This window comes from Archangium primigenium, assembly GCF_016904885.1.
Lineage (GTDB): Bacteria > Myxococcota > Myxococcia > Myxococcales > Myxococcaceae > Cystobacter > Cystobacter primigenius.
The window spans coordinates 2,278,249-2,504,549 of sequence record NZ_JADWYI010000001.1 but is presented as its reverse complement, the minus strand read 5'-3'; the positions used below and the strand labels follow the sequence as shown (position 1 = coordinate 2,504,549).

The window sequence follows — 226,301 nt, the reverse complement described above, 5'->3', positions numbered from 1 at the left end:
ACGACTCGTACGAGGCCGAGCAGCACCTCTTGCACCTGGGCACGGCGGAGGAGCCGGTGTGCTGGTCGCTCACGGGCTTCGCCAGCGGCTACATGAGCTGCTGCAACGGCAAGCCCATCTATTGCCTGGAGACGCGCTGCGTGGGGCGGGGAGACCCCGTGTGTCAGATCATCGGCAAGCCCGCGGAGGAGTGGAGCGAGTCGTGCCGCGAGGCGCTGCGCTTCTACGAGACGCAGTGCATGGAGGGCGCGCTCGCGCAGGTGACCGAGGCGCTCAAGCAGGCCGAGCGCAAGCTGCGCGTCAAGCGGCAGACGCTCGCGCGGGTGTCCGGCGTGAAGGAGGATCCGGCGGGCATGGTGGCGCGCACCCAGGCGATGAAGCAGGTGCTCGACCTGGCGCGGCGCGCGGCGAAGGTGGACTCCACGGTGCTCATCACCGGCGAGAGCGGCGTGGGCAAGGAGCGCATCGCGCGGCTCATCCACGAGGAGAGCCGCCGGGCGCACAAGGCCTTCGTGGCGGTCAACTGCGCGGCGGTGACGGAGAGCCTGCTGGAGAGCGAGCTGTTCGGCCACGCGCGCGGCGCCTTCACCGGGGCCACGCATGACCGGGCGGGCCTCTTCGAGGCGGCGCACGGGGGCACGCTCTTCCTCGACGAGGTGGGCGAGGTGCCCCCGGCCATGCAGGCCAAGCTGCTGCGCGTGCTGCAGGAGCGCGAGGTGCGGCGCGTGGGCGAGAACGTGAGCCGCAAGGTGGACGTGCGCGTGGTGGCGGCCACCAACCGGCTGCTGCCCACCGAGGTGGCCGCGGCGCGCTTCCGCCAGGACCTGTACTACCGGCTGCGCGTCATCGAGCTCAAGGTGCCGCCCCTGCGCGAGCGCCGCGACGACATCCTCCCCCTGGCGCGCATGCTGCTCGCGGAGGCCACCGAGCGGCTGGGCCGCCGCGTCCAGGGCCTGTCGCCGGAGGCGGCCGAGCAGCTCTTGCGCTACGAGTGGCCGGGCAACGTGCGCGAGCTGTCCAACGCGCTCGAGCGCGCCGTGGCCCTGTGTGAGAACAGCCGGGTGGAGCGGGACGACCTGCCCGAGGAGGTGCGCGTGGCGCCCCCCACCTTCCTGCCCGGGGACACGCCCCGCACGCTGGAGGCCATGGAGCGCGACTACGTGCTCGCGGTGCTGGCGCGCAACGGCGGCAACCGCGCGCGCACCGCCGAGCAGCTCGACATCGGCATCGCCACGCTCTACCGCAAGCTCAAGCAGTACGGCGAGCCGGAGACGGCCCACTGACGCCCGGGCCGAAGCACCCGGCTCAGTTCAGGTAGCGGTCGTTGGGCCGCTCCGCGTCGCGGTCGCGCGAGAGCACCTTCAAGTGCTTGGAGCGCCCGCGCATCTGCCGCTGCATCCGCCAGTGCTGCGCCCGGAGCATGAGGCGCCGCGGGCTCGCCGCGTTCACCGCCAACCAGGCGATCCCCAGCGCGAAGATCTCCGGAATCTGGCTGGCCACGCCCGCGGTGAGGGCGTTGAGCACCACGAAGCCCGCGCCAATGGCCGCCAGCCAGTAGCCACTCAGGGGCAGGCCCCAGAAGTTGGCCTGACCGCGTCCGATGGACAGGCCGTAGGACACCCACGCGAGCGTCGTCATCACGCCGCCGCCCGAGTAGGCCACCTGCACCGGCAGCACGAGCCCGGTGAGCACCGTGAGGACGCCGGCCAGCACCGCCCCGCCCCAGATGGTCCACAGCAGGCGGCGCGAGCCCCACGTCATCTCCAGGCCCCCACCAATGGAGTAGAGGATGAGGGCGCCGAAGATGATGCCCAGCGGACTGCGCTCCACGAAGGCGTAGGTGAAGGGCTGCCAGAGCCAGAAGTTGCCCAGGACGCCCTGCGGCGCGAGCAACAGCAGCGAGCCCACCTGGCCCGCCGCGAGCGAAATCACCGAGCCGGCCACCAGCGCGATCGCCAGCTTCGCGGCCATGGATTCCACGCCCGCGAATCCAAAACCCCCACCGCCCATGCTGCGCATCGGTCGCATCACGTCATCCTCTCCACCCGGTAGCGCCCGGGAGTGGAGCAAAAGGTGGGGAAACGCAGCCCGCTTGGCAACCGTTTCCGTCCACTACCCGCCACTCCGAATGACGAAAGGCGCCCTTCCCCACCTTCTGGGAAAGAGCGCCTCGGTCTCACCGCGGCCCGGACGGCCGTCCGGCTCAGGTCTTGTGCCGGTAGAACAGGGTGATGGTCAGGCAGTGGAACTCCTTGTCGGAGGACTGCGTGACGATCTTGTCCAACACGTCCGCTTGCGGGTTCTCCTTGAGCCACTTGGTGATGTTCTCGCCCATGTTCTCGCGATCGCGCGCGAGCGTGGTGGAGAACACCTTGACTCCGGTGAAGTTGGTCACGGCCATTTCCATCCTCGTGTAGCCGAAGAGATTCCCCAGGAATATCGCGAGTCTCGGGGACCAGCAAGGAAACGTCCCGAATCTCCGGCCCCCCGCCTACCCGTCGGTGCCGCTCCCACCCTACCCCGTACGGTGGGAGCCGTCACCCGAACCCGCCGTCTCAGCGCAGCGCCGAGGCCCGGCGCGCCTGGCAGGACTGGTCGTCCTTGCACGAGGGGCCGATGCCATCGGGGTGGGCCACCAGGGGGGCCTTGTCGTTCTCCTCCACGCCGCACACCACGCACTTGCGCTTGCGGTTGCGGCGCTCGGCCCGCCGCTGCTCGGCGATCGCCTTGGCCCGCTCCCGGGCCGCCTTCGCATCCAGCTCGTTGCTCATCGTCACCTGATCCATGGAAATCGTCTGTGCCTCAGAGCGCCTCGATGAGAAGCGCGATGCCCTGGCCGCCACCGATGCAGGCCGAGCCGATGCCGTAGCGCGCGCCGCGGCGCTTGAGCTCGTAGGCGAGCGTCATGGTGATGCGCGCGCCGGAGGCGCCCAGCGGGTGGCCCACGGCGATGGCGCCGCCGTTCACGTTGCTGTGCTCGCGCGGCAGCCCCAGCTCCTTCTCCACCGCGAGGTACTGCGGCGCGAAGGCCTCGTTCACCTCGAACAGGTCCACGTCCGTGAGCTTGCACTGGGCGCGCGTGAGCAGGTTGCGGATGGCGGGCGCGGGGCCGATGCCCATCACCTTCGGGTCACACCCGGACACGCCCCAGTTCACCAGCCGGGCGATGGGCGTCAGACCGTGCTTCTCCACGAAGGCGCGCGTGGCCATCACCATGGAGCCCGCGCCGTCGCAGATGCCGCTGGCGGCGCCCGCGTGCACCACGCCGTCCTTCTTGAACACCTTGGGCAGCTTCTTGAGCCCCTCCACCGTGGTCTCCGGACGGTTGTGCTCGTCGCGGGACACCACCGTGTCGCCCTTCTTGCCCTTGAGCGTGACGGGAGAAATCTCCTGCTCGAAGCGGCCGGACTCCTGCGCGGCGGCGAAGCGCTTCTGGGTGAGCACCGCGTACTCGTCCACCACGTCCTGGCTCAGCCCGTAGTCCACCGCGAGCTGCTCGGCGGTGAGCGCCATGGGCATGCCGGTGTAGCTGTCCGTCAGGGCGCTCCAGAGCATGTCCTCCATGCCGCCCTTGCCCAGCGGAATGCCGAAGCGCGCCCCGCGGATGACGTGGGGCGCCTGGCTCATGGACTCGGTGCCACCGGCCAGCACGCACTCGGCCTGCTCGGTGATCATCAGCTCCGCGGCGTTGATGAAGGCCTGGAAGCCCGAGCCGCACAGCCGGTTGACGCCCAGCGCGGGCACCGGCACCGGCACCCCCGTGCGCAGGCCCACGTGCCGGGGCAGGTAGATGGCGTCCGCGCTCGTCTGCACCACGTTGCCGTAGACGACGTGCTGGATGTGCTCGGGCGACACCTTCGCCTGCGCGAGCGCGGCCCGCGCCGACTCCACCGCCAGATCCGTGGCGCTCACGTCCTTGAGCGCGCCCCCATAGGTCCCGAACGGCGTGCGCTTGCCGGACAGGAAGTAGATCTCTTCGCTCTTGGACACGCTCTTCATCGCGGGACGCTCCGGAACTGGGGAGGAGGAAAAGCCCCTTCCTACTCCGCACGGGGGCGCGGTGCACGCGCCCGATGGGTCAAACCGTACGGCCCCCCACGAACAGGTAGACCACCATGGCGAGGGCCACGAGTGTCCATAACAACCCAGGAACGCTCTGTCGTCGAATCTCCCGCTGACCCCGTCCCTGGAACCACGAGCGCCCAGCGACCAACCGGCCCGCCGCGGTGAACTCCCCTTCCGGAGACAGGCCCACGAGCCGCGCGCGGTGGGTCTGGAGCAGGGCCTCCGGCGGCGGGGCCACGCCCCCCCGGGTCGCGAGCGCCCCATCGGTGAGTACGGCATCGCCTCCGGCCAGGGGCGTGAGCAGGTAGAGCCGGGGCTGCCCGCGCAGGGACAAGTAGAGGGTGGCGAAGGTCCGCTCGCCCTGATGCGCGAAGTCGTAGGAGGGGGTGCCCCGTTGCAGGGGGGACTTCTGGACGTGGGCGCCCACCGGGACGAAGCCCAGCGCCCGCAGTTGTTGGGTCCAGGCGGCGAGCGGCGCGGGCGGCTCGGACGGGGCCTCGGGCAGGAGCCGGACCTGGTGGGGAAACAGGAAGAGCCAGGCCCGCCACGCGTTGAGGCGCAGCAGTTGGAGCGCCATGGCCAGCACGGCGAGCACGATCACCAGCTCGAGGAGGGCGGGGAGCGCATCGGGAGCGAGCCGCATGGGGCGAGCACCCTACCCCGCCCCGGCGCGCGCCGTCTCGGCCAATGGGATGCCAAGGCACGGGGTGCAAGCCCCGCCCGGACGCCCGCTGGGCGGACCTGCGACGGAGGCTCGACACCGGTGCCCCGGGGGGAATGCACATCGTCTCCCCATCACCGCACATGGGAGGGCCTCGGATGACACGAACGAGATGGGGCGGACTGCTGGCGCTCGGCCTGCTGGCGGCATGCACGCCCACCCGGGACGAGGCCCCCGCCGCGAGCGCTCCCACCCCGGAGGCGGTCCGGGTCGACGGGTTCAGCGCGTTGAAGGACGCCACCGTGACGCTCTATCCGGGCCACTGCGCGGGCGTCATCGTGGCCGACGGCCACCACGCGCTCACCGCCGCGCACTGCATCCGGGGCGAGCCGGGCAGCCGTCAGCCCGTCGTCCTGCGGAAAGGCCAACTGTTGGGGGGCGAGGTGAAGGTCGTGGACGTGCACCGGGACGTGGCCGTCATCCGCCTGGACACGCTGGCCCCCGTCCACCCGCTCGCGGTGGCGAGCACGCCCCCCACGCCCGGCATGGCGCTGCTCTTCGCGGGCCGCAATGACCGACCGGGCGAGCCCCAGGAGATCGAATTGCGCCGGCTCGGCCGCTGCCCCTCGCTGCCCGACGTGCCCCAGGCGCTCTTCACCAGCCTGCGCGGCGCCAAGGGCGACTCCGGCGCCCCCGTGGTGGATGAACACCTGCGGGTGGTGGGCCTGGTCCACGGCGGCGCGGCGTGCAGCATCGCGGCCCCCACCGTCGAGGTGTCCCCCTTGGTGGACATGCTCGTCGCGGAGGTGGCCCGGCCCGACGCGCAGCAGGGCGTGGGCGGCTCGGGGAGCGCCCCTTGATCCGGAGAAATCCGCTCTCCCCCTTCACACGCCCAGGCGTTTGGGCGAAAATCAACAGGCTGGCCGGGGGGTAGACGGGCCAGTCCACACGCTCCGGAGCCCCCCCGGCTCCCGGCACCAGGGGAGGCCCATCGTGAAACCCAGAGTCCTGATCGTGGATGACTCGCGGTCCATGCGTCTGACCCTGCGTTTCCTGTTGGCCCCCGACTTCGACTGCGCGCTCGCGGAGGATGGAGACGCCGCGCTCGCGCACGCCCGGACGCACCCGACCGACGTCATCGTCTCCGACGTGAGCATGGCGGGCATGGACGGGTATGAGCTGTGCCGCCGGGTGCGTGAGGAGACACCGCTGCGCGAGGTGCCCTTCCTGTTCCTGAGCGGCCACGCGCCCGACCCGGGCACGCCCGAGGGCGGCCACGCCTACCTCGTCAAGCCGGTGGAGCCCACGCTGCTCATCTCGCGCCTGCACGAGCTCGTCGCCGCGGTGCGTCCCGTTCCCGCGCGCACCGGGAGTTGATGGCCGCGCTGGGCGGTTCCTGGAGGAAGGGCCCGGCGCTATGCTCCGCGCCCTCTGTCCTCCCGACCCCCAGGTGCTCCGCGTGATCAACGCCTACGTCCGCGTCCCCCCGCCCCAGAACGAGCCCATCCTCGCCCATGCCCCGGGCAGCCCCGAGCGGGCCGCGCTCCAGGGTGAACTCAAGCGCATCGCCGCCGAGCGCATCGAGATCCCCATCGTCATCGGCGGCCAGCACGTGCGCTCGCACCGCACGGACACCGTGCGCATGCCCCACCGCCACGCGCACGTGCTCGCCACGGTGCACGAGGCGGACGCCAGCCACGTGCAGCCCGCCATTCAGACGGCGCTCGCGGCCAAGGACGAGTGGGCCCGCATGCCCTTCGCCTCGCGCGCCGCCATCTTCCTGCGCGCCGCGGAGCTGCTCGCCACGCGCTACCGCCCCATCCTCAACGCCGCCACCATGCTCGGCCAGTCGAAGACCGTCTACCAGGCGGAGATCGACGCGGCGTGCGAGGCCATCGACTTCCTGCGCTTCAACGTCCACTTCGCCCAGCAGCTCCTGTCCGAGCAGCCGGTGAGCTCGGCGCAGACGTGGAACATGCTCGACTACCGGCCGCTGGACGGGTTCGTCTTCGCGGTGACGCCCTTCAACTTCACCGCCATCGCGCTCAACCTGTGCGTGGCCCCCGCCCTCATGGGCAACGTGGTGCTCTTCAAGCCCTCCACCACCGCGGCGCTCAGCAACTGGTACGTGATGGAGCTCTTGCGCGAGGCGGGCCTGCCCGAGGGCGTCATCAACATGCTCCCCGGGGACGGGCCCACCATCGGCAACCCGGTGCTCTCCAGCCCGGACCTGGGCGGCATCCACTTCACCGGCTCCACGCCCACCTTCCAGGGCATGTGGCGCATGGTGGGCGAGAACATCGCCCGCTACCGGCAGTACCCGCGGCTCGTGGGCGAGACGGGCGGCAAGGACTTCATCTTCGTGCACCCCTCGGCGGCGGATGACCTGGACGCGCTCGCCACCGCCATCGTGCGCGGCGGCTACGAGTACCAGGGCCAGAAGTGCTCGGCCGCCTCGCGCGTCTACGTGCCCGAGTCCCTCTGGCCCCGGCTCAAGCCCCGGCTGCAGGAGATGATCGCCGAGCTGCGCATGGGCGACGTCACCGACCTGCGCAACTTCATGGGCGCCGTCATCGACGAGAAGGCCTTCAAGCGCGCCAGCTCCTACATCGAGATGGCGCGGCACGGCGGCAACGAGGCGGCCGTGCTCGCCGGCGGCGAGACGGACCGGAGCGAGGGCTGGTTCGTGCGGCCCACGCTCGTGCAGGTCACCAACCCGCGCCACCGCATCATCCAGGAGGAGATCTTCGCGCCGGTGGTGGCCGTGTACGTGTACCCGGACGCCGACTTCAACGAGGCGCTGCGCCTGTGCGACACGGGCGCGCCCTACGCCCTCACCGGCGCGGTGTTCGCGCGCGACCGCAAGGCCATCGAGCGGATGCTGCACGTGCTGCGGCACACGGCGGGCAATTTCTACATCAACGACAAGCCCACCGGCGCCGTGGTGGGCCAGCAGCCCTTCGGCGGCTCACGCGCCTCGGGCACCAACGACAAGGCGGGCTCCTTCCTCAACCTGGTGCGCTGGACGTCGCCGCGCACCATCAAGGAGAACTTCGTGCCGCCCACGCGCGTGCCCTACCCGTCCATGAACGAGTAGGCGGCCCTCAGCCGAGCCGCCCCTCGGCCCGCAGCCGCGCGCGCACGTGCGGCGCGAGCGTCGGGCGCAGCGCGGCCAGCCGGGCCGCGTCGAGGTGGCGGGCGCCGCGGATCCACCCGGCGCACGACGCGGCCCCACACCCACAGGGAAAGGGCGTCGCCAGCTCCCACTCCGTGGTCAGGTAGTTGAACGTCACGGCCACGCCCGCCTCGAGCGGCACCAGGGCGCGCAGCCGCACACCGGCCACGTCCGCGGTCGCGTCCAGCTCGATCCAGGCGTTGGGCTCGCACGCATGGTCCAGGTAGCGCCAGGGCGCGTCCGGGGACACCAGGTGCAGCGCCTCGCCAATCTGCAGCGAGTGGCGCTCCGGCTCGGGGACCCGGGAGCCCTCGAGCACGAGCAGCACCGCGTCCCGCTCCACGGCCCGGGTCGTCAGGGCGCGGGTGCCGTTGGGCCCCAGCGCCAGGGTGAGAATGGAGTCGTCCATGGTCCGCGCCTACGGCCGCACCGACGTCCATTCGGCGTCGCTCGCGGTGTGCATTTGCTGGAGCCAGTCGAGCAGCGTCACGCCCCGGGTGGTCTGGCTCGTGGGCCGGGACAACAGGGTGTGGCCCTCGCCCGAGGTGAGGAAGACGCGCGCGTGGGGCAGCGGCGAGAGCACCGCGGTGTCCAGCTCGCGCAGCGCCGTCTCGAACGCGTCCGGCGTGAGGTTGAAGTAGTCGCGGATGGTCTGGTCGCGCAGCGAGGACAGGAGCACCAGGCGATCCTCCGGGAACTTGCGCGCGATCGCCGGGTAGACGGCGGAGAAGTCGTTGCGCACCGCGGGGTCGATCTCGTCGATCACCGCGTCGTAGTTCCAGGCCTGGGCCCAGGCGGCGCGCAGTTGGGGCGACAGGGCCTCGTTGCGCAACAGCGGGCCCGCGTCGTCCACGAGGAACACCCGTGCCTTGGGGAAGGTGGAGCGCACGAGCACGTAGTTGAGCGCCGCGCCGAAGCCGCCCGCGCTCGAGCCGGTGACGAGCACCTGCTCGGGCTCGGGCACCGTGGCGGCGATGCGCTCGAGGAAGGCCTTGGTGTTGGCCCGGCCCCGGTGGTGGATCGTCTGCGTCCGCGAGCCGCTCGTGTACACCCGGTCCGCGTCACCGATGTGCAAGTCCCCCGTGCAGTACGGCAGGAAGAACAGGTTCCAGTCCTTGTACGGGTTGTTGGCCAGCGCCCGGTCCAGGATGGAGTCGCGCAGGAGGTTGGTGCGCAGGAAGCCGAAGTGCGACTCGGTGAAGGGGCCGTGCAGCGAGCGGTTCGTCTCCAGACACGTGGTGGCGTCCCAGCACGCGCCCCCGCCGCTGAAGTAGATGACCAGGTTCTTGCTGTCCGGCGCCAGGTCGCTGCCCATGCCCGTGGGGGTGCCCTCGTCGCACATGGACTCGGGCACGGAGGTCCAGCCCCAGGAGTGCGCGGGAGTCGTCACGGGCGGCGGGTCGCCCTTACACGCCACGCTCCCGGCCACCACCAGGGCCAGCAGCATCCGCACACTCCGTGTCTCGACTCGGCCGCGCATCGTCACGTCCTCGGAAAAGAAAGAAGGCAAGGTGTCACCATATAAGCGGGCATCCTGGCGCGCTCCACCTCCGTGAAGAGGACGGGCGAATGCCCGGCTGGACGGCCGCGCGATGTCGGCGGCGGGTAGTAGGGTGCGCGCCCCCGGGCACGGTGCTCCGGGTCCTAGCCACGAGGTCTTCTCCCATGACACTTCGTTTCGTGAGCCGCGCGCGCCGCGCGACCCTCCTGCGCGCCTGCTGCTGGGTGCTCCTGCCCCTGGCGGCGTGCGACGGTCCCGAGCCCGAACCCCAGCCCGAGCCGCCGCCCGCGCCACGCACGCTGCGGCTGATGCAGACGAGCGATCTGCACACGAACATCCAGCCCTGGGACTACTTCACCGGCAAGGCGGATGCCCAGCGGGGCCTGGCCAAGGTGGCCACGCTCGTGCGCCAGGCGCGCGCGGAGCACCCGGACTGCAACCTGCTGCTCGACACGGGAGACACCCTGCAGGGCACGCCCCTGGGCACCTACTACGCCCTGGTGGACAACGCCCCCCGCCACCCCATGGCCGTGGCCATGAGCGCCCTGGGCTATGACGCCATGGCCCTGGGCAACCACGAGTTCAACTACGGGCTCGGCGTGCTCGGCAAGTTCAAGAGCGAGGTGAACTTCCCGCTGCTCGGCGCCAACGTGCGCCACGAGGCCGACGGCGGCGAGGCCTTCACGCCCTACCTGATCAAGGACGTGTGCGGCGTGAAGGTGGGCATCCTCGGCCTGGTGACGCCGGGGGTGACGACGTGGGAGCGGCCGGAGAACATCCCCGGCTTGCGGTTCGATGACCCGCTCCAGACGGCGCGCACGTACGTGCCCCGCATGCGCCAGGAGGGCGCGGACGTGGTGGTGGTGGCCATCCACAGCGGCCCGGACAAGCAGCCCACCGGCAGCGCGAGCGATCCGGCGAGCTGGCTCGCGGACTACGCGGACCCGACGAAGTGGGCGGACCGGGGCAACCTGCCCGGCGAGAACGAGGCGGTGCAGATCGCCCAGGAGGTCGAGGGCATCGACGTGATGCTCACCGGCCACACCCACCAGCCCATCCCCAAGATGCTCCTCAAGAACCCCCAGGGCCAGGACGTGCTGCTCATCCAGCCCAACCGCTGGGGCAGCCACCTGGGCCAGGTGGACCTGTCGCTCGTGTGGGAGGCGGGCCACTGGAAGGTGGACGGCAAGGACTCGCTGTTGCGCAAGGTGGATGACACCGTCGCGGTGGACGCCGAGGTGGACCGGCTCACCCAGGGCCACCACCAGACCACGGTCGCGTACGTGAACACCCCCATCGGCTCCACCCGCGCGCCGTTCCCCGGCGGCTTCGCGGGCCGCTACGTGGACAGCGCCCTGGGCGACCTCATCAACACCGTGCAGGAGGAGGCCGCGGCCGAGGCGGGCCACCCGGTGGACTTCTCGCTCGCCGCCCTGTTCACCAATGACGGCCAGCTGCCCGCCGGGCGCCTCACCCTGCGCGACGCCTACAGCATCTACATCTACGACAACACGCTCTACGTGATGCGCATCAACGGCTCCATCCTGCGCCGGGCCCTGGAGCACAACACGCGCTACCTCGCGCCGTGGAACCCGGCCGCGCCGCCGGATGCCTCCAAGCCGGAGACGGCCAAGGTGGCCAGCGTGGCCGACTACAACTGGGATCTCTACTCGCGCATCGAGTACGGCTATGACCTGACGAAGCCCCAGGGCTCGCGCCTGACCCACCTGCGCTTCAAGGGCCAGGACGTGAAGGACACGGACACCTTCACCATCGCCATCAACAACTACCGGGGCGGCGGCGGCGGCGGCTACTCCATGTTCAAGGAGGGCACGCTCGTGTGGACCTCGGCCGATGGCGTGCGCGACTACATCGCCCGCTACGTGGAGAAGCATCCCGACCTGGACCCGGACGCCGTGAACACGTGCAACTTCGTGCTCTCGCCGGACCTCTACGCGTACTTCTTCCGGGGCACGCTCGGCCCGGCGAAGTGCGCGCCGTAGCCGGCCCGCCTCACTCGCGAGGGGGCGCCACGTCGCGGGGCAGGTGCACCGTGAACGTGGTGCCCTCCCCCGCCCGGGAGCGCACCTCGATGCGGCCCCCGTGCGCCTGGACGATGCGCTGGGTGATGAAGAGCCCGAGCCCCACGCTGCCCGGCTGATTGCCCGCGCCCGGGCCCCGGCGGAAGGGCTCGAACAGCGTCGCCAGCGCCTCGGGCGGAATGGGCGCCCCGTCGTTGTGGACGGACAGGAGCACCTCGCCGTCCAGGGGGCGCGCGTCCACGCGCACGGTGCTCTCCGGGGGGCTGTGCTGCAGGGCGTTGCCCACCAGGTTGGTGACGACCTGGGCGATGCGGTCCGCGTCCCAGGCGCCCCGGGCGGGCCCCTCGGTGTGCAGGAGGATGACGCGGCCCGGGTGCGCGAGCTGCACCTCGTCCACCACGCCCCGCACCCACTCCTGGAAGTCGAACGGCCGGCGCTCCACCGGCAGCTCGCCCACCCGCGCCTGGGTGGAGTCGAGCAGATCCCGGATCATCCGCAGCGCGCGATCCGCCGCCGCGTGGATGCGCCGCACGCCCTTGTCCAGGCCCTCCGCCAGCGGCCCGCGCCTGAGCAGCGCCGTGGCGGCCATGGAGATGGCGGAGATGGGGTTGCGCAGATCATGGGACACCACCGCCACCAGGTCCTCGCGCAGGCGCACCGCGTCGTGCGCCTGCCGCAGGAGCTCCGCGTTCTCGATGGCGAGCGCGGTGCGGTCGGCGATCTCCCGGAAGAGCATCAGGTCGTCCGTGCCATAGGGCTCGGGCGCGAAGCGCAGCAACATCCACAGGCCCAGGGTGCGATCCGGTCCCCGCACGGGCAGCACGGCGATGCTGCTCGGACGCTGCTCGCGCAGGAAGTCGCGGTAGTCCTCGGGCAGGGGCGCCATCAGCTGCGCCAGATCCTCCTCGGTGAGGGGGGAGATCATCCGAGGCGAGCCCGAGGCCAGCACGACCCCGGAGATGCCCGTCCGGGCGCTCTGCGGCTGGCTGTCCAGCAGGGTCCGGAGGCGCGTCTCCATGTGGCCGGCACGGGCGTACACCGCGCGCGCCTCCAGCCACTGCCCGTCCGCGGACACCAGACGCAGCGAGCACATGTCCCCCACGCGCTCCGCGAGCTGTCGGCAGGTGGTGTCCAGGATGGACGCCAGGGACAGGCGCGACTCGGCCAGGGCGCGCGACAGCTCCGAGAGCACCAGCAGGCGCGCGCGCTCGGCGTCCACCTCCCGCAGCAGCCGCTCGCGCTCGGCCTCGGCCGCCTGCTGCTCGGTGACGTCATGGGCGATGAGCACCGCGCCCGCGGGAGTGCCGTCCACGTGACGCAGTGGCGAGGCCGTCCCCTCCAGCGTGCGCGTCACCCCGTCGGGAGCGCGCACGAGCCAGCGCGCGTTGACGACCGTCTCGCCCCGCACGGCGCGGGCCAGCGGCGTCTGGGCCTCGCTCAGCGGCTCGCCGTCCAGCGACAACAGCCCGTAGGCCCGCCCCCACTCGGACGATTCCAGCTCGCGCGCGGGCACGCCGTGGTAGCGCTCGGCGGCGGGATTGAAGACGCGCAGCACGCCCCGCGCGTCCGCCATGAGGATGCCCTCCCCGCTCTGCTCGATGATGAGCCGCAGCAGCGAGCGCTGGGCCTCCGCGTCCTCGCGCGCCTCGGTCTCGCGTGCCAGCAGCCGCGCCCGCTCGGCGGAGGACTCCCGGAGCGAGCGCGCCATGTCCGTGAACGACAGGGCGAGCGTGCGCAGCTCCCGGGGTCCGCCGCTCTCCACCGGGGCGTCGAAGTCACCGGCGCGCAGCGCGCTGGTGGACCGGATGAGGCCGAACACCGGCAGCGACAGCCGACGCGCGAAGAGGAAGGAGAGCGCCACGGTGACCAGGACGAGGGCCACGGACGCCTCCACCACCCGGCGGCCCAGCTGCCGCGCGGGCACGAAGGCCTCGTCCTGGTCGATGTGGGCCATGATGCAGCCGCCGCCAATCTCCTCGATGTAGCGAAAGGAGTGGATGACCGGGACGCCCCGATAGTCCGGCGCCAGCATCGCCGCGTCCTGACCCGACAGACACGTGAGCATCGGCCGCGCGTCGATGGAATGACTGTGTCCGGAGTGGCTTGGGTACTTGGGCGGGGTGATGAAGAAGCCCTGGCTGTCGGCCAGGAACGTCTCGCCGGACGCGCCGAGTCCGTAGGGATTCAGGAAGAGCTTATCCAGCGCGGCGGCGCTGAAGCGCAGGCCCAGCCGCCGCGGTCCCGAGTCGACGACGAGCTCATAGACGCGGGGCGCCCCCCCGCGCCGGGGCTCGAAGCGCACCCACTGGCCCGGAGGCAGCCGCGGCGGGCCCTCGTCGGGGGGCCCCGTCGGCTCGCCCACGGTCATCACCCCGAGCGCGGGCACCACCAGCCGCGCCGACAGCGCCCCCTCGGTGACGCGGAAGTCATCCATCGCCCTTCGGAAGCACTCCCGCTGCCCGGCCACCGGCACCGCGGCGCACTCCTTGCCCACGAGCGCGAGCAGACCCTGGGCGCGCTCGCGTTGACGGAAGAGCCGGGTGACCAGGAGCTGCTCGCGTGCCTGCGAGGAGATCTTCACCGCCCGTATGGCGTCCTGGACGAGCACCTCGTGCGCGGCCCGATAGGACAGCCACCCCAGCACCGCCGTCGCCACGAGGACGGGCGTCACCATCAGCAGCAGGAAGAGCGAGCGGAAGGAAGGGGAACGCATGAGCCTCGGGCGAGGCAGGCATAGCGCGGGCGGACGTCCCCGGGCGGGCCATCAGGACGCCCGCGTGCCGGAGCCCTCCTGGAACTTCCTCTCCCCAACATTGGACGGACTATGCTGCCGCGCCATGCCAACTCCGCACAATTCCGCCGCCCCAGGGGACTTCGCCGACGTGGTGCTCATGCCGGGAGATCCGCTGCGCGCGCGCCACATCGCCCAGCGCTTCTTCGAGGATGCCCGCGAGGTCACCTCGGTGCGCGGCATGCTCGGCTTCACCGGCATGCACCAGGGCCGGCGCGTGTCCGTCATGGGCCACGGCATGGGCATCCCCTCGCTGTCCATCTACACCACGGAGCTCATCCGCGAGTACGGCGTGAAGGTCATCCTGCGCGTGGGCAGCTGCGGCGCCATCCGCGAGGACGTGAAGCTGCGCGACATCATCGTGGCCCTGGGCGCCGGCACGGACTCCAACGTCAACCGCATGCGCGTGGGCGGCCATGACTTCCCGGCCGTGGCGGACTTCACCCTGGCGCGCCAGGCGGTGGAGGCGGCCGAGAAGCGCAACCGCCCCGTGCGCGTGGGCTCGGTCTTCACCTCGGACTACTTCTACACGCCGGCCGTGGAGAAGCAGAAGACGGCGCTGTTCGCGAGCATGGGCGTGCTCGCCGTGGAGATGGAGGTGGCGGGCCTCTACGGCGTGGCGGCGGAGCATGGCGCTCGCGCGCTCGGCTTCCTCACCGTGTCCGACCACCTGCTCACCCACCAGTCCATGAGCGCCACCGAGCGCCAGACGACCTTCGACGAGATGATCGAACTGGCGCTGGACGTGGCCCACGCTCAGTAGGCGCCGGTGCGGCGCAGCACCGCTGGCAACGTCTTGAAGAGGATCTCCAGGTCCAACCAGAGCGACCAGCGGTGGATGTACTCGCAGTCCAGCCGCACCACCTCCTCGAAGTCGGTGATGGAGCTGCGGCCGCTGACCTGCCACAGCCCGGTGATGCCCGGCCGGGCGCCCAGCCGCCCGAAGTGGTGGTCGCGGTAGGTGGCCAGGTCCGACTCGAAGAAGGGCCGCGGCCCCACCACGGACATGTCCCCGCGCAGCACGTTGAAGAGCTGGGGCAGCTCGTCCAGGCTCCACTTGCGCAGGAACGTCCCCACCCGGGTGACGCGGGGATCGTTGGGAATCTTGAACAGGCGCGCGTCGCCGCTCGTGTTGAGGTGCGCGAGCTTGGCCTTCTCCGCGTCCGCGCCCACGCGCATGGTGCGGAACTTCATCATCCGGAAGGTCCGGCCGCCGCGCCCCACCCGCTCCTGGGCGAAGAACACGGGCCCGGAGGAGTCGAGCTTGATGGCCAGGGCGATGAACGCGAGCAGCGGCGAGATGAGCACCAGGCCGAGCCCCGCGCCCAGCAGGTCCACCCCGCGCTTGACCCACAGCTGCTGGGCGCGCAGCGACGGCAGCGTGAGCTCCATGAAGGGCTGCGAGCGGTAGGAGATGGGCGAGGGCCGCACCCAACCCAGGCGCTCGTAGCGCGACGCGGCGAGCAGCCGCACGCCGGCGGACTCCACCGCTTCCAGCATGAGCTTGAGCTGCGCGTCGTCCACGGTGCCGCAGAGCACCACCGTGTCCACGGCGTTGTGCTGCAGCACGTTCCACAGGTCATCCAGGGTGCCGAGCACGCCCGGACGAGGATCCAACCCCTCGGGCGCGCCCAGGGAGATCCACCCCACGGTGTCCAGCACGCCGAAGTGCGTCAGCCGCGCGTGCACCCGGCGGCAGTCGGGCGCATCCGGGTCGCCCACGAGCACCACGCGCTCGGCGGGCGAGTGGAAGAGCGGAATGCGGATGAGCCGACCGATGAGCCGATCCAGCGCGCCGCGCGCGAGCAGCATCGCGATGCCCAGGCCCACCACCGCCGTGAGGTAGTGCACCACCACGGGCGCCAGGCCCCGCACCCACAGGTCGCGCCAGAGCACGAGGCCCACCGCGAGCAGCACGCCGCTGAGGATGCGCCGGGGCGAGCGCCAGGCATCACCCGAGTGGTACGCCCCCGCCACGATGAGGCCCACCACGAGCGCGGCGCCCATCTGCCAGCCGCCCGCGGAGCCCAGCGGTGGTACCGCCCAGCGCGTGGCCGCGTCGATGGGCTCCAGACGGTGACTCGTCTGCAGCGCGTTCACCGCGGCGCGCGCCAGCACGAAGGCCGCGATGTCCGCGGCCACGAGCAGCACCACCCGCGCGGTGGCGCGGATGGCGTGCATCAGCAGGGTGCGCGAAGCCCGGCGTTGAAGGATGACCCGGGGGGGCACCAACCAGAGGGACTTGACCGCGGCGAAACGGCCCGACGCGGTCAGCTTGCCAAGAGGAGGGACGGGGGTGCTCACCCACGCATCTTGTCCTTGGCTTTCCACTTAGTCCACGGGGGCCGTTTGCCGCGAGTACCAGTCCTGATGGGTTGGAAACTTCCGCTCCCGCGCGGCGCTCCCCACGTGACGGCAACGCGCCCGGAAGGCTCGCGCGGATGTCCGCTGTACGGCGCGAAACACCCGGCGGATTCACCCCTTGTGAACGGGCCGAGAGAAAGGCAGGCCTCCACCCGTACCCTGGGTCTTGCCGACCGGGCATCCCGTTGCCTGCTCGCTCGCCACTGTCACGGTCCGTTCGAGGGTTGGCGGTGGCGCGGGAGGCCCTGGCCTCAGACTTCCTCGTCGGGTAGGAGCGTGAGCAGCAACGCGTCGTCCGGACCGAGCGGGCGCCAGCCGGGCGGAGGTGGCATCGAGAAGAGTGCGTCCCGGACCCGTCTGGCGCGCGCCTTGTGCTCTTCCGGAGTGAACGCGATCCACGGACCGATCGCCCGGGCGACCTCGAAACGGTTGGCATCATCCAGTACGGCGGGCCAACCGTCCGGAAGACACTCGCACAGTTCTCGCACGAGTTGTCCGCGCACGAGGCGCGTCACCCGACCGCTTCGTTCCGCTTCGGCCACCAGTCCGCTGTAGATCTGCACGCCGGCGACGTCCTCTGGCCCCAATTCCTCGGCCAACGCCACGAGCGAAGCGGTCGGACGCGCCTCCGCGAAGGCCGTGAGTGAAGCGTAACCCCGTTCACGAACCCGCGCGTACAAGCGGACCCTCCAATTGCCTTCCCAGGAACGGTCCTCACTCATCGTCCGCGCCAAGTCATGAAACGGATTGGAACCTTGTACACAGTCATGCGACCCGCGACGATGTTCAGGATCTCCTTGCGCGTCAACATCCGGCCGATCGCGGCTTCGGATTCGCGCAAGGTGCCCATGATCATTCGATTCCATTCACCGGGCCAGGTGCGACCGAGCTTCCAGTCGCCCCCCCCATGGATGGCCTCGTGGTGAGACCGCTGCATTTCAACGCAAAACTGATCGATGTCCATCTCACCGGTGAAACCGCGCGCCTCGAACCATTCGCGGAACTCCTTGGGAAGGACGTGGTGCCGAGGGGGCGCGCTCATTCCAGCCCCCGCCCTTCCCGTCACGCGCATGCTCCGAACCTCGGGCCCATCACCTAGGGCATCGCGCACCCCCTTGGGCAGCCCATCATGGGACTGCGCCATCACGGCCTGGCCGGCGTGGATCCGCACGACCGAGCCGACGGCGGGCAGGGAAATCACCCCCGCCCGGACGAGCCGACGCATCATCTCCACCCACTCGGCGGAGACAACCAGTCGAGTCCCCGCCATCACCCCATCACCCCTCACCAGGAGACTCATGCCGAGCGCGGCGGGAGCGGAGGGCGGCAAGGGGGGAAGCGAGAATCTCATCGCCGGTAACAACGACGCGAACTCGACCGCCTGCGCCAACACAACCACCCGTTCACCCCGCTTCGTCGCGACACGAAAGGAGTCCACGGTCGAGCGGAACTCAGCGGCGAGGTGGTTGGTGAGCGCGGGCGCATCCACCGTCGCCGCTTCCACCTGGACAGCGTCCAGGGAGGAGAGTGCCGACAAGGCGGGCGTCAACCTCGCCCGCCAACGCTCCATGTTGACGTAAAGCGTCTCCACGCTGATGAACCCCTGCTTGAGCGCTCCATCCACGAGTTGCAGGAGGTCGAGCCATGCCGCGAGCAAGGGAGCACCCACCAGCGTGGCCTCCAGGCGGGGGCCCGCGAGGCGGAGCAAGGCGAGTTGCATGTCCGGGTCTTCCACCTCCGAGGCGATGTCCACCATACGATTGGCGGCGGCGAGCTGGGCCTCGCTCCACTGAAGTTGTCGCTCCACCTCCTCGAGGACTGGCAGGAAGAGGCCCGAGGCCCTGCCCGCGATGCCCATGGGGCTCGCCTTGAGACGAGAGAGGACACCGGACATCTCGCGCGTGGCGCCAGACACGTCACGCACGGCACCGCGAAACGCCAGTTGAGCCGCGAGGACAGCCCGCCACTCCGTCCGCGCCTGGCCGTGGGTTTCCGCCTCTGGGCGCATCCCTGGAGGAGCGGCCCGTGGGAATGACACATCGAGCCTCGTACCAGCCTCCCGCGGAGAGTCACGCAGGTCCAGGCCCGGGCGGGTCGCCATCAGGGGAGTACATCCCGCGCCCAGCAGACAGAGGATGAGCCACGGGCGTACCCAGCGAGCCCACGCGATGTCAGCGCGTGGGCACGGACGCATGAGCACGTCAGCGCACCGCGAAGACGGGGGCCTGCGCCTCCTGGGTGAAGGCGCGGAGCTTGCGGTAGTCCTCGTACTCGGCCTGCACCGTCAGCGCGTCGCCTGGCTCGATGCGCGTCTCCCCCTTGGGGTGCAGCCGCTCGTCGCGCTCGCCCTGGCGGCGCATGGACAGCGTCAGCCCGCCGAAGCGGTCGCGCACCTCGGAGATGGTCATGCCCGGCAGGCTCGTGCGCGCCTCGAACACGGACACCACCATCAGGTGCGTGCCGATGCGAAAGGAGTGCACGATGCGCGGGTCCAACGCCGCCAGCGCCATGGCGGGCGCCGCCAGGGACGAGCTGCTCAGCGCCTCGGCCTTGAAGGTGTCGCGCACCTTGGCCACCAGGTCGTCGTCGAACAGCCGGATGACCACGCGGATGTCCGGGTTCACCTTGCGCGCATCCAGCGCGATGTTGAGGTTGGCCAGGTCGTCGTCCGTACAGCAGACGATGGCCGCCGCCTTGAGCACGTTGGTGCGCGGCAGGCACTGGTGACTGCGGATGTCGTCGATGAGCAGCGGCACCTGCTCGTCGCGCAGCACCGCCACGAACGCCGCGTCCTCGCGCTTCTCCACCACCACCACGTCCTTGCCCAGCGCCCGCAGCTGCGACACCACGCGGTAGCCCACGCGCCCCGCGCCACACACCACCACGTGTCCCGTCAACGTCTCGGAGATCACCTCGAACCACTCCTTGTCCTGACGATGCCTCGCGAAGAAGAGGTAGGCGAAGCGCACCACACCATCCACCAGCACCGCGATGCCCACGGGCGGGATGATCATGTCGACGATCATCAACAGCGTGTCGTCCACGTCCAGGGAGGGCTGCCCGTAGAGCAGGAAGTAGACGTGGCGCAGCGCCTTGCCCAGGCTCACCCGGTGCCCCTCGGGCGACACGTGCCGCCACCGGTAGAGCAGCGGCATGAGGCCAAAGAGCACCACCCCCATGAGCATGGTGGGGCGGAAGCGCTTGAGCAGCGCCCGGAGGTAGCGCAGGTTCATCACCAGGCGGCGACGCGCGTCGAGCATCGCCCCCTGCGTACCATGGCCCCGGAGGGCCCGGCCACTCTGGCTCAGGCGCCCGTGGGCGTGATGCCGATGTTCGGGTCGCTCTTGCGGTTGCGCTCGATGAACCACACCGCCAGGACGCCCATCTCGTAGCACAGCAGCATGGGGCCGGCCATGAGCGACAGGTTCACCACGTCACCGGTGGGCGTGAGGATGGCCGCGGCGATGAGGCACACCACGAAGGCATGCCGCTGGTACTTCATCAGGAAGCCGGCCCTCACGATGCCCAGGAGGCCCAGGAGCGCCATCACCAACGGCAGCTCGAAGATGATGCCGAAGGAGAGGATGAGCAGCAGCACCAGCGACAGCTGCTCGTCCATGGTGAGCATGGGCCGCGTCCAGGCCTCCGCCACGTAGCGCGCCTTGCCCAGCGCCAGCTCCTTCTCCAGCCGCCACAGGCCGCCCAGCTCCTCGGCGCGCGTGGGCGCGGAGCCCGCCAAGAGCCCGGCCGCGTCGTCCATGGCCCGCGCCGAGGTGCCGTAGTCCTCCTTCACGAAGGCCTCCACCGCCTCGGAGCGCTTCTCCACCGCCTGGCGCTGCGCCAGCCGCGCCGCCGGCGTGGGAAAGCCCGCCGCCGTCGCGTCGATGAGCGCGCCCAGCCCCGTCAGCCGGGCCTCCAGCTCCACCTTCTCCGAGGGCTGGCGCGAGGGGTCCGACAACTGGCCCTCTCCGGACTCCTTGAGCCCCGCGCTGGCGTCCAAGGCCACCTTGCCCGCGCGCTCGGCCTCGCCGATGCGCAGGAAGCGCAGGGCATCGTCGGCCCGCAGGCGGCCCACCTCCAGGCGCTGCGCGATGGCGGTGCTCTCCTCCTCGTTGAGGAGGAACTGGAACATGGAGGGCAGCACGGCGAAGTAGCAGAACATCGCGCCGAGCAGGAACGCGAGCGAGCCCATCACCACGAAGGGCGAGGCGTAGCGGCGCTCCTCCGGGTAGAGCCCCGGCGACACGAAGCCCCAGATCTGCCAGAGGATGACGGGCGTGGTGAGGAAGATGCCGCAGTAGACGCCCACCTTCATGAGGACGTTGATCTCCTCGATGCCCGACGTGTAGACGAGCGCGCGCCCGTCCGGGGGCAGCGCGTCGAGCACCGGCCGCATGAGCACGCCGAAGATGGGGCGGGCGAAGACGAGCGCCACGGCCCCGAGCACGAAGACGGCGGCCGTGCACTTGAGGAGGCGGGAACGGAGCTCCGACAGGTGCTCCATCAGACTCATGCGAAGGTCGTTGTCCACGGGGGCGGATCTCGCGGGCTAGCCGCTCTGGGAGGGATCGTCGGGGGGCTTCGGCGCGGGCACGACCGAGGCGGCCAGGGACTCGGCGACCGGCGCGGGCGAGGACCCGAGGCCCGGGTCCACCACCGCCTGGGGGGGCGGGAGCGCGGCGAGCGACTGGGAGGGGGCGCTCGGAAAGCCCATGGGGACCGGGGGACGCGGCTCGTCCTGGAACTCCTGGTCCATCTTGTAGAACTCGCGCTCCACCGTCGTGCGCACGTCGTCCGTCTGGCGACGGAACTCCCGCACGAACTTGCCGATGGCCCGGGCGAACTCGGGCAGCTGCTTCGGGCCCAGCACGAGCAGCGCCGCCACCAGGATGAAGATGAGTTCGCCTGCGCCGATGTTGAACATGAAGGTGAACTCCCGAGATGGCACCGAGCGTTATCGCGCCCCCGGCGGCGGGGTGCAACCCGATACGCCCGGTGCACGTCCGCTTGCCTGGCCTGCACGGCCTGGGGCGGAGTGCCCCGGGGCTCAGACCTTGAAGCGGCGGCTCTCGGCGCGCAGCACCTCGGACTGACGCTGGAGGCTGTCGATCGCCTCCTCGAGGGCCTTCACCGAGCGGGTCTGGTGGTCGGACACCCCCTGGATGGCCTCCACCGCCTTGAGCACCTGCTCGCTGCCCTTGGTCTGCTCCTTCTGGGCGCGGTTGAGGTGGGTGACCATCTCGTTGATGTTCTCGATGGAGCGGGTGATCTGCTTGCTGCCGTGCGCCTGCTCCTGGCTGCTTCGCTGCACGTGGGCGGTGATGGCCTTCATGCGCTCGGCGCTGTTCATGATCTGCTCGCCGCCCTTGGCCTGCTCGTTGGAGGCCTTGGAGATCATGAGCACCGTCTCGGAGATGCGCTGGATGGCCTGGGTCACCTGGCGGCTGCCGCGCGCCTGCTCCACGGTGGCGCGGGCGATGGCCTTCACCATCTGCGTGGACTTCTGGGCGCTGTCGTTGATCTTGCGCAGGGTGCCTTCCGCCTCGCGGCCCAGCTGCACGCCCTCCTCCACGTTGCGCACGCCCTGGTTCATCACCTGCACGGCGTTGCGGCTCTCCTCCTGCACGCCGCTGATGAGGTCGGCGATCTCCTTGGTGGACTTGCCCGTGCGGTCGGCCAGGTCCTTGATCTCGTCGGCCACCACGGCGAAGCCCTTGCCGTGCTCGCCCGACTGCGCGGCGATGATGGCGGCGTTGAGCGCGAGCAGGTTGGTCTGCTCGGCCACGTCGTCGATGACGTTGAGGATGTTGCCGATCTCCGAGATGCGCTTGCCCAGGCTGTCGATGACGCCCGCGGCCGTGCGGCTGTTCTCCTTGATGCGGTCCATGCCCTGCATCGTCTTGCGCAGGGCCTCCACGCCCGTCTTGGCGTCCTCGGACACCTGCTCGGACAGGCGCGCCGTCTCGTTGGCGTTGGCCTCCACCTGGCCGATGGCGTTGTCCATCTGGCCGATAGACGTGCTCGTCTCCTCGGTGGAGTCGCGCAGCTCGTCGATGTTCTTGGCCACTTCCTTGATGGAGAACGTCATCTCCTCGATGGCGCTCGTGGTCTCCTCCACGCTGCCCGCCATGGCCTGGACGTTCTCGGCCACCTCGTCGTTGGTGGCGGCCATCTCCATGATGGAGGAGCTGCTCTCCTCGGCGCTCTGGTAGAGCACCTCCACGTTCTCCGCGATGCCGCGCAAGGACGCGAGCATCTCCTCCATGGACGAGGACGTCTCCGTCACCCGGCCCTGGATGGTGGCCGCGCCCGAGGACACCGTGGTGCCCGCGCGCGACAACTGCTCGATGACGTTGGAGACCACCTCCGACACGCCCCGCACCTGGCCGAGCGTCTTGCGCAGGGACTGACCGATGCCATCGAGCGCCTCGGCGAGCGCGCCCAACTCCCCGCCCGTGTCCAGCGCCACGCGGCTCGTCAAGTCCCCCTCGGCCATCTTGCGCGCCACCGCCATCATCCGGTCCAGCGGCTGGAGGATGCGCCGGTGCGTCACGTAGGAGATGAGCGCCACCACCAGCACCAGGCCGCTGCCGAACACGACGAGCAGGAGCACCCGCAGCTCGCCGAGCATGGCGCGCAGGGGCGCGAAGCTCACCACCAGCACCAGGCGGCACTGCGGCACGTTGGCGCTGCAAGCGCCCTCGGGCACCCGGTCCGTGAAGAGCCAGTCCCCGTTGAGCAGCTTGAAGGCGCCATAGCCCTCGAAGGCCGAGACCTGGCCCTTCCAGTTGGCGTCCTCGGGCGCGGTGCCGCTCTCCAGCACGATGCCCCCGCCGGAGACGATGGCCGCGTAGGTGAAGTCCTTGTCCACGTCCGGCAGCCCGCCGATGAGGCGGATGGCGCGCATGTCCCGCTCCTGGGCCGAGGCCGGCCAGGACAGGATGCCGGTGACCTCCTGGAGCCGCGCGCGGCCGTGGTCCATGAGCCGGTTCTCGGAATACGACGAGCTCCGCCAGGAGATGGCCGCGTAGAGCACGGCCATGATGGCCGCCAGGGCCACCGTGAAGTAGAGGAAGAGCGTGAGGCGGAGGCCGGACTTTTTTACGCGTCGGAGCAAAGCCCCGGGACTGTAGGAAGGTTGGCCCTCGGAGGGCAAGAAACCGACGGGCCCGCCCCGACTTGCCCGCGGGGCGGGCAGGCACCTGGACTTTGGCCGCGCCATACTACAGAAGTGGGAGCCCGCGCGATGATCCAGACGCTGCTGCTGACCGACCCCCTCTTCCTCCAGCACCACCCAGGCCCGCGGCACCCCGAGTCCCCCGCGCGACTCTCGCGCATCCTGGACCTGCTGGAGCGTCGGCCCATCCCGGGGACGGAGCGACGCCTCCCCCGCGCGGCCACCGCCGAGGAACTGGCCGCCGTGCACACCCCGCGGCTGCTCGCCTACCTGAGAGGTCTCCAGGGACAGCGCGTGAAGATCGACGAGGACACGGCCACGAGCCCGGAGAGCTATGACGCGGCCCTCTTGGGGGCCGGCGCGAGCATCCAGGCCGTCGAGGAGGTGATGGCGGGCCGGGCGCGCAACGCCTTCGCCCTGGTGCGCCCGCCGGGGCATCACGCCGAGCCGGACCGGGCCATGGGCTTCTGCCTGGTGAACAACGCGGCCCTCGCGGCGGAAGCCGCGCGCCGCCTGGGCGCCCGGCGCGTGCTCATCTTCGACTGGGACGTGCACCACGGCAACGGCACCCAGGAGGCCTTCTGGACGCGGCCGGACGTGCTCTACATGTCGGTGCACCAGTTCCCCTACTACCCGCATACGGGCGCGCCGGGGGAGATCGGCGCGGGCGAGGGCACGGGCTACACCGTCAACTGCGGCCTGCCCGGGGGCGGCACCGATGCCGACTATGGCGCGCTGTGCGAGGGGCTCTTCCTGCCCGTGGCGCGCGCGTACCAGCCGGACCTCGTCCTCATCTCGGCGGGCTTCGACGCCCACCGCGAGGATCCCATCGGCGGCATGGTGCTCACCGAGCGCGGCTTCGCCGCCATGTGCACGGCCTTCAAGGACCTGGCGCGGGACGTGTGCGACGGCCGCCTGGTGATGCTGCTCGAGGGCGGCTATTCGCTGGAGGGCCTGTCGCGCTCGGTGCACGCCTGCATCGAGGTGCTGGCGGAGCACACGCGCGAGCCCTTCCCCCCCACCGAGCCCTCGCGGGACGTGGCGGTGGCGCTGCGCCAGAGCCGCGCGGCGCTCGCGGCGCACTGGCCCGTGCTGGGCGCCTGAACCCTTTTGCCTGGAGTGGAGCGAGACGTGGATTCTGAAGCCGTGGAGAAGCTGCAGCGCGCGGGGTTGAAGCTGGAGTCGCCGGAGTTGTTGCGGGTGCCCATCCAGCGCGACGAGCAGCAGCAGGTGGTGCCCGTGACGGATCAGGTGCCGGTGATGGGCAACGAGGGGCTGGTGCTGGTGCCCCTCAAGCCCATCTCCCAGCTGTGGACGGGCGCGCGGGTGCCGCCGGACTTGAGCCGCACCCCGCCCCCCGAGTACCACCCCTTCCTGCTGCTCCTGGAGACGACGGCCGCCAACTACTGCGCGGCCACGGGCCGGGCGGAGACGGACGACACCTTCGAGCGCCTGTACCGGCAGGTGCGGCGGCGGCCGGATGGCCGGGACGCGCACCCGCTCGTGTCCTACCTCCAGGGCGCGGTGCGGCTGTACATGTCCCTGCGCGACGTGAGCCAGGCCGAGTTCGAGGCGGTGCTCAACCGGCTGAGCCAGTCATCCAAGTGGCATTCCACGCACGTGGGCAGTACCAACTACCACCGAGACGTGCTCCGAGGCCTGTTCGGAGCCTGAACCCCGGTCTGAACCTCGAGAGGAAGCCGCGATGATCGACCTGTACACGTGGAACACGCCCAATGGCTACAAGGTGTCCGTGACGCTGGAGGAGCTGGGCCTGCCCTATACGGTGCACCCCATCGACATCAGCTCGGGCGTGCAGAAGCAGCCGGACTTCTTGAAGATCAACCCCAACGGGCGCATCCCCGCCATCGTGGACCGCGAGGCGGGTGACTTCCCCATCTTCGAGTCGGGCGCCATCATGCTCTACCTCGCGGAGAAGACGGGCAAGCTCATGCCCACGGACGCCAAGGGCCGCTCGCGGGTGGTGCAGTGGCTGATGTTCCAGATGTCCGGCGTGGGCCCCATGCAGGGCCAGGCCAACGTCTTCTTCCGCTACTTCCCGGAGAAGCTCCAGCCTGCCATCGACCGCTACCAGAACGAGACGCGGCGGCTGTACACGGTGCTCGACATGCAGCTGTCCCGGAGCGAGTACCTCGCCGGGGACTACAGCATCGCGGACATCGCGAACTGGGCCTGGGTGCGCATCCACGACTGGGCCGGCGTGTCCGTGGACGGCCTGCCCCACGTCCAGCGCTGGCTCGCCGCCATCGAGCAGCGGCCCGCGGCGCAGAAGGGCATCACCGTGCCCAAGGCCTCCTCCATGGACCCCAAGTCGGCCGCCCAGGCCGTGCAGTCCGTCCAGTCCATGCTCCAGCGCTAGGCCGGGCCCCGCCCCGTCGCTTTCCCCTCCCCCGTCCGCGGGTTTCCATGGCAGGAAGCCCCGCGACGACGAGGGAGGACACGACATGGCGGACAGGAACTACCGGACGGCATTGGTGACGGGGGCCTCGAGCGGCCTCGGCCGGGGGCTCGCGCTCTGGTACGCCCGCAAGGGCGTCCGGGTGTACGCGGCGGCCCGGCGCCGGGAGCAGTTGGAGGCGCTCGCCCAGGAGGCGCTCGCCTCGGGCTCCCGGATCGAGCCGGTGGAGCTGGACGTGTCCGACGGGGACGCCACGGTGGCGCGGGTGCGCGAGCTGGACGACGCCTGCGGGGGCCTGGAGCTCATCGTCGCCAACGCGGGCTTCGGCCGGGAGACGTCCGCCAAGCGCCTGGACTGGGAGACGGTGCGCCAGACGATCGACGTCAACGTGACGGGCGCCGCGGCCACGCTCACCGCGGTGCTGCCGCGCATGGTGGAGCGCAAGAAGGGCCACGTGGTGGGTATTGCGAGCCTCGCCGCCTTCCGGGGCCTGCCGCGCAACGCCGCCTACTCCGCCTCCAAGGCCTACCTCTCCACCTTCATGGAGAGCCTGCGCGTGGACTTGAAGGGCACCGGGGTGGACGTCACCTGCATCTACCCGGGCTTCGTGAAGAGCGAGATGACGGCGCAGAACAAGTTTCCCATGCCCTTCCTGCTGGAGACGGAGGACGCGGTGGAGCTCATGGCGGGGGCCATCGCGCGCGGTGAGGCCGAGTACGCCTTCCCCTGGCAGATGGCGGGCGTGGGCAGCGTGCTGCGACTGCTGCCCAACGCCCTGTTCGACCGGCTCGTGCGCAAGGCGCGTTAGGGCGCGCCCATCAGGAACTCCGTGGCGCCCACGGAGCCCTTCTCCGGGGCGACGTCCTCGGGCTGGGTGCCCTTCTTGAACCAGATGTTCACCGCGTCCTTGCTGCCCGAGGACGCGATCTTCCCCGTCTTCTTGTCGATGCGCAGCAGCCGCAGGTTGTCGCGCATCCACTCGGGGGGCCAGAACTCGGACTGGGGACGCGCGGCGAGCGCCGGCTTCATGTAGTTGAGCCAGATGGGCAGCGAGGCGCGGCCACCCGTCTCGTAGCGGCCCAGCGGGTGCTCGTTCTTGTCGTAGCCCACCCACGTCACCGTCACCAGGTCGCGCGTGAAGCCGGCGAACCACGTGTCGAACGAGTCGTTCGTGGTGCCCGTCTTGCCCGCGGCGGGCTTGCCCAGCTTCTGCGCCGGGCCACCCGTGCCCTCCTGCACCACGCCGCGCAAGAGCGAGGTGAGGATGAAGCCCGTCTCGGGGCTCATCACCTGCTCGCCCGACTCGAACAGCCGCGCGTAGCCGGCCGCCACGCGGTCCTGAAGGGGCGCCCACGCGTCGTCGTACGCGGTGTGGTCCTCCAGCGTGCGGCCGAAGCGGTCCTCCACCTTGCGCACGAAGTACGTGGGCTTCTTGCGGCCGTAGCGGTTGAAGGTCGCGTACACGCCCGCCAGGTCGTACGGGTACACGCACGAGGAGCCGAGCGCCGCGGAGAAGTCCATGTTCATGGGCGTGGTGAGGCCCAGGCGCGTGGACCAGTCCGCCATCTCGTGCACGCCCACCGCGCCGAACGTCTTCACCGCGGGGATGTTCATCGAGTTGACGAGCGCGGTGCGCAGGAGCACGTCCCCGAGGAACGCGTCGCTGTAGTTGTCCGGCTTCCAGCTCACGCCGCTCTCGGGATCATGCTCCACGATGGGCGAGTCCACGATGATGGTGGCGCCCGTCCACTTGAGCTTCTCGAGCGCCGCGGAGTACACGAGCGGCTTGAAGGAGCTGCCCGGCTGGCGGCACGCCTGGAAGGCGCGGTTGAACTCGTTGGCGTCGAAGTCGTAGCCGCCCACCATGGCCGTGAGGTACTGGCGGTGCGGATCGATGGACACGAGCGCGCTCTGCAGCTCCGGGTCCTGCTCCAGGCGGAAGAGCGGCACGCCCTCGGGCACTTCCTTGTCCATCTTGCGGTCGAACTGGACGTTGTCGTCCGTGAGGTCCTTCTTCACCACGTGGCGCACGACGAGCACGTCGCCCACGGTGAGCACCTTCTTCACCGAGGTGAGCATCAGGCCCGGGTAGTAGCCCTCGGGGTTGACCTTGCGCGCCCAGCGCATGCCGAGCAGCGGCAAGAGGCCCTTGTGCGGCCCCACGCGCACGTCCGCGCCCGAGCCGTCCGCCGCCACGGCCGTGACGAGGCCCAGGTAGAGCTTGTTCTCCTGGAGCTTCTCGCCGCCCATGGCCTTGGTGGCCTTGTCCAGGAAGGTCTTGCGCTCGGCGTCCGTGGCCAGCTGCTGCACCGGCCCGCGGAAGCCCTGGCGCTTGTCGATGGCCAGGAGCCCCTCGAGCACCGACTCCTGGGCGGCGCGCTGACGCTCGCTGTCCATGGTGGCGAAGATCTTCAGGCCGTCGTTGAGCAGCGCCTTGTTGGTGTAGCGGTCCACCATGTTGCGGCGCACCTGCTCGGTGAAGTACGGCGCGAACTCGTGGAAGACGTCCTCCACGGGGTAGACCTTCACCGGCTCGGCGTCGGCCTCGGCGCGCTCGGCCTCGGTGATCATGCCCTCGGTGTGCATGCGCCGCAGCACGTAGGAGCGGCGCTTCCTCGCCGCCTCCGGGCGCAGGAAGGGCGAGTAGCGGCTGGGCGCCTGGGGCAGACCCGCGATGAGCGTCATCTCCCCGAGCGTCAGGTCGCGCACGTCCTTGCGGTAGTAGTTCTCCGCCGCGCTCTGCACGCCGTAGCTGTGGTGCCCGAGGAAGACGTTGTTCAGGTAGAGGTAGAGGATCTCCTCCTTGGTGAGCGCCTCCTCCAGGCGCCGGGCGAGGATGGCCTCGCGGATCTTGCGCGTGAGGTTCTTGGCCGTGGCGGACGCGTAGCCCTCGGCGGAGATGAGCACCGCCTTGGCCGTCTGCTGCGTCAGGGTGGAGCCACCCTGCATGCTGCCGCCCAGGCCCAGCTTCTTGGCGATCGTCTTCGAGGCGGCGCGCGCCGTGCCGAGCACGTCCACGCCCATGTGGTCGAAGAAGCTCGAGTCCTCGCTGGCGATGAAGGCCTGCACGAGCCGCTTGGGGATGTGCTCGTAGGGCACCACCTTGCGCCGGTGGTGGTAGAACTCGCCGGCGAGCACCGCGTCGTCCGTGTAGACCTCGGTGACGATGGGCGGCCAATACTGGTCCACCTGGGGGATGTCCGGCAGCCCCGAGGAGAAGTGGTAGTACAGGCCGAGTCCCGCCACCGCCGCCGCCGTGGCGCCCGTGAGGCCAGCCCACGCGACGAACTTGAGCAGGCGCACGAGGAGGTTGCGCTTGGGGGGGACGCCGTCGAGGACCAGCTTCGACGGGGCGTTGTTGGGGGGTTTCGTGCTCATGAGGGTTCCAGCGCGGCGCGCTTCAACACGTCCTTCAACTCCGGAGGCATGTCCGCCTCCACCTCCACCCGGCCCTTGTGCGCCGGATGGGGGAACTCGATGCTCGCGGCGTGCAGGAACAGGCGCTTGAGACCCCAGCGCGCCCGCACGTCCCGATTGAAAGCGAAGTCACCGTACTTCTTGTCTCCCGCCACGGGATGTCCGATGGCCACCAGGTGCCTTCTTATCTGATGGGTGCGCCCCGTTTCGATGACGCAGGAGAGGAGGGCTGCCTCGCTCGACTGCCGGATGACCTTCCAGCGGGTGACCGCCTCCTGCATGTTCACCCCCCGACGGGCCTTGGACTCGGCCGTCTGCTGGTGCTCGGCGAGCGGCAGGTTGATGACCCCGGAGTCGCGCGGCATCCGGCCCTTCACCAGGGTGAGGTAGCGCTTCTTGGGGTGGTGGTTGGTGAACAGGTCGGTGAAATGGACCATCGCCGGGCGGCGCTTGGCCACCAGGATGACGCCGCTCGTCTCCCGGTCCAGCCGGTGGGCGGGGCTGGCGGTGAAGTCGTTGCGCACGGCCTTGGGGCCCAGGTGGGCGCGCACGTAGTCCACCAGGGTGCCCCCGGTGATGCCGCTGCCGGTGTGCACCGCCATGCCGCTCGGCTTGTCCACCGCCATCATCCAGTCGTCCTCCAGGAGGATGACCAGCTCGGAGGGGTCCACGGGGGGGGGTGGTGCGGGGGCGCGCTCCTCGGGCGCGGCGGGGGCGAGCAGCTGCTGCTCGGTCCCCCGGATGGAGATGGTGTCCCCGGCGGCCAGGGGCTGCTCGGGTTGAGCACGTTTGCCGTTCACCCGCACCTTCTTCACGCGAATCATCTTGAAGAGGTGGGAGGTGGGCACATTCGCGAGCTTCTTGCGGAGGAACTTGTCCAACCGCATGCCCGCGCTGTCTTCCTCGATTCGGAACTCGATCATTTGACTGGCGCCCGGACCACACCACACCGATAAATTCGGGTCCATGCCGAAAGCCCCCACGATTGAACAGCTCCTGCAGAACGGAAGCGCGGACTGGAACCGCCTGCGCAAGGCTGGCAAGGTCCCCACCGAGCACACGGGCGCCACCTTCTCGCAGCTCTTCTCCGCCAATGCCGATTTGTCGGGACTGGAACTGGTGGGCAGCGAGTGGGAACGCTGCGACCTGTCCAAGATGAACTTCCGCGACTCGGACCTCTCCAACGCCTACTTCCACGGCGGCCGCCTCCAGGACTGTGACTTCCGAGGCGCCAACCTGGAGGGCGCCACCTTCGAGAAGCTCAAGCTCCTGCGCTGTGACTTCACCGGCGCCCGGGGCCTGGACGACATGGAGATGGACGACGTGGACATGGACCGCGTCGTCGGTCTGGATGGGGAGGAGGCCCCCCCGCCCCCGCCCCCGCCCGTGCAGGGCATCACCGCCTTCACCCGCGAGCAGCGCGAGAAGGCCATGGGCGCCGCGGGCGCCCTCTTCCAGACCAACCCCGAGCAGCCCGTGGAGGGGGAGCTGCCGCCCTTCCGCCCGCAGGATCCCCCCGGCACCCTGTGCTTCCGCGCCCTCAAGCGCCTGGGCTCCCCTCCCCTGTGGGTGCTGGACGTGCCGGGCCTGAGGCCGCTCTTGCCCACCCGCCTGCCGCCGGGCAGCGCCCTGGAGACGCTCTACCGCGAGGCGGTCAAGACGCGCCTGGAGAACAAGAAGCCCCAGTCGGACCCGGGCGCCGTGGACCGGGCCCAGCGCGCGCTGCGCATGGGCGCCAAGGACGCCAACGTGGCCGCCATGTACCTGCGCGAGGTGGGCGTGCAGCCCCTCTTCCGCTTCGCCACGGCCAAGGCGCTCAAGGACTCGTTGCGCGAGGAGCTGGCGGTGGATGACCTCACCGGCACGGTGGACCCGCGCACCACGGGCGCGCTCATGGAGCTGCGCCTGCCCCAGGAAGTGGTGGAGCACACCCACGAGGTGCGCCGCCGCCTCGCCGCCGCGCACCTGTACACGTCCCTCTTGGAGGCGGGCTTCAGCCCGGAGAACAACTGGGACGAGGCGCTGGAGTCCGCGGACGCCGCGCTGGAGCTGGCGCAGTCGGCCACCGGCGAGGACCGCGAGGCCCTGCTCGAGGGCTTCCAGGTGTTCGCCGCCCTGCCCGACGAGGCCCGGGTGCGGCGCCTGGCCTACCTCGCCGAGGCCCTGGGCCACCTGGAGCTGCTGGGCCGTCTGCCCGAGGGCATGGAGCCCGCCTGGCTCACCGGCCCCGAGACGCGCGAGTGTCACGACCGGGAGATGACCTTCGTGCAGGCGCTGCGCGCCAGCGACATCCCCAGCAAGGTGGCGGCCCTGGCCCGCGCGGAGCTCGGCGTGCCCGAGGGCGAGGTGCCCGAGGACAGCGACGAGGACCTCTTCGTCCACCTGCGCTGCGACGTGTGCGGCAAGGAGAAGCTCATCGTCCAGTCGCCCGGCGAGGCATAAGGACGCCGGCTTCCCGGCTTCAGAGGAGCGCGAGCTGCTTGGGCTGACCGAGCGCTCGCGCATCCAGGCCCTGGGCGCGCATCACCTGGGCCAGCTCGTCGGCGAAGCCATGGTGGGTGAGGATGTCCCGCGCCCCCGTGGCCTTCGCGTAGCGCACGAGCGACGCGCAATCGGCGTGGTCGGACACCGGGAAGGCCACGTCCGCGCCATAGCGCCGCGCCGCGCCCGGCCCGTCCAGCGCCCAGCCCGTGAGCACCGCGGTGGCCCGGGGCCAGAGCGCCGACAGGCCCCCGTTGCGCGCCGCCTGGGGGGTGAAGAAGAGCACCTCGCCCGGCTCCACGCGGCCATCGAAGCAGCGCATGCGCTCGATGGGCACGCCCAGCTCTCCGTACATCACCGCCACCTCGTGGATGGAGGCATGGGCCACGAGCGACAAGCCCCGTCCGGACAGGTACTTCATCGCCTCCTGGCTCTTGCCCAGGGAGTAGCCCAGCAGCACCGGCACCACGCCGCGCTCCAGGTGGCGGCGCACCCACTGCTCCACCTGGCCGAACACCTCGTCGCGCGGGGGGAAGGCGTAGCGCGGGTGCCCGAAGGTGGACTCGATGATGAGCAGGTCGCACTCGGCCACCTGGGCGGGCTCGGCGGTGAGCGAGGGCAGGAGGTTCAGGTCCCCCGTGTAGACGATGCGCTTGCCGTCCTCGCGGATGACGCGCAGCTGGGCGCTGCCGAGGATGTGGCCCGCGGGCAGCAGCTCGAGCGACAGCGGGCCCAGATCGAAGGGCCGGCCGTAGGGCGCGGGCAGGGGCGCGTGCACCTTGCCCAGCCGGTGCGTCATGAAGCGCAGGGTGGCGGCCGTGGCGATGGTGCGCTCGTGCCGGCCGATGTGATCCGCGTGCGCATGGCTCACGAAGGACAGCGGCGTCTTGCGTGTCGCGTCCAGGAACAGGGGCGTTCCCGCCAGTTGCAGTCCGTTCCGCCTCAGTTCGACGCTCATGGGAGATGCCGGGTATAGCGCGCCCGACGCCATCCGCACGCCTTCCGCGCGGCCTCGCCCGCTCGCATGCCGGGCGGCCCGGCCTATTCGGGCTGGGGCAGCCGCGCGGGCCGCCACCGGGCCCACAGGTGGCCGCTCAGCTCGGCCACTCCCACGCCCAGCACGATGAGACCGCCGCCCAGCCACTCGCGCTCGCCCAGCTCCTCGTAGCCGAGGCCCACCGAGTACAGCCCCGCGAGCACCGGCTCCATGCAGCAGATGAGCGCCACGCGCACCGCGGTGGTGCGCGCCTGGGCCCACGCCTGCAGGCTCAGGGCGAGCGCGCTCGCCACGAAGCCACAGAAGAGCACCGCGCCGATGAAGCCGGGCGTCGGGGTGAGCCGCACCTCGGTGAAGGGCAGGCAGGCCACGGACAGGGCACACACCACCCAGAGCTGCACCGCCACCAGCGCCACCACGTCCTTCTTGGGCGCCAGGCGCTCGGTGAAGAGGATGTGGAACGCGTAGGACACGGCGCCGCCGAGCGTCAGGGCGTCCCCGGGAGTGGGGCCCAGCCCCAGGTCCGCGCCCGACAGCGTGTAGAGCCCCGCCAGGGCCATGCCCACGCCCAGCCACAGCGACGCGGGCGGCCGGCGGCCGAAGAGGCCCCAGCCCAACAGCGGCACCAGCACCACGTAGAGCCCGGTGATGAACGCCGAGCGCGAGGGCGGCGTGGACACGAGCCCCCACGTCTGGAAGGCGAAGCCGCCGAAGAGGAACACGCCCAGCAGCGCGCCGCGCAGCAGCGTCGTGCGCTCGAACATGCGCCCGCGCGCCATGGCCGTGAGCGTCAGCGCCCCCACGCAGAAGCGCAGCGCGAGGAAGCTGAAGGGATCTGCCGCCCCCAGCGCGCCCTTCACCATCACGAAGGTGCCGCCCCAGAGCGCTGTCACCAGCAGCATCACCCCATCGGCCCGCAGGCGCTCGGAGGAAGGGGAGGACGGCGCGGCGGACGGGGCGGAGGCGACGGGGGGGATCATGGACTCAGGGGATGAAGAAGAAGGCGACCCCCAGAATGGCATAGACGCCCAACAGCATCACCCCCTCCAGCCAGTTGGACTCGCCGTCCATGCCGATGAGTGTGGCCGCACCCACACTCACGCCAATGCCCAGCACCTCCATGTGGGTGAAGTCCAGCGTCAGGTGCCGCGAGGGATCGAGCAGGATGGACACGAGCACCAGCACCGGCGCCACGAAGAGGGCGATCTGCTTGGAGGACTCGATGGCGATGTTGAACGCCAGGTCCATCTTGTTCTTGAGCGCCATGAGGATGGCCGTGGAGTGCTCGGCCGCGTTGCCCACGATGGCGATGATGATGACGCCCACGAAGGTATGCGTGAAGCCGAACGTCTGGATGGCCGCCTCGATGGCGTGCACGAGGAACTCGGCCACCACCACCACCCCCAGCGTGGCGGCGAGCAGCACCCCCGTGGCCTTCTTCGTGCTCCACGTGGGCAACTCCTCCTCCGCGCCCTCGCCGTGCGCCTCGCCCGCGTACAGGTGCGCGTGCGTCTTGAGCGAGAAGAGCAAGGACAGGCCGTACACCACCAGCAGGATGACGGCGATCGTCACCGACATGGGAAAGAGGATGGGGTCGGCCGCCGGGCCCTGGAACGCGTGGAAGAGGTCCGGGATGACGAGCGAGACGAGCGCCAGGAACATCATCGACATGCCGGACATGGCCGCGGTGGGGTTGAAGGTCTGCCGGGGGAACTTCAGCCCGCCAATGAGGATGCTCGCCCCGAGCACCAAGAGCACGTTGCCGAGGATGGCGCCGGTGATGGAGGCCTTCACCACGTCGAGCTGACCCGAGCGCAGCGCCGCCAGGGCGATGATGAGCTCCGCGGCGTTGCCGAACGAGGCGTTCATCAGCCCGCCCAGGCCACTGCCCAGCTTGTGGGAGATGACCTCGGTGGCCTCGCCCATCAGCCGCGCGAGCGGCACGAGCGCCAGCGCGCACAGGATGAAGGTGGGCGTGCCCAGGTGCAGGAAGTGCGAGGCGATGGCCGCGGGCAGCGACACCACCAGCAGCACGGTGAAGAACCGGTCCGCGGTGAACCACCCGCCTGAGCGCTCGGGCGGCGGCTGCGGGGGCACATCGGACGAAGCGGGGGGTGGGGTCACGACGGCGGGCGAGCTCACGGACGGCCTCGAAGAAGGACGGGACGGGGAAAAATGCCCCATCCGCTTCTTGGCCCAACCCCCTGGGTGGATGCAATGACCCGCCCCTTGTCGTCGTCTGGGGAACCGCTAAGAGAAGGCCCGAGGAGGGACACATGAACCCAACGGACGAAAACCCCATGGTGCCCCAACGAAGCTGGTGGGGCCGCAACTGGCCCTGGGCGGTGCCCATGGGGTGTCTGGGCCTGCTGCTGTCGTGTGGCTGTCTGGGGATGGTGTTCGCGGGCTTCGCCTTCAAGCAGTTCGCGGACACGCCCGTCTATACCGAGGCGGTGCAGCGCGCGAAGCAGTCGCCCGAGGTGCGCGAGGCGCTCGGAGAGCCGCTCGAGACGAGCATGCTCGGCGGCCAGATGAAAATCTCCTCCGTCAACGACGAGGGCTCGGCCAACCTGCGCATCCCCCTCAAGGGGCCCAAGGGCGAGGGCACGATGAGCGTGCGCGCGCTCAAGCAGGACGGCACCTGGCGCTTCACGCTCATGCGCGTGGACGTGTTCGGCATCCCCGCCATCGACCTGCTCGACGACGCCGCCGACACGCCCCGCGACGAGCGCCTCGAGCAGGCGCCCGCCGCCCGGCCGAACCTGCCCCAGGTGGAGCCCATCCCCGAGGAGGACGACGCCGCGCCGCCCCCGGCCGAGGAGGAGCGGGAGCTCGACCTGTAGCCGAAACGGCGAAGGGGCGACCGCGGGAGCGCACCTCCCCGCGACCGCCCCTGCGGTGCACCCCCGAGAACCGCGGGAGTGCTAGCCCTTGACCTTGGCCACCGCCTCGCGCAGCGCGGGCAGGACCTTGAAGAGATCTTCCACCAGGCCGTAGTCCGCCACCTGGAAGATGGGGGCCTCGGCGTCCTTGTTGATGGCGACGATCGTCTTGGAGCTCTTCATGCCCGCCAGGTGCTGGATGGCCCCGCTGATGCCCGCGGCGATGTAGAGCTGGGGCGCCACGACCTTGCCCGTCTGGCCCACCTGCAAGTCGTTGGGCACCCAGCCGGCGTCGCACACCGCGCGCGAGGCACCCACCGCGCCGTTGAGCAGGTCGGCCAGGGCCTCGATCTCCTTGAAGTCACCCTTGGTGCCACGGCCACCGGAGATGACCACGCGCGCCTCGGTCAGCTCGGGCCGCGCGCTCTTGACCTCGTTGAAGCTCACGAACCGGGTCTTCCCGCCCTCGATCTTGGGCGAGAACGTCTTGTGCTCGGCGGCGCCCTGGCCCCCGGCGGCGGCCGGGAACTCGGTGGGGCGCAGCGTGAAGACCTTCTTCGGCGTGGACAGCTTCACCTGGGCGAAGACGTTGCCGGCCCACATGGGGCGGTGGAAGCCGATGTCGGCCCCCGCGCCCTCGAAGCCCATCACGTCCGTGGCCATGGCGGCCTTGAGGCGCGCGGCCACGCGGGGCAGCAAATCCTTGCCCTGGGCGGTGGAGGCCATGCCCACGTAGTCGGCGTTGATCGCCGTGGCCAGCTCGGCGATGGCCGGGGCGTACGTCTCGGCCAGGTAGTGCTCGAACTCGGGCGCGGTGGCGGTGTGCACCACCTTGGCGCCCAGGCCCTTGAGCTCCTCGGCGACCTTGGAGGGATCCTTGGAGACGAGCACCAGGTGCAGCTCGGCGCCGGCCTTGTCGGCCAGCTGCTTGCCCGCGCTCACGGCGTTGAGGGTGGCCTTGCGCAGCTGCCCGTCGGGCTGCTGCTCGGCGACGATGAGGACGATCGACATGTTCAGCTCCAGTGTTCCGTGTGTCGAAAGAGGTTGGACCGCGGGGCGGCCTACAGGGCCTTGGCCTCGTTGCGCAGCTTGTCCACCAGCGTCGCCACGTCCGGCACCTTGATGCCCGCCTTGCGCGCCGGGGGAGAGGCCAGCTTGAGCACCTGGATCTTCAGGGCCACGTCCGCGCCCAGCTTCTCGGGCGTCAGCTCCTCGATGGGCTTGCTCTTGGCCTTCATGATGCCCGGCAGGCTCGCGTAGCGCGGCAGGTTCAGGCGCAGGTCCGTGGTGACGATGGCCGGCAGGGTGCACTCCACCGTGGCCAGTCCGTTGTCCACCTCGCGCACCACGCGCACCGTCTTCTTGTCCGCGGACACCGTGAGCGCCGGCGTCTTGCTCTTCTCCTGCTCGCTCTCCAGCGACTCCACCTTGGAGGCGAACGTGGCCTGGCCCCAGCCCAGGTACTCGGCCAGGTACTGGCCCACCTGGTTCTGGTCATCGTCGATGGACTGCTTGCCCAGCACGACCAGGTCCGGCTTCTCCTTGTCCGCCACCTTCTGCAAGAGCGCCGCCACGCCCATCTGGTCCAGCGCGCCCGCGTGGTTCACCCACACCGCGCGCGTGGCGCCCATGGCGAGCGCGTGCCGCAGCTGCTCCTGCACTTCCTTGCCGCCGATGGAGACGACCACCACCTCGCCGCCATGCTTGGCCACGAGCCGCAGCGCCTCCTCCACTCCAATCTCATCGAAGGGGTTGATCTTGTACTTGAGCCCCTCCTTCACGATGTCCGAGCCATCCGGCTTCACCTTGATCTTGGACTCGGGGTCTTCCACGCGCTTGGCGGTGACGAGGATCTTCACGGCGTTCTTCTCCCTTCGCAGAGCGGGTATCTCCCGCGCCGCGCCCTGTGGATGACGCGATGCACGAAGAGATAATCGGGGGCGTTGATTTTCGCATCAACGCCCCCACCCGGCAACGAAGAAGGGTGCCGGAAGTGTAGTATTTCTTATTTGAACAGCTCCTTGGCGATGACCAGGCGCTGCACCTGACTGGTGCCCTCGTAGATCTGGATGAGCTTGGCGTCGCGCATGAGCTTCTCCACCGGGTATTCCTTGATGTAGCCGTAACCGCCGTAAACCTGGACGGCGTCGGTGGCGACCTTCATGGCCATGTCCGCGGCGAAGCACTTGGCGTAGGAGGACAAGAGGGTGTTCTTCTGGCCCTGGTCGAGCAGCCAGCCGCTCTGGTGGCAGAGCAGGCGCGCGGCGTGGGTGTTCATGGCCATGTCGGCGAGCATGAACTGGATGGCCTGGTGCTCGCGGATGGGCTTGCCGAACGTCTTGCGCTGGGCGGAGTACTCCAGCGAGTACTCGAGGCCGGCGCGGGCGATGCCCACCGAGAGGATGGCGGTGATGGGACGGCTGTTGTCGAGCGTCTCCATGGCGATGCGGAAGCCCTCGCCCTCCTCGCCGATGCGGTTGGCCACCGGCACGCGCACGTCCTCGAAGGTGAGGGCGACGGTGTCGCTGGCGCGCTGGCCCATCTTGTTCTCGTGCTTGCCCACGGTGAGGCCCTTGGGACGGCCCTCCACCACGAAGCAGGTGATGCCCTTGTGCTTCTTGGCCTTATCCACCGTGGCGAACACGGTGTACTGGTCCGCGTGGCCGCCGTTGGTGATGAAGCACTTGGAGCCGTTGAGCACGTAGTGGTCGCCATCGCGCGTGGCGGTGGTGCCCATGTTGGACACGTCCGAGCCCGCCTCCGGCTCGGTGAGGCAGAAGGCGGCCAGCTTGAACTGCTCGGTGAAGGGGGTGAGCAGGCGCTTCTTCTGCTCCTCGCTGGCGCCCACGACGATGGGCAGGTTGGCCAGGTCGTTGGCCGTCATGGAGGTGGCCATGCCCGAGCAGCCCCAGGCCAGCTCCTCGTAGGCCAGGAGCTGATCGAGGTGCGACAGGCCGAGGCCGCCACACGACTCGGGCAGGTTCATGTTCAGCAGCCCGTTCTCCCAGGCCGAGACCATGATGGCGCGCGGGAACTCGGAGGTCTCGTCGTGATGGGCCGCCTTGGGGCGCATCACCTCACGGGCGAACTTGCGCGCCATGTCCTGCAGGGCACGCTGGGAATCGGAAAGCTGGAAGTCCATGGGAACACCTCGTGGGGAGAAGGGGGGCGAAGAACCGTCCACCCTTAACTCCCATGAGGAACAATGTCCCCGGGGGGGCCGTCAAGCCCCTTCACCCACCAGCGACCCGACTAGGGCCCGGTCAACAGGCTACCGCCCTGGTATTCCGTGTAGAGCCGGGGCGGCCATTGATCCCAGCTCGTCCCGGAGGGGCGTTTCGCGGGATCGAGCACGAGCGAGGAGGCGCCGCCGTAGGACGTCCGGGCGATGCCGTAGATCCGGGTCTTGCTGTCCTTGTTCGTCACCGGGATGTAGATGTTGCCTCCGGCGTCCATGACCCAGGTGCTGTCGGACTCGGCGCTCCAGGTCCTGAACACGGTGTCCTTCGAGCGGTCCGCGTAGGTCGCGAGCTTGGTGTAGGTCCCGTTGGCGGAGTCGATGCGCCACAACTGCAGGATGGTCCCCCCGTTGTAGACCACGTCGAAGTCCCCTCCCCGCGCCCGCGCGGTGCTGTGCACGAAGGAGTAGGCGCTGGGATTGGACGGCGAGTGCGCGTTGATCTGCTTCTTGGCGGCGGTGAAGATCGACAGACGGCGGCCACTGTCGGTCACGAGCTTGCTGCCCCCCGCGACCGCCAGGATGAAGTACGTGCCCGCGGGGACCACCTCGGCACCGCCCAGGTTGTAGTAGGCCCCTTCGTACTCACACTTGTAGTAGATGTCCGTGCCACTCGTGGTGGCGAAGTGGTAGACGCCGCCGGCGCACCGGGTGGTGGGAATCACGGTGTCGTTCGCCGTGACGTTCGACGGAGGAAGGGTCGTGTTCGTGGGGCTCTCCGTGAACGGATCCGGCGTGGACAGGAACAACTTTCCCCCGGACGAGTAGACGAGCCGACCATCCCCGCGCAATTGCATGGAGCCCACCACGCCCGTGAACTGCCGGGTGGGCGCGAGCACCGGCGAGATGGCCGTCACGCGCGGGCCTCCGGCGCCCTCACCGCCCGCGGAGCCAAAGTAGTAGACCTGACCGGCGCTCAGCGAGGAGAGCATGTTGTTGCCTCCGCCGCTCCCGCCATTCGTGGCCTCCGGGTCCGAATCCGAGCCCTTCTCCAGCAGGGCCTTGCCCTCTTCCCCCACGTAGACCTTCACCGAGGTGGACGCGTCCCGCCACTTGAGCGAGACCCGCGCCAGGCCCTTGCCGCACTCCGGGTAGCGCTCCTGATGGCAGGAGAAGGGCAGGCTCGCCGAGCCGTTCTCGAGCGTCACGAGGGTGTTGTTCCCCTGGTCGCCGAACTCCCCCATCTTGGTGGTGGCGCGCACCACGCCCGTGGCCTTCTTCCCGTCCTCGTCCACCACCGACAAGGTGATGGTCGTGGACGCCCCCACGGCGTCGATGAGCTGCTCGGAGGTCTCGGCCGTGATCCGGGCCGGCTCGGGCTCGCCACAGGCGCTCCCCAGCATCGAGATCAACAGCGCACTTCCCAGGAACAGCCCCCCTCGGCGCATCATGCGTACCGCCTCACTTGAAAAAAGAATCCGCGCAGTGTCTGGGCAAACGGGGAGGTATTGTCAACCCGGGCTCCGGGCGGACGAGACTCGTTGAGCGCCCTCATGGATGAGAGGGATTCCAGGATTGAAAGGACTTCTGGAATTCGTATCCGATCCCGCGTGGATGGACGGATTGACGTCGGCCGCGTGGCCCCGGTACTCACGCGCCCCACACCTCATCGGGGAGAGGGTTCATGCACCGACATTGGAAGTTCCTGGGTCTGCCGCTGCTGCTCGGCGCCGCGCTGTTCGCCTGTTCCGGAGAGGACGAGCCGACGGGATCGCTCGAGGTCACGCTGGGCGTGGTCTGGCTGGATGGCCAGGGCGAAGGCACCACCCTCTACGTCACGGCCCTGGACGCCGAGGGCAAGCCGGGCACGGGCAGCGTGAAGCTCCTCGCCGAGCGGGGCGTGCTGGCCGATGCAGGCGCCGAGGCCGAGGTGACGCTGCAGGGGGGCAAGGCCAGCGTGAGCTACGCCTGCACGAGCACGCCCGAGAAGCGCTGCGAGAACACCGCGCGCATCCGCGCGGAGTGGAATGGCGTGAAGGACTCGGTCCTCGTCAACTTCCCGGCGGCCGAGGCTCCCGAGGACGCGGGCACCGGCGATGGCGGCACGCGCCCGGACGCGGGCACCGGCGATGGCGGCACGCGTCCCGACGCGGGCACCGACGGCGGACGCTGAGCGCCACGCGCCGTCAGGAGCACTACGGCTTGGCGGCCTTGGGGACCTTCTCCCAGTCGGCCAGGAACTTGGCGATGCCCGCGTCGGTGAGCGGGTGCTGGGCGAGCTGCTTGATGACGCTGAAGGGCAGGGTCGCCACGTGGGCGCCCATGCGCGCGGACTGCAGCACGTGCACGGGGTTGCGCACGCTGGCCACCAGCACCTGCGTCTGGAAGTCGTAGTTCTGGTAGATCTCGAGGATGTGGGCGATGAGCTCCATGCCATCCTGCGAGATGTCGTCCAGGCGGCCCACGAAGGGCGAGATGTACGTGGCGCCCGCCTTGGCCGCCAGGAGCGCCTGGTTGGCGGAGAAGCACAGGGTGACGTTGGTCTTGATGCCCCGCTCGGTGAGCGTCTTGACGGCCTTCATGCCCTCCACGCCCATGGGGATCTTCACCACCACGTTCTTGTGGATCTTCGCCAGGCCCTCGCCTTCCTTGACCAGCTCGTCGGCCTTCTCGGAGACGCACTCGGCGCTCACCGGACCATCCACCACGGAGCAGATCTCCCGGATGGTCTCCTCGAGGCCGCGGCCCGTCTTGGCCAGCAGCGAGGGGTTGGTGGTGACGCCGTCCACGCAGCCCATGTCGTAGGCGGTGCGGATTTCCTTGATGTCAGCGGTATCGATGAAGAACTTCATGTCGTCGCCTCTCCAGGTTCGAGTCGTCGCACGGTGGCCAGGTGCAGCACTCCCGTCTGCCCGCCGGACGAGGAAGCCCGTAGTCCATGCCCCCCAGTGCGTCAAGCTGGCAGGCCCGCTCTGTCCAGAGGTACAAACCCTCCCGACATGGCCCGAGTCTCTCGCAGCACCGCCCGGAAACCCCGCCTGCGTGCCCTTCCCCCTCAAGGTGTGCCCGCGCCCGCCGATGCGCAGGCGTCCGCCGAGCGTGAGGCCACGCTCGCCTACGCGCGCAGCGTGTTGGAGGCCGAGGCCCAGGCCATCCTCGGACTGATGGGGCGGCTGGACGCTCCCTTCCTGCGCGCGCTGGAGCTGGTGCGCGACTGCGCGGGCCAGACGGTGGTGACGGGCATCGGCAAGGCGGGGCTCATCGGCCAGAAGTTGTCGGCCACGCTCGCCTCCACCGGCGTGCGCTCGATCTTCCTGCACCCCACCGAGGCGGCGCACGGGGACCTGGGCCGGGTGAGCCGGGGCGACGTCATCCTCGCGCTGTCCAACAGCGGCACCACCGAGGAGCTGGTGCGGCTCTTGCCCTCCTTCAAGCGCCTGGGCGCGCCCGTCATCGCGCTCACCGGCGACGCGGACAGTCCGCTGGCGCGCGGCGCGGACGTGGTGCTGGACATCGGTCGCATCGAGGAGGCGTGCCCCATGGGCCTCGTCCCCACGGCGTCCACCGCCGCCCTGCACGCCCTGGGGGATGCGCTCACCCTGGCCGTGCTGCGCGCCCGCTCCTTCAGCTCGGCCGAGTACGCCCTGCTCCATCCGGCGGGCAAGATTGGCCGCGCCGTCATGCGCGTGTCCGAGTTGATGCGCGCGGGCCCCGCCAACCCGCTCGTGCGCGACAGCGCGAAGCTGTCCGAGGCCGTGGTGGTGATGACCAACACGCCGGGCCGCCCCGGCGCCACCAACGTGGTGGACCGTCACGGACGGCTCGTGGGCATCTTCACGGATGGGGACTTGCGCCGGCTCGTCGAGCAGGGCCACACGGACTTCCAGCGGCCCTTGCGCGAGGTGATGGGCAAGCGGCCCCGGTGCGTGGGCCCCGAGGTGCTGGTGCTCGAGGCCACGCGGATGATGCGCGAGGCCCGCGTGGACCAGTTGCCCGTGGTGGACGCCGAGGGCAAGGCGGTGGGCCTGCTCGACGTGCAGGACCTGCTGGCCGCCCGGTCTTTCTAGGCGCCCTCCAGGAGCCCTAGGCCGACCCGCCCTGCCCGCCGAGCCGGGCCACGAGCCGCTCCGCCTGGGCGCGGACATGGGGCTCGGGGCTCGTCTGGGCGCGCCGCGCGTGGGTGAGCGCGCGGCCCGCGTCGCTGTCCACGAGCGCGAGCGCCAGGTTGAGGTGGGCGCCCGGATCCTCCGGGTGGGCCTCCAGCACGCGCTCCATCACCACCCGGGCCGCGTCCGCGCCGCCCGGGCGCGACAGGTGCAGCACCGCCAGATCGTTGGCGGGCCCGAGCGCGGTGGGCGCCAGCCGCACGGCCTCCTCCAGCAGGCGCAGGGCCTCGGCGTCATCGCCCTGCTTGCGCCGCGTCTTGGCCAGCGCCTGGCGCACGTCCGGGGAGTCCGGGGCCTTGCTCAGCGCCTCGCGCAGCACGGGCTCGGCCTCGCCGGCCTTGTCGCCCAGGAGCAGCGCCAGGCCGTGCAGGTAGATGGCATCCACGCTCGCGGGCAAGAGCATGCGCAGCTCCACCGCGGCGCGCTGGGCCTCGTCCGTGGCGCCCGACATGAGGCACAGCGTGGCGAACTCCCGGAACAGGCCCGGCTCCCGAGGCGCCCGGAGGATGGCCTGGCGCAGGGACTCCATCGCCGCGCCCACCCGCCCTGTTTGCGTCTGGACGCGCGAGGCCAACAGCAACGGCAGGTGCTCGGTGTGGGACGCCGCGGCGGCCGCCTGGTAGCGCTGGAGCGCCTCGTCCAGGCGCTGCTGGCCCTGCAGCGCCATGCCCAGGTAGGTGAGGACCTGGGTGGTGGGCTGGGAGCGCGCGGCCCGCTCCAGCTCCCGCGTCGCCTCCGCGTGCCGGCCCGCGGACAGCAGGGCCCGGCCGTGGTTGAGCCACTCGAAGAAGCCCGCGTTGGGCTGGGAGGCGAGCGTGCCCAGCAACTCCAGCGCGGACGCGTTGCCCTCCTCCGCCTCCAGGCGCGCCAGGTGGCTGAGCCCCTCGGGGTGGGTGGGGTTGAGCGCCATGAACCGGCCCAGGACCGTCCGGGCCGCCTTGTCGTCGTACTGGGCGAGCCGCACCCGGGCCAGCCCCAGCAGGGCCTGGGAGTTCTGGGGCTCCTGCGCGAGCACCTTCTCGAACTCGCGCGCGGCTTCCTTGAGACGACCCTGCTTCATGAGCCGCACGGCGGCGGCGACCAGTTTGGAGACGGCCATACGACCGTCCACGCTAGCACGGGTGGTTCAGGGCTGGGGCTGCGGCCGGGGCTTCTCGTCGGTGTTCTGCCCGGCCACGATGCGCCAGGTGCCGTCGATGCGCTGCAACACGTACTTCATCTGCGTGCGCAGCAGGCCGGGCTCCGTGGCCTGCACGCCCGGGGGCAGGCCCTGGTACTGCGTCACGTTGTGGGTGGTGTCCACCACGGCCGCGTCCTCGCCCAGGAACACGAGCCGACGCACCGTCACCTCGGCGTGGCTGCCCTTGAAGAGGGAGTTGAAGATGGCCGCGTGGCGCTCCTCGATCTGCTGTCGACCGGCGAAGGGCGTGCCCACGATGTTGACGAAGTCCGCGTCGGCCACGAAGTCGGCGGTCCACGCCGCCGCGTCCTGGCGGTTCCAGGCCTCGGTCTGCGCCGCCACCATCTGGCGGATGGACAGCTCGTCCTGGGCACGGTCGGCGTGCGCACACGCCGTGAAGAGCAACGACAGCGCCACGAGGGACGTGGCGCGGAGAATGCGTGACATGCGTTCGATCCTTCCGGGGATGACGACCGCCCGGACGCAGCAGCCTGCCACAAAGACGCCCGGGCGGAGACCCGGACGCTACGGCTCCAGCTTGGCCTGGAGCGACGCGCGGGCCGCGTAGTCCGGCGCGGAGGCCGCCAGCTTCGCCCACAGCGCTCGGGCGCCGCGCGCATCCCCCTTGGCCTTGAGCGTCTCGCCGAGCTGATCCACCGCCGCCGGGTCCGAGCTGACGGCCACGCCCCACACCCGGTCCGCCGTGGGCTTGCCCAGGCCCACGAGCGTCCACGCGAGGCCCGCCTTCACCCGGCCATCCGGACGCAGCGGCATCACCTGGCGGTAGGCGGCCAGCGCCTCGTCGTAGCGACCGCTCGCGAGCAGCGCCTCGCCCCGGTCCACCGTCTCGGTGAGCTGGGCCTCGAGCTCCGGCGTACGCTCCACGTTCTGCATGGCCTGCATCGTCTCGGGCGAGAGCGTGGGCGCCGACGTGGCGTCCCCTCCCCCACCCGGGGCCATGCCCGGGGGCGGAGCCGCCGCGGCCCCGCCCTGCATGGGACCGCGCGCCATGAGGGGCGACTGGTGCTGCAGGTCCAGCTTGGTGGCGCGAATGCGGCGATCCTCCGCGCGCGTGGCCTTCCACTTCGTCATGCCGCCGGCCCGCTCCGCCTCGCCCGCCATGCGCGCCAGCTTCTGGGCCAGCGGGGCGCGCGGGGCGTCCGCGTGCGCCGCGGAGAAGGCCTCGAAGCCCTCGCGCGCCGAGCGCAGCGCCTTCACGTCCTCGCCCCGCGTCTCGTAGAGCAGCGCCGAGCGGCCGAAGAGCGCGTCCGCGTTGGACGGCGCCACCTCCAGCACCCGCTCGTACACCGCGAGCGCGCCCCGCGTGTCATGGGTGAGCAACAGGCTGTTGGCGTGCATGACCTCCACGTCCAGCACCGGCTCGAGCGCCGCGCGCGCGCACGCCACGGCGCCCGCCGTGTCGCCCTTCTTCGCGCGCTCGGCGGCCACCTTCTGCATCTCCTCCACCGGCGTCTGCGCGGAGAAGCCACAGCCCGCCTCGGCCGCGCTCTTCACCGCGCCCGCGCCCAGCTTCTTCTTCTGCACGGTGTACAGCTCGCGCACGCCCTTGGCCTTGTCCCCGGCCTGCACCAGGTAGGCGAGCGCGTCGGCCGGGCGGCCATTGGCGTAGTAGAGCTTGCCGAGCGACGAGGCGATCTCGAACGTCTTGTCGCGCTCGCGCAGGCCCTGCATGCCCTCGAGCTGCTGGAGCAGCTCCTCGGCGTTGGGGGGCGCCCGGCCCGTCATGGGCGGGTGGCCCTGGGGCAGCGCCCCGGTGCTGGAAGGCGCGCCCGCGCCGAAGGTCGGGTGGCCCGGGGGCATGGCGCCCGGCGCCGCGGCGGGGGCCTCCGTCCCGAGAGGGGGGTGGCCAGCGGGCAGGGAGGAGGGCTCGGCGGCGAGCAGCGCGGCGGTGGCCGTCAGGGCCAGGGAGAGGGTCATGACTCGGTCACGGGGGAAGGGGTTTCAGGCCACTGGGTGGCCTCCAGGCGCTGGACGTCCTGGGGGGCGAGCTGCGCGAGCAACTGGGTCACGGACAGCCCGAGCACCGGGTGCTCCTCGTCGGGCGCCAGCTCGGCCAGGGGCTCCAGGGCGAAGCGGCGCTTGTGCAGTTCCAGGTGGGGGACCTGGAGCTGGGGGTCGGCCACGAGCTCTCCGGGCCACAGGAGGATGTCGAGGTCGATGGGCCGGGGGCCCCAGCGCCCGTCCCGGGGCAGGCGGCCCAGGTCCTTCTCGATCTGCTGCAGGATGCACAGCAGGCGCTGGGGGGGCAGGGAGCACTCCAGCTCCACCACGGCGTTGAGGTAGCGCGGCTGGGGCGGTCCCACGGGGGCGCTCTCGAACAGCGCGGAGCAGCGCAGCACCGCCACGGCGTCGATGCGGGACAAGGCTTCCAGGGCGGACACCAACTGGGCCTCGCGGTCACCCTCGTTGGAACCCAACCCGACGTAGACAGTGGAATTCAAGGCTCCCTCTCAACAGGGGGGGCGGGCATCCGGATTCCCCGGAGCCTCACGCGCCCCTCGGAAAGCCGAGCACGTCGGCCATGTCGTACAGGCCCGGCGCCCGGCCCGTCACCCAGCGCGCGGCCCGGAGGGCCCCCAGGCCGAACTGGTCCCGGCTGGTCGCCCGGTGGGTCAGCTCGATGCGCTCGCCCTCGCCATAGAAGAACACGGTGTGTTCGCCAACCACATCCCCGCCCCGGAGCGTCTGGACGCCAATCTCCTTCGGGGGGCGGGCGCCAATCTGGCCCTGGCGGGCGAACGTCAGGTCCTCCTCGCCCCGGCCCAGGGCGGCGGCGAGCACCTCGGCCAGCTTGAGGGCCGTGCCCGAGGGCGCGTCCTTCTTCATCCGGTGGTGGGCCTCCAGCACCTCCACGTCATAGCCCTCGCCCAGCACCCGGGCCAGCTCGGCCGCCATGCGGATGACGACGTTGACGCCCACGGAGGTGTTGGGCGCGAGCACCACGGGAATGGCCGCGGCGCTCCGGGCCAGCTCGGCGCGCGACTCGGGGGTGAAGCCCGTGGAGCCGACGACCAGGCCCACGCCCCGCGCGGCGCACGCGCGCGCATGGGCCACGCTCGCCTCGGCGCTGGTGAAGTCGATGACCACCTGGGCGCGCGCCGTGTCGAGCACCCGGCCGAAGTCGTCCCCGCGCGTGCTCGTGCCCGCGAGCTCCAGGTCCGGCGCGTCGCCCACGAGCCGCTGCAGGGTGGCGCCCATGCGTCCGGTGACGCCGGTGAGAACGGTGCGGATCATCGGGGGGGCTCCCTCACTTGAGCAGGGACAGCTCGCGCAGCTCGGACTCGAGCTTCCTCGCGTTGGGCTCGGACATAGGCACGAGCGGCAGGCGCAATTCGGGGCCGAACAGGCCCATGACGTGCAGCGCCCACTTCACCGGAATGGGGTTGGGCTCCACGAAGAGCAGCCGGTGCAGCGCGTTCATGCGCACCTGGAGCGCGCGCGCCTCGTCGAGTCGGCCCGCGCGCGCCGCCGCCACCAGGTCCGCCATCATCCGGGGCGCCACGTTGGAGGACACGGAGATGACGCCCTTGCCGCCGCAGGCGATGAAGGGCAGCACGGTGAAGTCGTCGCCGGACAGGAGCGTGAGCCGCTCGCCGCACGCCTCCACCAGGTCCACCGCGCGCGACAGGCTGCCCGTGGCCTCCTTGACGGCCACCACCTCGGGCAGGTCGCACAGCCGCAGCATCGTCTCGGGCAGCAGGTCCACGCCCGTGCGGCCCGGCACGTTGTAGACGATGATGGGCAGGCCCGGGTGGGCACGCGCCACGGCCTTGTAGTGCTCCACGAGGCCCGCCTGGGTGGGCTTGTTGTAGTAGGGCGTCACCAGGAGCGTGCCGTCGGCGCCCGCCTCGCGCGCGCGCCGCACGCCCTCGATCGTCGCCGCGGTGCTGTTGGAGCCCGCGCCCGCCACCACCGGCACCCGGCCCGCCGCCTCCTCCACCGCCACCCGGATGGCCCGCTGGTGCTCCTCGGGGGACACCGTCACCGACTCGCCCGTGGTGCCCATGGGGATGAGCACGCTCGTGCCCCCGGCGATCTGCTGCTGGATGAGCGCGCGGTAGGCCGACTCGTCGAGTGCCCCGTCACGAAACGGGGTGGCGAGCGCCGTCATCGACCCTTCGAAAGTCCTCATACGGCGGCTTATACGGTCAGGGACGCTCACCGCGCCAGAGGTCCTCGACGCGCTCGCGCTCGCGCACCACCCGCCAGGCGCCTCCGTCCACCAGCACCTCGGCGGGCCGGGGCCGGGAGTTGTAGTTGGAGGCCATGCTCATGCCGTACGCCCCCGCGCTCATGAACGCGTACAGTTCCCCTTGTTGGGGCAGGACGAGCGAGCGCTGCCGGGCCAGCACGTCGGTGGACTCGCACACCGGCCCCACCACGTCCACCTCCACCGCCTTGCCCCGCCGCTGCATGAGCGGCTGCAGGCCGTGGTGCGCCTCGTAGAGCGCGGGCCGCATCAGGTCGTTCATGCCGGCGTCCACCACGACGAACTGGCGCGCGGGCGTCGTCTTGCGGAAGAGCACCCGGGTGAGCAGCACGCCGGCGTTGCCCACGATGGAGCGGCCCGGCTCGAACACGAGCGTGGTGCCGAGCTTGCCCACCGCGCCGAGGATGGTGCGCGCGTACTCCTCGGCCGAGGGCGGGGTCTCGTCCGTGTAGGTGATGCCCAGGCCACCGCCCACGTCCAGGTAGCGCAAGGGGTGACCCTGGGCCTGGAGCTCGCGGTAGAGGGTGCCCACCTTGGCGAGCGCCGCCTTGAAGGGCGAGGTGAGGGTGATCTGCGAGCCGATGTGGCAGTCGAGCCCCACCGCCTCCAGGCCCTTCATCTTCTTGGCGCGGGCGTAGAGGGCGTGGGCCTCCTCGAAGGGAACGCCGAACTTGGACGTCTTGAGGCCCGTGGCGATGTAGCGGTGGGTGCGCGCGTCCACGTTGGGGTTGACGCGCAGGGCGAAGGGCGCGCGCCGGCCCTGGGCCCGGGCCACCGCGTCGAGCAGCTCCAATTCCTCGGGGCTCTCCACGTTGAAGAAGAGGATGCCGGCGGCGAGCGCCTGGGCCATCTCCTCGGGCGTCTTGCCCACGCCGGCGAACACCGTCTTGCCCGGCGCGCCGCCGGCCGCCTTCACCCGGGCCAGCTCGCCGCCCGACACGATGTCGAAGCCACTGCCCTGCTCCGCGAGCAGCCGCAGCACCGCGAGCGTGGAGTTGGCCTTCACCGCGTAGCAGACGACGTGCGGGTGCTCGCCGAAGGCGCTGGACACCGCCTGGAAGTGCTCGCGCAGGGCGGTGGCGGAGTAGACGTAGGTGGGGGTGCCCACCGCCTCGGCGATGGCGGGCAGGGGCACGTCCTCCGCGTGGAGGACGCGCTTGCGGTAGGTGAAGGGACTCACGGCACCCCGGCGTCAGGCGGAGGAATCGACGAGGGCAGCGGACCGCGCTGCCCGTCGGGGGACGGCGTCTCCGAGGTGGGCGCGGGCGCCGGCAGGGGCGGGCGCGGCGGCGCCTTGATGCCACAGCCCCCCAGCGCACAGCCCAGCACCAGCACCCCGACGAGCGAGCGGTTCATGGCGCGTGGCTCCTAGAAGCGGATGCCCACCGTGCCACGCACGGCGTGGGCGGTGGACAGCGTCTGGGTCTGCAGGCCGGTGTTGTAGTCCTGCAGGCCGCTGAGCGGGAAGAGCACGGACCAGTCCACCCGGGCCACGAAGCCATCCTCCGTCTCGTACTTCGCGCCCAGGCTCGTCTCGATGCCCAGGGGCTTGTTGGTGAAGGACGGCGTGGACTCGGCGTAGATGGCCTGCGAGTAGATGGCGCTGCCGAACAGGTCCAGGCCCTGGGTGAGCGTGTAGCGCAGCGTGGGCTTGGCGTAGACGGTGTCCGTGAGCGTGCCGATCAGCTCGCGCCAGAGGATGTTGTCCACGCGGTAGGCGCGGTTGAAGCGGAAGTTGCGGATGGCGCTGTCGGCGCAGCCGCCGTTGTCGCAGCTGAACTGGGGGCCGTCCACGTCACCCGGCTGGGTGAAGCCGCCCGCCTTGGAGCCGGGGCGGCCCGGGTAGGCGCCGAAGCCCGGCGCCCGGTCACCCGTGGCGAAGCCCAGCTCCAGCTGGAGGTTGAGCTTGCCGTTGAGCACCCGGTACTCGCCCACCGCCGCGCCGCCGAACTGCGCCACCGTGAGCGACTGGTTCTGCGTGAGGTCCACGGCGCTGGGCGCCTGGGGGGCGTTGTAGCGGCTGCCGATCTTGCCCAGGTACGCCGCCACCTCGAACTCCACGCGGAAGTTGCGCTCCTCGTAGCGCAGCCACACGTCCGGAATGTAGATGGAGGCGTCGCGCTGGATGTAGGTGCTCGGCGGGCCCACCGAGCCGTCCGGGTTGAGCACCGCGGGCCCCGAGCTCAGGCCCTCGGAGGTGTAGCGCTGGGTGCGCCAGCTGAAGTGCACGCCGTAGTTGAGCACGCCCTGGTTGTTCTCCAGCTTGGCCTTCACCTCCTGGGGCGTGTCCCGCCGCGCCGCCGCCAGCACGAAGCTGTGGCTGTCATCCGCGTTGGACAGGTCCACCGGCTGGCTCTGCGTCCCGTTCGGGTAGGCGTAGCGGCCCTCGCCGTTGAACTCGAACATGGGCGTCACGTAGAAGCCCTTGAGCGGCTCGGCGACGAACATGACCCGGTCCACCACGTCGCCGTAGTCGCACTCGATGCAGTTGCCGTCGGCGCGCAACACGCCCAGGCCCCAGTTGGCCGTCATGCGGCCAAAGCGCAACAGGCCCACCGGCGTGGACACCTCGCCGTACACCTCGCGCACCGCGATGGAGTCCTGCAGCGCGTTGAGCGCCGAGGCGGGCGCCGACTGCCCGTCATTGAAGACGTCGAACAGGCGGTAGCCGTCGTTCGGGAAGCTCGTGGAGGGCGTGGAGCCCAGGAGCACGTTGCTCAGCACGTCGAACTGCGTCTTGATCCGCACCTCCTCGGAGATATTGAAGGTGGGCTCCAGGCGCAGGCGCATGTCGGCGCCGGACTGGGTCTTCTCGTTGCCGCGCGGCGAGGGGAACAGCCGACGGTCGGGCGCCTTGCCCAGGTCGAACTGGTAGTAGAGGTTGGGGCGCAGGCGGAAGAAGCCATCGAGCTGGAAGAGCTCCAGCTTGCGCTTCTCGGCGACCCACTCCTGCTGCCATTCCGCGCCGACCGAGTTGGTGGCCGTCTGGGCGCGGATCTCCTCGCGCATCTCCTGCTTGGCGGCCGTCACGCGCTTGTCGACCTCCTGGCGGATGCGCTCCTCGAGGGCATCGGAGCCCTCGGCGGGCGTCGGCGAGGCGGGCGCGGGCGTCGGCGAGCCGGAAGACGGCTCCGGCGTCTGCGCGGTGGCCGTGGCGGAGGCGACGAGCAGCACCGCCAGCAGGGCGTTGGACGACATAGGGGATTCTTCTCCGGGGCCGCGCGATTGCGGCGGGTGCAAAGGGCGGGCGAGTCAAGCGGAGTGCGTGGGGGGTGTCAACGACGGCGAGCAGCCCGTGTCGTGCCCCGGGAGCGCGCCGGCGCCTCCGGGTGCGCGGGCTGGCACCCGGGGCAGAAATGGGTGGTGCGCCCCCCCTGGGCCAGGGATTCCACCGTCGTGCCACACCGGGCACAGGCCTCGCCGGCGCGTCCGTAGACCAGGAAGCCGTTGTGGGCCCCGTCCTTCAGATAGCGCGGCTCGTCCCCCCGCTGCTCCTCGAGGCCATAGGCGAGCGCGGCGTGGATGCCCGTGGCCAGGCGCCGCCACTCGACCGGGGTGAGCGAGCCCGGGACGCGCCCCGGGTGCACGCGCGCGCGGTAGAGCGCCTCCGCGGCGTGGATGTTGCCCAGGCCCGCGAGCCGCCCCTGGTCCATCAGGGCCACCTTGAGCGCCTGCCGCGAGTCCCCCACGGCCTCCTGGAGCTCGCCGGGGGTGAGGCCCTCGACGAGCGGATCCCTCCCCAGGGCCCGCACCGGCGCGAGCTCCCACAGGGCCCCGGCGGGGCACGGCTCCATCCGCCCGAGCAGCCGCGCGTCGGCGAAGTGAATCACCTGGCCGCCCCCCAGATGGAAGCGGGCACGGCTGTAGGGCACGACGTCCTCGGGGGCCCGGCGCACGAAGCGCCCCGTCATGCCCAGGTGCGCGAGCAGCCCGCGCTCCTTCTCGAAAGTGAACAACAGGTACTTGCCCCGCCGCTCCAGGGACACCAGGCGGCCCTGGAGCGCCGCGAAGTCCTTCCAGCGCGCGCCCCGGAAGACGCGGGTGTCATCCGCCTCGGCCCGGAGCACCCGGTGGCCCTTGAACCAGCGCACGAGGTTGCGCCGGGCGATCTCCACTTCGGGTAGCTCGGGCATGACGTGCGCGGCATAACACCTCGCCCGGGCGGCCCGCATGTCTTCTGAAGCAGACACCGGTCTTTCCGGTTCCGGACGCTTGCGCTTGCGAGGAGCGGACGCTCCGCGCGCGCCCGCCGCCACGGAGCGCTTGCCGAGTGGGAGCCCGCTGGATACGACGCGGGCTTTCCGGCAGCACCAACGCAAAGGACGGCACGGCATGAAGCGGATTCTCTCGGCGGCACTCACCCTCTCGCTGGGTCTGGGCATGCTCCCCGCCTGCGCGGGCAAGAAGTTGAACGTGGGCCGCACCGCCGCCTCCATCTTCATCTCCGACGAGCAGGAGTCGAAGCTCGGCCTGCAGGTGAAGCAGGAGCTGGAGACCAAGGAGAACATCAAGTACGTCGAGGATCCCGCCATCGTCGAGTACGTGCGCACGGTGTCCGGACGCATCCTCCAGCAGGCCAACAAGGACCGTCCGGGCGTGAAGTGGACGGTCAACGTCATCGACGATCCCAAGACGGTCAACGCCTTCGCCACCCCGGGCGGCTACCTGTACGTGTACACGGGCCTGCTGCTCGCGGCGGAGAACGAGGCGGAGCTCGCGGGCGTCATGGGCCACGAGGCCGGCCATGTGGTGGGCCGCCACTCCGCCCAGGCCATGCTGCTGCAGTACGGCCAGCAGGCCGTGGTCGAGGCGGCGCTCGGCAAGGACGCGGGCACGGTGTCGCAGATCGCCGCGGCCCTGGCGGGCAACGGCGCCGCGCTCAAGTTCAGCCGCGACAACGAGACGGAGGCCGACGAGCTGGGCGCCAAGTACATCTCCGCCGTCGCCTACGATCCGCACGGCCTGTCCTCGTTCTTCCAGAAGCTGGCCGCCCAGGAGGGCAAGACGCCCGCCGTCTTCAAGTGGATGAGCACCCACCCGGCGAGCGCCGACCGCGTCACCCACATCAACCAGTTCATCACCCAGAACCGGTTGACGGGCGCGGAGCTGGGCGCGGATCGCCTGGCCGCCATCAAGCAGAAGATCCGCCGCTAGCCGCGAGGGGCCTCAGGGCGCCGGGGAGTCCTCCGGCGTCCGGGAGTCCCGCCCCGCGTCGTCGGGCACCTCGTCGGGAGGCTCGACGCCCGGCGGGGCGCGCTCGGCCATGCGCCGACGCCACCGCCAGAAGCCCAGGCGCTGGCGCAGCCCGTCCGTGTCCCCCGCCCCCGTCGACAGGTGCGGCGTCTGGATCTCCGGCTCGCGGCCCTCGGCCCGCGCCGCCTCCGCCTGGGCCTGCTCGAGGATGGCGTTCACCTCGCCCCCGAGGATGAAGATGAACCCGGTGAGGTAGAGCCACAGGAGCAGCACGATGACCCCGCCGATGGAGCCATAGGTGATGTTGTAGCGGCCGAAGTGCTCCACGTACCAGGTGAAGCCCCACGTGGTGAGCAGCCACAGCACGCTGGCCAGCAGCGACCCGGGGGACAGGAAGTCGTAGCGGTGCCGCACCGCGGGCAGACGCCAGTAACACAGCGCCAGCACCAGCATCACCAGCGCCGCGGTGAGGGGCCAGCGCAGCCAGGACCACATCAGGTGGTAGGCGTGGAGCACGTGCAGGTGCTGCGCGGCCCACTCCCCCGCGCGGCCTCCGAGCAGGAAGAGCGCGAAGGCCACGGGGATGAGCAAGGAGCCCGCCACGGTCATCACGACGGCGAGCGCCTGCGTGTGCCACAGCGGCCGGTACTCGGGCACGTCGTAGGCCAGGTTGAGCGCGCGGCGAAACGCGTCCATGCCCCGCGAGGAGGACCAGAGCGCCACGAAGAAGCCCAGGGTGACGAGCCTCGGCTGGGTGTCCCCCGCCACCGTGCGCAGGTGCTCGCGCACCAGGCCCAGCGCATCGGCCGGCATGAGCGGCCCGAGCCGCTCCACCATGAGCGTCACCGACCCCGGCTCCAGCGGCAGGTGCGCCGCGAGCGTGACGAGGAAGAACAGGAAGGGAAACAGGGCGAAGAGGAAATAGAAGGCCAGCTGCGCCGCGCAGCCGGTGACCTCGTCCTCCTGGATTTCCACCCAGAGCCGACGGAAGAACTCCCGCCAGGTCAGGTGCTTGAGCCCTCGCAATCGCATCGTGCCCCTGGTCGCCTCCCCTGCCGCCTGCCCGGGGAGGGGCTGACACGGTAGTCACGGAGGAGGACGTCCACCAGGGGCGCGAGCAAGCCCCCCACCCGACCCATGCCACCCGGGCCCCGGGCCTGCTAGCCTCGCGCCCCACTTATGGCCCTGCTTCCGCTCGTCCTCGCCCTGTCGCTTGGCGCATCCGACCAGACCATCCCCGCCGGCTGCCGCGAGGACTACGGCACCTGCCGCGAGGACTGCACCATCGACTACGGCGGCGTCACGACGAAGTACAAGCAGCTCGGCCAGTGCGTCGACACGTGCAACCGCGAGCGCGACGCGTGCACCACCCGGCACTACTCGCTCCGGGACACGGGCGGGGACCTGCCCACGACCCCCAGCGCGCGGCCCCCCCTGGACGAGTGGGAGCAGCGCGAGTCGAGCGGCGGCGGGCGCACCGTCCCGGACTCCACCACCGCGCCGGACAGCGGACGCCGTGGCGTCTACCGCGCCTCGGAGGCCGCCGCACCCGCGGCCCCCGCCGCCTCCGATGATCTCCGCGACGACACCGAGGAGCGGGTCACGCCCGCCGCGCCCCCGCCCGCCCCCGCCCCCCTGGCGCCCGAGCCGCCCGCGCCCGTGATGAAGCCCGCGGCCCCGCCGCCGCCCCCCGCTCCGGCCGCCTCCGCCCAGGCCTCGAGCGAGGAGGGCGCCGAGGAGCCGCCTCCGCCGCCCCGGGTGAACGCGCCCCCGCCCCGGCCCACGGAGCCCGTGCGCCCCACCCCGCCGCCCGAGCCCAAGAAGCGGGACATCGCGGACTGGGATCCGGACGCCGAGGACTAGCTCACGGCGCGCCGCACGCGAGCCACTCGCTGAGCTGACGGCGCTCCTCGCTCGTGGGGAGGGGCCCGCTCGGGGGCATCTGGGTGTTCTCCCCGTTGGGGCCCGCGCCCGACCACCGGTCGATGTCCTCGGTCTGGCGGCGCACGGCGTCCAGGGTGTCGAAGTTGACGCCCGCGGGCGCGCCCTGCCGCGCGGAGCCCGACAGGGACGCGGCGTGGCAGCGGTTGCAGTAGCGGGTCATGAAGTCGGTGCCGAAGTTGGCCGCGGTGAGCGTGCTGTCCGGCGGGCAGCTGGTGCCGGTCGGCTCGCCACACGCCGACAGCACGAGGACCGAGAGAGCGCCGAGCACGGCGCGCACCACACGAGGGGACTTGAGCAAGGGAGTACTCCTGACGAGGGGGACGACGCGCGCCAGCGTACACCCGGGCGGAGACCCTCAGGCGTCCAGGTGCAACAGCGCCCAGAGCGCGGCCTGACGGACCTGTTCGCTCGGGTCCTCGCGCAGGCGCTCCAACAGGGCCCGGGAGGCGTGCTGCTTGGCCGCCCCGAGCGCGTACACCGCGTTGCGGCGCAGCCCATCGTACTTCGCCCGCGCCAGCGCCGTGCCCGGCACGAGCCGGTCGTAGTCCTCCTGGGAGAGCGCCGCCAGCTCCACCACGCCGAGCTGCGCCACGGCCCGGGGCACGAAGCGCTCGTTGGGCGTGGGCACCGGGCGGCGGTTGAGGGGGCACACGTCCTGGCAGATGTCACAGCCGAAGACGAGGTTGTCCATCTCCATGCGGAAGGACTCGGGCACCTGCAGGTCGCGGTTCTCCACCGTCTGGTAGGACAGACAGGCGCGCGCATCCACCCGCCCCTCGCCCAACAGCGCCCCGGTGGGACAGGACATGAGGCACTTGCGGCAACTGCCGCAGCGGTCCGTCGCGGGGCCGTCCGCGTAGGCGTCCACCTCGGTGTCGAGGATGAGCGCCGCCAGCATCACCCAGGAGCCGAAGGGCTCGGTGATGAAGCACCCGTTCTTGCCCACGTAGCCCAGGCCCGCGCGCGCCGCCCACACCTTCTCCATGAGCGGCCCCGAGTCCACGCCGCCGTAGTCGCGCACCTCGGGGTACGCCTGCTTCAGGCGCTTGCGGAAGGCCTTGAGGCTGTCGCGCAAGGTGGAGTGGTAGTCGCGGCCCCGCGCGTAGCGGGCGATGGGCGAGTCGGCCGCCTCGGGGGCGTCGCGGTAGTAGTTGGTCGCGAAGGCGATGACGGTGCGCGCCCCGGGCAAGAGCAGCGACACGTCCAGCCGCTCGGCGGCGCGCGAGCCCAGCCAGTCCATGTCCGCCGAGCACCCCGCCTCCAGCCACTCCAGGAAGAAGCGGGGCGGAATGGGCTCGGCGCGCGCGAAGCCCACGAGGGAGAAGCCCACCTCGTGGGCGAGTGGGCGCAGGAAGGCGGTGGGCAGCGGGGGCACGCCCCTTACATACCCCCGCTCCGCCTCAGGTCGAGGGCTTCTCGGCGATCCACTTCACGTCCTCGATGCCCGCCCGGTGGTTGGCCACCCGCGCGAGCACGAAGAGCAGGTCGGAGAGCCGGTTGAGGTACGTCACCGCCTCGGCCGAGCCCTCGCCCGCGTGCAGGGCGGCCACCACACGCCGCTCGGCGCGCCGGCACACCGTGCGTCCCAGGTGCAGCGCCGCGGCCGCCTGGGAGCCCCCGGGCAGGATGAAGTGCGTCATGGGCGCGAGCTCCGTCTCGAAGGTGTCGATCGCCCGCTCCATGTCCGTCACCCACTCGGCCTTGAGCGGGGGGATGTGGCTGGAGGCCTTGGTGCCCGCGGGCGTGGCCAGGACCGCACCCACCGTGAAGAGCTGGTCCTGCAGCCGCTGCAGCAGCGCGTCCAGGTCGCTCGGGGGCGCCATCGCGCGCACCAGGCCCAGCGTGGCGTTGAGCTCGTCCACCTCGCCGTAGGCCTCCACCCGGAGGCTGTCCTTGCCCACCCGGCCTCCGCCGAACAGGCCTGTTTCTCCCGCGTCTCCGGTCTTCGTGTAGATCTTCACTGGCGCGTTCCTCTTTCGTCGGACAGTCAGCAGCCCGGGCAGCGGAAGATTCGCGCGCTCCGGGGGCGTGGGCTAGGAGAAGTCCATGCAACAGTACCTCGCCCTGCTCGAGCACGTGCTTCATCACGGAGCGAAGAAGAGCGATCGCACCGGCACCGGCACGCTGAGCATCTTCGGCCATCAGATGCGCTTCGACCTGACCCGGGGCTTTCCCCTGGTGACGACGAAGAAGCTGCACCTCAAGTCCATCATCCACGAGCTTTTGTGGATGCTCGCGGGCCAGACCAACGTGCGCGGGCTGCAGGCCCACGGCGTCTCCATCTGGGACGAGTGGGCCAACGCCGAGGGCGAGCTGGGCCCCATCTACGGCCACCAGTGGCGCTCCTGGTCCACGCCCGACGGCGGCACCATCGATCAGATGAGCCAGTTGGTGGAAGGCCTCAAGAAGAACCCGGACTCGCGCCGCCACCTGGTGAGCGCGTGGAACGTGGCGGACCTGCCCGCCATGAAGCTGCCGCCCTGTCACATCCTGTTCCAGTTCTACGTGGCCGACGGCAAGCTCTCCTGCCAGCTCTACCAGCGCAGCGCGGACATCTTCCTCGGGCTGCCCTTCAACATCGCCTCCTACGCGCTGCTCACGATGATGGTGGCGCAGGTGACGGGCCTTGAGGCGCACGAGTTCATCCACACCACGGGCGACGCGCACCTCTACCTCAACCACCTGGAGCAGGCGCGCGAGCAGCTCCAGCGCGCCCCCCGCGCCCCGCCGCGCATGGTGCTCAACCCCGACGTGCGCTCGCTCTTCGACTTCAAGTACGAGGACTTCACCCTGCGTGACTACGAGCCCCACCCGGCCATCAAGGCGCCGGTGGCGGTATGACGCTGTCGGCCATCGTGGCCCTGGCGTCCAACCGCTGCATTGGCCGGGACAACGCCCTGCCCTGGCGCCTGCCGGAGGACCTCCAGCGCTTCAAGCGGCTCACGCTGGGGCACACGCTCGTCATGGGGCGCAAGACGTACGACTCCATCGGCCGGCCGCTGCCCGGCCGGACCACCGTGGTGGTGACACGCCAGCCGGACTGGGCGGCCCCTGCCGGAGTGCGGGTGGCGCACGCCCTGGACGAGGCCCTGGACATGGCCGGCCCGGGTGAGGTCTTCCTCGCCGGGGGCGCGCAGCTCTACGCCCAGGCGATGGACCGGGTGCGGCGGCTGTACCTCACCCGCATCGAGCGTCCCTACGAGGGGGACACCTTCTTCCCCGAGGTGGACCTGTCCGGCTGGCGCCTGGTCGCCGACGAGCCCCACCCCGCCACGGACACCACGCCCCCCTTCCGCTTCCTCACCTACGAGCGATAAGCCCGGACGATTTTGAGTTTGGTTCTCAACTTTGAGAATCCCCGGGAGGACTGGTAGACCGGGGCGGTCATGCGCACCGGTCTACTGCTGCTGTCGCTCCTGCTCCTGGCCCCGCTGGCCCATGCCCAGGAGGGCGAATCGGAGACGCGCACCTGGCACCGCCTGGTGGGCATCCTCCAATACCTCCAAGCGGACTATCCGGCGGCGGTGGAGTCGCGCTCGGAGTTCGAGCTGGCCGAGCAGCGCAGCTTCATCGCCGAGGCCCGCGAGGCCGCGAGCGAGCTGGGCCGCCGGGGCGAGACGTTCGTCGTGAAGCTGGAGTCCATCCAGAAGCGCGTGGACCAGGGCGAGGATCCCGAGGGCGTGAGCCGCGAGTGCGGCGAGCTGGTGGAGTCGCTGGTGCTGGCCGGAGGCCTGGCGCGCAGTCCCCGCCTGACGCCGGACCTGAAGCTGGGCGCCCAGTTGTACCAGGAGAGCTGCGCGGCCTGTCACGGCGCGGACGGCCGGGCGGACGTGCCCATCGCCAAGACGATGGAGCCCGCGCCCGCCAACTTCCAGGACGCGGAGCTCATGTCCGGCATCACCCCGTACAAGGCCTTCAACACCACGGGCTTCGGCGTGCCTGGCACGCCCATGCCGGGCTTTCCCACCCTGAGCGAGCACGAGCGCTGGTCCGTCGCCTTCTACCTCTTCACGCTGCGCCAGCCCCCGTGCGAGGGCACCCCGCCCCGCGCCTCGATGGAGAAGCTGGCCAACGCCACGGACACCGAGCTCGAGAAGGACTATGGCCAGCAGCACCTGGCGTGCCTGCGCCAGAAGATGCCCGAGGTGGACACGGAGCGCAGCCTGGTGGTGACGCGCGAGCACGTGGAGCAGGCGCTGCGGCTGGCGGACGCCGGGGACATGCTTGGCGCGCGCAACGCCCTCCTGGATGCGTACCTCAAGGGGCTCGAGCCCGTGGAGGTCATGCTCCAGGCGCGCGACCCGGACCTGGTGCTCCAGTTGGAGAAGGCCTTCCTCGCCACGCGTCTGGCCGCGGAGAACAAGAGCCCGCACGTCCAGGACGAGGGCCGGGTGCTCCTGTCGCTCCTGGATCAGGCGCGCCGGGGCAGCGGCGACACCATGGGCTTCCTGTCGGTCATCTGGCTCACCATGCTCATCCTCGTGCGCGAGGGCTTCGAGGCGAGCATCATCATCGCCGCGCTGCTGGCCATGCTGCGCAAGATGCAGGCGCCCGAGTACGCGCGCGTGGTGCACCTGGGCTGGGTGTCCGCGCTCGTCGTGGGGGCGCTGGCCTTCATCTTCGGCCGGCACCTGATGAATGGCGCCAACCGCGAGCTGCTCGAGGGCTTCGCGGGCCTGTTCGCCGTGGCCATGCTGCTCTACGCGGCGCTGTGGCTCAACGCGCGCGCCAACATGAGCAAGTTCATGGGCGAGCTGCGCGAGAAGATGAAGGGTGCGCTGGGCCGCGGCAGCATGGCGGGCCTGTTCGCCATCGCCTTCACGTCCGCGCTGCGCGAGAGCGTGGAGACGGCCATCTTCCTGCAGGGGCTCGCGCTGGACTCGGCCACGGGCGTGATGTGGGGCTGCGCGCTGGGCACGGTGGCCATCGCCGTGCTCGTCTTCTTCGTCAACCGCGTGGGCTACAAGCTGCCCATGAAGACGCTCTTCAAGGCGTCCACGGTGCTGCTGGTGGCCACCGCCGTCATGCTCCTGGGCAAGGCGCTGCATGCCCTCCAGGAGGTGGCCCTCTTGCCCATCAAGCCCATCCCCTTCGTCACCATCGACCTCCTGGGCGTCTATCCGGACGCGGTGTCGCTCGTGCCGCAGGTGCTGCTCACCGTCGTGCCGCTCGCCCTGGTGTTCATCAAGCGGCGGCGCGACGGCTCGGCCCGGCTGGCGGACGCCTCGCCCCAGGGGTGAGTCACCCCGGGAAGTAGCGGCCGGATGCCTCGCGCACCCGGCCCTCGCCCTGGAGCTTGAGCAACACCGCCAGGGCGCTGCGCTCGGCCACCGGCAGGAGGAAGGGCGGCGTCTCCACGTAGGCGCGCGCCACCAGCTCGGTGAGCGTCACCCCCTCCGAGGGCAGCGCCGCCAGGATGCGCGCCTCGCGCGCCGCGCGGTGGTCCAGGTACTCCTGGAGCTTGCCCGGCCCATCTGGAATCGCCATGCCGTGCGCCGCGTAGAGCGTCGTCACCGGCCAGTCCCGCAGGCGCGCCAGCTGCCGCAGGTACTCGGCCATGTCGCCCTCGGGCGGGTCGATGACGATGGTGCCCACGCCCGCCACCATGTCGCCCACCACCGCCGCGCGCGTGCGCTCGTCCACCAGGCACACGTGCCCCTGGGCATGTCCCGGCGTGTACAGCACCCGCCAGCGCTGGGGCGGCGTGCCCGCCAGCTCCAGCACCTCGCCGTCCACCAGGAGCCGCGCCGTGGGCACCGCCACCCGGTCCGCCGTGCGCGCATGGCACCACAGGGGCACGCCCAGCCGCTCCGTCACCGCGCGCACGCCCGCCGTGTGGTCCCCATGGTGGTGGGTGAGCACCACCGCCTTCACCCGGACGCCCTCCGCCACCAGCCCCTCCACCAGCGCCAGCAGCCGCGCCAGCTCCTCCTCGTCCCCCGAGCCCGGGTCCACGATGAGCAGCTCCTCCTCGCCCAGCACGTACGCGTTGGTGTGCGTGGCCGGGGGCAGCGTGGCCGTGCGCAGGGGAAACACGCGCACGCCGCGCTGGTACTCGATGCGCTGGGCGATGAAGTCCGGACAGTGCTCCGGCGTGCGCAGGGCCGCCGCCGTCCGCTCGGGCGACCCGGCGCGCGCCAGCACCCGCAGGACGTGCAGCGCGGGCGGATGGAGCAGCGCGGTGCCCGCCTCCCAGCGGGCCAGGGCCTCCGCGGGCGTCACCCACGCCGCCTCGGACAGCTCCCCGGGCCACCACTCCGTCCGGGCGTGCGGCCCCACCTCCAGGAAGTAGAAGAAGGTGTCGAAGCGCACCGGGGCGAACTCCGGCGTCACCCACCGCCCCGCCTCGAGCAAGTCCCCGCTCCGCAAGGACAGCCCATGGCGCTCGAGCCCCGCGCGCCACGACACCCGGCCCTCCAGCACCTCCCGGCGCAGCGTGGCCACCGCGTCCGGCGTCAGCCGCTCGGCGCCCTCGGCCGCCAGCACGCCCGCCTCCTCGAGCAGCTCCCGCGCCGCCGCCGCGCGCAGGGCCGCGTCCTGGCCCGAGGCCCCGTGCACCGGCACGTCCGCGTCCTGGGCGTCCAGCTTGCCGCCGGGAAAGGCGTAGAAGCCGCCCGCGAAGCGCAGCGCCTTGTCGCGCTTGACCCAGAACACTTCCCACCCCTGGGCGGTGCGGCGGCACGGCACCACCACGGACGACAGCCGGGGCACGGCCACGGGCGGCGGGGGCGGCGCCCCCTGGACGGTCTCGCTCATCCCCCCACCGCCTGTCCGAGCAGCCGCGCCATCATGTTGCGCGCGTCCTCGATCTGATCCGGCCGCACGTACAGCCGCGTGAGCCGCACCGCGCCGCTGTAGCGCTGGTAGAGCGGCGTGTAGCGCGACACCTCGGTGAGCCGGCCCGTCGAGCGGTCCACGATGTAGAGGCTCGGGACGGAGCCCTCCGCGAAGTACTTGGAGAGCACGCCCTTGGACTCCACGGTGAAGTGCTCGAAGCCGCCGGTGACGAGCGCGCTGCGCAGCACGTCCAGGTCGTAGCCCACGTCCCGCTCGGTGAACTGCGCGAGCAGCTTGAAGCCCTGGCGCGTGGCGATGCGCTGGGCCCAGCGGTTCTTCGAGCGGCGCAGCGTGTACCAGAGCGCCACGTCGTCGCAGTGCAGGAAGGCGTCCGGGTCGGAGGGGATCTCGAACTCGCCCGGAGCCTCCTCGTAGTAGCGCCGGAGCATGGCGTCGAAGTTCACCGAGGTGTGGTGGTAGTACACCGAGATGAACATGTGGTGGCGGCTGAGCAGGAAGTCCTCGAAGGCGAACGCCGCCGCCCGGCTGAGCGCCAGGTAGGCCCGCCCGTCCTTCACCGCCGGGTTGAGGTTGGACACCAGCCAGTCCATGTCGTACCGGCCGTAGTTGACGCCCGTGTAGAACGAGTCGCGCAGCAGGTAGTCCATCCGGTCCGCGTCCAGCTCCCCGGACACGATGGCGCGCAGGAGCGGCGTCCAGTCCACCCCGGCATGGGAGAAGCCCGGGTCCCTCGGCGGCCGCGCGCCGGTGATGAGCCCCACGGCCGCCTCCGGCGAAATCCCCCGGGGCTTGTACTGCTCCTCGATGAGGGGGGTGAGCGCGCTGTCCAGCAGGAGCTTGGCGGTGTAGTCCTCGTGGGTGGCCTGCTCGCCCTCGGCCACCGCGTCCAGCCAGGCCGGCAGCCGCAGCGAGGCGCGCGGGGGGGCGATGCGCTCGGAAGCATGGGACAGGGGCATGTGCCCCAGGTCATGGCAGAGCACGGCGAGCCGGACCGCGGCGCTGAAGCGCTCGCGCACCTCGGCGGGCAGCTCCGCGCGATCCGTGACGGCGTGGAATACCCGGGAGGCGACATGCATGGCGCCCAGCGAGTGGGCATGCCGGGTGTGGGTGGCGCCGGGGAATGCCAGGTCCCCGAAGCCCAGTTGCCGCACGTGACGGAGCCGTTGGTAGAACCGGCTGTCGATGACGGCCTTCTCCTCGCCACTCACATCGATGGTGCCGTGGATGGGGTCACGAATCCGCATGGTTCTCCTCATACTTCCGGACACTGCTCAGCGGCCAGCCATTCGGCCCGCCTGTGAACTGTCATCCCCCCGGGGGACGTGGTAACCCTGCCCGCTGCCCAGATCGCGCATGCACATCGCCATCCTGTACAACCGAGACCACGAGCAGTTGGAGGACGACCCGGGTCGGGAGGCGCGAGCAGACGTGACGCGCGTGGCGTCCGCCCTGGCGGACGCCCTCCAGCACGGCGGCTTCCGGCCCGAGCCCATCGCCGTGGAGGGCACCCGGCTGGAGTTCGTGGACCTGCTCGCCCGGATGCGGCCCGACCTGGTCATCAACCTCTGTGAGTCCGTGGCCGCGGACAGCCGGGCCGAGGTCGTCATCCCCTGCCTGCTGGACATGCTCGGGCTGCCCTACACGGGCTCGTCCGCCCTGTCCCTGGGGCTCGCGCTGCACAAGGACAAGGCCAAGGAGCTGCTCCGGGCGCGCGGCGTGCCCACGCCCGGCTTCGCCCGGGTGGACCGGCTCGAGGACCTGGAGCGCCTGACGCTGCCCTTCCCGCTCATCGTGAAGCCCGCGCGCGAGGACGCCAGCATGGGCATCACCCGCGACTCGGTGGTGCACGACCCCGCCGCCCTGCGCCGGGCGGTGGAGGCCGTGCTCACCACCTTCCACCAGCCCGCCATCGTCGAGCAGTTCATCCCCGGCCGGGAAATCTACGTGCCCCTCCTGGGCAACGCCCCCCGCCGGGCCCTGCCGCTCACGGAGATCCGCTTCGGCCAGCTCTTCCAGGACCGGCCCAACATCGTCACCTACGCGGGCAAGTGGGAGGAGAACTCGCCCGAGTACGTGAACACCCCCTCGGGGCCGTGTCTGCTGGAGGACAAGGCGCTGGAGGCCCGGCTGGTGAAGACGGCCCTGGAGGCCTTCGCCGCGCTAGAGGGCCAGGACTACGGCCGGGTGGACCTGCGGGTCACCCCGGACGGCCAGCCCTACGTCATCGACATCAACCCCAACTGTGATCTCCATCCCGACGCGGGCTTCGCCAAGGCGGCCCTGGCCGCGGGGATGGACTACCGCGCCCTGGCCCGCACGCTGGTCGAGGTCGCGCTGGAGAGGACCCATGGACATTCGCCCCCTCGAAGGAAAGGATCGGGAGTCACTCGCCTCCCTGATTCACCGAATCGAAACCTTCTCCTCGGAGGAAAAGGACTGCGCGGTCGAACTCGTCGATCTCGCGCTGCAGCCAAGTAACCGCGACTACCACATCCTCGTCGCGGACCGGGACGGCACGCTCGTGGGCTACGTGTGCTACGGCCCCACCCCCATGACCGAGGGCACGTACGACCTGTACTGGATCGCCTCGGATCCGAAGGTGCGGGGCCAGGGCGTGGGCGCCTCGCTGGTGTCGCGCATGGAGGCGGACCTGCGGGGCCGTCAGGCGCGCATCATCCGCGTGGAGACGAGCGCCACCGAGTCCTACGGCCCCACCCGCGGCTTCTACGCCGCGCTCAAGTACACGGAAGAGGCCCGAATCCGGGACTTCTACAAGGTCGGCGACGACCTCATCATCCTCACCAAGCGCGTCTGAGCGCGGGAGCGGGCGTGAGAACTTCCCCCAAGGCCCTCGTCGCGCTGGGCGCCCTGCTCCTGGGCCCGGCGCTCGTGCAGTGCAAGAAGGCGGAGGCCCCGGCCGCCCCCGTCTCCGCCCCGTCCGCCCCGGCGAAGGCCGCCGCCCCGTCCCCCCCGGCCCCCGAGGGCGTCTCGGACGTGGTGAAGGCGCGCCGGCCGCAGGGCGGCGAGTACCTGGGGCTGTACCTGGTGGACAAGAAGGTGGGCTACCTCTTCACGGACCTGGGCCTCATCCCGGACCGGGCGGACCGGGTGCGCGCCCTCAGTGAACTGCACTTCAAGGCGAACGTGGGCTCGCGCCTGTCCGAGCGCGTGCACCGCGAGGAGCGCATCTACGAGGCCCACCCCGGCGGGCGGCTGGTGGCCTTCACCATCGAGCAGCGCGGCGATGGCGGCACCCAGACGCTCGTGGGCACCATCACCCCCTCGGGCGTGAGCGTGGTGCGCAAGCGCCCGGGGCTCGCGGACGAGACGGTGAGCCTGCCGCCCACCGCCGAGGTCGTGGAGGACGCGGATCCGGCGCGCGTGGCGCTGCTGCGCCAGGGCAACCTGAGCGGCCACATGCTGGACGGCACGGACCTGGGCACCTACCCGTACCAGGTGACGGTGCAGCCCACCGAGCAGCGGCTCATCAGCGGCGTGCAGGTGAAGCTGGGCAAGGCGGTGATGATCTCCGAGAAGGAGAAGGTCCCCGTCACGACCTACCTGACCGAGGACGGCCAGGTGCTGGAGATGGAGTACGGGCAGACGATGAAGGCCCGGGCCGAGCCGGAGGCGGTGGCCAAGCGGTTGGATCTGGTGGAGGTGTTCGGCCTCACCCGGGTGGTCCTGCCCAAGCCGCTGCCCGAGTCCGCCAAGACGATCCCCGGCCAGGTGACGCTGGTGATGGAGAACCTGCCCCCCCAGTTCCAGCAGGACAGCAACCGCCAGAAGTACCAGGCGGAGGCGGACGGCCGGGTGCGGGTGACGGTGTCGGCGCGGGCGCCGGACGCCCAGAAGCTCAAGCCCCGGCCGCTCAAGGATCCCGAGGGCGGCAAGAACCTCGAGACGTCCATCATCATCGAGAGCGACAACCCGACCATCCGCAACCTCGCCGACCAGCTCGCGGCGCCGCACAAGGACGCCTACGCGGCGGCCCAGGCCATCAGCTCCTGGGTGGCCACGAACCTGAAGAAGGACTACGGGGCGAGCGCCGACCGGGCCACGGACGTGCTGCGCCAGAAGAAGGGGGACTGCACGGAGCACTCCCTGCTGACGGTGTCGCTCCTGCGCGCGGCGGGCATTCCCGCGCGGCGCGTGGATGGCGTCATCTACATGGTGAACCAGGACGGGGTGCCGGCGCTCTACTGGCACGAGTGGGTGGAGGCCTTCGTGGGCGAGTGGACCCAGATGGATCCCACCTTCGACCAGGTGGTGGCGGACGCCACCCACTTCGGCGTGGGCTTCGAGGGCAACGCGGAGATCACCCCCCTCATCGGTACGCTCAAGGTCGTCGAGGTGAAGTAGGGACGCATTCATGGTCCCACGAGCGCTCCGACCCGCCGTCCATCCCTGGATGGCGGGTCCGCTGTCCGTTCTCCTGCTCGGTGCGTGTGTCGCGGCACCACCGAGTTCCCGTCGAAGCTTCCGGTTCGACACGGAAACGGCTTCGCGACTGCGCCACGCCGCTCCCGTGGAAAGCACCACGCGTGTGCTCACGACCGTGGCGGCCGGGGTCACGCGCTCCCGTCTCGCGCCCGTGCTGCTCGGATTGCTCCCCGGTGATGCGGCGGTGAGCGAACTCGAGCTGAGCCTGTTGCAATGCGCCCGGGAGGCGGAACGGCGAATCCACCAGCCTTTGTTCGGAGAGCGGACCCCGACCCGGGAGGAGTGCGGAGAAGAAGTCGACGTCGACGGCTGTGGCCAACCCATCACCCAGGCCATGGCGTTGGGTCGGAAGAAACACGCACTCGCACTCGAATGCGCCCGCTCGGTGCTCCAACGGTATTGGCCCAAGCCCTTCAGCATCGAGCAGCGCTACCGGTTCTTCCGCCATGCGCGGTTCATCGAAACCCTGAGCGCGGCGGAGGAAAAACGACTCCTCGCGGAGGGCTGCACTCAAAAGCTCTGGCGCACCATCAAGCCCGACATCGTCCTTCACGCGAGCGACAACCCGCTGAGCGCCGTGCTCGTCCTCGACTTCAAGTTTCCCTGTCCCGAGACCAACAGCCCACGGTGGACACGGTACGGCAAGGACAGCGCCTACCCAGGTGCCACCCAGGGCGAAATCTACCGGGAAGCGCTGCGCGCCGAAGCCTTGCTCCTCTCGCCCCAGGGCATCACACCGTGAACGAACCGGTTCCGCCCATCCGGCTCCGAACGGACCAGCACAGGTTGGTGGGCCGCGACGGACTCGTCCTGTGCTTCTTCATCCGTCGCTCCCATGGAGAGATCGCCCCCGCCATCTGGCGAGCGCTGCGGACCTATGTCCAAGCCATTCCTCCCGGAGCGCTCGGCTGGTACGGCGACTATGACGGCAATACCCTCCCCCTCGACTCGACGGGTTGGGCCTTCGTCCAGGAGGAACTCCTGGGCTGTGCCTCGCCGGCCACGGCCCGCGTCGAACTCTGGGAGCACGAGAGCGAGGTCGGGGGGTACAACTTCGAGTATCTCGGCCGTTGGTTGGACGCTCCCCCGTTTGATCAGGACACGGATGCGACCTGCGGCGTGTGCTTCTCCTTTCCCTCGGAATACCTCCAGGGACAGGGCGCGCACGCGCTGCGCACGCTCGCACTGGAGTTGGCCCGTGAGCTGCCGTTCAGCTTTGGCTATGCCAGTCTCGCCATCGTGTCCCCCGGAGGCCGCTGGTACATGGCGCGGCAGGCCCTGATTCCCCTGCTCGAGCGATACCTGGGACTCGACCTCTACCGGCTCGAGGAAACCAGCCGGGCCATTGGTGCACGTGCGCGCGGGGCGCATTGGCTCACGTTCCTCGGGCCCGAGCTCGTGAACGGATTGGGAGGCCTCCACCGCCTGCGCGAGGCCCTGTCCTCTCTCCACGTGTCCATTCACGAACTGGAGCAAGGGAGGCTCTTGCTCACGCTGGGAGATGAGCCCGACGCCCTCGACACGCGGAAGAACGAGGATGCCCCCCACTACCGCGCTCTGGCCCGGCTGTTGGAGCCCTTCTTCCTCGACGAGCACACCGGCTGGTTCTCCCTGGACAAGGAACCCATGCGCCGATGGCTCCGACGCTTCTGCACTTGAGGACAGGGCGGACTACCCCGCGCGCACCGCGTGGAGGAAGCGCGCGTAGCCGAGCTCGGCGGCGCTCTTGGTGAGCTCCACGTTCGCCCAGGCGAGGACGTGGGCGAAGGGCTGATCCTGGAAGGGCCAGCGCGTGCGCTCGGTGGACCGCAGCTCCTCGTCCGAGAGCCGCTCGAGCGCCGCCCGCCACTCGCCGTGCAGCCGCTGGATCCACGCCCGCACACCTTCGGCGGAGCCGGGCCACGTCACCTGCTCGCGCGAGAGCGTCGCGGCCCCGAAGGAGTGGTCGAGCACCATGGACCACCAGAAGCCGAAGTGCCACGTCAGCCACGCGATGCTGGAGGGACCCAGGCCGTAGTCCTCGCGCTCCGGCCAGTCCGCCACCCACCGGCCCTCGGCGTCCGGACGCACGTGCAGGCCCTGGGCGGCGGGGCGCCACAGGCACTCCTCGGTGGTGAGGCTCTCCAGGTGGTACCAGGTGAGCTGCCACGCCATGTCGAACTGCCAGAGCAGGGGGTCGCGGACCGCATGGGACATGCCCCGAGTCTAGCGGGCTTCACATCCGCGCCGTGGGCACCAGCCGGACCCCCTGGGGGATGAGGAAGGACGCCGCCGCGAAGGCGGAGACCCGGGCATCCGCGGCGGGCGTGAGGCGGTAGCGGCGGACCACCGTCGCGAGCGCGAGCACCAGCGCCCGCCTCGCGAGCGCGGCCCCCATGCACAGCCGGGCCCCACCACCGAAGGGCACGTAGGCGAACTTCGGCAACCCCTCGAGGGAGCCATCGAGCCAGCGCTCCGGGCGGAACACGTCCGGGTCCGCGAACCACCGAGGGTCTCGGTGGAGGACCCAGGGGCTGAGCGCCAGGCTGACGCCCGCGCCCAACCGGTAGCCGCCCAGCTCACACGGCTCGACGGTCTCCCGGGCCGTCATCCAGACGGGGGGATGGAGCCGCAGGGACTCCTTGAGGACCGCCATCGTGTAGACGAGCCGCTCGGGATCTCCCGCGGTGGCGCGCCCGTCGCCCAGCACCCGGACCACCTCGTCCGCCACCCGCGCGTCCACCTCCGGATGGGTCGCCAGCAGGTGGAGCGTCCACACCAACGCGATGGCCGTGGGCTGATGCGCGGCGAGGAGCATGATGGCCACCTCGTCCCGGGGGTACCACGGGGGCGCCAGACAGCCCTCGTCCCCGTCGCGCGCCTGGAGCGCCAGCCCGAGGAGGTTGGACGCGCCGAGGCTCCGCTCCCGAAGCCGCGCGATGAGCCCGTGGATGGCCCGCTCGAACTGATGGACCGACCAGCGGAAGCGGAGGTTGCCGGGCGTGGGGAGCCAGCGCGGGAGCCGGATCGGCAGCGGCCGGAAGTTCCACGCCAGGAAGGACGTGGAGCGCCGGACCTCGTTGGCGGTGAGGTCCGCGTCCATCAGGTACCGCCCCACCCAGCGGGCCGCCAGGCTCGACACGTCGTCCGCGATCGCGCGCGCCACACCGGGGCGCCACGCGGCGAGCATCTCCTCGGTGGCCGCGACGATGGGCGCCGCGCCGATGTCGACACGCTCCCGGAGGAACAGGGGCTGGAGCAGCCGACGCTTGTAGCGCCAGTCCTCTCCATCCGTGTGCATCAGCGCATAGTGGTACGAGCCCGTCCGGGCCTCGGTCGGCTTCGCTCCGGTCTCCTTCGCGAAGTGCCGCTGCGCGTTGACCAGGACGCGCTCGATGTCGCGCGGATGGCAGACCAGGTAGTTGTCCTGGCCCAGCCGCACCACATCCCCGAACTCCCGGGCGCACCGGGTCACGAACTGGAGCGGATCCGTGTGGAAGTCCGCGGTGTTCGCGATGCCCCACCCCCCCACGGGGCCAGGAGGTTCACCCGGAAGTTCGGTCATGCGGCCCCCCGCGGGTCACTCAGTAGCCGCCGCCGGGCGTGATGGCCTGGTAGGGGCGCGTCAGCTTCTTCGGGTTGGACAGACCCAGCGCCACCGCCACGTAGAACAATGCCTTCATGCGTGCTCCTCCTGAGGGGGCCGGGAAGCAGCCCGCCGCCATCCTAGCGACAGGCCTCGCATGTCTGTCAATTGCCCTTCCCCGCCGTGTCTTGCACAGGCACCGTGTCAATGACACGTCAGCCCATGCAATGACATGTCAATCGCCTCGCGAGCCCCCCCGCGGCCCGTCAGTGGACGAACGGACCCAGGCCGAAGCGGGCCAGGGCATAGCCCGCCGCGCCGATCAGCGCCGCGCCGGGGAAGGTCAGCACCCAGGCCCAGGCGATGCGTTTGCCCCAGATCCACCGCACCGCGTGCAGGCCGCGCGTGGCCCCCACGCCCGAGACCGCGCCGCCGATGGCGTGGGTCGTGGAGATGGGGACATGCGCGAGGGTCGCGAACGCGATGCTCGTGGCGGCGGCGAGCTCGGCGGAGAAGCCGCCCACGGGCCGCAGGTAGGGGGTGATGCGCGAGCCCACCGTCTGGACGATGCGCCACCCGCCCGCCATGGTGCCGAGCGCCATGGCTCCGTGGCAGGAGAGGACGATCCACCAGGCCACCTCGTGCTGGCCGCCCAGGCCCCGGAAGCCCTCGGGGTTGGGCTGGCTCCAGGCCTCGTGGCCCGTGGCGGCCAGGATGGCGACGATGATGCCCATGGTCTTCTGCGCGTCGTTGGTCCCGTGGCCCAGCGAGTACAGGCCCGCGGAGAGCAATTGCAGGTGCCGGAAGCGCCGCTCGGCCGCGTGCCGCTCGGCGTGGCGCGTGAGCCAGGCGATGGCGGTCATGAAGCTCCAGCCCAGCACCATGCCGATGATGGGCGAGAGGACGAGGAAGGCGAGCACGGGCACCCAGCCCTTGAGCAGCAGCGCGCCCCACCCCGCCTTGGCGATGGCCGCGCCCGCCAGGCCGCTGATCACCGCGTGCGAGCTGCTGGTGGGCAGGGCCCACCACCACGTGAGCAGGTCCCACACCACCGCGCCCACCAGGGCGCCGAAGATGACGTTCAGGTCCACCACCTGGGGGTCGACCAGCTTCTCGGAGATGGTCTTGGCCACGGTGGTGCCGAAGAAGAACGCGGCCACGAAGTTGAAGAACGCGGCCCAGAGCACCGCCTGCCTCGGCGTGAGCACGCGGGTGGTCACCACGGTGGCCACCGAGTTGGCCGCGTCGTGAAAGCCATTGAGGAAGTCGAAGATCAGCGCGGCGCCAATCAACACGAAGGCGAAGGTCAGCAGGGACATGGAGCGCCTCAGCCGTTCTTGAGCAGCACGCGCGCCAGGGTCTCGGTGGCCTCTTCGCTGCGCTCGATCGCCTCTTCCAACAGCTCGTGCAGCTCCTTCTTCTTCATCACCTCCAGGGGATCCGGCGTGCCCTCGAAGAGCTGGCCGAGGAAGGCCTCCCGGTCGCGCTTGACCAGCTCCATGGTGTCACCCACCGCGTCGAGCGCGGGCTTGAGGTCCTCCAGCTTCTGGCCGCGGCGCAGGCCATGGATGATGGTGTCGAGCTCGCGCGCGATGGTCACGAAGTTGCGGGCCTGTCCGCTGAGCGTCGGGTGCAGGGCCTTGAGCTGGTAGAGGCGGAAGCGCTGCGACAGCTCCGCGACGCGGTCCACCACGCCGTACATCACCGTGATGAGGCCGAGGATGTCCTCGCGATCCAGCGGGGTGATGAAGGCCTTGTCGAGCCGGAAGAGCGACTCGCTGAAGACCTTCTTGGCGCCCACGCGGTCCTGCTCGATGGACTGCAGCGGCCCGGAGAAGTGGGGGAAGGTGGAGACGACACGCTCGAACTGCTGGGCGCAGTTCACGACGAAGCCGGACAGTCGCTCCAGCTCGTCATAGAACTTCTCGTCCTTGGGCAGCAGGTTGAACATGCGCGTCATCCCCCCCGGCTCGCGCCCGCCAGCCGCCGCGCGAAGTGTGTCGCGTCCGTCACGGGCGGCTCGCAGGCGAAGTGGCGGCACACGTAGGCGGCCGCCTGGCCCTGGACGGGCTCGCGGCCCAGGAAGGTCTCGATCATCGAGGGCGGAACCGGCGCGGTGGGCGCCTTCCAGGCGAAGGCGGAGGTGGGCGCGTAGACGCCGCGCGCCGCCGCCAACAGGGGGGCCACCGCGTCGCGCTCCCCGGCGAGGGTGACGCTCGGGGCGCCCTCCAGCAGCGCATCCGCCGCCAGCGCCAGGTGCCCGTAGCCCATGGGGTTCTTCTGGAGCTGCTCGCGCATGCGCGACACGTACCGCTCGGGCAGGTCCAGGTGGTACTTGTTGCCCGTGAGCGCGGCGAGCGCCACCTGCGCCTCCGTCACCAGCGACGCCCCCGAGGGCACCGCGTTGTCGAACGTCGCATAGGGGGCCACCACCAGGTCTCCCTGCTCGCGGGGTGCCAGCAGCCAGGCCTGCTTGTCCACGTCCCAGAACAGCTCCTCGGCGACGCGTACCAGCGCCTCCGCGGCCTCCAGGTAGCGCGGCTCGAAGGTGGCCTGGTAGAGCGCGGTGAGGCCCGCGGCCAGGCCCCCGTAGTCCTCCAGAAAGCCCGGGATGCGCGCCTGGCCCTCCTGGTACGCGCGCGTGAGGCGCCGTCCGTCCCACAGCTCCGCCAGGAGGAAGTCCGCCGCCTTCCGGGCCCCGTCCACCCAGTCCTCCCGGGCGAACACCCGGCCCGCGAAGGCCAGGCCCCGGATCATCAGCCCGTTCCAACCCGCGAGGATCTTCTCGTCCCGGCCCGGCTTCACCCGCCGCTCGCGCGCCTCGAGCAGCTGCTCGCGCGCCTCGTCCAGCAAGGCGCGTGTCTCCTCCAGAGACAGGGAGAAGTCCGACGCCAGCACCTCCTCGGTCACCGCCGACTCCAGCACCGTGGTGCCGTGCTCGAAGTTGCCCTTGGGGGTGATGTGGAAGCGCCGTGTCACCAGGTCCGCCAGCTCGTCGTCCAGCACCGCCGCCACCTGCTCGGGGGTCCAGACGAAGAAGCGGCCCTCCTCGCCCTCGCTGTCCGCGTCCTGGGTGGCGTAGAAGCCGCCGCGCGCGTCCGTCATCTCGCGCCGCACGTAGGCCACCGTCTCCTCCACCACCTGCCGCCACAGGGGCCGGGGCTCCACCTGGTGCGCCTCCGTGTACAGGTGCAGGAGCTGCGCGTTGTCGTACAGCATCTTCTCGAAGTGCGGCACCCGCCACCGCTCGTCCACCGAGTAGCGGTGGAAGCCGCCGCCGAGCTGATCATAGATGCCCCCGCGCGCCATCTTCTCCAGCGTGAGCAGCACCGCCTGCCGGAGGGCATCCTGCTCGGGCGCGCGCCGCCAGGCCCGCAGCACCAGCGCCACGCTCATGGGGTTGGGGAACTTGGGCGCACCGCCAAAACCCCCATTCACGCCGTCCATGCGGCGCAGCAGGGCCGTGCCCATGGCGACCAGGTCCTCGGCCTTGAGCGCCGCGGGCGCCGCGTCCAGGCCGTGCAGCGCCAGCTCGCCCAGGCCCTCGCGGAACTCCCCGGCCTGCTGCACCACCTCGTCGCGCCGGCTCGTCCAGGCCTCGCTCAGCGCCTGCAGCACCTTGGGGAAGCCCGGCCGGCCGTAGCGATCCTCCGGCGGGAAGTAGGTGCCGCCGAAGAAGGGCACGCGCTCGGGGGTGAGGAAGACCGTCAGGGGCCAGCCGCCCCCCAGGCCCATGAGCTGCACCACGCCCTGGTAGAGCTGGTCCACGTCCGGCCGCTCCTCGCGGTCCACCTTCACGTTGATGAAGCCCGCGTTCATCAGCCGGGCGATGTCCGGGTTCTCGAAGGACTCGTGCGCCATGACGTGGCACCAGTGGCAGGCCGAGTAGCCCACGGACAGGAGCAGGGGTTTGTCCTCCGCGCGGGCCCGGGCGAAGGCCTCCTCGCCCCAGGGGTACCAGTCCACCGGGTTGGAGGCGTGCTGCCGCAGGTAGGGAGAAGGCTCGCGCGCGAGGCGGTTGCTGGGGCCGGCCGGCGGGGGGTGGGACATGACGGGCTCCGGAAAACGGGGCGGGGCGCGGGAGCGTACAGGCGCCCGTGGAAAGGTGCTGGGCAAAGGCCCGCAAGTGCGCTTAGTGCCAGACGTGGCCCACCGCTCCGCCCTCCGCCCTGTCCCCCACCTGACGCTCTGCCTCGTCCTGCTCGTGGCGAGCGCGGCGGTCCGGCTGGCGCTCGTGCTGGGCACGGACGTCTACTTCGACGAGGCCTACTACTGGCAGTGGTCGCGGCACCTGGACGGGGGCTACTTCGACCACTCCCCCGGGGTGGCGTGGCTCATCGCGCTGCTCGGCATCCGCCCCACCGCGCTCGTCTGTGGCGTGGCGACCGTGGGCGCGGTGTGGGGGCTCGCCCGGGACGTGCATGGCCCGGGCGAGGCGCCCTGGCGCGCGGCGGCGCTCTGGAGTGTCGTCCCCGTGGGCATCCTCGCGGGCGTGTGGGCCACGCCGGACACGCCCCTGCTGCTCTTCTGGACGCTGGCGCTATGGGCGCTCCACCGCGAGCGCTGGGTGCTGGCGGGGCTCGCCTGTGGCCTGGCGCTGCTGTCCAAGTACCCGGGGGTGCTGCTCGCCGCGGCCTTCGTCGCCGCGTGCGTGCGGGCCCGGCGGCTGCCCGCGGGCGCCTGGCTCACCGCGCTGCTCGGCGTGGGGCTCTTCCTGCCCGTGGTGGCGTGGAACGCGCGCAACGACTGGGCGGGCTTCGCCTTCCAGTTGCAGCACGGCCTCGGAGGCCAGGGCGGCTGGCGCACCTTCGGGGAGTTCCTCCTGGGCCAGCTCGCGCTCGGCGGGCCCGTGCTGGTGCCGCTGACGGTGGCGTACGTCGTCCGGGGCCCCCGCGAGCAGTTCCTCCTGCGCGCCGCCGCCGCCGCGCCCCTGCTCCTGTTCGGCTACGCGTCCGTGCGCACCCGGGGCGAGGCCAACTGGCCGGCCGCGGCGTACCTCTCCGCGTGCGTGGGCGTGGCCGGCATGCACGCGCGGTGGTTCCGCGCGGCGGCGCTCGTCAACCTGGCGCTGGTGCTCGCGGTGACGTCCCACCTGCTCTTCCCGCTGCTGCGCTTCGAGCGCGACGTGCTGCTCGCGCGCACCCATGGCTGGGAGGTGCTGGGCACGCTCGCGCGCGAGGACGTGGCGGTGGTGTACGCCCCCAGCTACCAGCTCGCCTCGGAGGTGGCCTACTTCACCGGCCTGCCCGCGGACACGGCGGGCGGGGCGCGCCGCAGCCAGTACGATCTCTGGCCCCGGCCCGAGGTGCCCGTGGGGCGCGACGCACTGTGGTACTCCGAGGGCAAGCCGCCGCCCGCCGAGCTGACCGAGCGCTTCTCCACGGTGGAGGGGCCGCGCGAGCTGACGTCCGACTTCCGGGGCCGCCGGGTGCACACCTTCCTCGTCTGGCGGCTGCGCGACGCCCGGCCCTGAAGTCCCCCGTCCCGTGCCCTCGCCAACAGTCCGGGACACGGCGGTTGTCCGCCCGGAGGCCCCATGGGACATCCTCGCGCCTGGCCCGGAAGGAACCCGATGACGACCCACACCCTCGACAAGCAGGGCGAGAAGATCCACCTCGCGGACATCGCCACCACGTCGCCCAAGAAGACGGACAAGGACGCGGCGAAGAAGGAATTCGACGCGCTCGGCGAGGAGCTGTTCGACCTGCAGGACCTGATGTGGGGCGCGCGCCTGAACTCCGTGCTCATCATCCTCCAGGGCCGTGACACCGCCGGCAAGGACGGCACCATCAAGCACGTGGCCGGGCACCTCAACCCCCGGGGCCTCAACGTCGTGTCCTTCGGCGTGCCCACCGAGGAGGAGCGCCAGCACGACTTCCTCTGGCGCATCCACCAGCACACCCCGCGCCTGGGCGAGTTCGCCATCTTCAACCGCTCGCATTACGAGGACGTGCTCGTCGCGCGCGTGAACCAGCTCGTCCCGGAGGCGCTCTGGAAGGAGCGCTATGGCCACATCCGCGACTTCGAGGAACTGCTGGCCGAGCACGGCACGCTCGTCCTCAAGTTCTTCCTCCACATCAGCCAGCAGGAGCAGGAAGAGCGCCTGCTCGCCCGGGAGAAGGAGGCGCGCAAGGCCTGGAAGATCAGCGCCGGGGACTGGGAGGACCGACAGAACTGGGACGCCTACACCCAGGCCTACGAGGAAGTCTTCGCGCGCACGTCCACCCGCGAGGCCCCGTGGACCATCGTCCCCGCCGACTCCAAGTGGTACCGCAACCTCGTGGTGGCCCAAGCACTCGTCGACAAACTGCGCCCCCACCGGGAGGCCTGGCAGAAGCGCCTGGACGCCGTGGGCGAGGAGAAGAAGCGCGACCTGGCCCGGTGGCGCGCCACGCGCAAATAGAGACAGGGGAGCCCCGGAACTCGGGGACGCTTTTGGATGCAGGGGTCAAAGCCCGGCATGTCCGAGTGGCCGCTCTCCGCCAACCGTCCAGGCTCGGGACACGTGCCCAGTTACCGCGCGCACGGGCACGCCTCACCTTGGGCGCAGCACACACTTTCCAAGGAGAGCCCATGACCCGGTCCTACAAATGGTTGATCGCGACGCTGCCCCTGTTCACCGCGGGCGCGGCCCTGGCCCAGCCGGGCGCGCCGGAGAAGACGGGGGTGCCCGCGAAGACCCAGGTGGACCCGCGGATGCAGAAGGTGCTCGACGCCCACAAGGCGCTCAAGCCCAAACCCTTCCATACCCTCACGCCCGAGCAGGCCCGCAAGGGGCCGAGCGCCACGGACGCCGTGAAGTCGCTGATGAAGAAGGAGGGCAAGTCCACGACGCCCGACAAGACGGGCCTGGCCAAGGTGGATGACACCACGCTGCCGGGGCCGGGCGGGGACATCCCCGTGCGCATCTACACGCCCGAGGGTCAGGGCCCCTTCCCCGTGGTGGTCTACTACCACGGCGGTGGCTTCGTGGTGGCCGACCTGGACACCTATGACGCCGGCCCGCGCGCCCTGGCCCAGCAGGCCAAGGCCGTGGTGGTGAGCGTGCACTACCGCCAGGCGCCGGAGCACCCCTTCCCCGCCGCGTCCGATGACGCCACGGCCGCCTTCCGCTACGTCCAGGAGAACGCGGCCAAATACAACGGCGACCCCCAGCGCGTGGCCGTCGCCGGCGAGAGCGCGGGTGGCAACCTCGCCACCGTGGTGGCCATGCAGCAGAAGGAAGCCAGGCGCACGCTCCCCGTCTTCGAGCTGCTCGTCTACCCGTTCGTGAGCAATGACGTGAACACCCCGTCCCACAAGGCCAATGGCCAGGGCAACTACTTCCTCGGCAACCAGGACATCGCCTGGTTCTGGAACAACTACCTGGGCGAGGGCTGGAAGACGAACACGGATCCCCTGGCCCTGCCGCTCACGGCCAGCACCGACAAGCTCCGGGGCATGCCGCCCACGATGATCATCACCGCGGGGCTGGATCCCCTCAAGGACGAGGGCACCGCCTACGCCAAGAAGCTCCAGGAGGCCGGCGTGAAGACGGAGCTGAAGAACTACGACGGCGTGACGCACGAGTTCTTCGGCATGGGCGCGGTGGTGGGCACGGCCGCCAAGGCCCAGGCGGACGCGGCCAGCGCGCTCAAGAACGCCTTCCAGAGCGCGGGCGTGGGCGGCGCGGGGGACACCACCCCGCAGCGCGGCGACCTGGGTATGAAGAAGGCGAAGTAGCGCGCCGCCTCAGCGGCCTCCCACCGCGGCCCACTCCCCGCTGCGGCGCGGAGGGGGCTCGCACAGGGCGGCGGGCGGAGGCACGGCGGGCTCGGGCAGCGGGGGCGGCTCGACGCCCTCCTCCTCCTGCAGGGGCGCGCAGCCCCCCAACAACCACCCACTCACCACCCCCACCGACCAGCGACCGCGCATGTGCTCGCCCTCGTGTCCGTTCGCGATGACGTCGGCAGGCCCCGGAAGCAAAACCCATTCCCCGCATTCCCGGGGTTTTCGGCGTCCCGAGTGGAAGGACTTTTCCCACGCTGGGGAACACTCCTGCCCAGGCTGGGACACCCAGGCCCCACGCCCATGGCATAAACCGGCGCATGCCGCGTGACGTCTCCTTCTTCGATTCCCTGGGTCGGCTGCTCGCCCTCGAGCGCGAGGCCGAGCGGGCCCGCACGGAGGCCCTGGCCGAGGGCCTCTCCCTGCAACAGCGCGCCGAGCAGGGCCTGACGTTCCTCGACCTGGAGAGCCTGGAGGAAGAGGTCGGCCTCGGGGGCCGGGTGCTGGTGACGCTCGCGCGCAAGGACCGGGCGCGCTTCCCCGCCCGGCTGGACAACGGCGACCAGGTGGCCGTCTACCCCCGCCGCGCCGAGGTGAAGGAGCCCGCGCGGGCGCTCGTCACCCGCGCCACCGCCATGCGGGTGCAGCTCGCCTTCGACCGCTCGCCGCCGCCCTTCATCCACGAGGGCCTGCTGCGGCTCGACGGCGTCCCCAACGACGTCACCTACGAGCGGGTGCGCGCGGGCCTCTCGCGGGTGAAGGCGCTGGACAAGGGCGCGGGCCGCCGCAAGCGCGAGGTGCTGCTGGGCAACGAGCCCCCGCGCTTCGACTCGCTCCGGGAGTTCACCCCCACCCGGGCCCTCAACCCCGAGCAGCACGACGCCGTCACCCGGGCGCTCGCCGCCGAGGACTTCTTCCTGGTGCACGGCCCCCCGGGCACGGGCAAGAGCACGGTGCTCGCCGAGGTGGCGGCCCAGGCGGTGGAGCGGGGCCAGCGCCTTTTGTGCGCCGCGGCGAGCAACGCCGCCGTGGACCACCTGTTGGACCTGTGCCTGGACAAGGGCCTGCGGGCGGTGCGTGTGGGCCACCCGGCCCGCGTCACGCCCCGGCTCCAGGAGCACACGCTGGACCTGCTGGTGGAGGAGCATCCGGACCGGGTGCTCTCGCGCGAGCTGTTCGACGAGGCCTTCTCGCTGCTGGGCTACGCGCGGCGCCAGCGCACGCAGGGCCGCAGCCGCGAGCGCTTCTCCAACGCGCGCGCCTCCACCTCGGAGGCCAAGGGCATGCTGGACGAGGCCCGGGCGCTGGAGCGCAAGGCGGTGCGCGCCGTGCTGGAGCGGGCGCAGGTGGTGTGCGTGACGCTGGCGAGCCTGGACTCGGGGGTGCTCTCGCACGAGGAGTTCGACCTGGCGCTCCTGGACGAGGCGGCCCAGTCCACCGAGCCCCTGGCGCTGCTGGGCTTTTTGCGCGCGCCCAAGGTGGTGCTGGCGGGAGACCCGCAGCAATTGCCGCCCACCATCCTGTCGCCCGAGGCGGCCAAGGCGGGCCTGGCGGTGAGCCTTTTCGAGCGCCTGCTGGCGGACCACGGGGACGGGGTGAAGCGGATGCTGCGCGAGCAGTACCGGATGAACGAGGCCATCATGGCCTTCCCCTCGCGGGAGATGTACGCGGGGGAATTGCGCGCGCACCCGAGCGTGGCGGGGCGGACGCTGGCGGACGTGCTGCCGGCGGGGGCGGAGGGAGACTTCCCCCCGGTGCTCTACCTGGACACGGCGGGCAAGGGCTTCGACGAGGAGCAGGAGAAGGACACGGGCAGCCTCTTCAACACGGGCGAGGCGGACCTGGTGGTGGCGCGGGTGAAGGAGCTGCTGGCGGCGGGGCTGGAGCCGAGGGAACTCGCGGTCATCACGCCCTACCGGGCGCAGGCGCATGCGTTGCGCGAGCGCGTGGAGCCCTTGTCCGCGGACGTGGAGGTGGACACGGTGGACGCGTTCCAGGGGCGGGAGAAGGACGCGGTGCTCTTGAGCCTCGTGCGCTCCAACGGCGAGGGGCAGATTGGCTTTCTCTCGGACCTGCGGCGCATGAACGTGGCGCTCACGCGGGCCCGGCGGCACCTGTTCGTGGTGGGCGACTCGGCCACGCTGAGCGGCCATCCCTTCTACGCGCGCTTCATCGAGTCCACCCAGGAGGGACTGGGCTACCGCTCCGCCTGGGAATGGCCCGACCCGGCTCAATAACCGCTCCGTACCCAAACGCCCCCCAACATTCCACTAGGGCAAATACGCTCGAGCGAATTAAAGTCCACCTTCGACTAAAACACAGGAGGAGTGCAGCAATGACCACCGCCCCCGTGATGAATGCATTTGAAAACAGAAAAGACCTAAACAAATATGGCAGCAACGCGCTACTTCTCTTCGCCCTTCAGTTAAGACACCACATCGATGATATTGATACCGCAGCAGCAGATGCTCTAACTGACGGCTCAAATGACAAGAAATGCGATCTAGTCTATGTAGACAGAAGCTCCAGACTAGCCGTCGTCGCACAAGGATATCTGGCTAAACAACCAAAAAAAGAGGCGCCCGCCAACAAGGCCTCCGATCTAAACACGGCAATAACGTGGCTACTGACAACAAATATAAAGAGCCTGCCCGAGAAGATGCGCCCCGCCGCAAAAGACCTCAGGGAGGCACTAAAAAACAAAGAAATAGATGTTTTGGAAATATGGTACGTGCACAACTGCACTGAATCCACCAACGTAAAGAGCGAATTGGCCGCCGTAACAAGCGGAGCCAAAGCAGCACTAGATTCAGGATACAAAGAGTCCGGCTGCAGCGAAGTACAATTCCTTGAAGTTGGAATAAATACCCTTGGGAATTGGTATCGCACCATCGAAACAGCCGTTCTGGTCAGCGACAATTTTACGATTCAAATCCCTGGAGGATATAAAATCGAGGAGGGAAAATGGGCTGCCTATTCAACGGCTGTTCCTGCAAAATGGCTTTACGAAATCTACAAGAAGCACAAGACAGACCTTTTCTCCGCCAACGTTCGAGATTATCTTGGAAGCCGAAAGAGCGATTCCAACATCAACCACGGAATAAAAGAGTCCGCAGAGCAAAAGCCATCAGAGTTCTGGGCCTTCAATAACGGGATAACGGCACTCGTCAATGACTTCATAGAGCCCAACAAAAAAAGAAGACGTTCACAATCAAAGGCATCTCCATTGTGAATGGAGCGCAAACAACGGGGGCCATCGGCTCACTTGATAATCCTCCCGTTCAAAACGCCATGGTTCCAGCTCGCTTCATAAAATGCACATCTCCTGATCTCGTTCAGGAAATTGTTCGCTACAACAACAGCCAAAACAAAGTAGCTCCGGCTGACTTCAGAAGTACTGATGCGATCCAAGACCGGCTACGTCAGGAATTCAACCAGCGCCCCAACAAAATCAGCTATCTCGGAGGCCGTCGCGGTGGGGCGCAAGACGCCATCCAAAGGCCGGGAAGCGGTAACCACATTCCTTCGGACACCGCTGCGCAATCGCTGACGGCATTCCATGGAAACCCATCCGTAGCATACAGCCGTAAAAGCGACATTTGGGAGTCAGACAAATACTACTCATCTGTATTCAGCGACCACACAAACTCCGAGCACATACTTTTCGTCTGCGCATCATACCAAATCATTAGCAAAATTAAAATGGACCTCTTCCAAAAGAAGGAAGAGCAACTCACGGAGTCCGACAGAGAAAACCTGAATTTCTTCCGTCTCCGCGGCTCTATTCATATGTTCATGGCCGCCATCGGGGCGTGCATGGAAACAATTCTAGGATATCCTGTTCCAAGTAAATTCAACTTGCGATTCCGTAAACACCTCAAGCTCGCAGAGGCAGAGCAAGCATGGCGTCCGGTAATTGAATGCTGCATCCCTTTCCAATCCGCGCTACGCCCGCCTCTGGAAGAATCGCTGACAACCACAGTAGACACCAAGCAGCCAATCGCCCAATTCCGCAGCTTCGTAAATTCGACGCGTCCGTCAAACAAGAAGATTTACGATGAATTCTCGACTCGCGTGACAGCAGAGCCTCTGCTCTCGAAGAAGAAATAGTACCCCTGCCTAATTCTACTCGACCTCTTCCCGTGCCCTCCGCCGTAAGTTTGCCTCGGAGGGCACTGGTGTTGTTTCAGCGAAACTGACTCAAGCAGCGTGCTCTCAGCTGATTCATGGCTCGGAAAAACCAACTGGAACTGATTCGCTGATGTGGGGCTTTCCCGCCCTTCTTGTGCTTCATGAACTGGGACGCCTATCGCTCCGACGGGCAGAGAGCGCCGCATACGCGTCGAGCACACCAAGTGCGGGAGAGCCACAAAAACGGGCCAAGGCAGTGGGCAGACGCCAGACGATTGAAGCGGTGGTGGCCTGGGTGGTGCACCTGTCCATACACAGCCCAAACTTCAACCCCATCGAACTGCGATGGGCGAACCTCAAGCGACACCACTGCGAACTCGAGTCTCGTGCTCTACTCGGACTGACGCGGGCGGAGCGTCGGCGCCCGCCACTACAGGCCTGCGAACACTAGCCGCCTAGTTTCACTGTCGCCTCTCCTTCCCTCAACAGTGATTCTCGTCAAGCTCAGCGCGCACGGTCCAGGTCTGTATTAATCTTTTGTATAGGCTCCTGATATTTCCGCCATTACGTCATCAAAATCAAAATTGAAGTCGGAGTTCTCTTTGAATGGCCGAAACTCCCCTCGTTCCCCGTCATACACAAACTCACCACACCGACAATCGTCCTCCGACTGCCCACAATCATCACACTTGTAAACTGGATTACAGTAGGCAATCATCCTATCTATTGGATCTTCATCGCTAGCGTCCCCTTGAATCAATTCACCGCCCCCCTGGGCAAAACCATAGACAGCCTCAATACCGTCAAAACACACACGCGCAATGGAAGACAAAACAGGCCCCAACACAACACGACTATAATCAAAGCGGTACTTGGTGGTTTCGAATAGCACTAAACCACCTTCCTCTCGAAGGCAGCGAAAACCAATGTCGCCATACTTGGTGACGAGTTCCTTGTACCGACCCCTATCCAACTCAATATGCTTAACGGAATTATTGACTGCATCCACAATTTGGAATTTTTGATTCTGGACACGTGCACCTAAAACAAAGAAGTCCTTGTCGAATTCCCTTACAAGCTGGCTTCGCTTAACTTGACTCCCTCTCGTGGAGTTCCTAATTGCCACGAGGTAGTCGACGGCGTGTGCCGTTAGCATATTTACTTGGACGACATGGTGCAGTCTGACTCTCCCTGCGCTGAGATTGCTTTCAAATTCTTGCGCAGCTGGGCTCAAGAGAGTTTGGTGATATAGATAGAAATCGTCGCATGTTTTTTCTGTTTTGGGGTCCATGATGAATGTCTCCTTGCGAAGTTGAGCACACGTCGTGCACCCAGGCCGTTCATTCACTTTATCAGGGTAGGGTTGATTTCGCAGCCCTGTAGCTATCCCTCGTGGCGACCAAGGCGGCCCTACCTATTGGTGGCGCGGGAGCAGGCGCTGCTGGCAGCGGGCGTGGACATAAATACGATAGACGCGTTCCAGGGACGGGAGAAGGACGCGGTGCTCCTGAGCCTCGTGAGATCCAACGGCGAGGAGCAGATTAGCTTCCTCTCCGACCTACGGCGCATGAACGTGATGCTCACGCAGGCGCGCCGGCACCGCTTCGTGGCGGGCAACTCGGTCATGCTGAGCAGCCATTCCTGCTGCGCGCTACATCGAGTCCACGTAGGAGGGCTTGGGCTATCGCTTCACATATAAATGGCCTGACTCGGCCGACGCGCTCTAACCTTCCTAAACCAAAGAGCAGACGAGCGGGCAAGGGCTCGGACCGTGGTCTCTTCCGAGCAGGAAGTTACGGCCAGTGCGGCCCCGTTCACTCGGGACATGAGCCTCCGCGCCCTGCTTGTCGCTCCCCTGTTCCTCCTCGTCTCCGCGCTCCCAGCCGCCGCGGCTGGCCCCTCCGTCTGGGGCGAGAGCCCCATGGTGAAGGTGCTGCCCGACGCGGCGCCTCGCGCCCAGGCCTCGGTCCACATCACGGCCGCACGCAACGAGTTCGTCTCCTTCCAGGTGGGCCTGCACGGCGGGGACACCGGGCTGCGCGGCGTGCGAGCGAGCCTGCCCTCCCTGGACGGCCCTGCCTCCATCCAGGGCGCGGACCTCACGCTCTACCGCCAGGACTTCGTCACCACCCGCCGTGCCTCGGTGCCGGATGAGTCGGTGGGGCGCTGGCCGGATGCACTGGTCCCGGACGTGGATGAGATCGCCGGCGAGGCCCGCAATGCCTTTCCCTTCGACGTGCCCGCCCGCGAGGCCCGTGCCCTCTGGATCGACGTGCACGTGCCCCTGGATGCCCCACCTGGTGACTACCAGGGAACGGTGAAGGTGACGGGAGACGGCGTGCACGAGGACGTCGCCGTGCGGCTCACCGTGGTGGACGCCGTGCTGCCCAGCACGCCGTCGCTCGCCACGGCCTTCCTCGCGTGGCCGCCCCACCTGTGCCGCGCGCACTTCGGTGGCCGCACCGACTGCTCTCCCCAGGAACTGGAGCCGCTCCTGTCGCGCTACCAGCGCATGGCGCTCGAGCACCGCATCACCCTCTCCAGCGCCTTCCCCCGCGTCCCCGGGGCATCGGGCCGGTGGGACATGCCGGACCTGGCCGCCTTCGATGCCACCTGGGGCCCCTTCCTGGACGGCACCGCGCCCTCGCGGCTGCCCGGCGCGAGGATGACGAGCATCGAGTACCTCGGGGAGTACACCCCCCAGGCCCTGACCGACTTCGTCTCCCACTTCCGCGAGCGCGGCTGGTTGTCGCGCGCCTATGCCTACGTGGGCGATGAGCCCCCCTATGGCAACTCCTGGGACGAGATTCGCCAGAACCTCTCGGTGGTGAACCAGGCGGCGCCGGAACTGCGCACGCTCCTCACCACCTCCATCCAGGACCTGAAGGCCCAGCACCTGGAGGACGAGCTGGACCTGATCGCCCCCCTGGTCAACTACATGGACGGCGCCGAGCCCCCCTACCTGGGTGATCAGCGCGAGCAATACACCGGCTATCTCGCCACGCCGGAGCGCACGCTGTGGATGTACCAGAGCTGCATGAGCCACGGCTGCGCCTACGGCACCAACGCGCCCGAGAACAAGCCGGGCTCGGGCTGGCCCTCGTACATGTTGGATCGCTCCGCGGCGAAGGCCCGCGCGATGGAGTGGGCCACCTTCCTCGAGGGCGCCACCGGCGAGCTGTATTACCAGACGGTGGGCATGCTCGCCTCGGCGTGGGAGGACCAGTTCCGCTTCAACGGCAACGGGGATGGCACCCTCTTCTACCCGGGCACCGTCCAGCGCATTGGGGGTGACACCCAGGTGCCCGTGGCCTCCCTGCGCCTCAAGCTCATCCGTCTGGGTGTGCAGGACTACGAGTGGTTGAAGATGGTGAGCGACGCGGGCGACCCGGACTTCGCGCGGCAGGTGGCCCGCGAGCTCATCCCCGCGGCCTCCCAGGTCTCGGACGACGGCGCCGCCTTCGAGCGCGCCCGTCTGCGCCTCATCCAGCGCTATCTGGAACTCTCGGGCGCGCGGGATGGGCAGGCGCCGGCGGTGAAGCCCGGTGGGGACGAAGCGCGGACGAGCGGCTGCGGTGCGACGGGGGGTTCGCATGCACTGGCTGGTGTGCTCGCCCTGGTGGGCCTGGCGCTCGCCCCGCGGAAGCGGCCCCACGGCGCCCGCGCGAGGCCGTGAGGCGTCACCTGTCAGCGGGTGCTGAACCGCCCCGCTGAGAAACATTCAGCCCTCGACCGAACGCCAGGAGCGCCCACGTGACTCACGGCGTCCGTCGTCCGCATCCGGCGCTCTCGCCGGCCGCACACGTTTTCTCGTAGAGCGCATTGGCACGAGCCGCATCCATGGCCACACCTCGACCCGTCTCGTAGAGCACGCCCAGATTGAAACACCCCATGGGATCCCCGCCCTCACATCCCTTCTCGAACAAGGCAGCGGCACGGCCCTCGTCCTTGCTCACGCCCCAGCCCCTTTCGTGGAGGACGCCAAGTCCCGAGCACCCAGCGGGCACGCCTGAATCACACGATTTCTCATAGAGCGTCGCGGCCCGGCGAGGGTCCTCCACGACTCCGCGCCCCCCCGCATAGAACGACGCGAGATTGAAACACCCCGCGGGCTCCCCACCCTCACACGCCCGCTCGTAGAACACAGCGGCTTGCTCATCACTTCTGTCCACGCCGCGGCCATTCTCGTGAAGCACGCCGAGTCCAAAGCACCCCCTGGGCTCTCCCGCCGAGCAGGCCTTGGCATACAGCCGAGCCGCTTGGACGTCGTCCTTGGCCACGCCAAGCCCTCTCGAGTGAATCCGCCCGAGGATGAAGCACCCCTCGGCCCCGCCAGCCGCACAGGCCTTCTCGAGGGACGCCATCCCACGGCGCACGTCCTCGGCCCCGACCCATCCATTCCCATAGAGCATGACCAGGCGTGTACATCCGTCGACGTCATCCGCCGCACATGCGGTCTTGTGCAGCGTGACGGCTCGGCGCAGATCCTGCGTCACGCCGCGACCCCTCTCATGGAGCATCCCCAGAAGAGAACACCCCTTGGCGATTCCAGCCGAGCACGACTGCTCATACAAGACCGCTGCTCGGCGTTCATCGACCGCCACGCCTTTGCCCACCTCATAAAGCAATCCGAGACGATGGCAGGCCTCGAGGTAGTTCATTTCACACGCTTTCGCGAACATTCCAGCGGTCAGTCGCTCGCGCTTCCTCCCCCCTGGACCCTCCGCGAGAATCATCCCGAGTCGGAAACACGCCGCTCCTTCGCCAGCAGCGCATGCCCTGTCAAGCACTCGCATCGTCTCAGGATCGTCCTTGTCGCCCCCCGCGTGACGAAGCGGATCGGGACGCACGCACCCCTTCTCCGCATTGTCCGCGCATGCGGTCTCAGGGGGAGCCACTGCTCGGCGAGCGTCCTGCTCGGCGATACGGCGATGCTCGCGGAGCAAATCGTGGGACAAACACCCGACCTGATCCCCAAGCTCGCAGGCCCTTTTATACAACAACTCCGCTTCGTGTTTCTCAGCTTCGCTCACGCCCTTACGCTTCATCAAAGCGTTGCCACGCCTGAGGCATGAAGGAGCACTCCCGCGAGAGCATTCAGCCTCCAACCCGTCCACGGGGTGCGCGGCGGCGGACGGGCCTGGTGCGACCGGTTCCGACGGAGAACCTTCACCCCGATTCGAGTCCCCCGCGCGTTGCGTCCCCGCCTCCGGACCACTCACCGGCGCGACCGTGGCACATCCACTCAGGATGCAAGCGATGGCGCACCCCACTCGAATCCACCGTGCCGCGCCCAATGCCGATTGCAAGAACGCCATGTATCACTCCCCGAGCCATGCCTTGGTTCCTGGCTGGATGGTACCGCGCCAGAGTAGACAGGCACGACCAGCCGTATCGGCGACCCGCCAGCCTATCGCGGGGCTTGGACGGAGCGTCCCGGAAGTCCCGGCGGCCCCCTGCCTCCCACCCGGTCCTTCGACGCGCTAGGCTCCCCCTCGGGAATGCGCCGGGCCCTCGGGTTCCGAGCGCGTTCTCTCCTCCCCGCTCGCACCTGGAAGCCCATGACGCACCCCGCTGCCTCCCGACCCACGCTCCTGGCCCTGCTCGTCCTCACCGCGCTCGTGGGCTGCGACACGCCCGCCCCCACCCCCACGCCCTCCCCGCCCGATCCGTACACCGACGTGCAGTTCAACCTGACCGTGCCGCCCGAGACGCCCGTGGACGCCCGGATCTTCCTCTACGGAGAGGATCCCGGCTTCTCCGGTCGCATCGGGGGGGGGCTGGAGCTCATCTACCAGGGGGGGCTCGTCTTCTCGGGCAAGACGCGGCTGCCCAAGGAGAAGGCGGTCAGCTACGAGGTGCGGCTCGCCTCGTCGCCGGACCAGGGTGACGCCCTCGACCTGGCGGGCGTGCGCAAGCCCGCGTACACCTTCACGGCCCGCGAGCTGGTGGAGCAGAAGGTGGACCTCACCGTGGAGCGCTGGGGCCCCGCCACCGGGCAGACCCGTCCCCAGACGGTCTTCCTCGTAGCCGCGCCGGAGAGCACCCCGCGCGAGGACACGATCTGGCTCGCGGGCAACCAGCCCGAGCTCGGCGGTTGGAATCCCTCGGGCGCGAAGCTCTACAAGGCCGTGGACAGCCACTACGCCACGACGCTGTCCTTCGCGCCGGGCACGTCGCTCGAGTTCAAGGTGACGCGCGGTGAGTGGGCCAAGGTGGAGAACAGCAGCGAGGGCAAGTCCGTCGACAACCGGGCCTTCACGACGGGCGGCGGCTTCGAGCGCGTCACCTTCACCGTGGCCAACTGGGAGGACCTCTACAAGGCGCCCGTCGAGCACACGACCACGGGCAACATCGAGTACCTGCGGGACGTCCCCTCCGCGTACGCCACCCAGGCCAAGCGGGACGTCATCGTCTGGCTGCCGCCGGGCTACGAGCTGCCGGAGAACGCCGCGCGGCGCTACCCGGTGCTGTACATGCACGACGGGCAGAACGTGATGGATGCGGCCACGTCCTACGCGGGCGAGTGGAAGGTGGACGAGACGGCGCGGGATCTCATCAACGCGGGCGAGGTGGAGCCGGTCATCATCGTGGGCGTCTACAACGCGGGCGCCGACCGCGCCATCGAGTACACCCAGGTGCCCGACCCGCGGTGGAAGGACATCAAGGGCGAGCAGTGCGGCAAGGCGGATGGCTATGGCCGCTTCCTCGTGGAGGAGCTCAAGCCGCGCATCGACGGCACGTACCGCACGAAGACGGGGGCGGCGGACACGGGCCTCGTGGGCTCGTCGCTGGGCGGGCTCGTGTCCATGTACCTGGGCATGACGCACGCGGAGACCTTCACGCGCCTGGGCGTGGTGTCGCCCTCGGTGTTCTGGGGTGACAGCGACATCCTCGCGCGGGTGGAGGCGCTGCCGGGCAAGCTGTCGGGCACGCGCATCTGGCTGGACATCGGCACCAAGGAGGGCACCCGCGAGAGCCAGGAGGAGACGGTGGAGTCCACGCGGAAGCTGCGCGACCGGCTCACCGCCAAGGGCTGGGTGCTCGACGCCGACCTGAAGTACGTCGAGATCGAGGGCGCCGGGCACAACGAGGGTGCCTGGTCCGCGCGCTTCGGCGACATCCTCAAGTACCTGTTCCCCGCGAACTGAGCCCCGGGGTCAGCGCGCCTGGGCCGCTGACGAAACATACCTCGCGTGGTAGGGCCAGGAGGCATGACGACCGCCTCCGGCCCGGGGCTCGAGTTCCCGGCACTCCTGCACGGCTCCCTCGCCGCCACGCGCCGCCGGGTGAGCGCGGAGGGGCACAGATGGACCCAGGAGTTCCTCCAAACAAGGTCCTTCACGCCACCCCAGCGGATGCGTCCGGTGCGGACGGATGAAGTGCTGATCATGCACATGGGCGCCGAGTTCCTCGCGCCCGCGCCTGGTTGGCGGCCCCATGTATTCATCGAGGTCTTCACGAACCTCGGGCACGGTCTCCCCGCCTCCGAGCGCCAGCGAGCCGAGGAGGCTTTCGAGACCTTCTGTCTGGGAACGGCCTGGGGGGCGCTCCACTACGGTGTGGCTCCGCCTCCGAAACGAAGCGCCGAGCGGATGGCGCGGAGGCTGGCGGCGCTGCTGCGCTTCTGGGAAGCGCTGGAGGGTCCGCGCTACGCATTCTGGCCCTACGAGCAGACGTACACGCTGGAAGCACTCGTCCAAGACCTCTACGGCAAGACCTTGGAGGCGTGGTGTCCCGGTGGCGCAGCCTCCGTGCGCGAGCACCTGTCCCTGAGCGTGGAGCGCATGTCGCACGCGACCCGCCGGGAGTGCGAGGAGGCCGTGATGCGGGTGATGCCCGCCCTGCTCGCGGCGAACAAGGACTTCAAGCACCGTGAAGGGCTCGGCGATCCCGCGTTCCAACGCGAGCGCCTCGCCGCGCTGTCCCCGGATGATTTCGAGAGCGTCTCCAGCGCCCACCGCTCCGCGGTGAATGGGCTCCTCTATGAATGGGACAGACACCTCCGCCCCGTGGACTGCCACCCTAGCGAGGGAGAGTCACGTCAACGCCTCAAGCCCACCGCGCGCCGTGCCGAGCATCAAGGAGTGGAGCGCCCGCCGATCCGAGGAAAGCGCTCATAGGCCCGTTTGAGCGCTTCCAGATGCGCGGGGGTGTCCAGGTCAAGCGGCGCATCCGTGAGCTGAACAACCCACCCACCCGTCGCGGTACGCCGTGAGCGTGACAGCAGTTCCGCATCGCGGGCGGAGTCCGGAAAACCGATAGCTCGTGAGGCGGCGTCAGACCAGTAATTCAGCCATCCGAGGTGATGAGGAAGCTCAGGTGAGTGGAGTTCCTCTGTGCGCTTGAGGGTTGGCAACCCGCGTGGCGGCACATGCGGCTGGCGCATGGAATGGCGCACCTGCTGCGCCATCTCAGCCGCCACACCTTCGGGCGTTACACGCCCCCAAAAAGCGCGTGTGGCCTCTCCGACGAGCTCAAGCACATCCACTGCCACGGCGCCCCCAGCGATATGCAGCGGCAGTTTCACATGGACTTCAAGCTGAGACCGTCCTCCCGGGGAGATCCCCGCCGGTCTTTCCCATCCAGACACCATTACTCGGTAGCGCTCATCACTATTACAAATGAGCCGAACCTCTTTTCCGTTTGGCTGCCCCTCAGCGAGCCACATCTCGCGCCGAGGGAGTGGGATCAGCCTCCCCTCGCTAGAGATCGTCGAGTCCAGGCGCAAACCGGGAAGCGCGCGCTCCAGTCCACGAATGACCGCCAGTGGGCGGCTGTCCTCATCCGCGAGAGCAGGCGCATAAACGGTCAGGACGAGAAGACTCTGAGGATTTGCCATCTCAGCACCAATCCATGACGACGATATCGAGAGAGATGTCTTGGGCGAGCAAGGCAGCTCGATGCGCGGCACTGCGCACACCGATCTTGAAATCAAAGCCACAGGCCAGGGCAAGAGCGCGCTCGTGCTGCAACTTCGGCAGTTGATCGACGAGCACGAATTCGCGAAGCTCAGGCGAATAGGTGTCGAAGTTGTCGGTCTTCACCTCCCACAGACTGCGCGTGGCAAGTTGCAGCGCGTCGAAGTTCTTCCCATTCACGAACACGTCCCCTCCGGGAAAACTACTGTTCGGGATTTTGTCGGCGCACGTGTCGTGCAATTTATGACCGCCAAGGTGGTACGGCACTGGAATGGGCTCGCACCTGGAAGGATCTTGCTCCGTGACTCCGCCTGGCCCCATGGGAGGAAAATCCGGCCCTCTTGGCTCCGGCGTGGGCCTTTTTTTCGACGAGGGTTTGCGAGGAGCAAGCACGGCATCAGGTGCGGGCCGTTCCCCGGAGCCGCCCCTATCCAGAGCGTACGCATCCAGGGCCTCTTTGATGGCGAATCCCACCACCACGCCGCCCGTGATGACCACCGCGCCCAAGGCAATTTCCGGTGCCGCCAACACGCAGACCCCGAGCCCCACGGCCGCAGCACCCACCGAGGCAATCCCGCATTTCCCGGTGGAGTCGTGAAACGCGATCCGGTCATGGTCCAAGGCATGAAAGCACCGCTCCACGAGCACGGGCCAGGGCGAGGAAGCTTCGCGGACGGTGCAACGTCCATCGTCCATCCAAGGCAGTTTCGACGCTCGCTGGAGGTTGGCGATGCTCGGGTCCCGGGCTTCTGGTTCTCTTGGGTGGGGCGCCGACGTGGCGCAGGCGGAGGCATAGAACAGAAGCGCGATGCACTCTCGGAAACGCATGGGGACATCCTCCCATCGAACCAAGCTTTGACGGGCCCTGGTTGGGTCGTTCGGAGTATGCCAGCGCCCTACAACTATCGACGTGCAAAGGACGGAAAAAGTGTCGGAACACTCTAGGTCACTGACGAACACCCCACACTGGTGGCTCCGCAGGTTGAACTTCAAATCATGTATAGCCCTGATGATGGTCCTGGAAGTTGGACTCGCTTGTAAACGAGAGAACGACAACCCGCCACCTGTCACGCAGCAGGCCGCCGCACCCACGGAGCCTCCAGCACCCTCGGTCACTCCAGCTCAATCCAACTGTGAGCGGATGCGCGCGGAGTGGCAAGTTCGCAGCAAAGCACTGGCCGATCGTTCACCGCCACAGCGCATGGTCGAACTCAAGAAGATCGCAGCAAGCATTGGCGAGGACCCGGAAGGGTGCGTTTCGGACCAGATCGACTCAGCACTCAATGACGAACTCAAGAAGTCAGTATGGCTGCGCATCAACGGTCAAACACATCCAGCTGCCGCGCTGTTCTCGTGCTCGGAATTGAGAGACGAGACAAAATGCCCTGGACGCGTCGCTGACGATACCGCTCACCTTTCCGAGCGTCCCGATCTGTCCCCAATCCCATTGACGGGCAAGGAGCGATTGTCCATCGGATGGGAGCCATACACCCCGCCCGCGACGTTCAACGCCTACATCGCCCAGGAGAGGGCGCTCCTCGACGGCGCCAGCGCCACCCCTCTCGCGGTAACGGCGGATGGACACATCGCGTCGCCTCCCATCGCTGGAAGGGCGGTTTTGTTCATCATCACCCGGGACAGCGACTCGCAAATGTATCGAAAGTTCGTCTGGCTCCTGCACACCAAGAGATAGGTACCTCTTGCGGGGAGTCATCGCGTCAGGGCGGGAAACACAAGGGCGGCGTTGCCGCGCAGCACCGACTCACGCAGCGGCCCTTCGAGCAGGGTGGTCGCCTCCAGTTGGGAGGCAAGCTCCTCGCAAATCTCCACGGGCGTGAATGGCCAGTCACTGCCGTAGAAGATCCGCCCGGGGTCCGCCACCTGGAGCAGTGCACCAAGCTGCTCGGGCACGGGAGCGCCCGCGAGGTCGTAATGCAGACGCCGAAGGGCTGTGCGGACGTCGACGGGCGGAGCCCCCGAGGACTTCGCCGCCAGACCCGTCAGGAGTTCGATCCGGTTGCCGAGGATGGGCAGCGCGGCGCCCGCGTGAGGCACGATGACGCGGAGGTTCGGATAGCGCGCCAGGGTCCCGGAGAGAATCATCTGGGTCACCGTGCGCGTCGTCTCGAAGATGAACTCCAGCATGGGCCGGGGGTAGCCGAGCGCCATGTCCTTGGGCTCGGTGCAACCCGGAGTTCCCACCGGGTGACAGGGGCACGCGGGCGAGGTCGGGTGGAGGAAGACCACCGCCGCGCGCCGGTCCAGCTCCGCGTAGAGCGGGGCCAGACGCTCATCCCCCAGATAGACACCGTGGAAGTTGCTCTCCAACACCACGCCGTCCGCGTGCAGCACGTCGAAGGCATGGCGCACTTCCGCGAGGGCTCCCTCGACATCCGGCAGGGGCGTCGAGGCGAAGAAGCCAAACCGCCCTGGATGCGCGGCCTTCAGTCGCGCCCCCTCCTCGTTCACCCGACGCGCCAAGGCCCGCGCCGCCGCGTCGTCACCGAAGTGAACCCCTGGCGAGGAGATGGACACGACAGCGGTCCGGATGCCGAGGCGATCCATCGTGGAGAGCGCCGCCGCCTCACTCCACGAGGGAATCGCGGGCATTCCGTCGGGTCGCGTGTGCCCGGCGGCGGCGAGCGCCTCCCGGTAGAAGTCCGGCAGATAGTGCGAGTGGACGTCGATGCGGGCGGAGGTCATCGGTCTTGGATAACCGCTCCACACCGTACATGGACTCAACGCGGTGAGCGCGTGTCGTCAGGGCGACACGGATTGCGGCGGACGAGCACCCCGATTCGATGAGACGGGGAGGTAGCACTCGCCCTGGTACTCCGCCTGGTCCTTGTGACACGGCGGCTTCCGCTTCAGGACGACCCAACAGCCTCCATTGATGGCGAGTTCATCGCGGTCGCCAGGACACGGCGCCTTGGCCTGGTTCTGAAAGGGTTTGTCCGGGAGCGGGTAGGCGATGCCGTTCACGCCGTGCGCCTCACCATCTGTCAGGAAGGGCGCCCGCTGCTCACTGTCCAAGATCACGTGGACAACAGGTGCCAGCACCGGCGCCTCGGCCGTGCGGCCCCGGGACATCCACCCCACGCACCCACCCAAGACCAGCAGGGCCATCCCCGCCACGGCCAGGCCCGCCACCACCGGCCACCACTTGTGCCGTCCCAACAGGCCACCCGTCAGGTACGTGCGCATCCGGCCATCGTGGCTCAGCGCCTCGAAGCCCGCGAGCAGCACGCTCTCCGACTCCGTCAGGTCCGGCAGTCGGCCCTGGTTCGGCGCCGCCTCCACCACCTTCGCCAGGAGCGGCGGCGAGGTCTGCACGAAGGTGCGCGTGCGCCAGTCCCTCCGGGGACGCCACTTCGACTCGGGACGGGGAATCATCACGAGCGCCGGCGCCCCCGTGTCGACGTGAACGGCCTCGTAGATGTCACCCAACTCCCCCGCAGCGTGCTTGCACCGCCTGCCGAGCACGAACGGACCCCACCGGGCCCCACCCTTCGTCGTGGTCTTCATGTCCGCCGGACATACCACGCTTCAAGTCACCTCGCACCACCTGACTTCAAGAGTTCTCACCCTTCCCCGGACCGTCCCCCCTCTCATCGCCTTGACAATGTGACCGCTCGGTAACAGTAAAGCGGCGCCCGGGAACTTCCCGGCGCCGCTTCGCCTTGGAGTCCATCCATGACGCTTCGTTCCCTGTGGGGCCGCGCCACGCTGGCCGCCTGCCTCACCGCCGTGACCGGTCTGTCTTCCCTGCCCGCCCAGGCGTCCGCGCCCCAGGTCAAGACGCAGGCGCCGGGCTACTACCGGTACATGCTGGGCGACTTCGAGATCACCGTGCTGTCCGACGGCACGCTGCCCCTGGAGGTCGACAAGCTGCTGAACGCCCCGCCGGCCAAGGTCCAATCGCTGCTGTCCGCCGCGTACCTCACCACGCCGGTGGAGACGTCCATCAACGCCTATCTCATCAACACCGGCACCGCCCTGTACCTGGTGGACACGGGCGCCGGCGAGCTGTTCGGCCCCGCGGGCGGACACCTCGTCACCGCGCTCCGGGCCGCGGGCTACCAGCCCGAGCAGATCGACGCCGTGCTCATCACCCACATCCATGTAGACCACTCGGGCGGGCTCATGATGGCGGGCAAGCAGGTCTTCCCCAATGCCGTCGTGCACGCCCACAAGCGCGAGGCGGCGTACTGGCTGGACGAGGCGAACGAGGCGAAGGCCGTCGAGAGCCAGAAGCCCGCCTTCCAGCAAGCCAGGGCCTCGCTGTCCGCGTACGTGGCGGCCCACCGGCTCAAGACGTTCGAGGGCAACGCCGAGCTCCTTCCCGGCATCCGGACCCTGGAGACGCCGGGCCACACCCCCGGGCACTCCTTCTACGTCGCGGAGAGCCAGGGCCAGAAGCTGGTGTTCTGGGGCGACATCATGCACGTGGCCGCGGTGCAGTTCGCCGACCCCTCGGTGACCGTCCAGTTCGACGTGGACAGCAAGGCGGCGGCGCCCCAGCGCGCCAAGGCCTACGCCGACGCCGCGAAGCAGGGCTACACCGTGGCGGCGGCCCACGTCTCCTTCCCCGGCCTCGGTCGGCTCAAGGCCCAGGGCAAGGGTTACGCCTGGGTGCCGGTCAACTACAGCCTCCCCCGGTAACCCCCGGGCTCAGCGCGTGGCCTGCTTCATCAGGGCCACGCTCCGCTCGGCCTGACGCATGCGGTTGAGTTCCGCGAGGGCCCATCGGTACTCGCCATTGCGTGGGTTGCCGGTTTCCACGCAGTTCCGGTACCAGGCCACGGCGTCCTCGAAGCGCCCATCCGCCTGGGCCTTGAGCCCGAGGAAGAAGGGCAGCTCCTCGCGGTTCTTGGACGTCGTGGCGGCGGCCCGCGCGGCCTCCTCGGGCACCCGGCCCACCAGGTGCCGGCCGAGCTGGTGGTAGAAGCCCGGCCGCTCCTCCGAGAAGCGCTGGGTGAGGGCCTGCTGACGCGCCGGGGTCGTGTCATGGGCCCGGGCGCTCGCGGCGGCGCGCATCAACCAGACATAGTCCGCCGTCTCCCCCGTGGCGTCCGACACGGGGACCACGTCCCACAGCACGGCGTCCTCCTGCTCGGCGAAGGCGAACATGCTCATCGGCTCGCGCATGCGCTCGGGCACGGCGCTCTTCAGCCACGTGAGCGCCTCCGGCTCGGACTTCGCCGCCTTCTGGTAGCCGTAAGCCCGCATCAGCAGCTCCAGTTGCTGCAACCCGGGCGCGCGCAGCCGTGACTGCATCGCGAAGGCGAGCGCGGGGTTGCCCGCCTTGTTCACCTCCACCGGGAGCTGGCCGAGCTCCGCGGCGCCCACCTTCTGCTTCTCGAGCGCCTGGAAGGCCTTCATTCCCTCGGCCACCGGACGCGCGGCGTAGACGGAGGCGAAGCGCTCGCCGATGCGCCAGCGCCAGTCCACCAGCCGCACGGAGCGCTTGGGATGGCTCAGGGCCTCGGCGGCCTCGGTGGGACGGCCCGCGAGCCAGTGCAGCTCCGCCAGCAGGGACAGGCTCTTGGCCCCCGGGTAGCGCTCGGCGGCGCCCTCCGCCAGGGTCTGGGCCCGCGCCGACTCGCCGAGCGCCTGGGACAGCAGCGCCGCGCGCCGCAGGGCATCGAACTGCTGGCTCTTCATGGCGGGCACCACGGCCTCCCACGCCTCCGCGAGCTTGCCCTCGGCCTGGAGGGTCCGGGCGAGCTCCGTGCGCGCGAAGACCACCTCGAAGGCCTGGGAGTCTTGGCGCGTCGCCAGCCACTTCGTCAGCAGGTCCCGGGCCTCGGCACGGCGCCCGTGCTGCTCGAGCAGCTCCACGCTCCGCTGGATGAAGCCCCAGTCGTCGTCGACCGCGGCCAGCACGGGCCGGAGCGTGTCCAGCAGGGCCTCGGGCTCGAGCGCGCCGGCCTCCAGCAGGTGGGAGATCGCCTGGAGGCGGGTGCTGCCGCGCACGTCCGGGTCGGGCGAGGCGACGAGGGCCTTGAGCGCCGCGGTGTCGCGATCGAGCCAGGCGAGCCACTCGGCCAGGCGGGGCGAGCCGGTGGCGTCCAGGGCCGCGCGGTGCAGCTTCTCCGAGAGGGGCACGTCATACAGGGCCTCGTGGGCGAGCGTGCCCAGTTGCAGCCGATGGTCCGGGCGCGAGTCCATGCGGACGGCGATCCGGCGCGTCAGGGTGGACAAGGCCGGGTCACCCCAGTCCGCGGCGTCCTGGAGCTCCTCGATCACCCGCAGGAGCGGCGCGGTGCCGAAGACCTGGAGCCCGGTGAGGGACTTCATGAGCGCGGCGTCCACCTGCTGGCCCTTGCGCGAGGCGGTGAGCTGGGAGATCCAGGCCTGGAAGTCCTTGCCCGCCGCGGACGCGGGGGTCCCGAGGGCCCGGGTGTAGGCGGCGGCGGTGTCGGGCGCGGCGCGCCCATCCAGCAGGTGAAGCGAGAGGCGGTACTGCGCGGAGTAGAACAAGCCCTGGAACCAGGAGCGCTCGATGGGCGCGTCGAGGAAGTAGCGGCCCTGGGTGCCCACCTGGGCGAGCTGCTGCTCGAAGGCGGGCAGCAGTCCGCGTCCGGAGACATCGAAGCGCGCCTCGAGTCGTTTGACCTTCGCGCGCAAGGCCTCCTCGCGCTTGCCGGCCGGGGTCTTCGCGCGGAGGCGATCCTCCACGTCGGTGTTGCCCGTGGACGCGGCCGCCTCACTCAGGACGAGCAGCGAGGCCGCCACGGACAGGGCCTGGTCGGTGTCGAAGTCACGCACGCGCAGCCGGGTGACCAGCTCGTGCAGCCGGGGCACGGGCAGATCCTGGAGCCGCGCCAGCCGGCGCGCGCGCTCGGACGTGCCGATCTCGGGCAGGCGGCGCACCCACAGGTAGTGGGCCAGGCCCGGATCGCGCTCGCGCCGGGCGAGCGCCTCGAGGGGCGCGTCGTCCCGCTGGAAGTAGAGCCGCAGGGGCGTGCCCGCGGGCAGCGCCTCGGCGAGCTGGCGCGCCTCGCGCTCATACCCGAGGCTCGCGGCGATCAACGCCTGCTCCTCGGTGAGCGGCTCGCCGGTGACGACACGCGCCACGGCCAGGTGCGCCAGGGCCCGGGCGGGCACGTCGTCGGCCGTCTCGGTCAAGTCCACGAGCTGGAAGGCAAGGGAGGCCAGGGCGCGCGTTCCCGCCTTCACCTGGGGCGCGCCCCGCTTGCCCTCGGCCCAGTCCACGTCCAGGGCGTGCAGGGCCGCGAGCGTGTCGAGGCCGAGCGGCAGGGGCGCGGACGTGGCCGACGCGGGAGCGCCCTTCTTCTTGGCCGCGACCTTCGGGGCCCGCGCGGGCTTGCGGACGGCCTTCGTGCCCTTCGCGGGCTTCGTGCCCTTCGCGGGCTTCGGGGCCGGAGCGGGAGGTGCCGCCGCCGGATCCGCCGGGAGCGCGAGCCCCTGGGTGCCGAGCTGACGGACCCGCGCCTCGAGCACGGCCAGCGCCTGGGCGTAGCTGGGGAACTCGGGCAGCGTGCCCACCTCCTGGCCCTGGCTCAGGAAGGTCCACGTGCCGTCCTGGAAGCGCGCCTCCACGGGGGCGGCGGGCTTGCCGGTGAGCAGGGACTCCACGTCCGTGAGCGCACGGGAGAAGCGCGCATCCGGCTTGAGCCGGTAGGCCGCGAGGTACCCCGTGCGGAACGCCTCGAGGCCGTCGGCGCGCGAGAGCGAGGGATCCTGGGGCACGGCGAGGGGACGCCCCGCGGGCCTGGGCGGCGGAGCTTCCTCCTTCGAACACCCCAGGGAAGGAAGGCCCAGACACAGCAGGAGGGATACGGACCGGAACCGGCGGGAAAACATGGGCCGCATCCTCGCATGCCTCCCGTCACCCACGGGGCCCCGAGGAGCTCAAAGCGCTCCGGCGGGGCCAGGCAGGCGGGCAAGCACGGAACGCCCCCGATGAATGGCTGACATTTTATTTTCAAAGCCCGCGAATCACGGCCTCAAAGACAATGCAGACACAAGAAAGGAGCCCTCCGGTACGGATTCCATCCGCCACGAAGTTCAGCGTATGTTTCATCGCACGTCGTTCGCCGCTGCTCGTGCGGACGCACGAGGACTCCCGACATGCGTTTTCCTCCCGTCTCCTGGGGCCTGCCCCTGGCCACCGCCCTGCTGTTCGCGGGCGGCCTCTCCCTCGCCAAACCCAACCCGTCCCCCACCGCGGACGCCGTTCCGGAGGCCACGCTGTCCTATTTGAAGGACGTCTCGGGCCGGTGCCGTTGGCTGCAACACACCCCGCCCGCGGATCCGCGAACCCTGGCGACCCTGCCCGTGGCCTGCCACCAGGTACGGCTCGCCTGGAGCGCGGACGGTGCCCAGGGGCTGGTCCATTTCAAGACGGAGGGATTGAACGGCGAGGAGATGGCCCACCTCTGGCGGGTGCGGCTGGACGCCCGTCAACACACGGTCATGACCCTGCCCCCCCAGGGAGATCTGGCCCGGCACGGCTTCGACGCCGAGGGCCGCCCCCTGGTCTTCCTGGAGGATCCCATCGACCTCTTCCCGGAGGACGAGAACCCGCCCGAGCAGAAGGGGTATGCGCCCTACTTAAAGGTGGTCCCGCGACTCGAGGGCACCCGGATGCGCGGGGTCATCGCGTTCGAGGGCCAGGACTATCCGGCCTCGGACACGGGCATCCCGGGACTGGCCCATGCCTTCCGGTGGGAGGAGGGCGGGTGGACGCGCATCGAGACACGGAGCACCTCCTATGGGGAAGACGCCGCCCCGGGAGTCCGCGCGCTCGAGGCGCTCCAGTCGCTCGGGCCGAGCCCGGAGGCGATGGAGGACGCGGCGCGTGAGCGCTTCACCCGCGTCACCGACACCGAGGCCGTGCGCGCGAAGCTGCCCTCGCCCAAGCTCCCCGCGCCCTCGGCGCCCGTCTGGCGGCGCTTCGACACCGCCGCGGGCCCGCTGTACCTGACCCAGGTCCAGGAAGGGGGCATCACCTACGACGAGGGCCCCGTGTACACCGAGGGTCCGAAGGGCCTGGAGCCGCTGCCCCTGCAGGGCACCCGGGCGGACAGCGCGCTCACGCTCTTCACCCGGGGCAGCCTGGTGCTCGTGGTGGGCGACAACGACCAGGGCACCTTCCTGCGGCTGTGGGACCTGAAGGCCCGGCGGATGCTCTTCGCCCTGGAGGGCCCGGAGCAGGCCAGCTTCTGGCCCCTGCCCGTCCCGCAGAAGTCCGCGGCGCGCTGACGTCACCCGCGCCGGGCGGCATACCGGCGCGCCAGCACCGCGCACACCATGAGCTGCAACTGGTGGAAGAACATCAGCGGCAGCACGATGGCCCCGACCGAGCCTCCGGCGAAGAGCACGCTCGCCATGGGCACTCCGCTGGCGAGGCTCTTCTTGGAGCCGCAGAAGACGATGGTGATCTCGTCCTCGCGCGAGAAGCCCAAGAGCCGGCTGGCCCCCACGGTCGCGAGCAGCACCGCGGCCAGGAGCACGCCGCTGAGCACGCCGAGCACGAGCACCTCCCTCCACCCCAGGCGCGACCAGAGGCCGTTGACCACCGCCTCGCTGAACGCGGTGTAGACCACAAGCAGGATGGAGCCCCGGTCCACGAAGCCCAACACGGGGCGTTGGCGCTCCACCCAGGCGCCGATCCACCCGCGCAGCAGGTGTCCCGCCACGAAGGGCACGAACAGCTCCACGAAGATGACGCCCACGGACTCCAGGGAGATGCCCCCGCCCTCGCTCCCGCCGCGCAGGAACACGCTCACCAGCAGCGGCGTCAGGAACACCCCGAGCAGGTTGGACGCGGAGGCGCTGCACACCGCCGCCGCCACGTTGCCCCCCGCCATGGACGTGAACGCGATGGAGGACTGCACCGTGGAGGGCAGGAGGCACAGGAACATGAAGCCCAGCAGCAGGGGGGGATCCACCCACCCGTCCAGCGCCCAGCGCAGGGCCCCGCCCAGCAGGGGGAAGAGCACGAACGTGGAGGCGAGGACCACCCCATGCAGCCGCCAGTGCCCCATGCCCTCGAGGATGGCCTGACGCGACAGTCGCGCGCCGTGCAGGAAGAAGAGCAGCGCGATCGCCGCGTGGGTCACGGCGTCGAGCGGGGCCACGGCCGCGCCCCGGACCGGGAGCACCGTGGCCAGCCCCACCGTCGCCAGCAGGGCCAGGGTGAAGGTGTCGGGGCGGAGCCGGGACAGGAGGGTCGTCATCGCCCGGCCCTTCTACCCCGGACGGCGCACGGGGTCCGCCCCCCCCTGAACACGGGCTAGGCTCCGGGGTGACACTCTGAACACCATGGGCCCACCTCATCTGGGAGTCGTTCATCCATGGTCAAGCAGCACGAATGCGGTAGTGCGGTCCTCGCGGTCCTCTCGGCGGCCCTCGTCTGGTCGTCTCCAGCCCACGCGGACGATGACCGGGTCACCTACACGCTCCGGCAAGGCGATTCCTACGACCATGCCCTGACCTTCGGTGGCGGCCTGCTGCTCGCCGTGCCTGGCACCTTCGGCGGGGAGATCTTCGCCAACGCGACCGACGCCACCTTCGCGCCCAACCTCTACCTGGATGCCCGGGCCCACCTGTCCTACGGCCCGTTCGCCGACAGCTTCTCCTACAACTACAGCGGCTCGGTCAGCACCACCTTCGGCCTCCAGCTCAAGGCGGGCTTCGTGCCCACCTTCTGGGGCTACGGCACCACCAACATCGGCGTGAGCGATGACCGCTCGCTCAAGGACGTCCCCACCGCGAAGGCCTGGGGCTTCGGACCGTTCGGCGGCCTGGACGTGCTCGTCCACCCCTGGCAGCCCGAGGGCGACCCGGCCGGCCGCCGCCTGGGCTTCAGCCCCACGCTCATGGGGGGCCTGCACATCGAGCGCTCCGTGGACGTGGCGGCCGACATCGAGGGCTGGGGCTACCACGAGCGCGCGGACAAGATCGCCGTGGACGTGGCCGCCACCTATGGCCTGTTCGGCCCGCACCAGGGCCTGGGCGCGCTCCTGCAGCTGCGCTGGACCCTGGCCAAGGCCTCGCTCTTCGGCCAGAAGCTCTACATGGGCGGGGACCTGGGCGGCGTGTTCCTCAACGCCAACGACCGGATCGGCCTCGAGCCGGACGCGGGCGTGCTCGACACCTTCACCGACACCGTGCGCTTCGGCCTGTCGGTGGGTCTGGTCTTCTCCAGCCCGGGTCACTCGCGACTGCCCCAGCTCGACATGGAATGTGTGCGTCAGCACCGCACCACCACGGGCTGCCGCGCTCCCTGAAAGCCCTGGCGGCGGTGTGTCCTCCGCTCAACGGCTCCGGCCCGCACTGCGCAAAGAGTGCAAGGTGACTTGCACGTTTTGTCACCCCACTCCGCAAAGTTTGTCACCCCCGAAGGCGGCGTGAAAAGCCAAATAGCCGGATTCCTTGGGGGCGGGCCTGGACCGGGGGTCGGCATGGGGGATGCTTGGGAAAGGCTCGTGCGGCCACACCGCACACGAGAGGGGGATCCATGCCGCAAGCACGTCCTGTGGTGTCCAGGGAAGCCGACGTCTGGGTTCTGCGCCTTCAAACGGCCAGTGGGAAGGTCCAGGAATATCGTTGCAGCACCGAGAACCAGGCGCGGCAACTCGCGCTGGTGCTCTCGGCGGCTTCGGGGATGGAAGCGACTTCCGCGCTCTGAGCCGCCTCCGATGGGGTAAGCGGGAGCCATGACCCGCCCCCCCTTCGAGACCCTGTCGGTGGAGGTGCACGGCCTTGGCCTGCACGTCCGCCAGCGCCATGCCGAGGGCTCGCCGGCCGTCGTGTTCCTGCACGGCTGGCTGGACCATGGGCATGGCTTCGATACGCTCGTCGAGCACCTGCCCGACACGTGGCGGCTGGTGGTGTTCGACTTCCGGGGCATGGGCCGCAGCGCGTGGCTGCCCCGGCCCGGCCACTACCAGCTCGGCGATTGCCTGGTGGACCTGGAGGCGGTGCTGCGCGCCACGGGGCTCGCCCAGGCGCACCTGGTGGGCCACTCGCTCGGGGGCATCATCGCCACGATGTACGCCGCCGCCCGGCCCGAGCACGTCCGGAGCCTGAGCCTCATCGAGAGCCTGGGGCCCACGGGAGGACCCCCCGAGAACGCGCTGCCTCGGCTGCGCGGCTTCCTCCAGGACCTGGAGCGCGAGCCGAACCGCAAGCGCTACCCGTCCGTGGAGGCCGCCGCGGCGCGCCTGCGCGAGAACAACCCCGGCCTGCCCGAGGCCGCCGCGCTGCACCTGGCCCGCCACGGCACCGAGCCCCTGCCGGAGAGGGACGGCGGCGGCGTCGCCTTCACCTTCGATCCCACGCACCGCCGCCGCTTCGCCCAGGGCTATGACGACGCGCAGTGGCTCGCGGTGTCCTCGGGCGTGCGGTGCCCGGTGCAACTCGTGTTGGGGAGCACGGGCCACCGCATGGAAGAAGCGCGGGCCGAGGCGCGGCTCGCGGCCCTGCGGCTCGCGCGGCCGCCGATCGTGATTCCCGGCGGGCACCACGTGCACCTGGAGCAACCCGAGGCCGTGGCCCGGGCCCTGGTGGACTTCATCACGCCCTGACGCGCGGGAGCGGACACTCGGGCGGTGGACTCGTTTCACATTCCTACACAGACTCCGAATCACAAACACACGGAATGAGGCACGGGTATGTTCCCGGGTGCCGATTGGCGTTCACTCCGCCATGGGTGCATCCGGGGGTTACCTGTCCATGACAACGCAATTCCAACGCCTGCCAGGGCTCGTGCTCCTGGCGGCACTGAATGTGTGTGCCTACGGTCCGAGCGCGGAGGCAAACCCTTTCACTCCGTCCGAAGGACAAGCCGTGGAGGGACTCCAGTCGGAGGGCCCCGTCCCCGAGGACAGTCCGGCGTCCGAAACACCGGAGGCGCTGGCCCTCCCGACGACGCCAAACCCAGACGGACAGCCCCAGGACAGCGCGCCGCCCCCGGAAGCGCTCGAAGCACCCGCCCCGGCTTCGCACGAGGTGGCGGGGTCCGCCTGGGAGGCCCCCCCACCCCAGCTCATCTGCCCCGATCCGAGCACGCTCGAGTGCGTGCGCGGCCGGACGGAGGGCATGACGGGCATCACCCCGCTCACCTACACGGCGTCCGACAAGGACGGCCACGCGCTCTCCTGCACCACCACGCTCACGGTGCAGGACACCCAGCCGCCCGCGCTGACGCTGCTCGGGCCCGACGTCATCGTCCTGGGCCACGGCGTGTCCAGCTACACCGAGCCCGGCTTCTTCGCGCTCGATGCCTGCGCGGGAGACCTGAGCGCCCAGGTCGAGGTCATCGGCGCGATCGATCCCACCGTCCCGGGCCTCTACCCGCTCATCTACTCGGTGACGGACGGCGCGGGGCTCACCACCACCGCCACCCGGCTCGTGGAGGTGGTCGTCCCGGAGGGCCCGTGCCGCATCCCTATCACCGTGGGCGCCGGCACCACCGAGGTTCACCTGTTGACGGAGTAGCGCCCCACGAGGGGTTCCGGACCGCCCGCCAAGGCCCGGGACCCCGCCTCCGGGTGGGAAAATCTTGTCGCCTGCCCGCCCCTCCTGTCCGTCGGGGCTGATCGGCAAGCCATGAAAAAAGCTCCACCCCCGAGGGCACTTCGTTTCCCACTGATCCCCGCCTACCTCCGCCTACCCTCGGCCAAGCCCCTGGAATTGCTCACCCGTGCCAAGGCGCCCCGTCTGGTACGCAATTTGATGGGTGCCCTGCCGGGTAGGTGTGTGTTCGAGGCGGGGACGGGTGATGACGACAGGTCGAAACGGTAAACGGATCATCTGGCTGTCGCTGTTGGCGGGAGCGCTGGCCGCGTGCCATGAGCCAGGAGAGACGCGCGCGGTGCAGGCCACGGCCGCGGTGGACACCAACGCGCTGGACTTCGGCGAGGTGCCGGTCGGCGAGTGGCGCGAGAAGGTCGTGCGTCTGCGCAACGTGGGCTACGTGCCCTTCCACGCGCTGGAGGCGCTCAAGCTCGGTGACAACCCCGCCTACGAGGTGTCCTTCGACGGCGAGGCGCGCCTCATGCCGGGCGAGGAGAAGCTGGTGCGGGTGCGCTTCCACCCGCTCGCGGAAGGCGGCAGCGAGGAGTCGCTGAAGGTCAACACGGACGCCAACGCCGGTCAGGAGCACCTGGTGAAGGTGAAGGGCCAGGGCGCGCCGCTCACCGTGCGACTGGAGCCGGCCCTCTTGGACTTCCAGACGTTGGAGGTGGACAGCCAGCGCGTGCTGCGGCTGACCATCACCAACCCCGTGGACCTGCCCCTGAGCGTGACGGTGACGGGGGACGCGGCCAAGGCGTTCAGCGCGGACAACATCACCGTGCCGCCCCGGGCCACCGCCCAGTTGGAGACGAAGTACTTCCCCAAGGATCTGGGCGAGATGAGCGCGCAGGTGGAGGTGCGCCCGTGCGACACGTGCACGCCCACGGTGGCGGGGCTCGCGGGGCGCTCGGTGGCGAGCGCGTTCGTGTTCGACCCGGCCCCGGTGCCCTTCGATCAGATTCCGGTGCACGAGACGACGCGCTCCTTCACGCGCGCCAAGAACATCACCTGGCGGCCGGTGACCATCCAGGGCATGGGCACGAGCGACACGGCCTTCACGCCGCTGGAGGCCATGGGGTCGCGGCAGGTGCAGCCGGGCGAGGAGGTGCGGGTGCCGCTGGAGTTCGCGGCGCGCTTCTCCGGGCCCAACATGGGCACGCTGACGGTGGGCTATGAGTCGGACAAGCCCCGGCAGGCGCAGGTGACGCTGGATGCGCGCGGCGGCCGGCCCACGCTGGCGGTGGCCCCGCTGGCGCTCGACTTCGGCGAGCTGCCCTCGGGCGGCAAGCTGGCCAAGACGATCCGCATCACCAACGCGGGCACCTCGGGCAACCTGTACCTCAAGGGAGTGCGGGCCGACGGCATGTGGGCCCACTTCTCCGTGGACAACATCCTGCGCGGCAAGGCGGTGCAGCCCTGGACGCCGGGCAGCACCTGGCCCGCGCTGGAGACGGAGAACCTGCCCATCGCGCCGGGCACGGACGCGTTGGACCTGACGGTGTACTTCGAGCCGCAGAACTCAGGCCGCTTCGAGGCGACGCTGGTGCTCGTGTCGGACGATCTCTTCAACCCCGAGCGCACCATCCTGCTCACCGGCACCGCGCGCGACACCGGCACGTGTGTCTACACGCTCAAGCCCCAGCCGGTGCTGGACTTCGGCAACCTGGAGCCGGGCCGCGGCGCGGTGCTGGGCTTCCGCTTCGACAACACGGGCCGCGCCGAGTGCGCGGTGAAGAACATCCACGTGTCCAACGACGGGGGCGGGGCCTTCTCCATGCCCGGCGGGAAGATCGTGGGCGGCTCGGTGCCCTACGCCTCGGCGTTCAGCGCCATGGTGTCCTTCCGGCCGCCCGCGGTGGGCGACTACCAGGGCGAGCTCACGCTCACGGTGAATGACCCGGCCAACCCCACGGTGCGCCTGCCGCTGCACGGCACGTCCCTGGCGAGCTGCCTGGTGGCGGCGCCGGCCTTCGTGGACTTCGGCCCCATCCGCTATGACTGCGCCACGCGCCCGCGCCGCACGCTGGTGTCCAACCAGTGCGCGGCCCCGGTGAGCGTGACGGACGCGCACATCGGCGCGGGCACGAGCGAGCAGTACCAGCTCGTCACGCCGCCCGCGCTGCCGCGCCAGCTCGCCCCCGGCGAGGGCTTCGAGCTGGAGTTCAGCTACGCCCGCGACGTGCTCGGCCAGCACTACAGCCCCTTCTTCGTGAAGGAGCAGAACGAGCCCAACCCGCTGATGATCCCGCTGCTCGCGGAGACCAACCACGAGGGCCTGCAGATCGACCGCTTCATCCAGGGCACCGACAGCCAGTTGGACGTGCTCTTCGTGGTGAGCAACACCACGACGATGGGGGAGTTCCAGAAGCGGCTGAAGAACGCGATCCCGGGGTGGCTGGAGCGCGCGCGGCAGGTGGGCGTGGACGTGCGCGTGGGCGTCACGAGCACGGGCCTGAGCACCCGCTCGCCCGCGTGCACCAACGCCACGGCGGGCGGTGACGCGGGGCGGCTCGTGCCGGCGGACGGGCACCGCGCCCGCACCGCGGCGAGCACCTCGGCCACGGCGGCCACCACGGTGCAGGCCAACATCGACGACGTGGGCCTGTGCCACAACCTGGTGCAGGGCCTGGAGACGATGCGCCAGGGCCTGTCCTCGCCGCTCATCACCAGCATGGACGACCCGCGCACCCCGCTGCCCAACGACGGCAACCAGGGCTTCCTGCGCACCACGGCGCGGCTGGCCGTGGTGGTGGTGGCCGACGAGGACGACCACTCGGGCTTCGAGCCGGAGAGCTACGTGCAGTTCCTCCAGTCCATCAAGGGCACGGGCATGGGGCACCGCAGCCAGCTGTACGCGCTGGTGCCCACCGACACGCGCTGCACCACCGCGGGCGGGCCCGGCACGCGCTTCTCCGCCGTGGCCCAGGCCACCGGGGGCGCCGCGGACTCCATCTGCCTGGGGGACTACGGCTCCTTCCTGGAGAAGCTGCTCAAGCGCGCCGAGGGGCTCCAGGCGGACTTCCCGCTGACGGCCACGCCCAACGGCCTGACGGAGATGCGCGTCCAGGTGGCGGGTCGGGTCCTGGGCACGGACCAGTGGTCGTATGACGCGGCCCGCAACGCGGTCGTCTTCAAGACGGGCGCGGTGCCCGTGCCGGGCCAGAACCTCGAGGTGCGCTACCGCAGCATCTGCGCGGCCCCCTGACGCGGCTGCTTGAGCAGGGCGCCCCCGCGAGGGAACTCGCGGGGGCGCTTCCGTTGGCGCCCCCAGGACGGATATGGTGGGCCCCTTCCGTGGAAACCTTCGGCCGCTACGAACTGCTGCGCAAACTGGCGACGGGTGGCATGGGTCAGGTCTACCTGGCCCGGCAGAAGGGTCCCGTGGGTTTCCAGAAGCTGCTGGTGCTCAAGCGGCTGCTGCCCCACCTGTCCGAGGACCACGAGTTCATCCAGATGTTCCTGGACGAGGCGCGCATCGCCGGGGTGCTCAACCACCCGAACATCGCGCAGATCTACGACCTGGGGGACGTGGACGGCATCTTCTACATCGCCATGGAGTACGTGCAGGGCGAGTCCGTCAACCAGGTGAACATCCGCGCCCGCCGCGCCAAGGGCGGCCTGCCCCTGGGGCTCAAGTGCCGCATCGTCGCGGACGCGGCCGCGGGGTTGGACCACGCGCACCAGGCGCGCACGCCCTCGGGCCGGCGGCTCGGGCTCATCCACCGCGACGTGTCCCCGCAGAACGTGCTGGTGGGCTTCAACGGCAACGTGAAGATCATCGACTTCGGCGTGGCCAAGGCCGCGGGCAAGCTGTCCCAGACGATGGTGGGCACCATCAAGGGCAAGCACGCGTACATGTCTCCGGAGCAGGCGCGCGGCGAGGAGCTGGACGCGCGCTCGGACGTGTATGGCCTGGGCATCGTGTTCCACGAGCTCCTGACGAGCCAGCGGCTCTTCAAGCGCGAGACGGACCTGGCCACGCTCAAGGCCGTGGTGGGCGCGCGCGTGGCGCCGCCCAGCGAGCTCGTGCCCGGCATCCCCCCGGAGTTGGACGCGGTGGTGATGAAGGCCCTGGCGCGCAAGCGCGACGAGCGCTACCAGAGCGCCGGGGAGCTGCAGCTCGCGCTCGAGGACTTCCTCCTCGCCGAGCGGCTGCCGGGCACCCAGGCCCACCTCACGGCCTTCATGAAGGACCTGTACGCGCCGGAGCTCGAGGAGGACCGCTTCGCCACCGAGCCCACCGTCATCCAGTTCGACCCGCGGCTGCTGCGCGAGCACGCCCCGGCCGCCGCGCCGGCCCCGGCCCCGGCCCCGGCCCCGGCCCCGGCGCGCGAGACGAGCTCCCCCTCCGCGACCCGGGTGGGCCCGGTGCAGGGGCCCGTCCAGCCGCCCCGCCTGCGCACCGCGCAGCCCGCGCCACCGCCCGCCGCCCCGCTCCCGAGCGCTCCCGCCCCCCGGCGAGCCCCGGCCCCGGGTGCCCCCGCACGGGGCCCGGCCACGCCGCCCGCCGCGCCGGACGAGCCCTCCGAAGACTGACACGCCCCCTCCCGCGCTTGACAGGCCGCGCCCGAGAGGAGAAGGTCCGCCGCGAAGTTGATTTTGATTATCACATTCACTTCCTCTGGACAGGGGAAGAGGAGTCGTCATGCGTCCGCTCGCCATCCTGTTGTCACTCGTGGGGGCCGTGCTCGCGGGAGCACCCGCCCACGCCGCGCCCCTCAAGGGCGTGGATGGGAAGACGGTGGACGTGGCGGTGCCCAAGCGCGTGGTGGCCATCAACTCCTCGCTGGTGGAGATCGTCTACGCGCTCGGCCAGGGCGGCAGCGTGGTGGGCACCGACGTGGCGGGCACCTACCCCGCGCAGCTGGCCCAGGTGGCCAAGGTGGGGCACCCCTACCACCCGAGCGTGGAGGGCATCATCAGCCTGGCGCCCGACGTGGTGCTCGCGAGCGAGGAGAACATGCCCGCCGCCACGGCCGAGCAGCTGCGCGGCGCGAAGGTGCCGGTGCTCGTGCTGGAGCACTCGGGCAAGTCGGGCATCCCGGCCCTCAAGCGGCGCATCCAGCAGGTGGCGGCGCTGTACCAGGTGCCCGAGGCGGGCCAGAAGCTCACCCAGGAGCTCGACACGCGGCTGGCCGCGCTCCAGAAGAAGGTCGACGGGGTGAAGACGAAGCCCCGTGTGCTGTTCCTCTACGCGCACGGCCCGGGCGAGGCGTTCGTCTACGGGCGCGACACGGGCGTGCACGTGCTCATCGAGCTGGCCGGAGGGCAGAACGCGGCGGACTTCACCACGGGCACCAAAGCGCTGACGGCCGAGGGCATGGTGCAGGCCGCGCCGGACGCCATCATCCTGCTGGAGCGGGGCATCAAGGCCGTGGGCAGCGTGGACGGCGTGCTGAAGATGCCGGGCGTGGCGCTCACCCCCGCGGGGGCCCAGAAGCGCATCCTCGCCGTGGATGACACCGTGCGGTGGGTGGGCCCCCGCTTCCCTCAGTTCGCCGACACCCTGTTCACCGGCCTGCATGCGCCCGCTCGGCCTTGACGCGCCCGGGATGCCCGGGTTCCACGCGCCGGCCGTCTGGGCCCGGCGCACGCGGGGGCTGCTCGTCCTGGTGCCGCTGCTGCTCGGGTGCGTGATCGTCTCGCTGGGCGTGGGCGCGGTGGCCATCAGCCCGGCCCAGGTGGTGTCCATCCTGCTCGAGTCCCTGGGCCTGCCGCGCCTGGCCGAGTTCACCCCGCAGCAGGCGGCGGTGCTGCACGCCATCCGCCTGCCGCGCGTGTGCATGGGCGTGCTGGTGGGCGCCGCCTTGGCGGTGGCGGGCGCGGCGCTCCAGGGCCTCTTGCGCAACCCCCTCGCCGATCCGGGCCTGCTCGGCGTGTCCGGCGGCGCCACGGTGGCCGTGGCGGCCGTGACCGTGCTCGCCCCGCACGTGCTCGGGCTCTACACCCAGCCGGTGGCGGCGTTCCTCGGCAGCCTCGTGGCCATCCTCGTCATCTCCTCGCTCGCGCGCGAGGGCGGGCGCACGAACGTGGCGATGATGCTGCTGTGTGGCGTGGCCATCAACGCGCTGTGCGTGTCCCTCACCGGGCTCTTCACCTACTTCTCCACGGATGACCAGTTGCGCGTGCTCGCCTTCTGGCAGCTCGGCTCGCTCTCGGCGGCGACGTGGACGTCCGTGTCCGTGCTGGCGCCGCTGGTGCTCGTGTGCGTGGTGGGCATGACGTGGCTGGCCAATCCGCTCAACGCGCTCTTGCTGGGCGAGGCCAACGCCCGGCACCTGGGCATCCCCGTGGAGCGGCTCAAGTGGACGCTCATCGCGCTGGTGGCGCTGGGCGTGGGCGCCGCGGTGGCCATGTCCGGGATGATCGGCTTCATCGGGCTCATGGTGCCGCACCTGGTGCGCCTGGCGCTGGGCTCCAACCACCGGGCGCTCCTGCCGCTGTCCACGCTCCTGGGCGCCACGCTGCTCGTGCTCGCCGACCTGCTGGCCCGCACCGTCGTCGTCCCCTCCGAGCTGCCCATCGGCATCGTCACCGCGCTCGCCGGGGCCCCCTTCTTCCTCGCCCTGTTGATGCGCCAGCGCGGGAGGCCCGCCCCATGAGCCCCATCCTCGACGTGCGCGACCTGAGCTGCCGGGTGGGCGACCGCGCCCTGCTGTCCGGCCTGCGCTTCACCCTGGAGCCCGGCCAGTTCATGGCCGTCGTCGGCCGCAACGGCGCGGGCAAGAGCACCCTGCTCAAGCACCTGACGGGCGAGGTGCCCGCGCATGAGGGGGACGTCCGCCTGTTCGGCGAGCCCCTGGCCCAGCACCGCGGCGAGGCGCTCGCGTGCCGGCGCGCCGTGGTGCCGCAGAGCATCCACCTGCCCTTCTCCTACGAGACGCTGGAGGTGGTGCTGATGGGGCGCATTCCCCACCAGCGCCGCCGCGCCGAGTCCCCCGAGGACGTGCGTGTGGCCCGGGCGTGTCTGGAGCGCGTGGGCCTGGGCGGCCACGAGGCCCGCGACTACCTCACCCTGTCCGGCGGAGAGCAGCAGCGCGTGCACATCGCGCGCGCGCTCGCGCAGCTGCACGGCACCCCGGGCGACCGGCTGCTGCTGATGGACGAGCCCACGAGCAGCCTGGACGTGGCCCACCAACACAAGACGCTGGAGCTCGTGCGGGAGCTCACGCGCGAGGGCGCCGCCGCGCTGCTCATCCTGCATGACCTGAACCTGGTGGCGCAGTACGCGGACCGCGTCTTGTTGCTCGCGGAGCAACAGGCCCTGGCCTTCGGGCCGCCCTCCGAGGTGATGACCACGGAGCGCCTGGGCCGGGCGTTTGGCTATCCCATGACGGCGCTGCCGCACCCGTGGCTGCCCTGTCCACTGATAGTCTCAGGAGAAGTGCGGCCCTCACATTGACAGTGAAGGCGCGTCTTTCTTTAATTCCATGGCCTCACACCCGAAGGGAGTGCCATGACGAAGACCGAGAAGAAGTTCCCGCGCACCGAGGTCATCGAGCGTCAGGAGGAGGTCGCCCGCGACATCCTCGAGCTGGATGAGAACACCCTGGAGGGCGTGCGCGGTGGCGGAGCCAAGTACGGCATCCCCCCGAAGCTGCCGCCCCCGCCGACCGAGTTCGAGCAGCAGAACTAGTCCCGCCGCCGAGCGCGTCCCCCGCCCATGACGCTTCCGCGCCTGCAGAAACGCACGGCCTATGCCGTGTGGGAGCTGACCCTGAAGTGCAATCTCGCCTGTGGGCATTGCGGCTCACGGGCGGGGGACAAGCGCAACGACGAGCTGTCTCGGGAAGAGGCGCTCGACCTGGTCCGCCAGATGGCCGAGGTGGGCATCCAGGAAGTGACGATCGAGGGCGGCGAGGCCTTCCTCCGCCCGGACTGGCTGGACATCGCCCGCGCCATCACGGACCACGGGATGATGTGCACCATGACGACGGGCGGCTATGGCCTGTCGCGCGAGACGGCGCGCCGCATGAAGGAAGCGGGCATCGCGCACGTGTCGGTGTCCGTGGATGGGCTGGCGGCCACGCATGACCGCATCCGCGGCAAGGCCAACTCCTTCTTCTTCTGCATGCAGACGATGGGGCACTTTCGCGAGGTGGGCCTGCCCTTCAGCGCCAACACGCAGATCAACCGCCTGTCCGCCCCGGAGCTGCCGGCGCTGTACGAGCGGCTGCGGGACGCGGGCATCCGCTCCTGGCAGATCCAGCTCACCACGCCCATGGGCAACGGCTCGGACAACGCGTGGATGCTCTTGCAGCCCGCGGAATTGCCGGACCTGTACCGCTCGCTGGCGCGCATCGCGGTGCGGGCACGGGACGAGTCGCGCGTGGCGCTCGCGCCCGCCAACGACATGGGCTACTTCGGCCCGTATGACGCGCTGCTGTTTGGCAGCGTGGGCACCGTGTGGGCGGGGTGCAAGGCGGGCCTGTCCGTGCTGGGCATCCACGCCGATGGCGGCATCAAGGGCTGCCCCACCCTGCCCTCCGAGTACGTGGGCGGCAACATCCGCCAGAAGCCGCTGACGGACATCCTGGAGACGCGCGAGCTCACCTTCAACGTGTCCGCCGGCACGCCCGAGGGCACCGCGCACATGTGGGGCTACTGCGGCGGCTGCAAGTACGCCGCGGCGTGCCGGGGCGGCTGCAGCCAGCAGGCGCACGTGCTCTTCGACCGGAGAGGCAACAACCCCTACTGCCACCACCGCTCGCTGGAGCTGGCGGGACGGGGCGTGCGCGAGCGGGTGGTGCCCCACACCGCCAGCACGGGGCGCCCCTTCGACCACGGCACCTTCGCGCTGGTGGAGGAGCCCGTGGACGCCCCCTGGCCCGAGGACGACCCCCACCACTTCACCTACGAGCGCGTGGTGTGGCCCACGGGCTGGGAAGCCTTCCCCCTGCCCGCCTGAGCCTCAAATCTCGATGCGGTTGCGGCCGTTCTGCTTGGCCCGGTACAGCCGCTCGTCCGCGCGCCGCAGCAGCGCCTCCACCTGGGTGCCGTCCGTGCCGGACACGGCGATGCCGGCGCTCAGGGTGACGTGGAACGTCTCGCCCCGGTCGCCCTCGAAGGGCATGCGCTCCAGCTCGCGCGCCGTGCGCGAGAGGATCTCCCGGGCGCTCTCGGCCGTCTCGCCCAGCAGCGCCACGACGAACTCCTCGCCGCCCCAGCGACAGCGCAGGTCCTCCTTGCGGAAGCGCGCCGAGAGCAGCCGCCCCAGGCGCATGAGCACCCGATCCCCGGCCAGGTGGCCGTAGGTGTCGTTCACCGCCTTGAAGCGGTCCGCGTCCATGAGCATCACCGCGAGCGGCTTCTCCAGGCGCAGCGCCTCGGCGAGGCGGGCCCGGAGCGACTCGATGAAGGGTCGGCGCAAGAGCAGGCCCGTGAGCGAGTCACGCTCGGCGCGATCCTTGGCCAGCCGCGCCCGCTCCAGTCGGGAGTTGACGCGCGCGCGCAATTCCTCGCCGAGCACGGGCTTGGACAGGTAGTCGTCCGCCCCCGCCTGGAAGGCCGCCACGCGGAACTCCGACCCCGTGTGCGCGGTGATGAAGAGGATGGGCAGGGACTGCCACTCGGGCATGGAGCGCACGATGCGGCACAGGTCGAAGCCGCTCGGGCCCGGCATCTCCACGTCCAGCAGCAGCAGGTCCGGCCGGTGCTCGGCGAGCGCCTCCACCAGCCGGTAGGAGTCGCCCAGGCCCACCACCTCCACCTGGTGGCTCGTCAGCGCGGCGCTCAGGGCCCGCACCGCGTCCGGATCATCGTCGAGCACCAGCACGCGCGAGCGCTCGGGGCGCCGGGTGGCGGCCATGCGCTTGACGCTGTCCATCAGGTCCTGCTCGGAGAAAGGCCGGGGCAGGTAGAGCGAGGCGCCGGCCTGGGCCGCCGCCATGCGGTAGGGCACGTCGCCCTGGGTGCCGAAGAAGGCCAGGGGCAGCGACTGGGTGGAGTCCTCGCCCCGCAGCCGCGCGGCGGCCTGGAAGCCGCCCTCCTTGTGGCCCAGGTCCACGTGGAGCAGCGCCCCGTCCAGCCACTGCTTGCGCGCCGCCTCCACCGCCTCGTCCTCCGTGCGCGCCGTCACCACGCGCACCATGCGCTCGCGGCCCAGGCGCTCCATGTCCGCGAGCCACTGGGCGTCGTCGTCCGCCACCAGCACCGTGCCCAACCACCCGGACGCGGCGCTCGCGCTCGGCCGGGGCAGGGGCGGCGGCAGGGGCGACACGGCGCGCTGGGCGAGCTGCCCGAGCTCCGCCACGGCCGTCTTCAGGGAGGCCCAGTCCGCCGCGCCCTCGCCGTCGCGCACCGGGCGCAACTGCAGCTCCAGGCGGCCCGCCGCCGCGCTCACGTGCACGAAGCCGTAGGTGCCCGCGGTGCCGTGCAGCTTGTGCACGAGCATGAAGGCGTCCTCCAGGGCACCCGCCTGGCCACCGCGGGCCCGCTCCAGGGCGTCGGCGAGCTCCTGGACCTTCTCGCCCAGCCGGGCGCCGTACTCGCGGCTCAGCTCGGCCATGGCGGCGGCGAGCTCCTCCTCCGGGGACAGCTCGCGCGGGGGCGGCGTGGCGGGCACGGCCGGCGCGGGCGGCTTCACCGCCTGCTCCACCCACACGAACAGCTCCTGGGGCGTGTAGGGCTTGTGCAGCACGCGCGCCACCTTGAGCTCGCGGGTGAGCAGGTCGTGGCTCTTCTTGTCGCGCCAGAAGGCCGAGGCGAAGAGGATGGGCAGCGCGGGCTCGGAGGCGCGCAGCTCCTGGATGTAGTCCGTGCCGGACATGCCGGGCAGCAGGCCGTCCACGATGGCCGCGTCCACCCGCGCGCGTTTGAGCACGTCCCGGGCCTCGCGCACCGAACGCGCCGACTCCACCTGATAGCCCCGCTCGCGCAGGTAGGTGGACACGAGCGTCTGCAGGTCCTTGTCGTCTTCCAGGAAGAGCAGCGTGCCGCGACTCATGACGTCTCCTTGTGGGGGGGGGCGCCGCCGTCCCGCTGGGACAGCAGTCCGTTGAGCATGTCCTTCACGGACGCCAGCAGCACCTCATCGGTGGTGCGCGTCTTGATGAGATGCCGGGTGGCGCCCAGGGTGAGCAGGTTCTGATCCGCCGGGCTCAGGTCTCGGCCCGTGAAGACGATGAGGGGCGTGCCCCGGCCCTTGCCCTGGCGCAGGATGTCCACCACCTCGAACCCGTCCAGTCGGGGCAGGTTCACGTCCAGGACGATGAGGTCCGGCGGCGTCACCCGGGCCAGGGCCACCGCGCGCTCGCCATCCTCGGCCTCGAAGCACGTGGCGCCGAGCCGCTCGAGCTGGGCGCGCAATATCTGGCGCGTGGCCACGTCGTCGTCCACCAGCAGCACGCGCGCGTGGCCGGGCTGGCGGATGATGGAGCGCAGGGTGTGCAGGAAGCGGCCCTCGTCCAGGGGCTTCTTCATCCAGTCCACCAACATGGGCTGCACGCCGCCCTCGGCGCGCTCGGCGAGCATGAGCACGGGCAGCTCGCGCGCCCGGGGCTGCTCGCGCAGGCGGCGCACGAAGTCCAGCTCCCCGCCCTCCTGGCCCCGCGGGTCCACCACCAGCACGTCCGGGGCGCCCACCTCGATGAGCTTGGCGGCCTCGTCCAGCGAGGACGAGCGCAGCACGCGGTAGCCCTCGTGGGCCAAGAGGCCGCGCAGCACGCCGGACATCTCCACGTCCGTGGTCACCACGAGGATGGTGTAGCGCGAGTCGTCCGCCACCCGAGACACGGTGCTCGAGCCCTGCCGCACCGCCTGGAGCGAGAAGGTGAAGGTGGCGCCCTCACCGGGCTCGCCCAGCACGTCGATGTGGCCGCCGTGCTGCTCGACGATGGCCTGGGAGATGGCGAGCCCGAGGCCCGTGCCGCCCTTGGAGCGGGTGTCCGAGCTGTCGAGCTGCTGGAACTTGCCGAACAGCCGCGCGCGCTTGTCCGGGGGGATGCCCGGGCCCTGGTCCACCACGGAGAAGCGCACCTGGCCGCGGGCGTCCCGGGCGGCGCGCACCTCCACCCGGCCGTCCGGTGGCGAGTACTTGATGGCGTTGGACACCAGGTTGGTGAGCACCTGGATGAGCCGGTCGCGGTCGGCCTTCACCTGGCCCGCGTCCTCCGCCCGGGCCACGAGCGTCACGCGCGCCGCGTCCGCCATGGCGCTCACGCCCGAGAGCGTGGCCTCGATGACCTCGGCGCACTCCAGGGGCTGGGGCTTGAGCTCCAGCATCCCCGACTCCATCTTCTCCAGGTCGAGGATGTCGTTGATGAGGCGGATGAGCCGGTCCGTGTTGGAGCGGGCGATGCGCACCATCTCCAGGATGGGCGCGTCCAGCTCGCCCATGATGCCGCCCTCCAGGAGGCCCAGCGAGCCGCGAATGGAGGTGAGGGGCGTGCGCAGCTCGTGGCTCACCGTGGAGACGAACTCGTTCTTGAGCCGCTCCACGTGCTGGCGCTCGGTGATGTCGCGCACGTAGGTGGTGAAGCGCGGCGGCCCCTCCGAGCGCACGCGCAAGACGGTGAGCTCGGCGGGAAAGGTGCCGCCATCCGTGCGCAAGAGGGGCAGCTCCAGGCGCGTGGGCAGCCCGGGAGCGCAATCCGCCCGGAGCGCCCGGATGACTTGCGCGCGCTGCTCGGGCCGCACCGCCGCGGAGAGCGCCAGGGCGAGGAAGTCCCGGCCGCTGGCCTCCGCGCCCGAGAGGCGGAAGAGCTGCTCCGCCATGGGGTTGAAGTCCAACACGCGGCCCGCCTCGTCCAGGGTGATGATGCCGTCCGGCGCGCTCTGGAGGATGGCGGCCTTGCGCGCCTCGCTCTCGCGCACCTCCTGGTTGGCGGTGGACAGGGCCTCGGTGCGCTCCAACACGCGCCGCTCCAGGTCCGCGTTGAGCGCGTCGAGCGCCTCGCCGGTGCGCGACAGCCGCCAGAGCACCTCCAGCACGAACGCCACGAGCAAGAGCGTGATGACGAAGAGCAGCACCCGGAAGCGCTCGGAGCGCGCCTGCGCGCGCTCGTAGTGCTGGAGGTAGGCGGAGATGAGCTTCTCCCCCTCGGGACCGACGGGACGCCGCATCAGGTTCGTCAGCGTCTGCTCGCGGTCCTTGGCATGGACATGGAGCGCGTGGGCTTCCGCCTCCACGCGGATGCGGAGGGCCTCGGCGTCCGGCAGGCCCGCGCTCACCGCCGCCACGGCGCTCAGCGCCTGCTCCAGGGAGGGGCCCTCGCCCTGCTCGGCGCTGGCCTGCACCGCCTGGGCGAGCACCTGGGTCCGCTCGCGCGGATCACCCGCGGGCAGGGCCGCCACCAGGCCCGCGAGCTCCCGCGCCAGGCGCTCTCGCCGCTCGTGCTGGCGCGCGGTCTCCTCGCGCAGCCGCGACACCAGCAGCTCCTCGGGCAGGAGCACACTCACGTAGACGTCGATGGCCTCGCGCAGGGAGCGCTTCTCGCCGTCGGACAGGTACGAGGGCACACCCTGACGCAGGGCGTCGGCCTGCACCCGCAGGGTGGCGAAGGCCTCCGGGGCGACCTCCCTGGCCTGGGGCAGACCCAGGTGGAACTGGAGGATGTCCTGGTCGACCTGGGTGCTGGACACCCGGAGCTGGCGCAGCTGCGCGCGGTACGCCTCGTGCTCGGCGACGGGCAGGGGTCGGCCGAGCACGAACAGCACGCACAAGAGCGCGAGCGCCACGGCGGCGAGCACCACGGAGCGCTTGGAGAAGCGCCGCATTCGCACGGGGAGTTTCACGGCACCAGCTTCTTGATCTCCGCGGGCAGGGTCAACGGCTCGAAGGGCTTGCCGATGACGCCCACGGCGCCCAGTTCCAGGTAGCGCGCCACCTCGTGCTTCTGGATCTTCGCCGTCATGAAGATGACGGGCGTCTGGGCGGTGGAGGCCTGGGCGCGCAGCCGCGCCAGGGTGGTGGGTCCATCCATGCCGGGCATCATCACGTCCAGCAGGATGAGGTCGGGCCGCTCGGCGTCCGCCTTCATCAGGGCCTCGTCCCCGGAGGCCGCGAGCACCGTCTCCCATTTGCCCACGCGGCTGAGGCTCAGCTGGCCAATGGTCCGGATGTCGGCCTCGTCATCCACGAGCAACACTTTGCGAATCGGCATGCACTTCTCCGAGACAATGGGGCGGGGGCGAACGAACATGGACTGCCGGTGTATTCCGCTGATGCCACGAATCCGTCCGGGTGACGAGGGGGCAGACGCCCCAGGTCCACCCCGTCCTCCCCCGGGACCGGCTGGAAAAACCGGAAACGTCGTGTCGATCCCGCCTGGGGCCATTCGTCCTTGAGTGGAAAGCCACCCCGGTCTCCGGAGTTTCGTCATGCAAGTTGTCTCGACCCCCCAGCGTTGGATCGGCCGCGTCCTCACCGGCCTGGTGACCCTGTTCCTGCTGTTCGACGGCGTGACCAAGGTCATGCGCCATCCCATGTCCGTGGAGGGCACCGTGACGCTCGGCTACCCCGACAGCTCGGTGGTCCCCATCGGGGTGCTCGTGCTCGTGGGGCTGGGGCTCTACCTGATTCCCCGGACCTCGGTGCTCGGCGCCATCTGGCTGACCGGCTTTCTCGGCGGAGCCATCGCCACCCACGTGCGCCTGGGCAACCCCCTGTTCAGCCACACCCTCTTCCCGGTCTACGTGGCGGCCATGATGTGGGCGGGGCTGGCCCTGCGCACCCCGCGGGTGAGGGCCTTGCTGCTCAACCGCTCCCCCGTGGACAGCACGCCGTGAGCCTCGGAAAGGTCCACGGCGTGGGGAGCGCACCTCGCCTCCGCTACACCAGCACCCACCAGCCGCCGAGCACCATGGAGCCGAACGAGGCCACGGCGGGTCCGTGGCGCAGCAGGGCTTCCGGACGGGGCATGCGCCGCGTCGTCGCCGCCAGGGCCGCGGTGAGCCCCGCCATGGCGAGGGTGCTGCCCAGCGCGAAGCCCCCCAGGTAGAGCACCTTCCAGGCCACCGAGGCCGACACCGCCGCCGGCAGGAACAGGAGCACGGCCGCGGCGCCCGTCAGGCCGTGGATGAGGCCGATGATGAGCACGCCCCAGGACGTCTTGGAGCCGGGGGCGGGCGCGCCCAGGGCCGCCACGGGCGCGTTGCGGGTGTGGACCCAGCGGCCCAGGCCCACGGCCCCCATGACCAGCAGCGCCGCGCCAGCGGCCCGGCTGCCCCACTTGTCGAGCAGCGCCAGGTCGAGCATGGAGGCCACGGCCATGACGATGGAGGCGCACACCAGGGTGCCCAGGGCATGGCCCACGCCCCAGAGCAGGCCCACCCGCCACGCCTTGCGGCGCAGGCCCAGGGACAGCGGGGCGAGACTCAACAGATGGTCCGGACCCGAGACGGCGTGCAGCGCTCCGGAGCCCAGTCCAACGAGGGCGGCGAGACCCATGAGACGATTCCTTCCCTCCCCCGCGGAAGCAGCGGGGGATGTCAGAACAATGCGTCGTGGGGTCCGTTCGCGCCAAGACATTGGGGGAATGGCACTGACAAGCGGGAGCTATCAGGCCCCGGACGCTGGGACGCCCGCCGTCTTTCCACTAAGACACGGCGCATGAGCCAGGACGCCACCCGACTGCTGGACCTGCTGTGGGAGCGCTATGCGGCCGAGGTGCCTTACGCCCGGACGTTCGCGACCCTCTCCAACGGCCGATTCCAGAACGACCACATCGCGCTGCGCTCGCTCGCCCGGCCGGGGGGCGGCATCGCGCTGTTCGCGGACGTCTTCGCCCGGTTCGGCTGGACGCCCGCCGGGCAGTACACGTTCCCCGACACCCACCTGTCCGCCATCTACCTGGCGCACCCGGAGGGCCTGCCCCGCGTCTTCATCTCGGAGCTCCACGCGGAGCGGCTGTCCCCCGAGGCCCAGCGGCTGCTGGCCGCGCTGCCCGTGGACCCGCCCGCGCCCACGGAGATTCAAGCCCTGGCCGACTGGTTCTCGGCGCCCCCCGCCCCCGAGGAGGCCGCGCTGCTGGCCCTGGAGCGGGAGTCCCAGTACGGCGCGTGGCTGCTGGCGTTCGGGCGCAAGGTGAACCACTTCACCGGGACGGTGGACGACGTGGAGGCCTGGCAGCGGCGCATGCTGGAGGCGGGCGTGCCCATGAAGAGCGACATCGAGGGCGCGCCCGGCACCGCCCTGCGGCAGACGGCCACCCGCGCCGCGCCCGTCCCACTCGCGCTCCGGGGCGGCCAGACCCGCCCCTGGCCCTATGCCTACTTCGAGATCGCCCAGCGCGCGCCTGGCTTCGACGGCTTCCTCGGGCCCCAGGCCCGCGCCCTGTTCGACATGACGAAGCGCTGAGCGGCTACAGGCTCGCGAGCGCCACGCGGTAGAGCGCGCGGTAGCCCATGCGGGGGGCGGGCTCGAAGCGCTCCGCGGTGAAGATCTCCTCCAGCAGGCGCTGGCCGTCCGCGCGCTCGTGCAGCGTGAGGAAGGCGCGCTCCAGGAGCGCCGCCACGTCCGCCGCCACGCTCATGCCCACGGGGACGCCGTCGTTGGGCGCCTCCTCCGTGTACGCGAGCAGGTCGAACGCCCCCCCCTGGCCCGGCAGCACCACCTCCACGCCGTCCGAGTAGACGAGGCCCGTGGACTCCGGCGGGCAGAAGACGCTCGCCACGTCCGCGGTGCCCTCGCGCACCGCCGCCAGGGCCGCCTGGTAGGAGCCGGTGAACTGCTGCGCGGAGAAGACGCGGGCGGGCTCCAGCCCCTGGGCCTTGAGGTACGCGGCCGGCAGCAGGTAGCCGCCCACCGAGTCCCGGTCCACCCACGCCATGCGCCGGCCCTGGAGCGTGGCCAGCGTCAGCCCCGAGCCCGCGCGCACCACCAGCGCCGAGCGGTAGGAGGAGCGCCCCCGGCGCACGCCCCGCGCCAGCACCCGCACGCCCATGGCCTCCATCCGCGCGCACACGAAGGGCGGCGCCCAGACGGCGTCCGCCCGGCCCGCGAGCAAGTCCTTGGTCAGCGCCTCGTAGCTGGCCGCCACCCCCACCTCCACCTTGCGGTGCAGGGCACGCGCCAGGAAGGCCGTCAGCGCCTCGGCACGCTCGCGCGCCGGGCCGCTGCCCAGCGAGGGCGGCAGACCGAAGCGGAACGACACGCGGGCCGGATGCGGAGGGGGCGCGGGCATGGGGCGGCGGGGGCTCCCGGACTCAGACCTGGCGGTCCAGGCGCTCCACCTCGTCGTCCGCGAGCCCGAAGGTCGCCTGGAGGATGTGGAGGATGCGCTGCTCGCCCGCGCTGGGCTCCTGACCGCCCGCGTGCGCGATCTTCGTGGCCAGGCGGTAGGCCTTCATGCGCTGGGCGTGCGTGGACAGGCCGTGCGCCAGCACCTGCAGCCGCTGCGGCAGGCCCTCGGCCATGAGCGCCGCCACCGACTCGCTCACGAACTCCTGCGCCCGATCGGGGCTCACGTTGTGGAAGAGCGGATCCGAGGCGAAGCTCTCCACGAGCTCGCGCGCCTCGGCCTCCTTGAGCTGGCCGTCCGCGGCGCTCACCAGCACCATCACCTCGGCGTACAGCCGCTCGAGCGGCTCGCCCAGCGCCTCGGAGAGGCTGCCGCCGCCCTCGATGACGTCGATGATCTGCGCCACCTCGTCCTCGGAGATGCCGAGCGCGGCCTGGAACATCTTGAGCAGGCCCAGCTCCGTGCGCGTGGCCCGGTGGTCCGCGAACGCGATGGACGCCGCGAGCCCGAAGGCCAGCATGCGCGTCTTGTGGTCCGGCAGCCGCGCCCGGAACGAGACGAGGATTTCGTCCATGTCGTGCGCCTTGGACAGGCGCTGGGCGCTGGCGATGACCAGCGCGTTGAGCTCGTCGGGCTTGGTGCCCTCGAACTCGGGCCGCTCGATGACCCGCCGCAGCAGGGTCTGCAGCTCCACCTGGCTCACCCGGCCGTCGGCCATGGCCGCCAGCAACATCACCTCCACCAGAGCCGCGTTGCGCTGCTTGCGCGCCTTTACTGCCTGTTCTCGAGGCATCCGCCCACCCTTCCTTCGTTGTTGCCGCCATCCAGCGGCGGCTGCGCGTCCAAGGACGGTACCGCGCCCTCGGAAGCGAGGGCGGAGAAGTCGAAGAGGTCCTTGTCCATCAGTTGGCTGGGCCGCACATTGCTCATGGCGGCCAGGAGGCTGCGGCGCACGTCGGGGATGTCCCGGCCCAGCTCCTCCACCAGCTTCTTCATGCGCGCGCGCTGCAGGTTCTCCTGCGAGCCGCACAGGTCGCACGGGATGATGGGGAACTGCTTGAGCGCGGCGTAGGCGGCGATGTCCTTCTCCGGCGCGTAGCACAGCGGCCGGATGACGGTGTTGCGCCCGTCATCGCTCTTGAGGATGGGCGGCATGCCCCGGACGGCGCCCGCGAAGAAGAGGTTGAGCAGGAGCGTGTGGATGAGGTCGTCGCGGTGGTGGCCCAGCGCGATCTTGTTGCACCCGAGCGCCACCGCGGCCGAGTACAGGATGCCCCGGCGCATGCGCGAGCACACCGAGCACTGCGTCTTGCCCGGGGGCGTCTTCTCGAGGACGACCGAGTAGGTGTCCTCCTTGAGCATCTTGTAGGCGAAGCCCTCGCCCTGGAACCACCCCTCCAGCGTGTGCGCGGGGAAGCCCGGGTGGCCCTGGTCCAGGTTCACCGCGAGCAATTCGAACTTCACCGGGGCTTTGCGCTGCAGCTCGCGCAGCAGGTAGAGCAGGGTGTACGAGTCCTTGCCGCCGGACACCCCCACCATGATGCGGTCTCCCTCGGAGATGAGGGAATAGTCGGAGATGGCCCGGCCCATGTGGCCAAGCAGGGTCTTTTCCAGGCGGAGCACGTCGGCGGTCATCAGGGATGTCATCCTAGCGGCGGCGGTGGAAAAAACACGCTCCATGGACACAGCCGGTCCGCTAGCCTGCTCCATCCCATGCCGACCTTTCCCACCGGTGCACAGGACATCCAGGACGCGGCGAGCGCCCAGGCCGCCGCCCAACGACTCGAGGACGTCGCGGAGCTGTCCGTGGACGTGGAAACGGACGCGATGCATTCCTTTCGCGCCCGCCTGTGCTTCCTCCAGGTCGGGACCGACGCGGACGTCTTCCTCTTCGACACGCTGCAGCCCGGCGTGACGCCCTCGCTGCTCGCCCGGGTGATGGAGGACCCCGCGCGCACCAAGTTCTTCCACGCCGCCTCGGGCGACCTGCCCTTCCTCGCCGAGGCGGGCGTGCGCGTGCAAGGCCTGTTCGACACCCACCGCGCCGCGACGCTGCTTGGCTGGCCCAAGGTGGGGCTCGCCGACCTGGCACGCGAGCGCCTGGGCGTGGAGCTGCCCAAGGAGCACCAGCAGTCGGACTTCGCCCTGCGGCCCCTGCCGCCGGAGATGCGCGACTACATCGCCAACGACGTGCGCTACCTCGTGGAGCTGGGCCGGCAGGTGCGCGAGGAGTGCCGCGCGGCGGACATCCTCGAGGAGGTGCAGCTCGACTGCCAGCGCATGTGCGACGAGGCGGCGGCCCGGCCCGACGTGGGCGCGGACTTCAAGCCGAAGCTGCCCAAGGGCGGCCTGTCCCCCGCGCAGCTGCTGCTGGCCAACACCCTCGCCCAGGCCCTGCACAAGAAGCGCCTGGCGTGGGCCGAGGCGGAGAACGTGCCCATGGGGCGCACGCTCTCCAACATGGCCATCACCGACATCGCCCTCAAACCGCCGGGCAACACCAAGGAGCTGTCCAAGGCGGCCGGCGTGCGCGGCTCCTTCGTGCGCGCCCACGGCGACGAGGTGCTGGCGCTCGTGCGCGAGCTGTTGGAGAAGTCGCGCCAGGGCGAGCTCAAGCCCGAGGCGGAGGAGCGCGGCCCGCGCGACCTCAACCGGCGCAAGCGCGAGGACGCCCTCAAGGCGTGGCGCTCGGCCCAGGCCACCGCGCGCAAGGTGACGCCCTCGGTGGTGATGCCCAACCCGCTGCTCGACGCGCTCGCCTCCCGTCCGCCCGCGGACCTCGATGCCCTGAGCGCCCTGCCCTACCTCGGCGAGAAGCGCGTGCGCCTCTACGGCGAGGGCCTCCTCACCCTGCTGGCCGCCTTTCCCCTCCAGACCTGAGTGTCCGCGGGCGCACACCCTCGTGCGCTCACGTAGGCGCGGGTACGCACGGGTGTGACAAGGGAGGCAAGAAAACGACCCGGTCGGCGGATGAAACCTGTATGACGCCGAACGTCGGAAGGTTGCGGACACCCGGAACATGCGTAGGTTGGGGATCGGTGTGGAGGTGGCGGGCATGTCTGGAGTTCGGCTGGGTGGGGAGACCAACGACATTCATCACTGCATCTCGGCGAGCCTGAGCTGTCAGGCCTCGTGCGAGGCGGCGATGCGTTTGTTGGTGGCCAAGGGCGTGCGGGCGGACAGCGAGCCGGTGCGGTTGCTGCGTCAGTGCGCGGAGCTGTGTGAACTCAACGTCCGCGCCCTGCGCAAGGACAGTCGGCTGAGCCGTCGCACGGCGACGCTGTGCTTCGAGCTGAGCAACCAGGTCGCGCGCACCGCGTGGCTGGACGGCAACATCTCCAACCACGGCCTCGCCCGGGACGCGCTACAACTGGCGCGCGCGTGCCGCCCGCTGCTGTTCACCTGAGCCTGGGGGCTCGCCCAGGGAGTCCATGGCGGAGGACAACTCGCGGGAGTTGAATGACGTCGTGCGGCGACTGGAGGACACGGTTGCCCGGCTGGAAGCGCGCATCGCCCGACTGGAAGCCGCGCCGCCGCCCGTGGCCCTCCCACCGCCTCCGCCCGTCGTCCCGAGCGCCGCGCCGGCCCCCGCGCCGAGGGACCTCGAGGCGCACCTGGGCACGTACTGGCTGAGCCGCGCGGGCATCGTCGCGCTGATCCTCGGCTTCGCCTTCCTCATCATCTACCACTTCGGGGACCTGGGCGTGCTCGCGCGCGTGGGTCTGGGCTACCTGCTGAGCGCGGGGCTCGCGGCGCTGGGCCTCTGGCTGTCGCGGCGCCACGCGCTGTTCGGGCAGATCCTCTTCGGGGGAGGCCTGGCGCTCGGCTACTTCGTCACCTACGCGCTGCACTTCGTGCCCGCCGTGCGGGTGATCGACAGCGAGGTGCTGGCGCTCGTGCTGCTGGCGCTCAACACGGTGGCCATCGTGGTGGTGGCCCACCGCATGCGCTCGGAGACGGTGGCGGGCATCGCCCTGTTCCTCGGACTGCACACGGGGATGCTCAGCGACATCACCCTCTTCACGCTCCTGTCCACGGCGCTGCTGGCCGCCGGGGCGCTCTTCTTCCTGGTGAAGAACCGCTGGGTGATCGTCCCCCTGTCGAGCCTCGTCGCCGTCTACTCCACGCACGTGGTGTGGGCCATGCGCACGCAGGCCATCGCGCCGGGGGGAAGCACGGGGGACCGGCTCGCCCTGAGCCTCGGCTTCCTCGCGCTCTATTACGTCCTCTTCTCCGTGGCCCTGCTCATCGAGCCGCGCGAGCTGTCGCGGCGCGTGGGGCTCACCTTCGCCCTGCTCAACTGGGCCGGGCTGCTCGCCCTGGGCGCCGTGGAGGTGGAGCGCTGGGACTCCCCGCGCCTGTTCGCCTTCTTCGTCGCCGTGGCACTCGCCCAGGCGGCGTGCGGCGCCGGGGCGCGGATGCGGGGGGCCTCGGACGCCCTCTTCCAGACGTACGTGGCCACGGCGGTGCTCTCGCTCGCCCTGGGCGTACCCACCGAGTTCGAGGGCGCGACGCTCGTGCGCACCTGGACGGTGGTGGGGCTCGGGGCGGGGCTCGCCGGGCGGACCCTGGGCGCCAGCGCCCTCACGAGCGTGGGCGTGGGCCTGCTCTTCCTCGCGCTGGGGGCCACATGGCTGCCGCCCGCGGGGCGCGCCGGGCTCAACGCGGGCCTGCTCGTGGCCTTCGTGATCGTGGAGCGGCTGTCGGTGGCGCGCGCCAGCGTCTCCCGTCCGAGCCTCCAGGCCCTGTGCGCCCTGGGCGCGGGGTTCGCCGCCGTGTGGATGCTGGGCGACGTGCTGCCCCCGGCGCTCGTCACGCTCGCCTGGGGCCTGGCGGCCTCGCTCCTGTTCCTGCTCGGCTTCACCGTGCGCGAGCGCTGGTACCGCTTCGCGGGGCTCGGCGTGCTCGGCCTCGCGCTCGCGCGGCTCCTGTTCGTGGACCTGTCCGGCCTGCCGCCCAATCAGCGCATCCTCACCTTCCTGGTGCTCGGGGCGCTGCTCCTGGCCGTCTCGTTCATCTACACGCGGGCGCGCGGCCAGAAGGAGTAGGCGCTATTCCGCCACGGGCGGGGGCGCGTTGCTCTTGCGCAAGGGCAGCTCCGGCAGCGCGAGGATGACGAGCAGCGCGAGGGCCGCCACCCCCAGGGCGCTGAGGTACAGCGCGCGAATGGCCTCGGTGAAGGCGCGCTTGATGCCCAGGTCCATCCGGTCCACGGCGGCCTCGGCCTCCCGCTGCTCCCGCTCCAGCGCCGCGCGGGGGGCCTCCTCCCCGGGTGGGAGCGCCGCGCGCCGCTGCTCGAACTCCCCGGCCAGGCGCGCGCGGAGCGCCGCCGCGTCGAACGCCCGCTGACCCGGAGCGCCCTCACCCGCCCCCGCGCCCTCCCCTCCCGGGACCGCGGCGGCCTGGAGCTCCTGGCGCAGGCCCTCGGGCGCGTCCCGGGTGGCCTCGGCCAGGTGCGTGGCCATGGCCGAGCCGAGCATCCCGCCGAACACCATGCCCAAGAGCGCCACGCCCACGGTGGAGCCCATCTGCCGGAAGAAGGTCGCGCTCGCCGTGGCCACGCCCATGCGGGTGGGCGACACGCCATTCTGGATGGCGAGCGTGAAGAGCGGAATGGCGGGCCCCAGCCCCAGCCCCACCGCCACCATCTTCACGGTGAGCTCGCCCTGGGTGGACTCGGGCGAGAGCGTGAAGCCCATCACCGCGAAGGCGGCCAGGAGCAGACACTGGGCCAGGATCATCAACGGCTTGTAGCGCCCCCAGCGCGCCACGAGCTGCCCGGACAGCACGTTGCCCGCGACGATGCCCAGGGTGAGCGGCGTCAGCGTGAGTCCCGAGCGCGTGGCGGACAGGCCCACCACGTTCACCATGAAGAGCGGCAGGAAGACGATGGCGCCCAGGAAGACGCCACCATTGAGGAAGGTGGCGAGGTTGCCCACGGCGAACACGCGGTTCTTGAAGAGCGACAGGTCCAACAGGGGCTCACGCACCGAGCGCTCCACGAACAGGAAGGCCACGAGCCCCACCGCGGACACGACCAGCAGCCCCACCGACCAGGACGCGCCCCCGCCCTCCGACGACGGGGCACCGCGCCCGAGCGACAGCGCCACCAGCAGGGGCACGGTGAACACCGCCAGGGTCAGCGCGCCCCACAGGTCCACCGAGGGCCGCACGCCCTCGCGGCGCAGGGGCGGCATGCGCGTGAGGATGAAGCCGAGCGCCACCGCGCCCAGGGGCAGGTTGACGAAGAACACCCAGTGCCAGCTCAGATGGTCCGTGAGGAAGCCCCCCACCAGCGGCCCCACCACGCTCGACAGGCCGAACACGCCACCGAAGATGCCCTGGTACTTGCCACGCTCGGAGGGCGGGAAGATGTCCGCCACGATGGCGAAGGCGCTGGTGAAGAGCGACGCGGAGCCCGCCCCCTGCAACGCCCGCGAGAGGATGAGCTGCATCGTGGTGCGCGACAGGCCGCAGAGCGCCGAGCCCGTGAGGAAGATGAGGATGCCGATGACCAGGATGCGCCGCCGGCCGAAGCCGTCCGACAGCTTGCCGTACACCGGCACCAGCACCGTGGAGGCCACCAGGTAGGACGTGGTGATCCACGCGTAGAGCGACGCGGGAATGCCCAGGTCACTCTGGATGGCGGGGCCCGCGGTGGACACGATCGTCTGGTCGAGCGCGGCCAGCAACATGCCGAGCAGCACGCCCGCCAGGGTGAGGATCTTCTCCGAACGCGACAGCTCGAAGGGCTGCGGTGAGACGGGCTGCGAGACGGACTGCGAAGTGACGGCCATGGGGCGGCACCGTTCCATGGAGCCCCCGCCGCCACAACGCGCGCGGCGGAGGCCCGGGCGCGGACGCCCACCACCTCACACCTGCCTCACACCTGCCTCACAACTTCACGTCGTAGAGCGTCCCGAACTTGGACTTCAGGTAGCCCAGGAAGTCGTCGTCCGTGAGGCCCTCGCCCGTCACCACCCGCACCCGCTCCTCCGCGGGCAGGCGGTAGCCCTCCGCGTGCACGTGGGTGCGCAGCCAGTCGCGCAGAGGCCGCAGTTCGCCTCGGGCCAGTCCCCGCTCCAAGTCCGGCAGGGCCCGGCGCGCCGTGGCGTAGAGGGACGCGGCGTACAGGTTGCCGAGCGCGTACGTGGGGAAGTAGCCGAACTCCCCCCAGGCCCAGTGGATGTCCTGGAGCACGCCCCGGCGGTCATCCGGCGGGGCGACGCCGAGGAAGCGCCGCATGCGCTCGTTCCACGCCTCGGGCAGGTCCGCCACCGGCAGCTCGTCCCGGATGAGCAGCAGCTCCAGCTCGTAGCGCAGCACGATGTGCAGGTTGTACGTCACCTCGTCCGCGTCCACGCGGATGAGCGAGGGCGTCACCCGGTTGACGGACGCGAGGAAGCCCTCCAGGTCCACGTCCGCGAGCGTGTCCGGGAAGGCCTCGCGCAGCACCGGGAAGTAGTGCGTCCAGAACGGCCGGCCCCGGCCCACCAGGTTCTCCCACAGCCGGGACTGGGACTCGTGCAGGCCCATGGAGGGCGCGTTCGCCAGCGGCGTGCGATGCAACACCGGGTGGAAACCCTGCTCGTACAGGCCGTGCCCCCCCTCGTGCAGGGTGCTGAAGAGGCACGCGAGCCCGGGCTCCTCCAGCCCCGTGGTGAGCCGCACATCCGTGGGGTGCAAACCACTGGAGAACGGGTGGACACTCTGGTCGAGCCGCCCCGCCTCCAGGTCGAAGCCCATGTCCTCGAGCAGCCGCTGGCATAGGCGCTTGCGGCCCTCCAGGTCGAAGTGCCGGCCCGCCAGGAGGTCCGGGCCCTGGCGCGGCGAGGCCTGGAGGCGGCCCACCCAGCCGATGAGGGTGTCGCGCAGGGAGGAGAGCACCGGCCCCAGGCGCGCCACGCGCATGCCGGGCTCGAAGCCCTCGAGCAGCGCGTCATAACGCTCGCCCGCGTGGCCATAGGCGTCGGCCTGCTCGCGGCGCAGGGTGAGCAGCCGCTCCAGGGCGGGCCGGAAGAGGTCGAAGCGGTTGGCCTTGCGCGCCTCGCGCCAGGCGTGCACGCCCCGGCTCTGAGCCTCCGCGAGGGCATGCACGAGCGTGCGGGGCACCTTCACCGCCCGATCGCGCTCCTGGATGAGCACGCGCGCCATGGCGAGCTGGTCGTCGGTGAGATCCCTGCGGTCCTGGGTCCAGGCGAGCCATTCGCCCAGGCGCGGGTCCACCAGCCGCTCGTGCTGGAGCCCCTGGAGGGTGGTGAGCTGCTGCGCGCGCGCCTCGGCCGCCTTGGCGGGCAGGTAGGTTTCCTGGTCCCAGGAGGCCAGGCCGATGAGGCCTCCGAGGTCGCGGAGCTCCTTCATCCGGAGCAGCAGGGCGTCGAAAGTGGTGTCCATGAGGGGGCGATTGTTTAGTCCGGAAGGGGCTCGGACTTCCGCAAGAGCCGGCATTCGGTTAAGGGGCGGACGCATGGCCACCCAGCTCCAGTTCTTCATGTCCCCCGACGACGAGGTCGCCTTCTTCCGCCACCTCGAGCGCTTCGACCTGGAGGTGTACCCCCGGCGCGTGCCTCCGGACTGGGTCGCCTTCAAGGCGCGCCAGGAGAACGTGCCCCGGCTGCCCGAGGAGGACCTCTACCTGGTGGCCGTGGCCGTGGGCCCGGCCATCGTGGACAAGATGAAGCGGGGCCCGGACAAGGGCTTCTGGCGCATCGACGAGGTGCGCTCGCCCGTCATCTTCTTCGAGCGCAGCCGGCTCAACGAGGAGGGCGAGCTGCTCAGTGGCCAGATGTGGGCGGAGATGGACGTGACGCCGCAGACGGGCCGCAAGGAGGCGGCGGCGGACCAGTTCCTCAGGCTGTACCGAGAGGTGGAGGAGTACCTCAAGAAGACCTTCCGCAAGGGAGACCCCAAGCCCTTCCTGGTGGGGCCCAAGGCGGCGCGCCTCTACAAGGAGACGCGCCTGGTCCTGCGCGACTCCGCCCACCGGGGCGGCACCGTGGTGCCGTACAAGTAGGCCCCCACTCGCGATGGCCACCGAGCGCGCGCGAGAGACCCCGGTTCCGGGAGGGACCCGATCGGGCAGAAGGCTCGCCCGTCTCCTCCTGGGCGCGCAGTGGCTCGTGTTGTTTCCCCTGGCCCTGTACGCCTCCGAACGTTTCTCGGATGCCTACGAGTACATCGAGGGACAGCAGGAACCGCTCCTCGTGCTCCCAGCCGATCCGGACGCGACCATTCATTTCGGAATCGTCTTTGTCCTGCTGTTCGTCATCCCGCTTGTGCTGCTGCACCTTCGCCCTCGCCAAGCCCTACGGGGGAAGCTCTGCGTGGTGTTCGCCAGCGTCCCCATCCCGTTGAGTCTCGTCATGCGAGTCTGGGTGGATTGCATGACCTGCACCCCCTGAGCTTCCAGCGATTCCCAGTAATGGAGCCCCGCCACACGCCCTCTATCCGGGTCGGCAGGGCATCAAGGCGTGGCAGCAGGGCAATCGCACCATAAATGGCTGATTTTAATGAAACGGCCCTGTCAGGGTCAGGAGCGGAGCGTCAGCAGAGAAAGAAGATAGTCATGGCTCCACCCGGCCTTCTCGCGACGACCGGAAATGCCCGCCTTCGTCCGTGTGTCTTGCTTCAGCAGGGCAATGCGAGGCGTCGCATCATGGCCAATGACACGCCAGCTCACGGTCCTCCGGCTTCGTTGACGTTGTGAACCGCTGCCCGCGTTGCTTTACGCGTGGGCGGGCCCGAGCGGAGCGCGTAGGGAGCGCCTTGGGGCAGGCCGACTTGAGGCTTGCCGGAAGTGAAGAGGGCCGTAGGGGGCCACAGCAACGGCCTGCGAACGGTGCAGCCGTCACGGAGTCGCGCGCCCGCCAATCTTCGGGAAGCGCTCGTAGGCCCGTTTGAGTGCGTCCAGGTGCGCGGGGGTGTCCAGGTCGAGCGGCGTGTCCGTGAGCCCGAGGCACGCGACCTCCATTCTACAACGGCATGCGGTCCTTCGCTCCTCCGAGCAGTTCGAACGCGGCGTCCCATGTCTGGGAATCAGATTCAGCACGCGGCGGCAGACGGTCGTGGGCATGTAGGTCGTCCTCGTCCGGGGCCCTCGGGTTAGCGCCTGCGGCGAGCAGTAGCTTGATCATGGGTATGTCCAGTCGAAGTGCCGCATGCCCGAGAGCGGTGAGCCCGGACAGCCCGCCCCAATCGTTGATGGTCCGGGCGGCCCCCGCGTACAGGAGCAGAGCCGCCATGGAAAGGCTGCCCACCTCCGCGCATGCCCGCAGCGGCATGATGCCTTCGCTGCTGCGCACATTGGGGTCGGCCCCCGCCCGCACGAGCACTTCGAGGGCCGCTACCTCTTGCTCGCAGACGGCCGTCAACAAGGGGGTCTGGTCCCGCTTGGCGTCCCAAGCGTTGACGTCCGCGCCGTGCTCGATGAGCGCCTGGAGTACGTCGACCTCGCCTCCATCGTAAAGTGCGAAGATGGCCTCTTGCAGCGGACGCAGCCCCCGCTCCTCTGACTGCGGCTCGTTCGGATTGGCTCCCCCTGCCAGCAGTGCCTTGACCCGAGCTGTGTCGTGCTGTTCGATCGCCGCGAAGAGTTCTTCCGACATGATTCACTTATCCGCCATTAGGTGACCCGGGGCGCAATTTGTTGCTTCGAGCGGCTTCAGGTTTTCAATGCCCTGTTCAACATCGTCTATTGCTTGATCATGGCCAGGATCAGATTTACCCCCAAAGCAGTCTTTCCGGATCTCCTCCCGTTTATCAAGAACTTTCTGCATGGCTGCAAGACGCAGCCGAATCCTGGAGCATGGTGTCACCGGGTACCATCTTTTGTTCGACGAATTGGGCCGTCTTGGATCTAGAGGAGGGATTGCCTTGTAGAGTGCGAACTTCTGCTCACGATGTTTGTCGAGGTGGCTGTTCTTACAGGTCTGATCAGGGTAACGAGGAATACGGTCATACTCCTCGACGCTGGTGTAGAACCTACCTGTCGCTGGATTTTCCGTGTTCCGCCAAGTCTTGGGTTCCCTGACGGCCATCAGCGGGGCCGAATCAAAGTCAGGCTCGGCATCCTGTAGTGCACGTTCCCCCATGAGTCGTCGCGACTCCTCTGCCACCTCCCGCAGACGGGCCTCGTACTCCCCTTGGGCGTCCACCCATTCCGGGCGACGGTCGATCTCCGGCCCGGCGGTGCTGGAGGGGTCGAGCAGCACGAGAAACACGAGCAATGGGCCCACTCGGGGAGAAACTTCAACCCACGCCCTGGCACGGCTCGCCTGTGCGATTCCCTCCGCCCCCCTGACCACCTCCGCGGCTTGCCCGCTGGCTTTCGTGGCCTGGGAGAAGCGCTCGAAGGCTCGTTCCGCAGCGGTGAGTTTGCCCGCCAACGCTTCCCATTGACGGGGCTCCAGGTCATTGCGCGCCTGGAGGAGCAGCGCCCTGGCCTGTTCCAGGTCCGCCTTTGCGATGGGCGGATGCTCGACGTCCGTCCGCGCGGAGACGAACTGGAGGCGCGGGTACGAGGGAGGCGCCGGGGCGAAGGCGAAGGCGGAGGAGCGTGACGGCGAGAGCGAGGGGGGCGCGCTCGCGCAGGCGGACACCCAGAAGAGAAGTGCGAAGCACACTCGCAAGTGCATGAATACGTCCTCCAATCCATCCAGGACCTGGAGGGTCCTGGTAGAACTGTATGGATTATGCGGACGCGCTCTGACAGCGACGGTTCCAGGGGCCCGAGTGCGAAACATGGCGTGGCCAGAACCTGTCGTGACGGGCTTGGGGCACGCATGGACTTTCCAGCACGGGCAGGAGAAGGTTGCGCCGCAGCGGCACTTCTCGGGGTGAGGGCCGTGAAGACCCAATCCCGGGACCAGAGGAGTGAAGGGCGGGAGTTCCGTGCGCAGAACGCACCCGTGACGTGGAGAAGGGCGCCAGCGCGAGGACGGCCATGTGAGCCGGGGCGCAGCGCCCAGGTCCCCCCCTATCGGGGCGAGGAACGAGCCGCACGCCCCAGCTGCTCGGGGGGTGGTGAACCGGGGAACTGCGCATCGGGCCTGTGACGGGCTCCAGGGACACCGCAACGGATGGCATTGGGGGATGGGGGGCGTCCAGAGCAATCGCACCATCAAGTGGCTGATTTTAATGAAACGGCCCTGTCACAGCGGGAATCGAATGAGCTGAGGCGCCCAGGGGTTGATCGGGAGCGATGGGAACGACAGCACTCTCGATGGACTTGAGGCAACGGGTGGTTGAGGCCTTCCAGCAAGGAGAGGGGACGTCCAAGCAATTGGCACGTCGCTTCGGAGTGGGTAGGGCCACGGTCCAACGCTGGATGCGTCTCACTCGTGAGACGGGAAGCCCTGCTCCGCGGCCGCACGGGGGTGGGCAAACCCACCGAATAGGCGATGGGGAGGTGAGCGCTTTTAGTCGCCTGGTCGATGAACAACCCGACCGGACCCGCGCCGAGATGGCGCGAGCGTGGACGGAGCGCACAGGCGTGCGAGTGAGCGTGGCAACCATCGGCCGGACGCTGACGCGATTGGGCTACACGCTCAAAAAAAGTCCGCTACCCGACCGAACGCGAACGACCCGACGTCCAAGCCCAACGAGAGGCCTTTCACCAACGACAACCCGAGCTTCCGACTCCCAAGGTGTTGAGCATCGACGAGGCGGGCTGCACCATCGACATGACGCGCGAACGAGCCTGGGCCCCGACGGGACAACGCGTGGCGCAAGCTGTCCCTCGCAATCGAGGCACCGTGCTGAGCATGATTGGCGCGCTCAGTCTCGATGGGCTGGAAACCGTCATGATGAATGAGGGAGCCACGACTGGGGATGTCTTCCTCCATTTCGTCAGCCATTATCTCCTGACGATGCTGCGGCCTGGAGACATCGTCTTGTTGGACAGAGCGGGGGCGCACTTTCGAAAGGAAGCCATCGCCCTCATTGAGCAGCATGGAGGCCAGGTGCTCTACCTGCCTCCGTATTCACCCGACCTCAACCCCATTGAATTCGCATGGTCCAAGCTCAAGGGATTGCTCCGGACGGCAGAAGCGCGCACCGTCACAGCACTTCGTCAGGCGGTCGAGGACGCCATGCTGCTCATTTCTGCCTCGGATGCGGCCCAATGGTTCAAAGCCTGTGGCTTTCAGCCTCAAGCCACGTGATCTCCGCTGTCAGGGTCAGGAGCGGAGCGTCAGCAGAGAAAAAAGATAGTCATGGTTCCACCCGGCCTTCTCGCGACGACCGGAAATGCCCGCCTTCGTCCGTGTGTCTTGCTTCAGCAGGGCAATGCGAGGCGTCGCATCATGGCCATGTTCTCTTGCGCATGTCTTTCACGCCCCCGGCTCTCATCTTCACGAGAACGCGACGTCCAGACGCCCTCATGCCGCGCGTACTCTTCACCTGCGACGTCACCCAGCAGCGTCGTGTCTCCACCCGCCTGTGTCCCTGCTCGTGGCTTTCCGTATCGGCATGGGAGGCGCTGGGGGCTTCTTCTACCCCAGCGAAATCGCCACCACCGTTCCCTATCCGCCCAATTGTCGACGCCACAGATGAAGCCGCAAATCGCGATGACGAGGATGTCTTGGTGCGAATGCTTCCGGCAGCGCTCCATGCGCTTGTCCTTCAACGAGGCGAAGTACGTCCACGGCGAGGCGTCCTTGGGCGTCTGGCCGGGCATGTTGACCTACTTTCGCAGTAGTGCCCACCTCGCGCAACCTCGTCTTTTCAAGGGGTTATAATGCGAACGCCCTGGAGCCCCCCACACCCCGCTCTTCCACGTCCTCTTCACCAACGATCCGACCAATATCCCGTAACCACGACTCACGCACCCAACCCCTCACCCTCACCACCCTGGTCCCGCGCGACTCGGCCCACCGGGACGGCCACCGGGGTGCCGTACAAGCACGCCGAGCGGATGACGACCTCGAAGAACCGCGCACCGGTGCCCCGCGCACGGCATAGGATGGCCGCATGGATGGCCGAGCCACGTTGGTCTTCGCGGATGGAGCCTGCTCCGGCAACCCGGGCCCGGGCGGCTGGGGCGCCCTCATCGTCACGCCCGCGGGCGAGGTGACGGAGTTGGGCGGCCACGAGCCGGAGACCACCAACAACCGCATGGAGCTGACGGCCGTGGGCAAGGCGCTGCGCCACCTGGAGCGCACACCCGGCCCGGTGCACATCTACACGGACTCCACCTACGTGATTCAGGGCATCACCCGCTGGGTGTTCGGCTGGAGTCAGCGCGGGTGGAAGACGGCCTCGGGCGGCGACGTGGCCAACGCGCCCTATTGGAAGCGGCTGATGGCCCTGCTGGCCGAGCGCAAGAAGGCGTTCCCCGGCGAGGACGCCTCCGTGGACTGGCGCTACGTGCGCGGCCACGCGGGCGTGCCGGGCAACGAGCGGGTGGACGAGATCGCCGTGGCCTACTCCAAGGGCCGCGGCATCCGGCTCCACACGGGTCCCCTCCAGGGCTACACCGTGGCCGTGCACGAGCTGCCCACGGACACCGCCGTGCCCGAGAAGAAGTCCGGCGAGCGCGAGTCCTCCTCTTCCGCCAAGGCGTACTCGTACCTGAGCGAGGTGGGCCGCGTCGTGAAGCGCCACCGGACCTGGGCCGCCTGTGAGCGCCGGGTGAAGGGCGCGTCGGGCGCGCGCTTCAAGAAGACGCGCAGCGCCCAGGACGAGGCGAAGGTGCTCGAGGACTGGGGCGCCGCGCCCGGCGACGTGCAGAGCGAGGACTGAACCCCAGGGAGCCCCCCGACATGATGACGTCCCAAGAACTCGCGGCGCGCCGGGAGCGCGCCGTCTCGGCCGCCGTGGAGGCGGGCCGTGCGCTCGGCCTGACCGTGGAACAGCCGCGTGTGCTCCACGATGTCTTCTCGGTCGTCGTCCACCTGGCGCCCGCGCCCGTCGTGGTCCGCGTGCCCACGGTGCTCCCGCGCGCGGTGGCCGCGGACCTGGCGGGACGGGCGGCGCAACAGCGCGTCGAGCTCGCCGTCGCGGCCTGGCTCGCGCGACAGGGCTTTCCCGTGGTGCCGCCCAGTCCGCTCGTCCCCGAGGCGCCCGTCCAGCGCGAGGGCTTCTCGATGACGTTCTGGCGGCTCGTGGACGCCCTGCCCGAGCCCGTGACGGACTTCGGGCCCGGCTTCCAGGCCACCGCCGAGTTGCACGCCGCGCTGCGGGACTGCCCGGTCGAGGCACGCTGGCTGGTGCCGCTCGACTCGGCCATTCCCGACAGCCTCGAGCAGCTCGACGCCACGCCCCTGTTCCTCACCCGGGAGGATCTCGCGCGGGCCCGGCGGGAGTGGGCGCTGCTCGCGCCGCTCGCCACCTCGCGGGAGGCCTTCTCCGAGCGCTTTCCGGAGGTGGGCGTCCAGCGCATCCACGGGGACGCGCCCTACTACAACATCATCCGCACGGCCTCGGGACCCCTGATGTCGGACCTCGAGCACGCGACGCTCGGGCCCGTGGAGTGGGATCTCGCCGGGGTCGGGGAGGAGGGCTTCGCGGCCTACGACGCCGCCGCGACGCGGCTGGGTCTCAGGCCGCTCGAGCGGCGGGTGCTCGCCGTCATGGAGGCGGCGCGCAATCTCCAGGTGGTGGCGTGCCTCGCGCTGGCGCCCCAGCTGCCCTTGCTGGTGGACGCCCTGCGGCCCGTCCTGGAGCACTGGCGGACGACGCCGCTCGCGGGCGGCGTGTCGTCCTGAGCCTCGCCCGGACTAGACGAGCGGCCGGAAGATCTTCAGGCCGCTGCGGCCCCCGGCGCCCAGCGTGTTGCGCTCGATGAAGTCGCTCACGGACGAGCGGCCGTCGCCGGTGGTGATGGCGGTGTGGCCGTAGATGCTGCCCAGGCGGGACGAGGTCTTCTCCCAGGTGAGCACGAGGCCCGGCGTCTTGAGCGCCTCCTCGAGCGACATGTTGACCTGCTTGAACTTGTCGCGCGGCAGGTTGTTGTCGATCTGGTTGCCGTTGCCCCAGACCTTGATGCCAAAGGCGTTCTGGATGGCCCGGCTCACGCCCGTGGCGCACAGGCCCTGGCTGTTGTAGCCGCCCATGCCCATCGCCGCCGCGCGGCCCGCCTCGGCGAGCCGACGCATCGCGGGGGTCGCACCCGCGCCACCGGCGCCCGTGCTCCCGCCCACCGGGGCGTTGCCCTTCGTGCCGCCCGTGCCGCCCTTCGCTCCGCCCGTGCCACCCTTCGCGCCGCCCTTGGCGGGCTCGAAGCTGTCCTTCCCGCCGTGGCCGGGGATGCGCAGGGTCTTGCCCGCGTAGATGAGGTTCGGGTTGGCGATCTTGTTGGTGCGCGCCAGCGCGGAAACGCTCGTCTTGAAGCGGGAAGCGAGGGCGGAGAGGGTGTCGCCGGGGCGGATGCGGTAGGTGGTCATGAAAGCTCCTTGCACCAGTTGTCGTGATTTCCCGCGCTGAGTTGCGTGCGAATTCCCAAGCCGTGGGAATGCCCCGCGCTCGCGCCTGGAAATCCCCTGTGAATCCAAGGAGATGGCGTTCCTCGAGGAATCTCGGGCGGAGAAAAAAAAGCGGCCCGGGCCTCACAAATCCCCCCGCCGCCCTCTCTCCAAAAGGCGAACGGATGACGCCGCCCCCTCGCCACCCGGAACGCCCTCATGCCCCCCGTCAAACGAAAGGGAAACCCACCATGCTCGACACCGCGCGAAAGAATGGCCGACAGGTCATCCAGGAATCCGTCCCCGCCGAGCTCTGGCGCCGCAACGGCGACTTCTGTCGCGAGCTGCGCGAGATGATCGACGGTCACCCCATCTCCCACCACCCGCTCATCCAGGCCATGCGCTCGGCGAGCATCGACGCCGGACAGCAGCGGATGCTCCATCAGGAGTTCCGCTACGCCTTCTCGGACATCTTCACCGATGCCCTCATCATGGCCATGTTCCGCACCGCCGAGCTCGAGCCCCGCCTGGGCGCGGTGGCGAAGATCGCGGGCCGCTTCCTCATCCAGCTCAACGTCCTGGACGAGCTGGGCTTCGTGCCCAACGGCTCCACCGAGGCGGACTACACGGGCCATCCCTCGCGGGCCCACCTGCTCGAGTTCGACACCACGCTGCACCAGCTCGGCGTGACGCAGCGGGAGATCGACACCTACCCGCCCAGCCCCGCCGCCCGCGCCGCCCGCCGCGCGTTCGAGGAGACCTACGGCGACCTGGACCGGCTCGCCGCCACGCTCTGCGCCGCGGAGTCCGTGTTCGTGCGCTTCACCGTCGCCTGGTCGCACAACGTCCACCAGCGCACCACCGTCGATGCCACGCACGGCTACCACTCCATCCACATCGATCACGACGGGGCGTTCCTCGACGACGACCACTCCGAGGACATGTGGTTCGTCCTGCGCCAGGCCCTCGTCCCCGAGCGCTACGCGGAGGTCCATCGGCAGATCCTCCGCTCGCTCGATACCTGGAACGACTTCATCGACCACTTCCTGGCCGAGGCCCGTCCCGCCGCCGCCGCCGCCGCCCTGCATTGACCTCCCCGAGGCTCCCATGACGCCCGCATCCGCTCCCGAGAACCTCGACGCGCACGCCACCCTCGTGGACGTGCTGGCGCACCGCGCCCAGCACCAGCCCGAGGCCCAGGCCTACCTCTTCCTCGTGGATGGCGAGCAGGAGGAGCAGCGCCTCACGTACGCGGAGCTGGATGCACGGGCCCGGGCCATCGCCGCGAGCCTCCTGGGCCACTGCGTCCCGGGGGACCGGGCCCTGCTGCTCTACCCGCCGGGCCTGGAGTTCATCGCCGCCTTCTTCGGCTGCCTCTACGCGGGCGTCATCGCGGTGCCCGCCTATCCGCCCGATCCCATGCGCCTGGCGCGCACGCTGCCGCGCTTGCGGAGCATCGTGGCCGACTGTCAGCCGTGCGCCGTGCTCACCACCCAGGCGCTCCTGGACCTCACGCCCGAGCTGCTGGCCCAGACGCCGGACCTCGCCGCGCCCCGCTGGCTGGCCACGGATACGGTCAACGGTGGCGGTGGGGACCTCTGGAAGGGACCCGCGCCCGTCCGGGAGGCCTGGGCCTTCCTCCAGTACACCTCTGGCTCCACGGCGAGCCCCAAGGGCGTCCGGGTGAGCCACGCCAACCTCATGAGCAACGAGGCACTCATGGGGCGCGCCTTCGAGACCCATGCGGACACCCGCTGTCTGGGATGGCTGCCGCTGTACCACGACATGGGACTCATCGGGAACGTGCTCCACCCGCTGTACCGGGGCCTGCCCTGCGTCCTCCTGTCGCCGCTGCACTTCCTCCAGCGGCCCGCGCGCTGGCTGCGAGCCATCTCCCGCCACCGCGCCACGCTCAGCGGCGGTCCCAACTTCGCCTACGACCTGTGCGTGCGCCGCATCCCGCCCGAGCAGCGCGGCGAACTGGACCTGAGCTGCTGGGAGACGGCCTTCAATGGCGCCGAGCCCATCCAGACCGAGACGCTCCAGCGCTTCGTCGAGGCCTTCGCGCCGTGCGGCTTCCAGCGGCGCGCGTTCTTCCCCTGCTATGGCCTCGCCGAGGCCACCCTGTTCGTCACCGGCGGGCCCCGCGGTGAGCCACCCGAGCCCCATGCCCTCCCCTTGCCCGGCCGTCAGGACACCCGGCCGCGCATCGGCTCTGGCCAGTGCTGGGACACGCAGCGGCTGGTCATCGTGGAGCCGGAGACCCGCGTGCCCTGCCCCGATGGGCACGAGGGGGAGATCTGGCTCGCCGGTCCGTCCGTGGCCGACGGCTATTGGAATCGCCCCGAGGAGACGGCCCACACCTTCCAGGCCCGCCTGGCGGAGTCGGACACGGGCCCCTTCCTGCGCACGGGAGACCTGGGGCTGCTCCAGGGCGGGCGCCTGTTCGTGACGGGCCGCCGCAAGGACCTCATCATCCTGCGCGGGCAGAACCACTATCCCCAGGACATCGAGTCCACCGTGGAGCGCAGCCACCCCGCGCTTCGTCCCGGCTGCACCGTGGCCTTCGCCATCGAGGCGGACCAACAGGAGCAGCTCGTGGTGGTCCAGGAGGTCCGCGCCCAGGACGACCTGGCGCCAGAGTCGATCGTGGAGGCCATCCGCCTCGCGGTCTCGCGTGAGCATGAGTTGTCGCTCGGGGCGGTGGTGCTCCTCGCCCAGGGCGAGCTGCCAAAAACCTCCAGTGGAAAGATCCAGCGGCGGGCCACGCGCACCGCGTTCCTCGAGGGGACCCTGGAGGTGCTGCACCTCTGGCGCGCGGGCCTCGCCTCCCGTCCGGAGGCCCCGGCGACGCCCTCCCGAGCGGCGCTTCAACAGTGGCTGCTGGAGCAGCTCGCCACCCGTCTGCACGTGTCGCCCCAGGCGGTGGATGTGCACGCGCCCTTCGCCCGCTTCGGCCTGGACTCCAAGGAGGCCGTGGCGCTGTCCGGCGCCCTGGAGCAGCGGCTCGGGCGGAGGCTGTCGCCGACCCTGCTCTACGCGTACCCGACCGTGGAGAAGCTCGCGGCGCACCTGACGGGCACCACCCCGGCGCCCGAGCCCGTGGCGAGCACGCCCCAGGACGAGCCCATCGCGGTGATCGGCCTGGGCTGCCGCTTTCCCGGCGCCCCGGATCCCGAGCACTTCTGGCGGCTGCTGCACGAGGGCCGCGAGGCCATTCGCGACGTGCCCCCGGAGCGCTGGTCGGTCGACGCGCTCTACAGCCCGCGGCCCACGCCCGGGAAGACGTACACCCGCGCGGGCGGCTTCCTCGACGCGGTGGACCGCTTCGACCCGGCGCCCTTCGGCATCTCGGACGCGGAGGCCCGGAGCATGGATCCGCAGCAGCGCCTGCTGCTGGAGGTGGCCTGGGAGGCCCTGGAGCACGCGGGCCTCGCCCCGGACGCGCTCGTGGGCTCGCGCACCGGGGTCTTCGTCGGCATCTCCAGCCAGGACTACACCCTGCTGCACGCCCGCGCGGGGAGCGTCGCTCAAGGCAACCCCCACGCGGGCACCGGCACCGCGCTCAGCACCGCCGCGGGCCGGCTGTCCTACGTGCTCGGACTCCAGGGCCCCAGCCTCGCGGTGGACACGGCCTGCTCCTCGTCCCTGGTGGCCCTGCACCTCGCCAGCCAGAGCCTCCAGCGCCACGAGAGCGACCTGGCCCTGGCCGCGGGCGTCAACCTCCTGCTCTCCCCCGAGGGCTTTCTCTATCTCTCCACCCTGCAGGCGCTGTCGCCGGACGGCCGGTGCAAGACGTTCTCCGCCTCGGCGGATGGCTACGGCCGGGGCGAGGGCTGTGGCGTGGTGGTGCTCAAGCGGCTCTCGGACGCCCTGGCCGATGGCGACACGCCGCTGGCCGTGCTGCGCGGCTCGGCCATCAACCACGACGGGCCGAGCAACGGCCTCACCGCGCCCAACGGACAGGCCCAGCAGGCCGTCATCCGCGCCGCGCTCGAGCGCGCGGGCTGTGCGCCCCGGGACGTGGACTACGTGGAGGCCCATGGCACGGGCACCGCGCTGGGAGACCCCATCGAGCTGTCCGCCCTGGCCCACGTGCGCGGAGACCGGGACGCCTCGGACGCGCCCCTGTGGGTGGGCTCGGTGAAGACGAACATCGGCCACCTGGAAGCCGCGGCGGGCATCGCCGGCCTCATCAAGGTGGTGCTCTCCCTGGAGCACGAGGAGCTTCCAGCCCACCTGCACGCCCGGGAGCCGAGTCCGCACATGGATTGGGAGCGACTGCCGCTGGCGGTGCCCCACCACAACATGCCCTGGCGCAAGGGCCCGCGGCGGCGCCTCGCGGGCGTGAGCTCCTTCGGGCTGAGCGGCACCAATGCCCACGTGGTGGTGGAGGAAGCCCCGCCTGTCCCTCGCATCCGCGAGGACGGGGCGCCCCGGCGGTCCACGCACCTCGTGCGCCTGTCCGCCATGGGGCCGGACGCGCTCCGAGCCCAGGCGGCCCGGCTCGCGGCGGCCCTCGCCGAGCGGCCGGACGTGTCGCTCGCGGAGGTGGCCGCGCGGGCCAACACGGGACGGGCCCAGCTCGCGCACCGCGCGACCTTCGTCGCCAGCGCCCCGGAGGCCCTGCGCACGGAATTGGAGCGCTTCGCGGCGGGCGAGCCCGGGGGGACGGGGGTCTCCCAGGGCGTCCGGGGACAGAAGCGCCCCACGGTGGCCTTCCTCTTCACGGGCCAGGGCTCGCAGTTCCCGGGCATGGGCCGGGCGCTGTACGAAACGGAGCCCACCTTCCGAGCCGCCCTGGAGCGGTGCGAGGCGCTGCTGCGCCCGAGCCTGGAGCGGCCCCTGCTGTCCGTGCTGTACCCCGCGCCCGGTGAGTCCACGCCGCTAGAGCAGCCGAGCTACGCGCAGCCCGCCCTGTTCGCGGTGGAGTACGCGCTGGCCGAGACGTGGCGAGCCTGGGGCATCGAGCCCGCCGTGGTGGTCGGCCACAGTCTGGGCGAGTACGCCGCGGCCGTGGTGGCGGGAGTGCTCGACCTGGAGGACGCGGCGCGGCTGACGGCGGCACGCGGACGCCTCATGCAGGAGCGCTGCGGGTCGGGCATCATGGCCGCGGTCATCGCCCGCGAGGAACAGCTCGCGCCGGTGTTGGCGGCCCATGCGGGCCGGGTGTCCCTCGCGGCGATCAACGGCCCGGACGACGTCGTCCTCTCCGGGGAGGCCCAGGCGATGGAGGAGGTGCTCGCCGGGCTGCGTGCCCACGGCCTCCGGCACCGGCGCCTGCGGGTGTCCCACGCCTTCCACTCGCCCCGGATGGACCCCATGCTCGCCGCCTTCGAGCAGGTGGCCTCGGGGGTTCGTTTCAACGCCCCCCGGGTGCCGATGATTTCCTCGCTCACCGGGACGGCGCTCGAGGATGGAACGCTCGGTTCGCCAGCCTACTGGCGACGACAGCTCCGCGAGCCCGTGCTGTTTGGCGCGGCCATGGACAGGCTCGTGAGTATGAGCCTCGATGTCTGGTTGGAGATCGGTCCCCAGCCCACCCTGCTGGGACTCGCGCGTCGCGGCGCGAGTGGGGCTCCCGCGTCCTTGCTGCCGTCCCTGGGCCGTCCGGGCGAGGACTGGAAGCGCATGCTCGAGAGCCTGGGCGCCCTGCATGTCCAGGGCGCCCCGGTGGAGTGGAAGCGTTTGGGCCGGAGCACGCCGGGCGTCCCTTCCCCCCTGCCGACCTACGCCTTCCAGCGTCGCCGCTTCTGGCTCGGAGAGCGCCAGGAACGCGAACCCCCTCGGCCCCCCGAGGTGCCCGCCATGCCCGTGCCGCCGCCCCCCAAGAGCCCCACCGAGCGCCGGGCCTGGATCTCCCTCCGGCTGCGGACCCTGATGGCGGAGCTGCTCGCCGTGGAGCCCTCCGCGGTCGATGCCCACACGCCTCTCGTCGACCTGGGAGTGGACTCCCTCGTCCTCATCGATGGCCTGCAGCGCATCCAGCGCGAGTTCCACGTGCCGCTGTCCCTGCGGGACGTGTTCGAGCGGCTGCCCACGCTCGACGCGCTGGCCACGCACCTGGCCGACGCGCGGCCGACGCCGGGGACTCCCGAGCCGGTGCGCGAACTCACCCCGCGCCAGCGGGCCCACCTGGACGCGCTCATCGATCGCTACACGCGGCGCACCCCCACGTCCCAGGCGCGTCGGCGGGAGTCGCAGATCCACCTGGCCGACACCCGCGCCTCCGCGGGCTTCCGGTCGACCTTCCCCGCGGCGCTCCGGGCCCAATGGCACTGGACGAAGGCCATGTGCTACCCGCTCGTCGGCGTGCGCTCCGAGGGCGCGCGCTTCTGGGATGCCGATGGCAACGCCTACGTCGACTTCGCCATGGGCTTCGGCGTCCACTTGTTCGGACACGCGGCGCCCTGGCTCACCGAGGCCCTCCAGGCCCAACTCCAGCGCACCGTCTCCATCGGCCCTCAAGCCGATCACGCCGCCGAGGCGGCCCGGCTCCTGTGTGCGCTGACGGGGGTGGAGCGCGTGGCGTTCTGCGGCTCGGGGACCGAGGCGGTGATGACGGCGCTGCGCCTGGCGCGCGGGGTGGTGGGACGCCCCAAGGTGGCGCTCTTCTCGGGCTCGTACCATGGCTCCTCGGATGGCGTGCTGGGCACCATCCCCATGACCCATGGCGCGCCGCCGAGCCTCGAGCAGGACGTCCTGGTGCTGGAGTACGGCAACCCACGCTCGCTCGAGTTGATCCGCGAGCACGCGGACTCCCTGGCCGCCGTGCTGGTGGAGCCCGTCCAGGGCCGGCGCCCGGAGTTCCAACCCCGCGCGTTCCTCCAGGACCTGCGCACGCTCACCCGGGAGAAGGGCATCGCGCTCGTCTTCGACGAGGTGCTCGTGGGCTTTCGCTGCCATCAGGGCGGCGCGCAGGCCCTGTTCGGCGTCCAGGCGGATCTGGTCACCTACGGGAAGATCATCGGCGGAGGCATGCCCATCGGCGTGGTGGCGGGCCAGGCGCGCTTCCTCGACGCGATCGACGGCGGGGCCTACCGCGAGGGTGACGACTCGGAGCCGGGCACCGAGCCCGTCTGGTTCGCGGGGACCTTCAACAAGAACCCGCTCGCCATGGCGGCGGCGGTGGCCACGCTGCGGCGCTTGAAGGACGAGGGCCCAGCGCTCCAGGAACGCCTGAACGCCCGCACGGCGAAGCTGGCCGAGCGCCTCAACGCCTTCTTCCAGGAGGGCCAGGTGCCGCTGGAGGTCGTCCACTTCGGCTCGCTCTTCCGCTTCAAGCTGCCCCGGCACCTGGAGCTGTTCTTCTTCCACCTGCTCAGCCGGGGCATCTACGTCTGGGAGGGGCGCAGCTTCTTCCTCTCCACGGCCCACACGGACGAGGACGTGGAGGCACTGGTGACGGCGGTGAAGCAGAGCGTCCAGGACCTGCGCGAGGGCGACTTCCTGCCCGAGCCGCCCCGCCCGGAGCGCCCGCTTCCGCGACGGTCTCCCGCGTCGGTCCTCGTGCGCCCCCAGCCGAGGGTCCGCGCCCAGCGGCGGCTGCTCTGCTTCCCCTTCGCGGGCGCGGGCACGACGTCCTTCCGGCGCTGGGCCGAGGCCCTGCCACACGACACGGAGCTCGGGCTCGTGCAGTTGCCCGGACGGGAGACCCGGAGCGACGAGCCCCCCCACCAGGACTTCACGGCGCTCGTCGACCAGTTGGAGCACGAGCTGCACCCGTACCTGGATGTGCCCACCGTCTTCTTCGGCCACAGCATGGGCGCCCTGCTCGGCTTCGAGCTCGCGCGGCGGCTGCGGCGGCGGGGAGCCGGACTGGAGGCCCTGTTCGTCTCCGGAGAGCCCGCGCCCCACCTGTCCCGGCCGCCCACGCCCCTGACCCTGGAGACCCTGAGCGACGAGGCGCTCCTCACGGAGCTGGCGCGGCACGGCGTGACCCGGCGGGGACCGGGTGACGTGGCGCTCCTCCAGGAACACCTGCCAGTGCTGCGGGCGGACCTGAAGGTATGCGCCTCGTACCGCCATGAGGAGGAGTCGCCCCTGGAATGCCCGCTCGCGGTCTTCGGCGGTCGGGAGGATCCGCTCGCGCGACGGGGAGCGCTCGCCGCCTGGGCGGAGCACACCCAGGGGGCCTTCTCGCTGCACCTGCTGCCCGGCGACCACTTCTTCCTCCAGAGCGCCTGGCGGGAACTGCTCGGGCTGGTGTCACGGAGGTTGGAGGACCTGGGAAGCGAGGGGTCGGAGGTGAACGAAACCCTGGCCTCGTGGTGAGGCCGGGCAAGGCAGGGCGGAGAGAAAGGGGAACAGGGCGATGGAAACCATGGACATGCAGGTGGAGCCCAGGCGGGCAGAGGTCATCCCCCGGCAAGCACCGCGCGAGCGGGTGGGCGGCACGCTGACGCGGCTGCCCCGGGAGGACACGCACCTGCCGCCGGTGGTGCTGACGCACGGGACGTTCTCGAACGCGAAGCTGTGCGAGCAACTGGCGCGCTTCCTCCAGGACGCGGGCTTCGACAGCTGGGTGCTGGAGTGGCCCCGGCACGGACAGAGCGCGCGCGGCGGCCCGGTGTGGAGCTACGAGCGGCTCGCGCTCCACGAGGTCCAGGCCACCCTGGACACGGTGCGGGAGACCACCGGACGGGACTCGCTGTTCTGGATCGGCCACAGCGCGGGCGGCGTGCTGCCCTTCATCCACCTCGCCCGCAACCCGGGCGATGACGCCCGCTTCCAGGGCATCGTCACGATGGGGAGCCAGACGACCCACGCGGGCCCCGGCGTGCTCGGCATGATGAAGCTCGGCGCGGGGCTGCTCCTGACGAACGTGATGGGCCGGGCCTCGGGCAAGGCCATGGGGCTCGGACCCGAGGACGAGACCCGGCCCCTGATGAACCAGTGGTTCCGCTGGAACCTGAGCGGCCGGTGGCTCGGCGCGGACGGCTTCGACTACCTGGACGCCCTGATGCACGTGCGGGTGCCCACGCTGTGTCTCGCGGGCGCCGGAGACGACTTCATCGCCCCGGTGGCGGGCTGCCGCCGGCTGTTCGATGCGCTCGGCAGCGACGACAAGACCTTCCTCACCTGCTCCAAGGAGGACGGCTTCCGCGAGGACTACGGCCACACCCGGCTCATCGCCAGCCGGTCGGCCCGGGAGGAGCTCTGGCCCCGGCTCGCCACCTGGCTCATGGGCCACGCCGAGCGCGCGCCATGACCCGGGACCGCCCCCTGGTGCTCGCCACCCTGGGCTGTGTGGGCGCCCGGACGGCCTTCATCCTGGGCCGGGACGGCGTCACCGAGGCGGGCATCCGGCGGGTGCTGCGCGGCTCGGCCCGGCTCGGCTTCGGTCTGTTCCTGCCCGTCTTCGTCTCCTCGAGCCTGGTCACGCTGTGGCCGGGAGCCCTGAGCCGGGGGCTCGCGGCACGCCAGCGCGCGCTGGGCCTGTCCTGCGCGGTGGCCCAGCTCACCGCCGGCGCGGCGATCCTCGCCTTCCGGATGCGCCACCCCATCCACTTCCGCGAGGCGACCTATCCGCTCCAGCGCATCGGGGGACTGTCGGGCTTCCTGGCCCTGGGTGTCATGAGCGCCACCTCCTTCGAGCCCGCGAAGCGCGCGCTCGGGCCCCGGCGCTGGAAACGGTGGCACCGGGTGGGCCTGCATGTCCTGGCGCTCAACTACCTGGTGTCCTACGGGCGCCGGTCGGTGATGAACCGGGAGCCCTTCTACCTGCCCTTCCTGGGCCTGCTGCTGTCCGCCCTGGGCCTCCGGGCGGCGGCGGCGATGAAGCGCCGGACGCGGGCGCCCGGGAGAGGTGCCCTGACGCGCCGCGCCACGCCCCGCGCTTTTTTTTCGGGAGATCGCGCGGGCGGTGTCGAAAAGGCGCGGGCTCGACCGACGTGAAGGGGAAGCCACCGATTCACGAGGGAACTCGACCATGAAGATCGTCAGCAACCTGAATTTCAACGGCCAGTGCCGGGAGGCCTTCGAGCGCTACGCCGAGGTGCTGGGAGGCAAGCTCACCCTGGTCACCTTCCGGGACATGCCGGGAAGCCAGGTGCCCGAGGAGTGGCAGGACAAGATCGCGCACGTCTGGCTCCAGGCGGGTGACCAGGCGCTCATGGGGTGTGATGTCCCGCCGGCCTACGCCCAGAAATCCGGGGGCTTCAGCATGACCCTGCACCTGAAGACCGACGACGAGACGCGCCGGCTCTTCGCCGCCCTGGCCGAGGGTGGCCAGGTCACAGTGCCCCTCACCCCGATGTCCTGGTCCTCGTGCTTCGGCATGCTGACGGATCGCTTCGGCACGCCGTGGATGCTTACCACCCAGGCCGCGCAGACCGCCGCCTGAGCCCTCACCCTGAAAGGAGAAACATCATGAGCTACATCGATGGATTCGTGGTCCCCGTTCCCGCCGCCAACAAGGAGGCCTACCGGAAGGTGGCCCTGATGGGCCAGACGCTCTTCAAGGAGTTCGGCGCGGTGCGCGTCGTCGAGTGCTGGGGCGATGACGTGCCCGACGGCAAGGTGACCGACTTCAAGGGCGCGGTGAAGGCCGAGGCGGGCGAGGTGGTCGTCTTCTCGTGGATCGAGTGGCCGTCCAAGGCCGTCCGCGACGCGGGGCAGAAGAAGATGATGGAGGATCCGCGCATGCAGGAACTGATGATGCCCTTCGACGGCAAGCGCATGATCTACGGCGGCTTCGAGACCCTGGTCGACGGCTAACCCCATTCCCCGCTGGAGCCTTCCATGATCTCGATTCGCCCCCACCTCTGGTACTCCGAGAAGGCCGAGGAGGCCGCGCGGCTGTACGTCTCCCTGATTCCCAACTCGCGCATCAACAACATCACCAAGATGCCCGGGGAATCGCCCAGTGGACCGCCGGGCTCGGTCACCATCGTCGACTTCGTCCTGGCGGGACAGCCCTACCTGGCCATGACCGCCGGTCCGATGGAGCCCTTCAACCACGCGGTCTCCTTCGTGCTCACGTGCGATGACCAGGCGGAGGTCGACCGGCTCTGGGACGCCCTGTCCGAGGGCGGAACCCCCGAGCGGTGTGGCTGGCTGCGGGACCGCTACGGCGTGTGCTGGCAGATCGTCCCCAACGCCCTGGGCCGGCTGATGGGCGACCCCGACCGCGTCCGGGCCGGCCGGGTGGCCCAGGCCATGCTGAAGATGGTCAAGCTGGACATCGCCGGGCTCCAGGCCGCCTACGACGCGGCCTGACCCGCGATTCACCTCGGGGCGGGCCGGATCCACGTCTCCGGCCAGGCCTCGAGCTGCTCGGCGGGCGACCCCTCGATGAGCAGGGTGTAGAGCGCCTCCGCCGGGAAGTCGTTCACCTGGACCTGCCAGCGCCGACCCTCGACCTCGGCCTCATACGGCACCCCGGCGCTCGGGCCCGGGTGCCAGAGGACGTGACGGGTGCTCGGCCGGGCGGGTCCGGTCACTTCGACCCCTCGAGCTTGAACTTCTCGTTGGTCTCCTTATGGGTACGCTGGGCGCTGTCCACGATGGCCTCGTAGACGGCGTCCCCTTCCAGGCCCTTCTTGCGCTGGTTCTCGACGAGCTGCGCGAAGGTGGGGCCATCGGGGTTGCCGTACTTCTCCCGGTCCCGGGCCCGCAGGTCCTCGACCTCGCGCGGGTCGCCCATCATCGCCCGGGTGGTGACGCGTGCGTTGTGGCGCACCTCGTACGCCCGCCTGGCGCGCTCCTCGGGGGACAGCCCCTGCTGCTTCCACTGCGCGTCGGAGGTGTCGACCGAGCCCGCGAGCTGGAGGTAGTACTCGCGGATCTCCGCGTTGCTCCAGGCGCTGCCATTCTTCTTGAGCGTCTCGGCCTCGTCGGGCGTGGTCGGGTAGACGCGCTGCCCGGCCATCGCGACGGGGGCCTTCTCCGGCGAGGGCCCCGCTCCGGGAGCGTGCGCCCCGCAGCCCATCACGAACGTCAAGACAGCCGCGGCCGCGAAAGCCAGGCCCAGACGCTTCCGGTGGATGCTTCGGTCGTTCATGGGCGCGCAGCGTACTGGCGCTTCCCGCGGCTTCCATCGCCGCTCGGGGCCATCCATCCGCTGATCAACGGAGCCCGCGCCCGGCGAGGTCGCCATGGCAGAGTCCCGCCATGACAGACGCCGCCTTCCACATCGTGCCCGTGCGGACCGCCCCGGAGCTCGCGGACGTGGCGCGCCTGTTCGAGGCCTACACGGCCGCGCTCGGCATCGACCTGTCCTTCCAGGACTTCGCGGCGGAGCTGGCGAACCTGCCCGGCAAGTACGCGCCCCCGGCCGGGGAGCTGCTGCTCGCGCGGACGCCCCAGGGTCAGCCCCTGGGCTGCGTCGCGCTGCGGCCCCTGGGCGAGGCGGGGTGCTGTGAGATGAAACGACTCTACGTCTCGCCCGACGCGCGAGGACTCGGGCTGGGCCGGGCGTTGGTGACGGCCATCCTCCAGGAGGCTTCACGGCGCGGCTACCGCGAGATGCGCCTGGACACCCTGCCCACCATGGACGCGGCGCTCGCGCTCTACCGGGAGGCGGGCTTCCGGCCCATCCCGCCGTACTACGACACGCCGCTCGCGGGCACGGTCTTCCTCGGGTGCGCGCTCGACCCGTAGGATGGCGCGGACCATGTCCGCCTCCCTGCTGCCCCTGCTCTATTGGCTGAACGCCGCGTCCGGTGCCACGCCCGACCCCCTGTGCGTCAACCGCGCGCCCTGTGAGCTGTCCGAGACGCTCGCCGCGGGCAAGGACGCGCAGGGCCAGTCCCTCCAGGTGAAACACCTGTCGCTCGGGTGGGCGAAGATCTCCGACGTGCAGGACGCCGCGGAGGCGAAGTTCGGCGGCGGCCGTCAGGAGGAAGGCGACCGGGCCAACGGGCAGTGCGAGGCCGAGGAGTACTGGCTGCTGCGCGGGGGCAAGGTGACCCAGCTCCTGCTCGCCTTGTGCAATGACGGGTACGGGGCCTCGGGCATCGGCGAGGACTCCGTGGAGGTGGGCAGCAACCGCATCACCCACACGCGTTTCGGGGGCGCCGGCCAGCGGTGGACGGAGACGCGCACGCTCCAGCTCTCGCCGCTGGAGGAGCTCAAGCGCAACGAGCGCAGCTTCTTCGCCGGGAGCCCGGATCAGACGACGGAGCGCACTTGGGAGGCGTGGCGGCTCCGGGGCACGGTGGAGGTCTCCGCCCCCGACTGCGAAGAGGACGCGGAGGCGGCACCAAGCCCCTATGGGAAGGAGACGCTGACGCTGCCCCTGCTGCCCCGGGTCGCGATGGACGCGGCCTACGTGAAGGAGGGCTGGAAGCGCACGGGCATGGGCGACTGCGCCCTCGCCGCGCGGTTCCTCGTCCTGGGCGGCAAGGGCCCCATTCGGGACGACGAGCTCAAGGCGCTGCTGGTCGCGCCGGACACCGTGATCATCGAGGTGCGGGACGACCGGTGGACGGGTCCGGGCAAGAAGTGGCTCGCGGATGACCACGTGGAACTGTGGCTGGGCACGACACCGCCCGAGGAGCTGAACACGTGCGCCGCGCCCGGCGCCGAGCAGCAGGCCGTGCAGTGGGGCATCCGCATCGCGGACGACCAGGTCTTCCCCGCCCACGGCGCGCCCGCCCAGCCGCTCGGCGTGGAGAAGGTGGAGGTGCGCGAGGGCAAGGCGCTCGTGGGCTACCGGCTCAAGGTGACGCTGCCCGGGCCCGCGAGGGCCCTGAGCGTGCTCTACAGCGACAGCGACTCGGGCAAGAAGCAGGAGCGCCTGCTGGCCACCAGCCCGCTGAAGTTCGCGCGCCCCGAGACGCTCAACCCCGTGCGGGAGGTGCCCGCCGAGGAGGCCACCTGCGTCGCGCGGGACGGCGCCCTGCGGGTGGTCGTCAAGCCGCTCGTCCCCAAGAGCATGAACCAAACGCCGTGAGCCCGTCGTCCCGCGCCGCGATGTGGCATCGTCCCTGGCGATGACCCTCGACGATTTGAGATCCGGGCGCGGCTTGTTGATGGTGGGGTTGGTGGCCCTGGTGTCCGGAGCGGTGGGGATTGGCACCGGGCTCGCCTCGAGCAAGTCCCGGAAGGAAGGCCGGGTGGCGCGGGCCCTGGACGTCTGGGACACCGCCACCTTGAACCGGCTCGCGCCGGGAGATCCCGTGCTGGTGGGCGGCACGCTGGCGCAGGACAACGCCGTGCTCTTCCGCGACTACGTGGCGTATCTCGAGTACGAGCCGTACAAGAAGAGGTTCAGCGGCACCAGCAGCCGTCGGCGCAAGACCCACTGGCGGGAAGCGCGGCGCGCCACGCCGGAGCTCCGGGTGGAGACCGCCACCGGCGGGGTCCGCGTGAGCAACACGGACTACCAGATCGGCGCGGCGACGCCGGCCCCCGAGAACGACGTGGACGAGTGGGGAGCCACCTCGTGGAAGGGCGTCCGGGAGGGAGACGCCAGCGCCACGGGCCTGCTCGGGACGAGGGAGCGCTGGTACACCGGCTTCAAGGCGGGGGAGCGGGTCGTCATCCTGGGCACGCTGGTGAACACCGGGGACACGCCCGAGGTGAAGGCCCAGCGCGTCTTCAGCGGGACCCAGCAGGACCTCGTGCGCGCGGCCGAGAGGTCGTCGCGGGGCCTGTGGTTGCTCGCGCGGGTGATGTTCGGGGTCTGCGCGGTGGCGCTGGCCCTGCTGATCTGGTTCGGCGTCCAGCACCTGCGCGAGAACTGAGCGCCCGCGCTCCGCGGAGCGGGCCCTCAGGACACGGGGGAGAGCGGAAGCTCGAGCGTGGCCGTGGCGCCCTTGCCGGGCCCCTCGCTCTCCAGCAGCAGGCGTCCGCCCATCACCTGGGCCGCCAGCGCGCTGGAGTGCAGGCCAAAGCCGTGCCCCTCCTTGCGGGTGGTGAAGCCGAGCGCGAAGAGTTGCTTGTGCAGCTCCTGCGTGAAGCCCTTGCCGCTGTCCACCACCTGGATGCGGGCCACCCCCTCCTCGGCCGACAGCCGCATGCACAGGTGACGCTGGCCCTCGGGCACCTCGGCCATGGCGTCCTTGGCGTTGCTCAAGAGGTTGATGAGGATCTGCAACACCTTGTGTTTGTCCACCTGCGTCTTGGGGACGGCGGCGAACTCCTGCGTCACGGAGACCCCATGGCGCTGCAGGGCGGACAGCTGGATGCGCAGGCTGTCCTCGATGAGCTGGGCGAGATCCCAATCCCCGAGGATGAGGGACGTCCGGGCGTAGTCCTGCTGCACCCGGATGATGGCGTGGATGTGCTCGAGGTGCAGGCCCATCTCGTTCAGGTTCGTCTGGAGCTGGGTGCGCTCGTGGCGGAGCTCCTCGGTGAGGGCCAGGAGGTAGTCGGGCAGGACGCGGCCCCGGGGGTCGCGCGTGAGGAAGCCCACCAGGTCCTCCTGGTGCGCCTTGAGCAGCGAGGAGAGCTGCGCGGCCCGGTCGAAGCGCGAGGTCGCCACGCCCAGGCGCATCTGATCCAGGTTGATGACGGCGCTGGTGAGGACATTGCCCACGTTGTGCAGCACGTCCGAGGCGACCTCGGCCATGCCCGCCGCCCGCGCCGTGTCCACCAGCTGCGACTGGGCCTGCTTGAGCTCCCGCGTGCGCTCCTCCACCCGCCGCTCCAGCCCGTCGTTGACGCCGCGCAGGGCGGCCTCGGTGCGCTGCAACTCGGCGTACAGCCGCGCGTTCTCGATGGAGATGGCGGCCTGGGAGGCGAGCTGCCCGAGCAGCAGGATGCGCTCCGGGGTGAACGCCCCGGAGGCGAACCGGTTCTCCAGGTACATCACGCCCGACAACGACTCCTGGCGCAGCAGGGGCAGGCAGAGCACGGACCGGGCGCCGCTGCGCGCGAGATAGGGCTCGCCCGCGAAGGAATGCGGCGCCTTGGCGTCGCCGATGAGCACGGGCTCGCGCGTGCGTCGGACATAGGAGACGATCGTCCAGGGCAGGCGGGCCTCCTCCAGCTCGTGCGAGGCGGTCGGCGGGCCGCCCGCGCCGGACTCCGTGTCGGCCACGAGCACGAGCTTGTCACCGCGCGGCAGCAGCAGGGCGCCCCGCTGGGCCCCCGCGCTCTCGGTGGCGACCCGCATCAGCGTGGACACCAGCCGCTCGAGGACGATCTCGCTGGAGATGGCCTGCTGGGCCTTGACCATGGCGAGCGCGTCGATCTCCCGGGACTCCGACGAGGAGGACGAGGTGGCGGTGCTGTCGGGGACCACCGGGCTCACCAGGGCGGGCCACAGGGCCTCCAGTTGCCGGACCTTGCCGTGCGCGCCCCACCGCAGGCACGCCTCCCGGGCCTGACGCGCGTAGGCCTCCGCGATGAAGGGGGCCCGCTGCGCGCGGTAGAAGCCCGCCGCCCGCTCGCACACCAGCGCCAGGTGCTGCAGGAAGCCGTGGTCGCGGGCCGCGCCCAGGGCCTCCTCGTACGCGGGGAGCACGTGCTCCAGCCGGCCGAGGACCCGCTCCCGCTCCGCGAAGACGAGCCGCTCGGGCGCGCGGAAGGTCTCCGGACAGTTGTCCGCCCACTCCACGAGCTGGCGCCAGTGCCCCTCGGCGGTCTCCAGGTAGCGCCGCCGCTCCTCGTCCGCCGCGCCCTCGCAGCACGCGAGCAGCGAGAGGGCCCGGAAGAGGTGGAAGTCCACCAGCGGGATGATGCCGATGAAGGACCAGGCGAACGCCGCCGCCTTGTCTCCCGCCTCCCGGGCCTCCGCGTAGGAGCCACACATGAAGCGCGCCTGCATCTTGGAGAGCCAGTACTGGCACACCATGCTGCTCATGTGGGCCGGCGACAGCGAGGCCTCGAGGGCCTTCTCGTCGAACCCCTCCCCGTCCAGCGTCCCGAACGTGGGCGAGAGCCCCCGCAGCTGCTGCATGTAGCGCAGGACGATGAGCGTCGTGTCCACCACGCCCACGAAGCCCGTCTTGCGCATGAAGTCCATGCGCGCCACCGCGTCCGGGTAGACGTCGTCCAGGGGCTGCCCCATCGCCTGCCGGTTCCAGACGACGTGGCCCACGATGTAGCAGGCGAACAGGTAGTCGTTGCACTGCACCGCGTGCTCGAAGGCACTCAGCGCGTGCGCGTGCGCCTCGGCCAGGGGCCGGCACCAGTAGCTGATCATCTCCAGGTTGAAGAGCACCCGGACCCGCTCCAGGGTCAGCTCGTGCCGGTCCACGACCGCGCGAGCGAGCACGCCATAGGCGTAGCCCTCCTGGTAGCTCTTGAAGAAGGTGCCGAGCAGGATGCCGAGCGAGCTGTAGCCGATCGCCGACTCGGGGGTGTGGCCGTAGCGCAGGCTCAGCGAGACCATCCGGCAGACGTGCAGGATGAGCAGGTTGTTGTCGGTGAAGTAGGCGGACGGGAAGAGGCGGCCCAACAGGCGCATCACCGGCTTCATGTCCGCGTCCGTCATCAACGGCAGCTCGACGAGGCTCTCGATGGCGCGGTCGCCGAGCAGCGCCTGGACCTCCTCCCGGGCCGCCACGGCCTCCTCCCAGGAGGGGTGCGGGGACATGGGCATGCCCAGCCGGGACAGGCCCGCCAGGAGGCAGTGGACCGAGGCCTCGATCTCGCCGGAGAGCAGGTGCACCTCGTGCCGCAGGCTGTGCGCGGCGGCGATGTCCGCGCGGCTCCCGGCCCGGGCGCACAGGTCCTCCAGGAGGCGGCGGGCCTCGGCGAGCTGGCCGCTCATGAGCTCACTGCTCGCCCGATCCAGCCGCACCTGGAAGGCCAGCGACGGGTCCGTCTCCCAGGGGTCACCCGGGATGAGCGAGAAGGCCATGGCGAGGTAGGCGGCGGCCGAGCCGTGCGCGCTCGAGGCCCGGGCCTTCCCACCCGCCTCGGCGTTCAGGCGCGCGAGCCGGTGGCGCTCCCCGGGCTCCTGGATGCGCCCCACCCCGACGTTGAGCTGGCTCACGATCTCGAAGAGCTTCTCGCGCACCTTCTCCGCCGACAGCCGCTCGAGCAACAGGCGCCCGATGCGCAGGTGGACCGCCTCGCGCTCGGACTCGGGGATGAGCGAGTGCGCCGCCTGCTGGATGCGGTCATGCAGGAACCGGTACTGCTCCAGCTCCCCGCGCACCACCAGGCCCTCCTGGAGCGCCGGCTCCAGGCCCCGCTCCACCTCGTCCACCGACAGGCCGGCGACGAGCGCCAGCAGTCCGAGCGAGAAGACGTTGCCCACACACGCCGCCAGGGGCAGCAGGCGCTGGGTGCTCACGGGCAACTGGTGGAGGTTGCGCGCCATGAAGTCGACGATGTTGTCCGAGTAGCCCCGGGACCGGACGCCCTCGGCATCCCACCGCCAGCCGCCCCCGCTCGTGCGCAGCAGCAGGCCATCGTGGTGCAGCGCCTGCATCAACTGCAGGAGGAAGAAGGGATTGCCGCCCGTCTTCTGGTGCACCTGCTCCGCCAGCGGCACGACGAGCTCCGCCCCCGCGCCCGGGAGCGCATCGCCCACGAGTTCCTGGAGCTGCACCAGGCTCAGCGGCTCGAGCTGGAGCCCGGTCACCCGGACCTTCGCCTCGTGCACCTCGCCGAGCATCATCATCAGCGGATGGGAGGGGCTGACCTCGTTGTCCCGGTAGGCGCCGATCCACAGCGCCGGCGGCGCCTCGTCCTCGGTGAGCAGCGCCCGCAGGAGTCGCAGGCTGGCCAGATCCGCCCATTGCAGGTCGTCCAGGAACATGACGAGCGGATGCTCGACGGTGGCGAAGACGCCGAGGAACTGCAGGAACACCTGCGTGAAGCGGCGCTGTGACTCGGCGGGCGGCAGCTCCGGCACCGCGGGCTGCGGACCCATGAGCAGCACCAATTGCGGAATCAGCTCCATGAGGACCTGGCCGTTGCCCCGCAGGGCCTCGTCCAGGCGCTCGCGCCAGCGGGCTACCTCCTCATCGGTGCCCGCGAGCAACTGGCGCACCAGGCCCCGGATGGCCTGGGCCAGGGTGGCGTAGGGCACGTCCCGCTGGAGCTGATCGAACTTGCCGCTCAGGAAGAAGCCGCGCCGCTGGACCACGGGCTTGAGCAGCTCGTGCACCACCGACGACTTGCCGATGCCGGAGTAGCCGCGCACCAGCATGAGCTCGGGCCTGCCGCCCCCGACGATCCGCTCGAAGCCCTGGAGCAGGGTGGCGACGTGGGCCTCGCGCCCGTAGAGCCGCTGGGGGAGCTGGAACCGGCTGGGGATGTCCCGCTTGCCCAGCACGAAGGACTCCAGGGCCCCCCGGCGCAGGCCCTCCACGCACTCCGCCAGGTCGTGCCGCAGCCCCTCGGCGCTCTGGTAGCGGTCCTCCGCGACCTTGGCCAGGCAGCGCATGACGATCGCGGACAGCACGGGCGGCACGCTGGCCACCAGCTCGTGCGGCGGCCTCGGCATCTGGGCCATGTGCGCGTGGAACCACTCGAGCGCGTCCCGCCCCTGGAACGGCCGGGCCCCGGTGAGCAGCTCGTAGAACGTCACGCCCAGCGAGTAGAAGTCGGTGCGGTAGTCCACCGAGCGGTTCATGCGCCCGGTCTGCTCCGGGGACATGTAGGCCAGCGTCCCCTCGATGAGGTGCGTCTGGGCCACGTCCACGTGCTCGGTGCGCTGCAGCGTGGCGGCCCCGAAGTCGATGATGCGCGGCTCGCCCGAGGGCAGGACGATGATGTTGGAGGGCTTGAGGTCCTTGTGGATGACGCCCCGGAGGTGGATCTCCGCCAGCGTGGACGTCAGGGCCACGGCCAGCTCCAGGAAGCGCGCGAGCTCGAAGGGCCGCCCCACCGCCTCCGACAGGGCCACGCCCTGCACCTCCTCCAGGACCAGGACGGGGCGGTTGTTGACCCGCTCGCACCCCTGGGGCCGGGTGACGCCCCGCACGCCGAGCAGCCGCCGCAGGATGCCGTGCTCCCGGCGGTAGCGCTCCTCCTCGCCCGGGCCCACGCTGGCGCCCGCCGGCGTCTTGATGATGACCGGCGCGGCATCCACCTCGCGCACCGCCTGGAACAACAGGTTCGAGTCGGTGGCGCGAATGGGACGGCGCAGCGTGTAGCCAGGAAGGTTCAACATGGAGCGAGTCCACCGCCTGTCCCGGGCGTGTGCAACTTTCTCCGGGTCCGCTCGCTAGAAGAGCGCCCGCGGAACGCCCGCGGCCCGGAGCAGGTAATCCCGGGATGCCTCGAGCGAGCGCAGGAGGCTCGGCCAGTTCACGTCCAGGAGCGCGCCCTTCCACTTGCGGATCCGCCCCGCGACGATGACCGTGTCCACGTTGCTGCGGTCCATCAGCGTGACGACCGCCCCCGGCACGTTGTTGAGCGGGGCCACGTTGAGGGTGTCCGCGCGCAGCATGAGGATGTCGGCCTCCTTGCCCGGCGTCAGCGAGCCAATCTTGTGGGACAGCCGGGCCACGCGGGCCCCCTCCACCGTGGCGAAGCGGATGACGTCCCGGCAGGTGAGCAGCTCGGGCAGGTTCTGCTCGCCGTTGAGCGCCCGCTCGTTGATGAGCGCCCGCTGCAGCGTGAAGACCGTGCGCATCTGGGTGAAGAAGTCCGCCGCCATGGTGCACTCCACGTCCGTGCTCAGCGAGGGCTGGACCCCATGGTCGAGCGCGGCCTGGAGCGGCGGCATGCCGTGCCGCATGGTCATCTCGATGGGCGCGGCGACCGAGATGCCCACGCCCGCGCGGGCGATGGCCCGCCAGGAGCGCTCCGAGAGGCGCGTGGCGTGGATGAACTCGAGGTCCGGGCCCAGCAGGCGCTCGCTGTCCAGCTGCTCCACGAGCGTCTCTTGACCCAGCGCGCCAACCAGGTGCGTCACGATGGGCAGGTTGTTCTGGCGCCCGAGCGCCCAGTAGGTCCGGAACGCGGGGTCGAACACCTCGCCGCCCATGGCCAGGGTCAAGAGCTGGTCCGTGGAGGAGAAGTACTGACTCCGGATCCGCGGGAGATCCCGGGGGAAGATGTTCTGGGGGCCCACTCCGGGTGAATACACGAAGACCGCGCGTCGACCCGCGTCCTGGAGCCCCCGGATGACCGCGTCGGTGTGCTGTCGGGAGTGACCCACCTGGGACGTGTCCACGACCGTGGTCACGCCCGCGTCGAGCTGGCTGAGCGACGCGACGAGCTCGGCGAGGTAGGCGTCCTCCGGCCGGAACACCGGGGTGATGCGGGTGTGGATGTAGTCGAGGTAGTTCTTCTCGCCGTGGGGCAGCCCGTCGTCGGACAGCAGGCCGTCCGACAGGTAGCTGCGCAGCGCGGTCTGGTACTGGTGGTGGTGGGTGTCGACGAAGCCCGGCATGACGATGGTGCCCGAGGCGTCGATGATCTCCGCGCCGGGCGCCTGCAGGCGCGCCCCCACCGCCACGATCCGCTTGCCCTCGATGAGCACGTCCCCCTGGGCGAAGTTGCCCACCTGGGGATCCATGCTGAGCACCGCGCCGCCCCGCAGCAGGTAGCGCCGGGACGGAGCACCGGTCTCGGGGGGCGGCGTCTGCTCCCCCTGCGCGGACGACGCCCGCGCCGGCGTGGCCGCCGTGGAGATCGCCGCGGCGCCGAGCACGGACGCCCCCGCCGAGAGGAAGTCGCGTCGGGACGGCTCGGCCTTCACGGGCTCGCCCTCATGGGTCGACTGGTTTCCACAGAGCTTCTGGCACATGGATCGCGCGCTCCCCTCCGGGCTCCGTGGAGCCCTTGCGTCGGTGCACCTCCAAGCAGAGGTGTCAAAACCGACTTCCCTGGATAGTGCGTGGAGAATAACAAGAATGCCTCTCACTGTCTCGACGAGAACAAAGGCATCCAGTGTCACGCACCGCGCTATCCCACTGGGTCGCGGATGACTTTGGCGCTCCGCCTCCGCGACGTTCCGTTATCCCGACGGAGCGAGGATTCGCTCGCGGGAGAAGCCCATGTCACGCACCGTGCTCATCACTGGCGCCAGTATCGCGGGTCCCACCCTTGCCTGGTGGCTGCACCGCTTCGGAATGACCGTCACCGTCCTGGAGCGGGCCCCCGCCTTCCGGGACAGTGGCCAGAATATCGACGTGCGCGGCGCGGGCCGCGAGGTGCTCCGGCGCATGGGGCTCGAGCGCACGGCGATGGAGGCCGGCACGGGCGAGCTGGGCATCGCCTTCGTTGACTCGGACAACCATGTCGAGGCGCGGTTCGATCAAGAGACGTTCGGGAGCAATGGCCCGACCGCCGAGCTGGAGATCCTCCGGGGGGACCTGGCGCGCATCCTCTATGAGCACAGCCGCGGCGGCGCGGAGTACCTCTTCGGCGACACCATCGAGGCGCTGGACGACCAGGCGGACGGAATCACCGTCACCTTCAAGAAGGGCGGCCCGCGCCGCTTCGATCTCGTCATCGCCGCCGAGGGGATTGGCTCCTCCACGCGCCGGCTCGTGTTCGGAGAGGCCGCCCAGCGACGGCCGCTCGATCTCTACATGGGCTACTTCACCATCCCCAAGGGCGAGAACGACAGCGCGCTGGCGCGTTGGTACAACGCCCCGGGCGGACGCAGCGTGTTCCTCCGTCCGGACAAGCGGGGCCACACGCACGCCGTGCTCACCCTGCAGCAGGCGCCCTGCGGCTACGAGAAGCTGTCACCCGACGAGCAGAAGCGGATGCTGGCGGAGCGCTTCGCGGATGCAGGCTGGGAGACGCCCCGCGTGCTGGAAGGGCTCGCCCGGGCCGACGACTTCTACTTCGAGATGATCGGCCAGGTGCGGCTCGACCACTGGTCCAAGGGCCGCACCGTGCTCGTGGGCGACGCGGCCTACGCCCCCTCCCCCATCAGCGGCATGGGCACGAGCCTGGGCCTGGTCGGCGCCTACGTGCTGGCGGGCGAGCTGTCGCGTCACGACGACCATGCCGAGGCCTTCGCCGCCTACGAGCGCATCCTGCGGCCCTACGTCGACCAGGGACAGGACGTGCCGAGCCTGGGCCCGCGCATCGCCCAGCCCCGGACGCGCTTCGGCATCGCGCTGCAGCGTGGGGTCCTCAACCTCGCGACGAAGCCCGGCATCCGCGACCTCCTCGGCAAGCTGATGGCGCCGCCCGCGGACAAGATCGACCTGCCCGACTACGGCCACGCGGCGCACGCGGCGCCCCATGCTTGACAACCCATAAGCCTCGGCTTATTCGTTGTGCATGCAGAGCGCGGCCGAGGCCGAGAACAAGATCTTCCAGGCATTGGCGGACCCCAGCCGGCGCGCGATCTTCGAGTCGCTCACCCGGGGCGAAGCGGCGGTGAAGGATCTCACCGCGCGCTTCGCCATCTCTCAGCCCGCGGTGTCCCAGCACCTGGCCGCGCTGAAGGAGGCCGGCATGGTGAGCAGCCGGCGCGAGGGCCGCCGGGTGTTCTACCGGGTGGAGCCGCGCGGGATGAAACCACTCATGGATTGGATCTCGCACTACCGCGCCTTCTGGACGGAGCGCGTCGATCGCCTCGAGCAGCTGCTGGACAAGATGGACCAATGACACCCACCGACAAGACCGATCCCGCGCAGACGGCGACCCTCTCGTTCGACTTCGATTTGCACCACCCCCCGGAGAAGGTGTGGCGCGCGCTCACCATCCCCGAGCTGCTCGCGGAGTGGCTGCTGCCCGTCGCCGGGCTCCAGCTCGCGCCGGGGACGGCCTTCACGTTCCAGGCGCCGCCCATGCCCGGGTGGGATGGCCTCGTGAACTGCCGGCTGCTCGAGTCCGAGGCGCCCAGGAGAATCAGCTACACGTGGGTCGTCGGCGGCATGGACACGGTCGTGACGTTCACGCTCACGCCCACGGCGTCGGGCACGCGCCTGTCGCTCGTGCACGCGGGCTTCAAGCCGGACCAGAAGCAGAACTTCGGCGGCGCGCGCTACGGCTGGAAGATGATGGGCGGAAGGCTCGTCGAGCTGCTCCCGCGCATTCCCTGAGCCGCACGCGGCTCGCATCGACAGGAGTCTGTCTTGAACTGGAACCACTGGATAAGGCAGTCCCACCGCTGGCTGTCGCTGGCCTTCACGGTGGCCGTCATCATCAACATGGTCGCGCTGGCCCGGGGCTCGACGGCCACCTGGGTGGGCTTCCTGGCGCTGCCCCCGCTCCTCGTGCTGCTGTTCACGGGGCTGTATTTGTTCGTGCTGCCCTACGCCGCCCGGCGCCGTCGCGCCGGCGGGTCGTGAGTGAACCCCGCCGGGGCTCCCGGAACGCCGAAGAGGAGTCCCCGGCCGCGCGCACGGAAGCGGGCTCGCGAGGCACTTACGGGTAGAGCTTGCCCACGGCGCTGATGTCCGTGGCGCTCAGCGACGTGCGCTGCCCGATGCTCTGGCCGCCCTTGGTCTGGATGGTGGGCTGGCCGTTCTTGGAGAAGGCCGTGGCGCCGTAGTGCATGATGGAGCCGAAGTCGTAGGCGATCAGATCGTCCGCGTCGGTGATGTGCTGATCGAAGTTGTGCTCCTTGCCCGCCTCGATGTTCTCCCAGCGGATGGTGACGTGGTTGTTGCGGTCCTCGCGGCTCTGCTCATGCCACAGGCCCAGGGCGTGACCGATTTCGTGGATGGTGCTGCCCGTGTTGCACCCGGTGGCCAGGTTGATGAACTGCTGGCCGCCGCGCATGCCCACCGAGGAGCTGCAGCCAGTGCTGGTGCGGAAGGTGATGTAGTTGGGGTAGCTCGCGGCGTTGCTGGAGGTGCGCAGCACGAAGCGCACGCGCGTCTTCTGCTGCCAGTGCGCGATGGCGTCCGTCACCCGGCTCTGGCTGGCCAGTCCCGAGTCGATCGTGTACGGCACCAGCGCGTTGGTCCACCGGTACTTGGAGCCCGTGATGGCCACGCTCTGCCCCGAGCGCGCGCCGCCCGCCTCCACCTCACGGGTGAGCGCGTCGACCTCCCGCACGGAGCCCACGAGGATGTCGCCCTCGACCACGGCCTGCCCATCCACCTCCGTGTACGACATCTGAACCGGCCGGCCCGAGGCGTTCCGGGTGTAGCCCTTGCGCACGGGGGCGTCGGCGGGGACCCAGCTGCTCTCCAGCGCCAGGCTCTCGGCGGCCTCCGCCTCGTCTCCGGTCACGTCGGCGCCACATCCACCGAGCACCAGGGAGGAGCCCACCACCATTCCGAGAACCGCGTTCGCCATCGTCCGCATGTGCCGCTCCGCGCAAAAGGTCATTCCCGCAGAGCGACTCCAGTACGGCAGATTTGTTTTCCAAGCAATACCTTAAAAACCATGAATTCACAGAATACTTGAATCCGCCATGTGGACTGGAATGATCCGTGACACGCGGTCCACGGCGGAGCGCTACCCGTACTGAACGCGGGCGGCCTGGACGGCGCGGCGCCGCCGCGCGACGAGCCCGCGGATGGCGGCCAGCAGCCCCCATCCCAGCGCGAACAGTCCGGAGAGCAGCCCCACCGCGTCCCCGATGCGCGCGTAGAGCGTGGGCACCCGACCGACTGGCAATTCCGCGCGCAGCACCCGCTCCTCGGCCGTGAAGTGGTCCCGCTCGCCATACACGCGCCCGTAGCCGTCCACCGCCACCGAGAGCCCCTGGTTGACCTGCCGCACCAGGCTGAAGCCCCGCTCCACCGCGCGGAACACCGCCTGCCGCGTGTGCAGCGGGCTGATGCCCTTCCAGTCGCTCGACGGCAGCAGCAGCAGCTCGAGCCCTCGCTCCGACGCGCTGGCGAACACCTCCGGGAAGTCTCCATCGAAGCAGATGGCGCCGCCCACCACGCCCACACCGGGGACCGGGCCCACCGCCGGCTCCGCGCTGCCCGGCTCGGAGTGCTCCGCCTCCCATCCCGGCACCGGCCGGGACTTCACGTAGCGCCACGCCACCGCGCCGTCTGGCCCTACCAGAATGAGCTCGTTGCGCAGCATCCGCTCCGCCGACGGCGTGAAGCTCGCCACCGACAGGCCGAGCCACACGCCCCGCTCGCGCGCCAGCGCGCCGCCCCGCGCGACGAGCGCCTCCAGTTGCTCGGCCAGCACCACCGCGTTGCCCTCGGACCACAGGAGCAGCTTCGCCCCCCGCTCGGCCTCCCGCCGTGACAGGCGCAGCAGCTCCTCGTTCACCGGGCGCGAGGCCTCGGCGAAGGCGCGCCAGGCTTCCGCGTCGAAGCGCTCACCCGACATGAGCCGGGCCAGTCCCGCCTCGCGGCCCCTGGCCAGCTCCCCCGCCACGGTGATGCCCGCCACCCGGACGGGCGCGCCCACGCTCCCGGCCATCGCGAGCCGCAGCACGCCGAAGCCGAGGACGGCCCCCAACACCCCCGCGTACACCGCCACCCCGGGCAGGACACGGCGCCCCGCCGCCCGGTGCTCGAAGGCCCAGTTGGCCACGGTGGCGAACCACACCAAGAGGAACGTCAGGCCCCACAGTCCCGTCACCGACACGAGCTGCACCAGCACCGGCACCCGGGCCTGGGTGTAGGCCAGCACGCCCCAGGTGCCGAACGGGTTGCCCTGGCTGCTGAAGAACTCCACCCCCGTCATCGCCGCTGGCAGGAAGAGCGTCCCCACGAAGGAGCCCCGCGGCCCCACGAGGAGCCGGTCCGCCAGGTACACCCCCGCGACGACGACCGCGCCCCCCAGCGCCATGCCGAAGGCACTCTCCACGGAGCCCGGGAACACCCCGAGGTTCGCCACGCCGGCGGCGGCGGTGTTCGCCACCAGGAGCCCCACGAACCCCACTCCGGGACGCGTCTGCCGGGAGAAGAAGAGGAACAGGGCGCCCATCCACCAGCCGGGCAGCACGGCCCACTCCGTGTTCAGCCCCATCAACAGCCCGGCCCCCGCCCCCAGGGCGAGCCACGGCACGAGCGCGGGCGGACGCCGCGCGCCTTCCTCCGAATGACTGCTCATCGTGTGCCCCTCTTCTTCGTCGACACCGTCGTCCGCTCGAGCCGCTGGAGCGCCTCGCGCGCCTCGTCACACCAGCGCAGGTGCGCCTCCAGCCCGAGCAGCCCCGCGCGAATGGACAGGTGCCGGTAGGCGAACTCCGGATCGTCGCTCCGGGCCTGGCGGACGTTCTCGTCGAGCAGGCGCAGCGCCGCGAGCAGCCCCTCCGCCTCGGCGCGCCCGCGCTCCACCTGGGCGAGGGAGTCCGCGGGTCCCACCTGGGCCCCGAAGAAGAGCTTGAGCAGCAGCTCGTTGCGCTCGACATGGGGGAGCACCGGCCGCCGCAGCCACTCCGCGAGCGCCGACCGCCCCGCCGTCGTCACCCGGTACACCTTGCGGACCCGCCCGCTGCGCGAGGACGCCTCCGGGTCGAGTTCGACCAGGTGCTCCTCCGCCATGCGCTCCAGCGTCGGGTACAGGTTGCCGTAGCTCTCCTGCCAGAAGTGCCCCACCGACCGCTCGATGGCGCTCCGCAGGTCGTATCCGCTCATCGGCTCCCGGCACAGCATCCCCAGGATGGCGAACCGACAGGTGCTCTCCCTCGCCAAGACCGCCTCCTCCACCACGATATATCAGCCCGACATATCAGGCTGATACGTCCGACCGCAATTTGTTCGTCTGTCGTCCACGAAAATGGCTTTTTGCGCGTGAGTCGCTGACGTGGGCCTGTCCGATGGTGTGGACACCCATGTAAGTCGGCTACACGGGAGGTAGGACTGTTCCGCTTTAGTGGCTCTTCCGCATTTCATGGGCGCCGCCGCTGGAGGACAGATAAGCATCGCTCCCGCGACCATCCACGTCCGTACGGGATGCACACAAACTGTGGGAGAGCCACAAGAGCGGATCAGCGCCACCGTCGCGGCGCCAACGCATGAAGCGGTCGTAGGCGGTCTGCCAGGGCCCGTAGCGCTCGGGGATGTCGCGCCAGGGGGCGCCCGTGTGCAGTCGCCAAGAAATGGCGTTGAGCGGGGGGGCGATGGATCCCTCCAGCCCACCCTCTCCCCTGATTGGGCAGCAGCGGCTCAATCGCTGCACACCGCCGGTCGTTCAGTTCGTAGCGCTAGGTCATGGCTGGTGTGCCTCCTCGCGGACTCAATAACCGGCCTCGCCCCATCCGTCAGACAGGGTCTAGCGGAGGAAAACCTCCAACTTGTCTAGGGGGCGAAGAAACGCCTTGTCGACCTCACGAAGATCATCCCGCACTGCACGCGCGAGCCCAGGGGGGGGAGAAGAACTCGCTCCGATTAGGGCTAGCCATTTTTTGCAGTAAGACTGCCTCAGAACGAAAGCGACAAAGGCGAGTGGGGTAAAAATTCGGTCCGTACCAATACGAATGTCGTTTTCGTGACCGATATGGAGGTGAGAGGCGGGGTGACTGCCTTCGCGATACGCCGAAGGGTCGTAGTCATAGCGAATAGGCGTGACGGCACTCTTAAGTCCTGCTTCAGCAAGGACCTGTTCATAGTCATCCATGAAAGCGTCGCCCACATCACTTTGGTCCAATCCATTTTCCCTTAGAAACTCTTCATATGAGGGTGCTGCGAAAGGAGCCTCATAGTAGGAGAAGGATATAAGCTCCTGACCGTTCTCTACGCCTGCTCGGAAGAGGAAAAGAGCGCCATCAATTAGCTGGAAGTCGAATAATTTCTCTTGAACAAGGAACCGGTACGCTCCCGCGTAGCCGAGCCGACGCAGTTGAGCTGGTAGCCCACTGGGGTACTTAGGTTCAAAAATGCGTTCGGCAGCGAGTCCCAGGTCGCCAAGGATCTTCCAGGGATGGACGAGTTGAGGGCCGAAATCATTTGGGCTCACGGAGTAGTCCCCTGGTCCTTTACTTGGGAGAAGTCCGTGCCTTCTCTCTGCTGAGGATTCTGGCTTTGACAAGCTCCTCGATCTCCTCCTCAGAAAGCTGAGACTCCAGAAGATCGAGCGCGCGGTCGATTTCACGACGGCGCGAGCCCCCAGTCTCCAAGTCTCGCTTCATAATGGTCAGTTGCTCCTTACTTGGGTACGTGAAGCGCAGGAAGGGAAAATTCTGTTTAGAGGTTGCGATTTCGTTTGCGAACTTTGCTGCGAAATCGCCCACCCCTGAAATGCGAACCCAGGCTTTCGCGCGCGTGAGCGCCGCAAATACCGTATTCCGGCTGCGAACATCGGGAGCGGCAAAGTTTGCATCAATTCCCGTGATGTAAACCATGTATGCCTCGTTCCCCTTTGCCTTGTAAGCCGTGGACAGAGTGACATACCCTTCTTTGGTGAAGTCAGCCAATCCGTAGCGATCCGCGTGAAAATTGTGAACTCCAATGCCACGTTCGATGAGCCGATCCCCAATCGCTTTAAGGTAGGCATTGGTGTTCCGGTTATCGGTACAAATCACCAAAACCTCTTCCGGCCGAAGCCCCTGCGCAACATCGTCGGCAATAGATGCGGCAACCCAGTCCACTTCCTCGGTGAGGTTACTTGCGACCTTTACCTTTATGATTTCATCTATAGAATTAGAACTAGAGATCGAGGTAAGGGAGTTTTCTTCTGGCCTTTCGATCTCTACCGCTACACCCTCGGTCAATTCTCCCTTGCGGACAATATAGCCAATATCTTTCCAATGCTCCTTATCGGGAAGCATCTGAACGATCTTTCCATACAGCCCAAGTCCGACTGCGTGTGCACTGACCAGAATTTCGCGCGGATTCCGGTAGCACTTGTAAAGGACAACATCCTCGGTCAACTCAACAGCCGACCGCCCATCTGATGTCCTACCGAAAATGTCTTCCATCGATGGTGCTTGAGCCTTGAAAATGGTTTGGAACTCATCGTAGGCCCAGACAAACTTGTCCTCGCGAGTTAACGCCGAGATCAGTTGAGCTGAGGGAAGGAAAGGCAGTGGCGGAACCAGGCGGAGAGCTTCGCGAGGGAAGTTGAGGCGCGAAGCCGCCGCACGGTCTGGCGCAGGTCAGCCAAAGCGCGAGGCTCAAGGCGGCGCAGATGCCGCTTGAGGTCCGCCCACCACAGCTCGATGGGGTTGAAGTCAGGGCTGTAGGTGGGCAGGTACACCACGCAGGCGCCCACGGCCGCGATGGCCTGGCGTACGCCCCGCACCTTGTGGGCGCCCAGGTTGTCCATCAGCACGATGTCTCCGGGCCTGAGCCACGGGCAGAGCCGCTCACGCACGAAGCTCAGGAAGACAGCACCGTTGACGGCTCCGCGGTGCGTCATCAGCTTGGGGCGGCTGTCCAGGCGGATGGCACCTATCAGGGTCAGGCTCGTCCACCAGCCGCCCGGACGCAGACCCACGGCGCGCTCACCCACGGGGGCCCAGCCGTACTCGCGCGTCATGCAGGTGTTGCAGAAGGACTCGTCCAGGAAGACGAGTCGACGGGCATCCACGAGGCACAGCAGGGCGGCGATAATCCTACGACGCCAGAGGTTGGGGGGCGCGTCACGCTCGGTGGCGACGAGGGACTTTTTTTGTGTGAGAAACCCAGCCGGTGCAGGGCGCGCTGAAGCGAGGGGCGGCTGGTGACGACGCCCGTGCGCGCCTTCAGCTCGCGGAGCAACTCCCGCACGGTGGCCCCCGGGCGCTCGCGCACCAAGCGCTTGAGTTGCTCGGCCACCGCCCCTCGCAGAGGCGAGAAATTGCCACCCCCTCGCGGCCGGGGCGTGACGTCGCCCGTCTCCCGATGCAGCCGAAGGACTCGGCTGACCGTGGCTTGCGCTACGCCCAGCAGGTGGGCGATGCGCGCGTAGCTCATGTCCTCCTCGTGGAAGGCCCGAACAATCGCCTGCCTCAGCTTCTCCGGGGTGGCCTGACCGACGCTCATCCCCTCAGTTGGACATGACTTCTGAGGTCATGTCAATCGAGCCTTGGGTTAGTGCGCGGCACAACTGAAGAAAAGAGGCAGGAAAGTCCTGCCCCTCGTCGATAAATGCGTAATCATACAGCGGGTGAACACTCTTTGACGCAAGCAACTCCGCGCAAATGAACCCAAATTCATCCCCGGGCCGCTGTCGTGTTGCGTCCGAGAAGGTTAAGGTCCTCTGCCCGAATGCTTTGCAAGCGTCGGAATATACTCCAGCATAGTTAGAGCCTCCCCACGCGTGGAGAACCCGAACTTTCCCCCAGTCGGGGTCCACGTCATTGAACTGACGGTAGAAGCGCGTGATAAGCCGCTTAACGTGTTGGTAAAGGCTCTTCGTGTAGAAAGTATAAAGAATAGTCGCGTCAGGAAAGCGCAGATGAGTAAGAGCCGCCTTCATGGCGAGAATCACAGTCTTTCCCGAGCCAGCGAGACCTCTGATCCGCTGCGCACCAGTTACCTCCGACATGTAAGCGGTCTTCTGCTTTCTGTCGAAGCTTGAGATCTCTGCTTCTAGTCTCCCAACCTGTGCGCCCTTCGAATTGGGGTTGGCTTCGTCGCTCTCTCGCTTCTGCGGACGGACGAGACCTTTTGCACCCTCCACCGTAGCGACAAGTTCTGTGAAGGTGGTTGCATCCAGCGGCGACACAGAGATGTCTTGCAAATACAAGTCCAGTTCGTCATCAGACCTGATTAGTTCTGACTCCGAGACTTCGTCCGTAATCGGCTGACCGTCAAGGAACGGAGCGAAAATCGCAGCTTCCGCAGGGCATACGATCTCACGCTTGCCCTTGCGCAGCGCCTTGTTCCTCAGAAGCCGAGAGAAGATGGAGTTGAAAACCTCATCCAGTTCGCGCTCGACATTCCCAAGGTCATGCTCCGCGACACGCGTAGCGTTCGAAGTCCCGAAGACGACTACCCCGTGGGTTGGCGAGACGAGGAACAGTCGCGAGGTGACAAGCTCTCCTTCGGCATCCCGGAAAATAGGGAATTCGTGATAGATGAGCGCCTTGTCGAGATTCAGGCGGTTTGCATTCGCCTTGAGGTAATCGACGAGAGCCCTGGTTGCAGGGTCGAGAGCCAACCGATTCCGATTGAGGTTCAGTTCCATATGGGTGCTCCATCGTTCCAAGGGGGTAGAGACTAGCTGTAAATGAGGAACGTGTGCAGTTCGCGTACCACTGCGTAGGGACGCGCTACGCATCAACTGCGGCACCCCGTACGGACACTTCGTACAGAGGGGGCCTACAGCGGTGGTCGGACACTCCGTCTGAGATCGATGACCCTCCCCATGCCCTTGGTCCTGGACGCCGCCGTCTACATGGATGAACGTCCACGCGTAGGCACCGTCATCCTGAACTCATGCGCGGAATGAGACTGATCCGCTATTGTGGCTCTCCCCAGTTCGCGTGCATCCTGCGCCTGTTCGCCCGGTTGCCCGCAAGCAGCTTGGGTGCCCGCCGCAGGCGAAACACATGAAGTGAGGCAGAACCACGAAAACGGAGCGAACCAAGCCGCCTCGAAGAGAGGCGCGCTCAGTGGCCCGCGCGGTCGATGACCACCGAAGTCTCGATGTCCCGGTCGATGATCCGCACACCGCAGCGCCCGTACTCGCCGGAGCGCCTGCACCACTCCTTGCCGTCCTCGATCGCGAAGAGGTGGTAGCGCCCGGGCGGCAGCTCGAGCGCGAAGTCCCCGTCGCCGTCGGACATCACGCGCGCCACGACCTCCCCCGCCGACAGCTCGGGCCCCGCCCCACGGATGACGAGCTCGCGCCGCACCCCGCGCGGCTTGCACTCGGCGGGCGGCATGCAGTCGCCCTCGAGCAGACTGACCTTGCCGCTCAGCTCGAACCGGGCATCCGGGTCGACCTTCCGCCCCGGCAGAAAACGCAGGCTCGCCATGAACGCGTCGCTCTCCTCGACGGGCGTCGCCTCCTCGAACCGGATGACCAGCAGCTCCCCGCTGCGGTTCTTCACGTAGTAGGAGCGCCGGGTCTCCTTCTGGACGCGCAGGGCCGGTTGGGCATCGATCATGACCTCGGTCACCTGTTCCGAGGACGACGGGTCGCGCAGCCGCGCCAGGGTGCCCTCCGGATCGACCGTCACCCCCTTCACCCACGCCGCGCCGCGCGAGCCCCGGCCATGCGCGTGCGTGCGCGAGACCGAGAACCCCAGCGTCCCCGGACTCTCGCGGCTCGACCAGTCCTTGGGCAGGCGGCCGGCGATGAGGAACTGCTCGGAGCGGAAGGACGAGGGGTCGCGCGTGAGCACGAGACCGATGGCCGCGGCCACCCCGACGAGGACGACCCCGAGCCCCACGCTCCGGACGGTCCGGGCCGTGATGCGCCAGCCCGGCCGCCCAGGCGAGGCCACGCGCCGAGGCGGCGGAGACCGCGTGGACCGGGGAGACCGCGTCCCGAGACGCGACAGCCGCACGCCCAGAGACGCCCCCGCGACCGTCGCGGTGAACTTCGCGAGCCACCACTCCTGCGCCGCGAAGGAGGGAAACAACGAGTCGTTGCGCCACCATCCGGAGGCGAACTGCTCGAAGAAGCCGAACAGCAGGCCGGCCGCCCCACCGAGGAGCGCGGCGAGCCAGCCCCAGCGGCGCGGCGCCGGAGCCCCGCGCCCAACGGTCCGGGAGATCAGCCACAGGATGCCCATGAAGAGCAGATGGAGGCCCACGAGGCTCAGCGGCGAGGTGTTCGTCAGCCAGGGCGCGAACTTCCGCGCGAGCCGCCGCGAGGCCGCCAGTTGCTCCACCCGGATGCGCTCCGCCTCCTGCTCCGCGGAGCGCAACTTCTGCCATTGCCCCTGGACCAGCACGTCGACGGCGTTCACCCGTCCGTCCCACCCGCGACACGGCACGACCACCCGCCCGTCCGCGAGCTCCTCGGGTGCCGCCGGAGTACAGGCGGAGGCGTCCGGAAGCGCCGGGGAGGTGCTCGTCTGTTGGCCACCTTCGAGCCGCACCAGCACGCTCGGGGGCTTCGCTTCAGGGTTCCCTCCCCGCACGCCCTGGACGATGCCCCAGAGGCCGCCCGCGCGCGCGGGCGAGAGGGCCAGCAGGCGATACCCCGGAAAGGACAGCGCGGACCCCGGGTCGGAAGCCGAGAGGCCGACGCGCTCCAGCTTGTCCCGGTCGACCCGATACAGGGAGCCCTCGGCATCGACCCAGCCCTCGTAGGTGCTCACGCCCGGGACCGCGAGGTTCGACCAGCCCGTCTCGTCCAGGACGCGGAACACGGTGCGCTCCTGGTCGGTGATCATGACCGCGGGGGCGCCCGACCTCCCGACCGGTGCGCACAGGCCGGGGAACACGTCCCGGGCGAGCACCTCGGTGGGCGCCACCCGCACGACCTCGCAATATCGGTGCGCCCGCGAGGGGTCGGCGAAGTTGCGCACCACGGCCGCACCGCCGTCGCGTCCGGGCACGATGCGCCGCTGCCCCACGAGTTCGAGGCGGCAGCCGTCACAGTCCGTCACCTGGGGCGCGTCACCCAGCTCGATGCGCGTCGCCGTGCCGCCGTCCCAGTGCACCGCCGCCGCGGCCCCGGGGGCCAGGAACCAGATGGCATCCGTCTCCGCGAAGGGCGCGTATTCGATACCGCCCTCGGGGCCGCCCAGGTCCACTGTTCCGACAGGCGAGAGGGCGCCGTCGCGTCCAACGCGGTACATCACCGCCGGTCGGCCATACCCGAGCGCGAACGCCTCGCCCGCCACGGTCCTGCTCGCATGGAGGTAGCGGAACGCGGGCGCCTTCGCGTCGGGGCTCGACGCGGAGGCGTCGTCACGGGGCTGGCATCCGCTCAACGCGGCCCACAGGAGAACAAGGGCGATTCGCACGGGGCGCAGGATAGGAGACTTCCCGGCACGGGCTAACGGCCGTCCCCTCCAGTCATGAAATTCGCGATTTCATGGTATAGCCGGGATGGGCGTGGGAGCGTTCGATGCGGTGCGCGCGTCGGGTGTTCCCCATCACGGCACGAGGAGCAAGGGATGAAGACAATGGCCATGAAGTGGATGACGCGGGCAACCCGAGGCGCCTGGGCCCTGGTGGGGAGCGCGGGGCTGGCACTGACGTCCGCGAGCGCCGTGGCGGCGCCGCCCGTGCTGCGGCTGATGCCCGTCGGGGACTCGATCACCTTTGGCGTGGGCAGCCCGACCCATTCGTCGTACCGGCGCCCCCTGGTGGACCTGCTGGCCAACCAGTCCCGGTTCTCGGTGACCTACGTGGGCTCGCAGGCCTCCGGCAACCTGCCGGACCTCGCCAACGAGGGGCACAGCGGCTACATCATCGATGAGATCCGCGCCGGCATCGACGGCTGGATGACGGGGGCCCGGCCGGACGTCGTCCTGTTGCACCTGGGCATCAATGACTTCAATCGCGGAGTCGATACCGCGAACGCGTCCGCCCGGCTGCGGGTGCTGATCGATCGCATCTTCGCCAACAAGCCCGGCATCACCGTGCTGGTGATGGGCCTCATTCCGACCACCGTCGGCCGCGAGGCGCAGGCCGCCACGTTCAACAGCCAGGTGAAGGCCATGGAGAGCGGTCTGCGGCAGGCGGGCAAGAAGTTCCGCTATGTCCAGCCGCCCGCGCTCACCGCCGCCGAGCTTCCCGACAAGCTCCACCCCAACGACGCGGGCTATGCGCGCATGGCCCAGGCCTTCCATGACGTGCTCAACCAGGCGTTCACGGACGGCTGGGTGGCGGGAGGCCGCGCCCTGAACGCGGGCACCGAGTCCGGCACCGGCAAGGTGCGCTGGGCGGACTTCGACGGCGATGGCCGGATGGACTACTTCACGCTCTCGAGCAGCGGCGCGGTGTCCGTCTTCCTCAACCGGGGAGGCGACGGGCGCGGGGGCTGGCAGTCCCTGGGCCAGGTGGCCCCGGGCGTCACCTCCGATGGCAACCGCGTGCGCTTCGCCGACTTCGACGGGGACGGCAAGGCGGACTACCTGACCCTCTCGGCCAGCGGCGCGGTCCAGGTGTATTTGAATCGCGGAGGTGACATTCCCGGGGGCGGGGGGTGGCTGCCTTTGGGCCAGGTGGCGCCCGGCACCACCTCCGATGCCAGCCGCGTGCGCTTCGCCGACCATGACGGGGATGGCAAGGCGGACTACCTGACCCTCTCGGCCAGCGGCGCGGTCCAGGTGTATTTGAATCGTGGGGGCGACATTGCCGGGGGCGGAGGTTGGCTGCCTTTGGGCCAGGTGGCGCCTGGCACCACCTCCGATGCCAGCCGCGTGCGCTTCGCCGACCTCGATGGTGACCGGCGGGCCGACTACATCATGCTGGACGCCAAGGGCGCCGTGCTGACCTACCTCAACCGCGGAGGCGATGGGTACGGCGGCTATCTCGGGCTCGGCCTGACGGCGCCGGGGGTGACCGCGAATGCCAGCCTGGTGTCGTTCGCGGACTTCACGGGCGATGGCAACGCCGACTACGTCGTGGGCAACGCGTCCACGAACGCCGCCTCCGTCTACGGCTGGGCGGGAGGCGACAACAATGGGGGCGTCAACTACGGCGGCTGGATCCCCCTGGGTCAGGTCGCCGGCGGTGTCTCCGTGCCCTGACGTAGACTGGGGCCATGAAGATTGAGCAGGGACACTTCGATTACGTGATCGTGGGCGCGGGGACCGCTGGGTGTGTGGTCGCGCGGCGTCTGGTGGAAGGTTCGGACGCGCGGGTCCTCCTGATCGAGGCGGGAGGATCGGACGAGGGGATCGCGAGCATCTCGCACCCCGCCCGGTGGTTGGAGAACATCGGCGCGGCGCACGACTGGTCCTACGCGTACGAGTCGAGTCCCCACGTGGACAACCGCGCCCTCTTCCTGTCACGCGGCAAGGTGCTGGGCGGCTCGGGCAGCACCAACGGCATGATCTGGGCCCGGGGCAATCGGGCCGACTATGACGGCTGGGCGGCGGCGGGCAACGCGGGTTGGGACTTCGACTCCGTGTTGCCCCTGTTCAAGAAGTCGGAGGACTGGGAAGGGGGCGCCAGTGCGTTTCGCGGCGCGGGCGGCCCCATCCGCATCGAGCGCGCCCGACAGCTCAACCCCGTGGCCGCCGCGCTCATCGACGCGTGCGGCACCTACGGCATGCCGTACCTGGAGGACGTGAACGTCCCCCACCCCGAGGGCGTGGGCCCCATCAACATGAACGTGCGCGAGGGCACCCGCTGCGGCACCGCACGCGCCTTCCTGCAACCCGTGCGGGGCCATGCGAACCTGACGGTCCTCACGGGGGCCCAGGTGGTCTCCCTGACGCTGTCCGGCACGCGCTGCACCGGGCTCGAGCTCCTGATGGACGGCGAGCGCCAGGTCCTCCACGCCTCCCGGGAAGTCATCCTGTGCGCCGGGACGATCGACACCCCTCGGCTCCTGATGTTGTCGGGCATCGGCCCGGCGGAGGACCTGCGACGGCTCGGCATTCCGGTCGCCGCCGCGCTCGCGGGGGTGGGCCAGAACCTCCAGGAGCACGTCATCCTCGCGGGGCTCTGCTTCGAGGCGAAGCAGCCCCTGCCGCCCCCGCACCACAACCTGGTGGACAGCACCTTCTTCTGGAAGAGCCGCGCGAGCCTCCCGGTGCCGGACCTGATGTTCGTGCCCGTGCAGCTGCCCTATGTGTCCGCGGAGATCGCCGCCCAATACCCGGTGCCCCCCCATTCCTTCTGCCTCGCGCCGGGCCTCGTCCATGTCCAGAGCCGGGGACATGTGCGCATGAAGACGGCCCGGCACGACGGGCCGCTGGAGATCCAACCCCACCTCCTGGCCGAGCAGGCCGACGTCGAGGCCCTGGTGGCCGGCCTCGAGCTCGGGCTCGACATCGCCTCGCAGCCCGCGTTCCGGGAGATCGCCCACCGCTGGGTCGCCCCGCCGAAACGGTTGAGCCGGGAGGAGGCGGTGGCCTTCGTGCGCCGCGGCAGCTCGCCCTACTTCCACCCCGTGGGCACCTGCGCGATGGGCTCTGGCGAGGAGGCGGTGGTGGATGCCCGGCTGCGGGTACACGGCCTCGAGGGCCTGCGCATCGCGGACGCGTCGATCATGCCCACCATCCCCTCGGCGGGAACGCTCGCACCCACCGTGATGATCGCGGAGTTCGCCTCACGGCAGCTCCTCGCGACCCACGCGGGCTGAGCCCCTGCCCGCCGTAGGGCGGCGCATCGAATGGGGGGGGGCCATCGTGGAACTCCGGGGTTTTCGTGTAAGAGGGCGCCCCTTCCTTCGAACAAGGCGTTTCGCGATGACTGTCTTGACGGCCGTAACCCCCGCGCCCCCGGTGCCGCCCTTCGTCCTGGATACCCGGTACCAGCGGATCGACTCCCTCATCGAGACGCTCAAGCGGCGCGACTCGGTGGCGTATGACCTCCAGATCGACGGGTCGCGCCACCGCATCGAGTGGCCGGTGGACTTCTCCGCGTATCAGGTCATCGCGAGCACGACCCCGGTCTCCCTGGGGCTCGCCACGCGCGGAGACTTCCCGGAGCTCGAACGGCTGCGCCCCCACCTGCTGCGGGGTGGCTTCGACTTGTTGACCTACTACACGTGCAGCACCCGCTCCGTGCGCTACCTGCAGAACAGCCAGGATCGGATGGACTGGTTCTTCGCCCTGGATGCCTTCGTCGACGGCCAGGAGCTGAGCCCGGAGCAGCGCACGGACGTCGTGCGCGACCTGTGCGCCTGGCTCGAGGACCGCGGCCACCAGAGCCAGACGCGCTGGGTGAACACCCTCAACGCCATGCTGCGGGTCATCCTGGAGGACCTGGAGACGGATGGCATCGACACGTCGCGCCTCATCCAGGACACGCGCGGCTACTTCGAGGGCTTCCTGCTGGAGTTCGATCCGACGGTGACCCTGCCGCGCTACCTGGAGAACCGGGCCCTGACGATCGGGATGCGGCCCGAGGTCGAGTTCTGCTTCGCCTATTCCGGCCTGACGCTGTCCCCCGAGGAGCGGATCGTGGGCGAGCGGATGAAGGAGCTCGCGGCCCACCTCGTGGCGCTGCAGAACGACGCCCTGTCCCAGTCCAAGGAGGAAGCCCAGGAGCAGGGCCACCTGAACCTCAAGGCCTACTTCCCCGAGCCCCGGCCCTACGCGGAGGCGCTGAATGGCCTGTACCGGACCCGCTACGACGCCCTGCGCGCCCTGCGGCCGGGACGCCCCGGTCCGCTCGAGGTGCTCTGGAACATCTGCGCCCAGTGGGTGTGCGGCAGCCTGGTGTGGCACCTCACCACGCCCCGCTACGACCTGGGGCAGTTCGAGCTCCTCGCGTAGGCCGCGCTGGCGGGCGGCGCCTTGACAGGCAAATACCTCGAACAGGGACAGAAGGGTCGGCTGAGTGGCGCGGCCTTCGGCACCTACGAGCAGTACCAGAACGAGCGCACGAACGAGCTCGCGCGCTCGGTGGTGGAAGGCGCCCTGGCGACGGGCGGTTGAGGCCGTGGGCTGAATTCAGTAAGGCGGCGGCATGCGCGCTCTCCTGATGCTCCCGCCGCTGTGCCTGCTCCTGTCCTGTGACTCCCCGACCCGCGCCCCCTCCGGTCCCGCGGTCCTGCCGGAGCACACCTCGTGTTCGGGCCGTCCCCTGGGCCCGGGAACCCATGACCGGACGCTCACCCACCAGGAGCGCACGCGGAACTACCGCCTCCACGTGCCGCCTGGCTATGACCCCACCCGGCCCACCCCGGTGGTGCTCGCCTTCCACGGCTTTGGCTCCAACGAGAAGGAGATGGGGGTCCTGACGCACCTGTCCGAGGAGTCCGATGCCCAGGGGTTCCTCGTGGTGTACGCGCGCGGGCTGGCGGCGGCGGATCTCGGCCAGGAGCCGGATCCGTCGTTCGGTGCGGCGGGCGCGTGGAACGCGGGGGTCTGCTGTGGTCCGGCCCGGGACGCCCAGGTGGATGACGTGGGCTTCGTGGACACGCTGCTGGCGGAGCTGGACACCCAGGTGTGTCTGGACACGAAGCGGGTCTACGCCACGGGATTCTCCAATGGCGGGTTCTTCTCCTACCGGCTCGCCTGCGAGCGCTCCGGGCAGTTCGCGGCCATCGCTCCCGTGGCGGGTGTGGAGAGCGCCACGCCGTGCTCGCCCACGCGCCCCGTGCCGGTCATGCACTTCCACGGCTCGGAGGATCGCACCATCGAGGAGCAGGGGGGCACGGCCTTCTTCCTCACGGGCCCCTACCCCTCCGTGACGGACACCGTGGCGCGCTGGGTGGCGCGCGATGGCTGCACCGGCGAGCCGCGCACCACCTTCCAGAACGGCGACAGCACCTGTGTCAGTTGGGAGTCGTGCGCCCAGGGGGCCACCGTCACCCGCTGCGGCGTCCAGGGCGGCGGCCACACCTGGCCCGGGGGCCCCGAGATTCCGGGGCTGGGCTACACCACGAAGGACCTGGATGCGACGCGTGAGATGTGGCGCTTCTTCGCCGCGCATCCCCGGCCCTGAGCATCCGGTTTCCGCTCTGCCCGCGCTTGCCTGAGCGCCTCGGAGCGGTGGTACAACACGGTGGGCTGTTCGTCCGTCACATCCTTCGCTCGAGGGCATCGATGAGTCCGCTGCGCAGCCTCAGAAGAACGGCGCTGGTGGGTGTTGTCTGGGTGGGAGGGGCGGCGAGTGCCTCGGAGCCCGTGGAGGTCCTCGACGCCGCGAGCGCGGAGCCTCCGCGCAACTACGGCAACCTGCGCGTCGGGGCCTCCACCTCCAGCCTGCGTCCGACGCTCTGTCTGGAGCTCTCGCCTCTCGAGATGCTCTCCCTGGAGGGATGTGGGACGGGCTCGGGCTTCCTGCACCATGACAAGGCGCCGGAGATCGCCCACTTCCGCTCCTGGCTGAAGCTCACGTCCTGGAAGCTGGGCGGAGTCTGGCTGCAACCCCGCATGGGCGTGGGCTTCGCGGAGCTGCAGGTGGGCGAGGACGGGGGAGGCTTTCATTTCGCGGGCGTGGGCGCCACGGGCGTGGAGACGGCTGGCCCCGAGGTGGGCGCCTCGCTGCGTCTGCTGTTGCCCGCCGTGGCCGGAATGGAATGGGTGGGCGAAGTGGGCGTGAGTGGCGCGTATTTCCATTACGCCCCCCTGCTCAACCTCCCGCAGTCTTCCTTCCAGCCGAGCGCGAGCCTCTCCCTGGGCGTTGGATTCTAGCGCCGCCCTCGCCCGGCGGACGCGCCGCGGGGCGAGGGCTTGAGCAGCCCGGAGGCTAGGGCAACTGCACGTTGCCGCCGAGGGCGGCGATGTACGTGCCCCCGCCGGAGTGCACCACCGTGTTGCCGAAGAAGGACCGGATCACGCTGCCCGTGGGCGCGGCGAGCGTGAAGGGCTGGGCGTTGGACACGTTGTCCATGGTCCCGAAGGGGCCGTGGGTCTTGCCACTCGCGGTGTGGATGCTGAGCTGCGCGACCTGCTGAAGGCCGAAGAAGACACCCGTGTAGCCGGTGAGCGACACGATCGCGTCATCGGTGAGGTCGATGGTGGTGGCGATGCCGCCCAGGCCTCCCTGGAGGGGCGCGGTGTTAGTGCCATAGCCAGGCTGAATGGCGTCGAGGATGTCGCCCGAGCGCACCACGAGGCTCGTCATGCGCCCCCAGTTGGCGACCGTGGGCAGGTTGTTCCAGCTCGTGCCCGAGCCTCCCACGGGACCCACGGGCCCATAGGGCATGCCCGTGTTGAACCAGTTCAGGATGAGGCTGCACCGGATGGCCGACAGGTCCCGCGTCACCGGCATGTGCAGCGGTTGGGTGATGTCCAGGCTGAGCACTCGCTGGATCTTCTCGCGGTTGCCCACCACCCCCTCATAGGTCCAGAGCTGGAAGCGGCCCATGATGGGATAGAGCATGCCGTACTGCCGCAGGATGTCGCCAATCCCATTGATCCACGTGGGCGTGCCCGAGATGGGGTTCTGCTGGTAGATCTGGGTGCTGAGCAGATCATTGGGGTCCTGGTTGTAGTCCGAGACCTGGGGCGAGAAGGTGTACTGGGTGAAGTAGACCTGCCCGTCGACGTAGCCGCGCGGATTGCCCGGGTCCTTGCCCGTGAGGGTGACGGAGGCCTTGCCGCCCACGAGGGGCACGGGGTTGCCGGACAGTTGCAGCCGTCCGGGGGGCGTCGAGAGGTTGTTCTCGTCGATGCCATGGGTGCCCGACGTGCCCAGGGTGCCGAGGGTGTAGGTCACCGCCGCGCTCGGATCCAGGGTGTTCAGGCTGACCTTCCACTGCTCCGTGCCCTCGACCCGGCCGAACTTGCGCGCGTAGAAATCGACGACATGCGTCTCTCCTCGCGGAAAGGAGGGGGTGGTCTGCATGCCCGGATTCATGCGGAAGATGAACTTGTCGGCGCGCAGGCTCAAACCCTCCGCGTTCTCCTCCAGCAGCGTCTGGGTCACGACGACGCCCTTGTCGTTCTTCGCCGTACTGCGCAGCGCGAGGGGCAGGTTGGCGAGGCTCTTGGGATCGACGGAGCCGAAGTTGGAGATCACCAGCATGCCGGACTGTTTGTCGATGAAGTCCGCGTTGGTGTAGTCGATCGACGGGACGACGGTCGTGTACGTCTTGGTGCCGCCCGAGACGGTGTAGTAGGCGAGCGACAGGGTGCCGAGCTTCTCCGACCACAGGGGGCGTCCCGGCAGCTCGACGGGCAGCGAGTTGGCGAGGTCGATCGTCAGCGAGGGGGTGCTGCTCTTCACGTCCAGCTGGGCCTGGGCCCACCACGCCGCGGGCTTCGTCGTTTGCGTGGGAGGCGCCAGGGTGCGCGCCGGCACGGCGAAGGTGGGCTCGTCATCCAGGCACGGCCCCACGGAGCCGACGACCTTCCCATAATTGAAGTTGAAGAGGGGCTGCTCGGGCAGGGGGATCGTCGTCTTGGGGTAGGTCCAGGGCGTGTAGGGCCGCTGGGCCGCCGCCAGGATGACCGGGCCGTACTGCTGTGCCGTGCTCTGCCCCAGCAGCTGCACGAGCAGCGAGTCGACGTAGCTCTGCGTGGGGATGAACCCCCGCCCAGGAGGCACGGGATTGCCATTGTCGTCGAAGTTCATCACGTAGTCCTGGAGACTCGTGAGCTGGCTCAGCACCGCCTGGGGAACACCTTGGGCCTGCATCGCCTGGAAGGTGTCGGAGGTGAAGGCATAGAGCTGGGGCGCGTTGTTGTGGGCGCTGACCACCAGACGAATGGACAGGCGGTTGGGTGACAGGGCCTGGAGCTTCTGGAGGAGCGGCGAGCCCGTGACATTCCATTTCAATTGGGTGAGCGTCGACTGATAGACGGCCGAACCGCTCGCGGAGTTGCGGGGCGAGTTGGGCCCCTGCGAGTTGCCCCAGATGCCGTTGAAGGCCACCGGCGAGAAGACGCCCTGGACATAGGCGCCGCTGAAATCGCCGAGCATGACGGTGAGGCCCCAGATCTCACTGCCGTTCTGTTGCATGGGATCCAGGTCCACCATCTTGGGTGGAGCCCCCGTGTACAGGGCCGTGACCGAGCTGCCCAGGAGCGGATCCTGGGTCACCCCGGGGGCCTCGACGGTCGTCACCTGGCAGTTGATGAGATCGAAGACCCCATCCCCCTTGGGCTCCCAGTACAGCTCGATGTTCTCGGCCTTGAGCGAGTCCGCGTTGTAGTTGGCCGGGTTGTAATTGTTGGGCGTGTTGTTGATGGTGGAGGGCGAGGCCTGGAAGGTCCCCGAGAAGTTGATGCGCGGCAGGTCGAGATAGCTCATGGCGGTCGGCTCGGGGCGCTAGTGGCTGGAGAGGTAGGGATTGCAGGTGGTGGGCAGGGCACCGTTCTCGCATCCGCCCGGCATCTGGACGTTGTGGAACAGGTGGCTCAACCCCACGGGCGGCAGGTTCTGGAGGTTGGTGGACCCCTGCATGTTGTGGCAGCTCAAGCAGTTGTAGGGGTTGCTCACCGCCGCGACGCCGTTCTGGACGAAGGTCTCCATGGAGGTGTTGGCGGCCGACAGCGAGCCCTGCTGCGCTTGCAGGTAGGGGGGCAGGGTCCCATTGACGGTCCACACGTTGCCCACGAGCTCGTAGTTGGCCCAGACCTTGTTGATGCGGGTGGGGTTGGCCTGGATGAGCGCCTGGACACTGGCGTTGATGGACTGCATGGCCGCGCTGCTCTGGGCGAGCATCTGCTTCGTCTTGTCCTGACAGGCGAACTGGTTGGGATTGGCCTCGCAGTCATCCCCCGCCGGGAAGGTCCCCACGGCCGAGTCCCCCTCGGGATGCATGCGGCAGACCTGGGCGGGCTTGCCCGCCTGATAGGTGTTGGTCACGCACTGGGTGCAGCTCGGGTTGTAGAAGTTCCACGCGCCGCCGAGCGGCGGGGGGGCCGAGGTGTTGCTGCAATCGGGCGCGTTGTTGCGGTGCTCGAACGTGGCCCAGATGAGCGCCGGGAACTTCGGCGTCTTGGACACGATGTGCATTCCCGTCAGCCCCAGGTTGACCTGGCGGCAGGGCCCGCCCTTGTACTGGATGACGCCGGGGACCACGTAGTAGAGGCCCGAGGACACACCCGCCTCATCGAGCACCATCCAGCTCGTCTTGAGCTCGACGGCGGTGTCGGGCAGGGCCAGGTCCGGGTACTTGCTGCTCAGGTCGATGCCCTTGTTGCCCGGCAGGAGCGGGCCCGCGCAGTGGGCCTTGTAGAGCTGACAGGACGTGAGCATGTCGTAGGCACTCTGATTCACGGACATGCTGTAGTAGACGAACTCGCCCTTCAAATCGATCAGCGGCTGATCCGCTCCGGCCTGCTTGGTGATGTCGGAATAGAGGCGGGGCGTCTTCCCGGACACCGCGGTGCGCTTGGCGGCGGTGGAGCAGGAGGTCGGCGGCTCCTGGCCCCACGGCGTCGGCGTTCCGTCCTTGATGAAGATGCCATACGAGGGCATCCACGTCTCGAATTGCAACTGGTTGGGATTGCCGCTGGCGGGCTGGACGAGCGCGAGCATGCTCTGCCACATGAACTGCTGGAAGTCGCACATCGACTCGTTGCCAGGCACTTCGCTCGGCAGCGTGGCGTTGGTGAGCCAGGCGGGGTCCGCCTGACACGCCCCCGACGGGACCGCCGCCAGGGCCATCCGAGGCGCGGCCTTCTCGACGTCGACGACGGGCTTCGTGGAACACGCCACGAGTCCCAGGGCACCGAACGCCATGGACAGCGGGATGAACGGTTTGAGCGGCACGGAGGTCTCCTCAGAGCGATGTCGACAGGGAAAAGCCCTGACGTCCGCTAGGAGACTATCCGATCCGTACTTGGGGTGACATTTCCGGCGCGGAGTGCACCCGGGAGTCCGCGCCCAGGAACATCGATGATTCGCGCAACTACCGGGGCAGCACCTTGCCGGCGAACGTGCCACTCAGGTCCCCGAACGCGTGGAGACTGAAGACCATGGTGGACTGGAACTCGAAGGCGCTCAGCGCGGGGTAGCCCGCGCTGTCCACGGTGCCCAGGAACGGCTGGCTGGCCCGCGAGAGGAAATCGAGCGGCGAGCCGCTGCCGACACCGTCGATCCAGAAGGCGCCCAACACCTGGTATCCGTCCGGCAAGCGGTTCACGGTGAAGGTGATGGGCTGCCCCGTGAAGAAGGGCGACACGTGCTTCTCCAGCAGGGCCCCGTCCGCTCCGCCGAACTGCACGGTGATGGGACCGGTCTCCACGGAGATGCCCCTCGGGCCCACCGAGCCGTCCTTGATCACGCGAGCCGCCTCGAAGCTGATGACGAAGGGCACGCTCTTGCCCACGAGCGACTTGAACTCGGAGTCCTCGGGACCCTCGTGCAGGGAGAACGTCAGGAGGCCCGAGATGTAGCCCCCTTTGTTCACCGTGATGCCCACGTCCACGCCGCCGCTGCCCGCGAGATTGAAGAGGTAGCGCACCTGGGTCGTCTGCCCCTTGAGCACCGAGAACGTCAGCACGGTGGACGACAGCAGCTCGGCGGCCAGGGTCGTGCCGGGCGCCGACAGGCGCTCCAGGTGCCAGTCCCCGCCCAGCTCGAGGGTGTAGTCGCCCGGCACGAGCGGCACGGTCAACGTGTCGGCCGACGTGTCCGTGATGGACACCGTCTGGGGGCCCGTGAGGGTGAACGTGGCGCCCACCAGCTTGACCGTTCCCTCGGGACTCGGCGCGGTCAACGGCAACCGCAGCGCTCCCTGGGTCTGCTCGGACGGCGGCGGCGCCATCTCGACCGGACCCCCACAGGCCACGACCATCAGCGCGAGGACACACGCGCCCCACTTGCTCATCCCCATTCCGTGACTCCTCTCCCGTGAAGAGGCCTCAGCAATAGGAACGGTCGCGGGATCCGGCAATCGTTGGGGGCGCGATTACTCGGAGTTGTTCACCTTCGCATCGACGGGATTAAAGTCGCGCGTCGCCCTGGCTCGCGGAGACGATCACGTGATGACCCTGCGCCCCGTTTCGGAGGAAGACCTCCCGCGCTTCTTCGAACACCAACGCGACCCCGACGCGCTGCGGATGGCCGCCTTCTCCTCGCGCGAGCGCGACGCCTTCCTGACCCACTGGCGCACGAAGGTCCTCCGCCCCGAGAACGTGACCCGCACGATCCTCGTGGACGGAGTCGTGGCGGGCTACGTCAGCAGTTGGGACCAGGACACCCAGCGGCTCATCGCCTATTGGGTGGGCCGCGAGCACTGGGGCCAAGGCCTCGCGACGCGGGCGCTCGCGGCGTTCCTGGCGCTCGAGCCGATACGTCCCCTGCATGCGTGGGTCGCCCAGCACAACGGGGCGTCGATCCGCGTCCTCGAGAAGTGCGGCTTCCGCCCCGTGGCCCAAGCGCAGCCGGAGCACGAGGACGGCATCGCCGAGGTGCTCATGCGGCTGGGACCCCCCTAGCCCCCGACCTGGAATCACGCGCGCCAGGCCGCGGCATGCTCCCGAGCGAAGTCCACCAGGTCCCGTGGAGGTCGGCCCGTCACCCGCTCCACGGCGTCGGTCGTCCGGTCCTCCGACCCCTGGGAGATGGCCACATCCGAGGCCGACAGCAGCGCGGCGTAGTCTGGCGGCAATCCGTGGCGGACCCAGTACGCGGTGTACTGCGCCTCGGAAAGGGAGACGTGGCGCACGGCCCGGCCCCGCGCGGCGCCGAGGATGTCGGCCACCTCCGCGTAGCTCAGCGTCCGGGGCCCCGTGATCACGTGCTCGGTGTTGTGCGCCGTCGGATCGATGAGGGCCCGGAGGCCCACCTCCGCGATGTCTCCCGCGTCGATGAAGGGCACGCGCCCCTCCCCCGCTGCGGAATAGAGCGCGTCCTCATCGCGCACGTCGTCCCGGGAGGGACCCTCGGAGAAGTTCTGCATGAACCACGAGGGGCGCAGCACCGTCCACTCCGGCGCGCGCTCGTGCAGGAAGCGATGCAGTCCGCCCATGAACGGCCCTCCCTCGGGAACCGCCGAGGAGCTGAGCAACACGAAGCGGCGCATCCCCGCCCCGAGTGCCCGCTCGATGAAGGTTTTCATGGGAGCGGCCGGATCGGGCACGCCCTCGGGAGCCACGAGGTAGACCCGCTCCACGCCCTCCAGGACGGCGGCATGACCCTCCGGCCGCAGCCAGTCGAAGCGCGCGGCCTCCACCCCGTCGGGCGCCTGACCCGAGCGGCTCGCGAGCCGCACCGGCCAGTCCAGCTCCCGCAGCCGCCGCACCAGTCGCGCGCCCGTCTTGCCCGTCCCCCCCGTCACCAGGATCCGAGGCTTGCTCATGACCGTCCCCCCTCCGCGCGCCTCGCCCGCTGGACGACGCGAACCGGCCGCGCGGTGGCGGCGCGGCCCTCGGCCTTCTGCTGGATGTCCATCGCACATCCTCCCGTTGACGTGGAACGGTGGCGTTCCACGGTCACCAGTAAGCAGGGGCCCGCAACAGTCCCAGTCGTGCGTCGTGAGGAGCGTCCAAAAGCCGAAGCTTTCCAACGAGCCGCCCATGCCGAAGACCTTGGCCTCGCATTCGAAGTGGACGAGCAACCGGACCTTGTCCGAACCGATGGGGCTGGGAACTCTCTTGGCCGTCCAGAGCGAGGTATCCGTTTGCCAGGACCCTCTTGTACTGCTCGATCACCGAGTATGAGCATTACCCCAAGCACTCGGTGTAGAACTTCTCCTGGGCTTGCTTGTCGAAGAAGCGCTTCCAGAAGTCCGTCGCGTTGCGCCGGCTCAGGCCTGCGGCGCCGTCCAGACCAGGTTCCACAGGTGGCCGTCGAGGTCCTCGAAACCCTGGTCATACATGAAGCCGTGGTCCTCGGGCGGATGCGGCGTCCGGCCGCCGGCGGCGACGGCCTTGGCGATCAGGGCGTCCACTTCGTCCCGGCTCTCGCAGATCAGGCAGATGACGACCTCGTTGGCCTCCTTCGCCTGCACGACGGGCTTGTCGATGAGGGTCTTGAAGAACGCCTCGGCCGTCAGCATGGCGTGAATGCTGCCCTCCGCGATGATCATGAACGCCGCGCTCTCGTTGCTCATGCGTGGATCGAAGCTGAAGCCGAGCGCGGAGAAGAAGGCCTTGGACTTGTCCAGGTCCTTGACCGGAAGGTTGAAGATGACCTGCTTGTTCATGACGTCCCCATGTCGAAAGGTGGGTGGAACAACGCGTTCTGCCCCGGACGACGAACGACGATGCAGGGGATCGACACGCGCGAACGAATTTTCGCCGCGGCGCCGCGCACCCGACTGCTTCACGGTCGAACGGTGCTGGCGTGTGTGTCCGTGGAACCGTGACCTGCCCCTCGAACTCACGGAGCAGGGCGTGGCCGCCGTACTCCAGGCGGCGCGCGGAGGGGCGGGCCGGTCAGCGCGAGGGCTCGTCCCGAGGCAGGGCCATGGGCGCTTCTCCACCGAGGCCCTGGAAAAAAGCAAGGGGCGCCTCATGGGCGCCCCCGGGAACTCCGTGAGGCTCAAGGCCTCCCGCGACACCTGCTCAGGGGCGGCACATGCCCACGGCGTGCGCGAACCAGCTGGAGGCGTTGGTGTTCGGATCCAGGTCACAGACGCTGAGCCCTTCCGCCCGAGCGGGGGCCGATACCGCGAGCACCGCGAACACAGCCATGGCCACCACCGCGGAAGCAATCTTGCTCTTCATGGTTTCCCGCCTTGCTGGAAATATTCGACTACCCTGAAAATATATCGAGTCCTGGGGCTGGCTGTCAACAGGAGCTGACGCCTCCGGAGTGGGCTCAGCGGCTCCAGCAGACGGCGGCCGGGGAGCGGCCACAGGCGGCCGTCGCGGTGGCCTCGCACTGGCCATAGACCACGCCGGTCCACCCCGACCACTTGCTCTCCGTGCCGGTGCACTTCCAGGTGCACTGCCGCCCGCCAGCGGCCCAGCCTTCACAGACGGCCTGCTCGGTCGCGCCGAGCTGCTCGGCGGCTTCTTCCTCCGGGGAGGGAGCGCCGCAGGCGGTGAGGAGGAGACCAGACACGAGGCCGAGGAACAGGGTCTTCATCTTCATGGGCAAATCCTTGGGGAACGAGGGGTCCGTGTGGAGCGAGCCAGGCGCTACTTGCTCCAGCAGGCGCCGTACGCGGTGCGTCCGCACGCGTTGTTGGCGAACTCCTGGCACTGATTGTGGGCGACGGTGCCAGACGTGGTGGTCCACCACGTGGAGTCGCTGTAGCACTTGAAGGAACAACGCCGCGCTCCCGAGTCCCAGCCCTCACAGAGGGCGCTCTGCGACGTGGCCAGCTCGTCCGTGGGAATCTGCAGTTCCTCGGGGCCAGGCGCTCCGCAAGCGGCGAGCAGCAGACCGGAAACGAACGCCATCAGCAGTGTCTTCTTCATGGTCGGGATCCTCGGGGAGCGCCAGCGGCGGCTCGGAATAGGATTCCCGTATTCAACCGTATTTCACGTTTTACGGCAAGAGCGACAAAAACACGTTTGAGCGGAAATGTAGCTTGAAGTGAGTCCAGGGCGTACGCGGTAGGCATTGGGAGTCGTGCCGCCCCAGGGGAGAGGGATTACACCCCGCGGAGCGGTCCAGGAGGCGGTGAGGAGACTGCTAGGTTGATGCGCATGAATCTCTTGTCCCTCTCCACCGAAGAGTTCTTGAACACCATCGATTCGCACGTCCAAGGACGCTTCGACTCGAAAACCCACCCCCAGGCGGACATCTCCCGCGAGGACTGGGAGTCATTGACGAGGGCTGGCCTGCTTCTGCCCGCGTTGCCGAAGGAGTACGGCGGCAGGGACAGCCACGTCGAGATGTGTCGACTGATCGAGCGCATCTCCGAGCACAGCCTGCCCCTGGGCATGTGCACGATGGTGGTCAGCTTGCTGTTCTTGCGCCATGTCGCCAAGAACGGCACCGACGCGCTCAAGCAGGAGGTGCTTCCGCTCTTCGCCCAGCAGCCGCTGATCGGCGGCTTCGCGCTGACCGAGCCCGATTGTGGCTCATCGATGTCGCGCATGACCACGAGCTTCGAGGAGGTCGACGGCGGCTACCGGATTCGCGGTCAAAAGCACTGGCAGGCCTTCAGCGGGAGCGCTCACTGGTGGGTCGTGAGCGCGCGGCACGTGGACAGGTCGACCAAGCGGTATGCCTACTTCGTCGTCAAGCGGACCGAGGGGTTCAAGACGGTCGAGCGGTATCGCCCCCTGGGACTCAAGCTCATCGATTACGGGCTCAACGAGATCGACGCCTTCGTCCCCAAGCACCGCAAGCTCCAGTGCGAGGAGCACGACTTGAGCGGGGCGCTGGAGATGCTCTGCCCTCCGCGGATCAGCATGGCCGCGCTGGCGAGCGGCTTCTTGAAGCGCATTTCCCGGGACGCGCAAGCGCGGGCGGAGGAACGGCGGATAGGCCCCGTGCGCATCGCCGACATCGGCTACGCGCGGTACCGGCTCAAGTGGATCGAGTCCTCGATGACCATCTGCGAGGCCGCCTGTCGCTACCTCGAGGCCGAGGCGGACCTGCGCGAGGACATGATGGGGAGTTTCTTCGCGGTGCAGGCGATCAAGACGCTGTGCACCGACCGCATGCTCGCCTCGGCGCTCCACTACCAGCAGATGTGTGGCGGCGAGGGCTACCGCTTCGGCGCGCCCTCGAACATCGCGGCGCAGGCGGCCCTCGACGCGCGGGTCTTCCCCATCTTCGATGGGAACAATGATCTGCTGAACCAGCAACTCGCGGAGCACTGCCTGCGCGCGGCCCGGGGCCGCACGCTGAGCGAGTTCCTCGCCGCCCATCCGCTCACGGGGCCCGCGCTCCCGCACGTGGACGTGGCCTTCCTCGATCGCGAGCTGACCCAACCGCACCAGGTCCTCGCCGGCAGGGCGATCGCGACCCTGTTCGGGATGACGCAGGTCATGAAGTACACGAAGGACGGTGGCCCCAGGGCGCGCAGGGCGATCGAGTTCTTGAAGGCCGATCTGCGCACGATCGCCGGGGAGATGGCGCTGCTCGATACGGGCTGCCTCGCCGATTGATCGCGGCGCGAGCCCCGTCCCTCGACCGGGCCTGGCTCAGGAGGGCTCGGGAACGAGGATGTGCATCACCCCGCCCACCCGGACCGAGGGCACCTGACGCCGCGCGAGATCCCTCGGCGAGTTGACGATCTCGTGCCAGGGACAGGTCACGCACTCCGTGGCCTCGTCCCAGGTGCCCAGGCTGAGCGGGCCCCCGCGGTGCTTGCATTCGTCCCGGATGACCACCAGTCGGCCCGCCTGGCGCAGGCACAGGTAGCGCGCATCGCCGACGCGCACCTGACTCCAGTGCCGCGCCTCCAGCTGAACCCTCATCCCCGGCCCACCGGCCGCTCGGGTGCCACGGACAGCCGTGCGCCCTCGCTCACGACGCGGGCGCCCACCATCCGGCCCGCGGGCACGCGCACGGCCTCCCCCGCCCCCAGCCGCCGCGGCTGGAGATAACCCGCGTCCACCTCGACCTCGCCCCGCGCCACGGCCACCACCGTGTCGACGTCACACACCCGGGGCTCCAGCAGGAACCCCCGGGGGCGCTCCTCGGCGAGCGACAGGTCCACGGGTCCGGAGGCCGCCGCCCCGCCCGTCAACAGCGCATCACAGAAGTCCATCTGGGCCAGGAAGTCGCGCTCGGTCAGGTCCCCCAGCAGCCGGTAGGTCTCGATGCCGCGCACCATGGCGGGAATGACCGCGTCCCCGTACTGCCGCACCATCGGGCGCATGAGCTTGTCGAAGGCCATGCGCCGGTGGTGAAGGTCGATGCCGGCGTGCTCGTCGAAGTAGCCCGTGTCTGTCTTCTCCCTGCCAAACACCTTCTTGAGCAGTTGGCCGAAGCGGCGATGGAAGTATGGATTGACCGCCTCCGCCCAGTACAGCCCGCCCAGGGACTCGAACCAGCTGGGCTTGTGGACGGTGGTCCAGAAGAAGTAGTTGGTCAGCAGCAGCGAGCTGGGCAGATACCAGTAGTAATACGTGTGCATCCGCGCGCTCAGCCCCACCGACTCGATCGTCTTCACGAAGAGCGTGGAGTGCTTCTTCTGGTGCACCCCGTAGCCGAACTCGTCGATGAAGATCTTCATCATCTCCGACTGCGCCGGGCCGTAGTTGCCGGGCAGGGCCAGGGCCATCTGCGAGGCCTCGGCGAGGAAGTCGACCGCGAGCTGCACCAGATAGGCCCGGGCCGCCTGCTGGGGATGCGGCGAGGCCTCGATGCGCAGGCACAAGTCGCTGGGGGTGGCCTCGTAGTCCGCCAGCAGCCGGGTGCAGTACTCCTCCAGGTGCTCGATCGTCCAGGGTCCGTCCACGGAGATCTCCCGGGACAGGAAGTCGAAGCACGTGCGATCGAGCGCGGGCCGCACCAGCGCGTTGGCCGCCACGAATTGCGGCGCGTAGAAGCCCTGGAAGGCCCGCGTGTCCGCTTCGGAGAAGCGCCCCTCGGGCAGGTAGAGGTTGTTCTGCTGGTAGATGTTGAAGAGCAGCCGGTTGAGCACGAGCGAGCGCTGGGTCAGCAGCGTGTCGGGCCGCAAGGGCTCGTCCAGGGTCTCCACCGGAAGCGCCGACAGGTCCGTGGGCCGGTGATACGGGCTCTCCAGCAACCAGTCCGCCGCGGGCCGGTACGGTTCACAGGACTGCAGCCCCTTCCAGAAGGGGTCGATGTGGCGCGTGTCGAACATGGCGAGATGTACTCACAGAACCCGGGCGGGCAAGCAGGGCGCGGAGGCCCCGGGAAGACGAATGTGTCCTCCGTGACGCTCCCCACCCCTTCCCTACAACCTGGGCGGCGATCCCCTGAAGATCAAGGCGCGAGTGCCCACCCGCCAGGCAGGCCCTCCCAGGCACGGAGCCCCATGAACGACGTGACGACCCGCGGCGGCCTGCTCGAGACCGCCGAGCAGCTGCGGCAGCACTACGGCGAGCCCTACGCGCTCGCATTCACCAAGGAAGTGGACCACGTCCATCCCCAGTACCGGCCGTTCATCAAGGCCTCGCCCTTCGTCGTGCTGGCCACGGCGGGCGCGCACCATGTCGACTGCTCGCCCCGGGGCGACGGCGCGGGCTTCGTCGAGGTGTTCGACGAGCGGACGCTGCTCATTCCGGACCGCCCGGGCAACAACCGCATCGAGAGCCTGCTGAACATCGTGGAGGATCCGCGCGTGGCGCTGCTCTTCCTGGTGCCGGGCGTGGGGGAGATGATGCGCGTGCGGGGCCGGGCCTCCATCTCCATCGAGCCGCGCTGGCTGGAGCGCTTCACGAGCCCGGGCAAGAGCCCGCCCAAGACGGTGCTCGTCGTGAAGGTGGAGTCCGTGTACTTCCAGTGCGCCCGCGCGCTGATTCGCGGCCGGGTGTGGGACCCGAGCACCCACGTCGCGCGCCACACCCTGCCCAGCGCGGGAGACATGCTCGCCGCCATCAGCCGGGACCGCGTCGACGGCAAGGCGTACGACCAGGAAGACGAGGGGGAGCTGTAACGAGGCGCCATGAACTCCTGCCCCCTCGCGTCACCCCAAGGCATACGCGGTACGCGTTGATTCTCCACGTGGCGGCGGAAATCGAACAACAGAGGACCCATCCATGCGCCTTCGCACGTGCATCGCACTTCTGCTCCACGTCTCCGCCTGCGCGACGTCAGCGCCGAGCAAGGATGAGACCGAGGACTGGAACTCGAAGTATGCCAACCTCCAGCGGGCGGCGGCCCTCCCTTGGACGGATGGGGGACGGTGCGTGGTCCAAGAGGCTTCGCGGCCCTGGCCCGTATTGGCGGAGCGCTGCTATCAGGCCCTCGACCATGACCGGGTTGAGTTTCACGACCCCTCGGGAAGATGTTGGATGGCCTCTGCTGGGGCCGCGGCCATGGGGCTCGGTCTGTGCGTCCTGGCGGCGCCGGAGATTGCCGTGGGGGCGGTGGTGGTGACCGGCGTCGTGGTGGTGGGCGTCCTCATCAAAGAGGCCCTGGACACATACGAACTGAGGAGGGGTCGCCCCGAAACGCGCCCGGTGCTGGAACCGCACCCCGTACCTGTCACCAAGACCGCACCGATGAAGGCCACACCAGGACAAAGGCCCAAGCCGGAGCCAAAAGGGCCGGATTACCCTCCCGTGGGTCCAACCGAGGTCACGGAGAGCGAGCGCCGCCGCAGGTGCGAGCCCATACCCGTGCCGCACGAGGGCAAGGATGACGCGCACAACAGGTGCGCCGATCAGTTTCCGCCCAACCGCTACCCCGGAATGGATGTACTCGTGAACGGTGTGAGCTTCGATGCGCTGCAAGTCGGCGCGCGTGTGCTGTGGGAAATCAAGACCCATCGATTTGATACGTACCCTGACTTCGTCCAGGACAAGGAAATCAAGCGGGAGCTGAAGCAATTGCGCAAGCAGCGCGACGCTGCTCGACACTGCGGATATGCTTACGTTGTGGGGGTAAGCACCGAGGAGCACAAGGACGCGCTGCTGCAGGAGGATCGGTTCCTCAAAATCGTCGTCACAGGGTGCACTCGATGACTCGACGAAAGAAACTCGGCATCATCGTCTATGCGCCTGCTCTGGTGCGCGAAGACGGTCGCACACTCGAAATTGTCCAGGGGATGGAACAAGCGCTTCCCGGCTTGCGCATGGCGTGGGAGGTTTCTGAAAATGGGCGACCCATCGCATTGCCGCAGCGCGACACATGGCTCGTAGGGAGAACCAAGGACGGGGAGTTTCCTCTGGTATGCAACGGCGATGAGCGCTCTCCCATTACCGTGTATGGGTTACAAACCTCCGCCCCCCACGCCCCTGGCGGTCAGCAGCCGCTGCTCGATGTTCACGCCAAGCTGCCACTCGACGCAGTCGTCATCTCGGCAGCGGTGGAGATGCTGGAACGCATCGCGGAGGGAGCCCGCGCATTCTGGGGGCATGCGACGCCGGGTGAAGCCGCTCTGGACATCGCGTATCAAACCGCACCGACGCTGGAAGGACCGCCATCCCCACGCCGGGGGTTGCCCGCCCTGAAGCTCTTCGAGCACATCCGTTCGCCCGAGATTCCTGCCTACCTTGGATGGCTGAATTACTGGTCGGCCGCTGCCGCACGGGCCATTGGCTTTCCGGACCCAGCACGTGATTCGGAACTGCTGTCACGTGCGCGGCGGACCGCGACGGGTGGGTGGCTCGTGCAGCTTACCGATACACCGCTCGACCTGGACAACCCCGCCCACCTGGACGCGCTTAAGCAGGCCTACGAGCGCTTCCCGGAGGTCGGCGGGCGCTCCGCTCCTTAAGGACGACGCCCGCCCGCTCCCACGAGCAGAGAGCGCCGCAAGCACGTCGTGCACATCAAGTGCGTGAGAGCCACGTAACTGGGGCAAGCTCAAGGTACGCCGTTTGGCGGCGGAGTTCGGTTTTCGCCTACACGTGCCCTTACGCGAACCACAGAAGAAGAAGGCCAAGCGCCAAAGGCACTAGAAAGCACGGCGCTGGGTGGTGGAGCGAACCTACGCCTGGCTCACGCGTTTCCGTCGATTGCTGGTGTGTAGGGAGAAGCGCGAAGACACCTCCCTGGGGATGCTGCACTTCGCCCTGGGCATCATTACTTGGCGCCACGTCTTCCTACCAAAATATGTTCTTAGCGGATTAAGAGAGCCTAACTCAACCTCCGGACGAGGATGAGGCAGCAGGCGAGCTGGAGGAAGGCGAAGTGGATGTCGTCGCGCACTTCGTAGCGGATGACAAGGCGGCGAAAGAACTTCAACCAGGCAAAGGTCCGTTCCACCACCCACCGGTGGCGGCCCAGGCGAGTGGAGGACTCCACGCCCCGGCGAGCAATCCTCGGTTGGATGTGCCGCTGACGCAGTCCCTGGCGCACACGCGGATAATCGTAGCCCTTGTCCGCATGCAATTTGCCGGGCCGCCTGCGCGACGCGCCCCGCGGAGACTTCACGCGAGGAATCTCGTCCACGAGCGGCAGCGCCTCACGACTGTCATGCGTGTTGGCCGGAGTGAGGGACTCGGCCAGCGACAGGCCCGCGCCGTCGGTCACCAGGTGGTGCTTGCTGCCCGGACGCCCTCGGTCCGTCGGGTTGGGGCCGGTGAGTAGACCCCCCTTTTTGCCGGCACCGACGTGGAGTCGATGGCGGCTCGTTTCCAGTCAATCAGGTCCTGGCCTCCCAACTCCGCCTCCAGCAGTCGCTGGAGGCGTTCCCACACTCCCGCTTCGGCCCAGTCGCGTAGGCGTCGCCAGCACGTCATGCCGCACACGCCGAACACCTCGGCGGGCAGCAACTCCCAGGGGACGTTGGCCTTGAGCACGAAGATGATGCCGCGCAGCGCGAGCCGGTCCTCTTTCCAGGGCCGCCCGCCCTTGGGTTGAGGAGGATGGACGGGCAGCAGGTCCTTCACGCGCACCCACAGGACGTCCGGCAGCAGTTCTCTGGCCATACCTCCAAGGTGGTTACGCCCAGGCTACTCCGCAAGTTAAGTTAGGCTCTCTAAGCCCAGTGTAATCTCTCCAGGTATCAGCAGCCCTGACACAGGAAATAGGCACTTACTTGAGACGGGCCAGTTGCGAAAACTCTTCACCGTCCATGAGGCGAAGACCTTCCGCCTTCGCCAAGCGCCGACTTTCCCCCGTGAAGGTGCTCGTCGTGGCGACCATGCCACGGGTTCCGTCAGGGTAGGCCCGCATAGCGCCCAACAGTTCCCGCAGAATCGCAGGTCCTACCTTCCTGTGCGGTGCGTAGCACTTGCACTGGATGACCCAGCGCTCAGGTTCGCCCGACCCTTCAACGCCGCGCGTGGCATACACATCGACACCTTGGTCCCCACGCCGCGAGGCAGCAGTGTGCTCCACGACGAAGCCTAATCTCTCCATGAGGCAATTCACGTCTCGTTCAAACTGAAACCAGTTCGCGCCTCCTGTCACCGACTGGCCAGGGTCCCAAACCTCATAAAGCGAGAGGAGCGCTGAGCGGCTGCGGTAAATGACGGTTCGTTCATTCTTCCCTCGCTCATGCGGCCGAACGAACGTGTAGTTCTCCGGAACGGGAAAGCCGTAGCGCTGCCCCAGTGCCCGCTGATGTTCGGACGCTCGCGTTGCACGTCTCAGGTGCGCGCGTACATAGTGAGCTCGGCGCTCCTCTTGGTTGAGTTCGCGCATGCAATTCTCTACTGCAGGTCTTCCGACGTATCTGATCCGAGGCAAGTAAACAACGACAGGGCTATCCTCCTGTCCGCGCTTCACCTGCCCCTGCCGCAGTTGTCGAGCCACGGTGGAGAAAACACGCTCCCGATCCTCCACCACCACGAAGTCGCGAAACAGAGAAGCCAACAGGAGCTTGAGCGCTGCGTGGGCGCGAGCGGGCTTGTCCGTTTCCGGGTTCAGAGAGAGGAGACCATTGCAGACCACGAGTTTCTCACGAGTGTCCAGCGCAAGTTCTGCGTACTCGCCGGTTGGCCCGCGAGCGACAAAGGCGATGTCTGAACCGTGCTCCCAAGCCTGAAACCGCGCAAACGGCCCCACCTGTAGTTCGAAGATGGCGCCTGGCTCTAGCGCCCATCGGCGATGTGCAAGCGCCTCGTCAATCAAGACATCCGCGGCAGCATCAGTCGGCGACGTTTCTTCAGCAAAGGGAAACCCCAGCCACGAGGCCGACTGAGGCCGCAAGTCCATTGGGACATCCTCCCCCCCAATGTGATGTCCGGTGTTGATGTGAAGCGCCGAGCTTTGCCGAGCCCAATAATCCTCTGCCGCAAAGGTTTCGGAGAAGCGCTCTGGCAGAATTTGCAGCGCGCGCAACTCTCCGGTGGCGAAGTCCAACCATGGGAGGAAACGGCCCTCACGAGTCAGGTGCGTTCCGAGAAGGAATGCTTGAGTAGCGGCCGTCTTTAGAACGCAGTGGGCATGTCCACTGATTTCGTGGGTGTAGGTGTCGAACTCGTGGTCCGCAGCAAGGAACTTCAGAAAGGACGCGCCGCCCTTGCTTCGAATCTCCTGAAGAGCTTCCAGTGCATCTTTGGCACCCCAGTTCGGCCGCGCTGTGATGTTAGCTAAAGGGCCAAAGGCGTCAGGTGGAATCCGACCAAGTTGAGTGAGGGGCGGCGCTCCCTGAGCCGCTACCGCCAGTTCAGAGAGAGCAAGCACAGAGCGCCGATATTCATTGGCCCACCCCAGGGATAGTCTTTCACCGGGAGTAGCCTGGCTCCGTAGGCCTGGGTGCAGACCGAAAATATGCCAGAACGAGGCACGCTCATCGGGCATGAGGGGTACATGATCGGCTACCCTCGCCCATTGGGCATCAAAATCGGGTTGTTGGCCCAAATCGAGGGAGAGGGCGGCGACACACCGCTCCCCTCGAACAATGACGACCGTGCAGCTACCTGTCTTCAGGTCGTGAAACGCTTGCTGCGTCGACGGTAGGAACGTGCAACTTCCTCCCCCTTTCCAGTACAGCGAGACGGTGAGGGTGGCCCCAAACTCGGAATCCCAACCGTAAGAGTAAAAGAAGTAGTTGCCGGATGGCTGAAAGGTCCCGTCCACGAGAAAAAACAGGGTGGGCGAAGCCCCTGCGGTCTGGAACCCCACGTGGCCCGGATTGGTCTTGAGGATCTTGAGGACGTCAGTGGTTAGCAGGCGATGTGGCAGCGGTTCGATGAGCCGCGCATGCTGCCGGGGAACAGTCCCAGGGGGGCCGAGTTTTTCAAGATTCACAGTTTTTACCTCCGAAGCTTGCTGGTAACCCGACAGCGATGGCACTGCGTGGGACAGGTCGTGCACGCCCCGAAGTTCCTGTTACTCCACTCCTCTCAAACGAGAAGCCTACGCACTCGCGGGTAAGCTGCGTCAGGCTGGCCTGTCAGGTCACAAAAAAAGGGAGGGCGCGTGCTTGGCGTGCCCTCCCTCGACTTTTCCACAGTAGGAGCGACGGGAGTTAAACCCGCCGCTCAGAGGGGACCGAAGGCCTCCTCCAGGAACTGGCGCATGAACGCGGGCCGCTGCTCCAGGGCCGTGCGCAGCGAGGCGACGTCCGCCGACCAGTCCTCCAGCGAGAGCGGATAGCCCCACCGGTTGATGTGCGCGGGCATCTCGGGCGCGATCAGCGCCTCCAGCGCATCCACGTGCGCCGTCATCCGCTCCTCCGTGAAGGTGTGGTCCAGGTGCCAGCGGAAGCGCTCGATGAACCGGGCCTTGAACTCCGGCGACTGGAGCAGAGCGCGCACGAGCGCCACGCTGGGCTCCGGCAGCTCGTCACCCGTCAGCAGCCGCGCCAGCGAGTTGGCATCCGGCCCCGACACGAAGGCGAGGTCCAGGTCATACAGCAGCCAGCGCCAGCGGCCATCGCCGTCCGTGGACGTTCCCCCCGGGTTCTTCCCCGTGAAGCGCCACCACTTGGCGTTGTTGTGGGGCCAGTCCTCGTTGCCCAGGAAGACCTGCGCGATGACGTAGTCCGTGAAGTTGTCCACGTCCATCCGCGCCTTCACGTACGCGTAGTGCTCCGCCACGGACAGGTCGTTCTGGCGCACGTAGTCCAGCAGCTGGAGGTAGGGCGTCTCGTCCCCGTCCGTCCCCACGTTCACCGCGCCCAGGCCCTCCAGGACGACGATCTTCTTGCGGTCCAGCCCATGGTGCTGCGCCAGGTAGTACTCGTCATAGCGCTCGCGTAGCTCGTGCAGGCCCCAGTACTCGCCATTGAGGAACACGACCGCGGGACGGCAGGCCTGCAGGTCCAATCCCAGACCCACGAGCGCGCTTTGCAACGCGCAATCCTTGAGCTTCGAGGCCAGGGAGTCCTGTCCCGAGGTGCGCAGGATCAGCCGCTTGTAGTCGCGCAGCGACGAGTCGGGGAAGAGCGCCGGCTTGAACGTCTCCGGGCCGTAGTCCTCCTTGGCATACAGCCGAAGGCTCTTCTGCGGCAGCGCGGAGCTGCCCGAGCCGTGGATGCGCACGCCCGCGTTCTGCGCCAGCAGCCGCTGCCCCGCCGGCTCGAACCACTCGACATGGATGGGACGCTCCCACTCCTTGCCATCCTCCATGTAGTTGCCCGTGCCCCAGTACCAGGGCCAGCTCGGATCCTCCGCGTTCATCCGGCCCGGCACGTAGATGCCCCGGTCGAAGTCGAAGAAGTTCCCCGCGTCCGTCGCGAGCGACGCCACGGGCAGCGCCGAGGCCCTCCCGCCCACCAGATAGGTGCGGGTCTCGCTCGGGCCCACGGGCAGGCTGCCCACGAACTGCTGGATGCGCACCACCGTGGCGTGCGGGAGCGTGTCCATCTTGGGCGAGCGCCAGCGCCAGTGCAGGGGCGCGTCGAAGGGGTTCGTCTCGATGAACGACAGGGGCGTGGGCTCGCCCTGGCGAGGCAGCAGCACCAGCGGGCCCTCGGCCAGGGGAGAGTTCACCGTGGGGGTCGAGCCATCCAGCGTGTAGCGCGTCTGCGCCGCCGACGAGACCGGCAGGCGCAGGAACACCTCGGAGTGGTAGAGGCCCGGCTCGGTGGCGAACTGCACGTGCTGGAGGTTCAAGGCCGCGCTCCCCGCCTGCCCGTCCACGTCATACGCCCGCACCAGGAGTGACTTCGCCGCGTCGTCTGGCTTCCAATCGAAGCGCCAGTTCACCCCGTCGGCGTCCACCTGGGCGTACCCGAGCAGGCGGGTGTCCTCGTAGACCTCCACCCAGGCAATGGCCCGCCGGCTCCGCAGGGAGCCCTCGAGCACGTGCTGGACATTGTCCATCCGCGTGATGGTCACCGAGGGGATGGAAAGATACACCCCCGTCTTGACCAGTTCCGGATTGGCGGCGGGATCACACGCCCCCCACAGCAGCGACGTGGCGACCAGCGCCACCCGCGAACCCTGAAAAAAAGACATCGACGGCCCCCAAACCCCGAGCGTCCGAGGTCCCGTCAGCTCCGGCCCCGCTCAGCTTCCGGTCGCAGCAAGTTGCCTTAGTTGGGGGGCCGACGACAAGAACTTCAATTCCGGATGTTTTTCCTCGGCGTGTTGCATCGCCCAGTCGTCCCGGAAGAGCACCAACGGCAGACCATCGCGGTCCTGCACCGTCTGCCGATTCCCTTCCCAGTCGAAAGTTTTCGGATCGAAGTTCGGTCCCACCACCCAGCGCGCATGGCTGAAGGGCAGGCGGTCGAGAATGATGCGCGCGCCGTACTCGTGCTCCACGCGGAACTGGAGCACCTCGAACTGCAGCGCGCCCACCACGCCGACGATGGGGTCCTTCATGCCCATGCCGATCTGCTGGAAGATCTGCACGGTGCCCTCCTCCGAGAGCTGCTCCAGGCCCTTCTCCATCTGCTTGCGGCGCAGCGGATCCTTGGAGCGCACGATGGCGAAGTACTCCGGGCTGAAGCGCGGCACGCTCTCGAAGAGCAGGTCCTCGCCATCGGCGAGCGTGTCTCCGATGCGGAACATGCCCGGGTCGAACAGACCGATGACGTCCCCGGGCCACGCGTCCTCGATGGCGGTGCGCTCGGCGGCGAGGAACTGGCTCGGCTTGGCCAGGCGCACGTCCTTGCCCAGGCGCGAGTGGAACGCGGTCATGCCCTTGACGTAGCGGCCGGACACCACACGCATGAACGCGATGCGGTCGCGGTGCGAGGGGTCCATGTTCGCCTGGATCTTGAACACGAAGCCCGCGAACTTGGGGTGGTTGGGCTCGCGCGGGCCTTCCTGCGTCGGGCGCGAGGTGGGCGCCGGCGCCAGATCCAGGAAGGCATCCAGGAAGGGCCGCACGCCGAAGTTCGTCATCGCGCTGCCGAAGAACATGGGCGTGAGCTGTCCCGAGGCCACCTTCTCCCGGGTGAACTCGTCCCCGCCAATGTCCAACAGCTCGATCTCCTCCTTGAGCGTGGACAGCTCGCGCTCGGTGAGCACCGAGTGGATTTCGTCGGAGTCGATGGGCACCGAGCGCTCGGCCACCTCGGACTCGCCATGGCGGCCCTCCGCGGAGAAGACGTGCACCACCTTGTGCTGCCGGTCATACACGCCCCGGAACTCGGGCCCCATGCCGATGGGCCAGTTCATCGGGTAGGCGCGCAGGCCCAGCACCTGCTCGAGCTCGTCCATGAGCTCCAGGGGCGCGCGACCGAAGCGGTCCAGCTTGTTCACGAAGGTGAAGATGGGGATGCCGCGCATGCGGCAGACCTTGAAGAGCTTCTTGGTCTGCGGCTCGACGCCCTTGGCCGCGTCGATGAGCATCACCGCCGCGTCCGCCGCCGCCAGCGTGCGGTAGGTGTCCTCGGAGAAGTCCTGGTGGCCCGGGGTGTCCAGCAGGTTCACCGCGTGGCCCTTGTAGGGGAACTGCAACACCGAGGACGTCACGGAGATACCACGCTGCTTCTCCAGCTCCATCCAGTCGCTCGTGGCGTGGCGGCTGGCGCGGCGGGCCTTCACGCTGCCGGCCAGGTGGATGGCGCCGCCGTAGAGCAGCAGCTTCTCGGTGAGGGTCGTCTTGCCCGCGTCGGGGTGGGAGATGATCGCGAAGGTGCGCCGACGGGCGACCTCCTGCTCGAGCTCGGATGCCATGAGGGATGCAACTATCACGGGGCGTATGTTTTTTCTCGCGCCTCCCTTCGCGCCCGCGCTCCGCCGGGGTCCGGCCAGGGAACCGGGCGCTCCGGAAGACCCGCCGCGTACACTCCGCGTCCCCTCCCCTTCACCCCTGGAGCTGTCATGCGGCGCGAGCGACACTCGACCGGAACCCCCTGGGAGCCCCGCGTGGGCTACTCGCGCGCCGTACGCGCCGGGCCCTTCATCTTCGTCTCCGGCACCACGGCGACGGATGCCCAGGGCCAGCTCGTGGGCGCGGGAGACGCCCATGCCCAGGCCGTGCAGGCGCTGCGCAACATCCAGGCGGCGCTCGAGGCCCTGGGCGCCAGCCTGGAGCACGTGGTGCGCACCCGGATGTACGTGACCGACATCACCCGCTGGGAGGAGGTGGGCCGCGCCCATGGCGCGTTCTTCGGCGCCATCCGCCCCGCCACCAGCATGGTCGAGGTGCGACGGCTCATCGACCCCGCCATGCTCGTGGAGATCGAGGCGGACGCCCTGGTGGGCGACTGAGACGCCTCACGGCGCCGCGCGCAACAACGCCTGGGTATGGGTGAGCAACTCCGGCCCTCCGGGCGCGCCATGGCCCGGGAGCACCTGGCGCGCGTCGGGGAAGCGCTGGCGCACGCGCTCGAGGCTCCGGGGCCAGGCGGCGACGTCCGCGTCCTCCAGGTTGCCCAGGTCGCGCGCGCTCGCGTCCTTCACGAAGCAGCCCCCATAGAGCAGGCCCCGGTCGCCATACGCCACGACGAGGTTGTCCGGCGAGTGGCCCGCGCCAGGGAAGAACACCGACAGGGGCCCCCACTCCTGGGCGTCCGCCAGTGGCTGGAGGGTGACCGTCATGCCCCGCGCCACCACGCGCCGCGCCGTCTCCTCCCGCGCGGACACCGGCACGCCCCGGGCCCCGAGCGCGGGGATGCCTCCGATGCGGTCCAGGTGGAAGTGCGTCACCAGCGCCGCGCGCACCGGCCGGTGCAAGGCGTCCCGGGCCCAGTCGAGCAGGCGCTCCGCCTGCCGGGGATTCCAGCCCGTCTCGACGAGGAGCGAGGACGCGCCCTCCTCGATGATCAAACCGTTGGCGGGCGTATGGCCCCACTCCTTCCCCGCGAGCGTCACGTGCACCCAGACCCCGGGCGCGAGCCGGTACACCCGCACGTCCTCGGCGAGCACGACCTCGTCTGGCGGCTCGGCGGCCGAGGGCTCGATGACGCGCGCCGTCGGGGACGGAGCGGGAACGGAAGCGCAGGCCACGCCCAGACATGCCATCACTAGAACCAGCGGGATTCGGAGGGACATGGGCCGAGTGTCCCTTGAGCGAGGCCCTGGATGGAATTCCGCCACCGCGTTCCCCATCCACGCACCCCGGACACCCATCCTGGCGCGCTGGCTTCCCATCCTCGAAGACACCCCTGGGGGCCTCCGGGGTGACCATCGAGCGCGGCGCCAGCGGACGCCGTCCGGCACTCCCCCTGCACTGGCTCGAACCCGACCCGGCTCGCCTCATGCCGAGGCACGCGCGGGCGCAAGGGAGAGCGGTCATGGGTGGATGGCGCGGGGTGGGACGCGTGGCGGGCGTGGGCATGGTGGTGTGGGCCTCGGCGGGCGCGTGGGCGGAGACACGAACCCAGATCTTCCCGCCCGTGGCCGATGCCCGGGTGGAGGCCACCGCGCCCGGAGAGAACTTCGGCGGCTCCTCGGTGCTCAAGGTGGACAGCTCGCCCCTGTACCAGTCGTTGCTGCGCTTCGACCTCTCCGGGCTCAGCGGCACCGTGACGAGCGCGAAGCTGCGCCTGTACGCCACGGATGCCACCCTCCACGGGCCCGCGCTCCACGCGCTCGACGCGGCGTGGCAGGAGCGCGGCGTCACCTACCAGTCCCGGCCCCCGAGCGGGGCCCGGGTCGCCACCGTGGGCGCCGTGGCGGCCAACACCTGGGTGGAGTGGGACGTGACGGCGGCGCTCCAGGGCGGCGGGACACCCGACTGGAGCCTGGAGCCCACGGGGAGCGATGGCACGGTGTTCTCCTCGCGCGAGGCCCCCGATGCGGCGCTCCGGCCCCAGCTCGTCGTGACCGTCGAGGGGGGGACGCCCCCGCCCCAGGCCGCGTGGACGTATTACGGCGCCGCGCAGGGAGCGCCCCAGCGGGTGCTGGGCGTGAGCGCCGACGCGGGCGGCAACATCTGGGTGGCCGGAGGCCAGGAGGGCCTCTTCGTCCTCCAGAAAGGCCAGAGCCAGTTCCGCCGCTTCACGATGGCCGACGGCCTGCGCCCCTATGGCTACATGCCGGATGGGAGCGCCCCTCCGGGCACGCCGTACCTCAACGTCATCTCCGTGACGGGTGGCCCCGCGGGCGTGGCCTTCGTCGGCTACGGCGGCAAGCCCCCCGCGTCGGGCATGCCCTCGTGCGAGGACGAGTGGGACGCGGCCTGGTACGCGGGCCGCGCGCCGGACGCGAGCGTCTACAAGAGCGGCGACGCGGACCGCGTGACGCTCTCGGGCTCGGGCCTGCAGGTGGTGCACTACGACCTGTCCACGGGGCCCAACAAGGTCGCCGCCGAGCCGCGCGGCCGCGAGAAGCTCTGCAGCGTGCTGCGCATCGCCTATGACCCGAGGACCCAGAGCGTCTGGTTCGGCGCCAACCACGGCTTCGCCTGGGGCCAGGCGGACTTCGCCGGCTACTCCTGCGCGCCGGGCACCTGGGACTACGGCTGCGCCGGGGTGAAGGAGCACGTGCACCCCGCCATCAACGCCTGGAACGCGGCGGGCACGAGCGTGGTGCTGCTCACGGACGCGTACTACGGCGTCTCGGTGCTGCCCAATGGCGACGTGTGGTTCGGCGGCGCCAACCGCTCCACGCGCTTCCGCTACGGCACCACCGGCTACAACTACTGGTCGGCCCAGTCCCAGGCGGAGGACAGCGCCTACCGCGCCAACCGCATCGACGTCTGGCCGGACGCCGTGGGCGAGCCGAACATCCCCACCGTGGCGCAGCGCGTGGACGACCACGTCTCGGGCATGGCGGTGATGGGGGACCAGAGCGTGTGGGTGGGCAGCTTCACGCGGGGGCTCGCGCAGCTCGACGTCAACGGCCAGCGGCTGCGCGCCCTGTCCACCCAGCTCGTGGATGGCGCGGGCCGGGTGTCCGCCGTGGCCGCGGATCCGAGTGACGGCAGCGTGTGGGCGGGCGCGAGCTGGGGCGAGGGCCTGAGCCGGGTGCGCGGCGGCGAGGTGCTGCTCTACGGCCAGGACGTGCTGCCCTCGGCCCTGCACTGGCTGCCCGTGACGGACATCCAGGTGGATCGCTCGGGCTCCACCCGCCGCGTGCTCATCGGCTTCGATGGCACGAGCAAGCGGCGCGGCGCCGTGGGCGTGTACACGGGCCCCTGAGCCCGGGCGGCGGGGGGGTCGAGGCCCTCCCGCTTCGTGCTATCGAGGGCCATGCTCCTGGCCCTCCCTCCCGTCCCGCAGCTCGTCCTCCAGCAGGTGCCTCCGTCGCGGGAGCGCACGGTCGCGCCCCGGCGCATGGGCACCCACGGCATGGTGCTCTTCGGCGCGGGTCCGCGGCTGTACCTGTCGCACATCCCGATGTTCCACCGGCCCCATGACGTGCAGCTCCTGCTCGCGGTGAGCCTGGAGCCCCAGGACGCCGGCGCCGTGCCGACGGACTTCTCCCAGGGGACCTATACCGTCGAGCCGGAGCGCTTCGACCTGGACGCGCTCGCGAGCGGCAAGCTCCAGCGCTTCCGGGCCACTGTGTACCAGGGCAACTTCGAGGGCGGAGGCACGCCCGTGGCGCGCGAGGTCACCGTGAAGGTGGAGGCCGTCCGCTACCAGCGCGTGCTGTCCGACCCGGCGCCCGCGCTCGGCGCGCCGCGCTATCTGGTGCTCGGCGAGGGCACCGAGGTCTACCTCGTCCATGTCCTGTCACACGCCCCGGACTTCGATCAGGTGCTCCGGGTGAAGCTCGATCGGCCCCTGCCCCGCCGGGACGGCCCGCTCCCCGTGCTGCGCTTCGAGGGGCGGGAGAACCGGTTGGAGCGGCGGCTCCAGGCGGGCGAGCGGCTCCGGGCCCGGGACGAGGCCGGCGCGCCCGTGGGACTCGAGGTCCAGCGGGAGCTGTCCTTCTTGAAGGGGCCGGACTTCACCCCCTGACGTCACCCGCCTGGGCTCAGCTGCTCGCGGAGGTGTAGCGGCCGATGGCGTGCTTCCACATCTGGCGCGACAGGAAGGCGAACAGGCCCGAGCCGAGGATGGCCCACCCGAGCGCCGACCACGGCAGCCGCCCGAGCATCGCCTCGGCGGGGAACGTCGTCATCACCGCCAGGGGGATGATGAAGGTGAAGACGAAGGACAGGGCCCCGCGGAAGACGGGGGCCGGCCAGCGCGCGGCGTCGAAGATGGAGGTGAAGAAGTAGGACAGGTTGTCCACCTTCACCACGTAGAAGGCCGCGCACACGGTGAGGATCCACAGCGAGTAGAGCAGGAGCACGCTCGTCACCAGGAGCACCAGCGAGATGCCCACGCCCAGGAGCGACGGCACGCGCCCGAGCCGGTGGAAGGCGTAGCCGAAGACGACGAGCGCGGCGAACACGTTGGTGATGCGCCAGGGCAGGAAGCGCTCGGTGGACACCAGGAACTGGGCGTCCGCGGGCTTGAGCAGCACGAAGTCCAGGGTGCCCTTGCGGATGTGCTCCACCACGCCCGTGAGGCTCGGGTTGATGGCGCCCTCGAGGATGCCCTGCAGGAGCGTGAACCAGCCGATGACGAGCAGCGACTCGCCGAAGCTCCACCCCTCGATGTCGCGCTGGGCGTTCTGGAAGACGACGAACAGGGGCACCAGGGCGGTGATCATCCAGAAGACGGAGATGAGGCCGTCCACGAGGAAGTCCGCCCGGTACTGCATGGCCAGCAGGCTGGAGGCCCGCAGCCGGACTCCCAACAGGCGCAGGTAGCGGCGCAGCATGGTCCTATCCTCCGTAGGCCGCGAAGCGCTTGAGGCCCCGCTTCCACGACACCACCGACACGGTCAAGAGCACCGCCACCCATGCCCACTGCCGCGCCAGCAGGCCCAGGGCCTCGCTGAAGCCGTGCGCGTTGATCATGATCTCCGTGGGCAGGCCAATCTGGTAGCGGAACGGCAGCCAGTCCAGCAGGCCCTTGAGCGCGGAGGGAAAGAGCTCCACCGGGTACAGGTAGCCCGAGCCCACGAGGAACAGCGCGAACCACACGTCCATGAGCCGCTGGCTGCTCTCGATGTAGAGGCTCAAGGAGCCGATGGCCACGTTGGCCAGGAAGGTGATGAGCCAGCCGCCCACCAGCGCGAGCACGAGGAAGAGCCAGCCCCACGCCGTGCGGGGCAGCGCGGCCGCGCCCGAGTGCACGAGGGAGAAGATGACGATGGGCAGCACCATCAGCGCGCGCAGGGGCATGTAGCCCAGGTTCTCCGCCGCGTAGGCCCACAGCGGGGAGATGGGCCGCAGCAGGCGCATGGCCAGCGTGCCCTGACGCACCTCGTAGTTCATCTGCCACGCCACCCACGAGCCCGTCACCTGACGCACCGAGAAGGTGGCCAGGAAGTAGCGCACGAAGTCCTCGGAGTCGTAGCGGCCCACGGGGTTGTAGCGCGCCACCGCCGTCCACAGCGCCATGGAGATGAAGGGCATGGTGGTGGAGAAGAACCAGACGATCATCTCCGCCCGGTAGGCCACCGCCTCGGACACCCCCACGCGCAAGAGCGTGGGAAAGGCCCGGATCGTCCCGCGCACGCTCATGCGCCCACCACCGCCGCCGCCGCCCGCTGGGCCTTGCGCTCGGCGAACAGCTCGCTCATGACCTCCTCGAGCGGGGCGTTCTCCACCGTCAGGTCCATCACCGGCAGCGTGGACAGGGCCCGGCTCACCGTCGCGTTGACCGAGTCCTGGCTCACCTGGAGCACCGCCTCCGCGCGCTCGTGCGACACCACCTTGCCCAGGGCCGCCAGGTCCGCCGCGGCCACCTCGCGCGACAGCCGCAGCACCACGCGCTTCTCCGGCCGCACCCGCTGCACCAGCGCCTCCAGCCCACCGTCATAGGAGAGCTGGCCCTTGTCGATGACGATGACCCGGGGGCACAGCGCCGCCACGTCGTCCATGTAGTGGCTGGTGAGGATGAGCGTGGCGCCGTGGCGCTCGTTGTACGACTTGATGAAGGCGCGCATCGTGGCCTGCATGGACACGTCCAGGCCGATGGTGGGCTCGTCCAGGAAGAGCACCCGCGGCCGGTGGATGAGCGCCGCGGCCAGCTCGCACTTCATGCGCTCGCCCAGGGACAGCTGCCGCGCCGGCTTGCCGATGAGCTCGCCCAGCTCCAGGAGCGTCACCAGCTCCTCCAGCGTCTGCTTGTACTGGGCCCGGGGAACGTCGTAGATGGCGCGGTTGAGTTCGAACGTCTCCGAGGGCGGCAGGTCCCACAGGAGCTGCTGCTTCTGCCCCGTCACCAGCATGATCTTCTTGAGGAACAGGTCCTCGCGGTGGCGCGGCACGTGACCGTCCACGCGCACCTCCCCGCTCGACGGGTGCAGCAGCCCGGAGAGCACCTTCAGGGTCGTCGTCTTCCCCGCGCCGTTGGGCCCGAGGAAGCCCACGCGCTCGCCCGCCTTGATCTCGAAGGAGATGCCATCCACCGCCTTCACCTCGGTATAGGTGCGATGGAAGACCGATCGGAGAGCGGCCTGGAGGCCGGGCGGACGCTTGTGGACCTGATAGTGCTTGCGCAGGTCGCGAACGGAGATCATTGGACGGCATTTAACGCGGTTGCCCCTCCGAGGCGACCCTTCTGTGAGCAAGGCGGGACGGGATGAGCGGCGCGTATGGCAAGGATCTGGAGCGGTGGATTCCGCGGCTCATCGCCGTGTGGCGGCAGGCGCGCGGACGCGGAGAGGGTCCGGAGACCCGGCTGACGCCCCAGGAGATCAAGGAGGTGGGCGCGGGGGTCAAGCAGCTGTCCCTGGGCCTCACCCGCGACCGCAAGCTCGCCGGGGCGCGGTACATGGACGACCCCAAGCTGCTCGGGGCCTACCTGCTCTTCTACTGGCCGGTGTCCTACGCCCAGGCGCGCGAGGCGATGGGCGAGTTGCCGCAGCGGCCCCGCGCCGTGCTGGACCTGGGCAGCGGCCCCGGCCCCCTGGCCTTCGCCGCCCTGGACGCGGGGGCCTCCGAGGTGACGGCCGCGGACCGCAGCAAGCCCGCGCTGGCGCTCGCCCGGGCCCTGGCCACCGAGGCGGGCGAGGCGATCGCCACGCGCGAGTGGGACCCGCTCAAGAAGGCCCCGCCGCCCGAGGGCAAGTACGACCTCATCACGATGGGCCACGTGCTCAACGAGCTGTATGGCGTGGGGGACGAGGCGGTGAAACCCCGCGCGGCCCTGCTCACCCAGGTGCTCGCGCAGGTGAAGCCCGGCGGCAGCCTGCTGGTGCTGGAGCCCGCGCTGCGCGAGACGTCCCGGCTCCTGCTCAAGGTGCGCGACGTGATGGTGGAGCAGGGCCACGCCATCCGCGCGCCGTGCCTGTACCGGGGCGCGTGCCCCGCGCTGGTGAAGGAGAGCGACTGGTGTCACGCCGAGCGCGACTGGCCCATGCCCGGCGTGGTGGAGGACATCGCCCGGGCGGCGGGCCTGCACAAGGAGTCGCTCAAGATGAGCTACCTGATGCTCGCGCCCGCGGGCGAGCCCTGGAGCGCGCCCCGGCCCGACCGGCTCTTCCGCATCGTGTCCGAGTCGCTCGAGGGCAAGGGACGCCAGCGCTACATCGGCTGCGGCCCCGAGGGGCGCATGGGCCTGGCGATGCAGGAGAAGCACCGCGCCGAGCACAACCAGCGCTTCTTCAAGCTCAAGCGCGGCGAGGTCATCTCCGTGACGAACACCGAGCCCAAGGGCGACGGGCTCGCGCTGGATGACCGCTCGGAGGTGCGGACCGTGGCCTGGCCCGGTCAGGCCGTGCCCCCGGCGCCTCCTCCGGCGCTCGACCCGGCGCCCAAGGAAGCCCCGCCCGCGCCCCCGGAGGGACGGGGCGAGGGCGCCTGAGTCCGACTAATGGTCGTGGCCGCCCTCGCCATGGGCGTGCCCGTGCTCCAGCTCCTCCTCGGTCGCCTGGCGCACGCCGCGCACGGTGACCTCGAAGTGCAGCGTCTTGCCGGCGAAGGGGTGGTTGAAGTCCACCACCACCATGTCGCCCCTGACCTCCTTCACCAGGAAGTCCACCTCGTCGCCCTCGTCGTCCGTGGCGCTCAGGATGCTGCCGGCCTTGAGCTCCATGCCCTCGGGGAACTCGGTGCGAGGCACCTCCTCCACGCCGTCCGGATCGATGTCCCCGTAGCCGTCCTTGGGCTGCACGACGACCTTCAGGGCCGCGCCGGCCTCCTTGCCCTCCAGCTCGCGCTCCAGGCCGGGGACGATCTGCTCGTAGCCGTGCAGGTACTCCAGGGGCTCGCCCGGCTCGCTCTCGTCCACGACATTGCCATCGCCCAGATGCAACCGGTACTCGATGGCGACCACGCTGTCCTTCGCGATTTTCATGAGGGCCCTTGTAACGCAGGACGGACCCACATGCCCGTGGGATGTGCGTCCCTTTGCCCAAAGGACGACCGATTCCGGAGGGCTACTTCAGGGCCAGGGCCAGCTCCTCATAGAGGTGGATGGCGCTGCGCACCGCCTTGTCCCAATCCCCCAGGTGCAGGCTCTCGTTCTCCGAGTGCGCGTTGGTGTACGGATCCTCCACGCCGATGAGCAGCGCGGGCACGCCGCCGAGCTCCCGGGCGAAGGGCTCCACGAAGGGAATGGACGCGCCGCAGCCGATGGCCACCGGGTCCGTGCCATAGCCCTTCTTGAGCGCGCGGAAGGCCGCCTGGAACGCCGGGTGGGAGGTGTCGGTGAACCAGGGGCTCGAGGGCGGATCCGCCTTGAGGCGCAGCTCCAGGCCCCACGGCACGCGCGCCTCCAGGTGCCGGGTGAGGCGCTGGAGCACGTCCGCGCCGTCCAGGTCCGGGACCACGCGGATGCCCACCCGGGCCCACGCCGCGTCGCAGATGATGTTGCGCGCGTCGCGGCGGCTGCTCGCCTCGATGGCGTTGATGGCCAGCGCGGGCTGGCGCCAGTTGGTCTCCCACGGGTGACGTCCGCCCAACAGTTCGGCGCCGGGCACCAGGCCCGCCTGCTGCTTGAAGGACTCGGCGTCCGCGGGCAGGGACTGGATGCTCTGGCGCTCGGCGTCGGTGAGCGGGCGCACCTTGTCGTAGAGGCCCTCGATGGCGATGCTGCCGTCCGGGTGGCTCAGGCTCGCCAGCATCCGGCACAGCGCCATCACGGGATCCGGCACCGGCCCGCCCCACATGCCCGAGTGCAGGGCCTGCTTGAGCGCGCGCACCTCCACGTCCACCGTCACCAGGCCGCGCAGCGCGGTGGTGATGGACGGCAGGCCGGTGTCGAAGTTGGTCGTGTCCGTGAGCACGATGGCATCGGCCTGGAGCAGGTCCTTGTGCAGCCGCAGGAACTCGGTGAGGTGGCCGCTGCCCACCTCCTCCTCGCCCTCGATGAGCACCTTCACGTTGAGCGGCAATTCGCCGCCGCCCTGGAGCCACGCGTCCACCGCGGAGGTGTGCACCACGATGCCCGCCTTGTCGTCCGCCGAGCCGCGGCCATACAGCCGACCCTCGCGCTCCTGGGGCTCGAAGGGCGGACTCTTCCACGCGGCCTCGTTGCCGGCCGGCTGTACGTCATGGTGGGCGTACAGCAGCAGCGTGGGTTTGCCAGGGGCCTTCAATCGCTCGCCGTAGACGTAGGGATGGGCGCCGGGCAGCTCGAGCAGCCGCACGTTTTCGAAGCCACGCGACTTCAACAGCGTGGCGGTCGCGCGGGCGCTCTCGGCCACGTGCGCGGGATCGAAACCGTCGAAAGACACACTGGGAATGCGGATGAGTTGCTTCAAATCTTCGAGATAGCTGTTCCGCTGCGCCTCGAAGTGGGCCAGGGCGTGCTCTGTGGTCATGACGACTGATTAGCCCACTTCGTCCTCATGGGCATACCGCGCGTTCAACGTCACACGGCCTCATGGAGGAATCGCATTCTCTTGTCGGGAGGCATGGGCATTCCTGGATCACGCGACCTATCATGACGCCCCATGAGCCCCCCGACGCTGTTGGTGGTCGATGACGATCGCTTCGTGCGCGACCTCCTCAAGGACGCCATCCGCCAGAGCGGGCTCGAGGTGCGCATGCTCGAGGCGCGGGATGGACGCGAGGGCCTGGAGGTCGCCGAGCGCGAGCATCCGGCGCTCATCCTGCTCGACCTGTTCATGCCCCACTGCAGTGGGCTGGAGGTGCTGGAGTCCTTGCGCACCACCGCGCCCGACACGCGCGTGCTCATCATCAGCAGCATGGATGTGGAGCCCGTCGTGGAGCAGGCCCTGTCCGCCGGAGCCGTGGGCTTCGTGGGCAAGCCCTTCCATCCGCTGGAGATCGCCCAGGCGGTCCGCCAGGCCCTCGCGCATTGAGCACCCCCACCCCCTTGCCCCCCACTCGAGGAGCGTCCATGTCGAACTACTGGATTGGAGATTCCATTGGTCGAGTGCTCGGGCCCCTGACGCTGCAGTCCTTGCGCGCGCTCATCAGCTCGGGGCGGCTCAAGGCGGTCACCCGGGCGTCCCGGGATGGCGAGCACTGGGAGCCCATCACCCAGTTCAGCGAGGTGCGGGATCTGCTGAGCGCCGCCGCCGCGGTCCACCCGCCCGAGAACGCGCGCGCGCAGACGGAGCGGTTGCGCCAGCAGCTCAGGCAGATGCAGCCGCTCACCGCCTGGCAGCTCTTCGGCGTGAAGCCGGACGCGCCGCTGGAGGAGCTGCGCGGCGCCTTCTTCCGCGCCGCCCGGCGCTTCTCGCCCGAGCACCTGAGCGCCGATACGCCGGCGGAGCTGCGTCAGGCCAACTCGGACATCTTCGAGCTGCTCGCGCGCCGCATGCGCGAGGCCGAGGGCCAGCGGCCCCCCGCGCCCAACACGCTGCGCGCGGCGCCGGCCATGCGCGTGGCCACGCCGCCGCCGTTTCGCGCCGCCGCCGCCCAGACGCCCGCCTACACCTACTCGGCCGAGGAGTTCGTGGGCCTGCAGACGCGCAACGAGCGGCTGCAGGTGGAGGTGCGCGTGAGCGGGCGCAACACGGGCATCTTCACCGACCACCGCATCATCAACTTGCAGTCCGGGGGCCTGTTCCTGCCCACGCACCGGCCCCTGCGGCTGGGGACGCGGGTGGACCTGGTGTTGAATTTCGATCAGCCCGCGCGCCAGCTCAAACTGCGCAGCTCGGTCATCTGGGAGTACACGCTGGACGACGGTAAGCAGCCGCGCGGCTATGGCCTGGGGCTGGCGGACCTGAGGACCGAGGAGCGCGCGTTTCTCGACGAGTACCTGCGCGCCCATCGCGCCGCGGCACCGCCCTCGTCCAGCCAGTAAGGAGAAGGACGTTGTCCGAGTACCAGCCGTTCAATGGGCTTCCGGTGCCGGTGCTGGTGGTGCGGGGCGAGCGCATCCACCACGCCAACGCGGCGCTGTTGTCGCTGCTGGGCGTGAGCCTGGAGGACGCGCTCGCCACCCCCGTGTTGATGCTGCTGGCGCGCTTCTCGCCCGCGCAGCTCGCCTGGTTGGAGCCCGCGCTTTCCGGACGGGCCCTGGGCGCGGGAGGCCCCCCGGACTCGTTGTGGGTCCACCTGCGGGTGGCCGGCGGCGCCGAGCGCACCTTCCGGATGTGCCGGGGCGAGGGCCTGCGCGAGGAGGACACCGTGCTCATGCTCCTGGACGCCGAGGGCGAGGAGAGCACGCGCCGGCTCACCGAGTCGCTCGTGGCGGCCGCCGCGGAGCTCGTGCACTGCCGGGACGAGCCGCGCGTGCTGGAGACGGCCGTGGAGGCCATCCACCGGCACGGCTTCTCCGTGATGACGCTGCTCCTGGACGACGACGGGTTCCAGTACGGGCCGCTGCGCCAGCCCCACGGCGTGGTGACGGCGTGTGAGCGGCGCTTCGGCCAGCCGCTCAGGGACATCCGCGTGCCGCGCACGTCCCTGCCCCACGTGGAGGAGGTCTGGAGCCGGCGCAAGGCGGCCTTCCACACCGACTTCCCGCGCCTGCTCGGGCACCCCGTGCGGCGGGGCCTGGCGGAGGAGCGGCCCCCGGCCGTGCGTGTCCTGGACGCCCCCATCTTCGTGGAAGGCCAGCCGCACGGCATCCTCTCCGTGCAGGGCGAGTCCCTCACGCCCACGAGCGCGGCCACGCTGGAGCTGTTCGCGCGGCAGGTGGGCGGCGCGCTGGAGAACGTGCGCCACCACCGCCGGGCGGCCGAGCGGCTCGCGGAGCTGTCGCGGCTGCAGTCGGAGCTGGTGGCGCAGGAGCGGCTGGCGGTGCTGGGCGAGGCCGCGGGCGTGGTGGCCCACGAGGTGCGCAACCCCCTGGGCGCCATCCTCAACGCGGTGGCGGTGGTCAAGCGCGAGCGGCTGGGGCCCGTGGGCCGCAGCGCCCTGGAGATGTTGGAGGAGGAGGCCACGCGGCTGGACGCGATGGTGAAGGACCTGCTGGACGTGGTGCGGCCCCTGGAGCCCCGCCCCCGGCCGCTGCACCCGGGCGAGCTGGCCCGGCGCACGCTGGAGATCCTCGGCCAGCGCCGGCAATTGGGCACGCTGCGGGTGAGCATGGACGAGGCCCCGAACCTGCCCACGCTCCAGGGGGACGAGTTCCTGCTGCAGCTCGCGCTGGAGAACCTGCTGCGCAACGCCGTGCAGGCCTGCCCGCCCGAGAGCGGCGTGAAGGTGGGGGTGAGCTCCGTGCCCGAGGGCATCCTGCTGTCCGTGGAGGACGAGGGGCCCGGCATCTCCCCGGAGGACATGCACCGCGTCTTCGAGCCCTTCTTCACCACGCGCGCCACGGGCACGGGCCTGGGGCTGGCCGTGGTGCGGCGGGTGGTGATGGCCCATGGCGGCACGGTGTCCGTGCGCCCGAGGCCCGGCGGCGGCGCGCGCTTCGAGCTGCGCCTGCCGCTGCACACCGAGGCGCGGCCCCTGGGCTACCTGCCCATGACCCGCGCGCGGGACTGACGTCCGAGGCTCACGGCGGCGCGCGCAAGAGCAGGCGGCAGCGCAGGCCGCCATTGCGCAGGGGCAGGCTCCGCGCTCCCGGCAGCTCCAACGCCCGCACGAGCGCGGGCTCGTCCGGCACGAGCAGCGCCGCGTGCCAGCCCGCGAAGGACTCGCGCAGCGTGCGGCCCAGGGCCCGGTAGAGCCCCGGCAGGTCCTCCCCCTCCCCCACCCGCTTGCCATACGGCGGATTGGCCACCACCCAGCCCGGCGCGCCCGGGGGCGCCTGGAGCGTCCGCGCGTCCTGGCGCTCCAGGGTGAGCGTCACCCCCGCCCGCCGCGCGTTGCGCCGCGCCGTGCCCAGCGAGCCCGCGTTGAGGTCGTACCCGCGGGGCCCCTCCGGCGGCGCGGACAGGACCTCCGCCTGGGCCCGGGCGCGCCGGGCCTCCCACTCGGCCGCGACGAAACCGGGGAAGCGCTCGAAGGCGAAGGCCCGCGCGAGCCCCGGCGCGCGCCGCTGAGCCATCCACGCCCCCTCGATGAGGAAGGTGCCCGAGCCGCACATGGGGTCCACCAGCGGGGCCGCGCCGTCGTAGCCGGCCAACAGGAGGATGCCCGCGGCGAGCGTCTCGCGCAGCGGCGCCCGGCTCACCTCCTGCCGATAGCCCCGCCGGTGCAGGGCCTCGCCGCTGGTCTCCGCGCTCACCGTGCACTGGGTGCCCTCCACGCGCACGAGCAGCGTGAGGCCCTCGCCCGCGGCCTCCTCGTCCAGGGCGCCCGCGCGCTCCACCGCGGGCACGCCCCAGGCCCGCGCCGCCGCCGCCAGCACCGCGTCCGGGCCGGGCAGGCGAGCGCCGTGCAGCGACACGGCCAGCCGCGGGGCCCCGCGTCCCTCCCCCACCGCGCCGAGCGGCAGCGCCGCCAGGCCCTTGGTCAGGGCCCCCGCGTCCGGCGCGGTGAAGCGCCCCACGCGCAGCCACACCCGGCTCGCCGTGCGCAGGTGGAGGTTGGCCTCCTGGTGCAGGCCGGAGGGCCCCACCAGCTCCACGCCGCCCTCCACCCGTTGGGGGGACAAACCCCGCGCCTCCGCCTCCATCACCAGCGCCGGCTCCAGGCCGGGCAGCGTGGCCACGAAGACGTGCTCCCTCTGTTGGACGTTCGCCATCTGAACGGGCATTGTCCGCGCCCGGCGCCCGGCCGCAATGCCTTCCTCTTCCGGAAGCGCGCTCGCCGGGCTGGCAGGAGGAGTCCGTGAGCGCAGTGGTGAGCACCCCCCGCGGCCGTCCGCTCGAATACGAGGTCACCGTGGCCCACGTGCGGCGGGAGACGGCCGACACCGTCACCCTGGCGCTGGACTTCGGCCCCGAGCGGCCCTCCTACCGCGCCGGCCAGTTCATCAACGTGGACCCCCACCAGTTCCGCGCCCTGGGCCGCACGGCCGCCTGGCTCCAGGAGCACAAGGGCCGCAAGGAGCTGGCGCGCTCCTACTCGCTCGCCTCCGCGCCCCACGAGCCCCACGTCTGCATCACCGTGAAGGACGAGGAGTACCTGCCCGGCCTCACCCAGTACCCGCCCCTGCTCTCGCCCTACCTGGTGAATGCCCCGCTCGCCGGCACGCGCCTCAAGGTGCTCGGCTTCATGGGGCACTACGTGCTGCCGGACGACGTGCAGGAGCGCACGGACCACATCGTCCACCTCATCGCCGGCTCGGGCGCCGTGCCCAACTTCGGCCTCATCAAGGACGCGCTGCACCGGGGCCTCACCCCGCGCCACACGCTCTTGTGCAGCAACAAGACGTGGGAGGACACGCTCTTTCGCGAGGAGCTGGAGGCGCTCGAGCGCGCCCATCCCGAGCGGCTGCGCATCCTGCACACCCTCACCCGCGAGACGGACGAGGCGCGCTACGGCCCCAGCGTGCGCAAGGGCCGGGTGAGCGAGGCCCTGCTCGAGGAGCTCGTCCCGGACCGCGCCACCTGCCTCGTCTACGTGTGTGGCCCGGCCATCGCCGCGTGGGACCGGAAGAAGGCGCTGGAGACGCGCACCCCCGCCACGCCGCGCTTCATGGAGACGGTGCTCGGCCACCTCCACACGCTCGGCGTGGACGACAAGCGCATCAAGCGGGAGGCGTTCGGGTGACGTCCGGGGCTTCCGTGTCCGGGGCCGGAGCGGCGCGGCCCGCGGGCTCCACGCCGAGCAGCCGCGCCAGCTTGGGCCGCACCCCGTAGGTGGCCAGCAGCGCCTCCAGCTTCACGCGCGCACGCCGGTTGTCGCGGTGCACGCGCCGGCCGAGGATGAGCTCGTTCTTGAGCGAGTGCTCCCAGCCCGTCAGCTCCGTCACCGTCACCTGGTAGCCGAAGGCCTCCAGCGTCAGCGCGCGCAGCACGTTGGTCAGGTGGCTGCCGAACTCCCGGCGGTGCCAGGGGTGCTGGTAGAGCAGGGACAACGTGTCATCCACCCCGGCGCGGCTCTCCTTGAGCAGCGTGGCCACCTCCGCCTGACAGCACGGCACCACGGCCACGTGGTCCGCGCCCTTCTGGATGGCCACCGCCAGCGCGTCGTCCGTCGCGGTGTCACAGGCGTGCAGCGCGGTGAGCACGTGGATGCGCTCGGGCCACACGGCGCCTTCCAGGTTCGCCGTCTGGAACTCCATCCGCCCGAAGCCCAGCCGCCCCGCGCGCTCCTTCGCCCGCTGGGTCAGCTCCGGCCGACCCTCGACGTTGAGCACCCCGCCGCCCTCGGCGTCCTTGAAGAACAGCTCGTAGAGGATGAAGCCCAGGTAGGCGTTGCCGCTGCCCGCGTCCACCACCACCGGCGAGGCGTGCCGACCCTGGACGTCCTCCAGGGCGGGCCGCAGCAGCCCCACCAGGTGGTTGACCTGCTTGAGCTTGCGCAGCGTGTCCGCGTTGAGGTTGCCCTCGCGCGTGAGCAGGTGCAGCTCGCGCAGGAGCTCCCGGGACTGGTCCGGCAGCAGCTCGCGCTTGACCTGGGCGCCTTTGACTTGCCGCCTCAGACGGACACCACCTCGGAGACCTCGGGCACGAGCTCGCGCAGCCGCGTCTCGATGCCCATCTTCAAGGTCGCCGTGGACGAGGGGCAGCCCGCGCAGGAGCCCTTCATGTGCAGGTAGACGATGCCCTCCTCGAAGCGGTCCAGGGTGATGTCGCCACCGTCCTGGGCCACCGCCGGGCGGATCTCCGCGTCCAAAATCTCCTGGATGCGCGACTCCACCGAGCCACCCGCCGCCGCCGACTGGGTGCGCGCCGCCGCGAGCGCCTCCTCGTTCACCGCGGGCAGGTTGGCCCCCAGGTGCTCGTCGAGCGTCGCCATCACCGCGTCATTCAGCTCGTCCCACTCGCCCGCGTCTCCCTTGGTGACGGTGACGAAGTTGCTGCCCACCATCACCGCCACCACGCCCATGATGCCCATGAGCTTGAGCGCCAGGGGCGACTTCTCCTGCGCCGCCTCGAGGTTCGTGATGCTCACCGCCCCGGACGACACGAGCCGCCGATCCACCACGTACTTCAGGGTGCTGGGGTTGGGCGTCCACTCGAGCTGGATGTTCACCGACATGTGTTGAGTTCTCCGTTTCCCCTCCTCTAAGCCCTTGGCCCCCCCGAGGCAACCGAGTCTCACCTGGAGCGGGTGGAAGGGAATTTTACGGGTTTTCATCGGTAGACCGAGCAAGCGTGCTAAGCTTGACTCGGACACCAGACCCACAGCCGGGAGAGCCCCCCATGGAGAGCCCAAGCCTGCGAATGGGAACCGTCAGCCCGGTCGCGTCTCCGCGCATCCCCTCGAGCGTGTTCGAGGGGCTGTTCATCCGGGGGCTGGAACCGCACGGCGCGCTGACGCGGGCCCTGGCCTCCGAGGGGTACGACCTCCGGTGCCCGGAGCTGGACTACCCCCTGGGGGTCTGGAAGCGCTGCCTCATCCAGGCGCGGATGCTCGCCTTCGGGGACTTGAACGAGGCGGACGCCCAACGGCTGCTCGGCCGCAAGATGTGCGAGGGCTTCGGGCGCACGCTGGTGGGCCGGGTGGCCGCGGTGCCCCTGCCCATGATTGGCCCGGCACGGGTGATGGAGCGGCTGCCCCGCTACCTGGCGATGCTCGGCCGGGCCGACATCCAGGTGCAGCTGCTGGTGCTCAATGACCGGGAGCGGCGGGTGTGCCTCACCGACCTGCACCATCGCCCGGAGTTCACGGCGGGCGCGCTGGAGGTGGTGCTCGAGCGCGCCCAGGTCCAGCCCATCGTCCACGTGGATGACCGCTCGCCCCAGGGCTACCGCCTGCTCGTCCGTTGGTAGCCGGGCGCTGTTAGAAGGAGGCGCATGCCCTACCCGCCCCGCCTGGCTCACCTGGCCACCCGCTCCGTCGTGGTGGCCAAGCTCGTGCCCACCTATTCCCGCGCCCACAACCTCGACGAGGAGGAGGCCGCCCAGCGGCTGTCGCTCGCGCTCCGGGGCACGCTGCTGCCCGCGCTGCTGGACGCGGCGTGGACCGCCATGAAGGGCAAGACGAAGCGGCTCGACGACGAGGGCCTGCTCGAGAAGGTCGCCACCACGCTCAAGGACCGGCCCCAGCGGCCCGGGCGGGTGGTGGACGTGAGCCCCGGGTGGAGCGCGTTCCTGGTGCTCGCGGACCTGGAGGCGGGCACCGCCAGCGACGCGGCGCGCCGGGTGATGGAGTCCCCCGAGGGCCGGCAGCGCGGACAGGCCGGCGTGGTGGAGGTGGGCGCCTTCCTGGCCGCGGAGCTCACCCGGGGCCGTTAGGCACGTGACCGTGGGCGCTCGCGAGGGTTGGCGAGCACGCGGGCGGGCCGTTATAGGCTGACCCCTGGCCGGGAGCCGACCTCCCGGAGCGCTCCGGCGAGGCCGTTCCGGACGCCCGCCCGCGGTCCGAGCGGCCAGGTCAGGTTCGCGAGTGGGAGGCCCCTGGCGCCCTCCCGCTCATTAGAGGAAGCGCATGGCTCGAGAGAAGTTCGATCCGGATTCCAACGTCGTCACGGAGACGGTGCCGCAGAAGAAGCTCAAACGGCCCACGCTCTACAAGGTGCTGCTGCACAACGACAACTACACGACGCGCGAGTTCGTGGTGGCCGTGCTCAAGGAGGTCTTCCACAAATCCGATTCGGATGCCGTGCGGATCATGCTGCACATTCATTACAACGGCCTCGGGGTCGCGGGCGTCTACACGCACGAGGTCGCTGAAACGAAGGTACGGATCGTGGAGGCGGCGGCGCGGGAGAATGGCTTCCCGCTGCGCCTCTCGATGGAACCAGAGGAAGGTTGAGACCGTGGCAGGACCGTCGATCGACAAGACATTGCAGGACAGCTTCCGCAACGCGCTCGAAGAGGCGCGCCGGATGCGTCACGAGTACCTGACGCTCGAGCACTTGCTGCTCGCGCTCACGCGGGAGCCGCACACCCGCAAGGTGCTCATCGGCTGCGGCGCTCAAATCCAGCGCCTGCAGGAAAACCTGGAGTCCTTCCTCGAGGAGACCGTCGAGCGCCTGCCCGAGGACGTGGACGCCGAGCCCCAGCAGACCATCGGGGTGGAGCGCGTGCTGCAACACGCCGCCATCCACGCCGTGTCCGCCGAGCAGAAGTCGCTCGATGGCGGCGACGTGCTCGTGGCGCTCTTCCGCGAGCGGGAGAGCCACGCCCTCTACTTGCTGCAGCAAGAGGGCATCACCCGCCTGGATCTGCTCAACTACATCTCCCACGGCATCACCAAGGACGCCGCGGACGAGGGAGGGGAGACCAAGGGCGTGCCCGCGGGCGAGGACGAGGAGGGCGAGGGCGGCGCGCGCAAGAGCCCGCTCGAGGAGTACACGACCAACCTCAACGAGGAAGCCAGGCAAGGCCGCATCGATCCGCTCATCGGCCGGCAGAAGGAGCTCGAGCGCACCATCCAGGTGCTCTGCCGGCGCCGCAAGAACAACCCCCTGTACGTGGGCGAGACGGGCGTGGGCAAGACGGCCATCGCCGAGGGCCTGGCCCTGCACATCCACGAGGGCAAGGTGCCCGAGGTGCTCAAGGGCGCCACGGTGTACTCGCTCGACATGGGCGCGCTGCTGGCCGGCACCAAGTTCCGCGGCCAGTTCGAGGAGCGGCTCAAGGGCGTGCTCAAGGCGCTCAAGGAGCACCCGGACGCCATCCTCTTCATCGACGAGATCCACACCATCGTCGGCGCGGGGGCCACGAGCGGCGGCTCCATGGACGCGAGCAACCTGCTCAAGCCGGCGCTCGCCAGCGGCAAGCTGCGCTGCATCGGCTCCACGACGTACCAGGAGTTCAAGGCGTCCTTCGAGCGGGACCGGGCCCTGTCGCGGCGCTTCCAGAAGATCGAGGTGGGCGAGCCCTCCGTGGAGGACACGCTGCTCATCCTCGAGGGCCTCAAGAGCCGCTACGAGGACCACCACGGCGTGAAGTACGCCTCCGAGGCCCTGCGCGCCGCGGCGGAGCTGAGCGCCAAGCACATCAATGACCGCTTCCTGCCGGACAAGGCCATCGACGTGATGGACGAGACGGGCGCGGCCGAGCGGCTCAAGCCCGAGGGCCAGCGCACGGGCCTCGTCACGGTCACCGACGTGGAGAACGTCATCTCCAAGATGGCGAAGATCCCGGCCAAGAGCGTCACCGCCAGCGAGGGCGTGCAGCTCAAGAACCTGGAGGCCGAGCTGCGGCAGGTGATTTTCGGCCAGGACCCGGCCATCAAGTCCGTGACGGACGCCATCAAGCTGTCGCGCAGCGGCCTGCGCGCTCCGGAAAAGCCCATCGGCAGCTTCCTCTTCTCCGGCCCCACGGGCGTGGGCAAGACGGAGCTGGCCAAGCAGCTCGCCCAGGTGCTCGGCGTGGAGTTCCTGCGCTTCGACATGAGCGAGTACTCGGAGAAGCATACGGTGAGCCGGCTCATCGGCGCGCCTCCGGGCTACGTGGGCTTCGACCAGGGCGGTCTGCTCACCGACGCCGTGCGCAAGCACCCCTACGCGGTGCTGGTGCTGGACGAGATTGAAAAGGCCCACCCGGACCTCTTCAACATCCTCCTGCAGGTGATGGATCACGCGACGTTGACGGACAACAACGGCCGCAAGGCGGACTTCCGCAACATCATCCTCATCCTCACCACCAACGCGGGCGCGCGGGAGATGAGCACCAAGTCCATCGGCTTCGGTGACATGACCGTGAGCGTGGACGCGCTGCGCGCCAAGAAGGCCATCGAGAACACCTTCACGCCCGAGTTCCGCAACCGGCTGGACGGCTGGGTGCTCTTCTCCGGGCTGCCCGCGGACATCATCCTCAAGGTGGTGGACAAGGAAGTGGGCCTGCTCCAGAAGATGCTGGAGGAGAAGCGCGTGAAGCTGGAGCTGACGCCCGCGGCGCGCGCCTGGCTCGCCACCAACGGGTACGACCCGGCCTTCGGCGCCCGGCCCATGGCCCGGCTCGTGGACAACAGCCTCAAGAAGGCGCTCGCCGAGGCGCTGCTCTTCGGAGAGCTCAAGGACGGCGGCACCGCCCGCTTCGACGTGGAGGGCGAGGGCCTCAAGCTCCACGCCACCGCCACGGCGCCCGCCGAGGCCCAGGCCTGAGCCCTCCCGGCTCCGGGCCCACCCGCTGAAAACGCCAAGGGCCAGGTGGAGGGTTTCCCCTCCCCTGGCCCTTCGTGCGTCCGGAGCGTGTCGTCGCGGCTACTGCACGCGGTAGGCCTTCACCGCGCTGCTGAGCTGATCCGAGATGATCTGCAGCGTGGTGGCGGCCTCGCCGGTGGCGCCGATGCGCGCCACCGTCTCGTCCATCATCTTGGACAAATCACTCACCGCGGTGGTGATCTGGTTGATGCCCACGTTCTGCTGGCCCACGGCGGCGGCGATCTGCCGCACGGCGGCCGCGTTGTCCTGGTTGATGGTGGACAACTCGCGCAGGTTCTTGCCGTAGGTGCGCACCTGCTCGAGGCCCGCCTCCATGCGCTGCTGGCCCTTCTCCGTGGAGCGCACGGCGATGGACACCGAGTTGCCGATATCGTCCAGCAGCTCGCGCACGCGGTCCGTGGACTCGATGGACTGGTCGGCCAGGGCGCGGATTTCGCGCGCCACCACCCCGAAGCCCTTGCCGTTCTCACCCGAGCGCACCGCCTCGATGGCGGCGTTGAGCGCGAGCATGTTGGACTGGTCGGCCAGGTCCTTCACCGTCTGGGTGATGCTGCCGATCTGCACCGTGCGCTCGCCCAGCTCGAGGATCTTCTGGGCGATCTCCTGCACCTGGGTGCGGATGTCGTTGAGGCCCGCGAGCGTCTGCTCCAGGGACTCCTCGCCGGTGCGGCTCAGCTCGTCGGCGCGCTCGGCCACGGAGAGCACCGCGTCGGCCTTCTGCGAGGCGAGCAAGCTCGTCTGGCGGATCTCCTGGGCGGTGACCTGCGTCTCCTGGAGCGCCGAAGCCTGACGGGCCACCGTCTGGGACTGCTCGGCGGACGAGGCGTTGAGCTGCTCGGTGGAGGCGTTGAGGGCCTCGGAGGCCTGCTGGAGGTTCTGCACCACCGAGCGCAGGCGCTCCACCATCTGCGAGAAGGAGTGGGCGAGCTGGCCCACCTCGCCGGCGGCGGACACCTGGATGGGACGGGTGAGGTCCCCCGAGTCGACGATGTGCGCGGCCACGTCGGTCAGCTCGCGCAGCGGTCCGACGATGGATCGGCTGAGCACGTAGGAGGCGGCCACGCCCCCGAGCACGATGAGCATGCTCAGCATGGCGAGGGTGAAGCCCAGCTCGCCCACCTGCCGGTTCACGTTCTCGTGCTTGATGCCCACGTGCAGCACGCGGCCACCAGACAGCGGCGCGGCCACGTCGGCCACGGACACCCGGCTGCCATCGAGGAAGACGTCCGCCTCGGGGACGGCCTTGATCTCCCCCGGCGTGGTGAAGCTCTCGGCGGACGCGGCGTTGATGTCCGTGAGCTCCACGGGCACATCCCCCGCCAGCGAGTGGGCGATGACCTTGGCGGAGCTGTCACGCACGTACACGTACGCCAGCCCCTCCATGCCGCGGTAGCTGTCCACCAGGGACTGCATCGAGCCGGCATCGGTCGAGACGTGGTCCGCGGCGCGCGTGAAGCCGTGGGCGATGGCCTTGCCCTCGCTCACGGTGCTCGACAGGAGGCCCGTGCGCAGCCGTTGGGTGGCCACTCCGGACAAGAGGACGGCGATGGCGACACTGACGGCCGCCGTGACGAAGGTGAACTTGGGACCGATACCAACGGTCGATTGGTTCGTAGGTGCGTGGGGGCTCACGAAAGCTCCTCAGCGGGGAAAGACGGGAACGGCGAAAGGGACCGGAGAGGAAGGAGAATCAAGCGACGCCCTCGGGGCCCGACGGGCGCAGGGGCATGGGACCACGGCGGCAGCTCATGCGGATGATGTCGGGGATGGCGGACAGGGGAACGCCTCGATCCGCCGCCTTCATTTCAAGGGCGACCCGGGGCATGCCGAAAACGACGCTCGTCGCCTCGTCCTGGGCGAACGTCACGCCCCCGGCCTTGCGGATCTCCAGCAGACCCCGGGCCCCGTCCTCACCCATGCCGGTGAGCACGCCACCGCCCGCCCGGCTGCCGTAGGTGCGGGCCAGCGAGGACAGGAGGAGGTCGCACGAGGGGCACGGCCCACCGCGCGTCCGGGTGAGCCGGATGACGCCCGTGCCCTCGATGGTCAGGTCGTGACCGTCCAGGGGGAAGTAGACCTTGCCGGGCTCCAGGCGCTCGCCCTCCTTGCCGATGACCACCTTGAGCTGGGTCACCTGGGAGAGCCAGCGCACCATGCCGGGGGTGAAGCCCTCGGTGATGTGCTGGGCGATGACGATGGGCACGGGCAGGTCCGTGGGCAGCCGGGAGAGCACCTCGGACAGGGCGGGCGGACCGCCCGTGGAGGCGGCCAGCCCGAGGATGTCCACCCGCGCTCCGGAGACCGGGGGCGGCGGGCCCGAGACGCGCAGGCGCCGGGAGATGACGGGCACCTCGGCCATGAGACAGACGGACTCGACGAGCTGACGGCCCCAGCGGCGCAACTCCTCGCCGCTGGCGACGTTCGGCTTGCCGATGAGCTCCAGGGCACCGGCGCTCATGGCCTGGAAGCACACCTCCAGGTTGCGCTGATCCGCCACGGCGCTCACCACGAGGATGCGCGCGGGCGCCTCGGCCATGATGGCGGCGATGGCGGCCGGGCCGTCCACGTCCGGCATCAGCAGGTCCATGGTGATGACGTCCGGGCGCATCAGGCGCGCGAGCACCACCGCCCGGGCGCCCGTGTTGGCCGAGCCCACCACCTCGATGCGCGGATCGTCCGTGAGCAGCGTCTTGACCGCCTCGGCCATGGTGGGCGAGTCGTCCACCACCAGGACACGGATGCGGGGTTTCAACTCGTTCATGCGTGGGCCCCCCTGCGGCTCATCACGTCGAGCACCTCGGAGAGCAGACGGCCCGCGGCGCACTCGCGCTTGCTGAGATAGCCGTCCGCGCCGGCGGCCAGGCCGCGGGAGCGGGCGCTCGCGCTGTCATTGGCCGACACGAGGATGACGGGAAGATGCCGGGTATCGGGCTGCGCGCGCAGCTTCGCGATGACCTCGGTGCCGTTCATCTCCTCCATTTCCAGGTCGCAGATGATCACGTCGTACTCTTCCGTCTGCAGGCGCTCCAGGGCGCGGGCGCCGCTGGCCGCCAGGTGCACCGTGAAGCCACCGGCCTCCAGCATGGCACGGTGCAGGGCGCGGGCGGTGAGCGAGTCGTCCACCACGAGGGCGCGGCGGCTCTGCGGCATGGCCACCGTCTGTGGGGTCGCGTCCGTCACCACCCAGCCCGGACGCAGGATGAGCAGGAGCTCGCCCCGGCTGAGGATGGCGGCGCCCTGGTAGGAGGGCACGTCGCGCACCTCGGCGGGCAGGGGGCGGATGACGAGGTCGCGGTCACCCACGACCGAGTCCACCGCGAGCGCCATGCGCTTGCCCCCGCTCTGCACGATGATGAGCGGCTGGCCCTCGGACGGGGGCGCCGAGGCGCGCAGGCCCAGGCGGGCGGCCAGGTCCGACACCGGGACGAGCTGGCCGTTGTAGTCCAGCTGCGTCTTGGTGCGGCCGATGCGCAGGTTCTCCTGGGTGGCGAGCTGCGTGGACTCCACGGCCAGCATGGGCAGGCCCACGTTGACGTCGATGGCGCGCACCGTGAGCACCGGCGAGCTGCCCAGCTCCATGGGGATGGTGATGATGAAGCGCGTGCCGCTGCCCTTGGTGCTCACCACCTCGATGCGGCCCTGCATGGACTCCACGGCGGCGCGCACCGCGTCCAGGCCCACGCCGCGGCCCGACGTGTCCGTCACGTCCGTGCGCGTGCTGAAGCCCGGGCGGAAGATGAGGTCGCGAATCTGCGTCTCGTGCATGCGCGCGCCCTCCTCCGTCGTGATGAGGCCCTTGCGCTCCGCGGAGGCGCGCACCTGGGCGGCATCCACGCCGCGGCCGTCGTCGCTCAGCTCCAGGAAGAGGATGTTGCCCTGCTGCTCCACGCGCAGGGTCAGCGCGCCCTCGTGGTGCTTGCCCGCGCGCTCGCGCTCGTCGGGCATCTCGATGCCGTGGTCCACGGCGTTGCGCAGCAGGTGCACCATGGCGCCGCGCAGCTTCTCGAGCAGGCGGCGATCCAGCGACACCTCGGCGCCCACCACCGACAGGCGCGAGGCCTTGCCGAGCTGGCGCGACAGGTCACGCACCATGCGCTGCAGGGGCTCGAGGATGGTGCGCACCGGACGCGTGGTGATGGACTTGAGGCCCTCCTCCAGGCTGTCCACGATGTCCGACGCCTCGTGGCCGTCCGAGCGCACGCCGGCGGTCACCGCCGACAGCATGGCGCGGGCGCGGGCCGTGGGCGCCAGCAGCTCGCGCGCCGTGAGCAGCTCCACCGACTTGGAGATGTCGCGCAGACGATCCTCCAGGCGCATGCG

General features: G+C 69.7%; 200 protein-coding genes and 4 pseudogenes (2 of these 204 only partly in view). 95 read left to right on the top strand and 109 right to left on the bottom strand.

Going from position 1 to position 226,301, the window contains the following annotated elements; all coding sequences use genetic code 11:
* Positions 1-1,283: the 3' portion of a sigma 54-interacting transcriptional regulator gene (locus I3V78_RS10700; protein WP_204486759.1), read on the top strand. Its footprint begins 358 nt before the window's first position; 1,283 of the gene's 1,641 nt are visible here — the last part of the coding sequence; its start codon lies beyond the left edge, outside the window; the stop codon is at positions 1,281-1,283.
* Positions 1,284-1,305: 22 nt separating this feature from the next.
* Here I3V78_RS10700 and I3V78_RS10695 read toward each other — a convergent pair whose 3' ends face one another.
* The 5 genes from I3V78_RS10695 to I3V78_RS10675 form a co-directional block, all read right to left on the bottom strand.
* Positions 1,306-2,028 (bottom strand): rhomboid family intramembrane serine protease, encoded by a 723-nt coding sequence (locus I3V78_RS10695; protein WP_204496582.1) that lies wholly within the window; start codon positions 2,026-2,028, stop codon positions 1,306-1,308.
* A gap of 175 nt (positions 2,029-2,203) precedes the next feature.
* Positions 2,204-2,401, bottom strand: coding sequence for a hypothetical protein (locus tag I3V78_RS10690; protein ID WP_204486756.1), 198 nt, complete (start codon positions 2,399-2,401; stop codon positions 2,204-2,206).
* A 154-nt stretch (positions 2,402-2,555) separates the two neighbouring features.
* A complete protein-coding gene (locus tag I3V78_RS10685; RefSeq protein WP_204496581.1) occupies positions 2,556-2,771 on the bottom strand; it encodes a hypothetical protein in 216 nt (71 codons plus the stop codon).
* A gap of 31 nt (positions 2,772-2,802) precedes the next feature.
* Positions 2,803-3,999, bottom strand: coding sequence for an acetyl-CoA C-acetyltransferase (locus I3V78_RS10680; RefSeq protein WP_204486754.1), 1,197 nt, complete (start codon positions 3,997-3,999; stop codon positions 2,803-2,805).
* A gap of 79 nt (positions 4,000-4,078) precedes the next feature.
* Positions 4,079-4,708 (bottom strand): hypothetical protein, encoded by a 630-nt coding sequence (locus I3V78_RS10675; protein WP_204486752.1) that lies wholly within the window; start codon positions 4,706-4,708, stop codon positions 4,079-4,081.
* A gap of 176 nt (positions 4,709-4,884) precedes the next feature.
* On the opposite strand from I3V78_RS10675, the gene I3V78_RS10670 reads away from it, so the two are divergent.
* The 3 genes from I3V78_RS10670 (at position 4,885) to pruA (ending at position 7,823) form a co-directional block, all read left to right on the top strand.
* The gene (locus I3V78_RS10670; RefSeq protein WP_204486750.1) at positions 4,885-5,586 is read left to right on the top strand and encodes a S1 family peptidase; all 702 of its coding nucleotides are present in this window, start codon (positions 4,885-4,887) and stop codon (positions 5,584-5,586) included.
* A gap of 133 nt (positions 5,587-5,719) precedes the next feature.
* The gene (locus tag I3V78_RS10665) at positions 5,720-6,103 is read left to right on the top strand and encodes a response regulator (protein WP_204486747.1); all 384 of its coding nucleotides are present in this window, start codon (positions 5,720-5,722) and stop codon (positions 6,101-6,103) included.
* A gap of 82 nt (positions 6,104-6,185) precedes the next feature.
* Positions 6,186-7,823 (top strand): L-glutamate gamma-semialdehyde dehydrogenase, encoded by a 1,638-nt coding sequence (gene pruA, locus I3V78_RS10660; RefSeq protein ID WP_204496580.1) that lies wholly within the window; start codon positions 6,186-6,188, stop codon positions 7,821-7,823.
* A gap of 7 nt (positions 7,824-7,830) precedes the next feature.
* On the opposite strand, the gene I3V78_RS10655 is transcribed toward pruA, so the two are convergent.
* A complete protein-coding gene (locus I3V78_RS10655) occupies positions 7,831-8,310 on the bottom strand; it encodes an SET domain-containing protein (RefSeq protein WP_204486745.1) in 480 nt (159 codons plus the stop codon).
* Between the two features lie 9 nt (positions 8,311-8,319).
* On the bottom strand, positions 8,320-9,381 hold the full coding sequence (locus I3V78_RS10650; RefSeq protein ID WP_204486744.1) for a pectin acetylesterase-family hydrolase: 1,062 nt from the start codon (positions 9,379-9,381) through the stop codon (positions 8,320-8,322).
* Between the two features lie 185 nt (positions 9,382-9,566).
* On the opposite strand from I3V78_RS10650, the gene I3V78_RS10645 reads away from it, so the two are divergent.
* Entirely contained in the window at positions 9,567-11,405 is a 1,839-nt protein-coding gene (locus I3V78_RS10645) for a bifunctional metallophosphatase/5'-nucleotidase (protein ID WP_204486743.1), read from the top strand.
* A gap of 10 nt (positions 11,406-11,415) precedes the next feature.
* On the opposite strand, the gene I3V78_RS10640 is transcribed toward I3V78_RS10645, so the two are convergent.
* Complete coding sequence (locus tag I3V78_RS10640; RefSeq protein ID WP_204486742.1) at positions 11,416-14,157, bottom strand: sensor histidine kinase; 2,742 nt, start codon at positions 14,155-14,157, stop codon at positions 11,416-11,418.
* A gap of 124 nt (positions 14,158-14,281) precedes the next feature.
* Here I3V78_RS10640 and deoD point away from each other — a divergent pair, with 124 nt between their 5' ends.
* Positions 14,282-14,998 carry a purine-nucleoside phosphorylase gene (gene deoD, locus I3V78_RS10635; protein ID WP_204486741.1) on the top strand — a complete coding sequence of 239 codons (717 nt, stop codon included), beginning with the start codon at positions 14,282-14,284 and terminating at the stop codon, positions 14,996-14,998.
* Here the strand turns inward: deoD and I3V78_RS10630 are convergent.
* The 7 genes from I3V78_RS10630 to I3V78_RS10600 all read right to left on the bottom strand — a co-directional run bounded on the left by I3V78_RS10630 (position 14,992) and on the right by I3V78_RS10600 (position 23,581).
* Positions 14,992-16,539, bottom strand: a complete 1,548-nt coding sequence (locus tag I3V78_RS10630; RefSeq protein WP_204486738.1) for an exopolysaccharide biosynthesis polyprenyl glycosylphosphotransferase — start codon at positions 16,537-16,539, stop codon at positions 14,992-14,994. The two genes, deoD and I3V78_RS10630, sit on opposite strands and share 7 nt — an antisense overlap.
* Before the next feature lie 311 nt (positions 16,540-16,850).
* A complete protein-coding gene (locus I3V78_RS10625; protein ID WP_204486736.1) occupies positions 16,851-17,321 on the bottom strand; it encodes an NUDIX hydrolase in 471 nt (156 codons plus the stop codon).
* Complete coding sequence (locus I3V78_RS10620) at positions 17,318-18,457, bottom strand: DUF2380 domain-containing protein (RefSeq protein ID WP_204486734.1); 1,140 nt, start codon at positions 18,455-18,457, stop codon at positions 17,318-17,320. The genes I3V78_RS10625 and I3V78_RS10620 overlap by 4 nt, the downstream gene beginning before the upstream one ends.
* A gap of 343 nt (positions 18,458-18,800) precedes the next feature.
* Positions 18,801-19,859: a potassium channel family protein gene (locus I3V78_RS10615; protein WP_204486732.1), complete on the bottom strand. Its 1,059-nt coding sequence runs from the start codon at positions 19,857-19,859 to the stop codon at positions 18,801-18,803.
* A 44-nt stretch (positions 19,860-19,903) separates the two neighbouring features.
* Entirely contained in the window at positions 19,904-21,112 is a 1,209-nt protein-coding gene (tatC, locus tag I3V78_RS10610) for a twin-arginine translocase subunit TatC (RefSeq protein WP_204496579.1), read from the bottom strand.
* A gap of 36 nt (positions 21,113-21,148) precedes the next feature.
* Positions 21,149-21,523 carry a Sec-independent protein translocase protein TatB gene (gene tatB, locus I3V78_RS10605; protein WP_204486729.1) on the bottom strand — a complete coding sequence of 125 codons (375 nt, stop codon included), beginning with the start codon at positions 21,521-21,523 and terminating at the stop codon, positions 21,149-21,151.
* A gap of 123 nt (positions 21,524-21,646) precedes the next feature.
* A complete protein-coding gene (locus I3V78_RS10600; protein ID WP_204496578.1) occupies positions 21,647-23,581 on the bottom strand; it encodes a methyl-accepting chemotaxis protein in 1,935 nt (644 codons plus the stop codon).
* A 264-nt stretch (positions 23,582-23,845) separates the two neighbouring features.
* On the opposite strand from I3V78_RS10600, the gene I3V78_RS10595 reads away from it, so the two are divergent.
* From I3V78_RS10595 to I3V78_RS10580, 4 genes are all read left to right on the top strand, one after another.
* On the top strand, positions 23,846-24,880 hold the full coding sequence (locus tag I3V78_RS10595) for a histone deacetylase family protein (protein ID WP_204486727.1): 1,035 nt from the start codon (positions 23,846-23,848) through the stop codon (positions 24,878-24,880).
* A 27-nt stretch (positions 24,881-24,907) separates the two neighbouring features.
* Entirely contained in the window at positions 24,908-25,450 is a 543-nt protein-coding gene (locus I3V78_RS10590) for a hypothetical protein (RefSeq protein WP_204486725.1), read from the top strand.
* Between the two features lie 31 nt (positions 25,451-25,481).
* Positions 25,482-26,156 (top strand): glutathione S-transferase family protein, encoded by a 675-nt coding sequence (locus I3V78_RS10585; RefSeq protein WP_204486723.1) that lies wholly within the window; start codon positions 25,482-25,484, stop codon positions 26,154-26,156.
* A gap of 85 nt (positions 26,157-26,241) precedes the next feature.
* Positions 26,242-27,003 (top strand): SDR family NAD(P)-dependent oxidoreductase, encoded by a 762-nt coding sequence (locus I3V78_RS10580; RefSeq protein WP_204486721.1) that lies wholly within the window; start codon positions 26,242-26,244, stop codon positions 27,001-27,003.
* Here the strand turns inward: I3V78_RS10580 and I3V78_RS10575 are convergent.
* Together I3V78_RS10575 and I3V78_RS10570 are read right to left on the bottom strand one after the other, a co-directional pair.
* Positions 27,000-29,573, bottom strand: coding sequence for a penicillin-binding protein 1A (locus I3V78_RS10575; RefSeq protein WP_204486719.1), 2,574 nt, complete (start codon positions 29,571-29,573; stop codon positions 27,000-27,002). The genes I3V78_RS10580 and I3V78_RS10575 overlap by 4 nt on opposite strands.
* Entirely contained in the window at positions 29,570-30,535 is a 966-nt protein-coding gene (locus tag I3V78_RS10570; RefSeq protein WP_204486716.1) for an RluA family pseudouridine synthase, read from the bottom strand. The genes I3V78_RS10575 and I3V78_RS10570 overlap by 4 nt, the downstream gene beginning before the upstream one ends.
* Positions 30,536-30,578: 43 nt before the next feature.
* Between I3V78_RS10570 and I3V78_RS10565 the strand changes: the two genes are divergently transcribed.
* Positions 30,579-32,054, top strand: a complete 1,476-nt coding sequence (locus I3V78_RS10565) for a pentapeptide repeat-containing protein (protein WP_204486714.1) — start codon at positions 30,579-30,581, stop codon at positions 32,052-32,054.
* A gap of 19 nt (positions 32,055-32,073) precedes the next feature.
* Here I3V78_RS10565 and I3V78_RS10560 read toward each other — a convergent pair whose 3' ends face one another.
* The 3 genes from I3V78_RS10560 to cax all read right to left on the bottom strand — a co-directional run bounded on the left by I3V78_RS10560 (position 32,074) and on the right by cax (position 35,232).
* A complete protein-coding gene (locus tag I3V78_RS10560) occupies positions 32,074-33,051 on the bottom strand; it encodes an MBL fold metallo-hydrolase (protein WP_204486712.1) in 978 nt (325 codons plus the stop codon).
* A gap of 83 nt (positions 33,052-33,134) precedes the next feature.
* Positions 33,135-34,070 carry a DMT family transporter gene (locus tag I3V78_RS10555; protein WP_204486701.1) on the bottom strand — a complete coding sequence of 312 codons (936 nt, stop codon included), beginning with the start codon at positions 34,068-34,070 and terminating at the stop codon, positions 33,135-33,137.
* A 4-nt stretch (positions 34,071-34,074) separates the two neighbouring features.
* The gene (gene cax, locus I3V78_RS10550; RefSeq protein ID WP_204486699.1) at positions 34,075-35,232 is read right to left on the bottom strand and encodes a calcium/proton exchanger; all 1,158 of its coding nucleotides are present in this window, start codon (positions 35,230-35,232) and stop codon (positions 34,075-34,077) included.
* 134 nt (positions 35,233-35,366) lie between these two features.
* On the opposite strand from cax, the gene I3V78_RS10545 reads away from it, so the two are divergent.
* Positions 35,367-35,933 carry a cytochrome c oxidase assembly factor Coa1 family protein gene (locus I3V78_RS10545; RefSeq protein WP_204486697.1) on the top strand — a complete coding sequence of 189 codons (567 nt, stop codon included), beginning with the start codon at positions 35,367-35,369 and terminating at the stop codon, positions 35,931-35,933.
* A gap of 81 nt (positions 35,934-36,014) precedes the next feature.
* Here the strand turns inward: I3V78_RS10545 and I3V78_RS10540 are convergent, their stop codons facing one another.
* From I3V78_RS10540 to I3V78_RS10525, 4 genes are all read right to left on the bottom strand, one after another.
* Complete coding sequence (locus I3V78_RS10540) at positions 36,015-36,983, bottom strand: electron transfer flavoprotein subunit alpha/FixB family protein (protein WP_204486695.1); 969 nt, start codon at positions 36,981-36,983, stop codon at positions 36,015-36,017.
* Between the two features lie 50 nt (positions 36,984-37,033).
* On the bottom strand, positions 37,034-37,831 hold the full coding sequence (locus tag I3V78_RS10535) for an electron transfer flavoprotein subunit beta/FixA family protein (protein WP_204486693.1): 798 nt from the start codon (positions 37,829-37,831) through the stop codon (positions 37,034-37,036).
* A 146-nt stretch (positions 37,832-37,977) separates the two neighbouring features.
* Positions 37,978-39,114, bottom strand: coding sequence for an acyl-CoA dehydrogenase family protein (locus I3V78_RS10530; protein ID WP_204486691.1), 1,137 nt, complete (start codon positions 39,112-39,114; stop codon positions 37,978-37,980).
* Positions 39,115-39,224: 110 nt separating this feature from the next.
* Positions 39,225-40,601: a hypothetical protein gene (locus I3V78_RS10525; protein ID WP_204486689.1), complete on the bottom strand. Its 1,377-nt coding sequence runs from the start codon at positions 40,599-40,601 to the stop codon at positions 39,225-39,227.
* 233 nt (positions 40,602-40,834) lie between these two features.
* On the opposite strand from I3V78_RS10525, the gene I3V78_RS10520 reads away from it, so the two are divergent.
* Entirely contained in the window at positions 40,835-41,323 is a 489-nt protein-coding gene (locus I3V78_RS10520) for a hypothetical protein (protein WP_204496965.1), read from the top strand.
* Between the two features lie 22 nt (positions 41,324-41,345).
* On the opposite strand, the gene fsa is transcribed toward I3V78_RS10520, so the two are convergent.
* A complete protein-coding gene (fsa, locus tag I3V78_RS10515) occupies positions 41,346-42,002 on the bottom strand; it encodes a fructose-6-phosphate aldolase (RefSeq protein ID WP_204486687.1) in 657 nt (218 codons plus the stop codon).
* 147 nt (positions 42,003-42,149) lie between these two features.
* Between fsa and I3V78_RS10510 the strand changes: the two genes are divergently transcribed.
* Complete coding sequence (locus I3V78_RS10510) at positions 42,150-43,217, top strand: KpsF/GutQ family sugar-phosphate isomerase (RefSeq protein WP_204486685.1); 1,068 nt, start codon at positions 42,150-42,152, stop codon at positions 43,215-43,217.
* A gap of 16 nt (positions 43,218-43,233) precedes the next feature.
* Here the strand turns inward: I3V78_RS10510 and I3V78_RS10505 are convergent, their stop codons facing one another.
* The 10 genes from I3V78_RS10505 to I3V78_RS10460 form a co-directional block, all read right to left on the bottom strand.
* On the bottom strand, positions 43,234-44,415 hold the full coding sequence (locus tag I3V78_RS10505; RefSeq protein ID WP_204486683.1) for a tetratricopeptide repeat protein: 1,182 nt from the start codon (positions 44,413-44,415) through the stop codon (positions 43,234-43,236).
* Positions 44,416-44,442: 27 nt separating this feature from the next.
* A complete protein-coding gene (locus I3V78_RS10500) occupies positions 44,443-44,943 on the bottom strand; it encodes an SgcJ/EcaC family oxidoreductase (RefSeq protein ID WP_204486680.1) in 501 nt (166 codons plus the stop codon).
* A gap of 78 nt (positions 44,944-45,021) precedes the next feature.
* Positions 45,022-46,434 carry a tetratricopeptide repeat protein gene (locus tag I3V78_RS10495; protein WP_204486671.1) on the bottom strand — a complete coding sequence of 471 codons (1,413 nt, stop codon included), beginning with the start codon at positions 46,432-46,434 and terminating at the stop codon, positions 45,022-45,024.
* Positions 46,431-46,958, bottom strand: a complete 528-nt coding sequence (folK, locus tag I3V78_RS10490) for a 2-amino-4-hydroxy-6-hydroxymethyldihydropteridine diphosphokinase (protein ID WP_204486669.1) — start codon at positions 46,956-46,958, stop codon at positions 46,431-46,433. The genes I3V78_RS10495 and folK overlap by 4 nt, the downstream gene beginning before the upstream one ends.
* A gap of 46 nt (positions 46,959-47,004) precedes the next feature.
* Positions 47,005-47,751: a 4-hydroxy-tetrahydrodipicolinate reductase gene (dapB, locus tag I3V78_RS10485; RefSeq protein WP_204486667.1), complete on the bottom strand. Its 747-nt coding sequence runs from the start codon at positions 47,749-47,751 to the stop codon at positions 47,005-47,007.
* Between the two features lie 13 nt (positions 47,752-47,764).
* Positions 47,765-48,649, bottom strand: a complete 885-nt coding sequence (gene dapA / locus I3V78_RS10480; RefSeq protein ID WP_204486665.1) for a 4-hydroxy-tetrahydrodipicolinate synthase — start codon at positions 48,647-48,649, stop codon at positions 47,765-47,767.
* A gap of 16 nt (positions 48,650-48,665) precedes the next feature.
* The gene (gene lysA, locus I3V78_RS10475) at positions 48,666-49,907 is read right to left on the bottom strand and encodes a diaminopimelate decarboxylase (protein ID WP_204486663.1); all 1,242 of its coding nucleotides are present in this window, start codon (positions 49,905-49,907) and stop codon (positions 48,666-48,668) included.
* Entirely contained in the window at positions 49,904-50,083 is a 180-nt protein-coding gene (locus I3V78_RS10470) for a hypothetical protein (protein WP_204486661.1), read from the bottom strand. Before I3V78_RS10470 ends, lysA begins: the two co-directional genes overlap by 4 nt.
* A 12-nt stretch (positions 50,084-50,095) precedes the next feature.
* Entirely contained in the window at positions 50,096-51,925 is a 1,830-nt protein-coding gene (locus tag I3V78_RS10465; protein ID WP_204486658.1) for a TIGR04551 family protein, read from the bottom strand.
* A 77-nt stretch (positions 51,926-52,002) separates the two neighbouring features.
* Complete coding sequence (locus I3V78_RS10460; RefSeq protein WP_204486656.1) at positions 52,003-52,860, bottom strand: Fpg/Nei family DNA glycosylase; 858 nt, start codon at positions 52,858-52,860, stop codon at positions 52,003-52,005.
* A 199-nt stretch (positions 52,861-53,059) separates the two neighbouring features.
* On the opposite strand from I3V78_RS10460, the gene I3V78_RS10455 reads away from it, so the two are divergent.
* Positions 53,060-53,881 carry a M48 family metallopeptidase gene (locus I3V78_RS10455; protein WP_204486654.1) on the top strand — a complete coding sequence of 274 codons (822 nt, stop codon included), beginning with the start codon at positions 53,060-53,062 and terminating at the stop codon, positions 53,879-53,881.
* 12 nt (positions 53,882-53,893) lie between these two features.
* On the opposite strand, the gene I3V78_RS10450 is transcribed toward I3V78_RS10455, so the two are convergent.
* Positions 53,894-54,952, bottom strand: coding sequence for a YihY/virulence factor BrkB family protein (locus I3V78_RS10450; RefSeq protein ID WP_204486652.1), 1,059 nt, complete (start codon positions 54,950-54,952; stop codon positions 53,894-53,896).
* 147 nt (positions 54,953-55,099) lie between these two features.
* Here I3V78_RS10450 and I3V78_RS10445 point away from each other — a divergent pair, with 147 nt between their 5' ends.
* Positions 55,100-55,783: a hypothetical protein gene (locus I3V78_RS10445; RefSeq protein WP_204486650.1), complete on the top strand. Its 684-nt coding sequence runs from the start codon at positions 55,100-55,102 to the stop codon at positions 55,781-55,783.
* Between the two features lies 1 nt (position 55,784).
* Here I3V78_RS10445 and I3V78_RS10440 read toward each other — a convergent pair whose 3' ends face one another.
* From I3V78_RS10440 to I3V78_RS10430, 3 genes are read right to left on the bottom strand one after another with little or no spacing between them, the layout of a single operon-like run.
* Positions 55,785-56,162 (bottom strand): hypothetical protein, encoded by a 378-nt coding sequence (locus I3V78_RS10440; protein ID WP_204486647.1) that lies wholly within the window; start codon positions 56,160-56,162, stop codon positions 55,785-55,787.
* 57 nt (positions 56,163-56,219) lie between these two features.
* Complete coding sequence (gene queG, locus I3V78_RS10435) at positions 56,220-57,239, bottom strand: tRNA epoxyqueuosine(34) reductase QueG (RefSeq protein WP_204486645.1); 1,020 nt, start codon at positions 57,237-57,239, stop codon at positions 56,220-56,222.
* Positions 57,240-57,264: 25 nt separating this feature from the next.
* A complete protein-coding gene (locus I3V78_RS10430) occupies positions 57,265-57,825 on the bottom strand; it encodes a cob(I)yrinic acid a,c-diamide adenosyltransferase (protein ID WP_204486644.1) in 561 nt (186 codons plus the stop codon).
* Positions 57,826-57,910: 85 nt separating this feature from the next.
* On the opposite strand from I3V78_RS10430, the gene I3V78_RS10425 reads away from it, so the two are divergent.
* The 3 genes from I3V78_RS10425 to I3V78_RS10415 all read left to right on the top strand — a co-directional run bounded on the left by I3V78_RS10425 (position 57,911) and on the right by I3V78_RS10415 (position 61,104).
* A complete protein-coding gene (locus I3V78_RS10425) occupies positions 57,911-58,705 on the top strand; it encodes a thymidylate synthase (RefSeq protein ID WP_204486641.1) in 795 nt (264 codons plus the stop codon).
* The gene (locus I3V78_RS10420) at positions 58,702-59,181 is read left to right on the top strand and encodes a dihydrofolate reductase (RefSeq protein WP_204486639.1); all 480 of its coding nucleotides are present in this window, start codon (positions 58,702-58,704) and stop codon (positions 59,179-59,181) included. Before I3V78_RS10425 ends, I3V78_RS10420 begins: the two co-directional genes overlap by 4 nt.
* Before the next feature lie 69 nt (positions 59,182-59,250).
* Positions 59,251-61,104, top strand: coding sequence for a cytochrome c/FTR1 family iron permease (locus I3V78_RS10415; protein ID WP_204486637.1), 1,854 nt, complete (start codon positions 59,251-59,253; stop codon positions 61,102-61,104).
* Position 61,105: 1 nt separating this feature from the next.
* On the opposite strand, the gene I3V78_RS10410 is transcribed toward I3V78_RS10415, so the two are convergent.
* Positions 61,106-62,620, bottom strand: coding sequence for an MBL fold metallo-hydrolase (locus I3V78_RS10410; RefSeq protein ID WP_204486635.1), 1,515 nt, complete (start codon positions 62,618-62,620; stop codon positions 61,106-61,108).
* Complete coding sequence (locus I3V78_RS10405; protein ID WP_204486633.1) at positions 62,617-63,906, bottom strand: HD domain-containing protein; 1,290 nt, start codon at positions 63,904-63,906, stop codon at positions 62,617-62,619. The genes I3V78_RS10410 and I3V78_RS10405 overlap by 4 nt, the downstream gene beginning before the upstream one ends.
* Before the next feature lie 109 nt (positions 63,907-64,015).
* On the opposite strand from I3V78_RS10405, the gene I3V78_RS10400 reads away from it, so the two are divergent.
* From I3V78_RS10400 to I3V78_RS10380, 5 genes are all read left to right on the top strand, one after another.
* Positions 64,016-65,140, top strand: coding sequence for a D-alanine--D-alanine ligase family protein (locus I3V78_RS10400; RefSeq protein ID WP_239576379.1), 1,125 nt, complete (start codon positions 64,016-64,018; stop codon positions 65,138-65,140).
* The gene (locus I3V78_RS10395) at positions 65,058-65,477 is read left to right on the top strand and encodes a GNAT family N-acetyltransferase (protein ID WP_239577519.1); all 420 of its coding nucleotides are present in this window, start codon (positions 65,058-65,060) and stop codon (positions 65,475-65,477) included. Before I3V78_RS10400 ends, I3V78_RS10395 begins: the two co-directional genes overlap by 83 nt.
* Before the next feature lie 14 nt (positions 65,478-65,491).
* Positions 65,492-67,024, top strand: a complete 1,533-nt coding sequence (locus tag I3V78_RS10390) for a transglutaminase domain-containing protein (protein ID WP_204486629.1) — start codon at positions 65,492-65,494, stop codon at positions 67,022-67,024.
* A gap of 184 nt (positions 67,025-67,208) precedes the next feature.
* A complete protein-coding gene (locus tag I3V78_RS10385; RefSeq protein ID WP_338023522.1) occupies positions 67,209-67,847 on the top strand; it encodes a hypothetical protein in 639 nt (212 codons plus the stop codon).
* The gene (locus I3V78_RS10380; protein WP_338023521.1) at positions 67,844-68,764 is read left to right on the top strand and encodes a type VI immunity family protein; all 921 of its coding nucleotides are present in this window, start codon (positions 67,844-67,846) and stop codon (positions 68,762-68,764) included. Before I3V78_RS10385 ends, I3V78_RS10380 begins: the two co-directional genes overlap by 4 nt.
* A gap of 12 nt (positions 68,765-68,776) precedes the next feature.
* On the opposite strand, the gene I3V78_RS10375 is transcribed toward I3V78_RS10380, so the two are convergent.
* From I3V78_RS10375 to I3V78_RS10355, 5 genes are all read right to left on the bottom strand, one after another.
* Positions 68,777-69,301 carry a DinB family protein gene (locus I3V78_RS10375; RefSeq protein WP_204486624.1) on the bottom strand — a complete coding sequence of 175 codons (525 nt, stop codon included), beginning with the start codon at positions 69,299-69,301 and terminating at the stop codon, positions 68,777-68,779.
* Between the two features lie 19 nt (positions 69,302-69,320).
* Entirely contained in the window at positions 69,321-70,649 is a 1,329-nt protein-coding gene (locus I3V78_RS10370; RefSeq protein ID WP_204486621.1) for a cytochrome P450, read from the bottom strand.
* Positions 70,650-70,936: 287 nt separating this feature from the next.
* A complete protein-coding gene (locus I3V78_RS10365) occupies positions 70,937-71,989 on the bottom strand; it encodes an inorganic phosphate transporter (RefSeq protein WP_204486612.1) in 1,053 nt (350 codons plus the stop codon).
* Positions 71,990-71,997: 8 nt separating this feature from the next.
* Positions 71,998-72,630, bottom strand: a complete 633-nt coding sequence (locus I3V78_RS10360) for a DUF47 domain-containing protein (protein WP_204486610.1) — start codon at positions 72,628-72,630, stop codon at positions 71,998-72,000.
* A complete protein-coding gene (locus I3V78_RS10355) occupies positions 72,627-74,720 on the bottom strand; it encodes a thioredoxin domain-containing protein (protein ID WP_204486608.1) in 2,094 nt (697 codons plus the stop codon). Before I3V78_RS10355 ends, I3V78_RS10360 begins: the two co-directional genes overlap by 4 nt.
* Positions 74,721-74,814: 94 nt before the next feature.
* On the opposite strand from I3V78_RS10355, the gene I3V78_RS10350 reads away from it, so the two are divergent.
* The 3 genes from I3V78_RS10350 (at position 74,815) to I3V78_RS10340 (ending at position 78,392) form a co-directional block, all read left to right on the top strand.
* Positions 74,815-76,143, top strand: coding sequence for an ArnT family glycosyltransferase (locus I3V78_RS10350; protein ID WP_338023520.1), 1,329 nt, complete (start codon positions 74,815-74,817; stop codon positions 76,141-76,143).
* 99 nt (positions 76,144-76,242) lie between these two features.
* On the top strand, positions 76,243-77,073 hold the full coding sequence (locus I3V78_RS10345) for a polyphosphate kinase 2 family protein (protein WP_204486604.1): 831 nt from the start codon (positions 76,243-76,245) through the stop codon (positions 77,071-77,073).
* A 170-nt stretch (positions 77,074-77,243) separates the two neighbouring features.
* Positions 77,244-78,392, top strand: coding sequence for an alpha/beta hydrolase (locus I3V78_RS10340; protein ID WP_204486602.1), 1,149 nt, complete (start codon positions 77,244-77,246; stop codon positions 78,390-78,392).
* Positions 78,393-78,401: 9 nt separating this feature from the next.
* On the opposite strand, the gene I3V78_RS10335 is transcribed toward I3V78_RS10340, so the two are convergent.
* Entirely contained in the window at positions 78,402-78,584 is a 183-nt protein-coding gene (locus I3V78_RS10335; protein WP_204486600.1) for a hypothetical protein, read from the bottom strand.
* A gap of 173 nt (positions 78,585-78,757) precedes the next feature.
* Here I3V78_RS10335 and I3V78_RS10330 point away from each other — a divergent pair, with 173 nt between their 5' ends.
* Positions 78,758-80,674: an AAA domain-containing protein gene (locus I3V78_RS10330; protein ID WP_204486598.1), complete on the top strand. Its 1,917-nt coding sequence runs from the start codon at positions 78,758-78,760 to the stop codon at positions 80,672-80,674.
* Positions 80,653-82,547: pseudogene (locus tag I3V78_RS39140) on the top strand (AIPR family protein). Before I3V78_RS10330 ends, I3V78_RS39140 begins: the two are co-directional and overlap by 22 nt.
* Before the next feature lie 550 nt (positions 82,548-83,097).
* On the opposite strand, the gene I3V78_RS10315 reads toward I3V78_RS39140, so the two are convergent.
* The gene (locus I3V78_RS10315; protein ID WP_204486593.1) at positions 83,098-83,859 is read right to left on the bottom strand and encodes a hypothetical protein; all 762 of its coding nucleotides are present in this window, start codon (positions 83,857-83,859) and stop codon (positions 83,098-83,100) included.
* Between the two features lie 129 nt (positions 83,860-83,988).
* Between I3V78_RS10315 and I3V78_RS39135 the strand changes: the two genes are divergently transcribed.
* Both I3V78_RS39135 and I3V78_RS10305 read left to right on the top strand, forming a co-directional pair.
* A complete protein-coding gene (locus tag I3V78_RS39135; RefSeq protein WP_338023519.1) occupies positions 83,989-84,267 on the top strand; it encodes an AAA domain-containing protein in 279 nt (92 codons plus the stop codon).
* A 126-nt stretch (positions 84,268-84,393) separates the two neighbouring features.
* Positions 84,394-86,244, top strand: a complete 1,851-nt coding sequence (locus tag I3V78_RS10305) for a DUF4091 domain-containing protein (protein WP_204486591.1) — start codon at positions 84,394-84,396, stop codon at positions 86,242-86,244.
* Between the two features lie 82 nt (positions 86,245-86,326).
* Here I3V78_RS10305 and I3V78_RS10300 read toward each other — a convergent pair whose 3' ends face one another.
* Complete coding sequence (locus tag I3V78_RS10300; RefSeq protein ID WP_204486589.1) at positions 86,327-87,229, bottom strand: SEL1-like repeat protein; 903 nt, start codon at positions 87,227-87,229, stop codon at positions 86,327-86,329.
* Positions 87,230-88,129: 900 nt separating this feature from the next.
* Here I3V78_RS10300 and I3V78_RS10295 point away from each other — a divergent pair.
* Both I3V78_RS10295 and I3V78_RS10290 read left to right on the top strand, forming a co-directional pair.
* Positions 88,130-89,719, top strand: coding sequence for an alpha/beta hydrolase-fold protein (locus I3V78_RS10295; RefSeq protein ID WP_204486587.1), 1,590 nt, complete (start codon positions 88,130-88,132; stop codon positions 89,717-89,719).
* 63 nt (positions 89,720-89,782) lie between these two features.
* Positions 89,783-90,691: a hypothetical protein gene (locus tag I3V78_RS10290; protein ID WP_239576377.1), complete on the top strand. Its 909-nt coding sequence runs from the start codon at positions 89,783-89,785 to the stop codon at positions 90,689-90,691.
* Here the strand turns inward: I3V78_RS10290 and I3V78_RS10285 are convergent.
* Together I3V78_RS10285 and I3V78_RS10280 are read right to left on the bottom strand one after the other, a co-directional pair.
* Positions 90,649-91,410 (bottom strand): DUF5953 family protein, encoded by a 762-nt coding sequence (locus I3V78_RS10285; protein ID WP_204486585.1) that lies wholly within the window; start codon positions 91,408-91,410, stop codon positions 90,649-90,651. The two genes, I3V78_RS10290 and I3V78_RS10285, sit on opposite strands and share 43 nt — an antisense overlap.
* Before the next feature lies 1 nt (position 91,411).
* Entirely contained in the window at positions 91,412-92,317 is a 906-nt protein-coding gene (locus tag I3V78_RS10280) for a DUF6310 domain-containing protein (protein WP_204486582.1), read from the bottom strand.
* A gap of 181 nt (positions 92,318-92,498) precedes the next feature.
* On the opposite strand from I3V78_RS10280, the gene I3V78_RS10275 reads away from it, so the two are divergent.
* Complete coding sequence (locus I3V78_RS10275) at positions 92,499-93,182, top strand: hypothetical protein (RefSeq protein ID WP_204486580.1); 684 nt, start codon at positions 92,499-92,501, stop codon at positions 93,180-93,182.
* Between the two features lie 17 nt (positions 93,183-93,199).
* Here the strand turns inward: I3V78_RS10275 and I3V78_RS10270 are convergent, their stop codons facing one another.
* Together I3V78_RS10270 and I3V78_RS10265 are read right to left on the bottom strand one after the other, a co-directional pair.
* Positions 93,200-94,192, bottom strand: a complete 993-nt coding sequence (locus I3V78_RS10270) for an amidohydrolase family protein (protein WP_204486578.1) — start codon at positions 94,190-94,192, stop codon at positions 93,200-93,202.
* A 57-nt stretch (positions 94,193-94,249) separates the two neighbouring features.
* Positions 94,250-95,014 carry a hypothetical protein gene (locus I3V78_RS10265; RefSeq protein ID WP_204486575.1) on the bottom strand — a complete coding sequence of 255 codons (765 nt, stop codon included), beginning with the start codon at positions 95,012-95,014 and terminating at the stop codon, positions 94,250-94,252.
* A 168-nt stretch (positions 95,015-95,182) separates the two neighbouring features.
* On the opposite strand from I3V78_RS10265, the gene I3V78_RS10260 reads away from it, so the two are divergent.
* Positions 95,183-96,151 (top strand): MBL fold metallo-hydrolase, encoded by a 969-nt coding sequence (locus I3V78_RS10260; protein ID WP_204486574.1) that lies wholly within the window; start codon positions 95,183-95,185, stop codon positions 96,149-96,151.
* Positions 96,152-96,160: 9 nt separating this feature from the next.
* Here I3V78_RS10260 and I3V78_RS10255 read toward each other — a convergent pair whose 3' ends face one another.
* Positions 96,161-99,205 (bottom strand): hypothetical protein, encoded by a 3,045-nt coding sequence (locus I3V78_RS10255; RefSeq protein WP_204486571.1) that lies wholly within the window; start codon positions 99,203-99,205, stop codon positions 96,161-96,163.
* Positions 99,206-99,586: 381 nt separating this feature from the next.
* On the opposite strand from I3V78_RS10255, the gene I3V78_RS10250 reads away from it, so the two are divergent.
* The gene (locus tag I3V78_RS10250; RefSeq protein ID WP_204486568.1) at positions 99,587-100,720 is read left to right on the top strand and encodes a hypothetical protein; all 1,134 of its coding nucleotides are present in this window, start codon (positions 99,587-99,589) and stop codon (positions 100,718-100,720) included.
* 2 nt (positions 100,721-100,722) lie between these two features.
* On the opposite strand, the gene I3V78_RS10245 is transcribed toward I3V78_RS10250, so the two are convergent.
* Positions 100,723-101,697, bottom strand: a complete 975-nt coding sequence (locus I3V78_RS10245) for a bile acid:sodium symporter family protein (protein WP_204486566.1) — start codon at positions 101,695-101,697, stop codon at positions 100,723-100,725.
* 117 nt (positions 101,698-101,814) lie between these two features.
* Between I3V78_RS10245 and I3V78_RS10240 the strand changes: the two genes are divergently transcribed.
* From I3V78_RS10240 to I3V78_RS10195, 10 genes are all read left to right on the top strand, one after another.
* Positions 101,815-102,750 (top strand): hypothetical protein, encoded by a 936-nt coding sequence (locus I3V78_RS10240; protein WP_204486563.1) that lies wholly within the window; start codon positions 101,815-101,817, stop codon positions 102,748-102,750.
* Positions 102,751-103,179: 429 nt separating this feature from the next.
* Positions 103,180-104,049 carry an alpha/beta fold hydrolase gene (locus I3V78_RS10235; protein ID WP_204486561.1) on the top strand — a complete coding sequence of 290 codons (870 nt, stop codon included), beginning with the start codon at positions 103,180-103,182 and terminating at the stop codon, positions 104,047-104,049.
* A 262-nt stretch (positions 104,050-104,311) separates the two neighbouring features.
* On the top strand, positions 104,312-104,962 hold the full coding sequence (locus I3V78_RS40120) for an immunoglobulin-like domain-containing protein (protein ID WP_204486558.1): 651 nt from the start codon (positions 104,312-104,314) through the stop codon (positions 104,960-104,962).
* 283 nt (positions 104,963-105,245) lie between these two features.
* Entirely contained in the window at positions 105,246-108,245 is a 3,000-nt protein-coding gene (locus I3V78_RS10225) for a choice-of-anchor D domain-containing protein (protein ID WP_204486555.1), read from the top strand.
* 89 nt (positions 108,246-108,334) lie between these two features.
* Positions 108,335-109,576 (top strand): serine/threonine protein kinase, encoded by a 1,242-nt coding sequence (locus I3V78_RS10220; RefSeq protein ID WP_338023518.1) that lies wholly within the window; start codon positions 108,335-108,337, stop codon positions 109,574-109,576.
* Between the two features lie 109 nt (positions 109,577-109,685).
* Positions 109,686-110,582, top strand: a complete 897-nt coding sequence (locus I3V78_RS10215; RefSeq protein WP_204486553.1) for a heme/hemin ABC transporter substrate-binding protein — start codon at positions 109,686-109,688, stop codon at positions 110,580-110,582.
* Positions 110,583-110,592: 10 nt separating this feature from the next.
* Complete coding sequence (locus tag I3V78_RS10210; protein ID WP_204486551.1) at positions 110,593-111,642, top strand: FecCD family ABC transporter permease; 1,050 nt, start codon at positions 110,593-110,595, stop codon at positions 111,640-111,642.
* On the top strand, positions 111,639-112,442 hold the full coding sequence (locus tag I3V78_RS10205) for a heme ABC transporter ATP-binding protein (protein ID WP_204486548.1): 804 nt from the start codon (positions 111,639-111,641) through the stop codon (positions 112,440-112,442). Before I3V78_RS10210 ends, I3V78_RS10205 begins: the two co-directional genes overlap by 4 nt.
* 54 nt (positions 112,443-112,496) lie before the next feature.
* A complete protein-coding gene (locus tag I3V78_RS10200) occupies positions 112,497-112,676 on the top strand; it encodes a hypothetical protein (protein ID WP_204486546.1) in 180 nt (59 codons plus the stop codon).
* A gap of 27 nt (positions 112,677-112,703) precedes the next feature.
* Positions 112,704-113,948 (top strand): radical SAM/SPASM domain-containing protein, encoded by a 1,245-nt coding sequence (locus I3V78_RS10195; protein WP_204486543.1) that lies wholly within the window; start codon positions 112,704-112,706, stop codon positions 113,946-113,948.
* A 3-nt stretch (positions 113,949-113,951) separates the two neighbouring features.
* Here the strand turns inward: I3V78_RS10195 and I3V78_RS10190 are convergent, their stop codons facing one another.
* Genes I3V78_RS10190 through I3V78_RS10180 form a run of 3 tightly spaced genes read right to left on the bottom strand, consistent with a single transcriptional unit; the run spans position 113,952 to position 119,142 of the window.
* The gene (locus I3V78_RS10190; RefSeq protein ID WP_204486541.1) at positions 113,952-115,985 is read right to left on the bottom strand and encodes a response regulator; all 2,034 of its coding nucleotides are present in this window, start codon (positions 115,983-115,985) and stop codon (positions 113,952-113,954) included.
* Complete coding sequence (locus tag I3V78_RS10185; RefSeq protein WP_338023517.1) at positions 115,982-118,774, bottom strand: ATP-binding protein; 2,793 nt, start codon at positions 118,772-118,774, stop codon at positions 115,982-115,984. The genes I3V78_RS10190 and I3V78_RS10185 overlap by 4 nt, the downstream gene beginning before the upstream one ends.
* Positions 118,771-119,142 carry a response regulator gene (locus tag I3V78_RS10180; protein WP_204486538.1) on the bottom strand — a complete coding sequence of 124 codons (372 nt, stop codon included), beginning with the start codon at positions 119,140-119,142 and terminating at the stop codon, positions 118,771-118,773. Before I3V78_RS10180 ends, I3V78_RS10185 begins: the two co-directional genes overlap by 4 nt.
* A gap of 217 nt (positions 119,143-119,359) precedes the next feature.
* Here I3V78_RS10180 and I3V78_RS10175 point away from each other — a divergent pair, with 217 nt between their 5' ends.
* Positions 119,360-119,767 (top strand): DoxX family protein, encoded by a 408-nt coding sequence (locus tag I3V78_RS10175; RefSeq protein ID WP_204486536.1) that lies wholly within the window; start codon positions 119,360-119,362, stop codon positions 119,765-119,767.
* Positions 119,768-119,810: 43 nt separating this feature from the next.
* Here I3V78_RS10175 and I3V78_RS39125 read toward each other — a convergent pair whose 3' ends face one another.
* Positions 119,811-120,428 carry a hypothetical protein gene (locus I3V78_RS39125; protein ID WP_239576376.1) on the bottom strand — a complete coding sequence of 206 codons (618 nt, stop codon included), beginning with the start codon at positions 120,426-120,428 and terminating at the stop codon, positions 119,811-119,813.
* Positions 120,429-120,590: 162 nt separating this feature from the next.
* Here I3V78_RS39125 and I3V78_RS10160 point away from each other — a divergent pair, with 162 nt between their 5' ends.
* Positions 120,591-121,337, top strand: a complete 747-nt coding sequence (locus I3V78_RS10160; RefSeq protein WP_204486534.1) for a DUF1338 domain-containing protein — start codon at positions 120,591-120,593, stop codon at positions 121,335-121,337.
* A gap of 4 nt (positions 121,338-121,341) precedes the next feature.
* Here the strand turns inward: I3V78_RS10160 and I3V78_RS10155 are convergent, their stop codons facing one another.
* From I3V78_RS10155 to ttcA, 3 genes are read right to left on the bottom strand one after another with little or no spacing between them, the layout of a single operon-like run.
* Positions 121,342-122,163 (bottom strand): phosphate/phosphite/phosphonate ABC transporter substrate-binding protein, encoded by an 822-nt coding sequence (locus tag I3V78_RS10155; protein ID WP_204486532.1) that lies wholly within the window; start codon positions 122,161-122,163, stop codon positions 121,342-121,344.
* 22 nt (positions 122,164-122,185) lie between these two features.
* Positions 122,186-123,013 (bottom strand): TerB family tellurite resistance protein, encoded by an 828-nt coding sequence (locus I3V78_RS10150; protein ID WP_204486529.1) that lies wholly within the window; start codon positions 123,011-123,013, stop codon positions 122,186-122,188.
* A complete protein-coding gene (gene ttcA / locus I3V78_RS10145) occupies positions 122,992-123,855 on the bottom strand; it encodes a tRNA 2-thiocytidine(32) synthetase TtcA (RefSeq protein ID WP_204486526.1) in 864 nt (287 codons plus the stop codon). The genes I3V78_RS10150 and ttcA overlap by 22 nt, the downstream gene beginning before the upstream one ends.
* Positions 123,856-123,933: 78 nt before the next feature.
* Between ttcA and I3V78_RS10140 the strand changes: the two genes are divergently transcribed.
* The 3 genes from I3V78_RS10140 to I3V78_RS10130 all read left to right on the top strand — a co-directional run bounded on the left by I3V78_RS10140 (position 123,934) and on the right by I3V78_RS10130 (position 127,268).
* The gene (locus I3V78_RS10140) at positions 123,934-125,100 is read left to right on the top strand and encodes a ribonuclease D (protein WP_204486524.1); all 1,167 of its coding nucleotides are present in this window, start codon (positions 123,934-123,936) and stop codon (positions 125,098-125,100) included.
* A 175-nt stretch (positions 125,101-125,275) separates the two neighbouring features.
* On the top strand, positions 125,276-125,626 hold the full coding sequence (locus I3V78_RS10135; protein WP_204486515.1) for a four-helix bundle copper-binding protein: 351 nt from the start codon (positions 125,276-125,278) through the stop codon (positions 125,624-125,626).
* A 25-nt stretch (positions 125,627-125,651) separates the two neighbouring features.
* Positions 125,652-127,268: a DUF2339 domain-containing protein gene (locus I3V78_RS10130; RefSeq protein ID WP_204486513.1), complete on the top strand. Its 1,617-nt coding sequence runs from the start codon at positions 125,652-125,654 to the stop codon at positions 127,266-127,268.
* A 3-nt stretch (positions 127,269-127,271) separates the two neighbouring features.
* On the opposite strand, the gene I3V78_RS10125 is transcribed toward I3V78_RS10130, so the two are convergent.
* Both I3V78_RS10125 and I3V78_RS10120 read right to left on the bottom strand, forming a co-directional pair.
* Positions 127,272-129,017 carry an MDR family MFS transporter gene (locus I3V78_RS10125; protein WP_204486510.1) on the bottom strand — a complete coding sequence of 582 codons (1,746 nt, stop codon included), beginning with the start codon at positions 129,015-129,017 and terminating at the stop codon, positions 127,272-127,274.
* A gap of 97 nt (positions 129,018-129,114) precedes the next feature.
* On the bottom strand, positions 129,115-130,614 hold the full coding sequence (locus I3V78_RS10120; RefSeq protein WP_204486508.1) for a carboxypeptidase M32: 1,500 nt from the start codon (positions 130,612-130,614) through the stop codon (positions 129,115-129,117).
* 73 nt (positions 130,615-130,687) lie between these two features.
* On the opposite strand from I3V78_RS10120, the gene I3V78_RS10115 reads away from it, so the two are divergent.
* Complete coding sequence (locus tag I3V78_RS10115) at positions 130,688-131,233, top strand: hypothetical protein (protein WP_204486505.1); 546 nt, start codon at positions 130,688-130,690, stop codon at positions 131,231-131,233.
* A 13-nt stretch (positions 131,234-131,246) separates the two neighbouring features.
* Positions 131,247-131,621, top strand: coding sequence for a hypothetical protein (locus I3V78_RS10110; protein WP_204486497.1), 375 nt, complete (start codon positions 131,247-131,249; stop codon positions 131,619-131,621).
* A gap of 446 nt (positions 131,622-132,067) precedes the next feature.
* Here the strand turns inward: I3V78_RS10110 and I3V78_RS39120 are convergent, their stop codons facing one another.
* From I3V78_RS39120 to I3V78_RS10100, 3 genes are read right to left on the bottom strand one after another with little or no spacing between them, the layout of a single operon-like run.
* Positions 132,068-132,190: a DUF5953 family protein gene (locus I3V78_RS39120; RefSeq protein ID WP_239576375.1), complete on the bottom strand. Its 123-nt coding sequence runs from the start codon at positions 132,188-132,190 to the stop codon at positions 132,068-132,070.
* Position 132,191: 1 nt separating this feature from the next.
* The gene (locus tag I3V78_RS10105; RefSeq protein ID WP_204486495.1) at positions 132,192-132,824 is read right to left on the bottom strand and encodes an ankyrin repeat domain-containing protein; all 633 of its coding nucleotides are present in this window, start codon (positions 132,822-132,824) and stop codon (positions 132,192-132,194) included.
* A 3-nt stretch (positions 132,825-132,827) separates the two neighbouring features.
* Positions 132,828-133,853: a hypothetical protein gene (locus I3V78_RS10100; protein ID WP_204486492.1), complete on the bottom strand. Its 1,026-nt coding sequence runs from the start codon at positions 133,851-133,853 to the stop codon at positions 132,828-132,830.
* 566 nt (positions 133,854-134,419) lie between these two features.
* On the opposite strand from I3V78_RS10100, the pseudogene I3V78_RS40320 reads away from it, so the two are divergent.
* A pseudogene (locus I3V78_RS40320) lies at positions 134,420-134,566 on the top strand (helix-turn-helix domain-containing protein); the annotation flags it as partial.
* 217 nt (positions 134,567-134,783) lie between these two features.
* Positions 134,784-135,380: pseudogene (locus I3V78_RS10090) on the top strand (IS630 family transposase); the annotation flags it as partial.
* A 113-nt stretch (positions 135,381-135,493) separates the two neighbouring features.
* Here I3V78_RS10090 and I3V78_RS40315 read toward each other — a convergent pair.
* Entirely contained in the window at positions 135,494-135,895 is a 402-nt protein-coding gene (locus I3V78_RS40315; protein WP_204486481.1) for a transposase family protein, read from the bottom strand.
* A gap of 293 nt (positions 135,896-136,188) precedes the next feature.
* Between I3V78_RS40315 and I3V78_RS10080 the strand changes: the two genes are divergently transcribed.
* Together I3V78_RS10080 and I3V78_RS10075 are read left to right on the top strand one after the other, a co-directional pair.
* The gene (locus I3V78_RS10080) at positions 136,189-136,959 is read left to right on the top strand and encodes an RNase H family protein (RefSeq protein WP_204486479.1); all 771 of its coding nucleotides are present in this window, start codon (positions 136,189-136,191) and stop codon (positions 136,957-136,959) included.
* 20 nt (positions 136,960-136,979) lie between these two features.
* The gene (locus I3V78_RS10075; protein ID WP_204486477.1) at positions 136,980-137,924 is read left to right on the top strand and encodes a phosphotransferase; all 945 of its coding nucleotides are present in this window, start codon (positions 136,980-136,982) and stop codon (positions 137,922-137,924) included.
* A 12-nt stretch (positions 137,925-137,936) separates the two neighbouring features.
* Here the strand turns inward: I3V78_RS10075 and I3V78_RS10070 are convergent, their stop codons facing one another.
* The gene (locus I3V78_RS10070; protein ID WP_204486475.1) at positions 137,937-138,602 is read right to left on the bottom strand and encodes a LysM peptidoglycan-binding domain-containing protein; all 666 of its coding nucleotides are present in this window, start codon (positions 138,600-138,602) and stop codon (positions 137,937-137,939) included.
* 269 nt (positions 138,603-138,871) lie between these two features.
* Between I3V78_RS10070 and I3V78_RS10065 the strand changes: the two genes are divergently transcribed.
* From I3V78_RS10065 to I3V78_RS10035, 7 genes are read left to right on the top strand one after another with little or no spacing between them, the layout of a single operon-like run.
* Entirely contained in the window at positions 138,872-139,711 is an 840-nt protein-coding gene (locus tag I3V78_RS10065; RefSeq protein ID WP_204486473.1) for a hypothetical protein, read from the top strand.
* A 16-nt stretch (positions 139,712-139,727) separates the two neighbouring features.
* On the top strand, positions 139,728-146,894 hold the full coding sequence (locus I3V78_RS10060) for a type I polyketide synthase (RefSeq protein ID WP_204486471.1): 7,167 nt from the start codon (positions 139,728-139,730) through the stop codon (positions 146,892-146,894).
* A gap of 40 nt (positions 146,895-146,934) precedes the next feature.
* The gene (locus I3V78_RS10055; protein WP_204486469.1) at positions 146,935-147,831 is read left to right on the top strand and encodes an alpha/beta fold hydrolase; all 897 of its coding nucleotides are present in this window, start codon (positions 146,935-146,937) and stop codon (positions 147,829-147,831) included.
* On the top strand, positions 147,828-148,517 hold the full coding sequence (locus I3V78_RS10050) for a hypothetical protein (protein ID WP_204486467.1): 690 nt from the start codon (positions 147,828-147,830) through the stop codon (positions 148,515-148,517). The genes I3V78_RS10055 and I3V78_RS10050 overlap by 4 nt, the downstream gene beginning before the upstream one ends.
* A gap of 34 nt (positions 148,518-148,551) precedes the next feature.
* Positions 148,552-148,965, top strand: coding sequence for a VOC family protein (locus tag I3V78_RS10045; RefSeq protein WP_204486465.1), 414 nt, complete (start codon positions 148,552-148,554; stop codon positions 148,963-148,965).
* A gap of 26 nt (positions 148,966-148,991) precedes the next feature.
* Positions 148,992-149,339 (top strand): DUF1428 domain-containing protein, encoded by a 348-nt coding sequence (locus I3V78_RS10040; RefSeq protein ID WP_204486463.1) that lies wholly within the window; start codon positions 148,992-148,994, stop codon positions 149,337-149,339.
* Positions 149,340-149,363: 24 nt separating this feature from the next.
* Complete coding sequence (locus tag I3V78_RS10035; RefSeq protein ID WP_204486461.1) at positions 149,364-149,840, top strand: VOC family protein; 477 nt, start codon at positions 149,364-149,366, stop codon at positions 149,838-149,840.
* Between the two features lie 8 nt (positions 149,841-149,848).
* Here I3V78_RS10035 and I3V78_RS10030 read toward each other — a convergent pair whose 3' ends face one another.
* Both I3V78_RS10030 and I3V78_RS39115 read right to left on the bottom strand, forming a co-directional pair.
* Positions 149,849-150,064 (bottom strand): hypothetical protein, encoded by a 216-nt coding sequence (locus tag I3V78_RS10030; RefSeq protein WP_204486459.1) that lies wholly within the window; start codon positions 150,062-150,064, stop codon positions 149,849-149,851.
* The gene (locus tag I3V78_RS39115) at positions 150,061-150,624 is read right to left on the bottom strand and encodes a flagellar basal body L-ring protein FlgH (protein ID WP_239576374.1); all 564 of its coding nucleotides are present in this window, start codon (positions 150,622-150,624) and stop codon (positions 150,061-150,063) included. Before I3V78_RS39115 ends, I3V78_RS10030 begins: the two co-directional genes overlap by 4 nt.
* Before the next feature lie 110 nt (positions 150,625-150,734).
* Here I3V78_RS39115 and I3V78_RS10020 point away from each other — a divergent pair, with 110 nt between their 5' ends.
* The 3 genes from I3V78_RS10020 to I3V78_RS10010 are packed head-to-tail and all read left to right on the top strand — an operon-like array spanning position 150,735 to position 153,310.
* Positions 150,735-151,223: a GNAT family N-acetyltransferase gene (locus I3V78_RS10020; RefSeq protein ID WP_204486456.1), complete on the top strand. Its 489-nt coding sequence runs from the start codon at positions 150,735-150,737 to the stop codon at positions 151,221-151,223.
* A gap of 13 nt (positions 151,224-151,236) precedes the next feature.
* Entirely contained in the window at positions 151,237-152,517 is a 1,281-nt protein-coding gene (locus I3V78_RS10015; RefSeq protein WP_204486454.1) for a hypothetical protein, read from the top strand.
* Positions 152,518-152,557: 40 nt separating this feature from the next.
* Positions 152,558-153,310, top strand: coding sequence for a hypothetical protein (locus I3V78_RS10010; protein ID WP_204486451.1), 753 nt, complete (start codon positions 152,558-152,560; stop codon positions 153,308-153,310).
* A 26-nt stretch (positions 153,311-153,336) separates the two neighbouring features.
* Here the strand turns inward: I3V78_RS10010 and I3V78_RS10005 are convergent, their stop codons facing one another.
* Together I3V78_RS10005 and I3V78_RS10000 are read right to left on the bottom strand one after the other, a co-directional pair.
* A complete protein-coding gene (locus I3V78_RS10005; RefSeq protein WP_204486449.1) occupies positions 153,337-158,640 on the bottom strand; it encodes a trifunctional serine/threonine-protein kinase/ATP-binding protein/sensor histidine kinase in 5,304 nt (1,767 codons plus the stop codon).
* A 54-nt stretch (positions 158,641-158,694) separates the two neighbouring features.
* Entirely contained in the window at positions 158,695-160,224 is a 1,530-nt protein-coding gene (locus I3V78_RS10000; RefSeq protein WP_204486446.1) for an amidohydrolase family protein, read from the bottom strand.
* A gap of 250 nt (positions 160,225-160,474) precedes the next feature.
* Between I3V78_RS10000 and I3V78_RS09995 the strand changes: the two genes are divergently transcribed.
* From I3V78_RS09995 to I3V78_RS09980, 4 genes are read left to right on the top strand one after another with little or no spacing between them, the layout of a single operon-like run.
* Complete coding sequence (locus I3V78_RS09995; RefSeq protein WP_204486438.1) at positions 160,475-161,686, top strand: FAD-dependent monooxygenase; 1,212 nt, start codon at positions 160,475-160,477, stop codon at positions 161,684-161,686.
* Positions 161,687-161,717: 31 nt separating this feature from the next.
* Positions 161,718-162,047 carry an ArsR/SmtB family transcription factor gene (locus I3V78_RS09990; RefSeq protein ID WP_204486435.1) on the top strand — a complete coding sequence of 110 codons (330 nt, stop codon included), beginning with the start codon at positions 161,718-161,720 and terminating at the stop codon, positions 162,045-162,047.
* Positions 162,044-162,484, top strand: coding sequence for an SRPBCC family protein (locus I3V78_RS09985; protein WP_204486433.1), 441 nt, complete (start codon positions 162,044-162,046; stop codon positions 162,482-162,484). The genes I3V78_RS09990 and I3V78_RS09985 overlap by 4 nt, the downstream gene beginning before the upstream one ends.
* 33 nt (positions 162,485-162,517) lie before the next feature.
* Positions 162,518-162,733, top strand: a complete 216-nt coding sequence (locus I3V78_RS09980) for a hypothetical protein (RefSeq protein ID WP_204486431.1) — start codon at positions 162,518-162,520, stop codon at positions 162,731-162,733.
* A 76-nt stretch (positions 162,734-162,809) separates the two neighbouring features.
* Here I3V78_RS09980 and I3V78_RS09975 read toward each other — a convergent pair whose 3' ends face one another.
* From I3V78_RS09975 to I3V78_RS09930, 10 genes are all read right to left on the bottom strand, one after another.
* Positions 162,810-163,688, bottom strand: a complete 879-nt coding sequence (locus tag I3V78_RS09975) for a M12 family metallopeptidase (RefSeq protein ID WP_204486428.1) — start codon at positions 163,686-163,688, stop codon at positions 162,810-162,812.
* Between the two features lie 162 nt (positions 163,689-163,850).
* Positions 163,851-165,416 (bottom strand): nitrilase-related carbon-nitrogen hydrolase, encoded by a 1,566-nt coding sequence (locus I3V78_RS09970; RefSeq protein WP_204486425.1) that lies wholly within the window; start codon positions 165,414-165,416, stop codon positions 163,851-163,853.
* Positions 165,413-166,000: a PadR family transcriptional regulator gene (locus tag I3V78_RS09965; RefSeq protein ID WP_204486422.1), complete on the bottom strand. Its 588-nt coding sequence runs from the start codon at positions 165,998-166,000 to the stop codon at positions 165,413-165,415. The genes I3V78_RS09970 and I3V78_RS09965 overlap by 4 nt, the downstream gene beginning before the upstream one ends.
* A 178-nt stretch (positions 166,001-166,178) precedes the next feature.
* Complete coding sequence (locus I3V78_RS40455; RefSeq protein ID WP_204486420.1) at positions 166,179-166,487, bottom strand: transposase; 309 nt, start codon at positions 166,485-166,487, stop codon at positions 166,179-166,181.
* Between the two features lie 93 nt (positions 166,488-166,580).
* A complete protein-coding gene (locus I3V78_RS09955; RefSeq protein WP_204486418.1) occupies positions 166,581-167,264 on the bottom strand; it encodes a DUF2290 domain-containing protein in 684 nt (227 codons plus the stop codon).
* A gap of 19 nt (positions 167,265-167,283) precedes the next feature.
* The gene (locus I3V78_RS09950; RefSeq protein ID WP_204486416.1) at positions 167,284-168,225 is read right to left on the bottom strand and encodes an ATP-binding domain-containing protein; all 942 of its coding nucleotides are present in this window, start codon (positions 168,223-168,225) and stop codon (positions 167,284-167,286) included.
* A gap of 80 nt (positions 168,226-168,305) precedes the next feature.
* Positions 168,306-168,836, bottom strand: a complete 531-nt coding sequence (locus tag I3V78_RS09945) for an IS630 family transposase (RefSeq protein ID WP_204484412.1) — start codon at positions 168,834-168,836, stop codon at positions 168,306-168,308.
* Positions 168,782-169,270: a helix-turn-helix domain-containing protein gene (locus tag I3V78_RS40310; RefSeq protein WP_204484413.1), complete on the bottom strand. Its 489-nt coding sequence runs from the start codon at positions 169,268-169,270 to the stop codon at positions 168,782-168,784. The genes I3V78_RS09945 and I3V78_RS40310 overlap by 55 nt, the downstream gene beginning before the upstream one ends.
* A gap of 4 nt (positions 169,271-169,274) precedes the next feature.
* Positions 169,275-170,417, bottom strand: a complete 1,143-nt coding sequence (locus tag I3V78_RS09935; protein WP_204486414.1) for a DEAD/DEAH box helicase — start codon at positions 170,415-170,417, stop codon at positions 169,275-169,277.
* Positions 170,418-170,841: 424 nt separating this feature from the next.
* Positions 170,842-173,154, bottom strand: coding sequence for a hypothetical protein (locus tag I3V78_RS09930; protein WP_204486412.1), 2,313 nt, complete (start codon positions 173,152-173,154; stop codon positions 170,842-170,844).
* Between the two features lie 153 nt (positions 173,155-173,307).
* On the opposite strand from I3V78_RS09930, the gene I3V78_RS09925 reads away from it, so the two are divergent.
* From I3V78_RS09925 to I3V78_RS09900, 6 genes are all read left to right on the top strand, one after another.
* Positions 173,308-174,888, top strand: a complete 1,581-nt coding sequence (locus I3V78_RS09925; protein ID WP_204486410.1) for an FG-GAP-like repeat-containing protein — start codon at positions 173,308-173,310, stop codon at positions 174,886-174,888.
* Positions 174,889-174,902: 14 nt separating this feature from the next.
* Positions 174,903-176,450, top strand: coding sequence for a GMC family oxidoreductase (locus I3V78_RS09920; protein ID WP_239576372.1), 1,548 nt, complete (start codon positions 174,903-174,905; stop codon positions 176,448-176,450).
* 106 nt (positions 176,451-176,556) lie between these two features.
* The gene (locus tag I3V78_RS09915; RefSeq protein ID WP_204486409.1) at positions 176,557-177,588 is read left to right on the top strand and encodes a terpene synthase family protein; all 1,032 of its coding nucleotides are present in this window, start codon (positions 176,557-176,559) and stop codon (positions 177,586-177,588) included.
* Between the two features lie 21 nt (positions 177,589-177,609).
* Positions 177,610-177,750, top strand: coding sequence for a hypothetical protein (locus I3V78_RS09910; RefSeq protein WP_204486408.1), 141 nt, complete (start codon positions 177,610-177,612; stop codon positions 177,748-177,750).
* Between the two features lie 31 nt (positions 177,751-177,781).
* On the top strand, positions 177,782-178,762 hold the full coding sequence (locus I3V78_RS09905) for an extracellular catalytic domain type 1 short-chain-length polyhydroxyalkanoate depolymerase (protein WP_239576371.1): 981 nt from the start codon (positions 177,782-177,784) through the stop codon (positions 178,760-178,762).
* A gap of 101 nt (positions 178,763-178,863) precedes the next feature.
* Positions 178,864-179,454 carry a hypothetical protein gene (locus tag I3V78_RS09900; protein ID WP_239576370.1) on the top strand — a complete coding sequence of 197 codons (591 nt, stop codon included), beginning with the start codon at positions 178,864-178,866 and terminating at the stop codon, positions 179,452-179,454.
* A 55-nt stretch (positions 179,455-179,509) separates the two neighbouring features.
* On the opposite strand, the gene I3V78_RS09895 is transcribed toward I3V78_RS09900, so the two are convergent.
* The 3 genes from I3V78_RS09895 to I3V78_RS09885 form a co-directional block, all read right to left on the bottom strand.
* A complete protein-coding gene (locus tag I3V78_RS09895) occupies positions 179,510-182,017 on the bottom strand; it encodes a jacalin family lectin (protein WP_204486407.1) in 2,508 nt (835 codons plus the stop codon).
* An 18-nt stretch (positions 182,018-182,035) separates the two neighbouring features.
* Positions 182,036-183,484 carry a hypothetical protein gene (locus tag I3V78_RS09890; protein ID WP_204486406.1) on the bottom strand — a complete coding sequence of 483 codons (1,449 nt, stop codon included), beginning with the start codon at positions 183,482-183,484 and terminating at the stop codon, positions 182,036-182,038.
* Positions 183,485-183,623: 139 nt separating this feature from the next.
* On the bottom strand, positions 183,624-184,544 hold the full coding sequence (locus tag I3V78_RS09885; RefSeq protein WP_204486403.1) for a hypothetical protein: 921 nt from the start codon (positions 184,542-184,544) through the stop codon (positions 183,624-183,626).
* Between the two features lie 157 nt (positions 184,545-184,701).
* On the opposite strand from I3V78_RS09885, the gene I3V78_RS09880 reads away from it, so the two are divergent.
* A complete protein-coding gene (locus tag I3V78_RS09880) occupies positions 184,702-185,154 on the top strand; it encodes a GNAT family N-acetyltransferase (protein ID WP_204496568.1) in 453 nt (150 codons plus the stop codon).
* Between the two features lie 14 nt (positions 185,155-185,168).
* Here I3V78_RS09880 and I3V78_RS09875 read toward each other — a convergent pair whose 3' ends face one another.
* The 5 genes from I3V78_RS09875 to I3V78_RS09855 form a co-directional block, all read right to left on the bottom strand.
* Positions 185,169-186,017 carry an ergot alkaloid biosynthesis protein gene (locus tag I3V78_RS09875; protein WP_204486401.1) on the bottom strand — a complete coding sequence of 283 codons (849 nt, stop codon included), beginning with the start codon at positions 186,015-186,017 and terminating at the stop codon, positions 185,169-185,171.
* 447 nt (positions 186,018-186,464) lie between these two features.
* On the bottom strand, positions 186,465-186,863 hold the full coding sequence (locus I3V78_RS09870; protein ID WP_204486400.1) for a VOC family protein: 399 nt from the start codon (positions 186,861-186,863) through the stop codon (positions 186,465-186,467).
* 361 nt (positions 186,864-187,224) lie between these two features.
* Positions 187,225-187,386, bottom strand: coding sequence for a hypothetical protein (locus I3V78_RS09865; protein ID WP_204486398.1), 162 nt, complete (start codon positions 187,384-187,386; stop codon positions 187,225-187,227).
* A 94-nt stretch (positions 187,387-187,480) separates the two neighbouring features.
* Entirely contained in the window at positions 187,481-187,756 is a 276-nt protein-coding gene (locus I3V78_RS09860) for a hypothetical protein (protein WP_204486395.1), read from the bottom strand.
* Positions 187,757-187,803: 47 nt separating this feature from the next.
* Entirely contained in the window at positions 187,804-188,085 is a 282-nt protein-coding gene (locus I3V78_RS09855; protein ID WP_204486393.1) for a hypothetical protein, read from the bottom strand.
* Positions 188,086-188,316: 231 nt separating this feature from the next.
* Here I3V78_RS09855 and I3V78_RS09850 point away from each other — a divergent pair, with 231 nt between their 5' ends.
* Positions 188,317-189,729 carry an acyl-CoA dehydrogenase family protein gene (locus I3V78_RS09850; protein ID WP_204486390.1) on the top strand — a complete coding sequence of 471 codons (1,413 nt, stop codon included), beginning with the start codon at positions 188,317-188,319 and terminating at the stop codon, positions 189,727-189,729.
* A 36-nt stretch (positions 189,730-189,765) separates the two neighbouring features.
* Here the strand turns inward: I3V78_RS09850 and I3V78_RS09845 are convergent, their stop codons facing one another.
* Positions 189,766-190,041: a Rieske 2Fe-2S domain-containing protein gene (locus I3V78_RS09845; RefSeq protein ID WP_204486388.1), complete on the bottom strand. Its 276-nt coding sequence runs from the start codon at positions 190,039-190,041 to the stop codon at positions 189,766-189,768.
* Positions 190,038-191,396 (bottom strand): iron-containing redox enzyme family protein, encoded by a 1,359-nt coding sequence (locus I3V78_RS09840; protein ID WP_204486380.1) that lies wholly within the window; start codon positions 191,394-191,396, stop codon positions 190,038-190,040. Before I3V78_RS09840 ends, I3V78_RS09845 begins: the two co-directional genes overlap by 4 nt.
* A 174-nt stretch (positions 191,397-191,570) precedes the next feature.
* Between I3V78_RS09840 and I3V78_RS09835 the strand changes: the two genes are divergently transcribed.
* The 4 genes and pseudogenes from I3V78_RS09835 to I3V78_RS39105 form a co-directional block, all read left to right on the top strand.
* Positions 191,571-192,191, top strand: coding sequence for a pyridoxamine 5'-phosphate oxidase family protein (locus I3V78_RS09835; protein ID WP_204486378.1), 621 nt, complete (start codon positions 191,571-191,573; stop codon positions 192,189-192,191).
* A gap of 382 nt (positions 192,192-192,573) precedes the next feature.
* Positions 192,574-193,221, top strand: coding sequence for a DUF6310 domain-containing protein (locus tag I3V78_RS09830; protein WP_338023516.1), 648 nt, complete (start codon positions 192,574-192,576; stop codon positions 193,219-193,221).
* Positions 193,218-193,976 carry a DUF5953 family protein gene (locus tag I3V78_RS09825; protein ID WP_204486374.1) on the top strand — a complete coding sequence of 253 codons (759 nt, stop codon included), beginning with the start codon at positions 193,218-193,220 and terminating at the stop codon, positions 193,974-193,976. The genes I3V78_RS09830 and I3V78_RS09825 overlap by 4 nt, the downstream gene beginning before the upstream one ends.
* Positions 193,977-194,160: 184 nt before the next feature.
* Positions 194,161-194,364, top strand: a pseudogene (locus tag I3V78_RS39105) (hypothetical protein); the annotation flags it as partial.
* Here I3V78_RS39105 and I3V78_RS09820 read toward each other — a convergent pair.
* The 4 genes from I3V78_RS09820 to I3V78_RS09805 all read right to left on the bottom strand — a co-directional run bounded on the left by I3V78_RS09820 (position 194,339) and on the right by I3V78_RS09805 (position 201,225).
* Positions 194,339-195,132, bottom strand: a protein-coding gene (locus tag I3V78_RS09820) for an IS5 family transposase (protein ID WP_204486371.1) whose coding sequence is annotated in 2 segments (ribosomal slippage) — positions 194,339-194,796 and positions 194,796-195,132 — 795 coding nt in all. Because the reading frame shifts where the segments join, the coding sequence is not laid out codon by codon here. The pseudogene I3V78_RS39105 and the gene I3V78_RS09820 overlap by 26 nt on opposite strands.
* A 106-nt stretch (positions 195,133-195,238) precedes the next feature.
* Entirely contained in the window at positions 195,239-197,467 is a 2,229-nt protein-coding gene (locus I3V78_RS09815) for a restriction endonuclease (RefSeq protein ID WP_204486370.1), read from the bottom strand.
* 167 nt (positions 197,468-197,634) lie between these two features.
* Positions 197,635-199,554 carry a CotH kinase family protein gene (locus tag I3V78_RS09810; protein ID WP_204486369.1) on the bottom strand — a complete coding sequence of 640 codons (1,920 nt, stop codon included), beginning with the start codon at positions 199,552-199,554 and terminating at the stop codon, positions 197,635-197,637.
* A 51-nt stretch (positions 199,555-199,605) separates the two neighbouring features.
* A complete protein-coding gene (locus tag I3V78_RS09805; protein ID WP_204486365.1) occupies positions 199,606-201,225 on the bottom strand; it encodes a peptide chain release factor 3 in 1,620 nt (539 codons plus the stop codon).
* A 147-nt stretch (positions 201,226-201,372) separates the two neighbouring features.
* Between I3V78_RS09805 and I3V78_RS09800 the strand changes: the two genes are divergently transcribed.
* Positions 201,373-201,762 carry a RidA family protein gene (locus tag I3V78_RS09800; protein ID WP_204486363.1) on the top strand — a complete coding sequence of 130 codons (390 nt, stop codon included), beginning with the start codon at positions 201,373-201,375 and terminating at the stop codon, positions 201,760-201,762.
* Between the two features lie 6 nt (positions 201,763-201,768).
* Here the strand turns inward: I3V78_RS09800 and bla are convergent, their stop codons facing one another.
* Positions 201,769-202,515: a subclass B1 metallo-beta-lactamase gene (gene bla, locus I3V78_RS09795; protein WP_420840450.1), complete on the bottom strand. Its 747-nt coding sequence runs from the start codon at positions 202,513-202,515 to the stop codon at positions 201,769-201,771.
* Between the two features lie 272 nt (positions 202,516-202,787).
* Here bla and I3V78_RS09790 point away from each other — a divergent pair, with 272 nt between their 5' ends.
* Both I3V78_RS09790 and I3V78_RS09785 read left to right on the top strand, forming a co-directional pair.
* Positions 202,788-204,635, top strand: a complete 1,848-nt coding sequence (locus I3V78_RS09790) for a CBM96 family carbohydrate-binding protein (RefSeq protein ID WP_204486359.1) — start codon at positions 202,788-202,790, stop codon at positions 204,633-204,635.
* A gap of 51 nt (positions 204,636-204,686) precedes the next feature.
* A complete protein-coding gene (locus I3V78_RS09785) occupies positions 204,687-205,400 on the top strand; it encodes a hypothetical protein (protein ID WP_204486357.1) in 714 nt (237 codons plus the stop codon).
* Positions 205,401-205,416: 16 nt separating this feature from the next.
* On the opposite strand, the gene I3V78_RS09780 is transcribed toward I3V78_RS09785, so the two are convergent.
* The 3 genes from I3V78_RS09780 to I3V78_RS09770 are packed head-to-tail and all read right to left on the bottom strand — an operon-like array spanning position 205,417 to position 208,020.
* Positions 205,417-206,211 (bottom strand): ABC transporter permease, encoded by a 795-nt coding sequence (locus I3V78_RS09780; RefSeq protein WP_204486355.1) that lies wholly within the window; start codon positions 206,209-206,211, stop codon positions 205,417-205,419.
* A 4-nt stretch (positions 206,212-206,215) separates the two neighbouring features.
* Positions 206,216-207,019 carry an ABC transporter permease gene (locus tag I3V78_RS09775; RefSeq protein WP_204486353.1) on the bottom strand — a complete coding sequence of 268 codons (804 nt, stop codon included), beginning with the start codon at positions 207,017-207,019 and terminating at the stop codon, positions 206,216-206,218.
* Positions 207,016-208,020 carry an ABC transporter ATP-binding protein gene (locus I3V78_RS09770; RefSeq protein WP_204486351.1) on the bottom strand — a complete coding sequence of 335 codons (1,005 nt, stop codon included), beginning with the start codon at positions 208,018-208,020 and terminating at the stop codon, positions 207,016-207,018. The genes I3V78_RS09775 and I3V78_RS09770 overlap by 4 nt, the downstream gene beginning before the upstream one ends.
* A 62-nt stretch (positions 208,021-208,082) precedes the next feature.
* On the opposite strand from I3V78_RS09770, the gene I3V78_RS09765 reads away from it, so the two are divergent.
* Complete coding sequence (locus I3V78_RS09765) at positions 208,083-209,306, top strand: small ribosomal subunit Rsm22 family protein (RefSeq protein WP_204486349.1); 1,224 nt, start codon at positions 208,083-208,085, stop codon at positions 209,304-209,306.
* 6 nt (positions 209,307-209,312) lie between these two features.
* Here the strand turns inward: I3V78_RS09765 and I3V78_RS09760 are convergent, their stop codons facing one another.
* Complete coding sequence (locus I3V78_RS09760; protein WP_204486347.1) at positions 209,313-209,798, bottom strand: FKBP-type peptidyl-prolyl cis-trans isomerase; 486 nt, start codon at positions 209,796-209,798, stop codon at positions 209,313-209,315.
* Between the two features lie 82 nt (positions 209,799-209,880).
* Complete coding sequence (locus I3V78_RS09755) at positions 209,881-211,266, bottom strand: M20/M25/M40 family metallo-hydrolase (protein WP_204486344.1); 1,386 nt, start codon at positions 211,264-211,266, stop codon at positions 209,881-209,883.
* A gap of 132 nt (positions 211,267-211,398) precedes the next feature.
* Between I3V78_RS09755 and I3V78_RS09750 the strand changes: the two genes are divergently transcribed.
* Genes I3V78_RS09750 through I3V78_RS09740 form a run of 3 tightly spaced genes read left to right on the top strand, consistent with a single transcriptional unit; the run spans position 211,399 to position 214,354 of the window.
* Positions 211,399-211,770 carry a response regulator gene (locus tag I3V78_RS09750; protein ID WP_204486342.1) on the top strand — a complete coding sequence of 124 codons (372 nt, stop codon included), beginning with the start codon at positions 211,399-211,401 and terminating at the stop codon, positions 211,768-211,770.
* A gap of 38 nt (positions 211,771-211,808) precedes the next feature.
* Positions 211,809-212,723, top strand: coding sequence for a PilZ domain-containing protein (locus tag I3V78_RS09745; RefSeq protein ID WP_204486339.1), 915 nt, complete (start codon positions 211,809-211,811; stop codon positions 212,721-212,723).
* Between the two features lie 11 nt (positions 212,724-212,734).
* Positions 212,735-214,354 carry a sensor histidine kinase gene (locus I3V78_RS09740; RefSeq protein WP_204486332.1) on the top strand — a complete coding sequence of 540 codons (1,620 nt, stop codon included), beginning with the start codon at positions 212,735-212,737 and terminating at the stop codon, positions 214,352-214,354.
* 10 nt (positions 214,355-214,364) lie between these two features.
* Here I3V78_RS09740 and I3V78_RS09735 read toward each other — a convergent pair whose 3' ends face one another.
* Positions 214,365-215,498 carry a THUMP domain-containing class I SAM-dependent RNA methyltransferase gene (locus tag I3V78_RS09735; protein WP_239576369.1) on the bottom strand — a complete coding sequence of 378 codons (1,134 nt, stop codon included), beginning with the start codon at positions 215,496-215,498 and terminating at the stop codon, positions 214,365-214,367.
* A gap of 98 nt (positions 215,499-215,596) precedes the next feature.
* On the opposite strand from I3V78_RS09735, the gene I3V78_RS09730 reads away from it, so the two are divergent.
* A complete protein-coding gene (locus tag I3V78_RS09730) occupies positions 215,597-216,469 on the top strand; it encodes a ferredoxin reductase domain-containing protein (RefSeq protein ID WP_338023514.1) in 873 nt (290 codons plus the stop codon).
* Here I3V78_RS09730 and I3V78_RS09725 read toward each other — a convergent pair.
* Both I3V78_RS09725 and I3V78_RS09720 read right to left on the bottom strand, forming a co-directional pair.
* Complete coding sequence (locus I3V78_RS09725) at positions 216,447-217,343, bottom strand: class I SAM-dependent methyltransferase (RefSeq protein ID WP_204496567.1); 897 nt, start codon at positions 217,341-217,343, stop codon at positions 216,447-216,449. The genes I3V78_RS09730 and I3V78_RS09725 overlap by 23 nt on opposite strands.
* Entirely contained in the window at positions 217,340-217,903 is a 564-nt protein-coding gene (locus I3V78_RS09720) for a NifU family protein (RefSeq protein WP_204486326.1), read from the bottom strand. Before I3V78_RS09720 ends, I3V78_RS09725 begins: the two co-directional genes overlap by 4 nt.
* A gap of 185 nt (positions 217,904-218,088) precedes the next feature.
* Between I3V78_RS09720 and I3V78_RS09715 the strand changes: the two genes are divergently transcribed.
* The 4 genes from I3V78_RS09715 to clpA all read left to right on the top strand — a co-directional run bounded on the left by I3V78_RS09715 (position 218,089) and on the right by clpA (position 221,921).
* Positions 218,089-218,637, top strand: coding sequence for a DUF2378 family protein (locus I3V78_RS09715; RefSeq protein ID WP_239576368.1), 549 nt, complete (start codon positions 218,089-218,091; stop codon positions 218,635-218,637).
* A 24-nt stretch (positions 218,638-218,661) separates the two neighbouring features.
* Positions 218,662-219,102 (top strand): hypothetical protein, encoded by a 441-nt coding sequence (locus I3V78_RS09710; protein WP_204486321.1) that lies wholly within the window; start codon positions 218,662-218,664, stop codon positions 219,100-219,102.
* Positions 219,103-219,295: 193 nt separating this feature from the next.
* The gene (locus tag I3V78_RS09705; RefSeq protein ID WP_204486319.1) at positions 219,296-219,622 is read left to right on the top strand and encodes an ATP-dependent Clp protease adaptor ClpS; all 327 of its coding nucleotides are present in this window, start codon (positions 219,296-219,298) and stop codon (positions 219,620-219,622) included.
* Between the two features lie 4 nt (positions 219,623-219,626).
* Positions 219,627-221,921 carry an ATP-dependent Clp protease ATP-binding subunit ClpA gene (gene clpA, locus I3V78_RS09700; RefSeq protein ID WP_204486316.1) on the top strand — a complete coding sequence of 765 codons (2,295 nt, stop codon included), beginning with the start codon at positions 219,627-219,629 and terminating at the stop codon, positions 221,919-221,921.
* A gap of 99 nt (positions 221,922-222,020) precedes the next feature.
* Here clpA and I3V78_RS09695 read toward each other — a convergent pair whose 3' ends face one another.
* The 3 genes in view from I3V78_RS09695 to I3V78_RS09685 are tightly spaced (at most 58 nt apart) and all read right to left on the bottom strand, a layout consistent with a single transcriptional unit that may run on beyond the window.
* Complete coding sequence (locus I3V78_RS09695; protein WP_204486314.1) at positions 222,021-223,613, bottom strand: methyl-accepting chemotaxis protein; 1,593 nt, start codon at positions 223,611-223,613, stop codon at positions 222,021-222,023.
* Positions 223,614-223,671: 58 nt separating this feature from the next.
* On the bottom strand, positions 223,672-224,742 hold the full coding sequence (locus tag I3V78_RS09690; RefSeq protein ID WP_204486312.1) for a chemotaxis protein CheB: 1,071 nt from the start codon (positions 224,740-224,742) through the stop codon (positions 223,672-223,674).
* Positions 224,739-226,301, bottom strand: partial view of a hybrid sensor histidine kinase/response regulator gene (locus I3V78_RS09685; protein WP_204486310.1) — the 3' portion only. It continues 594 nt past the right edge of the window; 1,563 of the gene's 2,157 nt are visible here — the last part of the coding sequence; its start codon lies off the right edge, out of view — the gene reads right to left on this strand; its stop codon occupies positions 224,739-224,741. The genes I3V78_RS09690 and I3V78_RS09685 overlap by 4 nt, the downstream gene beginning before the upstream one ends.

Coding starts and splice junctions, on each gene's coding strand:
- I3V78_RS10695 (WP_204496582.1), bottom strand. CDS start 2,028: ATGCGACCGATGCGCAGCATGGGCGGTGGGGGTTTTGGATTCGCGGGC.
- I3V78_RS10690 (WP_204486756.1), bottom strand. CDS start 2,401: ATGGCCGTGACCAACTTCACCGGAGTCAAGGTGTTCTCCACCACGCTC.
- I3V78_RS10685 (WP_204496581.1), bottom strand. CDS start 2,771: ATGAGCAACGAGCTGGATGCGAAGGCGGCCCGGGAGCGGGCCAAGGCG.
- I3V78_RS10680 (WP_204486754.1), bottom strand. CDS start 3,999: ATGAAGAGCGTGTCCAAGAGCGAAGAGATCTACTTCCTGTCCGGCAAG.
- I3V78_RS10675 (WP_204486752.1), bottom strand. CDS start 4,708: ATGCGGCTCGCTCCCGATGCGCTCCCCGCCCTCCTCGAGCTGGTGATC.
- I3V78_RS10670 (WP_204486750.1), top strand. CDS start 4,885: ATGACACGAACGAGATGGGGCGGACTGCTGGCGCTCGGCCTGCTGGCG.
- I3V78_RS10655 (WP_204486745.1), bottom strand. CDS start 8,310: ATGGACGACTCCATTCTCACCCTGGCGCTGGGGCCCAACGGCACCCGC.
- I3V78_RS10650 (WP_204486744.1), bottom strand. CDS start 9,381: ATGCGCGGCCGAGTCGAGACACGGAGTGTGCGGATGCTGCTGGCCCTG.
- I3V78_RS10645 (WP_204486743.1), top strand. CDS start 9,567: ATGACACTTCGTTTCGTGAGCCGCGCGCGCCGCGCGACCCTCCTGCGC.
- I3V78_RS10640 (WP_204486742.1), bottom strand. CDS start 14,157: ATGCGTTCCCCTTCCTTCCGCTCGCTCTTCCTGCTGCTGATGGTGACG.
- deoD (WP_204486741.1), top strand. CDS start 14,282: ATGCCAACTCCGCACAATTCCGCCGCCCCAGGGGACTTCGCCGACGTG.
- I3V78_RS10625 (WP_204486736.1), bottom strand. CDS start 17,321: ATGAGTGAGGACCGTTCCTGGGAAGGCAATTGGAGGGTCCGCTTGTAC.
- I3V78_RS10620 (WP_204486734.1), bottom strand. CDS start 18,457: ATGGGCATCGCGGGCAGGGCCTCGGGCCTCTTCCTGCCAGTCCTCGAG.
- I3V78_RS10615 (WP_204486732.1), bottom strand. CDS start 19,859: ATGCTCGACGCGCGTCGCCGCCTGGTGATGAACCTGCGCTACCTCCGG.
- tatC (WP_204496579.1), bottom strand. CDS start 21,112: ATGAGTCTGATGGAGCACCTGTCGGAGCTCCGTTCCCGCCTCCTCAAG.
- tatB (WP_204486729.1), bottom strand. CDS start 21,523: ATGTTCAACATCGGCGCAGGCGAACTCATCTTCATCCTGGTGGCGGCG.
- I3V78_RS10600 (WP_204496578.1), bottom strand. CDS start 23,581: ATGGACCACGGCCGCGCGCGGCTCCAGGAGGTCACCGGCATCCTGTCC.
- I3V78_RS10595 (WP_204486727.1), top strand. CDS start 23,846: ATGATCCAGACGCTGCTGCTGACCGACCCCCTCTTCCTCCAGCACCAC.
- I3V78_RS10585 (WP_204486723.1), top strand. CDS start 25,482: ATGATCGACCTGTACACGTGGAACACGCCCAATGGCTACAAGGTGTCC.
- I3V78_RS10580 (WP_204486721.1), top strand. CDS start 26,242: ATGGCGGACAGGAACTACCGGACGGCATTGGTGACGGGGGCCTCGAGC.
- I3V78_RS10575 (WP_204486719.1), bottom strand. CDS start 29,573: ATGAGCACGAAACCCCCCAACAACGCCCCGTCGAAGCTGGTCCTCGAC.
- I3V78_RS10570 (WP_204486716.1), bottom strand. CDS start 30,535: ATGATCGAGTTCCGAATCGAGGAAGACAGCGCGGGCATGCGGTTGGAC.
- I3V78_RS10565 (WP_204486714.1), top strand. CDS start 30,579: ATGCCGAAAGCCCCCACGATTGAACAGCTCCTGCAGAACGGAAGCGCG.
- I3V78_RS10560 (WP_204486712.1), bottom strand. CDS start 33,051: ATGAGCGTCGAACTGAGGCGGAACGGACTGCAACTGGCGGGAACGCCC.
- I3V78_RS10555 (WP_204486701.1), bottom strand. CDS start 34,070: ATGATCCCCCCCGTCGCCTCCGCCCCGTCCGCCGCGCCGTCCTCCCCT.
- I3V78_RS10545 (WP_204486697.1), top strand. CDS start 35,367: ATGAACCCAACGGACGAAAACCCCATGGTGCCCCAACGAAGCTGGTGG.
- I3V78_RS10540 (WP_204486695.1), bottom strand. CDS start 36,983: ATGTCGATCGTCCTCATCGTCGCCGAGCAGCAGCCCGACGGGCAGCTG.
- I3V78_RS10530 (WP_204486691.1), bottom strand. CDS start 39,114: ATGGACTTCCAGCTTTCCGATTCCCAGCGTGCCCTGCAGGACATGGCG.
- I3V78_RS10525 (WP_204486689.1), bottom strand. CDS start 40,601: ATGATGCGCCGAGGGGGGCTGTTCCTGGGAAGTGCGCTGTTGATCTCG.
- I3V78_RS10520 (WP_204496965.1), top strand. CDS start 40,835: ATGCACCGACATTGGAAGTTCCTGGGTCTGCCGCTGCTGCTCGGCGCC.
- fsa (WP_204486687.1), bottom strand. CDS start 42,002: ATGAAGTTCTTCATCGATACCGCTGACATCAAGGAAATCCGCACCGCC.
- I3V78_RS10510 (WP_204486685.1), top strand. CDS start 42,150: ATGGCCCGAGTCTCTCGCAGCACCGCCCGGAAACCCCGCCTGCGTGCC.
- I3V78_RS10505 (WP_204486683.1), bottom strand. CDS start 44,415: ATGGCCGTCTCCAAACTGGTCGCCGCCGCCGTGCGGCTCATGAAGCAG.
- I3V78_RS10500 (WP_204486680.1), bottom strand. CDS start 44,943: ATGTCACGCATTCTCCGCGCCACGTCCCTCGTGGCGCTGTCGTTGCTC.
- I3V78_RS10495 (WP_204486671.1), bottom strand. CDS start 46,434: ATGACCCTCTCCCTGGCCCTGACGGCCACCGCCGCGCTGCTCGCCGCC.
- dapB (WP_204486667.1), bottom strand. CDS start 47,751: ATGATCCGCACCGTTCTCACCGGCGTCACCGGACGCATGGGCGCCACC.
- dapA (WP_204486665.1), bottom strand. CDS start 48,649: ATGAGGACTTTCGAAGGGTCGATGACGGCGCTCGCCACCCCGTTTCGT.
- I3V78_RS10470 (WP_204486661.1), bottom strand. CDS start 50,083: ATGAACCGCTCGCTCGTCGGGGTGCTGGTGCTGGGCTGTGCGCTGGGG.
- I3V78_RS10465 (WP_204486658.1), bottom strand. CDS start 51,925: ATGTCGTCCAACGCCCTGCTGGCGGTGCTGCTCGTCGCCTCCGCCACG.
- I3V78_RS10460 (WP_204486656.1), bottom strand. CDS start 52,860: ATGCCCGAGCTACCCGAAGTGGAGATCGCCCGGCGCAACCTCGTGCGC.
- I3V78_RS10455 (WP_204486654.1), top strand. CDS start 53,060: ATGAAGCGGATTCTCTCGGCGGCACTCACCCTCTCGCTGGGTCTGGGC.
- I3V78_RS10450 (WP_204486652.1), bottom strand. CDS start 54,952: ATGCGATTGCGAGGGCTCAAGCACCTGACCTGGCGGGAGTTCTTCCGT.
- I3V78_RS10445 (WP_204486650.1), top strand. CDS start 55,100: ATGGCCCTGCTTCCGCTCGTCCTCGCCCTGTCGCTTGGCGCATCCGAC.
- I3V78_RS10425 (WP_204486641.1), top strand. CDS start 57,911: ATGCAACAGTACCTCGCCCTGCTCGAGCACGTGCTTCATCACGGAGCG.
- I3V78_RS10420 (WP_204486639.1), top strand. CDS start 58,702: ATGACGCTGTCGGCCATCGTGGCCCTGGCGTCCAACCGCTGCATTGGC.
- I3V78_RS10415 (WP_204486637.1), top strand. CDS start 59,251: ATGCGCACCGGTCTACTGCTGCTGTCGCTCCTGCTCCTGGCCCCGCTG.
- I3V78_RS10410 (WP_204486635.1), bottom strand. CDS start 62,620: ATGAGCGAGACCGTCCAGGGGGCGCCGCCCCCGCCGCCCGTGGCCGTG.
- I3V78_RS10405 (WP_204486633.1), bottom strand. CDS start 63,906: ATGCGGATTCGTGACCCCATCCACGGCACCATCGATGTGAGTGGCGAG.
- I3V78_RS10400 (WP_239576379.1), top strand. CDS start 64,016: ATGCACATCGCCATCCTGTACAACCGAGACCACGAGCAGTTGGAGGAC.
- I3V78_RS10375 (WP_204486624.1), bottom strand. CDS start 69,301: ATGTCCCATGCGGTCCGCGACCCCCTGCTCTGGCAGTTCGACATGGCG.
- I3V78_RS10370 (WP_204486621.1), bottom strand. CDS start 70,649: ATGACCGAACTTCCGGGTGAACCTCCTGGCCCCGTGGGGGGGTGGGGC.
- I3V78_RS10365 (WP_204486612.1), bottom strand. CDS start 71,989: ATGTCCCTGCTGACCTTCGCCTTCGTGTTGATTGGCGCCGCGCTGATC.
- I3V78_RS10360 (WP_204486610.1), bottom strand. CDS start 72,630: ATGACGCGCATGTTCAACCTGCTGCCCAAGGACGAGAAGTTCTATGAC.
- I3V78_RS10355 (WP_204486608.1), bottom strand. CDS start 74,720: ATGTCCCACCCCCCGCCGGCCGGCCCCAGCAACCGCCTCGCGCGCGAG.
- I3V78_RS10345 (WP_204486604.1), top strand. CDS start 76,243: ATGACGACCCACACCCTCGACAAGCAGGGCGAGAAGATCCACCTCGCG.
- I3V78_RS10340 (WP_204486602.1), top strand. CDS start 77,244: ATGACCCGGTCCTACAAATGGTTGATCGCGACGCTGCCCCTGTTCACC.
- I3V78_RS10335 (WP_204486600.1), bottom strand. CDS start 78,584: ATGCGCGGTCGCTGGTCGGTGGGGGTGGTGAGTGGGTGGTTGTTGGGG.
- I3V78_RS10330 (WP_204486598.1), top strand. CDS start 78,758: ATGCCGCGTGACGTCTCCTTCTTCGATTCCCTGGGTCGGCTGCTCGCC.
- I3V78_RS10315 (WP_204486593.1), bottom strand. CDS start 83,859: ATGGACCCCAAAACAGAAAAAACATGCGACGATTTCTATCTATATCAC.
- I3V78_RS10305 (WP_204486591.1), top strand. CDS start 84,394: ATGAGCCTCCGCGCCCTGCTTGTCGCTCCCCTGTTCCTCCTCGTCTCC.
- I3V78_RS10300 (WP_204486589.1), bottom strand. CDS start 87,229: ATGAACTACCTCGAGGCCTGCCATCGTCTCGGATTGCTTTATGAGGTG.
- I3V78_RS10295 (WP_204486587.1), top strand. CDS start 88,130: ATGACGCACCCCGCTGCCTCCCGACCCACGCTCCTGGCCCTGCTCGTC.
- I3V78_RS10290 (WP_239576377.1), top strand. CDS start 89,783: ATGACGACCGCCTCCGGCCCGGGGCTCGAGTTCCCGGCACTCCTGCAC.
- I3V78_RS10285 (WP_204486585.1), bottom strand. CDS start 91,410: ATGGCAAATCCTCAGAGTCTTCTCGTCCTGACCGTTTATGCGCCTGCT.
- I3V78_RS10280 (WP_204486582.1), bottom strand. CDS start 92,317: ATGCGTTTCCGAGAGTGCATCGCGCTTCTGTTCTATGCCTCCGCCTGC.
- I3V78_RS10275 (WP_204486580.1), top strand. CDS start 92,499: ATGATGGTCCTGGAAGTTGGACTCGCTTGTAAACGAGAGAACGACAAC.
- I3V78_RS10270 (WP_204486578.1), bottom strand. CDS start 94,192: ATGACCTCCGCCCGCATCGACGTCCACTCGCACTATCTGCCGGACTTC.
- I3V78_RS10265 (WP_204486575.1), bottom strand. CDS start 95,014: ATGAAGACCACGACGAAGGGTGGGGCCCGGTGGGGTCCGTTCGTGCTC.
- I3V78_RS10260 (WP_204486574.1), top strand. CDS start 95,183: ATGACGCTTCGTTCCCTGTGGGGCCGCGCCACGCTGGCCGCCTGCCTC.
- I3V78_RS10250 (WP_204486568.1), top strand. CDS start 99,587: ATGCGTTTTCCTCCCGTCTCCTGGGGCCTGCCCCTGGCCACCGCCCTG.
- I3V78_RS10245 (WP_204486566.1), bottom strand. CDS start 101,697: ATGACGACCCTCCTGTCCCGGCTCCGCCCCGACACCTTCACCCTGGCC.
- I3V78_RS10240 (WP_204486563.1), top strand. CDS start 101,815: ATGGTCAAGCAGCACGAATGCGGTAGTGCGGTCCTCGCGGTCCTCTCG.
- I3V78_RS10235 (WP_204486561.1), top strand. CDS start 103,180: ATGACCCGCCCCCCCTTCGAGACCCTGTCGGTGGAGGTGCACGGCCTT.
- I3V78_RS10225 (WP_204486555.1), top strand. CDS start 105,246: ATGACGACAGGTCGAAACGGTAAACGGATCATCTGGCTGTCGCTGTTG.
- I3V78_RS10215 (WP_204486553.1), top strand. CDS start 109,686: ATGCGTCCGCTCGCCATCCTGTTGTCACTCGTGGGGGCCGTGCTCGCG.
- I3V78_RS10210 (WP_204486551.1), top strand. CDS start 110,593: ATGCCCGGGTTCCACGCGCCGGCCGTCTGGGCCCGGCGCACGCGGGGG.
- I3V78_RS10205 (WP_204486548.1), top strand. CDS start 111,639: ATGAGCCCCATCCTCGACGTGCGCGACCTGAGCTGCCGGGTGGGCGAC.
- I3V78_RS10200 (WP_204486546.1), top strand. CDS start 112,497: ATGACGAAGACCGAGAAGAAGTTCCCGCGCACCGAGGTCATCGAGCGT.
- I3V78_RS10195 (WP_204486543.1), top strand. CDS start 112,704: ATGACGCTTCCGCGCCTGCAGAAACGCACGGCCTATGCCGTGTGGGAG.
- I3V78_RS10190 (WP_204486541.1), bottom strand. CDS start 115,985: ATGAGTCGCGGCACGCTGCTCTTCCTGGAAGACGACAAGGACCTGCAG.
- I3V78_RS10180 (WP_204486538.1), bottom strand. CDS start 119,142: ATGCCGATTCGCAAAGTGTTGCTCGTGGATGACGAGGCCGACATCCGG.
- I3V78_RS10175 (WP_204486536.1), top strand. CDS start 119,360: ATGCAAGTTGTCTCGACCCCCCAGCGTTGGATCGGCCGCGTCCTCACC.
- I3V78_RS39125 (WP_239576376.1), bottom strand. CDS start 120,428: ATGGGTCTCGCCGCCCTCGTTGGACTGGGCTCCGGAGCGCTGCACGCC.
- I3V78_RS10160 (WP_204486534.1), top strand. CDS start 120,591: ATGAGCCAGGACGCCACCCGACTGCTGGACCTGCTGTGGGAGCGCTAT.
- I3V78_RS10155 (WP_204486532.1), bottom strand. CDS start 122,163: ATGCCCGCGCCCCCTCCGCATCCGGCCCGCGTGTCGTTCCGCTTCGGT.
- I3V78_RS10150 (WP_204486529.1), bottom strand. CDS start 123,013: ATGCCTCGAGAACAGGCAGTAAAGGCGCGCAAGCAGCGCAACGCGGCT.
- ttcA (WP_204486526.1), bottom strand. CDS start 123,855: ATGACCGCCGACGTGCTCCGCCTGGAAAAGACCCTGCTTGGCCACATG.
- I3V78_RS10140 (WP_204486524.1), top strand. CDS start 123,934: ATGCCGACCTTTCCCACCGGTGCACAGGACATCCAGGACGCGGCGAGC.
- I3V78_RS10135 (WP_204486515.1), top strand. CDS start 125,276: ATGTCTGGAGTTCGGCTGGGTGGGGAGACCAACGACATTCATCACTGC.
- I3V78_RS10130 (WP_204486513.1), top strand. CDS start 125,652: ATGGCGGAGGACAACTCGCGGGAGTTGAATGACGTCGTGCGGCGACTG.
- I3V78_RS10125 (WP_204486510.1), bottom strand. CDS start 129,017: ATGGCCGTCACTTCGCAGTCCGTCTCGCAGCCCGTCTCACCGCAGCCC.
- I3V78_RS10120 (WP_204486508.1), bottom strand. CDS start 130,614: ATGGACACCACTTTCGACGCCCTGCTGCTCCGGATGAAGGAGCTCCGC.
- I3V78_RS10115 (WP_204486505.1), top strand. CDS start 130,688: ATGGCCACCCAGCTCCAGTTCTTCATGTCCCCCGACGACGAGGTCGCC.
- I3V78_RS10110 (WP_204486497.1), top strand. CDS start 131,247: ATGGCCACCGAGCGCGCGCGAGAGACCCCGGTTCCGGGAGGGACCCGA.
- I3V78_RS39120 (WP_239576375.1), bottom strand. CDS start 132,190: ATGGAGGTCGCGTGCCTCGGGCTCACGGACACGCCGCTCGACCTGGAC.
- I3V78_RS10105 (WP_204486495.1), bottom strand. CDS start 132,824: ATGTCGGAAGAACTCTTCGCGGCGATCGAACAGCACGACACAGCTCGG.
- I3V78_RS10100 (WP_204486492.1), bottom strand. CDS start 133,853: ATGCACTTGCGAGTGTGCTTCGCACTTCTCTTCTGGGTGTCCGCCTGC.
- I3V78_RS40315 (WP_204486481.1), bottom strand. CDS start 135,895: ATGCCCGGCCAGACGCCCAAGGACGCCTCGCCGTGGACGTACTTCGCC.
- I3V78_RS10080 (WP_204486479.1), top strand. CDS start 136,189: ATGGATGGCCGAGCCACGTTGGTCTTCGCGGATGGAGCCTGCTCCGGC.
- I3V78_RS10075 (WP_204486477.1), top strand. CDS start 136,980: ATGATGACGTCCCAAGAACTCGCGGCGCGCCGGGAGCGCGCCGTCTCG.
- I3V78_RS10070 (WP_204486475.1), bottom strand. CDS start 138,602: ATGACCACCTACCGCATCCGCCCCGGCGACACCCTCTCCGCCCTCGCT.
- I3V78_RS10065 (WP_204486473.1), top strand. CDS start 138,872: ATGCTCGACACCGCGCGAAAGAATGGCCGACAGGTCATCCAGGAATCC.
- I3V78_RS10060 (WP_204486471.1), top strand. CDS start 139,728: ATGACGCCCGCATCCGCTCCCGAGAACCTCGACGCGCACGCCACCCTC.
- I3V78_RS10055 (WP_204486469.1), top strand. CDS start 146,935: ATGGAAACCATGGACATGCAGGTGGAGCCCAGGCGGGCAGAGGTCATC.
- I3V78_RS10050 (WP_204486467.1), top strand. CDS start 147,828: ATGACCCGGGACCGCCCCCTGGTGCTCGCCACCCTGGGCTGTGTGGGC.
- I3V78_RS10045 (WP_204486465.1), top strand. CDS start 148,552: ATGAAGATCGTCAGCAACCTGAATTTCAACGGCCAGTGCCGGGAGGCC.
- I3V78_RS10040 (WP_204486463.1), top strand. CDS start 148,992: ATGAGCTACATCGATGGATTCGTGGTCCCCGTTCCCGCCGCCAACAAG.
- I3V78_RS10035 (WP_204486461.1), top strand. CDS start 149,364: ATGATCTCGATTCGCCCCCACCTCTGGTACTCCGAGAAGGCCGAGGAG.
- I3V78_RS39115 (WP_239576374.1), bottom strand. CDS start 150,624: ATGAACGACCGAAGCATCCACCGGAAGCGTCTGGGCCTGGCTTTCGCG.
- I3V78_RS10020 (WP_204486456.1), top strand. CDS start 150,735: ATGACAGACGCCGCCTTCCACATCGTGCCCGTGCGGACCGCCCCGGAG.
- I3V78_RS10015 (WP_204486454.1), top strand. CDS start 151,237: ATGTCCGCCTCCCTGCTGCCCCTGCTCTATTGGCTGAACGCCGCGTCC.
- I3V78_RS10010 (WP_204486451.1), top strand. CDS start 152,558: ATGACCCTCGACGATTTGAGATCCGGGCGCGGCTTGTTGATGGTGGGG.
- I3V78_RS10005 (WP_204486449.1), bottom strand. CDS start 158,640: ATGTTGAACCTTCCTGGCTACACGCTGCGCCGTCCCATTCGCGCCACC.
- I3V78_RS10000 (WP_204486446.1), bottom strand. CDS start 160,224: ATGTGCCAGAAGCTCTGTGGAAACCAGTCGACCCATGAGGGCGAGCCC.
- I3V78_RS09995 (WP_204486438.1), top strand. CDS start 160,475: ATGTCACGCACCGTGCTCATCACTGGCGCCAGTATCGCGGGTCCCACC.
- I3V78_RS09990 (WP_204486435.1), top strand. CDS start 161,718: ATGCAGAGCGCGGCCGAGGCCGAGAACAAGATCTTCCAGGCATTGGCG.
- I3V78_RS09985 (WP_204486433.1), top strand. CDS start 162,044: ATGACACCCACCGACAAGACCGATCCCGCGCAGACGGCGACCCTCTCG.
- I3V78_RS09975 (WP_204486428.1), bottom strand. CDS start 163,688: ATGGCGAACGCGGTTCTCGGAATGGTGGTGGGCTCCTCCCTGGTGCTC.
- I3V78_RS09970 (WP_204486425.1), bottom strand. CDS start 165,416: ATGAGCAGTCATTCGGAGGAAGGCGCGCGGCGTCCGCCCGCGCTCGTG.
- I3V78_RS09950 (WP_204486416.1), bottom strand. CDS start 168,225: ATGGAAGACATTTTCGGTAGGACATCAGATGGGCGGTCGGCTGTTGAG.
- I3V78_RS40310 (WP_204484413.1), bottom strand. CDS start 169,270: ATGAGCGTCGGTCAGGCCACCCCGGAGAAGCTGAGGCAGGCGATTGTT.
- I3V78_RS09935 (WP_204486414.1), bottom strand. CDS start 170,417: ATGGAACTGAACCTCAATCGGAATCGGTTGGCTCTCGACCCTGCAACC.
- I3V78_RS09925 (WP_204486410.1), top strand. CDS start 173,308: ATGAAGACAATGGCCATGAAGTGGATGACGCGGGCAACCCGAGGCGCC.
- I3V78_RS09920 (WP_239576372.1), top strand. CDS start 174,903: ATGAAGATTGAGCAGGGACACTTCGATTACGTGATCGTGGGCGCGGGG.
- I3V78_RS09915 (WP_204486409.1), top strand. CDS start 176,557: ATGACTGTCTTGACGGCCGTAACCCCCGCGCCCCCGGTGCCGCCCTTC.
- I3V78_RS09905 (WP_239576371.1), top strand. CDS start 177,782: ATGCGCGCTCTCCTGATGCTCCCGCCGCTGTGCCTGCTCCTGTCCTGT.
- I3V78_RS09900 (WP_239576370.1), top strand. CDS start 178,864: ATGAGTCCGCTGCGCAGCCTCAGAAGAACGGCGCTGGTGGGTGTTGTC.
- I3V78_RS09895 (WP_204486407.1), bottom strand. CDS start 182,017: ATGAGCTATCTCGACCTGCCGCGCATCAACTTCTCGGGGACCTTCCAG.
- I3V78_RS09885 (WP_204486403.1), bottom strand. CDS start 184,544: ATGAGCAAGTGGGGCGCGTGTGTCCTCGCGCTGATGGTCGTGGCCTGT.
- I3V78_RS09880 (WP_204496568.1), top strand. CDS start 184,702: ATGACCCTGCGCCCCGTTTCGGAGGAAGACCTCCCGCGCTTCTTCGAA.
- I3V78_RS09875 (WP_204486401.1), bottom strand. CDS start 186,017: ATGAGCAAGCCTCGGATCCTGGTGACGGGGGGGACGGGCAAGACGGGC.
- I3V78_RS09870 (WP_204486400.1), bottom strand. CDS start 186,863: ATGAACAAGCAGGTCATCTTCAACCTTCCGGTCAAGGACCTGGACAAG.
- I3V78_RS09865 (WP_204486398.1), bottom strand. CDS start 187,386: ATGAAGAGCAAGATTGCTTCCGCGGTGGTGGCCATGGCTGTGTTCGCG.
- I3V78_RS09860 (WP_204486395.1), bottom strand. CDS start 187,756: ATGAAGATGAAGACCCTGTTCCTCGGCCTCGTGTCTGGTCTCCTCCTC.
- I3V78_RS09855 (WP_204486393.1), bottom strand. CDS start 188,085: ATGAAGAAGACACTGCTGATGGCGTTCGTTTCCGGTCTGCTGCTCGCC.
- I3V78_RS09850 (WP_204486390.1), top strand. CDS start 188,317: ATGAATCTCTTGTCCCTCTCCACCGAAGAGTTCTTGAACACCATCGAT.
- I3V78_RS09845 (WP_204486388.1), bottom strand. CDS start 190,041: ATGAGGGTTCAGCTGGAGGCGCGGCACTGGAGTCAGGTGCGCGTCGGC.
- I3V78_RS09840 (WP_204486380.1), bottom strand. CDS start 191,396: ATGTTCGACACGCGCCACATCGACCCCTTCTGGAAGGGGCTGCAGTCC.
- I3V78_RS09835 (WP_204486378.1), top strand. CDS start 191,571: ATGAACGACGTGACGACCCGCGGCGGCCTGCTCGAGACCGCCGAGCAG.
- I3V78_RS09830 (WP_338023516.1), top strand. CDS start 192,574: ATGGGGCTCGGTCTGTGCGTCCTGGCGGCGCCGGAGATTGCCGTGGGG.
- I3V78_RS09825 (WP_204486374.1), top strand. CDS start 193,218: ATGACTCGACGAAAGAAACTCGGCATCATCGTCTATGCGCCTGCTCTG.
- I3V78_RS09810 (WP_204486369.1), bottom strand. CDS start 199,554: ATGTCTTTTTTTCAGGGTTCGCGGGTGGCGCTGGTCGCCACGTCGCTG.
- I3V78_RS09805 (WP_204486365.1), bottom strand. CDS start 201,225: ATGGCATCCGAGCTCGAGCAGGAGGTCGCCCGTCGGCGCACCTTCGCG.
- I3V78_RS09800 (WP_204486363.1), top strand. CDS start 201,373: ATGCGGCGCGAGCGACACTCGACCGGAACCCCCTGGGAGCCCCGCGTG.
- bla (WP_420840450.1), bottom strand. CDS start 202,515: ATGGCATGTCTGGGCGTGGCCTGCGCTTCCGTTCCCGCTCCGTCCCCG.
- I3V78_RS09790 (WP_204486359.1), top strand. CDS start 202,788: ATGGGTGGATGGCGCGGGGTGGGACGCGTGGCGGGCGTGGGCATGGTG.
- I3V78_RS09785 (WP_204486357.1), top strand. CDS start 204,687: ATGCTCCTGGCCCTCCCTCCCGTCCCGCAGCTCGTCCTCCAGCAGGTG.
- I3V78_RS09780 (WP_204486355.1), bottom strand. CDS start 206,211: ATGCTGCGCCGCTACCTGCGCCTGTTGGGAGTCCGGCTGCGGGCCTCC.
- I3V78_RS09775 (WP_204486353.1), bottom strand. CDS start 207,019: ATGAGCGTGCGCGGGACGATCCGGGCCTTTCCCACGCTCTTGCGCGTG.
- I3V78_RS09770 (WP_204486351.1), bottom strand. CDS start 208,020: ATGATCTCCGTTCGCGACCTGCGCAAGCACTATCAGGTCCACAAGCGT.
- I3V78_RS09765 (WP_204486349.1), top strand. CDS start 208,083: ATGAGCGGCGCGTATGGCAAGGATCTGGAGCGGTGGATTCCGCGGCTC.
- I3V78_RS09760 (WP_204486347.1), bottom strand. CDS start 209,798: ATGAAAATCGCGAAGGACAGCGTGGTCGCCATCGAGTACCGGTTGCAT.
- I3V78_RS09755 (WP_204486344.1), bottom strand. CDS start 211,266: ATGACCACAGAGCACGCCCTGGCCCACTTCGAGGCGCAGCGGAACAGC.
- I3V78_RS09750 (WP_204486342.1), top strand. CDS start 211,399: ATGAGCCCCCCGACGCTGTTGGTGGTCGATGACGATCGCTTCGTGCGC.
- I3V78_RS09745 (WP_204486339.1), top strand. CDS start 211,809: ATGTCGAACTACTGGATTGGAGATTCCATTGGTCGAGTGCTCGGGCCC.
- I3V78_RS09735 (WP_239576369.1), bottom strand. CDS start 215,498: ATGGCGAACGTCCAACAGAGGGAGCACGTCTTCGTGGCCACGCTGCCC.
- I3V78_RS09720 (WP_204486326.1), bottom strand. CDS start 217,903: ATGTCGGTGAACATCCAGCTCGAGTGGACGCCCAACCCCAGCACCCTG.
- I3V78_RS09715 (WP_239576368.1), top strand. CDS start 218,089: ATGGGAACCGTCAGCCCGGTCGCGTCTCCGCGCATCCCCTCGAGCGTG.
- I3V78_RS09710 (WP_204486321.1), top strand. CDS start 218,662: ATGCCCTACCCGCCCCGCCTGGCTCACCTGGCCACCCGCTCCGTCGTG.
- I3V78_RS09705 (WP_204486319.1), top strand. CDS start 219,296: ATGGCTCGAGAGAAGTTCGATCCGGATTCCAACGTCGTCACGGAGACG.
- I3V78_RS09690 (WP_204486312.1), bottom strand. CDS start 224,742: ATGAACGAGTTGAAACCCCGCATCCGTGTCCTGGTGGTGGACGACTCG.